The 226,415-nt window shown below is 57.1% G+C and carries 230 protein-coding genes, 2 tRNA genes, 1 other RNA gene, 1 pseudogene and 1 other annotated feature (1 of these 235 only partly in view); of the genes and pseudogenes, 138 read left to right on the forward strand and 96 right to left on the reverse strand.

Annotated features, from left to right (window positions below):
- The first annotated feature begins 696 nt into the window (after positions 1-696).
- From csgB to ymdB, 5 genes are all read left to right on the forward strand, one after another.
- On the forward strand, positions 697-1,152 hold the full coding sequence (gene csgB, locus V1599_RS10760; RefSeq protein ID WP_395301542.1) for a curli minor subunit CsgB: 456 nt from the start codon (positions 697-699) through the stop codon (positions 1,150-1,152).
- A 40-nt stretch (positions 1,153-1,192) separates the two neighbouring features.
- Positions 1,193-1,645, forward strand: coding sequence for a curli major subunit CsgA (gene csgA, locus V1599_RS10765; RefSeq protein ID WP_395301543.1), 453 nt, complete (start codon positions 1,193-1,195; stop codon positions 1,643-1,645).
- Positions 1,646-1,704: 59 nt separating this feature from the next.
- Positions 1,705-2,028 (forward strand): curli assembly chaperone CsgC, encoded by a 324-nt coding sequence (csgC, locus tag V1599_RS10770; protein WP_395301544.1) that lies wholly within the window; start codon positions 1,705-1,707, stop codon positions 2,026-2,028.
- Between the two features lie 174 nt (positions 2,029-2,202).
- On the forward strand, positions 2,203-2,523 hold the full coding sequence (locus tag V1599_RS10775) for a type 1 fimbrial protein (RefSeq protein ID WP_395301545.1): 321 nt from the start codon (positions 2,203-2,205) through the stop codon (positions 2,521-2,523).
- A 99-nt stretch (positions 2,524-2,622) separates the two neighbouring features.
- The gene (ymdB, locus tag V1599_RS10780; protein WP_395301546.1) at positions 2,623-3,165 is read left to right on the forward strand and encodes an O-acetyl-ADP-ribose deacetylase; all 543 of its coding nucleotides are present in this window, start codon (positions 2,623-2,625) and stop codon (positions 3,163-3,165) included.
- Between the two features lie 31 nt (positions 3,166-3,196).
- Here ymdB and mdoC read toward each other — a convergent pair whose 3' ends face one another.
- Complete coding sequence (mdoC, locus tag V1599_RS10785) at positions 3,197-4,336, reverse strand: glucans biosynthesis protein MdoC (protein ID WP_112009313.1); 1,140 nt, start codon at positions 4,334-4,336, stop codon at positions 3,197-3,199.
- A gap of 255 nt (positions 4,337-4,591) precedes the next feature.
- Between mdoC and mdoG the strand changes: the two genes are divergently transcribed.
- The 3 genes from mdoG to V1599_RS10800 all read left to right on the forward strand — a co-directional run bounded on the left by mdoG (position 4,592) and on the right by V1599_RS10800 (position 8,978).
- A complete protein-coding gene (gene mdoG / locus V1599_RS10790; RefSeq protein ID WP_181573184.1) occupies positions 4,592-6,145 on the forward strand; it encodes a glucans biosynthesis protein MdoG in 1,554 nt (517 codons plus the stop codon).
- On the forward strand, positions 6,138-8,666 hold the full coding sequence (gene mdoH / locus V1599_RS10795) for a glucans biosynthesis glucosyltransferase MdoH (protein WP_112009316.1): 2,529 nt from the start codon (positions 6,138-6,140) through the stop codon (positions 8,664-8,666). The genes mdoG and mdoH overlap by 8 nt, the downstream gene beginning before the upstream one ends.
- A gap of 84 nt (positions 8,667-8,750) precedes the next feature.
- Complete coding sequence (locus tag V1599_RS10800) at positions 8,751-8,978, forward strand: YceK/YidQ family lipoprotein (protein ID WP_395301547.1); 228 nt, start codon at positions 8,751-8,753, stop codon at positions 8,976-8,978.
- A 6-nt stretch (positions 8,979-8,984) separates the two neighbouring features.
- Here the strand turns inward: V1599_RS10800 and V1599_RS10805 are convergent, their stop codons facing one another.
- The 3 genes from V1599_RS10805 to V1599_RS10815 form a co-directional block, all read right to left on the reverse strand.
- Positions 8,985-9,359, reverse strand: a complete 375-nt coding sequence (locus tag V1599_RS10805; protein ID WP_395301548.1) for a MysB family protein — start codon at positions 9,357-9,359, stop codon at positions 8,985-8,987.
- An 86-nt stretch (positions 9,360-9,445) separates the two neighbouring features.
- Complete coding sequence (gene mdtG / locus V1599_RS10810; protein ID WP_395301549.1) at positions 9,446-10,675, reverse strand: multidrug efflux MFS transporter MdtG; 1,230 nt, start codon at positions 10,673-10,675, stop codon at positions 9,446-9,448.
- A gap of 141 nt (positions 10,676-10,816) precedes the next feature.
- Positions 10,817-11,743 (reverse strand): Kdo(2)-lipid IV(A) acyltransferase, encoded by a 927-nt coding sequence (locus V1599_RS10815; protein WP_297118073.1) that lies wholly within the window; start codon positions 11,741-11,743, stop codon positions 10,817-10,819.
- A gap of 221 nt (positions 11,744-11,964) precedes the next feature.
- On the opposite strand from V1599_RS10815, the gene V1599_RS10820 reads away from it, so the two are divergent.
- Entirely contained in the window at positions 11,965-13,014 is a 1,050-nt protein-coding gene (locus V1599_RS10820) for a rhodanese-related sulfurtransferase (RefSeq protein WP_395301550.1), read from the forward strand.
- Positions 13,015-13,053: 39 nt separating this feature from the next.
- Here the strand turns inward: V1599_RS10820 and V1599_RS10825 are convergent, their stop codons facing one another.
- The 9 genes from V1599_RS10825 to mdtH all read right to left on the reverse strand — a co-directional run bounded on the left by V1599_RS10825 (position 13,054) and on the right by mdtH (position 19,733).
- Positions 13,054-13,632: a YceI family protein gene (locus V1599_RS10825; RefSeq protein WP_112009322.1), complete on the reverse strand. Its 579-nt coding sequence runs from the start codon at positions 13,630-13,632 to the stop codon at positions 13,054-13,056.
- Between the two features lie 2 nt (positions 13,633-13,634).
- Complete coding sequence (locus V1599_RS10830) at positions 13,635-14,201, reverse strand: cytochrome b (RefSeq protein ID WP_395300010.1); 567 nt, start codon at positions 14,199-14,201, stop codon at positions 13,635-13,637.
- A 217-nt stretch (positions 14,202-14,418) separates the two neighbouring features.
- The gene (locus tag V1599_RS10835; protein WP_395300011.1) at positions 14,419-14,532 is read right to left on the reverse strand and encodes a DUF2770 family protein; all 114 of its coding nucleotides are present in this window, start codon (positions 14,530-14,532) and stop codon (positions 14,419-14,421) included.
- Positions 14,533-14,591: 59 nt separating this feature from the next.
- Positions 14,592-15,707: an N-methyl-L-tryptophan oxidase gene (gene solA / locus V1599_RS10840; RefSeq protein WP_395300012.1), complete on the reverse strand. Its 1,116-nt coding sequence runs from the start codon at positions 15,705-15,707 to the stop codon at positions 14,592-14,594.
- Between the two features lie 116 nt (positions 15,708-15,823).
- Entirely contained in the window at positions 15,824-16,078 is a 255-nt protein-coding gene (gene bssS / locus V1599_RS10845; protein ID WP_008500827.1) for a biofilm formation regulator BssS, read from the reverse strand.
- Between the two features lie 270 nt (positions 16,079-16,348).
- A complete protein-coding gene (dinI, locus tag V1599_RS10850) occupies positions 16,349-16,594 on the reverse strand; it encodes a DNA damage-inducible protein I (protein WP_297118060.1) in 246 nt (81 codons plus the stop codon).
- Between the two features lie 73 nt (positions 16,595-16,667).
- On the reverse strand, positions 16,668-17,714 hold the full coding sequence (pyrC, locus tag V1599_RS10855; protein ID WP_395300013.1) for a dihydroorotase: 1,047 nt from the start codon (positions 17,712-17,714) through the stop codon (positions 16,668-16,670).
- Between the two features lie 126 nt (positions 17,715-17,840).
- On the reverse strand, positions 17,841-18,401 hold the full coding sequence (locus V1599_RS10860) for a lipoprotein (RefSeq protein ID WP_112009326.1): 561 nt from the start codon (positions 18,399-18,401) through the stop codon (positions 17,841-17,843).
- A gap of 123 nt (positions 18,402-18,524) precedes the next feature.
- On the reverse strand, positions 18,525-19,733 hold the full coding sequence (mdtH, locus tag V1599_RS10865; protein ID WP_112009327.1) for a multidrug efflux MFS transporter MdtH: 1,209 nt from the start codon (positions 19,731-19,733) through the stop codon (positions 18,525-18,527).
- 236 nt (positions 19,734-19,969) lie between these two features.
- On the opposite strand from mdtH, the gene rimJ reads away from it, so the two are divergent.
- The 4 genes from rimJ (at position 19,970) to murJ (ending at position 23,786) form a co-directional block, all read left to right on the forward strand.
- The gene (rimJ, locus tag V1599_RS10870) at positions 19,970-20,554 is read left to right on the forward strand and encodes a ribosomal protein S5-alanine N-acetyltransferase (RefSeq protein WP_112009328.1); all 585 of its coding nucleotides are present in this window, start codon (positions 19,970-19,972) and stop codon (positions 20,552-20,554) included.
- A 9-nt stretch (positions 20,555-20,563) separates the two neighbouring features.
- Positions 20,564-21,214 (forward strand): YceH family protein, encoded by a 651-nt coding sequence (locus V1599_RS10875; protein ID WP_112009329.1) that lies wholly within the window; start codon positions 20,564-20,566, stop codon positions 21,212-21,214.
- 2 nt (positions 21,215-21,216) lie between these two features.
- A complete protein-coding gene (locus V1599_RS10880) occupies positions 21,217-22,140 on the forward strand; it encodes a Gfo/Idh/MocA family protein (protein ID WP_112009330.1) in 924 nt (307 codons plus the stop codon).
- A 110-nt stretch (positions 22,141-22,250) separates the two neighbouring features.
- Positions 22,251-23,786 (forward strand): murein biosynthesis integral membrane protein MurJ, encoded by a 1,536-nt coding sequence (gene murJ, locus V1599_RS10885; protein ID WP_297118043.1) that lies wholly within the window; start codon positions 22,251-22,253, stop codon positions 23,784-23,786.
- Positions 23,787-23,843: 57 nt separating this feature from the next.
- On the opposite strand, the gene flgN is transcribed toward murJ, so the two are convergent.
- From flgN to flgA, 3 genes are all read right to left on the reverse strand, one after another.
- On the reverse strand, positions 23,844-24,269 hold the full coding sequence (gene flgN, locus V1599_RS10890) for a flagella biosynthesis chaperone FlgN (protein WP_112009331.1): 426 nt from the start codon (positions 24,267-24,269) through the stop codon (positions 23,844-23,846).
- Between the two features lie 4 nt (positions 24,270-24,273).
- On the reverse strand, positions 24,274-24,567 hold the full coding sequence (gene flgM / locus V1599_RS10895; protein WP_112009332.1) for a flagellar biosynthesis anti-sigma factor FlgM: 294 nt from the start codon (positions 24,565-24,567) through the stop codon (positions 24,274-24,276).
- A gap of 93 nt (positions 24,568-24,660) precedes the next feature.
- Positions 24,661-25,320: a flagellar basal body P-ring formation chaperone FlgA gene (flgA, locus tag V1599_RS10900; RefSeq protein WP_112009333.1), complete on the reverse strand. Its 660-nt coding sequence runs from the start codon at positions 25,318-25,320 to the stop codon at positions 24,661-24,663.
- A 157-nt stretch (positions 25,321-25,477) separates the two neighbouring features.
- Here flgA and flgB point away from each other — a divergent pair, with 157 nt between their 5' ends.
- The 11 genes from flgB to flgL all read left to right on the forward strand — a co-directional run bounded on the left by flgB (position 25,478) and on the right by flgL (position 35,374).
- Positions 25,478-25,894 (forward strand): flagellar basal body rod protein FlgB, encoded by a 417-nt coding sequence (gene flgB / locus V1599_RS10905; protein WP_112009334.1) that lies wholly within the window; start codon positions 25,478-25,480, stop codon positions 25,892-25,894.
- A 3-nt stretch (positions 25,895-25,897) separates the two neighbouring features.
- The gene (gene flgC, locus V1599_RS10910) at positions 25,898-26,302 is read left to right on the forward strand and encodes a flagellar basal body rod protein FlgC (protein WP_025755830.1); all 405 of its coding nucleotides are present in this window, start codon (positions 25,898-25,900) and stop codon (positions 26,300-26,302) included.
- 11 nt (positions 26,303-26,313) lie between these two features.
- Complete coding sequence (gene flgD / locus V1599_RS10915; protein ID WP_112009335.1) at positions 26,314-27,024, forward strand: flagellar hook assembly protein FlgD; 711 nt, start codon at positions 26,314-26,316, stop codon at positions 27,022-27,024.
- 26 nt (positions 27,025-27,050) lie between these two features.
- The gene (gene flgE, locus V1599_RS10920) at positions 27,051-28,301 is read left to right on the forward strand and encodes a flagellar hook protein FlgE (RefSeq protein ID WP_297118030.1); all 1,251 of its coding nucleotides are present in this window, start codon (positions 27,051-27,053) and stop codon (positions 28,299-28,301) included.
- Between the two features lie 20 nt (positions 28,302-28,321).
- Positions 28,322-29,077 (forward strand): flagellar basal body rod protein FlgF, encoded by a 756-nt coding sequence (locus V1599_RS10925; protein WP_395300014.1) that lies wholly within the window; start codon positions 28,322-28,324, stop codon positions 29,075-29,077.
- An 11-nt stretch (positions 29,078-29,088) separates the two neighbouring features.
- Positions 29,089-29,871 carry a flagellar basal-body rod protein FlgG gene (gene flgG, locus V1599_RS10930; protein ID WP_112009338.1) on the forward strand — a complete coding sequence of 261 codons (783 nt, stop codon included), beginning with the start codon at positions 29,089-29,091 and terminating at the stop codon, positions 29,869-29,871.
- Positions 29,872-29,928: 57 nt separating this feature from the next.
- Entirely contained in the window at positions 29,929-30,627 is a 699-nt protein-coding gene (gene flgH, locus V1599_RS10935; protein ID WP_112009339.1) for a flagellar basal body L-ring protein FlgH, read from the forward strand.
- Positions 30,628-30,639: 12 nt separating this feature from the next.
- Positions 30,640-31,737 (forward strand): flagellar basal body P-ring protein FlgI, encoded by a 1,098-nt coding sequence (locus V1599_RS10940; RefSeq protein WP_395300015.1) that lies wholly within the window; start codon positions 30,640-30,642, stop codon positions 31,735-31,737.
- Positions 31,737-32,690: a flagellar assembly peptidoglycan hydrolase FlgJ gene (gene flgJ / locus V1599_RS10945; protein ID WP_395300016.1), complete on the forward strand. Its 954-nt coding sequence runs from the start codon at positions 31,737-31,739 to the stop codon at positions 32,688-32,690. The genes V1599_RS10940 and flgJ overlap by 1 nt, the downstream gene beginning before the upstream one ends.
- Before the next feature lie 75 nt (positions 32,691-32,765).
- Entirely contained in the window at positions 32,766-34,406 is a 1,641-nt protein-coding gene (gene flgK / locus V1599_RS10950; RefSeq protein ID WP_395300017.1) for a flagellar hook-associated protein FlgK, read from the forward strand.
- 14 nt (positions 34,407-34,420) lie between these two features.
- Positions 34,421-35,374, forward strand: coding sequence for a flagellar hook-associated protein FlgL (flgL, locus tag V1599_RS10955; protein ID WP_112009343.1), 954 nt, complete (start codon positions 34,421-34,423; stop codon positions 35,372-35,374).
- A gap of 78 nt (positions 35,375-35,452) precedes the next feature.
- Here the strand turns inward: flgL and V1599_RS10960 are convergent, their stop codons facing one another.
- Positions 35,453-36,667, reverse strand: a complete 1,215-nt coding sequence (locus V1599_RS10960) for an MFS transporter (protein WP_297118012.1) — start codon at positions 36,665-36,667, stop codon at positions 35,453-35,455.
- Between the two features lie 109 nt (positions 36,668-36,776).
- Between V1599_RS10960 and V1599_RS10965 the strand changes: the two genes are divergently transcribed.
- A complete protein-coding gene (locus tag V1599_RS10965; RefSeq protein ID WP_395300018.1) occupies positions 36,777-37,715 on the forward strand; it encodes a LysR family transcriptional regulator in 939 nt (312 codons plus the stop codon).
- 40 nt (positions 37,716-37,755) lie between these two features.
- Here V1599_RS10965 and rne read toward each other — a convergent pair whose 3' ends face one another.
- On the reverse strand, positions 37,756-40,878 hold the full coding sequence (gene rne, locus V1599_RS10970; protein WP_395300019.1) for a ribonuclease E: 3,123 nt from the start codon (positions 40,876-40,878) through the stop codon (positions 37,756-37,758).
- Between the two features lie 571 nt (positions 40,879-41,449).
- Here rne and rluC point away from each other — a divergent pair.
- A complete protein-coding gene (gene rluC, locus V1599_RS10975; RefSeq protein ID WP_112009347.1) occupies positions 41,450-42,397 on the forward strand; it encodes a 23S rRNA pseudouridine(955/2504/2580) synthase RluC in 948 nt (315 codons plus the stop codon).
- A 69-nt stretch (positions 42,398-42,466) separates the two neighbouring features.
- Here the strand turns inward: rluC and V1599_RS10980 are convergent, their stop codons facing one another.
- Positions 42,467-43,051 carry a Maf family protein gene (locus tag V1599_RS10980; protein WP_395300020.1) on the reverse strand — a complete coding sequence of 195 codons (585 nt, stop codon included), beginning with the start codon at positions 43,049-43,051 and terminating at the stop codon, positions 42,467-42,469.
- Between the two features lie 140 nt (positions 43,052-43,191).
- Here V1599_RS10980 and yceD point away from each other — a divergent pair, with 140 nt between their 5' ends.
- From yceD to ptsG, 14 genes are all read left to right on the forward strand, one after another.
- The gene (gene yceD / locus V1599_RS10985) at positions 43,192-43,713 is read left to right on the forward strand and encodes a 23S rRNA accumulation protein YceD (protein WP_112009349.1); all 522 of its coding nucleotides are present in this window, start codon (positions 43,192-43,194) and stop codon (positions 43,711-43,713) included.
- A gap of 16 nt (positions 43,714-43,729) precedes the next feature.
- Positions 43,730-43,903 (forward strand): 50S ribosomal protein L32, encoded by a 174-nt coding sequence (gene rpmF, locus V1599_RS10990; RefSeq protein WP_003857964.1) that lies wholly within the window; start codon positions 43,730-43,732, stop codon positions 43,901-43,903.
- 80 nt (positions 43,904-43,983) lie between these two features.
- Positions 43,984-45,018, forward strand: coding sequence for a phosphate acyltransferase PlsX (gene plsX, locus V1599_RS10995; protein WP_112009350.1), 1,035 nt, complete (start codon positions 43,984-43,986; stop codon positions 45,016-45,018).
- A gap of 6 nt (positions 45,019-45,024) precedes the next feature.
- The gene (locus V1599_RS11000; RefSeq protein ID WP_112009351.1) at positions 45,025-45,978 is read left to right on the forward strand and encodes a beta-ketoacyl-ACP synthase III; all 954 of its coding nucleotides are present in this window, start codon (positions 45,025-45,027) and stop codon (positions 45,976-45,978) included.
- A gap of 15 nt (positions 45,979-45,993) precedes the next feature.
- Positions 45,994-46,923 (forward strand): ACP S-malonyltransferase, encoded by a 930-nt coding sequence (gene fabD, locus V1599_RS11005; protein WP_112009352.1) that lies wholly within the window; start codon positions 45,994-45,996, stop codon positions 46,921-46,923.
- Between the two features lie 12 nt (positions 46,924-46,935).
- Positions 46,936-47,670: a 3-oxoacyl-ACP reductase FabG gene (gene fabG, locus V1599_RS11010; RefSeq protein WP_112009353.1), complete on the forward strand. Its 735-nt coding sequence runs from the start codon at positions 46,936-46,938 to the stop codon at positions 47,668-47,670.
- Positions 47,671-47,824: 154 nt separating this feature from the next.
- Positions 47,825-48,061 (forward strand): acyl carrier protein, encoded by a 237-nt coding sequence (acpP, locus tag V1599_RS11015; RefSeq protein WP_003857954.1) that lies wholly within the window; start codon positions 47,825-47,827, stop codon positions 48,059-48,061.
- Positions 48,062-48,153: 92 nt separating this feature from the next.
- The gene (fabF, locus tag V1599_RS11020; RefSeq protein ID WP_112009354.1) at positions 48,154-49,395 is read left to right on the forward strand and encodes a beta-ketoacyl-ACP synthase II; all 1,242 of its coding nucleotides are present in this window, start codon (positions 48,154-48,156) and stop codon (positions 49,393-49,395) included.
- A 120-nt stretch (positions 49,396-49,515) separates the two neighbouring features.
- A complete protein-coding gene (gene pabC, locus V1599_RS11025) occupies positions 49,516-50,325 on the forward strand; it encodes an aminodeoxychorismate lyase (protein ID WP_395300021.1) in 810 nt (269 codons plus the stop codon).
- 2 nt (positions 50,326-50,327) lie between these two features.
- Positions 50,328-51,350, forward strand: a complete 1,023-nt coding sequence (yceG, locus tag V1599_RS11030) for a cell division protein YceG (protein WP_395300022.1) — start codon at positions 50,328-50,330, stop codon at positions 51,348-51,350.
- Complete coding sequence (tmk, locus tag V1599_RS11035; protein WP_112009357.1) at positions 51,340-51,981, forward strand: dTMP kinase; 642 nt, start codon at positions 51,340-51,342, stop codon at positions 51,979-51,981. The genes yceG and tmk overlap by 11 nt, the downstream gene beginning before the upstream one ends.
- Positions 51,978-52,982, forward strand: coding sequence for a DNA polymerase III subunit delta' (holB, locus tag V1599_RS11040; protein ID WP_112009358.1), 1,005 nt, complete (start codon positions 51,978-51,980; stop codon positions 52,980-52,982). The genes tmk and holB overlap by 4 nt, the downstream gene beginning before the upstream one ends.
- Before the next feature lie 10 nt (positions 52,983-52,992).
- A complete protein-coding gene (locus V1599_RS11045) occupies positions 52,993-53,787 on the forward strand; it encodes a metal-dependent hydrolase (RefSeq protein ID WP_112009359.1) in 795 nt (264 codons plus the stop codon).
- A 297-nt stretch (positions 53,788-54,084) separates the two neighbouring features.
- Complete coding sequence (ptsG, locus tag V1599_RS11050; RefSeq protein WP_112009360.1) at positions 54,085-55,518, forward strand: PTS glucose transporter subunit IIBC; 1,434 nt, start codon at positions 54,085-54,087, stop codon at positions 55,516-55,518.
- A gap of 109 nt (positions 55,519-55,627) precedes the next feature.
- On the opposite strand, the gene fhuE is transcribed toward ptsG, so the two are convergent.
- A complete protein-coding gene (gene fhuE, locus V1599_RS11055; RefSeq protein ID WP_395300023.1) occupies positions 55,628-57,844 on the reverse strand; it encodes a ferric-rhodotorulic acid/ferric-coprogen receptor FhuE in 2,217 nt (738 codons plus the stop codon).
- Between the two features lie 352 nt (positions 57,845-58,196).
- On the opposite strand from fhuE, the gene hinT reads away from it, so the two are divergent.
- From hinT to V1599_RS11095, 8 genes are all read left to right on the forward strand, one after another.
- Positions 58,197-58,556, forward strand: a complete 360-nt coding sequence (gene hinT / locus V1599_RS11060) for a purine nucleoside phosphoramidase (RefSeq protein ID WP_006809243.1) — start codon at positions 58,197-58,199, stop codon at positions 58,554-58,556.
- 1 nt (position 58,557) lies between these two features.
- Positions 58,558-58,932, forward strand: a complete 375-nt coding sequence (locus tag V1599_RS11065; RefSeq protein WP_112009362.1) for a YcfL family protein — start codon at positions 58,558-58,560, stop codon at positions 58,930-58,932.
- 10 nt (positions 58,933-58,942) lie between these two features.
- Positions 58,943-59,584 (forward strand): penicillin-binding protein activator LpoB, encoded by a 642-nt coding sequence (gene lpoB / locus V1599_RS11070; protein WP_112009363.1) that lies wholly within the window; start codon positions 58,943-58,945, stop codon positions 59,582-59,584.
- Positions 59,565-60,389: a thiamine kinase gene (gene thiK / locus V1599_RS11075; RefSeq protein ID WP_395300024.1), complete on the forward strand. Its 825-nt coding sequence runs from the start codon at positions 59,565-59,567 to the stop codon at positions 60,387-60,389. Before lpoB ends, thiK begins: the two co-directional genes overlap by 20 nt.
- A gap of 11 nt (positions 60,390-60,400) precedes the next feature.
- Positions 60,401-61,426 (forward strand): beta-N-acetylhexosaminidase, encoded by a 1,026-nt coding sequence (gene nagZ, locus V1599_RS11080; RefSeq protein ID WP_395301571.1) that lies wholly within the window; start codon positions 60,401-60,403, stop codon positions 61,424-61,426.
- 33 nt (positions 61,427-61,459) lie between these two features.
- Positions 61,460-62,002, forward strand: a complete 543-nt coding sequence (ycfP, locus tag V1599_RS11085; RefSeq protein ID WP_112009365.1) for an alpha/beta hydrolase YcfP — start codon at positions 61,460-61,462, stop codon at positions 62,000-62,002.
- 236 nt (positions 62,003-62,238) lie between these two features.
- Positions 62,239-63,543 (forward strand): NAD(P)/FAD-dependent oxidoreductase, encoded by a 1,305-nt coding sequence (locus tag V1599_RS11090; RefSeq protein WP_297117973.1) that lies wholly within the window; start codon positions 62,239-62,241, stop codon positions 63,541-63,543.
- 182 nt (positions 63,544-63,725) lie between these two features.
- A complete protein-coding gene (locus V1599_RS11095) occupies positions 63,726-64,265 on the forward strand; it encodes a glycine zipper 2TM domain-containing protein (RefSeq protein ID WP_112009367.1) in 540 nt (179 codons plus the stop codon).
- Positions 64,266-64,337: 72 nt separating this feature from the next.
- Here V1599_RS11095 and comR read toward each other — a convergent pair whose 3' ends face one another.
- A complete protein-coding gene (comR, locus tag V1599_RS11100; protein ID WP_112009368.1) occupies positions 64,338-64,973 on the reverse strand; it encodes a TetR family copper-responsive transcriptional repressor ComR in 636 nt (211 codons plus the stop codon).
- A gap of 245 nt (positions 64,974-65,218) precedes the next feature.
- Here comR and bhsA point away from each other — a divergent pair, with 245 nt between their 5' ends.
- A complete protein-coding gene (bhsA, locus tag V1599_RS11105) occupies positions 65,219-65,476 on the forward strand; it encodes a multiple stress resistance protein BhsA (protein ID WP_297117967.1) in 258 nt (85 codons plus the stop codon).
- A 74-nt stretch (positions 65,477-65,550) separates the two neighbouring features.
- Here the strand turns inward: bhsA and V1599_RS11110 are convergent, their stop codons facing one another.
- From V1599_RS11110 to V1599_RS11120, 3 genes are all read right to left on the reverse strand, one after another.
- Positions 65,551-66,516, reverse strand: a complete 966-nt coding sequence (locus V1599_RS11110; protein WP_395300025.1) for a L,D-transpeptidase family protein — start codon at positions 66,514-66,516, stop codon at positions 65,551-65,553.
- Between the two features lie 147 nt (positions 66,517-66,663).
- On the reverse strand, positions 66,664-70,110 hold the full coding sequence (gene mfd, locus V1599_RS11115) for a transcription-repair coupling factor (protein WP_395300026.1): 3,447 nt from the start codon (positions 70,108-70,110) through the stop codon (positions 66,664-66,666).
- Positions 70,111-70,258: 148 nt separating this feature from the next.
- On the reverse strand, positions 70,259-71,332 hold the full coding sequence (locus V1599_RS11120) for an acyltransferase family protein (protein WP_395300027.1): 1,074 nt from the start codon (positions 71,330-71,332) through the stop codon (positions 70,259-70,261).
- Between the two features lie 256 nt (positions 71,333-71,588).
- On the opposite strand from V1599_RS11120, the gene lolC reads away from it, so the two are divergent.
- The 5 genes from lolC to cobB are packed head-to-tail and all read left to right on the forward strand — an operon-like array spanning position 71,589 to position 76,532.
- Positions 71,589-72,791, forward strand: a complete 1,203-nt coding sequence (gene lolC, locus V1599_RS11125; protein WP_112009373.1) for a lipoprotein-releasing ABC transporter permease subunit LolC — start codon at positions 71,589-71,591, stop codon at positions 72,789-72,791.
- The gene (lolD, locus tag V1599_RS11130) at positions 72,784-73,485 is read left to right on the forward strand and encodes a lipoprotein-releasing ABC transporter ATP-binding protein LolD (protein ID WP_395300028.1); all 702 of its coding nucleotides are present in this window, start codon (positions 72,784-72,786) and stop codon (positions 73,483-73,485) included. The genes lolC and lolD overlap by 8 nt, the downstream gene beginning before the upstream one ends.
- The gene (gene lolE / locus V1599_RS11135; RefSeq protein WP_112009375.1) at positions 73,485-74,729 is read left to right on the forward strand and encodes a lipoprotein-releasing ABC transporter permease subunit LolE; all 1,245 of its coding nucleotides are present in this window, start codon (positions 73,485-73,487) and stop codon (positions 74,727-74,729) included. The genes lolD and lolE overlap by 1 nt, the downstream gene beginning before the upstream one ends.
- A 54-nt stretch (positions 74,730-74,783) precedes the next feature.
- Positions 74,784-75,695 (forward strand): N-acetylglucosamine kinase, encoded by a 912-nt coding sequence (gene nagK, locus V1599_RS11140; protein WP_395300029.1) that lies wholly within the window; start codon positions 74,784-74,786, stop codon positions 75,693-75,695.
- Positions 75,696-75,710: 15 nt separating this feature from the next.
- Complete coding sequence (gene cobB / locus V1599_RS11145) at positions 75,711-76,532, forward strand: Sir2 family NAD+-dependent deacetylase (RefSeq protein ID WP_395300030.1); 822 nt, start codon at positions 75,711-75,713, stop codon at positions 76,530-76,532.
- Between the two features lie 159 nt (positions 76,533-76,691).
- Here cobB and potD read toward each other — a convergent pair whose 3' ends face one another.
- Genes potD through potA form a run of 4 tightly spaced genes read right to left on the reverse strand, consistent with a single transcriptional unit; the run spans position 76,692 to position 80,500 of the window.
- Positions 76,692-77,726: a spermidine/putrescine ABC transporter substrate-binding protein PotD gene (gene potD / locus V1599_RS11150; protein WP_112009378.1), complete on the reverse strand. Its 1,035-nt coding sequence runs from the start codon at positions 77,724-77,726 to the stop codon at positions 76,692-76,694.
- Positions 77,723-78,514: a spermidine/putrescine ABC transporter permease PotC gene (gene potC, locus V1599_RS11155; protein ID WP_297117946.1), complete on the reverse strand. Its 792-nt coding sequence runs from the start codon at positions 78,512-78,514 to the stop codon at positions 77,723-77,725. Before potC ends, potD begins: the two co-directional genes overlap by 4 nt.
- Positions 78,511-79,368, reverse strand: coding sequence for a spermidine/putrescine ABC transporter permease PotB (potB, locus tag V1599_RS11160; RefSeq protein ID WP_112009380.1), 858 nt, complete (start codon positions 79,366-79,368; stop codon positions 78,511-78,513). The genes potC and potB overlap by 4 nt, the downstream gene beginning before the upstream one ends.
- A complete protein-coding gene (potA, locus tag V1599_RS11165) occupies positions 79,352-80,500 on the reverse strand; it encodes a spermidine/putrescine ABC transporter ATP-binding protein PotA (protein WP_395301572.1) in 1,149 nt (382 codons plus the stop codon). The genes potB and potA overlap by 17 nt, the downstream gene beginning before the upstream one ends.
- Positions 80,501-80,737: 237 nt before the next feature.
- Here potA and pepT point away from each other — a divergent pair, with 237 nt between their 5' ends.
- Positions 80,738-81,961 (forward strand): peptidase T, encoded by a 1,224-nt coding sequence (gene pepT / locus V1599_RS11170; RefSeq protein ID WP_395300031.1) that lies wholly within the window; start codon positions 80,738-80,740, stop codon positions 81,959-81,961.
- Between the two features lie 95 nt (positions 81,962-82,056).
- Here pepT and V1599_RS11175 read toward each other — a convergent pair whose 3' ends face one another.
- From V1599_RS11175 to phoP, 3 genes are all read right to left on the reverse strand, one after another.
- Positions 82,057-83,178 carry a cupin domain-containing protein gene (locus V1599_RS11175; RefSeq protein ID WP_112009383.1) on the reverse strand — a complete coding sequence of 374 codons (1,122 nt, stop codon included), beginning with the start codon at positions 83,176-83,178 and terminating at the stop codon, positions 82,057-82,059.
- A gap of 90 nt (positions 83,179-83,268) precedes the next feature.
- The gene (phoQ, locus tag V1599_RS11180) at positions 83,269-84,732 is read right to left on the reverse strand and encodes a two-component system sensor histidine kinase PhoQ (protein WP_112009384.1); all 1,464 of its coding nucleotides are present in this window, start codon (positions 84,730-84,732) and stop codon (positions 83,269-83,271) included.
- Positions 84,733-85,404, reverse strand: a complete 672-nt coding sequence (phoP, locus tag V1599_RS11185) for a two-component system response regulator PhoP (RefSeq protein ID WP_112009606.1) — start codon at positions 85,402-85,404, stop codon at positions 84,733-84,735.
- 938 nt (positions 85,405-86,342) lie between these two features.
- Here phoP and V1599_RS11190 point away from each other — a divergent pair.
- Together V1599_RS11190 and V1599_RS11195 are read left to right on the forward strand one after the other, a co-directional pair.
- Positions 86,343-87,968 (forward strand): diguanylate cyclase domain-containing protein, encoded by a 1,626-nt coding sequence (locus V1599_RS11190; RefSeq protein WP_395300032.1) that lies wholly within the window; start codon positions 86,343-86,345, stop codon positions 87,966-87,968.
- Positions 87,968-89,443 carry a diguanylate cyclase gene (locus V1599_RS11195; protein WP_395300033.1) on the forward strand — a complete coding sequence of 492 codons (1,476 nt, stop codon included), beginning with the start codon at positions 87,968-87,970 and terminating at the stop codon, positions 89,441-89,443. Before V1599_RS11190 ends, V1599_RS11195 begins: the two co-directional genes overlap by 1 nt.
- A 742-nt stretch (positions 89,444-90,185) precedes the next feature.
- On the opposite strand, the gene purB is transcribed toward V1599_RS11195, so the two are convergent.
- The 5 genes from purB to rluE are packed head-to-tail and all read right to left on the reverse strand — an operon-like array spanning position 90,186 to position 94,522.
- Entirely contained in the window at positions 90,186-91,556 is a 1,371-nt protein-coding gene (purB, locus tag V1599_RS11200; RefSeq protein ID WP_395300034.1) for an adenylosuccinate lyase, read from the reverse strand.
- A gap of 19 nt (positions 91,557-91,575) precedes the next feature.
- Positions 91,576-92,205 (reverse strand): high frequency lysogenization protein HflD, encoded by a 630-nt coding sequence (gene hflD, locus V1599_RS11205; protein ID WP_395300035.1) that lies wholly within the window; start codon positions 92,203-92,205, stop codon positions 91,576-91,578.
- Between the two features lie 27 nt (positions 92,206-92,232).
- Positions 92,233-93,345, reverse strand: coding sequence for a tRNA 2-thiouridine(34) synthase MnmA (gene mnmA / locus V1599_RS11210; RefSeq protein WP_112009389.1), 1,113 nt, complete (start codon positions 93,343-93,345; stop codon positions 92,233-92,235).
- 40 nt (positions 93,346-93,385) lie between these two features.
- Positions 93,386-93,859, reverse strand: coding sequence for an NUDIX hydrolase (locus tag V1599_RS11215; protein WP_395300036.1), 474 nt, complete (start codon positions 93,857-93,859; stop codon positions 93,386-93,388).
- Between the two features lie 9 nt (positions 93,860-93,868).
- A complete protein-coding gene (gene rluE / locus V1599_RS11220; RefSeq protein WP_297117917.1) occupies positions 93,869-94,522 on the reverse strand; it encodes a 23S rRNA pseudouridine(2457) synthase RluE in 654 nt (217 codons plus the stop codon).
- A gap of 117 nt (positions 94,523-94,639) precedes the next feature.
- Here rluE and icd point away from each other — a divergent pair, with 117 nt between their 5' ends.
- The 6 genes from icd to V1599_RS11250 all read left to right on the forward strand — a co-directional run bounded on the left by icd (position 94,640) and on the right by V1599_RS11250 (position 99,118).
- Positions 94,640-95,890: an NADP-dependent isocitrate dehydrogenase gene (gene icd / locus V1599_RS11225; protein WP_395300037.1), complete on the forward strand. Its 1,251-nt coding sequence runs from the start codon at positions 94,640-94,642 to the stop codon at positions 95,888-95,890.
- Positions 95,891-96,250: 360 nt separating this feature from the next.
- Positions 96,251-96,796: a chorismate mutase gene (locus tag V1599_RS11230; protein ID WP_395300038.1), complete on the forward strand. Its 546-nt coding sequence runs from the start codon at positions 96,251-96,253 to the stop codon at positions 96,794-96,796.
- Positions 96,797-96,963: 167 nt separating this feature from the next.
- Positions 96,964-97,632 carry an epoxyqueuosine reductase QueH gene (locus V1599_RS11235; protein WP_395300039.1) on the forward strand — a complete coding sequence of 223 codons (669 nt, stop codon included), beginning with the start codon at positions 96,964-96,966 and terminating at the stop codon, positions 97,630-97,632.
- 215 nt (positions 97,633-97,847) lie between these two features.
- Positions 97,848-98,456 carry a transporter gene (locus V1599_RS11240; protein ID WP_395300040.1) on the forward strand — a complete coding sequence of 203 codons (609 nt, stop codon included), beginning with the start codon at positions 97,848-97,850 and terminating at the stop codon, positions 98,454-98,456.
- A 265-nt stretch (positions 98,457-98,721) separates the two neighbouring features.
- Entirely contained in the window at positions 98,722-98,970 is a 249-nt protein-coding gene (locus tag V1599_RS11245; protein WP_008500746.1) for a GlsB/YeaQ/YmgE family stress response membrane protein, read from the forward strand.
- A 13-nt stretch (positions 98,971-98,983) separates the two neighbouring features.
- Complete coding sequence (locus V1599_RS11250) at positions 98,984-99,118, forward strand: hypothetical protein (protein WP_395301602.1); 135 nt, start codon at positions 98,984-98,986, stop codon at positions 99,116-99,118.
- Here the strand turns inward: V1599_RS11250 and V1599_RS11255 are convergent.
- Positions 99,097-99,195 carry a YoaK family small membrane protein gene (locus V1599_RS11255; RefSeq protein WP_112009395.1) on the reverse strand — a complete coding sequence of 33 codons (99 nt, stop codon included), beginning with the start codon at positions 99,193-99,195 and terminating at the stop codon, positions 99,097-99,099. The two genes, V1599_RS11250 and V1599_RS11255, sit on opposite strands and share 22 nt — an antisense overlap.
- Positions 99,196-99,240: 45 nt before the next feature.
- A complete protein-coding gene (locus V1599_RS11260) occupies positions 99,241-100,269 on the reverse strand; it encodes a sensor domain-containing diguanylate cyclase (protein WP_112009396.1) in 1,029 nt (342 codons plus the stop codon).
- A 304-nt stretch (positions 100,270-100,573) separates the two neighbouring features.
- Between V1599_RS11260 and V1599_RS11265 the strand changes: the two genes are divergently transcribed.
- Together V1599_RS11265 and V1599_RS11270 are read left to right on the forward strand one after the other, a co-directional pair.
- Positions 100,574-100,828, forward strand: a complete 255-nt coding sequence (locus V1599_RS11265) for a DUF333 domain-containing protein (protein ID WP_297117896.1) — start codon at positions 100,574-100,576, stop codon at positions 100,826-100,828.
- 80 nt (positions 100,829-100,908) lie between these two features.
- Complete coding sequence (locus V1599_RS11270) at positions 100,909-101,214, forward strand: hypothetical protein (RefSeq protein ID WP_395300041.1); 306 nt, start codon at positions 100,909-100,911, stop codon at positions 101,212-101,214.
- Here V1599_RS11270 and V1599_RS11275 read toward each other — a convergent pair whose 3' ends face one another.
- Positions 101,215-101,559 carry a DUF488 domain-containing protein gene (locus V1599_RS11275; protein WP_112009399.1) on the reverse strand — a complete coding sequence of 115 codons (345 nt, stop codon included), beginning with the start codon at positions 101,557-101,559 and terminating at the stop codon, positions 101,215-101,217. It lies immediately after the preceding gene.
- Between the two features lie 148 nt (positions 101,560-101,707).
- Between V1599_RS11275 and V1599_RS11280 the strand changes: the two genes are divergently transcribed.
- The gene (locus tag V1599_RS11280; RefSeq protein ID WP_395300042.1) at positions 101,708-102,415 is read left to right on the forward strand and encodes a CTP synthase; all 708 of its coding nucleotides are present in this window, start codon (positions 101,708-101,710) and stop codon (positions 102,413-102,415) included.
- Positions 102,416-102,450: 35 nt separating this feature from the next.
- Here the strand turns inward: V1599_RS11280 and V1599_RS11285 are convergent, their stop codons facing one another.
- Positions 102,451-103,638, reverse strand: coding sequence for a CynX/NimT family MFS transporter (locus tag V1599_RS11285; protein ID WP_395300043.1), 1,188 nt, complete (start codon positions 103,636-103,638; stop codon positions 102,451-102,453).
- Positions 103,639-103,737: 99 nt separating this feature from the next.
- Here V1599_RS11285 and V1599_RS11290 point away from each other — a divergent pair, with 99 nt between their 5' ends.
- Entirely contained in the window at positions 103,738-104,529 is a 792-nt protein-coding gene (locus V1599_RS11290; protein WP_395301573.1) for an AraC family transcriptional regulator, read from the forward strand.
- On the opposite strand, the gene V1599_RS11295 is transcribed toward V1599_RS11290, so the two are convergent.
- Positions 104,513-104,959, reverse strand: coding sequence for a DUF441 domain-containing protein (locus V1599_RS11295; RefSeq protein WP_112009402.1), 447 nt, complete (start codon positions 104,957-104,959; stop codon positions 104,513-104,515). The genes V1599_RS11290 and V1599_RS11295 overlap by 17 nt on opposite strands.
- Before the next feature lie 144 nt (positions 104,960-105,103).
- On the opposite strand from V1599_RS11295, the gene yoaI reads away from it, so the two are divergent.
- Positions 105,104-105,208 (forward strand): small membrane protein YoaI, encoded by a 105-nt coding sequence (gene yoaI, locus V1599_RS11300; RefSeq protein ID WP_258458341.1) that lies wholly within the window; start codon positions 105,104-105,106, stop codon positions 105,206-105,208.
- A gap of 21 nt (positions 105,209-105,229) precedes the next feature.
- Here yoaI and V1599_RS11305 read toward each other — a convergent pair whose 3' ends face one another.
- Positions 105,230-105,730, reverse strand: a complete 501-nt coding sequence (locus V1599_RS11305; RefSeq protein ID WP_112009403.1) for a YbaK/prolyl-tRNA synthetase associated domain-containing protein — start codon at positions 105,728-105,730, stop codon at positions 105,230-105,232.
- A gap of 163 nt (positions 105,731-105,893) precedes the next feature.
- Here V1599_RS11305 and V1599_RS11310 point away from each other — a divergent pair, with 163 nt between their 5' ends.
- On the forward strand, positions 105,894-106,790 hold the full coding sequence (locus V1599_RS11310) for a diguanylate cyclase (RefSeq protein ID WP_395300044.1): 897 nt from the start codon (positions 105,894-105,896) through the stop codon (positions 106,788-106,790).
- 33 nt (positions 106,791-106,823) lie between these two features.
- Here V1599_RS11310 and V1599_RS11315 read toward each other — a convergent pair whose 3' ends face one another.
- Complete coding sequence (locus V1599_RS11315) at positions 106,824-108,107, reverse strand: YeaH/YhbH family protein (RefSeq protein ID WP_112009405.1); 1,284 nt, start codon at positions 108,105-108,107, stop codon at positions 106,824-106,826.
- A gap of 93 nt (positions 108,108-108,200) precedes the next feature.
- The gene (gene yeaG / locus V1599_RS11320) at positions 108,201-110,135 is read right to left on the reverse strand and encodes a protein kinase YeaG (RefSeq protein ID WP_112009406.1); all 1,935 of its coding nucleotides are present in this window, start codon (positions 110,133-110,135) and stop codon (positions 108,201-108,203) included.
- A gap of 432 nt (positions 110,136-110,567) precedes the next feature.
- Between yeaG and V1599_RS11325 the strand changes: the two genes are divergently transcribed.
- Positions 110,568-111,314 (forward strand): MipA/OmpV family protein, encoded by a 747-nt coding sequence (locus V1599_RS11325; RefSeq protein WP_112009407.1) that lies wholly within the window; start codon positions 110,568-110,570, stop codon positions 111,312-111,314.
- 75 nt (positions 111,315-111,389) lie between these two features.
- On the opposite strand, the gene V1599_RS11330 is transcribed toward V1599_RS11325, so the two are convergent.
- Positions 111,390-112,274: a D-hexose-6-phosphate mutarotase gene (locus V1599_RS11330; RefSeq protein WP_395300045.1), complete on the reverse strand. Its 885-nt coding sequence runs from the start codon at positions 112,272-112,274 to the stop codon at positions 111,390-111,392.
- Between the two features lie 74 nt (positions 112,275-112,348).
- On the reverse strand, positions 112,349-113,344 hold the full coding sequence (gene gapA, locus V1599_RS11335; protein WP_014831506.1) for a glyceraldehyde-3-phosphate dehydrogenase: 996 nt from the start codon (positions 113,342-113,344) through the stop codon (positions 112,349-112,351).
- Positions 113,345-113,685: 341 nt separating this feature from the next.
- On the opposite strand from gapA, the gene msrB reads away from it, so the two are divergent.
- Together msrB and V1599_RS11345 are read left to right on the forward strand one after the other, a co-directional pair.
- On the forward strand, positions 113,686-114,099 hold the full coding sequence (gene msrB / locus V1599_RS11340) for a peptide-methionine (R)-S-oxide reductase MsrB (RefSeq protein ID WP_112009409.1): 414 nt from the start codon (positions 113,686-113,688) through the stop codon (positions 114,097-114,099).
- A gap of 41 nt (positions 114,100-114,140) precedes the next feature.
- Positions 114,141-114,419: a YeaC family protein gene (locus V1599_RS11345; protein WP_297117871.1), complete on the forward strand. Its 279-nt coding sequence runs from the start codon at positions 114,141-114,143 to the stop codon at positions 114,417-114,419.
- Positions 114,420-114,478: 59 nt separating this feature from the next.
- On the opposite strand, the gene V1599_RS11350 is transcribed toward V1599_RS11345, so the two are convergent.
- The 4 genes from V1599_RS11350 to sppA form a co-directional block, all read right to left on the reverse strand.
- Positions 114,479-115,735 carry a glycoside hydrolase family 18 protein gene (locus tag V1599_RS11350; protein ID WP_395300046.1) on the reverse strand — a complete coding sequence of 419 codons (1,257 nt, stop codon included), beginning with the start codon at positions 115,733-115,735 and terminating at the stop codon, positions 114,479-114,481.
- A gap of 171 nt (positions 115,736-115,906) precedes the next feature.
- Positions 115,907-116,548: a bifunctional nicotinamidase/pyrazinamidase gene (gene pncA / locus V1599_RS11355; protein WP_395300047.1), complete on the reverse strand. Its 642-nt coding sequence runs from the start codon at positions 116,546-116,548 to the stop codon at positions 115,907-115,909.
- Positions 116,549-116,557: 9 nt separating this feature from the next.
- A complete protein-coding gene (ansA, locus tag V1599_RS11360) occupies positions 116,558-117,574 on the reverse strand; it encodes an asparaginase (protein WP_112009413.1) in 1,017 nt (338 codons plus the stop codon).
- A 60-nt stretch (positions 117,575-117,634) separates the two neighbouring features.
- On the reverse strand, positions 117,635-119,491 hold the full coding sequence (sppA, locus tag V1599_RS11365; RefSeq protein WP_395300048.1) for a signal peptide peptidase SppA: 1,857 nt from the start codon (positions 119,489-119,491) through the stop codon (positions 117,635-117,637).
- Between the two features lie 167 nt (positions 119,492-119,658).
- Between sppA and V1599_RS11370 the strand changes: the two genes are divergently transcribed.
- The 3 genes from V1599_RS11370 (at position 119,659) to V1599_RS11380 (ending at position 123,282) form a co-directional block, all read left to right on the forward strand.
- The gene (locus V1599_RS11370; protein WP_297117859.1) at positions 119,659-120,210 is read left to right on the forward strand and encodes an NAD(P)H nitroreductase; all 552 of its coding nucleotides are present in this window, start codon (positions 119,659-119,661) and stop codon (positions 120,208-120,210) included.
- A gap of 116 nt (positions 120,211-120,326) precedes the next feature.
- Positions 120,327-121,370, forward strand: a complete 1,044-nt coding sequence (gene selD / locus V1599_RS11375; protein WP_395300049.1) for a selenide, water dikinase SelD — start codon at positions 120,327-120,329, stop codon at positions 121,368-121,370.
- Positions 121,371-121,374: 4 nt separating this feature from the next.
- The gene (locus V1599_RS11380; RefSeq protein ID WP_395300050.1) at positions 121,375-123,282 is read left to right on the forward strand and encodes a DNA topoisomerase III; all 1,908 of its coding nucleotides are present in this window, start codon (positions 121,375-121,377) and stop codon (positions 123,280-123,282) included.
- 66 nt (positions 123,283-123,348) lie between these two features.
- Here the strand turns inward: V1599_RS11380 and gdhA are convergent, their stop codons facing one another.
- The gene (gdhA, locus tag V1599_RS11385; protein ID WP_395300051.1) at positions 123,349-124,692 is read right to left on the reverse strand and encodes an NADP-specific glutamate dehydrogenase; all 1,344 of its coding nucleotides are present in this window, start codon (positions 124,690-124,692) and stop codon (positions 123,349-123,351) included.
- A 214-nt stretch (positions 124,693-124,906) separates the two neighbouring features.
- Here gdhA and V1599_RS11390 point away from each other — a divergent pair, with 214 nt between their 5' ends.
- Complete coding sequence (locus V1599_RS11390; RefSeq protein ID WP_112009419.1) at positions 124,907-125,179, forward strand: YnjH family protein; 273 nt, start codon at positions 124,907-124,909, stop codon at positions 125,177-125,179.
- Here the strand turns inward: V1599_RS11390 and V1599_RS11395 are convergent.
- Positions 125,139-125,555 carry a pyrimidine (deoxy)nucleoside triphosphate diphosphatase gene (locus V1599_RS11395; protein WP_112009420.1) on the reverse strand — a complete coding sequence of 139 codons (417 nt, stop codon included), beginning with the start codon at positions 125,553-125,555 and terminating at the stop codon, positions 125,139-125,141. The two genes, V1599_RS11390 and V1599_RS11395, sit on opposite strands and share 41 nt — an antisense overlap.
- 75 nt (positions 125,556-125,630) lie before the next feature.
- Here V1599_RS11395 and V1599_RS11400 point away from each other — a divergent pair, with 75 nt between their 5' ends.
- Positions 125,631-126,200: a carboxymuconolactone decarboxylase family protein gene (locus tag V1599_RS11400; RefSeq protein ID WP_395300052.1), complete on the forward strand. Its 570-nt coding sequence runs from the start codon at positions 125,631-125,633 to the stop codon at positions 126,198-126,200.
- Entirely contained in the window at positions 126,193-126,810 is a 618-nt protein-coding gene (locus tag V1599_RS11405; protein ID WP_395300053.1) for a CDP-alcohol phosphatidyltransferase family protein, read from the forward strand. Before V1599_RS11400 ends, V1599_RS11405 begins: the two co-directional genes overlap by 8 nt.
- Here the strand turns inward: V1599_RS11405 and V1599_RS11410 are convergent.
- From V1599_RS11410 to xthA, 6 genes are all read right to left on the reverse strand, one after another.
- Entirely contained in the window at positions 126,807-128,114 is a 1,308-nt protein-coding gene (locus V1599_RS11410) for a rhodanese-like domain-containing protein (protein WP_395300054.1), read from the reverse strand. The genes V1599_RS11405 and V1599_RS11410 overlap by 4 nt on opposite strands.
- A 73-nt stretch (positions 128,115-128,187) precedes the next feature.
- Positions 128,188-128,808: an ATP-binding cassette domain-containing protein gene (locus V1599_RS11415; protein WP_297117838.1), complete on the reverse strand. Its 621-nt coding sequence runs from the start codon at positions 128,806-128,808 to the stop codon at positions 128,188-128,190.
- Positions 128,808-130,343, reverse strand: a complete 1,536-nt coding sequence (locus V1599_RS11420) for a thiamine ABC transporter permease (RefSeq protein ID WP_297117835.1) — start codon at positions 130,341-130,343, stop codon at positions 128,808-128,810. The genes V1599_RS11415 and V1599_RS11420 overlap by 1 nt, the downstream gene beginning before the upstream one ends.
- Entirely contained in the window at positions 130,316-131,476 is a 1,161-nt protein-coding gene (locus V1599_RS11425) for an ABC transporter substrate-binding protein (protein ID WP_395301574.1), read from the reverse strand. The genes V1599_RS11420 and V1599_RS11425 overlap by 28 nt, the downstream gene beginning before the upstream one ends.
- 15 nt (positions 131,477-131,491) lie before the next feature.
- Positions 131,492-132,169, reverse strand: a complete 678-nt coding sequence (locus V1599_RS11430) for a TVP38/TMEM64 family protein (protein ID WP_395300055.1) — start codon at positions 132,167-132,169, stop codon at positions 131,492-131,494.
- A 12-nt stretch (positions 132,170-132,181) separates the two neighbouring features.
- Positions 132,182-132,988 (reverse strand): exodeoxyribonuclease III, encoded by an 807-nt coding sequence (gene xthA / locus V1599_RS11435; RefSeq protein ID WP_112009426.1) that lies wholly within the window; start codon positions 132,986-132,988, stop codon positions 132,182-132,184.
- A 433-nt stretch (positions 132,989-133,421) separates the two neighbouring features.
- Here xthA and V1599_RS11440 point away from each other — a divergent pair, with 433 nt between their 5' ends.
- The 7 genes from V1599_RS11440 to ves all read left to right on the forward strand — a co-directional run bounded on the left by V1599_RS11440 (position 133,422) and on the right by ves (position 141,114).
- Positions 133,422-134,642 carry an aspartate aminotransferase family protein gene (locus V1599_RS11440; RefSeq protein WP_395300056.1) on the forward strand — a complete coding sequence of 407 codons (1,221 nt, stop codon included), beginning with the start codon at positions 133,422-133,424 and terminating at the stop codon, positions 134,640-134,642.
- Positions 134,639-135,673, forward strand: coding sequence for an arginine N-succinyltransferase (astA, locus tag V1599_RS11445; RefSeq protein ID WP_112009428.1), 1,035 nt, complete (start codon positions 134,639-134,641; stop codon positions 135,671-135,673). The genes V1599_RS11440 and astA overlap by 4 nt, the downstream gene beginning before the upstream one ends.
- Positions 135,670-137,157: a succinylglutamate-semialdehyde dehydrogenase gene (gene astD, locus V1599_RS11450; protein WP_395300057.1), complete on the forward strand. Its 1,488-nt coding sequence runs from the start codon at positions 135,670-135,672 to the stop codon at positions 137,155-137,157. Before astA ends, astD begins: the two co-directional genes overlap by 4 nt.
- Positions 137,144-138,469, forward strand: coding sequence for an N-succinylarginine dihydrolase (gene astB, locus V1599_RS11455; protein ID WP_297117818.1), 1,326 nt, complete (start codon positions 137,144-137,146; stop codon positions 138,467-138,469). Before astD ends, astB begins: the two co-directional genes overlap by 14 nt.
- Positions 138,470-138,478: 9 nt before the next feature.
- Positions 138,479-139,444: a succinylglutamate desuccinylase gene (gene astE, locus V1599_RS11460; protein ID WP_395300058.1), complete on the forward strand. Its 966-nt coding sequence runs from the start codon at positions 138,479-138,481 to the stop codon at positions 139,442-139,444.
- A 334-nt stretch (positions 139,445-139,778) separates the two neighbouring features.
- The gene (gene spy, locus V1599_RS11465) at positions 139,779-140,273 is read left to right on the forward strand and encodes an ATP-independent periplasmic protein-refolding chaperone Spy (protein WP_395301575.1); all 495 of its coding nucleotides are present in this window, start codon (positions 139,779-139,781) and stop codon (positions 140,271-140,273) included.
- Between the two features lie 283 nt (positions 140,274-140,556).
- Entirely contained in the window at positions 140,557-141,114 is a 558-nt protein-coding gene (gene ves, locus V1599_RS11470; protein ID WP_112009433.1) for an environmental stress-induced protein Ves, read from the forward strand.
- Here the strand turns inward: ves and cho are convergent.
- Both cho and nadE read right to left on the reverse strand, forming a co-directional pair.
- Complete coding sequence (gene cho / locus V1599_RS11475; RefSeq protein ID WP_395300059.1) at positions 141,092-141,970, reverse strand: excinuclease Cho; 879 nt, start codon at positions 141,968-141,970, stop codon at positions 141,092-141,094. The genes ves and cho overlap by 23 nt on opposite strands.
- 153 nt (positions 141,971-142,123) lie before the next feature.
- Positions 142,124-142,948: an ammonia-dependent NAD(+) synthetase gene (nadE, locus tag V1599_RS11480; RefSeq protein ID WP_112009435.1), complete on the reverse strand. Its 825-nt coding sequence runs from the start codon at positions 142,946-142,948 to the stop codon at positions 142,124-142,126.
- Positions 142,949-143,180: 232 nt separating this feature from the next.
- Here nadE and osmE point away from each other — a divergent pair, with 232 nt between their 5' ends.
- From osmE to chbG, 7 genes are all read left to right on the forward strand, one after another.
- The gene (gene osmE, locus V1599_RS11485) at positions 143,181-143,525 is read left to right on the forward strand and encodes an osmotically-inducible lipoprotein OsmE (protein ID WP_112009436.1); all 345 of its coding nucleotides are present in this window, start codon (positions 143,181-143,183) and stop codon (positions 143,523-143,525) included.
- A 281-nt stretch (positions 143,526-143,806) separates the two neighbouring features.
- The gene (gene chbB / locus V1599_RS11490) at positions 143,807-144,124 is read left to right on the forward strand and encodes a PTS N,N'-diacetylchitobiose transporter subunit IIB (protein WP_112009437.1); all 318 of its coding nucleotides are present in this window, start codon (positions 143,807-143,809) and stop codon (positions 144,122-144,124) included.
- A gap of 81 nt (positions 144,125-144,205) precedes the next feature.
- Positions 144,206-145,564, forward strand: coding sequence for a PTS N,N'-diacetylchitobiose transporter subunit IIC (gene chbC / locus V1599_RS11495; protein ID WP_112009438.1), 1,359 nt, complete (start codon positions 144,206-144,208; stop codon positions 145,562-145,564).
- A gap of 47 nt (positions 145,565-145,611) precedes the next feature.
- Entirely contained in the window at positions 145,612-145,959 is a 348-nt protein-coding gene (gene chbA / locus V1599_RS11500) for a PTS N,N'-diacetylchitobiose transporter subunit IIA (protein ID WP_112009439.1), read from the forward strand.
- A gap of 5 nt (positions 145,960-145,964) precedes the next feature.
- Positions 145,965-146,807 carry a transcriptional regulator ChbR gene (gene chbR / locus V1599_RS11505; protein WP_112009440.1) on the forward strand — a complete coding sequence of 281 codons (843 nt, stop codon included), beginning with the start codon at positions 145,965-145,967 and terminating at the stop codon, positions 146,805-146,807.
- 109 nt (positions 146,808-146,916) lie between these two features.
- Positions 146,917-148,272: a 6-phospho-beta-glucosidase gene (locus V1599_RS11510; RefSeq protein ID WP_395300060.1), complete on the forward strand. Its 1,356-nt coding sequence runs from the start codon at positions 146,917-146,919 to the stop codon at positions 148,270-148,272.
- A gap of 10 nt (positions 148,273-148,282) precedes the next feature.
- Positions 148,283-149,035 carry a chitin disaccharide deacetylase gene (gene chbG / locus V1599_RS11515; RefSeq protein ID WP_395300061.1) on the forward strand — a complete coding sequence of 251 codons (753 nt, stop codon included), beginning with the start codon at positions 148,283-148,285 and terminating at the stop codon, positions 149,033-149,035.
- Positions 149,036-149,144: 109 nt separating this feature from the next.
- On the opposite strand, the gene katE is transcribed toward chbG, so the two are convergent.
- Positions 149,145-151,394, reverse strand: coding sequence for a catalase HPII (gene katE, locus V1599_RS11520; RefSeq protein ID WP_112009443.1), 2,250 nt, complete (start codon positions 151,392-151,394; stop codon positions 149,145-149,147).
- Positions 151,395-151,596: 202 nt separating this feature from the next.
- On the opposite strand from katE, the gene cedA reads away from it, so the two are divergent.
- Entirely contained in the window at positions 151,597-151,836 is a 240-nt protein-coding gene (cedA, locus tag V1599_RS11525) for a cell division activator CedA (protein ID WP_220092920.1), read from the forward strand.
- A 53-nt stretch (positions 151,837-151,889) separates the two neighbouring features.
- On the opposite strand, the gene V1599_RS11530 is transcribed toward cedA, so the two are convergent.
- The 3 genes from V1599_RS11530 to hxpB form a co-directional block, all read right to left on the reverse strand.
- A complete protein-coding gene (locus V1599_RS11530) occupies positions 151,890-153,281 on the reverse strand; it encodes an L-cystine transporter (protein ID WP_395300062.1) in 1,392 nt (463 codons plus the stop codon).
- A gap of 127 nt (positions 153,282-153,408) precedes the next feature.
- Positions 153,409-153,999 carry a metal-dependent hydrolase gene (locus tag V1599_RS11535; RefSeq protein WP_395300063.1) on the reverse strand — a complete coding sequence of 197 codons (591 nt, stop codon included), beginning with the start codon at positions 153,997-153,999 and terminating at the stop codon, positions 153,409-153,411.
- A gap of 150 nt (positions 154,000-154,149) precedes the next feature.
- A complete protein-coding gene (hxpB, locus tag V1599_RS11540; protein WP_112009447.1) occupies positions 154,150-154,821 on the reverse strand; it encodes a hexitol phosphatase HxpB in 672 nt (223 codons plus the stop codon).
- Positions 154,822-154,968: 147 nt separating this feature from the next.
- Between hxpB and V1599_RS11545 the strand changes: the two genes are divergently transcribed.
- Positions 154,969-155,505 (forward strand): YniB family protein, encoded by a 537-nt coding sequence (locus V1599_RS11545; RefSeq protein ID WP_112009448.1) that lies wholly within the window; start codon positions 154,969-154,971, stop codon positions 155,503-155,505.
- A 34-nt stretch (positions 155,506-155,539) separates the two neighbouring features.
- Here V1599_RS11545 and V1599_RS11550 read toward each other — a convergent pair whose 3' ends face one another.
- The 3 genes from V1599_RS11550 to pfkB form a co-directional block, all read right to left on the reverse strand.
- The gene (locus tag V1599_RS11550) at positions 155,540-156,400 is read right to left on the reverse strand and encodes a fructosamine kinase family protein (RefSeq protein ID WP_395300064.1); all 861 of its coding nucleotides are present in this window, start codon (positions 156,398-156,400) and stop codon (positions 155,540-155,542) included.
- Between the two features lie 104 nt (positions 156,401-156,504).
- Entirely contained in the window at positions 156,505-156,795 is a 291-nt protein-coding gene (gene ghoS / locus V1599_RS11555) for a type V toxin-antitoxin system endoribonuclease antitoxin GhoS (RefSeq protein ID WP_112009450.1), read from the reverse strand.
- A 101-nt stretch (positions 156,796-156,896) separates the two neighbouring features.
- Complete coding sequence (gene pfkB, locus V1599_RS11560; RefSeq protein ID WP_395300065.1) at positions 156,897-157,829, reverse strand: 6-phosphofructokinase II; 933 nt, start codon at positions 157,827-157,829, stop codon at positions 156,897-156,899.
- A 295-nt stretch (positions 157,830-158,124) separates the two neighbouring features.
- On the opposite strand from pfkB, the gene V1599_RS11565 reads away from it, so the two are divergent.
- Entirely contained in the window at positions 158,125-158,883 is a 759-nt protein-coding gene (locus tag V1599_RS11565) for a YdiY family protein (RefSeq protein ID WP_112009452.1), read from the forward strand.
- A gap of 229 nt (positions 158,884-159,112) precedes the next feature.
- On the opposite strand, the gene yniD is transcribed toward V1599_RS11565, so the two are convergent.
- On the reverse strand, positions 159,113-159,220 hold the full coding sequence (yniD, locus tag V1599_RS11570; protein WP_112009453.1) for a small membrane protein YniD: 108 nt from the start codon (positions 159,218-159,220) through the stop codon (positions 159,113-159,115).
- Positions 159,221-159,321: 101 nt separating this feature from the next.
- A complete protein-coding gene (yncL, locus tag V1599_RS11575; protein ID WP_112009454.1) occupies positions 159,322-159,414 on the reverse strand; it encodes a stress response membrane protein YncL in 93 nt (30 codons plus the stop codon).
- Between the two features lie 323 nt (positions 159,415-159,737).
- On the opposite strand from yncL, the gene thrS reads away from it, so the two are divergent.
- The 14 genes from thrS to selO all read left to right on the forward strand — a co-directional run bounded on the left by thrS (position 159,738) and on the right by selO (position 172,390).
- Positions 159,738-161,666 carry a threonine--tRNA ligase gene (gene thrS / locus V1599_RS11580; protein WP_297117760.1) on the forward strand — a complete coding sequence of 643 codons (1,929 nt, stop codon included), beginning with the start codon at positions 159,738-159,740 and terminating at the stop codon, positions 161,664-161,666.
- A gap of 3 nt (positions 161,667-161,669) precedes the next feature.
- Positions 161,670-162,212 carry a translation initiation factor IF-3 gene (gene infC / locus V1599_RS11585; RefSeq protein ID WP_023616141.1) on the forward strand — a complete coding sequence of 181 codons (543 nt, stop codon included), beginning with the start codon at positions 161,670-161,672 and terminating at the stop codon, positions 162,210-162,212.
- Positions 162,213-162,309: 97 nt separating this feature from the next.
- Entirely contained in the window at positions 162,310-162,507 is a 198-nt protein-coding gene (gene rpmI / locus V1599_RS11590) for a 50S ribosomal protein L35 (RefSeq protein ID WP_003030583.1), read from the forward strand.
- A gap of 50 nt (positions 162,508-162,557) precedes the next feature.
- Positions 162,558-162,914, forward strand: a complete 357-nt coding sequence (rplT, locus tag V1599_RS11595; protein ID WP_000124850.1) for a 50S ribosomal protein L20 — start codon at positions 162,558-162,560, stop codon at positions 162,912-162,914.
- Positions 162,915-163,041: 127 nt separating this feature from the next.
- Positions 163,042-163,166 (forward strand) — a sequence feature (Phe leader region).
- Positions 163,047-163,091 carry a pheST operon leader peptide PheM gene (gene pheM, locus V1599_RS11600; protein WP_001386830.1) on the forward strand — a complete coding sequence of 15 codons (45 nt, stop codon included), beginning with the start codon at positions 163,047-163,049 and terminating at the stop codon, positions 163,089-163,091. It overlaps the preceding feature by 45 nt.
- A gap of 62 nt (positions 163,167-163,228) precedes the next feature.
- Entirely contained in the window at positions 163,229-164,212 is a 984-nt protein-coding gene (pheS, locus tag V1599_RS11605) for a phenylalanine--tRNA ligase subunit alpha (RefSeq protein ID WP_033145275.1), read from the forward strand.
- 15 nt (positions 164,213-164,227) lie between these two features.
- On the forward strand, positions 164,228-166,615 hold the full coding sequence (pheT, locus tag V1599_RS11610; RefSeq protein ID WP_395300066.1) for a phenylalanine--tRNA ligase subunit beta: 2,388 nt from the start codon (positions 164,228-164,230) through the stop codon (positions 166,613-166,615).
- Between the two features lie 4 nt (positions 166,616-166,619).
- On the forward strand, positions 166,620-166,919 hold the full coding sequence (ihfA, locus tag V1599_RS11615) for an integration host factor subunit alpha (protein WP_003857805.1): 300 nt from the start codon (positions 166,620-166,622) through the stop codon (positions 166,917-166,919).
- Positions 166,920-167,022: 103 nt separating this feature from the next.
- Positions 167,023-168,003 carry a vitamin B12 ABC transporter permease BtuC gene (gene btuC, locus V1599_RS11620; protein WP_395300067.1) on the forward strand — a complete coding sequence of 327 codons (981 nt, stop codon included), beginning with the start codon at positions 167,023-167,025 and terminating at the stop codon, positions 168,001-168,003.
- Positions 168,004-168,033: 30 nt separating this feature from the next.
- Complete coding sequence (locus tag V1599_RS11625; protein ID WP_112009458.1) at positions 168,034-168,585, forward strand: glutathione peroxidase; 552 nt, start codon at positions 168,034-168,036, stop codon at positions 168,583-168,585.
- The gene (gene btuD, locus V1599_RS11630; protein ID WP_395300068.1) at positions 168,585-169,340 is read left to right on the forward strand and encodes a vitamin B12 ABC transporter ATP-binding protein BtuD; all 756 of its coding nucleotides are present in this window, start codon (positions 168,585-168,587) and stop codon (positions 169,338-169,340) included. Before V1599_RS11625 ends, btuD begins: the two co-directional genes overlap by 1 nt.
- A 74-nt stretch (positions 169,341-169,414) precedes the next feature.
- On the forward strand, positions 169,415-169,879 hold the full coding sequence (locus V1599_RS11635) for an NlpC/P60 family protein (RefSeq protein WP_112009460.1): 465 nt from the start codon (positions 169,415-169,417) through the stop codon (positions 169,877-169,879).
- 293 nt (positions 169,880-170,172) lie between these two features.
- Positions 170,173-170,886, forward strand: a complete 714-nt coding sequence (locus tag V1599_RS11640; RefSeq protein WP_112009461.1) for an EAL domain-containing protein — start codon at positions 170,173-170,175, stop codon at positions 170,884-170,886.
- A gap of 61 nt (positions 170,887-170,947) precedes the next feature.
- Positions 170,948-172,390 (forward strand): protein adenylyltransferase SelO, encoded by a 1,443-nt coding sequence (selO, locus tag V1599_RS11645; RefSeq protein ID WP_297117721.1) that lies wholly within the window; start codon positions 170,948-170,950, stop codon positions 172,388-172,390.
- Here the strand turns inward: selO and V1599_RS11650 are convergent.
- The 8 genes from V1599_RS11650 to ppsR all read right to left on the reverse strand — a co-directional run bounded on the left by V1599_RS11650 (position 172,387) and on the right by ppsR (position 180,498).
- Positions 172,387-173,166 carry a heme ABC transporter ATP-binding protein gene (locus tag V1599_RS11650; protein WP_297117718.1) on the reverse strand — a complete coding sequence of 260 codons (780 nt, stop codon included), beginning with the start codon at positions 173,164-173,166 and terminating at the stop codon, positions 172,387-172,389. The genes selO and V1599_RS11650 overlap by 4 nt on opposite strands.
- On the reverse strand, positions 173,159-174,151 hold the full coding sequence (locus tag V1599_RS11655; RefSeq protein ID WP_297117714.1) for an iron ABC transporter permease: 993 nt from the start codon (positions 174,149-174,151) through the stop codon (positions 173,159-173,161). The genes V1599_RS11650 and V1599_RS11655 overlap by 8 nt, the downstream gene beginning before the upstream one ends.
- A complete protein-coding gene (locus V1599_RS11660) occupies positions 174,151-174,972 on the reverse strand; it encodes a hemin ABC transporter substrate-binding protein (protein ID WP_395300069.1) in 822 nt (273 codons plus the stop codon). Before V1599_RS11660 ends, V1599_RS11655 begins: the two co-directional genes overlap by 1 nt.
- On the reverse strand, positions 174,969-175,997 hold the full coding sequence (locus tag V1599_RS11665) for a hemin-degrading factor (RefSeq protein WP_395300070.1): 1,029 nt from the start codon (positions 175,995-175,997) through the stop codon (positions 174,969-174,971). Before V1599_RS11665 ends, V1599_RS11660 begins: the two co-directional genes overlap by 4 nt.
- Positions 175,998-176,044: 47 nt before the next feature.
- Positions 176,045-178,030, reverse strand: coding sequence for a TonB-dependent hemoglobin/transferrin/lactoferrin family receptor (locus V1599_RS11670; protein ID WP_395300071.1), 1,986 nt, complete (start codon positions 178,028-178,030; stop codon positions 176,045-176,047).
- Between the two features lie 74 nt (positions 178,031-178,104).
- Entirely contained in the window at positions 178,105-178,293 is a 189-nt protein-coding gene (hemP, locus tag V1599_RS11675) for a hemin uptake protein HemP (protein ID WP_297117703.1), read from the reverse strand.
- A gap of 172 nt (positions 178,294-178,465) precedes the next feature.
- The gene (aroH, locus tag V1599_RS11680; RefSeq protein WP_112009469.1) at positions 178,466-179,512 is read right to left on the reverse strand and encodes a 3-deoxy-7-phosphoheptulonate synthase AroH; all 1,047 of its coding nucleotides are present in this window, start codon (positions 179,510-179,512) and stop codon (positions 178,466-178,468) included.
- A 152-nt stretch (positions 179,513-179,664) separates the two neighbouring features.
- Complete coding sequence (ppsR, locus tag V1599_RS11685; protein ID WP_112009470.1) at positions 179,665-180,498, reverse strand: posphoenolpyruvate synthetase regulatory kinase/phosphorylase PpsR; 834 nt, start codon at positions 180,496-180,498, stop codon at positions 179,665-179,667.
- Positions 180,499-180,833: 335 nt separating this feature from the next.
- Here ppsR and ppsA point away from each other — a divergent pair, with 335 nt between their 5' ends.
- Complete coding sequence (gene ppsA, locus V1599_RS11690; protein ID WP_112009471.1) at positions 180,834-183,212, forward strand: phosphoenolpyruvate synthase; 2,379 nt, start codon at positions 180,834-180,836, stop codon at positions 183,210-183,212.
- Positions 183,213-183,298: 86 nt separating this feature from the next.
- Here ppsA and rprA read toward each other — a convergent pair.
- Together rprA and ydiK are read right to left on the reverse strand one after the other, a co-directional pair.
- An RNA gene (gene rprA / locus V1599_RS11695) (antisense sRNA RprA) lies at positions 183,299-183,406 on the reverse strand.
- A gap of 197 nt (positions 183,407-183,603) precedes the next feature.
- Positions 183,604-184,719, reverse strand: a complete 1,116-nt coding sequence (gene ydiK, locus V1599_RS11700; RefSeq protein ID WP_395300072.1) for an AI-2E family transporter YdiK — start codon at positions 184,717-184,719, stop codon at positions 183,604-183,606.
- Positions 184,720-184,915: 196 nt separating this feature from the next.
- Here ydiK and V1599_RS11705 point away from each other — a divergent pair, with 196 nt between their 5' ends.
- The 3 genes from V1599_RS11705 to V1599_RS11715 all read left to right on the forward strand — a co-directional run bounded on the left by V1599_RS11705 (position 184,916) and on the right by V1599_RS11715 (position 188,660).
- Entirely contained in the window at positions 184,916-187,972 is a 3,057-nt protein-coding gene (locus V1599_RS11705) for an FAD-binding and (Fe-S)-binding domain-containing protein (RefSeq protein ID WP_395300073.1), read from the forward strand.
- Entirely contained in the window at positions 187,969-188,379 is a 411-nt protein-coding gene (menI, locus tag V1599_RS11710; protein ID WP_112009477.1) for a 1,4-dihydroxy-2-naphthoyl-CoA hydrolase, read from the forward strand. The genes V1599_RS11705 and menI overlap by 4 nt, the downstream gene beginning before the upstream one ends.
- A gap of 86 nt (positions 188,380-188,465) precedes the next feature.
- Positions 188,466-188,660: a YdiH family protein gene (locus tag V1599_RS11715; protein ID WP_003857766.1), complete on the forward strand. Its 195-nt coding sequence runs from the start codon at positions 188,466-188,468 to the stop codon at positions 188,658-188,660.
- A gap of 45 nt (positions 188,661-188,705) precedes the next feature.
- On the opposite strand, the gene V1599_RS11720 is transcribed toward V1599_RS11715, so the two are convergent.
- Together V1599_RS11720 and V1599_RS11725 are read right to left on the reverse strand one after the other, a co-directional pair.
- Positions 188,706-189,335, reverse strand: a complete 630-nt coding sequence (locus V1599_RS11720) for a helix-turn-helix domain-containing protein (protein WP_395300074.1) — start codon at positions 189,333-189,335, stop codon at positions 188,706-188,708.
- Positions 189,336-189,402: 67 nt separating this feature from the next.
- Complete coding sequence (locus V1599_RS11725) at positions 189,403-190,062, reverse strand: helix-turn-helix domain-containing protein (RefSeq protein WP_112009479.1); 660 nt, start codon at positions 190,060-190,062, stop codon at positions 189,403-189,405.
- Positions 190,063-190,464: 402 nt separating this feature from the next.
- Here V1599_RS11725 and V1599_RS11730 point away from each other — a divergent pair, with 402 nt between their 5' ends.
- The 8 genes from V1599_RS11730 to fliB all read left to right on the forward strand — a co-directional run bounded on the left by V1599_RS11730 (position 190,465) and on the right by fliB (position 197,732).
- On the forward strand, positions 190,465-190,986 hold the full coding sequence (locus V1599_RS11730; RefSeq protein ID WP_112009612.1) for a fimbrial protein: 522 nt from the start codon (positions 190,465-190,467) through the stop codon (positions 190,984-190,986).
- Between the two features lie 66 nt (positions 190,987-191,052).
- On the forward strand, positions 191,053-191,730 hold the full coding sequence (locus V1599_RS11735) for a molecular chaperone (protein WP_395300075.1): 678 nt from the start codon (positions 191,053-191,055) through the stop codon (positions 191,728-191,730).
- A gap of 44 nt (positions 191,731-191,774) precedes the next feature.
- Positions 191,775-194,288 carry a fimbria/pilus outer membrane usher protein gene (locus V1599_RS11740; protein WP_395300076.1) on the forward strand — a complete coding sequence of 838 codons (2,514 nt, stop codon included), beginning with the start codon at positions 191,775-191,777 and terminating at the stop codon, positions 194,286-194,288.
- A gap of 10 nt (positions 194,289-194,298) precedes the next feature.
- The gene (locus tag V1599_RS11745; RefSeq protein ID WP_297117669.1) at positions 194,299-195,246 is read left to right on the forward strand and encodes a fimbrial protein; all 948 of its coding nucleotides are present in this window, start codon (positions 194,299-194,301) and stop codon (positions 195,244-195,246) included.
- 11 nt (positions 195,247-195,257) lie between these two features.
- Positions 195,258-195,770 carry a fimbrial protein gene (locus V1599_RS11750; protein WP_395300077.1) on the forward strand — a complete coding sequence of 171 codons (513 nt, stop codon included), beginning with the start codon at positions 195,258-195,260 and terminating at the stop codon, positions 195,768-195,770.
- Between the two features lie 30 nt (positions 195,771-195,800).
- Positions 195,801-195,986, forward strand: coding sequence for a hypothetical protein (locus tag V1599_RS11755; protein ID WP_395300078.1), 186 nt, complete (start codon positions 195,801-195,803; stop codon positions 195,984-195,986).
- 93 nt (positions 195,987-196,079) lie between these two features.
- Positions 196,080-196,427, forward strand: coding sequence for a response regulator transcription factor (locus V1599_RS11760; protein WP_395300079.1), 348 nt, complete (start codon positions 196,080-196,082; stop codon positions 196,425-196,427).
- Positions 196,428-196,514: 87 nt separating this feature from the next.
- Complete coding sequence (gene fliB, locus V1599_RS11765) at positions 196,515-197,732, forward strand: flagellin lysine-N-methylase (RefSeq protein WP_395300080.1); 1,218 nt, start codon at positions 196,515-196,517, stop codon at positions 197,730-197,732.
- Between the two features lie 36 nt (positions 197,733-197,768).
- Here fliB and fdhF read toward each other — a convergent pair whose 3' ends face one another.
- The 4 genes from fdhF to ycgZ all read right to left on the reverse strand — a co-directional run bounded on the left by fdhF (position 197,769) and on the right by ycgZ (position 200,989).
- Complete coding sequence (gene fdhF, locus V1599_RS11770; RefSeq protein ID WP_395300081.1) at positions 197,769-199,919, reverse strand: formate dehydrogenase subunit alpha; 2,151 nt, start codon at positions 199,917-199,919, stop codon at positions 197,769-197,771.
- A 191-nt stretch (positions 199,920-200,110) separates the two neighbouring features.
- Positions 200,111-200,389 (reverse strand): biofilm development regulator YmgB/AriR family protein, encoded by a 279-nt coding sequence (locus V1599_RS11775; protein WP_395300082.1) that lies wholly within the window; start codon positions 200,387-200,389, stop codon positions 200,111-200,113.
- Between the two features lie 29 nt (positions 200,390-200,418).
- On the reverse strand, positions 200,419-200,739 hold the full coding sequence (locus V1599_RS11780) for a hypothetical protein (RefSeq protein WP_112009487.1): 321 nt from the start codon (positions 200,737-200,739) through the stop codon (positions 200,419-200,421).
- Between the two features lie 10 nt (positions 200,740-200,749).
- Positions 200,750-200,989, reverse strand: a complete 240-nt coding sequence (ycgZ, locus tag V1599_RS11785) for a regulatory protein YcgZ (protein WP_112009488.1) — start codon at positions 200,987-200,989, stop codon at positions 200,750-200,752.
- Between the two features lie 336 nt (positions 200,990-201,325).
- Between ycgZ and V1599_RS11790 the strand changes: the two genes are divergently transcribed.
- The 9 genes from V1599_RS11790 to V1599_RS11830 all read left to right on the forward strand — a co-directional run bounded on the left by V1599_RS11790 (position 201,326) and on the right by V1599_RS11830 (position 210,437).
- Positions 201,326-202,546, forward strand: coding sequence for a diguanylate phosphodiesterase (locus tag V1599_RS11790; protein WP_395300083.1), 1,221 nt, complete (start codon positions 201,326-201,328; stop codon positions 202,544-202,546).
- A 189-nt stretch (positions 202,547-202,735) separates the two neighbouring features.
- Entirely contained in the window at positions 202,736-203,470 is a 735-nt protein-coding gene (locus V1599_RS11795; protein WP_112009490.1) for a MerR family transcriptional regulator, read from the forward strand.
- Between the two features lie 339 nt (positions 203,471-203,809).
- Positions 203,810-204,178: a Fe-S cluster assembly scaffold SufA gene (sufA, locus tag V1599_RS11800; protein WP_008500631.1), complete on the forward strand. Its 369-nt coding sequence runs from the start codon at positions 203,810-203,812 to the stop codon at positions 204,176-204,178.
- An 8-nt stretch (positions 204,179-204,186) separates the two neighbouring features.
- A complete protein-coding gene (gene sufB, locus V1599_RS11805; RefSeq protein WP_395300084.1) occupies positions 204,187-205,677 on the forward strand; it encodes a Fe-S cluster assembly protein SufB in 1,491 nt (496 codons plus the stop codon).
- Positions 205,678-205,686: 9 nt separating this feature from the next.
- Positions 205,687-206,433 carry a Fe-S cluster assembly ATPase SufC gene (gene sufC, locus V1599_RS11810; protein ID WP_297117641.1) on the forward strand — a complete coding sequence of 249 codons (747 nt, stop codon included), beginning with the start codon at positions 205,687-205,689 and terminating at the stop codon, positions 206,431-206,433.
- Complete coding sequence (sufD, locus tag V1599_RS11815; RefSeq protein ID WP_395300085.1) at positions 206,408-207,679, forward strand: Fe-S cluster assembly protein SufD; 1,272 nt, start codon at positions 206,408-206,410, stop codon at positions 207,677-207,679. Before sufC ends, sufD begins: the two co-directional genes overlap by 26 nt.
- Positions 207,676-208,896, forward strand: a complete 1,221-nt coding sequence (gene sufS / locus V1599_RS11820) for a cysteine desulfurase SufS (protein ID WP_395300086.1) — start codon at positions 207,676-207,678, stop codon at positions 208,894-208,896. Before sufD ends, sufS begins: the two co-directional genes overlap by 4 nt.
- A gap of 13 nt (positions 208,897-208,909) precedes the next feature.
- Positions 208,910-209,326 carry a cysteine desulfuration protein SufE gene (gene sufE, locus V1599_RS11825; protein ID WP_112009495.1) on the forward strand — a complete coding sequence of 139 codons (417 nt, stop codon included), beginning with the start codon at positions 208,910-208,912 and terminating at the stop codon, positions 209,324-209,326.
- A 97-nt stretch (positions 209,327-209,423) separates the two neighbouring features.
- Positions 209,424-210,437, forward strand: a complete 1,014-nt coding sequence (locus tag V1599_RS11830; RefSeq protein ID WP_112009496.1) for a L,D-transpeptidase family protein — start codon at positions 209,424-209,426, stop codon at positions 210,435-210,437.
- A gap of 63 nt (positions 210,438-210,500) precedes the next feature.
- On the opposite strand, the gene lpp is transcribed toward V1599_RS11830, so the two are convergent.
- From lpp to V1599_RS11845, 3 genes and pseudogenes are all read right to left on the reverse strand, one after another.
- Positions 210,501-210,737: a murein lipoprotein Lpp gene (gene lpp, locus V1599_RS11835; RefSeq protein WP_001082307.1), complete on the reverse strand. Its 237-nt coding sequence runs from the start codon at positions 210,735-210,737 to the stop codon at positions 210,501-210,503.
- Positions 210,738-211,045: 308 nt separating this feature from the next.
- On the reverse strand, positions 211,046-212,458 hold the full coding sequence (gene pykF / locus V1599_RS11840) for a pyruvate kinase PykF (protein WP_112009497.1): 1,413 nt from the start codon (positions 212,456-212,458) through the stop codon (positions 211,046-211,048).
- Positions 212,459-212,838: 380 nt separating this feature from the next.
- Positions 212,839-212,976: pseudogene (locus V1599_RS11845) on the reverse strand (PLP-dependent transferase); the annotation flags it as partial.
- 225 nt (positions 212,977-213,201) lie between these two features.
- On the opposite strand from V1599_RS11845, the gene V1599_RS11850 reads away from it, so the two are divergent.
- From V1599_RS11850 to V1599_RS11870, 5 genes are all read left to right on the forward strand, one after another.
- Positions 213,202-214,224 (forward strand): methionine ABC transporter ATP-binding protein, encoded by a 1,023-nt coding sequence (locus tag V1599_RS11850; RefSeq protein WP_395300087.1) that lies wholly within the window; start codon positions 213,202-213,204, stop codon positions 214,222-214,224.
- Positions 214,217-214,885 carry a methionine ABC transporter permease gene (locus V1599_RS11855; RefSeq protein ID WP_112009500.1) on the forward strand — a complete coding sequence of 223 codons (669 nt, stop codon included), beginning with the start codon at positions 214,217-214,219 and terminating at the stop codon, positions 214,883-214,885. The genes V1599_RS11850 and V1599_RS11855 overlap by 8 nt, the downstream gene beginning before the upstream one ends.
- A 28-nt stretch (positions 214,886-214,913) precedes the next feature.
- Entirely contained in the window at positions 214,914-215,726 is an 813-nt protein-coding gene (locus V1599_RS11860) for a MetQ/NlpA family ABC transporter substrate-binding protein (RefSeq protein ID WP_112009501.1), read from the forward strand.
- A gap of 108 nt (positions 215,727-215,834) precedes the next feature.
- A complete protein-coding gene (gene fumD, locus V1599_RS11865) occupies positions 215,835-216,044 on the forward strand; it encodes a fumarate hydratase FumD (protein WP_112009502.1) in 210 nt (69 codons plus the stop codon).
- 152 nt (positions 216,045-216,196) lie between these two features.
- Positions 216,197-217,603 carry a DUF1996 domain-containing protein gene (locus V1599_RS11870; RefSeq protein ID WP_395300088.1) on the forward strand — a complete coding sequence of 469 codons (1,407 nt, stop codon included), beginning with the start codon at positions 216,197-216,199 and terminating at the stop codon, positions 217,601-217,603.
- Positions 217,604-217,654: 51 nt separating this feature from the next.
- Here the strand turns inward: V1599_RS11870 and V1599_RS11875 are convergent, their stop codons facing one another.
- On the reverse strand, positions 217,655-217,795 hold the full coding sequence (locus V1599_RS11875) for a hypothetical protein (protein ID WP_112009504.1): 141 nt from the start codon (positions 217,793-217,795) through the stop codon (positions 217,655-217,657).
- Positions 217,796-217,920: 125 nt separating this feature from the next.
- On the opposite strand from V1599_RS11875, the gene V1599_RS11880 reads away from it, so the two are divergent.
- Together V1599_RS11880 and V1599_RS11885 are read left to right on the forward strand one after the other, a co-directional pair.
- On the forward strand, positions 217,921-218,703 hold the full coding sequence (locus tag V1599_RS11880; protein ID WP_395300089.1) for an MBL fold metallo-hydrolase: 783 nt from the start codon (positions 217,921-217,923) through the stop codon (positions 218,701-218,703).
- A gap of 72 nt (positions 218,704-218,775) precedes the next feature.
- On the forward strand, positions 218,776-219,411 hold the full coding sequence (locus V1599_RS11885) for a carbonic anhydrase (RefSeq protein ID WP_112009506.1): 636 nt from the start codon (positions 218,776-218,778) through the stop codon (positions 219,409-219,411).
- A gap of 25 nt (positions 219,412-219,436) precedes the next feature.
- Here V1599_RS11885 and V1599_RS11890 read toward each other — a convergent pair whose 3' ends face one another.
- From V1599_RS11890 to mdtK, 5 genes are all read right to left on the reverse strand, one after another.
- Positions 219,437-221,032, reverse strand: a complete 1,596-nt coding sequence (locus V1599_RS11890; protein ID WP_395300090.1) for an FAD-NAD(P)-binding protein — start codon at positions 221,030-221,032, stop codon at positions 219,437-219,439.
- A gap of 153 nt (positions 221,033-221,185) precedes the next feature.
- Positions 221,186-221,653 (reverse strand): GNAT family N-acetyltransferase, encoded by a 468-nt coding sequence (locus tag V1599_RS11895; RefSeq protein ID WP_112009508.1) that lies wholly within the window; start codon positions 221,651-221,653, stop codon positions 221,186-221,188.
- A gap of 141 nt (positions 221,654-221,794) precedes the next feature.
- Positions 221,795-221,871: transfer RNA gene (locus V1599_RS11900), tRNA-Val, on the reverse strand.
- Between the two features lie 4 nt (positions 221,872-221,875).
- Positions 221,876-221,952 (reverse strand) — tRNA-Val (locus V1599_RS11905).
- A 153-nt stretch (positions 221,953-222,105) separates the two neighbouring features.
- Positions 222,106-223,479 (reverse strand): MdtK family multidrug efflux MATE transporter, encoded by a 1,374-nt coding sequence (gene mdtK / locus V1599_RS11910; RefSeq protein ID WP_297117590.1) that lies wholly within the window; start codon positions 223,477-223,479, stop codon positions 222,106-222,108.
- A gap of 224 nt (positions 223,480-223,703) precedes the next feature.
- On the opposite strand from mdtK, the gene V1599_RS11915 reads away from it, so the two are divergent.
- The gene (locus V1599_RS11915) at positions 223,704-224,345 is read left to right on the forward strand and encodes a riboflavin synthase subunit alpha (protein ID WP_112009510.1); all 642 of its coding nucleotides are present in this window, start codon (positions 223,704-223,706) and stop codon (positions 224,343-224,345) included.
- A 30-nt stretch (positions 224,346-224,375) separates the two neighbouring features.
- Here the strand turns inward: V1599_RS11915 and cfa are convergent, their stop codons facing one another.
- Positions 224,376-225,524: a cyclopropane fatty acyl phospholipid synthase gene (gene cfa, locus V1599_RS11920; RefSeq protein ID WP_395300091.1), complete on the reverse strand. Its 1,149-nt coding sequence runs from the start codon at positions 225,522-225,524 to the stop codon at positions 224,376-224,378.
- Positions 225,525-225,821: 297 nt separating this feature from the next.
- Positions 225,822-226,415 carry the 3' portion of a purine nucleoside transporter PunC gene (gene punC / locus V1599_RS11925; protein ID WP_112009512.1) on the reverse strand. 606 nt of this gene lie beyond the right edge of the window, so the window shows 594 of its 1,200 coding nt (coding positions 607-1,200); its start codon lies off the right edge, out of view — the gene reads right to left on this strand; its stop codon occupies positions 225,822-225,824.

Below are 226,415 nucleotides of genomic sequence, written 5' to 3' on the forward strand. Positions count from 1 at the left end.
AGAAAGGACACCAGAAGTACTGACAGATATGAGACTGCTGTGTGTAGAATCAAACCATGCCCCATGGGGGACTGGTAATTTAAAGAAATAACGTACTGCTGTTTTCAATCTAGCTATTACGAACTTTAAAGCAAGTGTTAATGGTGTAACAGAATGTAAAATTCAATATTAAATTGTTAATATCAGGTCGTTATTAAAATTATAATTAATGAAAAAGTTGTACAGGTAAATAGCCTTGCACACATTTTAAAAATCATACAAATTGTAGTAATTTATTGATAAATATGATTTTGATTTAATTAATTTCTAAGGCGCTAAGGTATGAGTGAACGGTAAAAACTGAGCGCCACGCCGATTGTATTTACATCTTAAGAAAACGCGCCTTGTGTCACGCGAGTTGCAGAATGCGGTACTTTAGACTGTTGGGCGCACGCCTCACTATGCCGCACGGAGTGGCTTTGAAGATGATCCAAAACATCTCATTGTTTTAGGCGAACTTAACCTGCGCTGATTTCAGAGAATTTTTCTTAAATTAATGCTTTGGGGTGAAAACAATAATAAAAATAGGTCTCGCGGGTGAGATATTTAAATTGTTTCGGTAGACATACTCTTCACCGTAACGCAGCGTTAACAAAAAACGAATCGCGATAACTTAACTCGAACCATTATGATGAATAACCAGGTCCAGGTGACAACATGAAAAACAGAACGTTATTTATGATGTTTACATTACTGGGAGCGCCTGGCGTAGTAACCGCAACGGGTTCAGATTTAGCGAATTCTGAATATAACTTTGCGGTTAATGAACTAAGTCAGTCTTCATATAATCAGGCGGCTATTATTGGGCAGCGAGGTACGGGTAATAATGCCAACGTGCGCCAGGAGGGTTCTAAATTACTGTCCGTTGTTTCACAGGATGGTGTTAGCAACAGAGCGCGAGTTGATCAATCAGGGACTTATAATCTTGCTTATATCGATCAGTCTGGTTACGGCAATGATGCGAGTATTAAACAAGAGGCTTATGGTAATACGGCAATGATTATCCAAAAAGGGTCGGGTAATAGAGCAAATATTACGCAGTATGGCACGCAAAAAACAGCAGTTGTAGTACAGAGACAGTCGCAAATGGCGGTTCGCGTTATTCAGCGCTGACGCAGTGTGACGGCTTAAATCAATCCGATGGGGGTTTACCATGAAACTTTTCAAAGTAGCAGCAATTGCAGCAATCGTAGTTTCTGGCAGTGCTTTCGCTGGTGCGGTACCACAATTCGGTGGTGGCGGCGGTGGCTGGGGCGGCGGTAATAGCGGCCCTGAGTCAACCCTGAGCATTTACCAGTACGGTGGCGGTAACTCAGCTGTTGCCTTGCAAACCGATGCCAAAAAATCTGATCTGACCATTACCCAGCACGGCGGCGGTAACGGCGCAGACGTCGGACAAGGCTCTGATGAAAGCAGCATCGATCTGCTCCAGAAAGGCTTTGGTAATAGCGCAACCATCGATCAGTGGAACAGCAAAGACTCGATCATCAATGTTAAACAGTTCGGCGGCGGCAACGGCGCGGCGGTCGATCAGACGGCGTCCGGATCAACGGTTACCGTGCACCAGGTTGGTTTCGGCAACAACGCGACGGCGCATCAGTACTAGTTCAGATTTTGTCTTACGGAAAACAGGGCGCATGCCCTGTTTTTTTTCGGGAGGCCATCATGCAAACCCTCATACTCCTTGCCGCACTGTCCAGCCAAATCACCTTCAAAACCTCACGGGACGGTGCAATGACAACCGTCATTCCTCAGGTGACGTTAACGCAGCCCTGCCAGTGTCAGGTGCAGATGCGCTTTGTGCGAAAAGGGCAGGGGGGCGAAAGTACCTCCGTGCAGCGAAATAATTTAAGTATCCCCGCCAATCGGCCGATAGATCTCTCACGACTCAGCGTCAATATTGAACCCGCGGATTCGGTGACACTTATTGTTACCGTTTCTGACGGGCAGTCGCTGAATTTAACACAGCAATGGCCGCCCTCCGAGTGATGGTCATATAATTATTCATAAAATCAATATGTTGAAAGGGATGGCGGTCTTCGGAAGTTGTTACTATGCTCAAACTAGCGGCACATAAAACCGCGCTGGATCAGAGTGACGTACAGGCTTCACACAGGAAGGCTTCCCCCCCTCAAGGATGAATGACTCATTGAGGAGATTATTATGGCTACGTCCTTTTCACGATTCCTTTCAGGCTTTACCTTACTCTGTTCCCTGTCGTTAACGCCTGCCATGGCTGCCTCCGAGGCGCAGGGCGGCGTTATCCATTTTCGCGGAATGATCGTCGAAGATCCGTGTGTCATTACCTCGCAGCACCAGAAATTTGATTTAACCTGTCCTCACAACGGACGTATGCAAACGCAGACGATCAACTATCGCGATGCGCTGAACGGCCATCAGTCACCGTCCAGCGCGGTGGAGGTCAGTATGAAATATCTCGACCAGCAGAAAAAATTAGCTGTCGTTCTCGTGAATTATCGCTAAGGTTCGTACCTTCGCCCGTGGCGGGGGACGTTTCAAATCCTTTTTCAATGAAATCCCTCTGCTATACACTGATCTATCAGGTGGGTAGTAGGGGGAGATATGAAACCTAAAATAGACATTGTCCGCGGCGACATCACCACGTTCGCGGGTGACGTGATTGTGAACGCAGCCAACCCTTCGCTGATGGGCGGGGGCGGCGTTGACGGCGCCATTCATCGTGCGGCCGGCCCACAGCTACTCGAAGCGTGTAAAACAGTGCGTCAGCAGCAGGGCGAATGCGCGCCCGGCCACGCGGTGATCACGATTGCCGGCGATCTTCCGGCAAAAGCGGTCATTCATACCGTCGGGCCCGTATGGCACGGCGGGGAGCGCGATGAAGCGCGAACGCTGGAAGATGCTTACCGCAACTGCCTGCGCCTTGCTGCCGATAACGGCTATAAATCGATGGCATTTCCGGCTATTAGCACCGGCGTGTATGGCTATCCCAAAGCGGCGGCAGCGGCCATCGCGGTAGATACCGTTTACCGCTATCTTTCCCTAAAGCCGATGCCGGAAGAGGTGACCTTCGTTTGCTTCGATGAAGAAACGGCGCAGCTCTATCAGCAGCGCCTGTGGGAGCGAGAGACGGAGTTTGATGTTTGATTTTAAAAAAGGCGCCCGCAGGCGCCTTTTTTTAACTCGCTTTTACCTGCGGTTTCCCTGAGAAGAGGAAACGCAGCAAAGGAATTCTGAGATGGATTTCGTATAGCACCAGCGCCAGCCCAATGACGAACACCAGCCCGGTAAAGAACCCCAGCGTGTTGGACGCAATATGCGGCGTGATGTAAGCCCCAAAAAACAGCGTCAGGGGATGGTGTACGAGGTAGATAAACAGCGACGCATTGACGAAATAGGTCACGCGTGCGGACTTGAAGTTCAGCAGACGGTGGCCCAGCGCGAACACCACGTTGACCATCCACAGGCCAAGCAGCATCGTTATCACGCTCTCGGTTTCATACATCCACGCATCGCCGCTGCCGTATTTTTGATTAAGCAGATAGGCCGCAAACGCGACGGCTGCACCCACGGCACAGCCGCGTGAAGGAGTGGTAAAGAGCGATTTAAGCTGCGGATAGACAAACGCCAGCGCGCCGATCGTGAAGAAAGGGATATAGAACAGGGTTTGCATGACCACAAAGTTGAACAGCCCGTCGCTCAGTATCGGCGGATAGACGACAAACAAGGTTCGTCTGATTGCCGCGTAAACGATGCCGAATACCAAAAACAGCAGCGACAGTTTGCCTAACGTGACAGTGGCGAAGAAACTGTTGGAGCTCTCGCTCAGGTGGCGGCGCAGGCGGCTGAATATCACCAGGCTCACCGTCGTCAGCACGACCAGAACCAGCAGGAACCACAGGTGAGAGATCAGCTCCCAGGCCAGCGTATTGTATTTTTCATAAAGCGACAGGTTCGGCCAGTTTTCCGCTTTTCCTTTTACATACTGCAGCATGATGAACTGGGGCAGCGTCAGCAGCGGGATCGCCGTCAGCATTGGAATGCCGACGCGCTCGACGCGCACCTTCCACCACTTCTTCATGGGATAGCGCAAAAACAGCATGTAGGAAAAGTAGCCGGAAATGACAAAAAACACCTGCATGCGGAAGGCGTGGATAAAGTCATTAAACAGCGTGAGCCACCAGGAGGGCATCGCGCTATTCACGTGCCAGGTGTGGCTGGAATAAATCAGTGAAATATGAAAGGGGATCCCTAGCAGCATTAGCCATGCGCGGATCGAATCAAGAAAATATTCACGTTGTACAGGGGTTGTGGTCATATAACTTTGCGCATTCTCAGACTTTTCGTCTTATCCCTAAGACTCATAATGGTTACATTCGGAGCCAACCCTACACCAAGACCGACACCCTGTCTCCAGGATAAGCACGCAAAGTGAAAAGCGGGTTCTTTCATTTGCTTAATCCCTGAGCCAGCGAGATGAACAAAGCAGTGATAATGTTGTCGGATTGCCTGAGTTTCCATTAAAATGGATCGGATCGATATAAGCACACAAAGGGGGAAGTGCTTACTTATTATGAAACATAAACCACAAATGATGAAAATGCGTTGGTTGGGTGCTGCAGTGTTGTTATCCCTGTATGCCTCATCGGCTTGGTCCTTCAGTATCGATGACGTCGCAAAACAGGCGAAGTCGATGGCAGGTAAGAGCTACGAAGCGCCAAAAAGTAACTTGCCCTCCGTTTTCCGCGACATGAAATATGCGGATTATCAGCAGATCCAGTTCAATCACGACAAAGCTTACTGGAACAATATTAAGACCCCGTTCAAACTTGAGTTTTATCATCAAGGGATGTACTTCGATACCCCGGTCGCTATCAATGAAGTGACGGCCACCGCGGTGCGTAAAATTAAGTACAACCCGGACTATTTCAACTTTGGCGATGTCCAGCACGACAAAGACACGGTTAAAGACCTCGGCTTCGCAGGCTTTAAGGTGCTTTACCCTATCAACAGCAAAGATAAAAACGACGAAATCGTCAGCATGCTCGGTGCCAGCTACTTCCGCGTGATCGGCGCGGGGCAGGTGTACGGGCTTTCTGCGCGTGGTCTCGCCATTGATACCGCGCTGCCATCAGGTGAAGAGTTCCCTCGTTTCCGCGAGTTCTGGATTGAGCGTCCAAAACCAACGGATAAACGTCTGACCATTTACGCACTGCTGGACTCCCCGCGTGCGACGGGCGCCTATCGCTTCGTCGTGATGCCTGGCCGCGACACGGTGGTAGACGTGCAGTCTAAGGTTTACCTGCGCGATAAGGTAGGCAAACTGGGCGTTGCGCCGTTGACCAGTATGTTCCTGTTCGGGCCGAACCAGCCTTCTCCGGCAACCAACTTCCGCCCGGAACTGCATGATTCTAACGGTCTCTCCATTCATGCCGGCAACGGTGAGTGGATCTGGCGTCCGCTGAATAACCCGAAACATTTGGCCGTCAGCAGCTACGCGATGGAAAACCCGCAGGGCTTCGGCCTGCTGCAGCGCGGCCGCCAGTTCTCACGCTTTGAGGATCTGGACGATCGTTACGATCTGCGCCCTGGCGCGTGGGTTACGCCAAAAGGTGACTGGGGCAAAGGCAAGGTAGAGCTGGTTGAGATCCCAACCAACGATGAAACGAACGACAACATCGTTGCCTACTGGACGCCGGACCAGCTTCCGGAAGCCGGTAAAGAGATGAACTTTAAGTACACCATCACCTTCACCCGTGACGAAGATAAGCTGCATGCCCCGGACAACGCGTATGTGATGCAAACGCGCCGTTCCACCGGTGATGTGAAGCAATCTAATCTTATTCGCCAGCCGGATGGAACGATTGCGTTCGTGGTGGACTTCACCGGCCAGGATATGAAAAAACTGGCTCCGGATACCGCCGTCGCTGCGCAGGCCAGCATTGGTGACAATGGTGAAATTGTTGAAAACAGCGTGCGTTACAATCCAGTAACCAAAGGGTGGCGTTTAACCCTGCGCGTGAAAGTGAAAGATCCGAAACAGACCACAGAGATGCGCGCTGCGCTGGTCAGTAACGATCAGCCGCTGAGTGAAACCTGGAGCTATCAGCTACCTGCCAATGAATAATACATCTGAATATATTGATGCCCTGCCGCTGACGGATATTGAAAAAGCGGCGCTGCCTAAGAGCGATATCCGCGCGGTGCATACCGCGCTGGATGGTGAACATCATCAGTTTACTCGCGATGATGATACGCCGCTCGGGTCAGTGAAGCGTCGTCTGGAGCGTACGTGGCCAGACTCGCTGGGCGAGGGGCAACTGATTAAGGACGATGAAGGGCGTGACCAGCTCCAGGCGATGCCGAAAGCGACGCGTTCTTCCATGTTCCCCGACCCGTGGCGCACCAACCCGGTGGGTCGTTTCTGGGATCGCCTGCGCGGGCGTGACGTTACGCCGCGCTATCTGTCGCGGCTGACGAAAGAAGAGCAAGCTTCTGAACAGAAATGGCGTACCGTGGGCACGATTCGCCGCTACACGCTGCTGCTGCTCACGCTGGCGCAGACGGTGGTGGCGACGTGGTACATGAAGACCATTTTACCGTATCAGGGCTGGGCGCTGATCAATCCTGCCGATATGGTCGGCCAGGATATCTGGGTCTCCTTCATGCAGCTGCTGCCGTATATTCTGCAAAGCGGCATCCTTCTGCTGTTTGCCGTCCTTTTCTGCTGGGTTTCCGCCGGTTTCTGGACCGCGCTGATGGGCTTCCTGCAGCTGCTGATGGGGCGTGACAAATACAGCATTTCAGCGTCGACGGTCGGAGATGAACCTCTGAATCCTGAGCACCGCACCGCGCTGATTATGCCTATCTGTAACGAAGACGTTGACCGCGTGTTTGCGGGGCTGCGCGCAACCTGGGAGTCCGTTAAGGCGACCGGTAACGCGGAGCATTTCGATGTCTATATCCTGAGCGACAGCTACAACCCGGATATCTGCGTGGCCGAACAAAAGGCCTGGATGGAGCTGATTGCAGAAGTGCAGGGCGAAGGGCAGATTTTCTACCGCCGTCGTCGCCGTCGCGTGAAGCGTAAAAGCGGTAACATTGATGACTTCTGCCGTCGCTGGGGTAACCAGTACAGCTACATGGTAGTGCTGGACGCTGACTCGGTGATGAGCGGCGAGTGCTTATCTGGCCTCGTGCGCCTGATGGAAGCCAACCCGAACGCCGGTATTATCCAGTCTTCGCCAAAAGCATCCGGTATGGACACGCTCTACGCGCGCTGCCAGCAGTTCGCGACGCGCGTCTACGGGCCGCTGTTTACCGCAGGTCTGCACTTCTGGCAGCTGGGTGAATCCCACTACTGGGGCCACAACGCCATTATCCGCGTAAAACCGTTTATTGAGCACTGTGCGCTCGCGCCGCTGCCGGGTGAAGGCTCTTTTGCCGGGTCTATTCTGTCGCATGACTTCGTGGAAGCTGCGCTGATGCGTCGCGCAGGGTGGGGCGTCTGGATTGCCTACGACCTGCCGGGCTCTTATGAAGAGCTGCCGCCGAACCTGCTCGACGAGCTCAAGCGCGACCGCCGCTGGTGTCACGGTAACCTGATGAACTTCCGCCTGTTCCTGGTGAAAGGGATGCACCCAGTACACCGCGCGGTGTTCCTGACGGGCGTGATGTCCTACCTCTCCGCGCCGCTGTGGTTTATGTTCCTCGCGCTTTCTACGGCGCTACAGGTTGTGCATGCCCTCACGGAACCGCAATACTTCCTGCAGCCGCGCCAGCTGTTCCCGGTGTGGCCGCAGTGGCGTCCCGAGCTGGCGATTGCGCTATTTGCCTCAACCATGGTGCTGCTGTTCCTGCCGAAGCTGCTCAGCATCATCCTGATCTGGTGCAAAGGCTCGAAAGAGTACGGCGGGTTCTGCCGCGTCACGCTCTCGCTGCTGCTTGAAGTGCTCTTCTCGGTGCTGCTGGCTCCGGTGCGCATGCTGTTCCACACCGTGTTTGTGGTCAGCGCATTCCTGGGCTGGGAAGTGGTCTGGAACTCGCCGCAGCGTGACGATGACTCCACGCCGTGGAGTGAAGCCTTCATGCGTCACGGCTCTCAGCTGCTGCTGGGTCTGGTATGGGCCGCCGGTATGGCGTGGCTGGATCTGCGCTTCCTGTTCTGGCTGGCGCCGATCGTCTTCTCCCTGATCCTGTCGCCGTTTGTGTCCGTTATCTCAAGCCGCTCAACGGTTGGGCTGCGCACCAAGCGCTGGAAGCTGTTCCTGATCCCGGAAGAGTATTCTCCGCCGAAGGTGCTTGTGGATACCGACACGTATCTTGAGATGAACCGCAGCCGCTCGCTGGATGATGGCTTTATGCACGCCGTGTTTAACCCGTCATTCAACGCGCTGGCAACGGCCATGGCTACGGCGCGTCACCGCGCGAGCCAGGTGCTGGAGATCGCCCGCGATCGCCACGTTGAGCAGGCGCTGAACGAAACGCCGGAGAAGCTGAACCGCGACCGCCGTCTGGTCCTGCTGAGCGATCCGGTAACAATGGCGCGCCTTCACTACCGCGTATGGTCCGCGCCGGAGAAATACTCTTCGTGGGTGAATTACTACAAAGACGTGAAGCTTAATCCGCTCGCACTGAAGGCGAAGTAAGCTGTTAAATAGGGCGAGTAAGCAAAGCGCCATCCGCCAAATAAAATACCGGCTGTGAAGCCGGTATTTTTTTAGAGGTGATAAATGAAAATAATCATCGTCGTCCTGATGGCCTGCCTGCTCAGCGGCTGCGGCAGCATCATTAGCCGGACCATTCCCGGGCAAGGCCACGGCAATCAATACTACCCGGGCGTGAAATGGGACGTTCGTGATTCCACATGGCGCTATTTAACGGTGCTCGATCTGCCGTTTTCGCTGATATTCGACACGCTATTGCTGCCCATTGATGCCAGCCATGGTCCTTACGAGTAATGACACTTAACGCTCGTCCCACTCATCCGCAGCGGTTTGACCTTCTTCAGTATCCAGCGGCGGTTCGAGCTGAAACTCACCCTCATCCCATTCGTGGAGAGTATTTTCTTCAAGCCACTCCTGGCGCAATTCAATTTCATCATAATCGCCGTCAAATACGGCCTGCGCACCTTCACCGCTCTGTATCGGCAGGTATTCTCCGTCCTCGCCTTCGTCAGCGAAAAATTCGGCCTGCCACATAATATCGCCGTCCTGCAGAACGTATTTTTGAATATTGAGCTGCTGCACGTTGGCGTCTTCTTCCTCTACGCCAGGATTATCGGCAAGGAACTCCTCACGAGCGGCATCAATTGCTTCTTCCAGCGTGGCGTACATGGTCATTGGTGTCTCCCTGTTTTTCCAGAAGGTATTCAGGGAAAGAATAGCTGATTATCCGGTTTTGCAAGTATGAATGCGAAAATAAGCCGTCAGGCGTTTGTCCTGTTTGGTGCAGACCTGGAGACCCGGGTTAAGGTCAGCCAGGAGTACAAGGCGTTGAACAGCACCACCCCGGCCGTCACGATGAAGACGGTGCGGAAACCGAAGCTGGCGGATACGCTCGCCCCCAGCAGCGGGCCGGTGACGTTGCCGATATCGCGGAAGGATTGGTTATAGCTGAAAATTCGCCCGGCAATTTGATTGGTGGAGTTGTACACCAGCAGGGTCTGCACCGCGGGGAGCAGCGCGCCGTCGGCCGCCCCCAGCAGAAAGCGCAGCACGCCAAGCTGCCACGGCGTTTGCACCATCGACATGGGGATCAGCAGCATAACGGAGATCGCCAGCGCGCAGATTAAGATCTTTTCAGGGCCAATGCGATCGCCCAGCTTCCCAAGGCGCGGCGCGCTCAACAGCGCCGCTACGCCCGGAACGGAGGCAATCATCCCGCTGATGAAGGCGATATTGCTGACGTTGCCCGCCAAATCGCGGACGTAAAGCGTGAGGATCGGCGCGATTGAACCGGTCGCGACCTGGATAATGAGCGTGGTCACGAACAGGCTTAACACCAGTTTTGGGTTTTTCAGCGACGCCAGCACCTCCCGCGCATGCAGCATCTCTTTTTTGGCAACGGGCGTGAAATTCTCGCGGATGCACAGCAGGGTGACGATGAAGCACAGAAACAGCACGCTGGCGGTAATGAAAAAGACCGGACGCAGGCCGTAGCTGTCAGCCAGCAGTCCCCCCGCCAGCGGGCCCAGCAGCGCGCCGCTCACCGCCCCCGTGGAAAGCGTACCCAGCGCCCAGCCGCTTTTATGGCGGGGGATCTGGGTGGCGATAAGCGCGTTGGCGTTAGGGATAAAGCCGCCGAGCAGGCCCAGCAGCGCGCGCAGAATCAGAAACTGCCAGACGTTCTGCGCCAGCCCCATCAGCACCATGATAATCGACATGCCCAGCGCCGAGCGCAGCAGCATGATTTTACGTCCTTTGCGGTCGGCCAGGCTTCCCCAGAAGGGTGACGCGATGGCGGAGAAAAGGAAGGTGATGCTGAAGACCAGGCCGGACCACATGTTCAGCTCGCTGTGGCCCGTTACGCCAAGCTGCTCAACGTATAGCGGCAGGAAGGGCATCACCAGGCTAAACGCCGCGCCGGTGAGAAAACAGCCGAGCCAGGCAACGGTGAGATTGCGTTTCCAGTTTATGGGGGCCTCTGAGGGTGACATAACTATCCGCATAAGAGGTGCAGAGCACCATGATGAGAGAAGTAATAAGCCTGCTAATTATGCGCCTGGGTTATGAATGCCGCAATCATGGGGAGCTTTTAAAGCTAAAACAGCGTGCGGCCTGCGCGGCCGCACGGGGGATCAGTAGCGAGAAGGGACGCCCTCAGGGCGGGTTTTGAAGCGGCGGTGCAACCACATATACTGTTCAGGAGCGAGCATAATGCATTGTTCCACAATGCCGTTCATCCACCGGGCGGTGGTTTCAGCATCGTCCAGCGGCGGCGACATCTCCGGCTCCAGCATAATCAGCTGATAGCCGGAACCGTCCGGCTTGCGGCGCGGAACGAAGGGAACGATGGCCGCTTTGGACATGCGCGCGAGCATCCACGTCCCGGACGTCGTCGCGGCGTCTTCGACGGCGAAAAACGGCACAAACACGCTGGCCTGCGGGCCGTAATCGTGGTCAGGGGCGTACCAGACCACCTCGCCCGCTTTCAGGGCGCGGATCATGCCCTTCAGATCCTTTCGGTCGATCATGCTTTTATTCGAGCGCATGCGGCCGTTGGTCTGCACCAGGTCGATAACCGGGTTGTCGTTAGGACGGTAAACGCCAATACCGGGAGCCTGCATGCCGAACATGCGGGCGCCAATTTCAAGCGTCAGAAAATGCACGCCGATCAGCAGAACGCCGGTTTGGTTCGCCTGGAGGGTATGCACGGGCGCCATGCCCGTTCCGGCGACTTCCGTCCAGCGCGCCATGCGCTTATCGGTCCAGAACCAGGCCATTCCCGTCTCCATCAGCCCCATGCCAACGGACTCAAAATTCTTTACCACCGTGTCGTGGCGCTCCGCTGCGCTCATCTGCGGGAAGCAAAGCTCAAGGTTGCGATACGCAATGCGCGCGCGGCGTTTCATGAACGGCCGGGCAAGACGACCCAAAGCTTTACCCAGGCGAAAAATGACGGGATAGGGGAGTTGTACAATAAGCCATAATAAGCCAATGCCAATCCAGGTCATCCAGTAGCGAGGGTGCAAAAGGGCGGCAGTAAATTTGGGTAACTGGGTCATGTCTTTCCTGTGTTCTAACGTCCTGATTAGCTATTGTCTCATTTTTTGGGGCATAGCCAAAATGTCTGTCCTCGAAAGGTGTGCAAATGCCGCAAATGTTAATCCTGATTAATCAGGCTGATGAAATGTAGCGTAAATTGTGTGGATGTAAATTGTTATTGTTTGCTATATGATGCCGACCGTTTTTCCTTTCTCACCAACGATTGCAGGACTTGTACACCATGCCAGTGTTACACAACCGCGTATCGAATGAGATGTTAAAGGCGCGCATGTTGGCGGAAACCGAGCCGCGCACCACCATCTCATTCTATAAGTATTTCACCATCAATGACCCCCAGGCCACCCGCGATGCGCTTTATCAGGCCTTCACGACGCTGAACGTGTTTGGCCGCGTCTATCTGGCGCGCGAAGGCATCAATGCGCAGATCAGCGTGCCTGAAAATAAAGTAGAGGCTTTCCGCGACCTCTTATACGGCTTCGATCCGGCGCTCAAGGATTTGCGCCTGAATATTGCCCTCGATGACGACGGTAAATCCTTCTGGGTGCTGCGCATGAAGGTGCGCGAGCGTATTGTTGCCGACGGTATTGACGATCCGAGCTTCAATGCGGGCGACGTGGGCGAATACCTCAAGGCCGCAGAGGTTAACGCAATGCTCGACGATCCCGATGCGGTATTCATCGATATGCGTAACCACTACGAATACGAGGTGGGGCATTTTGAGAACGCGATGGAAATTCCTGCGGATACCTTCCGCGAGCAGCTTCCGAAAGCGGTCGAGATGATGCAGGAGCACAAAGATAAAAAAATCGTTATGTACTGTACGGGCGGGATCCGCTGCGAAAAAGCCAGCGCATGGATGAAGCACAACGGCTTTAACAAAGTCTGGCACATCGAGGGTGGGATCATCGAGTACGCCCGCCGCGCCCGCGAGCAGGGGCTGCCGGTGCGCTTTATCGGCAAGAACTTTGTCTTTGACGAACGGATGGGCGAGCGTATTTCCGACGACGTTATTGCGCAGTGTCACCAGTGCGGCGCGCCGTGCGACACGCACACCAACTGCAAAAACGACGGCTGTCATCTGCTGTTTATTCAGTGCCCAGCCTGCGCCGAGAAATATCACGGCTGCTGCAGCGAGCTGTGCAGCGAAGAGAGTATTTTGCCGGAAGAAGAGCAGCGTCGCCGTCGCGCCGGGCGCGAAAACGGGAATAAGATCTTTAATAAATCCCGAGGCCGTCTGAATACCAAGCTCGGTATTCCAGACCCCGAGTAAGCGAAGCGCCCGGCTGCTTATCGCTGCCGGGCGTTATTATTATGACTTCTGCTGAACGCCTTCCACGGAAATAATCAGCTCAACGTCCTGCGACGCGGGGCCTAAATCCGTCGTGATGTTGTAATCTTTCAGGTGAATTTTGCCGGAAGCCTCAAAGCCTGCGCGTTTGCCTCCCCACGGATCGTCACCCTGACCGATTAATTTCGCGTCAAGGGTAAGCGGCTTTGTGACGCCGTTCAGGGTCAGGTTACCGGTAATATCCAGCTTATCGCCGTCCTTTTTCACCTCGGTAGAGGTAAATGTCGCCTGCGCGAATTTAGCTACGTTCAGGAATTCCGCGCTGCGTAAATGCTTATCGCGCTCGGCGTGGTTGGTATCCACGCTGGTGGTATTGATCGTGACGTTAACCTTATCGGCGGCCGGGTTTTTCTCATCGAAGGTGAATGTACCGTCGAAATCTTTAAATGTGCCGTACAGCCAGCTGTAGCCAAGATGCTGAATACGGAAATTGACGAAGGCGTGCTGGCCCTCTTTATCAATTTTATAATCCGCGGCTACGGCAGAACCGGTGGTGAATAACAGCGAACCTAACGCGATGGCCAGCAGGTGTTTTTTCATTTTTACGCTCCAGAGTCAATGGACGAACGGCCAAGCATGCGCTTCAGCGTGTCGTCTTTATCAATAAAATGGTGTTTAAGGGCGGCGAGGCCGTGCAGGACCGAGAGGATCACCACGCTCCAGGCAAGCCAAAGATGGACGACGCCCGCGGTGTCCGCCTGAGCACCCGCATTGGCCAGCGTGGCCGGCACGTCGAAAAGCCCGAAGACGCTAATCGGCTTGCCGTCGGCGGTGGAAATCAAATAGCCGCTGATCAAAAGGGCAAACAGCAGGGCGTACAGGGCAATGTGCGCGCCCGCCGCGCTGAGGCGCGTCAATGTGCTATAGCTTTTTAGCGGCGGCGGCGGTGGGGAAATATGGCGCCAGACGATGCGGATCGCCAGCCCCATCATGAGCAGAATACCGATGCTTTTATGCAGTTCGGGCGCCTGGTGATACCAGCCGTCATAATAGCTCAGCGTCACCATCCACAGGCCAAGCCCAAACATGGCATAAACAGCAATAGCAAATATCCAGTGCAGGCACAGGGATATTATTCCATAGCGGCTGGAAGAGTTACGCAATTGCATGTGGGTTATCGTCCTCAGAAATGTGAACAGTAAAAATGAACGGGATGAAAATATATTGCAACTGAAATAAAAGAATAATGTTATTAAATTAATTTATTTCAGTTATTTTGAATGGGATCGCAATGTCTACTTCAGAAAGTTACTGCAATTAGCGAGAGAGGAATATTTGAAAATTAAAATATTACAAAGTAATGTCAATCAGTGTAAATATTAAGGTTTAATAAAAAAGAATATAAATAACGTCGATGATGGCCAGCAGGGACCATAATAAAATATAGAGCATCAGGTGCTCACGAATGTTATTGATGATAAAACCGACAAGTTTACGCATGAATTTCGCCATTTCAGTGAAGTAACAGGCCCCGCATTTGCAGAGCCCGGTACGTATTATCAGCCAAAACGGGACAGGGAGAACGGGCTGAGATCAAACTCAGATGCTTTGCCCTCGGCAAACCGCGCGGCGATTTCGCCCAGCACTGAGGCAAATTTGAATCCGTGACCGCTAAGGCCGGTCACGATCAGCGTATTCTCATGGTCCGGCAGCGTGTCGATGATAAAGTCTTCGTCCGGCGTATTGTCATAGGTGCAGGCTGCGCCGTAGAGAAGCCCGCCTACGCCCGGCAGAATGTTGCGCAGGAACGTAAAGGCCTCTGAACCGTCCTGAGGATAGGCGCCGTACGGCTTACGCTCTTCCGGCGACGTAATGACCTGTCCGCCGTTGTGCTTGCCGATTTTCAGGGCATCTTTTTCCGACGGGAAGCCGTAGAACTGATCGCCGTTCGGCAGTTCGCCGGTAAAGGCCGGGAATTTATTCTGGCTGCTGTAGCGCCCGTCGGACTGGAACCACGAGAAGACCTTGCGCACCGGCTGGATGGGCAGGTCCGGCAGCAGTTTCGTTACCCACGTTCCCGCGCTAATCAGCAGGCGCGATCCGGAATACTCCCCTTCAGGCGTGGTCACGGTAACGCCGTCGGCATGATGGGCGATGCCGCTCACGGGGCAATTAAACAGCTGCGCGCAGCCCGCTTTTTCCGCTAACGCCACCCAGGTTTTGATCGCCGTTTCACAGTGCAATACGCCCGAGTTGGATTCGAACAGCCCGATGTAATCATCCGGGACGGTGATTTCCGGCCAGCGCTGCATGACGGCTGCGGCATCCATTCGCTCAACGTCCAGCGCGAAGGCTTTCGCGCTTTGTTCGACCGTCGAGAGAAACTCGGAGTTTGTCGGGCCAAGGTTGATGACGCCGGTACGTTCAAATATGCGCTCTTCGGTCAGCGTCGCCAGCTCGTCCCACAGCGCCTGCGCGCGGAGCACCAGCGGAACGTAGCGTTCCCCTTCGCCGTAAGCGTGGCGAATGAGGCGCGTATCGCCGTGGTGGCTTCCTTCGGAATGGGGAGGGAGGTGGGCATCGATCATCAGGACCTTAAGACCCGCCCGTGTGGCGTAATAACCGGCCGCGGAGCCTACGGAACCGCTGCCAATAATGATTAAGTCATATTTCATCTGCATCTCTTCCTGTCACGCTTTGTTAGCAGAGTAATTAACATCGGCAGCGTATACAAGGGAGAAATAAATAAGGCACCCTGAGGGTGCCTGTTGAGCGACATGTAGGCATGAACTTAATGCCGTTTATACTCATTTTCCTGGTAGTCGCCAGATTCTATTTTTGCGATACCTGCTTCTAAAATAGAAATAAACTGGCGCGCGACGTCTGTTGTAAGCCACAGCGTCTGTCCAACTTCCGCTTCTTCACGGTTGAGTTGATTCGGGGTCTGGTAGTGCAAACGCAGCATCAGCGCATCGTAGCTGTCTACGGTGCTGATATCCCAGCCAACGAGCGGATGGGTCTGGATGACTTCACTATTCTTTTCCATTATAACCCCCTAATTGCGTGTTAGAAGACAACGGCTTTGAGGTTCAATGCATGTTTTTCTGAAAGCATCTTCAGTATACCAATAAATAAGGGTTATGAAGGCAAAAATAAAGACCCGGCAACACATTTTTCTGCTTTTTAGGAATTTTCAAACAATAAAACACCGTCTTGTTCACGCTTTTTAAAGAAGATGCCGAATTAATTTGAACTTTCGTAGTGCAAAAAAAAGCCGGGGCGACCCGGCAAAAAAAACACAATGAGGGAGCAAGAGTTAATCCGTGATGAACCAGTCGTCGGCGCTTTCCCAGGTCTCCTGAAGAATGTCGCTTATACGATCTTTATCTTCTTTCGCCGCACCGATAACGGAAAGATTATTAGCCGATGCGTAGCGCACCGTCACGGCACCGGCATTTTCTGGAAATGTGTTGTTAATACGACGGGATAATTCACCCGCCAGCGCATCCAGCGCGCCAGCAGGCAGAACGGTTGTTTTGGCAATCGTGACTTCAATACGCATAAATGCCCCCTGTGTAATATACTGTTTATTTATACAGGTAAATTATCGATTTGACAACAAGGGGCACTGTTTTTTAGCGTTTTACCGTCCAGGCGACCGTTTCTCCCGCCAGGAACGGGATGAGCGTGTCGTCGGTCAGCGGAATAGACGCCTCGACCTGGCTCTCTTTACGCTCCAGCTCGACGAAGGTTTCGTTGACCGGCAGGCCGTAGAAGCGCGGGCCGTTGAGGGAGCAAAACGCTTCAAAATGCTGCAGGGCATCCATCTCTTCAAACACCGTGGCATAGCTCGCCAGCGCCGTAGGGGCGTTAAAGCAGCCCGCGCAGCCGCAGCTTGCCTCTTTGCGATGGCGCGCGTGCGGCGCGGAGTCCGTACCCAAAAACGCGCGAGAGAAGCCGCTGGCAACCAGCTCGCGCAGCGCCTGCTGGTGAATGTTGCGCTTCAGAATGGGCAGGCAGTACAGGTGAGGGCGCACGCCGCCGACCAGCATATGGTTGCGGTTAAACATCAGGTGCTGAGGGGTGATGGTGGCGGCGATCAGCTCGTTGCCGTCGCGCACGTATTCGGCCGCGTCTTTGGTGGTGATGTGTTCAAAGACCACCTTCAGCGCGGGAAGACGCTGGCGCAGCGGCTCCATCACGGTATCGATAAAGCGGGCTTCGCGGTCGAAGATATCAATTTCCGCGTGCGTCACTTCACCATGCACCAGCAGCGGCATCCCTAGCTTTTGCATTCTTTCCAGCACCGGCATGATGGCATCGATGCTGGTCACGCCGTGGCTGGAGTTGGTGGTGGCATTCGCCGGATAGAGCTTGGCGGCGGTAAATACGCCCTCGTTGAATCCGCGCTCAACTTCGTTTGGGTCGAGCGAATCGGTCAGGTAGCAGGTCATCAGCGGAGTAAAATCGTGCCCGGCGGGAACGGCATCCAGAATACGCTGACGATAGGTGATAGCGGCCTCGACGGTGGTGACTGGCGGGACCAGGTTTGGCATAACAATCGCGCGGCCATAATGTTCGCTGGTATACGGCACGACGGTTTTCAGCATGTCACCATCGCGCAGATGGATATGCCAGTCGTCAGGGCGGCGGATTTTAAGAACCTGGGATTGTGCAGTCATGGAAGCTCCGGCTTGAGTGGAATCAGTCATTAGGATAGCTGTTTTTGCCGGACACAAATCATAAGCGGAAACGTTTTCGTTTGCACTTGTTTCCGTAAAAAAAAGGGCGCTCGTGCGCCCCCTGGGTTAATCGGTGAAAGGAATAATGATTTCTCCCGGCTTCACCTCGATTCCCTTGGCATACTTTTTCGCCAGCGCCTCGCCCTTGCTGTTGTCCTCGCTCAGGACGTAAGCGGGCTGCTGGTTAAAGTAGTTTTGCAGCGACTGGTTGAGATAGGGCATCAGGGTTTGGAGCACCGGCTTCATTTTGTCCGGCGTCACGACGGCGTCAACCACTTCCATTTCCTGCAAATAGATCGCGCCTTTCTCTTTATTGAATACCGGCAGCGCCTTGAGCTTCAGCTTAATATTTGCTTTCTGATTGCCGAACAGCGAGGTCATATCCAGATTCGCATCGCCGGAGAGGGTGACCTTGTTCGGCTCCTCGCGGCCAATCTGGCTGGTCAGGTTGCTAAGCACGATATGGGCGTCGGCAAGCCCCGGCACGCCGATGTCCTTCGAGAAGTTATTGCGTTTTTCAAGCGCCTGATTAATTTCCTGCTCGCTGACGGTGTACTGCGTAAGCTGGTTACATCCCACCAGCAGGCCGCTGACGACGAGCGCAGCGGCAATGACGATTTTCTTCATGGCGTTCCTCAACATAAAATCGGCGCTTCTGTCCTGTCGCGTCAGTATGTCAGCCTGAATTAGCGGAAACCAGCAGAAAAAAATGATTATGACGGCGGAAAGGGTTCCCGCCGTAGGGAGAAATCAGGCGCCAGGCTCCAGCATGCCGCTGGCGCTGCGCTTTTGGCTAAACTGCCACCACAGGGCAAAGAGCGTGATAAACCCGACAACGCCCAGCATCATCCACGGCAGCTCCGGCTGGCTTAACGCTTTTCCTGCGTCAAACAGCCAGCCTCCCCCGGCGTAGCCCAGCGCGCCGCCGAAGGCCAGGCCCAGACGGCTAAAGCCCATGTAGCTGCCCCGGGCACGGGCGTCGGCAAGCGAAGCGCCCAGCGTTTCGCGGGCCGGTTCGGCGATGATAGAGCCAATGTAGAACGTGCAAATCAGGGTAAACAGCTGCTGCAGCGAGCCGACAAGGCCAATCGGCATCATGCTCACTGTCATCAGCAGCAGGCCAGCCATCAGGCGGTGCTCAAGACGAAAGCGCCGCTCGCTCCAGCGGGCGATAGGGTAGAGCAGCGTGAGCGACAGGCACGCCTCTATGGCGTACATCCACTTCACCGCGGCGGGCGTGCCCGCGATGTCGTTGACCATGATCGGCAGCATCAGCATCACCTGTACCGCCAGCATGTAGTAGCCCGTCAGCGTCAGGACATAGGTCACGAAGCGCCTGTCGCTCAGCACGCGCCCGAGGCCTTCACGGACGGGCGTTTTTACCGTCGACAGCTTCCACGCGGGTAAATAGAGCCCGTTAAACAGCGCACACAGAATAAAGAGCACGGCCCCGGTGGCGCAGACCAGACGAAAGTCGTATTGCAGCAGCCAGCTGCCGAGCAGGGCGCCAATCACCGCCCCGGCGCTGTCCTGCATCATCAAAAGGGAGAAAAAGCGGCCGCGATGCTGGGGGCGAATCAGCTTCACCACCAGCGCGGTGCGCGGCGGGTCAAAAAGCGTGCCGCCAATGCCTGAAAGGAAGCAGGAGAACCACAGCAGCCAGGGCTCGTGGGCAATCGCCATGGTGGCAAACCCCGCGGCCCGCAGCAGCATGCCGGTGACGATCATCGGCTTGGCGCCAAAGCGATCGGCGATGGCGCCCCCAAATACGCCCAGCCCCTGCTGGACGAGCTGGCGTAGCCCCAGCGCAATGCCAACCACGAGTGCCGCCCAGCCCATCTGATCGACAAAGCGAATCGAGATAAGCGGAAAAACGACAAAAAAGCCGAGCACGACCAGCATGTTATCGACGAGAAGGAAGTATTTACCCAGGTTCCTGGCCTGCGATACGCGGGACATTTCCCCTCCAGGGAAAAGAGACGGTGAGCACGCTAATATTCTGCGGCGTTGCCACGCCTTTTCCCACCCCCGTCGGCGACAATATTTTTTTATCAAAAGAGTGCTTTGATAGAGAGTTCTCATCGAAAAATGTGAAAACAGGTGAAAATGGTATGTCACTGTTTTCACAGAAGGCTCAGGCACAGGTATAGTAAAGATAATGGGTAGAGTCGACGTGACGGGAAGGAGTGGTATCGATGTTTGGCTATCGCAGCAATGTGCCAAAAGTGCGTCTGACGACGGACAGGCTGGTTGTCCGTCTGGTGCACGAGCGTGATGCCTGGCGGCTGGCGGATTATTACGCCGAGAATCGCCAGTTTTTGAAGCCCTGGGAACCCGTTCGGGATGAAAGCCACTGCTACCCCTCCGGCTGGCAGGCGCGCCTCAGCATGATCGCCGAATTTCATAAGCAGGGCAGCGCCTTCTATTTTGCGCTGCTGGATCCTGACGAAAAAGAGATCCTCGGCATCGCCAATTTTTCTAACGTGGTGCGCGGGTCCTTTCACGCCTGTTATCTGGGCTATTCCATCGGCCAGAAGTGGCAAGGGCAGGGGCTGATGTTCGAGGCGCTGACGGCGGCGATTCGCTATATGCAGCGTACCCAGCATATCCACCGCATCATGGCGAATTACATGCCGCACAATAAGCGCAGCGGGGATCTGCTGGCGCGTCTGGGTTTTGAAAAAGAGGGTTACGCCAAAGACTATCTGCTGATTGATGGGGAATGGCGCGACCACGTGCTGACGGCATTAACCACTCGGGAATGGAGCGCAGGTCGCTAAGGAGAAAAGATGAAATATCAGTTAAGCGGGACAGAAGCCCGCGTGATTGGCTGCCTGCTGGAAAAGCAGATCACCACGCCGGAGCAGTATCCGCTCTCCGTCAACGCCGTGACGATGGCCTGTAACCAGAAGACCAACCGCGATCCGGTCATGAACCTGAGCGAGCACGACGTGCAGGACATTCTGGACGCGCTGGTAAAGCGCCATTACCTTCGCACCGTCAGCGGGTTCGGTAACCGCGTGACGAAATATGAGCAGCGCTTCTGCAACTCGGAATTTGGCGACCTGAAGCTGAGCCCCGCCGAAGTGGCGATTGTCGCCACGCTGCTGCTGCGCGGCGCGCAGACTCCGGGCGAACTTCGCTCCCGCGCGTCCCGCATGCACGAGTTTCGTGACGTGCAGGAAGTGGAGGCGACGCTGGAAGGGCTGGCCTCCCGCGAGGATGGCCCCTACGTGCTGCGCCTTGCGCGCGAGCCCGGCAAGCGCGAAAGCCGCTACCGCCATCTGTTCAACGACGAAACGGATGCTTCAGAGATCGCGTTTATTGCCGATAGTAAAGAGAGTGACGCTAGCCTGGCGGCGCGCGTAGACGCGCTGGAAAACGAAGTCGCCGGTCTGAAGCAGCGTCTGGACGCGTTGCTGGCACATTTGGGAGATTAACGGTGGCAAAATTACGGGTAGGTGTAGTCGGACTAGGCGGCATTGCGCAAAAGGCCTGGCTTCCGGTGTTAGGCGCGGCGGCGGACTGGACGCTGCAGGGCGCATGGTCGCCCACGCGCGAGAAGGCGGAGCGGATCTGCGAAACCTGGCGAATGCCGTATGCGAACTCGCTGCAGGATCTGGCCCGCGACTGCGACGCGGTGTTCGTGCATACCTCTACGCCGACGCACTTTCAGGTGGTGAGCGAGCTATTGAACGCGGGCGTTCACGTCTGCGTCGACAAGCCGCTGGCGGAGAGCGTGCAGGACGCCGAACGCCTGATCGAGCTGGCGGCACGTAAGAATTTGACGCTGATGGTCGGCTTTAACCGCAGGTTTGCGCCGCTCTACCAGCAGCTGAAGGCGCAGTCAGGGCGTTTTGCATCCCTGCGCATGGATAAGCACCGTACCGACAGCGTTGGGCCGAACGACCTGCGCTTCACCCTGCTGGACGACTACCTTCACGTGGTGGACACGGCGCTGTGGCTTGCAGGAGGCAGCGCGCCGCTCAAGAGCGGCACGCTGCTGACGAATGATGAAGGGCAAATGGTCTACGCCGAGCACCATTTTGCGGCCGACCACGTGCAGATTACCACCAGCATGCACCGCCGCGCCGGCAGCCAGCGGGAATCCGTTCAGGCGGTGACGGACGGCGCGCTGTATGACGTCACCGACATGCGCGAATGGCGGGAGGAGAAGGGCGGCGGCGTCGTAGCGCTTCCGGTTCCCGGCTGGCAGAGCACGCTGGAGCAGCGCGGCTTCGCGGGCTGCGCTCGCCACTTTATCACCTGCGTGCAGAATCAGACGGTTCCGGAAACCTCCGGAGAGCAGGCGATTGCGGCCCAGCGCGTCGTGGAAAAGCTCTGGCGCGACGCCATGAGTGAATAACCCGCTGTAACATCTGCGGATAGTAATTCGTTAAAATCCGGGTAGACTAAGCGCTTCTTCAACGCCTGCACTGCAGGCGTTTTGCCGTGTGGTTGTGGAAATTCACGTTAATGAACTTATTAAAATCGCTGGCTGCCGTCAGCTCGATGACCATGTTCTCTCGCGTGCTTGGCTTTGCGCGAGACGCGATTGTGGCAAGGATTTTTGGTGCCGGAATGGCAACGGATGCCTTTTTCGTGGCGTTCAAGCTGCCGAATCTGCTGCGCCGTATTTTTGCCGAAGGGGCATTCTCGCAGGCGTTTGTGCCGATCCTCGCGGAGTACAAAAGCAAGCAGGGCGAAGAGGCAACCCGCGTGTTTGTCTCCTACGTATCGGGGCTGCTGACGCTGGCGCTGGCGGTAGTGACCGTGCTGGGGATGCTGGCCGCACCGTGGGTGATCATGGTCACCGCGCCGGGCTTCGCCGACACCGCGGATAAATTCGCGCTGACCTCGCAGCTTCTGCGCATTACGTTCCCCTATATTCTGCTGATTTCCCTGGCCTCGCTGGTGGGGGCGATCCTCAATACCTGGAACCGCTTTTCCGTACCGGCCTTTGCGCCAACGCTGCTGAACGTCAGTATGATCGGCTTTGCGCTGTTCGCCGCGCCGCACTTCAACCCGCCGATTCTGGCGCTGGCCTGGGCCGTCACCGTCGGCGGCGTGCTGCAGCTTGCCTATCAGCTCCCCCACCTGAAAAAGATTGGCATGCTGGTGCTGCCGCGCATTAGCTTCCGCGATGCCGGGGCGATGCGGGTCATCAGGCAGATGGGCCCGGCGATTCTGGGCGTGTCCGTCAGCCAGATATCGCTGATCATCAACACCATCTTCGCCTCATTCCTCGTCTCCGGCTCGGTCTCCTGGATGTACTACGCCGATCGCCTGATGGAGTTTCCGTCCGGCGTGCTGGGCGTGGCGCTGGGCACCATTCTGCTGCCGTCGCTGTCGAAAAGCTTCGCCAGCGGCAACCACGACGAGTATTGTCGCCTGATGGACTGGGGGCTGCGCCTCTGCTTTCTGCTGGCGCTGCCGAGCGCGGTGGCGCTGGGGATTCTGGCGAAGCCGCTGACCGTATCGCTGTTCCAGTACGGTAAATTTACCGCGTTCGATGCCGCGATGACCCAGCGCGCGCTGGTGGCCTATTCCGTCGGGCTGATGGGGCTGATCGTCGTGAAGGTGCTGGCGCCGGGCTTCTACTCCCGTCAGGACATCAAAACGCCGGTCAAAATTGCCATCGTCACGCTGGTAATGACGCAGCTGATGAACCTGGCGTTTATCGGCCCGCTCAGGCACGCCGGCCTGTCGCTGTCGATTGGTCTGGGGGCCTGCCTCAACGCCTCGCTGCTTTACTGGCAGCTGCGCAAGCAGGATATCTTTACGCCGCAGCCGGGCTGGACGCGTTTCCTGGTGCGTTTAGTGATTGCCGTGGTAGTGATGTCGGCGGCGCTCGTTGGCATGCTGTACGTAATGCCGGACTGGTCCATCGGCACGATGCCTTACCGCCTGGTGCGTCTGTTTGCCGTAGTGGTGGTGGGCGTTGTGGCGTACTTTGCGACCCTGGCGGTACTGGGGTTCAAAGTGAAAGAGTTTGCCCGCCGAACGGCGTAAACAGAAAAGGGGAGCTCCCAAAGGGGGCTCCCCGCTGCATGACCTGCCGCGCAGGCGTCAAATCGAAATCTTTTTCCCACCGTTCAGCCGCGACGGCGATGTTTGACCATCCGCACCGTACAGGCCGGGCTCTTTATGGGGCTTTAACACCTCCAGAGCCTGCTGATTACGCTCGATCTGTCCCTCCAGCAGCCAGCCGTTGTGCTGGTTGAGATGGCGAAGATGCTGGGTTTTTTCCGTAATCGTTTGCCAGCGCTCAACGATCTCATCGTTGGCGCTGCGCGTCGAATCTTGCTCCGCGCGGCGCTGCTGTTCCAGATAGTCCAGCGTCGCCAGCAGCGAGCTTTTATCTTCCGTGATGCGCTGCAGCGCGCTGCCGTTGATCTGACCGGAGGAGAGATGCTGCTGCTCTGCGTCCATTACCGTTTTCAGGTCGTTCAGGACAACCGTCATCTGATCCAGTATTTCTGACAGTCGACTCATACGGTTAGTTACTCTGTAAGAAACTCTGTGCTTCCTGAATCAGCGCATCAGCAATTTTGCTGGTATCCATCTTCAGTTCGCCGTTGCGGATCGCGGTTTTCAGCGTTTCAACACGTTCCATGTTGATATCGCTGCCGCCTGGCTGCATCAGTTTTGACTGCGCATCGCTCAGGGTGACGCTGGTGCTGTTGGCCGTCGACGTTTTTTCCAGACGCGTCTTCTGCGGCGTCGCGTCGCTTGTTTCGCGAGGTTGTACAGTGCTAACCGGCTTCAGGGCTGATGTACGATCAATGCTCATAGGGTTGTCCTCATCGAGGGTTCGCGGCGATGGCGCCTGCTCTCATCATTCGTTGAATATTTATCGGCAGTCGCCGCGAAATCTTTAAAAAGATTATAGGTTAATCAGAATATTCCCATCGGTATCGACGGTGCCGCTCACCACCTGGCCGGAAGACATCCTGACGCGGGCGTTTTGCGCCACGGCAGCATTGTTTAGCGCCTTGCCTTCACTGTTGATGCTAAAGCCGTCGCCGTTGGCCACCACCATCACGCGCTGCCCGGCTTTCACCCGCCACGCCTGACGCAGCATAAAGAGCTGAATCGGCTGGCCCGGCGCCACGTCGCGCAGGGTCACGGCTTCCTGTGCCTGGCTGATGTCCAGCATCGTTTTTGGCGGAAGCTGATCCAGACGGCCACGCTTGAGCGTTACGCTGCTGGCCTGCAGCACGCTGCCGCGCGCGATCGGCTGGGCGGCAACAACATAATTCCCCGTCGCCTGAACGGCAACCTGTAAATAGCGCTTCTCGCCGGGACAGCGCGCCAGCACGTTCACATTGCCCCACAGGCGGGCGCTGCCGGTCACGCTAAAGGACGGCGCTTCGCAGGAGGGAAGCAGGTTGGGCGGCGTGCGCACGTTAATCACGACTTCATCGCTAAAGCCTGCCAGCTGCTGCGTAAAAAACGCGGTCAGCTGGCTACTAAGATCGTCAGCCTGCACAAGGGGGCTTAAAAGCATCAAGGCCGCCGCCAGGCCTCGTTTTAACGTCCGCATCGCAAGTTCCACCGTTTCCTGAGTTGAGCAAATTCTACCTGCAGTGGTTTTGCATCAACGCAACAAATAGCGACGCATTTTGCCCTTATTCCTTCGATAGGGGGGGTGCCTTGAGATTTAAGCTGTGAACTGAAATTTTGCCATCAGCGGAGGAGACATGCTCGATAAACTCGACGCCGCGCTACGTTTTCAGCAGGAAGCGCTCAACTTGCGCGCCCAGCGGCAGGAGATTTTAGCCGCGAATATCGCGAACGCGGACACCCCCGGGTTTCAGGCGCGCGATATTGATTTTTCCAGTGAGCTTAAAAAAGTGATGGAGCGCGGGCGCGCTGAAGGGACGGGCGTAGCGCTTGCGCTGACCTCTTCTCGCCATATTCCCGCTCAGGCGATGACCACACCGGCGGCGGATTTACTGTACCGCATTCCCGACCAGCCCTCTCTCGACGGTAACACCGTGGACATGGACCGGGAGCGCACGCAGTTCGCCGATAACAGCCTCAAGTACCAGATGGGCCTGACCGTTCTCGGCGGGCAAATCAAAGGCATGATGAACGTCCTGCAGGGGGGCAACTGATAAATGGCCTTGCTGAATATTTTTGATATCGCCGGTTCGGCGCTCACGGCGCAGTCGAAACGCCTGAACGTGGCGGCCAGTAACCTGGCGAACGCCGACAGCGTCACCGGGCCGGACGGCCAGCCGTACCGCGCGAAGCAGGTGGTCTTTCAGGTTGATGCTGCGCCGGGCGCGGCAACGGGCGGCGTAAAAGTCGCTGACGTGGTGGAAAGCCAGGCCCCCGACAGGCTGGTGTACGAGCCCGGCAATCCTCTCGCTGACGCCAACGGCTACGTGAAAATGCCAAACGTGGACGTCGTGGGGGAAATGGTGAACTCCATGTCCGCCTCGCGCAGCTACCAGGCCAACGTCGAAGTGCTCAATACCGTGAAGAGCATGATGCTCAAAACGCTCACTCTCGGCCAGTAAAGGAGACAAGCATGTCCATCGCCGTAAATCTTAATGACCCCACAAACTCGGGCGTCAGTGGCGCGAGCAGCGCTTCCGGCAGCAAATCCCTCACCGGAAGCAGCGCCAACGATCTGCAGAGCAGCTTTCTGACGCTGCTGGTTGCGCAGCTCAAAAACCAGGACCCGACCAACCCGATGCAGAACAACGAACTGACCACGCAGCTTGCGCAGATCAGTACCGTCAGCGGCATCGAGAAGCTCAATACCACGCTCGGCTCCGTCTCGGGCCAGATCGACAACAGCCAGTCCCTGCAGGCCGCAAACCTGATTGGACACGGCGTGATGATCCCGGGCACCACCATTCTGGCGGGCAGCAGCACCACGGACGGCACGACGACGACCACGACCACGCCGTTTGGCGTTGAGCTGCAGCAGCCGGCGGACAAGGTGACGGCGACTATCACCGATGCCAACGGCACGGTGGTGCGCACGATCGAGATCGGCGCGCTGAAGGCGGGCGTTCATACCTTCACCTGGGATGGCAGCCTGACGGACGGCACCACGGCGCCGAATGGTTCCTACAAGGTGGCGATCAACGCCAGCAATGGTGCCACCCAGCTGGTGGCGCAGCCGCTGCAGTTCGCGCTGGTGCAGGGCGTCATTAAGGGCAGCGACGGCAACAAACTGGATCTGGGTACTTCCGGTACCACCACGCTCGACGAAGTTCGGCAGATTATCTAAGCCTTAACACTTATCAGGAGTAAGTCATGGCCTTTTCTCAAGCGGTCAGCGGCCTGAATGCTGCGGCCACCAACCTGGACGTCATTGGCAACAACATCGCCAACTCCGCGACCTACGGTTTCAAATCCGGTACGGCGTCTTTCGCAGACATGTTTGCCGGTTCCAAAGTGGGCCTGGGCGTTAAAGTCGCCGGGATCACCCAGGACTTCACCGACGGTACCACCACCAATACCGGCCGCGGCCTGGACGTGGCGATCAGCCAGAACGGTTTCTTCCGCATGGTAGATTCGAACGGCTCCGTGTTCTACAGCCGTAACGGCCAGTTCAAGCTGGATGAAAACCGCACGCTGGTGAACATGCAGGGCATGCAGCTGACCGGTTATCCGGTTGCCGGTACGCCGCCAACGGTGCAGACCGGCGCAAACCCGCAGGCGATCACCATCCCGAACACCCTGATGGCGGCGAAATCCACCACCACGGCGACGCAGCAGATCAACCTGAACTCCACGGACGCCGCGCAGACCGATCCGTTTGATGCGGCCAACCCGGACACCTACAACAAAAAAGGGACCGTGACCGTCTTCGACAGCCAGGGTAACGCCCACAACATGTACGTCTACTACGTTAAAACGGCGGACAACAAGTGGGATCTCTACACCCAGGACGGCAGCGTAGCGGGTTCAGCCGCCAAGAAAGCGGCGCAGATGAGCTTCGACAATAACGGCAACCTGGCGGGCGTTTACAACTACAATGCCGCGGGCGTGCTGAGCACAACGCCTAACGCCACCCCGGCTATCGATATCACCACCGGTTCCATCAGCGGCGCGACGCCTGCGCAGTTCTCCCTGAGCTTCCAGAACTCCATGCAGCAGAACACCGGCGCGAACAACATTGTTGCCACCAACCAGAACGGCTTCAAGCCGGGCGACCTGGTGAGCTACCAGATCAACGACGACGGTACCGTGGTTGGTAACTACTCCAACGAGCAGACCCAAGTGCTGGGGCAGATCGTGCTGGCGAACTTTGCCAACAACGAAGGCCTGCAGTCCGAAGGCGATAACGTCTGGTCTGCGACCCAGTCTTCCGGCGTGGCGCTGCTGGGCACCGCGGGCACCGGTAACTTCGGCAAGCTGACCAACGGCGCGCTGGAAGCCTCCAACGTGGATCTGAGCAAAGAGCTGGTCAACATGATCGTCGCGCAGCGTAACTACCAGTCCAACGCGCAGACCATCAAAACCCAGGACCAGATCCTCAACACGCTGGTTAACCTGCGTTAACAGGCTGACGGGAAAGCGCTATGGATCACGCAATATACACGGCGATGGGCGCGGCAAGCCAGACGCTCAATCAGCAGGCCGTTACCGCCAGCAACCTGGCAAACGCCTCTACGCCAGGCTTTCGCGCGCAGCTGAACGCGCTGCGCGCGGTGCCGGTTGAAGGGCTTTCGCTTCCGACGCGTACGCTGGTAACGGCCTCTACGCCGGGCGCAGACATGACGCCGGGCCAGATGGATTACACCTCGCGCCCGCTGGACGTGGCGCTTCAGCAGGACGGCTGGCTGGCGGTGCAAACCGCGGACGGCAGCGAAGGTTACACCCGCAACGGTAACATCCAGGTCAGCGCGACCGGGCAATTGACCATTCAGGGTCACCCGGTGATGGGCGAAGCGGGTCCGCTCACCGTGCCGGAAGGCTCAGAGCTGACCATCGCGGCGGACGGGACTATCTCGGCGCTGAACCCGGGCGATCCGGCGAATACCGTCGCTCCGGTTGGCCGGATCAAGCTGGTGAAGGCGGAAGGCCGGGACGTGCTGCGCGGTGATGACGGCATGTTCCGTCTGACGCCGGCGGCCCAGGCCACGCGCGGTCCGGTTCTTCAGGCCGATCCGACCATCCGCGTGATGTCCGGCGTGCTGGAAGGCAGCAACGTCAAGCCGGTCGCGGCCATGAGCGACATGATCGCCAGCGCCCGCCGTTTCGAAATGCAGATGAAGGTGATTAGCGGCGTGGACGAAAACGAAAGCAAAGCCAACCAACTTCTGGCTATGGGTTAACAGGACTCCTTATGATCAGCTCTTTATGGATCGCGAAAACCGGCCTGGACGCGCAGCAAACCAACATGGACGTGATTGCCAACAACCTGGCAAACGTCAGCACCAACGGGTTTAAGCGTCAGCGTGCGGTATTCGAAGATTTGCTTTATCAAACCATTCGCCAGCCGGGCGCTCAGTCTTCCGAGCAGACCACGCTGCCGTCTGGCCTACAGATTGGTACCGGCGTGCGCCCGGTGGCGACCGAGCGTCTGCACAGCCAGGGCAACCTGTCTCAGACCAACAACAGCAAGGACGTGGCGATCAAGGGGCAGGGCTTCTTCCAGGTGCAGCTGCCTGACGGCACCTCTGCCTACACCCGCGACGGCTCCTTCCAGGTGGATCAGAACGGCCAGCTGGTGACGGCGGGCGGTTTCCAGGTGCAGCCTGCCATCACCATCCCGGCGAACGCCCTGACCATTACCATCGGTCGCGACGGCATCGTGAGCGTGACCCAGCAGGGGCAGGCGGCGCCGGTTCAGGTTGGACAGCTGAACCTCACCACCTTCATGAACGATACCGGCCTGGAAAGCATTGGTGAGAACCTCTACACCGAAACGCAATCCTCCGGTACGCCAAATGAAAGTACCCCCGGCTTGAACGGCGCGGGCCTGCTATACCAGGGCTATGTTGAAACCTCTAACGTGAACGTGGCGGAAGAGCTGGTCAATATGATCCAGGTTCAGCGCGCGTATGAAATTAACAGTAAAGCAGTGTCGACGACCGACCAGATGCTGCAAAAACTGACGCAACTCTAAAGGGCGGTCCGGCGCGGTGAACGCCGCGTCGGCTCCCTGTTTTCGAAGATGAAGGCAATGCAAAAAAACGCGGCGTTTCGTTATCCGATACTGACTGTTCTGGCCGTCTCCCTCAGCGGATGTGCCTGGATACCCTCTAAACCGTTGGTGCAGGGTGCGACAACCGCCCAACCCGTCCCTGGCCCCGCGCCGGTGGTAAACGGCTCTATTTTCCAGACCGCGCAGCCGATTAACTACGGCTATCAGCCGCTGTTTGAAGATCGCCGTCCGCGTAATATCGGCGATACCTTGACCATTGTGCTGCAGGAAAACGTCAGCGCGAGCAAAAGCTCGTCCGCGAACGCCAGCCGCGATGGCAAAACCAATTTCGGTTTCGACACCGTACCGCGCTATCTGCAGGGCCTGTTTGGCAATGCGCGTGCCGATGTGGAAGCCTCTGGCGGCAACACCTTTAACGGCAAAGGCGGCGCGAACGCCAGCAATACCTTCAGCGGAACGCTGACGGTGACGGTTGACCAGGTGCTGGTGAACGGCAACCTGCACGTCGTGGGTGAAAAACAGATCGCCATCAACCAGGGAACGGAGTTTATCCGCTTCTCCGGCGTGGTGAACCCGCGCACCATCAGCGGCAGCAACACCGTACCGTCCACGCAGGTGGCGGATGCGCGCATTGAATACGTCGGCAACGGCTACATCAACGAAGCGCAAAATATGGGCTGGCTGCAGCGCTTCTTCCTTAACTTATCGCCGATGTAAGCGAGGTGACCCATGTTTAAATCCCTCTTCGCCGTGGCGCTGGCCCTGGTGGCAACGTTTGCCCAGGCCGACCGCATACGCGATCTCACCAGCGTGCAGGGCGTGCGTGAAAACTCCCTGATCGGCTACGGCCTTGTCGTGGGGCTGGACGGCACGGGTGACCAGACGACCCAAACGCCGTTCACCACGCAAAGCCTGAACAACATGCTCTCCCAGCTCGGTATCACCGTACCGACGGGCACCAACATGCAGCTGAAAAACGTGGCGGCGGTGATGGTCACCGCCTCCTTCCCGGCCTTTGCGCGCCAGGGGCAGACCATCGACGTGGTGGTTTCCTCAATGGGTAACGCCAAGAGCCTGCGCGGCGGAACGCTGCTGATGACCCCGCTGAAAGGCGTCGACAGCCAGGTCTACGCGCTGGCGCAGGGCAACATCCTGGTCGGCGGCGCGGGCGCTTCCGCGGGCGGCAGCAGCGTGCAGGTTAACCAGCTGAACGGCGGGCGCATTACCAACGGGGCGATCATCGAGCGCGAGCTGCCCACGCAGTTTGGTGCCGGCAACACCATCAACCTGCAGCTGAACAACGAAGACTTCACGATGGCCCAGCAGATTGCGGACACCATCAACCGCAGCCGCGGCTACGGCAGCGCCACCGCGCTGGATGCGCGCACCGTGCAGATCCGCACCTCGACGGGCAGCAGCAGCCAGGTGCGCATGTTGGCGGATATTCAGAATATGGAAGTCAACGTGCCGCTTCAGGACGCGAAGGTCATTATCAACTCCCGCACCGGATCGGTGGTGATGAACCGCGAGGTGACGCTGGACAGCTGCGCCGTAGCGCAGGGTAACCTCTCCGTGACGGTCAACCGCAGCGCGAACGTGAGCCAGCCGGATACGCCGTTTGGCGGCGGGCAGACGGTGGTGACGCCGCAAACGCAGATTGACCTGCGCCAGAGCGGCGGCTCGCTCCAGAGCGTGCGCTCCAGCGCCAACCTCAACAGCGTCGTCCGCGCCCTGAACGCGCTGGGCGCCACGCCGATGGACCTGATGTCCATTCTGCAGTCGATGCAAAGCGCGGGCTGCCTGCGCGCTAAGCTGGAAATCATCTGATGCTGACCGATAGCAAGCTGTTGACCAGCGCGGCCTGGGACGCCCAGTCGCTCAACGAGCTGAAATCCAACGCGGGTAAAGATCCGGCCGGAAATATCCGCCCGGTGGCCCGCCAGGTGGAGGGAATGTTCGTGCAGATGATGCTGAAAAGCATGCGTGAGGCGCTGCCGAAGGACGGCATTTTCAGCAGCGACTCCACGCGGCTTTACACCAGCCTGTATGACCAACAGATTGCGCAGCAGATGACCGCCGGAAAAGGGCTCGGTCTGGCCGACATGATCGTCAAGCAGACCGAAGCGGCGCAGGGCGTCCAGCCGGACGGCGAACCGCAGCAGGTGCCGATGAAGTTTTCACTTGAAACGGTGACCCGCTATCAGAATCAGGCGCTGACCCAGATGGTGCGTAAAGCGGTGCCGAAACCCGCCGCGACCAGCGACGAGCCGCTCTCCGGCGACAGCAAAGACTTCCTGGCCCAGCTTTCACTGCCCGCGCGCCTGGCGAGCGAGCAGAGCGGCGTGCCGCACCACCTGATCCTGGCGCAGGCCGCGCTGGAGTCGGGCTGGGGACAGCGTCAGATCCGCCGTGAAAATGGCGATCCGAGCTTCAACATCTTTGGCGTTAAGGCCACCTCCAGCTGGAAAGGGCCGACCACGGAAATCACTACCACCGAGTATGAGAACGGCGCGGCGGTGAAGGTGAAGGCCAAATTCCGCGTGTACAGCTCGTATCTGGAAGCGCTGTCCGACTACGTGGGCGTGCTGAGCCGCAACCCGCGCTACGCCGCCGTTACGCAGGCCGCGACGCCGGAGCAGGGCGCGCAGGCGCTGCAAAACGCCGGTTATGCGACCGATCCCAACTACGCGCGCAAGCTCACCAGCATGATTCAGCAGCTTAAAGCGATGGGCGAGAAGGTCAGCAAAGCCTACAGCACCGATCTCGAAAAACTGTTCTGAAAGCTCTCAAGTCCCGATGGAGGCTGCCGATAACCTTCATCAGGACTCGTGTCTGAATGTATAAAAGGAACTCCCATGTCCGGTTTGATTAACAGCGCCATGAGTGGCCTCAGTGCTGCCCAGGCGGCACTTAATACCGTCAGTAATAATATTTCAAGCTATAACGTGGCAGGTTACACCCGCCAGACCACCGTTCTGGGTGCATCCAACAGCACGTTGACCGGCGGCGGCTGGGTCGGTAACGGGGTTTACGTTTCAGGTGTTCAGCGTGAGTATGATGCGTTCATCACCAACCAGCTGCGCGCGGCCCAGACCCAGAGCAGCGGCCTGACCACGCGCTACCAGCAGATGTCGAAAATCGACGACGTGCTGTCTGATACCACCAATTCGCTCTCCACCACCCTGCAGGATTTCTTTAAAAGCCTGCAAACGCTGGTCAGCAACGCGGAAGATCCGGCGGCGCGCCAGACGGTGCTGGGCAAAGCGGATGGCCTGGTCAATCAGTTCAAAACCAACGACCAGTACCTGCGCGAGCAGGATGCGCAGGTGAATACCGCCATTTCGACCAGTGTCGATCAGATCAATAACTACGCCAAACAGATCGCCAACCTGAACGATCAGATTTCTCGCCTCACCGGCGTCGGCGCGGGCGCATCGCCAAACGAGCTGCTCGACCAGCGCGACCAGCTGGTGACCGAGCTGAACAAGATTGTTGGCGTAGAGGTCTCGGTGCAGGACAGCGGCACCTATAACGTCTCCTTCGGCAACGGCTACAGCCTGGTGCAGGGCGGCAAAGCGAACCAGCTGGCGGCGGTGAAATCGAGCGCGGACCCCGGGCGCACCACCATTGCCTACGTGGATGACGTGGCCGGGAACGTGGAAGTGCCCGAGAAGCTGATTACCACCGGTTCGTTAGGCGGGCTATTAACGTTTCGCAATGAAGACCTGGACAAGGCGCGCAACAGCCTGAACCAGATGGCGCTGGCCTTCGCAGACGCGATGAACAAGCAGCATCAGGCCGGTTTTGATGCCAACGGCGACGCGGGCGGCAAGCTGTTTGACTTCGGCTCCCCGGCGGTGCTGAGCAACAGCAAAAACAGCGGCACGGCGTCCGTTACCGCCTCGGTGGCAGACAGCACCAGGGTGCAGGCGACGGACTACAAGCTGCAGTTCAACGGCACCGACTGGACCGTGACCCGCACCGCGGATAAGACCAGCTTCACCCTGAGCCCGGACGCGAGCGGCAACCTCTCCTTTGACGGCCTGAACGTTAACGTGAGCGGCGCGGCCAGCGCGAAGGACAGCTTTATCGTGAAGCCGGTTTCTGACGTCATTATGAACATGGACCTGGCGATAAGCGATGAGTCAAAGCTGGCGATGGCGCAGGCGGACAACGGCGGTGAGAGCGACAACCGCAACGGCCAGAAAATGCTGGATCTGCAAAACAGCAAGGTCGTCGGCGGCAATAAAACCTTCAACGATGCCTATGCCTCGCTGGTCAGCACCGTGGGCAGCACCACCGCGACGCTGAAGTCCAGCACCGAAACGAAGGCTAACGTGGTCGTTCAGCTGACGAAGCAGCAGCAGTCCATCTCCGGGGTTAACCTGGACGAGGAGTATGGCAACCTGCAGCGCTATCAGCAGTATTACCTCGCCAACGCGCAGGTGCTGCAGACGGCCAGCACGCTTTTCGACGCAATTATCAATATTCGCTAAGGGTGAGGTGAACCATGCGTATTAGCACCCAGATGATGTACGAGCAGAACATGCGGGGGATCACCGATTCCCAGAGCAGGTGGCTGAGCTACGGTGAACAAATGTCCACCGGCAAACGCGTGAACCGCCCGTCAGACGACCCGATCGCGGCGTCGCAGGCTATCGTGCTGTCGCAGTCTCAGTCGCAGAACAGCCAGTTTGCGCTGGCGCGTACCTTTGCGACCCAAAAGGTATCGCTGGAAGATAACGTGTTATCTCAGGTTGATACGGCGCTTTCAGGCGTGCGCGAAAAGCTCGTCTACGCCGCAAACGGTACGCTCAGCGATGACGACCGTCTTTCGCTGGCAACCGACCTCCAGGGCCTTCGCGATCAGCTGATGAACCTGGCAAACACCACCGACGGCAACGGCCGCTATATTTTTGCCGGGTACAAGACGGAAAGCGCGCCGTTTGATGCCGCAACGGGCGATTACAGCGGTGGCACTGAGGCCATCACCCAGCAGGTGGATACGGCGCGCAACATGACCATCAGCCATACCGGCACGCAAATTTTCGACAGCATTACCAGCAACGCGCAGGAGCTTCCCGGGGGCGGATACGGTGAAACCAACATGTTCAAGATCCTCGACGGCGCGATTGCCTCGCTAAAAACGCCGATTGAAAACGATCCGGCGGCCGCGGCTGCACAGGGCCAGGTTATCGCCAACTCGCAGGTCGGCATCAAGAACGCGCAGAACAACGTCCTGACAGTCGTGGCTGACGTGGGCACCAAGATGAGCGAGCTGGAAAAGCTCGACACCCTGGGCGATGACCGCGCGCTGGGTCAGACGCAGCAGATGAGTGACCTGGTGGAAGTTGACTGGAACGCGGCGATTTCTTCCTACACCATGCAGCAGGCGGCGCTGCAGGCATCCTATAAGGCGTTCAGCGATATGCAGGGCATGTCCCTTTTCCAGCTGAATAAATAAGGTTTGACCTCTTAGAACATGTCTTGAAACTGGACATGTTTTGTCTGCCCAATCCGGTGCGCTGGATTGGGCCTTTTTTTATGCAACGTCTGCCTGGGCGGATGCGACGCGGGCGTTTTCAATCAGGCGGATTGCCAGCGCGATCCCCCCGCAAAGCGTCGCCAGCGCGACAACGCCGGACCAGCCCGCAAGGGTATAAATCTTGCTCCCTGCCGCAGAGCCTAGCGCCATCCCGATAAACACCACCGTAAACAAGACCGCGTTAAGGCGACCGCGGGCCTGCGGCTCAAGGCTATAGACCAGATTCTGGTGAGCCACCAGGCTTGACTGCAGGCCGAGATCGAAGCCCACGGCGGAAACGGCGATCAGGGCAAGCTGTCCATAAACGCTAAGCCAGGGCATGGCAAACATCAGCGCAAAGGAGACGGTCACCAGCGCGGCACCCAGCTGCGTGACTTTTCCTGCGCCCAGCCTGTCGGCCAGGCCACCGGCAAGAGGCGCCGCGAGCGCGCCTGCCGCACCTGCAATCCCAAAGCCGCCCGCTACGGCGCTGCCCATGTGATAGCGTTCAAGCAGCATCACAGCCAGCGTTGACCAAAATGCGCTGAAGGCGATCGAGAGAAAGCCCTGCGCCAGCGCCGCACGGCGCAGCGCCGGATAGCGGCGCCACAGATGCGCCATTGAGTGCATCAGCGCGGGGTAGCTCAGCGTTGAATGGACGGCAAAGCGGGGGAGAACGGCCCACATCACGACGCCAACAGAGGCAATGCTCGCGGCGGCCAGCTGGTACATCAGCCGCCAGCTAAACGCTTCGCCGACGACGCCGCTGACGGTCCTGGAGAGCAAAATCCCGAGCAGCAGGCCGGTCATCACCGTACCGACGGTTTTGCCCTGCTGACCTTCCGGGGCAAGGATGGCGGCGGCGGGAACGATATCCTGCGCCATGGTCGCGGCCATCCCGATAAGCAGGCTCGCCAGCAGCAGCGAATGCAGCTGCCCGGTCAGGCTACAGCCCAGCAGAAAAAGCGCCAGCGCCGCGCTTTTTATCAGAATTAACGTTCGGCGGTCGTGGCGGTCGCCAAGCGGCAGCAGGAAAAGAATGCCGAACGCATAGCCCGCCTGGGTCAGCGTTGGAACCATCCCCATGCCTTCAATGCTCAGGTGCAGATCGCTGCCCATCAGCGGCAGCAGGGGCTGAGCGTAGTAAATGGATGCCACGCTAAAACCGGCGCCCAGCGCCAGCATGAAAATGACCCAGCGGCTAACGGCGCGGGGGGACGTTGTGGTGTTCATAAGGCGTTCCTCAATCAGAATGTGAGGGGATTTTTCACCAAAGCGCATTGCGGCGGTAGAGGGCCCGGTGGTAAAACGCTTATACGTTTAACGTATGACAATGAAATAAATGAAACGAATAGAACGTATAGACAGGGTGGAGCTGATGCGCACCTTCGTGCGCATCGTCGAGGCAGGCTCGCTTTCGGCGGCGGCCAGGCAGCTTGAGACAACGCAGGCAACGGTGAGCAGACGGTTGCAGTCGCTGGAAACGCTGCTGGGGGTCCGGCTGCTGCTGCGTACAACCCACACCACGCGGCTGACCGATGACGGAGAACGCTGCTATCAGCACGCGCGGCGGGTGATAGACAGCTGGCTGGCGCTGGAGGATGAAGTCGCCCATGCCGAAGACGAGCCGGTCGGCGTGCTGCGGGTGCGTGCGCCGCACGCCTTTGGGCAGGATCAGCTTTTGGCTCCGCTAACCGAATTTTTGCAGCGCTACCCTCAGCTGTCCGTCGAATGGGTGCTCAATGACAGCTCCGTGGATTTTCTGGGCGATAACCTTGACTGCGCTATCCGCGTGGGCGCCGACGTTGACCCTGCGACGGTCTCCGTGCTGCTGGCTGAAGTGCCGCGTTCGGTAGTGGCCTCTCCAGAACTCCTCGCGCGCGCTCCCGCGATTAACGGGCCTGAGGATCTCGAGGCGCTGCCGTGGGTTGCCATTAGCACCTTTTATCAGCGGCACATAGAGCTTTTCAACGGCGAGTTGAATCAGGCGCGTCGGCTGACGATCGTCCCGCGCCTGAGCACGGACAGCCTGTACGTGGCGCGTAAGACCGCGCTGACCGGACTGGGCGCAGCGGTGGTGTCAAGCTGGGCGGTAAAAGAGGATATTCAGGCGGGAAGGCTGGTCCACGTGCTGCCCGAATGGCAGCCGTCGGCTCTGCCGGTGCATCTGGTCTACCCGTGGTCACGCTACTATCCCGCGCGCCTGCGGCTTTTCCTGGAGATGATGCGAACGGTGATGCCGGAGATTGCCGGGATGAGGTCGGCCGGGAAAGGGCAATAAAAAAGCCGACCCGAAGGTCGGCTTTTCACGCTACGGTCGCTTAGTCAACGGACTGTGGGCGGGTAGCCGGAGCGGTCGCCTGGTGCGTTGCGCTGTGACCACCCGCGGAACCTTTACCGTCGAAGTTAAAGCCAGGGCGCACCCAGTCGCTGTGGCGCGGCGCTTCCGGCACATACTCTGGTGCTGGCGCGCGCGTCATCGGGGCGCTAGCCACGCGAGCCGCAGCTGCAACAACCGGCTCAGGCTTCACTTCCGGCGCTTTCACTTCCACTGGCGCAGGTTCACGAACCGGTTCAACGACAACCTCGACCGGCTGAACAACTTCCTCAACGGCGGTTTCAACGATCGCTTCAGGCGCTTCCTCTACCGGCGCGGCAGGTTGAACCTCTTCCACGATCTCTTCCGCTACTGCCGCATCTTCTTCGGCGATAATCTGCGGCGCGGCGTCGACCGGTGCTGCAATCACTTCAGGATGCGTCGTTTCCACTTCAACGGCCTGTGGAGCCGCTTCAACAACCTGTGGCTCAACCACGGTAGCGGTTTCCGTCTCAACCGCTTCAACCGCGGCAACCGGTGCAATCACCTCTTCGGTGACGGTCTGTTCTTCAACCGCCTGCTCAGGGCGAGCGACCGGGTAGCGGATCCAGACTTTACCCGAGGCCATTTCCGGGGATGCACAGGCGATGGTTAACGGCATCGGTGACTGAGTCGGGTAACGCTCGTCGCGGTAACGACGACGACGCTGGCCGCTCACGCGCAGATGACGCGGAGAACGGCGTGAGCGACGCGGCATGCCCGCGTTTTCACGACCTTCACCGTTGTCATCCTGCTCAACGTTGCTTTCCACCACGGCTGGCAGATCGACCTTCGCAAGCTGGGTACTCTGTACGCTTTCGGCAGGCTCCGCGGCAATGACTGCAGTTTCTTCTACCTGCACTTCACCAATGCGAACTTTCTGCGCCAGCTGACGCTGCTTGCGGCGCGGCATGACCTGAGTACGTTCTTCCTGCTCGGCATCCTGCTGTTCAACAGGCGCTTCGCGATTCAGGTTTTTAACTTCCTGCTGAGCCTGACGCTTCTCGTCGTTGCGGCGACGGCTGCGCTCGCGGCGAGGCTGCTGCTCGTCACGCTGTTTGGTTTTTTCAGGCTCATCGCCCGGCTGCTGGCGAACTTCGCGATCTTCAACGTTTTGCTGTTGCTTCTCGCGACGGTTACGGCGGTTCTCTTCGCGCTGCTCGCGGCCTTCGCTGTTGTCTGAACGGTTGTCACGACGCTCGCTGCGATCGCCGCGTTCGTTACGGTCATTGCGGTCGTTACGATCGCGACGGTTGTTCTGACGCTTGCGGCGATCCTGCTGACGTTCCGGCTTGGCTTCTTTTGGCGCTTCTTTTGGTTGCTCCGCCTGAGGCTCTTCACCCGCAAACATCTTCTTCAGCGCGCCGAAGAGGCGGCTCAGCAGGCCAGGCTGTTCTGGCTGTACTTTTACAGCCGGTGCGGCAGGTTTCTGCGCGGCAGGCTTAGCGGCTGGTTTTTCCAGCACGGCTTCCGGCGGCGCTTCCGGCATGATGAAGGTTGCCAGTGCAGGCTGCTCAGGCAATTTACGCTCGGCAGGCTCGTCGTCGGATGGCAGCGCCATCTCTTCTTCATGCAGCTTCGGCAGCAGATAGCTGAGCGTGCTGGTCTCTTCACCTTTACGCACGCGCAGAACGTGGTAATGCGGAGTTTGCATCTCGTCGTTTGGCACGATGATGCAGCGAACGCCGCCCTGACGCGATTCGATTGCGCTCACCGCCGCACGCTTTTCGTTCAGCAGATATGAGGCCACCGGCACAGGGACAATGGCGTGAACCTCTTTGGTGTTCTCTTTCAGCGCTTCTTCTTCAATCAGACGCAGAATGGAAAGGGAAAGGGATTCGTTGTCGCGAACGGTACCCGTACCGGAACAGCGCGGGCATACGTGGTGGCTGGACTCACCCAGCGACGGGCTCAGACGCTGACGGGACATCTCCAGCAGGCCAAAGCGAGAGATATGGCTGATCTGGATACGCGCACGGTCCTGGCGCACCGCTTCGCGCAGGCGATTTTCAACCGCGCGCTGGTGGCGAACCGGGGTCATGTCGATGAAGTCGATAACAATAAGACCGCCCAGGTCGCGCAGGCGGAGCTGGCGGGCAATTTCATCAGCGGCTTCAAGGTTGGTGTTGAAGGCCGTCTCTTCGATATCGCCACCGCGCGTCGCGCGGGCGGAGTTGATGTCGATAGCGGTCAGCGCTTCGGTGGTATCAATAACGATAGAACCGCCGGACGGCAGACGCACTTCGCGCTGGAAGGCGGACTCAATCTGGGATTCAATCTGATAGTGGCTGAACAGCGGGATTTCACCGGTGTACAGCTTAATTTTGCTGGTGAAATCAGGACGACCCAGCGCGGCGATGTGCTGGCGAGCCAGCTCGAGCACTTTCGGGTTATCAATCAGAATTTCGCCGATGTCCTGACGCAGGTAATCGCGGAAGGCACGTACGATAACGTTGCTTTCCTGGTGGATCAGGAACGGAGCAGGGCGGCTTTCCGCTGCTTTCTGGATAGCTTCCCAGTGCTTCAGGCGGAAGCTGAGGTCCCACTGCAGCGCTTCGGCAGATTTGCCGACGCCCGCGGTACGCACGATAAGCCCCATGCCGTCTGGCAGCTCGAGGCTAGCCAGCGCTTCTTTCAGCTCGGTACGGTCATCACCTTCGATACGGCGTGAGATACCGCCCGCACGCGGGTTGTTTGGCATCAGAACCAGATAGCTCCCCGCCAGGCTGATAAAGGTGGTCAGCGCGGCACCTTTGTTGCCACGCTCTTCTTTATCGATCTGAACGATAACTTCCTGGCCTTCGCGCAGCACATCTTTGATGTTCGGACGACCGTGGGCGTTATAGTTGGAAGGGAAATATTCGCGGGCGATTTCTTTCAGAGGGAGGAAACCATGACGCTCAGCACCGTAATCGACAAATGCAGCTTCAAGGCTTGGTTCAATGCGGGTGATTTTGCCTTTGTAAATGTTCGCTTTTTTCTGTTCGTGTCCAGGACTTTCAATATCCAGATCGTACAGGCGCTGCCCATCCACAAGGGCGACACGCAACTCTTCTTGCTGAGTTGCGTTGATTAACATTCTTTTCATCGTAACTTACTCGTTATTCTTACATTGACGACAAAGCTGCGGGCAAGGTGACGCTGTCCGGGGTATGAACCGATGGCCTCGTGACTATTCACGTCGCCAACCTCACGGTTGTCGCTCGCTTAAGAGGCGCAAAGTGTCGGTTGCCTGTATTTCATACGGAAATACAGCGCATTTATCAGGGGAATTGCCTGGGAACACTCTCCAGAAAACAATCCTTATACCGGGAAGTACTGCAACCCGCAGCCCGCTAACTGCCTGAAAGATCAATACGTCTTACGCCATTGCTGCGTGGATGATCGGTCAGACAAAATTGGTCATTCCGTCGATTTCCTTACTTAACCAGGATTTAACACGGAAAACGGCTTCATTATTCCATTGCTCGCCGGGTTATAGCAAGATGACTTTTACCAATTATCACCCGGTTACTCACAGTTTCTCCACTTCACGGTAGTGATTGGTTTAATAACCACCAAATCGATTGCGCGAAACGAGGGGCAGGCCGGATAAAAGTAAATATAAGCATAGAAAAATGAGTGGCGCTAATGCCTGACGATATTTAGAATCGCCAACCATGAAAACAGAGACTCCAGCCGTAAAAATGGTTGCGATCGCGGATGACTACGCGGGGCAACGTATCGATAACTTTTTGCGCACCCAGCTTAAAGGCGTGCCAAAAAGTATGATTTATCGCATCCTGCGCAAGGGCGAGGTGCGGGTGAATAAAAAGCGCGTCAAGCCAGAGTATAAGCTTGAGGCGGGTGATGAAGTGCGTATTCCGCCGGTGCGCGTCGCCGAGCGAGAAGAAGAAGCGGTATCGCCTAAGCTGCAGAAGGTTGCGGCGCTGAGCGACGTTATCCTTTATGAAGACGACCACATCCTGGTGCTGAACAAACCGTCCGGCACGGCAGTGCACGGCGGCAGCGGGCTAAGCTTTGGCGTGATAGAAGGCCTGCGCGCGCTACGCCCGGAAGCGCGCTTCCTGGAGCTTGTCCACCGTCTTGATCGCGACACCTCCGGCGTGCTGCTGGTGGCGAAAAAGCGTTCCGCGCTGCGCTCCCTTCATGAGCAGCTTCGCGAAAAGGGGATGCAGAAAGATTATCTGGCGCTGGTTCGCGGCCAGTGGCAGTCCCACGTTAAAGTGGTGCAGGCTCCGCTGTTGAAAAATATTCTGCAGAGCGGCGAGCGTATCGTGCGCGTGAATCAGGAAGGTAAACCGTCAGAGACGCGCTTCAAGGTTGAAGAACGTTATGAGTTTGCCACCCTGGTACGCTGTAGCCCCGTTACGGGGAGAACCCACCAGATCCGCGTGCATACCCAGTTTGCCGGGCATCCGATTGCGTTTGACGACCGCTATGGCGATCGCGAGTTTGACAAGCAGCTGGCGGGGACGGGGCTGTCACGCCTGTTCCTGCATGCGGCCGCGCTGAAGTTTACCCATCCGAATACCGGAGAAATCATCCGTATCGAAGCGCCGCTGGATGAGCAGTTGAAACGCTGCCTGAAGGTTTTACGCGGCTAAACGTGTGCCGGGTGGCGCTGCGCTTACCCGGCCTACATGTTTTTCTCCCTCTCCCTTTGGGTGAGGGCATCACATCGTCAGCGGATTATACTCTTCTCGCCGTAACATCTGGCACAGCGCGATCAACGGCAAGCCAACCAGCGTATTCGGATCGCGCCCGTCCAGCTTATCGAACAGCGCAATCCCCAATCCTTCACTTTTAAAACTTCCCGCGCAGTTCAGCGGCCGTTCCCGGCGCACGTAGTCTACAATCTCCTGCTCGCTGAGGTGGCGGAAGTGGACGTCAAAGGGCTCGCATTCGGTTTGCAAGTGCCCGACGGCGGAGTTATAGAGCGCAAGTCCGGTATAAAAGGTGACGATGCTGCCGCGGGCGCGCATAAGCTGCCTGCAGGCATTCTCTTCGGTATGCGGCTTGCCGGTGATTTCGCCGTCCAGCACACAGACCTGATCCGAGCCTATAATCAGATGGGCGGGATAGCGTGCGGCCAGCGATTGTGCCTTTTCCTGCGCCAGGCGGGTCACCAGATGACGCGGTGATTCCCCTGGCTGCGGCGTTTCGTCAACCTTAGGCGCTGCGCATTCAAATGGAATGCCGAGCTTTTCCAGCAGCATTCTGCGGTAGGGTGACGTGGAGGCGAGAACGAGATTTGGCATATTTTTATCACCAGATATAGCGTATCGATGCCAGCCATTTTAAACTACAGGCCGCAATGTGTGCGAATAATTGGCAAAAGGCAGCTGTGGTTGCCTTTTTCTTTGACTCTATGACGTTACAAAGTTAATATGCGCGCCCTATGCAAAAGGTAAAATTACCCCTGACTCTTGATCCGGTACGTACGGCTCAAAAACGCCTCGATTACGAAGGTATCTATTCTTCCGATCAGGCTGAGCGTATTGCCGCATCTGTAGTCAGTGTGGACAGTGATGTGGAATGCTCCATGTCGTTTGCTATCGATAACCAGCGCCTTGCCGTTTTAACCGGTGATGCAAAGGTGACGGTAACGCTCGAATGTCAGCGTTGCGGGAAACCGTTCACACAGCATGTTCACACAACGTATTGTTTTAGCCCGGTTCGTTCCGACGAACAGGCTGAAGCACTCCCGGAAGCGTATGAGCCGATTGAGGTTAACGAATTCGGTGAAATCGATCTGCTGGCAGTGGTTGAAGATGAAGTCATCCTCGCCTTGCCGGTAGTTCCGGTGCATGATTCTGAACACTGTGAAGTGTCCGAGGCGGACATGGTCTTTGGGGAACTGCCTGATGAAGCGCAAAAACCAAACCCATTTGCCGTATTAGCCAGCTTAAAGCGTAAGTAATTGAGGAGTAAGGTCCATGGCCGTACAACAGAATAAACCAACCCGTTCCAAACGTGGCATGCGTCGTTCCCATGACGCGCTGACCGCAGTTACCAGCCTGTCTGTAGACAAGACTTCTGGTGAGAAACACCTGCGTCACCACATCACCGCTGACGGTTTCTACCGCGGCCGCAAGGTTATCACTAAGTAATCACGCGCAAGCGTGATTAGGCTTAGTGAGGGTTTCCCCGTGAAAGCGGGGAACATACCGAACCAGGCTGCGACGATACCTTGACACGTCTAACCCTGGCGTTAGATGTCATGGGGGGAGATTTTGGTCCCTCCGTGACAGTGCCTGCAGCATTGCAGGCACTGAATTCTAATTCGCAACTCACACTTCTTTTAGTCGGTAATCCCGACACAATCACGCCATTACTCGCAAAAGCTGACTTCGAACAACGTTCGCGTCTGCAGATTATCCCTGCGCAGTCAGTTATTGCCAGTGATGCAAGGCCATCGCAGGCTATACGCAATAGCCGCGGCAGCTCAATGCGAATGGCGCTTGAGCTGGTGAAAGAAGGGCGAGCGCAGGCTTGCGTCAGCGCGGGGAATACCGGCGCGCTGATGGGGCTGTCTAAATTACTGCTCAAGCCGATAGAGGGCATTGAGCGACCCGCGCTGGTGACGGTGTTACCGCACCAGCAAAAGGGTAAAACGGTGGTGCTCGATCTGGGCGCTAACGTGGATTGTGATAGTACAATGCTGGCGCAGTTTGCCGTTATGGGCTCGGTGCTGGCGGAAGAAGTGGTCGGAATCACCGCGCCTCGCGTGGCGTTGCTAAACATTGGTGAAGAAGAGACGAAAGGCCTGGACAGTATTCGCGATGCAGCGGAAATACTCAAGCAGGTGCCGTCCATCAACTATATTGGTTATCTCGAAGCCAATGAGTTGCTGACGGGCAAAACGGATGTATTGGTCTGTGATGGCTTCACCGGGAACGTGACGTTGAAGACCATGGAAGGGGTCGTACGAATGTTTCTCTCTCTGCTTAAATCGCAGGGAGAAGGGAAAAAAAGGTCCTGGTGGCTGATTTTATTAAAGCGTTGGTTACAAAAAAGCCTGACGCGGCGATTCAGTCACCTCAACCCCGACCAGTATAATGGCGCCTGTCTGTTAGGATTGCGCGGTATCGTGATTAAGAGTCATGGTGCGGCCAATCAGCGAGCTTTTACCGTCGCAATTGAACAGGCAGTGCAGGCGGTGCAGCGACAAGTCCCACAGCGGATTGCCGCTCGCCTGGAATCTGTATTAGCTAAAAGTGACTGAGCGTACATGTATACGAAGATTTTAGGTACCGGCAGCTACCTGCCAAAACAAGTGCGTACCAACGCCGATCTGGAAAAAATGGTAGATACGTCTGACGAGTGGATTGTCACGCGCACAGGTATCCGTGAACGTCGTATTGCCGCGCCAGACGAAACCGTGTCGACCATGGGTTACGAAGCCGCACAGCGCGCTATCGAGATGGCCGGCATAGATAAAGAACACATCGGCCTGATCGTCGTTGCGACGACTTCTGCCACACACGCGTTCCCGAGCGCAGCCTGCCAGGTACAAAACATGCTGGGCATTAAAGGCTGCCCGGCGTTTGACGTTGCCGCGGCGTGTGCCGGTTTCACCTATGCGCTGAGCATTGCTGATCAGTACGTTAAGTCCGGCTCGGTAAAATACGCGCTGGTGATCGGTGCCGACGTGCTGGCGCGCACCTGCGATCCTACCGATCGCGGAACGATCATTATTTTCGGTGATGGTGCAGGCGCAGTGCTGCTGGGGCAGTCTGATGAGCCGGGTATCATCTCCACGCATCTGCATGCCGATGGCCGCTATGGTGATTTACTGACGCTGCCTAACGCCGATCGCGTTAACCCGGATAACTCCATTTACCTGACAATGGCAGGTAATGAAGTGTTCAAGGTAGCAGTAACCGAGCTTGCGCACATCGTTGAAGAGACGCTGGAAGCGAACAATCTTGAGCGCTCCGCGCTTGACTGGCTGGTGCCGCACCAGGCTAACCTGCGTATTATCAGTGCGACCGCCAAAAAACTGGGCATGTCGATGGATAACGTTGTGGTGACGCTGGATCGTCACGGCAACACCTCTGCGGCGTCGGTACCGTGCGCGTTTGATGAAGCGGTACGCGATGGACGAATTAAACGAGGCCAGCTGGTCTTGCTTGAAGCCTTCGGTGGTGGTTTCACCTGGGGCTCCGCACTGGTTCGTTTCTAGAATAAGGATAAAAAGATGACGCAATTTGCTTTTGTCTTCCCGGGCCAAGGTTCTCAAACCGTTGGGATGTTGTCTGAAATGGCAGCAAACTATCCGGTCATTGAAGAGACATTCCGTGAAGCTTCCGATGCGCTGGGCTATGATCTGTGGGCATTGACCCAGCAGGGGCCGGCTGAAGAGCTGAATAAAACCTGGCAGACCCAGCCAGCGCTGCTGACCGCATCCGTTGCGCTGTGGCGCGTTTGGCAGCAGCAGGGCGGCAAAGCGCCAGCGCTGCTTGCCGGTCACAGCCTGGGTGAATACTCTGCGCTGGTGTGTGCTGGCGTAATCGCGTTTGCCGACGCGGTGCGTCTGGTTGAAATGCGCGGTAAGTTCATGCAGGAAGCGGTACCAGAAGGAACGGGCGGCATGTCTGCCATCATCGGTCTGGACGATGCGGCGATTGCGAAAGCCTGTGAAGAATCTGCCGAAGGGCAGGTGGTTTCTCCGGTCAACTTTAACTCGCCGGGCCAGGTGGTGATCGCCGGTCATAAAGAAGCGGTTGAACGTGCGGGCGCGGCCTGTAAAGCAGCAGGCGCGAAGCGTGCGCTGCCCCTGCCTGTGAGCGTGCCGTCTCACTGTGCGCTGATGAAGCCAGCGGCCGATAAGCTGGCGATCGAGCTGGAAAAAATCACCTTCAACGCACCGACGATTTCGGTCGTGAATAACGTCGATGTGAAATGCGAAACCACCCCGGAAGCCATCCGTGATGCGCTGGTTCGCCAGCTCTACAGCCCGGTACAGTGGACCAAAACCGTTGAGTTTATGGCTTCTCAGGGCGTTGAGCATCTGTATGAAGTTGGCCCTGGTAAGGTCCTCACCGGTCTGACTAAACGTATTGTTGACACCCTGACTGCCTCGGCGATTAACGAGCCGGAAGCGATGTCAGCGGCACTCTCGCAATAAAAGAGGAATACCATGAGTTTTGAAGGAAAAATCGCGCTGGTAACCGGCGCAAGCCGCGGTATCGGGCGTGCAATTGCTGAAACACTGGTTGCGCGCGGCGCGACAGTGATTGGTACAGCAACCAGCGAGAATGGCGCTAAGGCCATCAGCGACTATTTGGGTGCGAACGGTAAAGGTCTGGTCCTGAATGTGACCGAGCCTGCATCCATCGAATCTGTACTGGAAAATATTCGCGCAGAGTTTGGTGAAGTGGATATTCTGGTTAATAATGCCGGGATCACTCGCGACAACCTGCTGATGCGAATGAAAGATGATGAGTGGAACGATATTATCGAAACCAATCTTTCATCTGTATTCCGCCTGTCAAAAGCGGTAATGCGCGCTATGATGAAAAAGCGTCATGGTCGCATTATCACTGTTGGTTCTGTGGTTGGTACCATGGGAAATGCTGGTCAGGCTAACTACGCTGCGGCGAAAGCGGGTCTGATCGGTTTCAGTAAGTCGCTGGCGCGTGAAGTTGCGTCCCGCGGTATTACTGTAAACGTTGTTGCTCCGGGCTTTATTGAAACGGACATGACGCGTGCGCTGACTGATGATCAGCGTGCGGGTACGCTGGCGGCAGTTCCGGCGGGTCGTCTTGGCGACCCTAAAGAAATCGCCAGCGCGGTTGCATTTTTAGCCTCTGACGAAGCGGGTTACATCACTGGTGAAACCCTCCACGTCAACGGCGGGATGTACATGGTTTAATCACGATCGAAAATATTTGCGTTATGAGGGCGAATGGCCTCAAAATAACGTAAAATCGTGGTAAGAACTGCCGGGATTTAGTTGCAAATTTTTCAACATTTTATACACTACGAAAACCATCGCGAAAGCGAGTTTTGATAGGAAATTTAAGAGTATGAGCACTATCGAAGAACGCGTTAAGAAAATTATCGGCGAGCAGCTGGGCGTTAAGCAGGAAGAAGTTGTGAACTCCGCTTCCTTCGTTGAAGACCTGGGCGCAGATTCTCTTGACACCGTTGAGCTGGTAATGGCTCTGGAAGAAGAGTTTGATACTGAGATTCCGGACGAAGAAGCTGAGAAAATCACCACCGTTCAGGCTGCCATTGATTACATCAACGGTCACCAGGCGTAAGTGAACATCTCCAGGCGGTCATTCGACCGCCTGAGTTTTATCTTTTTTAGTCCCACGAATCTCTTTTTTTTATCCCTCCCTGGAGGACAAACGTGTCTAAGCGTCGTGTAGTTGTGACCGGACTTGGCATGTTGTCTCCTGTCGGCAATACCGTAGAGTCCACCTGGAAAGCTCTCCTTGCCGGTCAGAGCGGCATCAGCCTAATCGACCATTTCGATACTAGCGCCTATGCAACGAAATTTGCTGGCTTAGTAAAGGATTTTAACTGTGAAGAGATTATCTCGCGCAAAGAGCAGCGCAAGATGGATGCCTTCATTCAATATGGAATTGTCGCTGGCGTTCAGGCCATGCAGGATTCTGGCCTTGAAATTACGGAAGAGAACGCAACCCGTATTGGCGCCGCTATCGGCTCCGGGATTGGCGGTCTTGGCCTGATCGAGGAAAACCATACGTCTCTGATGAATGGTGGCCCGCGTAAAATCAGCCCGTTCTTCGTTCCGTCCACGATTGTTAACATGGTGGCAGGTCACCTGACCATCATGTTTGGCCTGCGTGGTCCAAGCATTTCTATCGCTACCGCCTGTACGTCCGGCGTGCACAATATCGGCCAGGCCGCGCGCATGATTGCGTACGGTGATGCTGATGCGATGGTTGCGGGCGGCGCAGAAAAAGCCAGTACCCCGCTTGGCGTGGGCGGCTTTGGCGCAGCGCGTGCGCTGTCTACCCGGAACGATAACCCTCAGGCGGCGAGCCGTCCGTGGGATAAAGATCGTGACGGTTTCGTGCTCGGCGACGGTGCGGGCATGCTCGTGCTGGAAGAGTATGAACACGCGAAAAAGCGCGGCGCGAAAATGTATGCTGAGGTCGTTGGCTTTGGTATGAGTAGCGATGCTTACCACATGACGTCACCTCCAGAAAACGGCGCGGGTGCTGCGCTGGCGATGGAAAACGCGATTCGCGATGCCGGCATCACGCCTGCACAGATTGGCTACGTCAACGCGCACGGCACGTCGACGCCGGCAGGCGATAAAGCAGAAGCGCAGGCTGTGAAGTCTATCTTCGGCGAATCTGCCCGCAGCGTAATGGTCAGCTCCACGAAATCCATGACCGGTCACCTGTTGGGTGCCGCAGGTGCGGTTGAGTCTATCTACTCGATCCTTGCGCTGCGCGATCAGGCCGTACCGCCAACCATCAACCTGGATAACCCGGATGAAGGTTGCGATTTGGACTTCGTTCCACATGAAGCGCGTCAGGTGAGCGGAATGGAATACACCCTTTGTAACTCCTTCGGCTTCGGCGGTACAAACGGTTCACTGATCTTCAAAAAGATCTGAGCCTGACTGCCCTATGGCTATCAAAAAGGTCCGCTTGTCGGGCCTTTTTTATTAAGCCCGATCTTCTTGTCCGGTGCGCAATATCCTGCCAGACTGATCCCCCACGCATAAGGAGCCACCATGTTTTTAATCAATGGCCTCGAGCAAGATTCGCTGCCTGCGGGCGACAGGGCGACTCAGTTTGGTGATGGCTGCTTTACCACGGCGCGCATTCTGGACGGCAGCGTATGCCTGCTCGACGCACATATACATCGCCTGCAGCTTGCCTGTGAAACCCTGCTGATCCCCTTTACGCAATGGGACACGCTGCGGCGTGAAATGCGCCAGCTTGCGTCCGGGAACCGCCGCGGCGTGCTCAAAACGATCGTCAGCCGCGGCAGCGGTGGTCGCGGCTACAGCGGTGCCAGCTGCGAACATCCTACGCGAATACTGACGGTATCCGCGTATCCAGATCACTACGCGCGCTGGCGCGAAGAGGGCGTAACGCTGACGCTCAGCCCGGTGCGGCTGGGGCGTAATCCGATGCTTGCCGGAATTAAACATCTTAACCGGCTTGAACAGGTGCTAATTCGTACTCATCTTGAACGGACGGACGCCGATGAGGCGCTGGTTCTTGACAGCGAAGGGTTCATTACGGAATGCTGTGCGGCTAATTTACTCTGGCGGAAGGGGCGTGATGTGTTCACGCCTTCGCTGAAACAGGCCGGGGTGAACGGCATTATGCGCCAGTTTTGTTTGCAGCAGCTGGCACGCTCAGACTTTCGCGTTGTCGAAGTTAGCGCAGGGGAAGAGGCGTTGCGGACGGCCGATGAGGTTGTGGTATGTAACGCGCTGATGCCCGTTGTTCCCGTTCGCGCATACGGCCAGCAGCGCTGGTCATCGCGCGAGCTGTTTCAGTTTTTAGCCCCGATATGTGAGCAAATCCGATAGTCATGAAGAAAATGTTGCGCTTTGTCCTCCTCCTTATTGTCGCGCTGGGTATTGCTGGCGGAGCGGGAGTCTGGAAGGTTCGTCAGATGGCGAACAGTAAGATCCTGATCAAAGAAGAGACCCTGTTTACGCTGAAAGCAGGCACCGGGCGCATGGCGCTGGGCGAGCAGCTGTATCGCGACAAAATTATTAACCGCCCGCGCGTCCTCCAGTGGCTGCTGCGCGTTGAGCCCGAGCTGTCCCACTTTAAGGCGGGCACCTATCGTTTTACGCCGGGCATGACCGTCAGAGAGATGCTGCAGCTGCTGGAGAGCGGTAAAGAGGCGCAGTTCCCGCTGCGCTTTGTGGAAGGCATGCGCTTAAGCGACTACCTGAAACAGCTGCGCGAGGCGCCTTACATTAAGCATACCCTCAAAGATGACGACTACCAGACGGTGGCCGAGGTGCTGAAATTCGAGCACCCTGAGTGGGTAGAGGGCTGGTTCTGGCCGGATACCTGGATGTATACCGCGGGTACGACCGACGCGGCAATTCTGAAGCGCGCGCACAACAAGATGGTGGCGGCAATCACCTCTGCGTGGGAAGGGCGTGCCGAGGGGCTGCCGTATAAAGATCAAAACCAGTTCGTTACGATGGCATCGATAATTGAAAAAGAGACCGCCGTCGCGTCGGAGCGGGATCAGGTCGCCTCGGTGTTTATCAACCGGCTACGCATTGGTATGCGGCTGCAAACCGACCCAACCGTAATTTACGGAATGGGGGATCGCTATACCGGAAAAATATCCAGAAAAGATCTGGAGACGCCAACCGCATATAATACCTACGTCATCGCTGGCTTACCGCCGGGCCCGATTGCGACGCCGAGCGAAGCGTCACTGCGCGCCGCCGCGCATCCGGCCAAAACGCCGTATCTCTATTTTGTCGCCGACGGCAAGGGTGGGCACACGTTTAATACCAATCTTGCGGGCCACAATCGCTCTGTTCAGGACTATCTGAAGGCACTTAAGGAAAAAAATGCGCAGTAAATACATTGTCATTGAGGGACTCGAAGGGGCGGGTAAAACCACTGCCCGCAATGTGGTTGTCGACACGCTCAGCGCGCTTGGCGTCGCAGATATGACGTTTACCCGCGAGCCGGGCGGCACGCAGCTGGCTGAAAAGCTGCGCAGCCTGGTGCTGGATATTAAATCCGTCGGCGACGAGGTGATTGATGACAAAGCGGAAGTGCTGATGTTTTACGCCGCGCGCGTGCAGCTGGTTGAAACGGTGATCAAGCCCGCGCTGGCGGAAGGCAAATGGGTGATTGGCGACCGTCACGATCTGTCGACCCAGGCTTATCAGGGCGGCGGGCGCGGCATCGACCAGACCTTGCTGGCAACGCTGCGCGATGCGGTTTTAGGGGATTTCCGTCCCGACCTGACGCTCTATCTGGACGTTACGCCGGAAGTGGGCCTCAAGCGCGCGCGCGCGCGCGGCGAGCTGGACCGAATTGAACAGGAGTCGTACGACTTCTTTAACCGCACCCGCGCGCGCTATCTTGAGCTCGCTGAACGGGACGCCTCCATTCGCACCATTGATGCGACCCAGCCGCTGGACGCGGTCACTCTCGCCATTCAGAAAACGGTTCGCCAGTGGTTCGAGGAGCAACGGGCATGAAATGGTATCCCTGGCTGCGCCCGCACTTTGAACAGCTGATCAACAGCTACCAGGCTGGACGGGGGCATCATGCGTTACTGATTCAGGCCCTGCCGGGGATGGGCGACGATGCGCTGATTTACGCCATCACCCGTTTTTTGATGTGTCAGCAGCCGGAAGGGCACAAAAGCTGCGGCAAATGCCGCGGCTGCCAGCTCATGCAGGCGGGAACTCATCCCGATTACTATACGCTTGAGCCTGAGAAGGGGAAAAACACGCTCGGCATCGATGCGGTGCGCGAGGTCAGCGAAAAGCTCTATGAGCACGCGCGCCTCGGCGGGGCAAAAGTTGTTTGGCTGAAAGACGCCGCGCAGCTTACCGAAGCGGCGGCGAATGCGCTGCTTAAAACCCTGGAAGAGCCGCCGGAAAAAACGTGGTTCTTCCTGTCTTGCCGCGAACCCGGTCGTTTACTGGCCACTTTACGCAGCCGCTGCCGCCTCCACCACCTTGCTGCGCCGCAGGAAGCATGGGCGTTAGGCTGGCTGCAGAGAGAGGTGACAGTGTCACAGGATGCGGCGCTTTCCGCGCTGCGCCTGTGCAGCGGTGCGCCCGCCGCGGCGCTCGCCATCCTCCAGCCCGAGCGCTGGTCTCAGCGCGAAGCCCTGTGCCAGGCGGTACAGTCGGCGATTGAAACTCGCGACTGGCTGAGCCTGCTGTCGGCGCTCAACGGCGAACAGGCTGCGGAGCATCTTCACTGGCTGGCTTCCCTGATGCTGGATGCGCTGAAAATCCAGCAGGGCGCCACGCTATTGACCAATATCGACGTTTGGCCGCTGCTGAGCACCCTGGCGAACCACCTGCCGGGCGCCACGCTGCGCGCTATCCTTCATGAGGTGTGCCAAAGCCGCGAGCAGCTTTTAACCGTAACGGGCCTTAATCGCGAGCTTTTATTAACCGACCGGTTACTGCAAATCGAACATTACCTGCAACCAGGCGTTATTCCGCCTGCATTCCATCTTTGAGAGAGACATTATGTTTTTAGTCGACTCACACTGCCATCTCGATGGCCTGGATTATCAATCCCTGCATAAGGACGTGGACGACGTGCTGGCGAAAGCTGCCGCCCGCGACGTGAAGTTTTGCCTGGCCGTAGCCACGACGCTGCCGGGCTATCGCACCATGCGCGAGCTGGTGGGCGTTCGCGATAACGTGGTCTTCTCCTGCGGCGTGCATCCGCTCAATCAGGACGAAACGTATGACGTGGACGAGCTGCGCCGCCTGGCGGCAGAGGAGGGCGTCGTGGCGATGGGGGAGACCGGCCTGGACTATTTTTACACGCCGGAAACTAAACCCCTTCAGCAGGCGTCTTTCCGTAACCATATCCGCATTGGCCGCGAGCTGAATAAGCCGGTTATCGTTCACACCCGCGATGCGCGCGCCGATACGCTGGCAATCCTTGAGGAAGAAAAGGTGACGGATTGCGGTGGCGTACTACACTGTTTCACAGAAGACAGAGAAACGGCGGGTAAGCTGCTTGATTTGGGGTTTTATATCTCTTTTTCGGGGATTGTGACGTTCCGGAATGCTGAACAGCTGCGTGATGCCGCACGCTATGTACCGCTCGATCGTATCCTGGTGGAGACGGATTCTCCTTATCTGGCACCTGTGCCGCATCGCGGTAAAGAGAATCAGCCGGCCATGACGAGAGACGTGGCAGAGTACATGGCCGTTCTGAAGGGCGTAAGCGTGGAAGAACTGGCGCGCACCACAACCGAAAACTTCGCAAATCTGTTCCATATCGACCCCGCCCGCCTGCAATCTGTCTGATAGAACTGTTTTTTTTAGGCTCGTAATTAATCCGCAAAGCGAGTAAAGTTCACCGCCTCATTTGGGGCGGTGAGGGTGTTTTTAGACACATCCCGACATGCTTTTTGTAAATAACTGAAAGTTTTTCGACCATCTCAAACTGAAACGTGATAGCCGTCAAACAAACATGGCGTGAATTATTTTACTCTGTGTAATAAATAAAGGGCGCTTAGATGTCCTGTCCACGGCGCGGTACTCCCCCCGGGCCAATGCGTGAAAGCGTAAAAAAAGCACAAATACTCAGGAGCACTCTCAATTATGTTTAAGAATGCATTTGCTAACCTGCAAAAGGTCGGTAAATCGCTGATGCTGCCAGTATCCGTACTGCCTATCGCAGGTATCCTGCTGGGTGTCGGTTCTGCTAACTTCAGCTGGCTGCCAGCCGTAGTTTCCCACGTGATGGCCGAAGCAGGCGGTTCTGTTTTTGCTAACATGCCGCTGATCTTCGCTATCGGTGTTGCTCTGGGCTTCACCAATAACGACGGTGTATCTGCTCTGGCCGCCGTTGTGGCTTACGGCATCATGGTGAAAACCATGGCTGTGGTTGCGCCGCTGGTTCTGCATTTACCGGCTGAAGAGATCGCAGCGAAACACCTGGCAGATACCGGTGTTCTCGGCGGTATCATCTCCGGTGCGATTGCCGCCTATATGTTTAACCGCTTCTATCGCATCAAGCTGCCTGAGTATCTGGGCTTCTTCGCGGGCAAGCGTTTCGTACCGATCATCTCTGGTCTGGCGGCTATCTTCACTGGCGTGATCCTGTCCTTCATCTGGCCACCAATCGGTACTGCTATCCAGACCTTCTCTCAGTGGGCTGCTTACCAGAACCCGGTTGTCGCGTTCGGTATCTACGGCTTCATCGAGCGCTGCCTGGTGCCGTTCGGCCTGCACCATATCTGGAACGTTCCATTCCAGATGCAGATTGGTGAGTACACCAACGCAGCAGGTCAGGTGTTCCACGGTGATATCCCACGCTATATGGCAGGCGACCCAACTGCGGGCAAACTGTCCGGTGGCTTCCTGTTCAAAATGTACGGCCTGCCAGCCGCTGCGATTGCAATCTGGCACTCTGCTAAACCAGAGAACCGTGCAAAAGTGGGCGGTATCATGATCTCCGCAGCGCTGACCTCGTTCCTGACCGGTATCACCGAGCCGATCGAGTTCTCCTTCATGTTCGTTGCGCCGATCCTGTACGTTATCCATGCCATTCTGGCTGGTCTGGCATTCCCAATCTGTATTCTGCTGGGTATGCGTGACGGTACGTCCTTCTCCCACGGCCTGATCGACTTTATCGTTCTGTCCGGTAACAGCAGCAAGCTGTGGCTGTTCCCAATCGTGGGTATTTGCTACGCGATCGTCTACTACACCATCTTCCGCGTGCTGATCAAAGCGCTGGATCTGAAAACTCCGGGTCGTGAAGATGCGTCAGAAGACGCCAAAGCGACCGCGACCAGCGAAATGGCTCCGGCTCTGGTTGCCGCGTTTGGCGGTAAAGAAAACATCACCAACCTGGATGCATGTATCACACGTCTGCGTGTGAGCGTTGCAGACGTTGCCAAAGTCGATCAGCCTGGTCTGAAGAAACTCGGTGCGGCAGGCGTGGTTGTTGCTGGTTCAGGCGTTCAGGCTATCTTCGGGACTAAGTCCGATAACCTGAAAACCGAAATGGATGAGTACATCCGCAACAGCTAAGTTGTGATGTGGGGAGACTAAGGCAGCCGAATGGCTGCCTTTTTTACGCCTGGTGTTTAGAGGACATAAAAAAGGGAGCCTAATGGCTCCCTTTTTCGCACACAGAATCTTAGAAACTGTAGCTTCCGCTTACCGAGAAGTTACGCGGTGCGCCGTAGACACCGTACGTGCCCAGGTAATCGTAGTACTCTTTGTCGAAGACGTTATTCAGGTTGCTCTGTACCGCAAAGTTTTTGGTGACCTGATAGCGGGTAAACAGATCGACGACGGTATAACCGTTTTGCGTGATGTGGCTAATGCCGTCAGGGCCCGGCGTTTCAAAATCATACCAGGTTTTATTCTGCCAGCGCGCGCCGCCGCCAACCGTGACCTCAGGCAGCATCGGCAGCTGGTAGCGGGTAAACAGCTTCAGCGTTGTGCGAGGCTGCTGCGGGTTCACCGCGTTGCCGTCCTCATCTTCCGCAACGTAGCGGCTGCCGCCGAAGGTCAGCTGCCAGTTGTCGGTTAACGCGCCGTTCAGCTCAAACTCCACGCCTTTGCTCACGGTTCCGTCTATTGACTTATAGGCGCTTTGTCCGCCGGAGCCAGGAATCGTCATACCGGTGTTCACCGCGACGTTATCCTGCTCAATGCGGAAGACCGACAGGCTGGCGGTCAGGCGGGTGTTAAACCAGTCGCCCTTCACGCCGGCCTCGTAGCTTTTCCCGGTCGTTGGATCGATAAACTTGCTGTTGATATCGCGCTGGCCGGAAGGCTGGAAAATCGAGGTATAGCTCGCGTATACCGACCACGTATCGTCGATATCGTAAATCAGCCCGGCGTAAGGCGTAACGTCATCAAACTTCGCGTTGCGGATTTCGTCGGGCTTACGCTCCAGATTGTATTTGGCGCTCCACTCGGTGTAGCGCGCGCCCAGAATCAGGTGAAGCGGGTCGGCCAGGGAGAGGCGCGTGGCGGCGTAGACTGACTTCTGACGAATCACGTCGCGCTGGTAAAGCGCAAAATCAGACCACGTTGGATCGGCCAGTTTTCCGGTGTAATCATAAATACTGCCTACGTCCATCAGGCCGTAATTATCGTTGACCGGGTAGGAATTATCATAGTTGTTGCGCTGACGGCTGTAGCTGCCGCCCAGCATCAGCTCGTGCTGACGCCCCAGAAGATCGTAGCCACCGCGAACAAACGCATCTACGGAGTCCTGTTTGCGCTGGCCTCTGTTCCAGCCGCCCCACGCGCCCTGGAAGCTGGCGGCATCGTACAGGCCGGTCGTCTTGTCCGGATAGCCGTCGATGTACATCAGCTTGCTGTCGAAGTTGGTTTCCGCATGCATGGCGTTCACCTTTGCTTCCCAGCCGTTGTCGAACCGCTGTGTCAGATTCGCAAAGACTTTGGTGGAATCCTGATTCGAATAGGTCCAGTCGGCGGCGGTATTAAACCCGCGGCGGAAGTGCGTTTTGCTGCCGTCGCTGAAAAGGGAAGGGAAACCGCCCCAGGTCGGGCTGTCTTCCTCGCTTTCCTGATAATCGTAACCGAGGGAGAGCGTGGTTGAGTCGGTCAAATCCGCATCAACCACGCCGTAGACGAACTTTTTACGGTAGTGGTTTCGCTCAACCCAGGAATCTCTGTCCTCATAGCCCGTAATCACGCGTCCGCGCACCTTGCCGGACTCGGTAAGCGGAGCCTGAAGATCGAGCACGTAGCGCTGCTTGTCCCAGCTGCCGTAGGTGGCAGAGACCGAGCCCTTAAATGCTTTACTGTCCGCATGCTTGCGCACCATGTTGACGTAAGCGGAAGGATTCCCCGTCCCGCTCATCAACCCTGCCGCGCCGCGGACCACCTCTATCTTGTCGAAGATCGCCGTATCGCCTGCGGTATCCCCGAAATTCCAGCGGTTGTCGAGGAAGGTCGGCATGTCTTCGTAGGCGAAGTTGCTGATAAAGAAACCGCGCGCGTAGAAATTCGTGCGGCTGGTATCGATGCGGGAAGCGCTCACCCCGGTGGTGTTATCCAGCACCTGGCCGATGGTATTAAGCGCCTGATCCTGCATACGCTGCTGGCTGATGACGCTAACGGACTGCGGAATATCGCGCGGTACGAGGAGCAGCTTGGTCCCGGTGGTGGTGGTTTTTACGCTATAGTCCCGATCTTGATCGGCAGGCGGTTCCTGTGCGTTGTCAAAACCACCGTCAACGACGAGGGTATCTTCCGTCTCTGCGGCGGCGAAACTTACGGTTGGCGTCAATGCCATAGCAATGCAGGCGGCCAGCAACGAAGGCGTTGCGGCAGGCTGGCGTTGCCCATCCCTGGTAAGATTAATGAAAGACATCATCAAACCCTTAATGAATGGAGAGCGTGGTGTGCGTCAGTCCCGAGGAGACGGGCTGCCGTCGTTTTCTATGTTGAAAATGCGCATGAAAATGCAAATGCGAAATATACGCATTGAGATTAGCGCTGTAAACAGATGTTTCGGATGTAACTGAAATAATGTTTCAGCGGGTTTAGCCGCCCGGCAGGTCACTATCCAGCCAGCGGGAAGGAGATAAGGAAAGAAATCACGGGATAAGGTTGAAAGGACAGGAGAAAGTCGCTCATACTCTTCTATCGCGCCGCGCGATCGCAGGGACAATCTGTATCGCGAGGAACGCGCTACGCCAGCTTAAACAAAAAAGGAAAAGGTCATGGCTGAAGAAACGATTTTTAGTAAAATTATTCGCCGCGAAATCCCGTCTGATATCGTCTATCAGGATGAGCTGGTCACGGCTTTCCGGGATATTTCTCCTCAGGCGCCGACGCACATCCTCATCATTCCTAATATTCTGATTCCTACCGTAAATGACGTAAAAACCGAGCATGAAGTCGCTTTAGGCCGTATGCTGACGGTAGCGGCGAAAATTGCAGAGCAGGAAGGGATTGCTGAAGACGGCTATCGTCTGATCATGAACTGCAATCGCCACGGTGGTCAGGAAGTTTATCATATTCACATGCATCTGCTTGGCGGCCGCCCGCTGGGACCGATGCTGGCGCATAAAGGTCTTTGACATGTTGAAAGGGTGTAGTGCTGCGCTGATATTGACGCTCGTTCTCGCGGGATGCAGTTCGCGTCCGGCGATACCGGTCAGCGACGAACAGACGCTGGTGATGGAGTCCTCCGTGCTAGCCGCTGGCATTACGGCAGGAGAACCTTCGCTCACCTTAAGTGAAATCCAGTCTTCTGCTTCCTCTACGCTCTTTAATGAAAGACACGAGCCGGTAACGGTCCATTACCGTTTCTACTGGTATGACGTTAGAGGTCTTGAAATGCACCCGCTGGAAGCGCCGCGAAGCATCACTATTCCGGCAAGATCGTCGGTGACACTTTACGGCAGCGCCAGCTATCTGGGTGCGCATAAGGTGAGACTTTATCTTTATCTCTAAGGGGTGAACCTTGATTAAAAATGTGAGCCGCTATGCGCTCGTGACGGCATTTGCTCTTTTTCTGGCCGGGTGTGTGACCCGAACCGAGCAGCCTGCACCTGTTGAAGAAGCGAAGCCAGGCACTGAACAACCGACGCAGCCGACTGAACCGGTTCCGACGGTGCCTTCCGTGCCGACGATCCCGGCGCAGCCGGGTCCGATTGAGCACCCGGACGCACAGCCGACGCCGCGCGTTCGCCACTACGACTGGAATGGCGCCATGCAGCCGATGGTCGGCAAAATGCTTCAGGCCGAAGGCGTTACGCCAGGAGGCGTGCTGCTGGTCGATAGCGTGAATAACCGCACCAACGGTTCACTGAACGCGGGCGAAGCGACCGAAACGCTGCGCAACGCGCTGGCCAATAACGGCAAGTTTACGCTGGTCTCTTCCCAGCAGCTGGCCGTTGCGAAGCAGCAGCTTGGCCTGTCGCCGCAGGACAGCCTCGGCTCGCGCAGCAAAGCAATCGGCATTGCCCGCAACGTTGGCGCGCAGTATGTGCTCTATTCAAATGCTACCGGCAACGTCAACACGCCAGCGCTGCAAATGCAGCTGATGCTGGTGCAGACGGGCGAGATTATCTGGTCAGGTAAAGGTGCGGTTTCGCAACAATAACCCTACGCGCGCAGAGATCCTGACGCGCTACTTTCCCGAGCATCGCCTCATCGCGCCGCAGGCCCATTCCGGGCTTGGCGGCGCGAGCTGCATTATTGAGCTGGGAAATCGTCGGCTGGTGCTGCGCCAGCATCACGATGACTCCGCCCCGGCGTCCCATTTTCGCCGTCAGCTGCGCGCCCTGCAGCGTCTCCCCGCAGACATTGTTCCCAAGCCGCATTTTTACGCTGAAGGCTGGATGGCGGTGGACTATCTTGCGGGCGAGATCAAAAGCGCGCTACCAACCCCCCCGCGGCTTGCCTCCTTGCTGTATCATCTGCACCGTCAGAAACGGCTGGGCTGGCGCATCGCGCTGCTGCCGCTGCTCGAACAATACTGGCAGCAATCATCGCCCGAAAGGCGCACGCCGTTCTGGCTTGCTCAGCTCCGACGATTGCGAAAAGCCGGTGAGCCGCGCCCGCTGCGTCTTGCGCCGCTGCACATGGACGTTCACGCGGGGAATATTGTGCATACCTGTGCAGGTGAGCGGCTCATCGACTGGGAATACGCCGGAGACGGTGACGTGGCTCTGGAACTCGCCGCGGTATGGACGACAGATGACGCCGAGCGGCGGGCGCTGATCGCCGCCTATGGGCAAACGGCACGGCTAAACGAACGCCTGCTGGTGCGCCAGGTCAAACGCTGGCAACCGTGGGTCCTGATGCTGATGGCGGGCTGGTTTGAGCTTCGCTATCACAAAACAAACGATAAACACTTTATTGCGCTGGCCGATGACGTCTGGCGTCAGTTACAAACGAAAGGATAAGAGAGGTGCGTGTGGGTCCGGTCATGTTGAATGTCGAAGGGTTTGAGCTGGATGCGGAAGAGCGCGAAATACTGGCGCACCCGCTGGTGGGCGGGCTGATTCTGTTTACCCGCAACTATCACGACCCTGAGCAGCTGCGCGAGCTGGTGCGCCAGATCCGCGCCGCGTCGCGTCATCGTCTGGTGGTCGCGGTCGATCAGGAGGGCGGGCGCGTGCAGCGTTTTCGCGAAGGTTTCACGCATTTGCCTGCGGCGCAGTCTTTTGCCGCGCTATTGGGTACGGAAGAGGGCGGCAGGCTGGCGCAGGAGGCTGGCTGGCTGATGGCAAGCGAAATGATCGCCATGGACATCGACATTAGCTTCGCGCCGGTGCTGGACGTCGGGCATATCAGCGGCGCCATTGGCGAGCGCTCGTATCATGAAGACCCGCGTATTGCGCTGGAAATGGCGACCCGTTTCATCGACGGTATGCACGATGCGGGCATGAAAACCACCGGCAAGCATTTCCCGGGGCACGGCGCCGTCACGGCGGATTCTCACAAAGAAACCCCGTGCGATCCGCGCCCTGAAGCGGAAATCCGCGCGCATGATATGTCCGTCTTCCGTTCGCTGATTACCGACAACAAGCTGGACGCCATCATGCCCGCGCACGTTATCTATAGCGACGTTGACCCGCGCCCGGCCAGCGGCTCTCCGCACTGGCTGAAAACCGTGCTGCGTCAGGAGCTGGGTTTTAACGGCGTCATTTTCTCCGATGACCTGTCGATGGAAGGCGCGGCGATTATGGGGAGCTACGCGGAGCGCGGGCAGGCGTCGCTGGATGCAGGTTGCGATATGATCCTGGTCTGCAATAATCGTAAGGGTGCCGTTAGCGTGCTGGATAACCTGTCGCCGATCAATGCTGAACGTGTTACACAATTGTATCATAAAGGTTCATTTAGCCGTCAGGAGCTGATGGACTCAGCGCGCTGGAAGACGGTGAATGCACAACTTGAGGCGCTGAACGAGCGCTGGCAGGCCCATAAAGCCGGCCTGTAACCCTCCCCGAAGGCCTAACGTGGTGAGAAGAGAATGATCATCTATTTACACGGTTTTGACTCAAACAGCCCAGGTAATCACGAAAAGGTGCTGCAGCTGCAGTTTATCGACCCGGACGTTCGCCTGATAAGCTACAGCACGCGCCATCCGAAGCATGATATGCAGCATTTACTTAAGGAAGTCGACAAGATGCTGCAGCTTAACGTCGACGATCGCCCGCTGATTTGCGGCGTCGGTCTGGGCGGATACTGGGCCGAGCGCATCGGTTTTTTATGCGATATCCGCCAGGTCATCTTCAATCCTAACCTGTTCCCGCATGAGAACATGGAAGGCAAGATTGATCGCCCGGAAGAGTATGCGGATATCGCCACCAAGTGCGTGAGCAATTTCCGCGAGAAGAACCGCGACCGTTGCCTGGTGGTGCTCTCGCGCAGCGATGAGGCGCTGGACAGCCAGCGTTCGGCGGAGCTGCTGCATCATTTCTACGAGATCGTCTGGGATGAAGAGCAGACCCACAAGTTCAAGAATATCTCCCCGCATCTGCAGCGCATAAAAGCCTTCAAAACGCTGGGGTGACAGGCCCTGCATCTCCTTAAGCCCGGCCGCGAAAGCGTGTCGGGCTTTCTTTTATCTCAGACTTGTCTACTTTTAAGCCATCAAAACTTGATGCACATCAATTTTGGTATGACCAATGCGCCTGACGTGTTATTCTCAATTCACCTGAATGGTTTCAGTGCTGTAACCTGTTGTTAATTAAGGGTTATTTTTATAACTTTTAATTAACAATTGGTTAATATTTTGAGGGGGTCACGTTGACTACGCCATTGAAAAAAATAGTGATTGTAGGCGGTGGTGCTGGCGGGTTAGAGCTGGCTACTCAGCTTGGCAAAAAGCTGGGGCGCGGTAAAAAAGCGAAAATTACGCTGGTCGACCGTAACCACAGCCACCTGTGGAAACCGTTGCTGCACGAAGTGGCAACCGGTTCGCTGGATGAGGGCGTTGACGCGCTGAGCTATCTGGCGCATGCGCGCAATCATCACTTCCAGTTCCAGCTGGGTTCCGTAATGGATATCAACCGCGAGAGTAAAACCATTACCCTCGCGGAGCTGCGTGACGAAAAGGGCGAGCTGCTGGTGCCCGAGCGCAAGCTGGCGTACGACACGCTGGTGATGGCGCTGGGCAGTACCTCAAACGACTTCAATACGCCGGGCGTGAAAGATCACTGCATCTTCCTCGATAACCCGCACCAGGCGCGCCGTTTCCATCAGGAAATGCTTAACCTGTTCCTGAAATACACTAATAACATGGGTGCCAACGGCAAGGTTAATATCGCGATTGTCGGCGGCGGGGCGACGGGCGTTGAGCTCTCTGCTGAGCTGCACAACGCGGTTAAACAGCTGCACAGCTATGGCTACAAAGGCCTAACCAACGATGCGCTGAACGTGACCCTCGTCGAGGCGGGTGAACGTATCCTGCCTGCGCTGCCGCCGCGTATTTCAGGTGCGGCACACAGCGAGCTGACCAAGCTGGGCGTGCGCGTGCTGACCCAAACCATGGTGACCAGCGCCGATGAAGGCGGTCTGCACACTAAAGAGGGCGAGTATATCCAGGCCGACCTGATGGTGTGGGCGGCAGGCATCAAGGCGCCTGACTTTATGAAGGATATCGGCGGGCTTGAGACCAACCGCATCAACCAGCTCGTCACCGAACCAACGCTGCAAACCACGCGCGATCCGGATATCTACGCCATTGGCGACTGCGCATCCTGCGCGCGCCCGGAAGGCGGGTTCGTGCCGCCGCGCGCCCAGGCGGCGCACCAGATGGCAAGCCTGGTGCTTCACAACATCCTGGCGCAAATGAAGGGCAAGCCGATGAAGTCGTATGTTTATAAAGACCACGGCTCGCTGGTTTCTCTCTCTAACTTCTCCACCGTGGGAAGCCTGATGGGTAACCTGATGCGCGGTTCGATGATGGTGGAAGGACGCATCGCGCGCTTCGTCTATATCTCCCTGTACCGTATGCACCAGATTGCGCTGCACGGCTACTTTAAAACCGGCCTGATGATGCTGGTGGGCAGAATCAACCGCGTGATCCGTCCTCGCCTCAAGCTCCACTGATCGCTCTCTCCCTCCGGTCAACCCGGAGGGAGTTTTAGCCGATCGTGCTGCATATCCCCCATTACGTGCTTAAGAGTTCTCCTAAACGCGCTATATCCCTGGTTTTTTGATCCTTTATCTTATTGGCGACGCCTCTTCTAAAGAGCAGAATTGTTACCAATAGAAACAAAGGAGGACTTCCCGTGAATAAATCAATGTTGGCGGGTATAGGGATTGGCGTCGCGGCCGCGTTAGGTGTGGCAGCCGTTGCCAGTCTCAACGTTTTTGAACGTGGCCCGCAGTATGCGCAGGTGGTTTCCGCCACCCCGATTAAAGAAACCGTTAAGACGCCTCGCCAGGAGTGCCGCAACGTTGCCGTTACGCACCGTCGCCCGGTTCAGGATGAAAACCGCATTGCCGGTTCCGTTCTGGGGGCCGTAGCGGGCGGGGTGATTGGGCATCAGTTCGGCGGCGGTCGCGGAAAAGACGTGGCGACGGTGGTCGGTGCGCTGGGCGGCGGCTATGCCGGTAACCAGGTGCAGGGCGCAATGCAGGATAATGACACCTACACCACGACCCAGCAGCGCTGCAAAACCGTTTACGACAGGTCGGAAAAAATGCTGGGCTACGATGTGACCTACAAAATCGGCGATCAGCAGGGTAAGATCCGCATGGATAAAGACCCAGGCGCGCAAATCCCGCTTGATGGCAACGGTCAGCTGGTGCTGAACAACAAAGCCTAAAAATGTGGTTATCTGAATTTAGCTCCTCACGCGCTCAGGCTGAGGAGCTTTTTTTTGACTCAAGAAACGGGATCAGGCTTTGAGCAGCTCAGGCCACAGGCGCATCGTGGTCGTGGTGATGCTCTGAAGTTTTTCCAGGCTTGCCCCTTCGCGCGCGCTAATAGACATTCCCTGCAAAATGCAGTTCAGGTACTGCGCCAGCATCTGCGGCTGGCAGTGCGACGGGATCTCTCCCCGCTGCTGGCGCTGCGTCAGGAAGGTGCTCAGCGTCTCTTCCTGCATGGCGTGCCGGGATTTCACGGTATTCGCGATCTCTTTCGACGAGGCGGCTAGCGTAGCGGAGGTGTTGATCATAAAGCAGCCCGCGGGCGTATCCTTGCTGGTAAAACAGGTGGCGACGGCGGTGAAATAGTCCTGCAGCGCCGCCTCTACCGTTTTCTCCTCGCAGAAAAGCTGCGCTTCATGCTTCGCCGCAAAGCGCGAGATGTATCTGTCCAGTACCGCCCTGAACAGCCCCTCTTTATTCGTAAATTCCGCATACAGCGTCGGCGCTTTGGCTCCGGTGGCTTCCACCAGATCGGAAAGCGAGGTTGCTTCATACCCATGCTGCCAGAAAAGCGTCATGGCCTTATCGAGCGCCGCATCCCTGTCGAACACTTTCGGTCGGCCACGGCTTTTTTTTGCGCAACTCGTAACGTCGGTTGTCATAGGCCGTAGGTCCTCAATTGATTTGTTGAACAACCATTATAAAAAGTATATCCGGCTACGACCAGTGCAGATTTATTAAAAATATATTTGTCCTATGAATATGAATTTTAAGGGGTTTAAATTTAGTTTAACGGACATTACAAAAATGAGTTGACGTGTGACCTGGATCACATCTATCATTTACCTATCGATCGTTAAGTAATTAGCTTGCGACATCAAATTCATCTGCATAAAGGTCAAAAATCATGAAAAACGTAAAAACCCTCATCGCCGCTGCCGTCCTTAGCTCACTCTCTTTCGCCAGCTTCGCGGCTGTTGAAGTGCAATCTTCTCCGGCTGACCAGCAAAAAGTGGGCACCATCTCCGCAACAGCCGGGACTAACCTGGGCTCGCTGGAAGATCAGCTGGCGCAAAAGGCTGACGCTATGGGCGCAAAATCTTTCCGCATTACCTCTGTGACCGGTCCTAACACCCTCCACGGGACTGCCGTCATCTACAAATAAGCCTGGCTAAACCCTCATTTATGCCACTGCTATAAAAAAACGCCCTGCATTTGCAGGGCGTTTTTCGTTGCGTCTTACATCGCCTGTTCGTTTGTTAGGTGATGCCGCGTCACGTCAACCGGCATCCCGGAGCGCGCCTCCATTACGCGCTGCATCACATCGCTATTCGTTTTCGCATTCGTTTTAAAGGTCACCATCGCGGCGTTAAGGTTAATCGGCAGCGTCTGCGGATCGTCATTAATATTCTTCGATAAAGGCTGGTGTACCTCGACCAGCCTCACGCCGCCCGGCTCCTCTGAAACCTTAATCGGCGTATTGATGATGTTGACCTTCGTGCCCGGCGTAATCACCTCGTAGAGCGTTTTAATATCGTCATCGCGCAGCCGAATACAGCCGGAGCTGACGCGCATGCCGATGCCAAAGTCGGCGTTCGTTCCGTGCAGCAGATACACGCCGCCGTAGGCCGCCAGGCGGATCGCATGGTGGCCCATCGGGTTGTCAGGACCGGCAGGCACCACGGCAGGCAGGTCTATTCCCTGAGCCTTATAGCGCGCGCGGATATTGGCAGTTGGCGTCCACGTCGGGTTTGCCCGCTTGTCCGATACCGTCGTTACCATTGTTGGCGTCAGCGTATCGCCGCCAAGCTGACCGATCCCGATAGGGTAGACGGTGACCTCATTCTTGCCCGGCGGATAGTAGTAGAGGCGCAGCTCCGCAAGGTTAATCACCAGCCCCTCGCGCGGCGCATCCGGCAAGATGGTCTGAAGCGGAATGGTCAGCACGCTTCCCGCGCGCGGAACGTAAGGGTCCACGCCCGGGTTGGCCTGCAGCAGGGCGAGAAAGCCGACGTTGTACTTTTTGGCGATCGCCTCAAGGGAGCCACCGTTATTTTCCACCACGTGAAAGCGGTTTTGCCCGACGACGCTGCTGCCAGCGGGCGGGAGTGGCCAGGTGTTTGCGCTTGCCGGAAGCGCAACGGCAACCGCGGCGGCCAGCGCAAAGAGGGTGACCCAGCGGGTAAAACGCGTAGAGGTTATCATCACCATAATCCATGTATATAGTAAGGTTATTGTTATATAACGAGTTAATGATAATTATGGCGAATGAGTGTGTCGGGAAATCCAGGAGGATTGCAAAGAGTTGTAAAGAGTTCCCCCGCCAGCCTGCGCTCGCGGGGGGAGGGGTGATTACGCGATCGCGTTCTCTTCCAGCTGGCGCATAAAGTCGCGCACCCAGTCCATGCGGGTTTTACGTTCAGCCAGCTCCTGCGTAAACTTCAGGCGCGTCGGGCCATCAAGGCGGAAGTGCTGCGGCTGCTTTTGCAGAAGGCCGATAAGCCACGCCGGGTTGACGTGGTTTTTCTCGGCGAACTCAATTACGCCGCCTTTTTCGTTGCCTTCCAGCTTGCGGATGCCCAGCTTCTGCGCCTGCTGGCGAAGTCGGGCGATATCCAGCAGGTTGCGCGCCGGATCGGGGAGCAGGCCAAAGCGGTCGATCAGCTCCACCTTGATCTCCTCCAGCTCGCCTTCGCTTTTCGCGCTGGCGATCCGCTTATAGAAGGAGAGGCGCGTATTCACGTCTGGAATAAAATCGTCCGGCAGCAGGGACGGCATGCGCAGCTCGACTTCGGTCTGCTGGCTGGTGAGATCCTCCAGCGACGGCTCGCGGCCTTCCTTCAGCGCGTCAACCGCGTTCTCCAGCAGCTCCATGTACAGCGAGAAGCCGATGGTTTCCATCGAGCCGCTCTGGTCTTCACCCAGCAGCTCGCCGGCACCGCGGATCTCCAGGTCGTGAGTCGCCAGCGCAAAGCCTGCGCCCAGGTCTTCCAGCGAGGCGATGGCTTCCAGACGCTTTTGCGCGTCGGTGGTCATCGCTTTCGGATGCGGCGTCAGCAGCCAGGCGTAGGCCTGATGGTGCGAACGCCCGACGCGCCCGCGCAGCTGGTGAAGCTGCGCGAGGCCGAAGTGGTCCGCGCGCTCGATGATGATGGTGTTGGCGGTGGGGATGTCGATCCCGGTCTCAATGATGGTCGTACACACCAGCACGTTAAAGCGCTGGTGGTGGAAGTCGTTCATCACCCGCTCAAGCTCGCGCTCGCGCATCTGCCCGTGGCCGATCGCCACGCGCGCTTCTGGCACCAGCTCGGCCAGCCGGTCCGCCGCTTTCTGGATATTTTCCACGTCGTTATAGAGGTAGTAGACCTGGCCGCCGCGCAGGACTTCGCGGAGGATCGCCTCGCGCACCACCAGGTTATCGTACTCGCGGACGAAGGTTTTCACCGCCAGACGGCGCGCGGGCGGGGTGGCGATAATCGACAGGTCGCGCATGCCGCTCATCGCCATATTCAGCGTGCGCGGGATCGGCGTGGCGGTCAGGGTCAGAATGTCGACGTCGGCGCGCATCGCCTTAATGCGCTCCTTGTGGCGAACCCCGAAGCGATGTTCTTCATCGACGATGAGCAGGCCTAAATCCTTCCACTTCACGTCGCTTTGCAGCAGCTTGTGGGTGCCGATCAGAATGTCGATCTTGCCCTCGCTGGCCTGCTCCAGAATCTGCGTTTGCTCTTTGGCGCTGCGAAAACGCGACAGCATCTCGATGCGCACCGGCCAGTTGGCGAAGCGGTCGCGGAAGTTGTCAAAGTGCTGCTGGGCAAGCAGGGTGGTCGGCACCAGCACCGCCACCTGCTTGTTGTTCTCGACCGCAAGGAAGGCGGCGCGCATCGCCACTTCGGTTTTGCCGAAGCCCACGTCGCCGCAAACCAGCCTGTCCATCGCCAGCGGCTGGCACATGTCGCTCAGCACGGCGTTGATCGCCTGAGCCTGATCCGGCGTGGTTTCGAACGGGAAGCTGTCGCAGAACAGCTGATACTGTTCCTTTTCATGCTTAAAGGCGAATCCCTCTTTGGCCGCGCGCTGGGCGTAGATGTCCAGCAGTTCGGCGGCCACGTCGCGGACCTTTTCCGCCGCCTTCTGACGCGCGCGCGCCCAGGCGTCTCCGCCCAGCTTGTGCAGCGGGGCATTGTCCTCCGCGCCGCCCGCGTAGCGGCTAATCAGGTGCAGGGACGACACCGGCACGTACAGCTTTGCGTCGTTGGCATAGGTCAGCATCAGGTATTCGCCCTTAATGCCGCCGGCCTCCAGCGTCGTCATTCCCTGATAGCGCCCCACGCCGTGTTCGAGGTGAACAATCGGCTGGCCGGGGTGCAGCTCCGCCAGGTTGCGGATCAGCGTATCCGGGTTGATGGTGCGGCGGCTGTCCTGACGACGGCGCGCCACGCGCTCCCCGAGGAGGTCGCTTTCGCAAATCAGCGCCAGGTTGTTCAGGGTATCGATAAAGCCATGCTCGGCGGCGCCGATCATCAGGAAGCGCCCGTTTCCGCTGGCTTCGCTCAGGCGATGGATGCGTTTGGGTAAAACTTTAATCCGACCCAGCAGCTCGCCAAGGGCCTCGCGGCGGCCTTCGCTCTCAACCGAGAACACCACCGGCCCGGTGAAGGACTCGAGAAATTTGCGCAGGTTATCCAGCGGTGATTTCTGCTGCGCCTGCACGGAGAGATCCGGCAGCGTCTGGAAGCCCAGATTGGTGTTCGCCGCTTTGTCCGCCAGAACGTCGGTTTTGAGCTGCATGCGCGGCCAGCGCTTGAGCTCGGAATTAAGTTCGTCGGTGCGCAGCCAGAGCGCTTCCGGCGGCAGAAGCGGGCGCATCGGGTCGACGCCGCGGTTTTCAAAGCGCGCGCGCGTCTCGCTCTCAAAGCGGCTGGCGCTGGCGTCGATATCGCCGGTGTTCACAATCAGCGTGTTCGCCGGGAAGTAACTGAACAGCGGCGGCAGGGGCTCATTGAAGAACAGGGGTTGCCAGTATTCGATTCCGGCAGGCAGCGTGCCTTTGCTCACCTGCTGGTAGATATGCTCGGCGTCGCGCTTGACGTCGAACCTGTCGCGCCACTGGCTGCGGAACAGCTCGATGGCGGTTTTGTCGGTTGGAAACTCGTGTGCGGGCAGCAGGTTGATGGAGTCGACCTCATCGAGCGTGCGCTGGGTATCGGCGTCGAAGACGCGCAGGCTGTCGATTTCGTCATCGAAGAAGTCCAGGCGGTAAGGCTGGTCGCTGCCCATCGGATAGAGGTCAAGCAGCGCGCCGCGCGTGGCGTATTCGCCGTGCTCCATCACCTGATCGACGTGGCGATATCCGGCGCTGTCGAGCTGCGCGCGCAGGGCGTCGCGGGACAGGCGCTGGCCCTTTTTCATCACCAGCGCATGGCCGTGCAGATAGCTGTGCGGACAAACCCGCTGCATCAGCGTGTTGACCGGCACAATCAATACGCCGCGCTGCATCGTCGGCAGCTGGTACAGGGTCGACAGGCGTGAGGAGATGATTTCCTGATGCGGCGAGAAGCTGTCGTACGGCAGCGTTTCCCAGTCGGCGAGGCTGAACACCAGGCTGTCGGTGAACTGGCGGATTTCGTCATGCAGGCGCAGGGCGTTTTGCATATCCGGGGCAACCAGAACGACCGGGCCGGGGTGTCGTTCCGCAATTTCAGCCACCAGCGTGGCGCAGGCGGCACCCGTAAGTTCACCGAGCTGGCGCTGATCGCCCGCTTTGACGGGCAAGGAATAACGATAGTGTTCAGGCATGTCTTTATCAGAGTCTCTTATGGATATACCTACAGTATTGGGGCATATCACTGATACGCAATGTCTTTATTATCCTCGATCGTTTTACATTAGCAAACCGTAACCGCACGACGGGAAAAATCGCCCCGAAAGCGGGGCGACGAGGAGGCTAGCGTGCGGCCGGATCCGGGGCGAGGCGAGCCGGAGGGGAGAAGAAAACGTCACCAAAGAGCGCGGTAGAGGCCTTGCGGGCACCGAGGCCGACCAGCGTACAGATCAGCAGGCTGGCGAACGGATAGAACAAAATCAGGGCGAGCTCGGCCCAAACCGGCCAGGTCGCGGCGTTCATTTCGCCAATCAGGAACAGGCTAAAGGCCTCAATCAGGATGCGGTGGGTGGTGTAGATCGCAATGGTGTTTGACCCCACCACGTTCAGCAGGTTGTTGGGATGAACGGCGTAGCGCTGCTCAACGCTGTAGAAGACTTTCATGATCAGCAGGATCGACAGCAGCGAAAGCAGCAGCGGCACGTTCGCGAACCACAGCGCCACGGACGCCGCGCCGAAAGCGATAACGGGCAGCAACGCGCGGCGAAGCGCCAGCCCTTTCATCCACGCCATCAGCTCCGCGCCAAACCACGCGCCCAGGCTGTAGTAAATGATGTTACGCACCACGCTGTTCATGCCCCACCACGGCAGCGGCATGAAGTTAATCGCCACGCTCGCCAGCGCGAACAGGCCGAGCACCGGCAGCTTCCAGCGGCTCAACGCTTTGCACAGCGTGAAGTAGATCACCAGCGCGTACAGATACCAAAGGCTGGTGCTGGCGGTGAGCATGCCGCGAATGAACCCGGCAAACGAATCGGCGTAGGCGGCGTTGGAGGCGGCGGCCAGCTCCCGCTCCGGCGCAAGCCAGGCGTTGAGATGAGTCAGCGCCTGCCACTGCAGCACGCCCCACAGCGCCAGCACCCAGACGATGCTCCAGATGCGTTTGTCGAGGCTTCCGCGCCAGTCCATCTCGTCAATGTAGCGGCGGATTAAATATCCTGAGATAAAGAAAAAGACCGGCATGCGAAACGGCGCGAGGTAAAGATTGAAATAGACCCAGCACTTGGCGAGCAGGCCCGAGTACGGATGCTGTAGCCCTTCAAGATGCGGGTAAAAGGTGATGACCGAGTGGTAAATCACAACCAGGCAGATGCACAATCCTTTTATCTGGTTAATCCATAATGCTTTTTGTTTCATCGGGAACCGATACCTGTTTTGCCATAAATAGGCGGTTATCCTGGGTGAACGGGGAGGGGAAGTAATCGGTAAGAGTCTGTATCGGGACGATTTTCGGAAAAGGTGGAGGCCTCTGAGAGCTTGTCAGGCAATTAGCACTATGATTTATCTGAATTTTTTGGAAAAATGATTACCGAAGCTTACGGTTTCAGTCATTTACGCTTTGCGGATTCGCTTATATACTCGTGGGTCTGCTACCAGCAAACAGACGGATTTCATGTACCAACCTGTCGCACTTTTCATAGGCTTACGCTACATGCGTGGGCGCGCCGCGGACCGCTTCGGTCGCTTTGTCTCCTGGCTTTCTACCATTGGCATTACGCTTGGCGTGATGGCGCTGGTGACGGTGCTTTCCGTCATGAACGGCTTCGAACGCGAGCTGCAAAACAACATTCTGGGGCTGATGCCGCAGGCCGTTCTCTCTTCGAACAACGGTTCCGTTAACCCGCAACAGCTGCCGGAAAAAAGCGCGGCGACGTTACAGGGTGTCACGCGCGTTGCACCGCTAACCACCGGGGACGTGGTGCTGCAAAGCGCCCGCAGCGTGGCGGTGGGCGTGATGCTGGGCATCGACCCGGCGCAAAACGACCCGCTGACGCCGTACCTGGTTAACGTGAAGCAAACCGACCTCGAAGCAGGCAAATACAACGTCATTCTGGGCGAACAGCTTGCCGGACAGCTTGGCGTCAACCGCGGCGATCAGCTGCGCGTGATGGTGCCGTCTGCGAGCCAGTTTACGCCGATGGGGCGCCTACCAAGCCAGCGCCTGTTCAACGTCGTAGGCACGTTTGCGGCCAATAGCGAAGTCGATGGCTACCAGATGCTGGTCAACATTCAGGACGCCTCGCGCCTGATGCGCTACCCGGCGGGCAACATTACCGGCTGGCGCCTGTGGCTCGACGCGCCGCTGAAGGTGGACACGCTCAGCCAGCAGAAATTGCCGGAAGGGACAAAATGGCAGGACTGGCGCGACCGCAAGGGCGAGCTGTTCCAGGCCGTGCGCATGGAAAAGAACATGATGGGGCTGCTGCTGAGCCTGATCGTCGCCGTGGCCGCGTTCAACATCATCACCTCGCTGGGGCTGATGGTGATGGAGAAGCAGGGCGAAGTGGCGATACTGCAAACGCAGGGGCTGACGCCGCGCCAGATCATGGCGGTCTTTATGGTGCAGGGGGCCAGCGCGGGGATTATCGGCGCGCTGCTCGGCGCCGTGCTGGGGGCGCTTCTCGCCAGCCAGCTTAACAATTTAATGCCGATTATCGGCGCATTGCTTGACGGCGCGGCGCTGCCGGTGGCCATTGAGCCGCTGCAGGTTATTGGTATTGCGCTGGCCGCGATGGCCATTGCGCTGCTTTCAACGCTTTATCCTTCCTGGCGCGCTGCCGCCACCCAACCCGCTGAGGCTTTACGCTATGAATAAGATCCTGCTGCAATGCGACAACCTGTCCAAACGCTATCAGGAAGGCGCCGTGCAGACCGACGTGCTGCACAACGTAAGCTTTAGCGTGGGTGAAGGCGAGATGATGGCGATTGTCGGCAGCTCCGGTTCCGGCAAAAGTACCTTGCTGCACCTGCTGGGCGGGCTGGATACGCCGACCGAAGGCGACGTGATTTTTTCCGGCAAGCCGCTAAGCAAAATGTCTTCAACCGCGAAAGCGGAGCTGCGCAACCGCGAATTAGGCTTTATCTATCAGTTCCACCATCTGCTTCCGGACTTTACGGCGCTGGAAAACGTGGCAATGCCGCTGCTGATCGGCAAAAAGAAACCGGCAGAAATTAACGCCCGCGCCAGCGATATGCTGAAAGCGGTTGGGCTGGGGCACCGTGGAAACCACCGCCCTTCCGAACTGTCCGGCGGCGAGCGCCAGCGCGTGGCGATTGCGCGCGCGCTGGTCAACAACCCGCGCCTGGTGCTGGCGGATGAACCGACCGGAAACCTGGACGCCCGCAACGCGGACAGCATTTTCCAGCTGCTGGGCGAGCTAAACGCGTCTCAGGGCACCGCGTTCCTGGTGGTGACCCACGATCTGCAGCTGGCGAAACGAATGGGGCGCCAGCAGGAGATGCGCGACGGTCATCTGAACGCCGAGCTAACCCTGATGGGGGCCGAGTAATGGCTTCACCGTTATCGCTACTCATTGGGTTACGCTTTAGCCGCGGTCGCCGCCGCGGCGGCATGGTATCGCTGATCTCCGTCATCTCCACGATCGGCATTGCGCTGGGCGTGGCGGTGCTGATCGTTGGGCTTAGCGCCATGAACGGCTTTGAGCGCGAGCTGAACAACCGCATTCTGGCCGTGGTCCCGCACGGCGAGATCGAGCCGGTTAACCAGCCGTGGACCAGCTGGCGCGATGCGCTCGCCAAGGTGGAGAAAGTCCCGGGCGTCGCGGCGGCGGCGCCGTACATTAACTTTACCGGGCTGGTGGAAAGCGGCGTTAACCTGCGCGCCATTCAGGTGAAAGGGGTGAATCCGGCACAGGAAGCGCGCCTGAGCGCGCTGCCGCAGTACGTGCAGAACGGCGCGTGGGCAAACTTTAAGGCCGGCGAGCAGCAGATCATCATGGGCAAAGGCGTGGCCGATGCGCTGAAGGTGAAGCAGGGCGACTGGGTTTCGATCATGATCCCGAACGCCAGCGCCGACCACAAGCTGCAGCAGCCCAAGCGCGTGCGCCTGCACGTCACCGGCATTCTTCAGTTAAGCGGGCAGCTTGACCACAGCTTTGCGATGGTGCCGATGGAAGACGCGCGGCAGTATCTGGACATGGGCGAGAGCGTGACGGGCATTGCCATTAAGGTGAACGACGTCTTTAACGCCAACAAGCTGGTGCGCGATGCGGGCAGCGTGACCAATAGCTATGTCTACATCAAAAGCTGGATCGGCACTTACGGCTATATGTACCGCGATATCCAGATGATCCGCGCCATTATGTATCTGGCGATGGTGCTGGTGATCGGCGTGGCCTGTTTTAACATCGTTTCAACGCTGGTGATGGCGGTGAAGGACAAGAGCGGCGACATCGCCGTGCTGCGCACCCTGGGGGCCAAAGATGGCCTCATTCGCGCCATCTTCGTCTGGTACGGCCTGCTGGCAGGGCTGTTCGGCAGCCTCTGCGGCGTGGTCATCGGGGTGGTGGTTTCGCTCCAGCTGACGCCAATCATCAACGGCATCGAGAAGCTGATCGGTCACCAGTTCCTGTCGGGTGATATCTATTTTATCGATTTTCTGCCGTCCGAGCTGCACTGGCTGGACGTCATTTACGTGCTGGTAACAGCACTTTTGCTAAGTCTGCTGGCAAGCTGGTACCCGGCGCGTCGCGCAAGCCGAATCGACCCGGCGAGGGTATTAAGTGGCCAGTAATTTCGTCATGGTTTAGCGGTCTTTTGGCCGCTGAATCAAACAGAGGAATGCATCATGTATTACGGATTTGATATTGGCGGCACCAAGATTGCGCTGGGCGTGTTCGATAAAGACCTTAAGCTACAGTGGGAAACGCGCGTTCCCACGCCTCGCGAAAGCTACGATGAATTCTTAACCGCCATCGCCGCGCTGGTGGCCCAGGCGGATCAACGCTTTGGCGTGAAGGGCAGCGTCGGCATCGGCATCCCGGGCATGCCCGAAACCGATGACGGCACGCTGTACGCCGCCAACGTTCCCGCGGCCAGCGGTAAACCGCTGCGCGCCGACCTCTCTGCTCTCCTTGAACGCGACGTGCGTTTAGATAACGATGCAAACTGTTTTGCCCTCTCGGAAGCGTGGGACGATGAATTTCGCGCCTATCCGCTGGTGATGGGGCTGATCCTCGGCACCGGAGTGGGCGGCGGGATCGTCATTAACGGCAAACCGATCACCGGGCGAAGCTACATCACGGGCGAATTTGGCCATATTCGCCTGCCCGTTGACGCGCTGGAGGTGGTAGGGCGTGATTTTCCGCTGACGCGCTGCGGCTGTGGCCAGCACGGCTGTATAGAGAATTACCTCTCCGGACGCGGGTTTGCATGGCTTTACGAACACTTCTATCATCAGAAACTTGAGGCCCCGCAGATCATTACCCTGTGGGAGCAAGGGGATGCGCAGGCGCGCGAGCATGTCGAACGCTATCTCGATCTGCTGGCGGTATGCCTGGGTAATATCCTGACGATTGTCGACCCTGACCTGCTGGTGATCGGGGGCGGGCTGTCAAACTTTAGTGCGATTACGGAACAGCTGTCGGGGCGCCTGCCGCGACATTTATTGCCGGTCGCCCGCGTGCCGTGCATTGAACGCGCGCGTCACGGGGACGCAGGAGGCATGCGCGGAGCCGCATTCCTTCATCTTACCGATTAAGTTAACGAGGTTGCTATGCTGTCGCGTCGCCAGGGTCGACTCAGCCGTTTTCGCAAAAACAAACGCCGCCTGCGCGAACGCCTGCGCCAGCGGATATTTTTCAGAGACAGGATGATGCCAGAAGCGATGGATAAACCCAGAGTGGTGGTATTGACCGGAGCGGGGATCTCCGCCGAATCCGGTATTCGTACCTTTAGGGCGGCCGACGGCCTGTGGGAAGAGCACCGCGTAGAAGATGTGGCGACGCCGGAAGGCTTCGCCCGCGACCCGGAGCTGGTGCAGGCGTTTTATAACGCGCGCCGACGCCAGCTCCAGCAGCCGGAGATTGCGCCGAACGCGGCGCATCTTGCGCTGGCTAAGCTCGAAGAGGCGTTAGGCGATCGTTTTCTGCTGGTAACGCAGAATATCGATAACCTGCACGAAAGAGCGGGCAATAAAAACATCATCCACATGCACGGCGAGCTGCTGAAGGTTCGCTGCGACTGGAGCGGTCAGGTGCTTGACTGGAAAGACGACGTGCTGCCGGAAGATAAATGCCACTGCTGCCAGTTCCCGGCGCGGCTGCGCCCGCACGTGGTTTGGTTTGGTGAAATGCCGCTGGGGATGGATGAGATTTACAGCGCGCTGGCCATGGCGGACGTCTTTGTTGCGATTGGCACTTCCGGGCACGTTTACCCGGCTGCGGGATTTGTTCACGAAGCGAAGCTGCAGGGCGCCCATACGGTGGAGCTCAATCTCGAGCCAAGCCAGGTGGGAAGCGAGTTTGAAGAGAAGCACTATGGGCTGGCGAGCGAAGTGGTGCCGAAATTTGTGGATCGGCTGCTGAAAGGGCTTTAAGGGTTATCTCTCACCCCTCACCCTAACCCTCTCCCCATAGGGGAGAGGGGATAGCATGGAGCCGTCTTTTCCCCTCCACTCCAGAAAGGGCACGGATCGGTCTTTTCCCCCTCGCCCCTATGGGGAGAGGGCCGGGGTGAGGGGAAGACAGGCGCTACATTAACGACCCGCTTTTAGCTTCTGGTAATACTCTTCATACAGGCGGCTTGCATCGCCCACGTCGTTCTGCCATTCACCTTTGCTGACGGTTTCCGCATCCGGATACAGCGACTTGTCGTTGGCCACTTCCGGACTGAGCAGCTTACGCGCCGCCAGGTTTGGCGTAGGGTAACCGATCGTTTCCGCGACCTGTTTCGCCACGTCCGGGCGCAGAAGGAAGTTGATCAGCTTCAGCGCGCCGTCGACGTTTTTGGCGTTAGACGGGATCGCAAGGCTGTCCATCCAGAAAATCCCGCCTTCCTTCGGCCAGACGATCTCGAGCGGCGTTCCCGCTTCGCGCGCCACGAACGCGGAACCGTTCCACACCATGCCCAGGTTTACCTCGCCTTCCATATACGGATTCGCCGGGTTATCCGAGTTAAACGCCGCCACGTTCGGCATCAGCTTTTTCAGCTCGTTGTAGGCGGCTTCAATCTCTTTCGGGTCGGTCGTGTTGCCGGAAAGCCCAAGCTTGCGCAGCGCAACCTGGAACACTTCGCGCGCGTCGTCGGTCAGCAGCAGGCTGCTTTTATACTCCGGCTTCCACAGGTCGGCCCAGCTGGTCACGCTCTTCGGATCGATGGCGTCGCTGTTGACGCCGATCGCCGTTGCGCCCCAGATGTACGGAATGGAGTAGTCATTGCTCGGGTCAAACGGCTTGTTGAGCATCTCCGGATCGAGGTTTGAAAAATTCGTTAGCTTCGTTTTGTCGATCTTCTGGATCATGCCCTCTTTGCGCATCTTGTCGACGAAGTAGGTCGATGGCACCACCAGATCGTACGCGCCGTCTTTGTAGGTTTTGAGCTTGGCGTACATAGTTTCATTCGACTCGTACGTCGAATAGATGACCTTGATCCCCGTCTCCCTGGTGAACTGCTCCAGCAGGCCGGGCGGAACATACTCGGTCCAGTTGTAGAAATAGAGCGTTTTACCGTCGTCAGCGTGCGCCGCACCCATGCCGAGCGCCAGCGCCGCGGCGGCAAGTATTTTTTTCATTTCATTGTCCCCTGAGATTTTGTTTTATCACGCGCAATAATCTGGCTGGCAACTACCAGAACCAGCGATAACATCAGCAGAATGGTGGCCAGCGCATTCACTTCGGGTGAGACCCCGACTTTTACCATGGAGTAAATCTTCAACGGCAGAATTTCATAGCTCGGCCCGGTCACGAAGGAGGACACAACCACGTCGTCCATCGACAGGGTAAAGCTTAACAGCCATCCCGCCGCCACGGCGGGCATCGCCAGCGGCAGGATGATTTTGCGCAGAATGGTCATCTCGCTGGCACCGAGATCTTTCGCGGCCTCCAGCATGCGCACGTCAAAGCCCTTCAGGCGGGCGTAAACGGTGACAACCACAAACGGCAGGCAGAAGGTGATGTGCGAGAACAGCAGCGACCAGAAGCCCAGCTGCACGCCCAGCAGCATAAACAGCACCAGCAGCGAAATGGCCATCACGATGTCCGGTGACATCATCACCACAAACAGCATGCCGCTGACGAACGGCTTGCCGCGAAAGCGGTAGCGATAAAGCGCTACGGCGGTGAGGGAACCAATCAGCGTGGCGAAGGTGGCCGAGACGATCGCCATTGTGAGCGAGTGCTGGGCCGCCTGCAGCAGGCTGTCGTTGTTCATCAGCAGGCTATACCATTTGGTGGTAAACCCCTGCCAGCTAATCCCGAAGCGCGAGCTGTTAAACGAATTCACGATCAAAATGATAATCGGAATATACAGATAGGCATAAATGGCGGTCATAAAACCGCCGCGAAGCAGTCGACCGATCATTCGAGTTCCACCTTCTTGTTCAGCAGGCGCGACGCGCGCCAGTAGACCAGCAGCATCAGCCCCATCACCACCGTCAGCGTAATGCTGGTGGCGGAGCCAAACGGCCAGTCGCGGATGTTGAGGAACTGGCTTTTGATCACGTTACCGATAAGCAGGTTTTTCGCGCCGCCCATCAGGTCCGAAACGTAGAACAGCCCCATCGCGGGAAGCATCACCAGCAGGCAGCCCGCGACGATGCCCGGCATGGTGAGCGGAAGGATGATGCGGATAAAAGTTTGTAGCCTGCTGGCACCCAGATCTTTCGCCGCTTCCAGCAGCGGTTTATCGAGCTTCTCGATGCTGGAGTAGAGCGGCATCACCATGAACGGCAGCAGAATATAGACCAGGCCAATGATGACCGCGCTCGGGGTAAACATGATGCGTATCGGCGTATCAATCACCCCCAGCCACAGCAGGAACTCGTTGAGATAGCCCTTGGTGCTGAGGAAAATTTTCAGCCCATAGATGCGGATCAGCGAGTTGGTCCAGAACGGGACGATCAGCAGGAACAGCAGCAGCGGGCGCACCTTGTGCGGCAGGCGCGCGAGGAACCAGGCGAAGGGATAGCCCAGAACCAGACAGGCGAGGGTGGCGATCAGCGCCATATTCAGCGAGTGCAGCAGCACGTCGAAGTAGAGCGGATCGAGCAGCCGCGCGTAGTTATCCAGCGTAAAGACGAGCTTGACGAAGCTGACGTCATCGCGGGTCAGGAAGCTGGTGGCAACGATCATCAGGTTGGGTAAAAAGACGAACAGCACAAGCCAACCGACGATCGTGGCAATCACCACATTCTGGAATTTACTTGTGTTCTTCATCAGCCAGCACAACCTCCCAGCTTTCTACCCAGTTAATCACCATTTTCTGGTCGAGCGAGTGGTCAAAGTCCGGGTCGTCCTCGTTAAAGAACTCGCTGACCATCACCATCTTGCCGTTTTCCAGCTCAACCACGGATTCCAGGGTCATGCCCTTATAGTTACGCTCGCGTATGTAGCCGATTAAGCCTTCCGCTTCGCTCTGGTCGTGAATTTCATCGACGCGTAAATCTTCCGGGCGCAGCAGCACGTTGAGGCGTTGTCCCGGTTCGACGGCAAAATTGACGTAAATATTACACTCGCGGCCCTCAACGCTGGCGCGGACCCGCTGCGCGTCCAGGCGCTCGATCACCGTTGCGCTGAAAATATTGATCTCGCCAATGAAGCTGGCGACGAACAGGTTCTTCGGCTCTTCGTAGATTTCGCGCGGCGTACCGTCCTGCTCGATTTTGCCGTCGCGCATCACGACGATCCTGTCGGACATGGTCAGCGCTTCTTCCTGGTCGTGGGTCACGAAGACAAAGGTAATGCCAAGCTTGCGCTGTAGCGCCTTCAGCTCGTTTTGCATCTGCTTGCGCAGCTTATAATCCAGCGCGGAAAGGGACTCGTCCAGCAGGAGCAGGCGAGGCTTGTTCACCACGGCGCGCGCAATCGCGACGCGCTGCTGCTGGCCGCCGGAAAGCTGGTGCGGCTTACGCTGGGCAAACTCTTCAAGCTGAACCATCCGCAGCGCATCGGTCACGCGCGGGGCGATCTCGCTCGCGGGCGTTTTTTGCATGCGCAGGCCAAACGCCACGTTCTCAAACACGGTCATGTGCGGGAACAGGGCATAGCTCTGGAAAACGGTATTCACGTGACGCGCTTCGGCGGGAACCTGGGTTATCTCCTGGTTCTCAAGATGGATGTGTCCGCGATCGACGCTTTCAAGGCCGGCGATCAGGCGCAGAACGGTTGTTTTGCCGCAGCCGGAAGGGCCAAGCAGCGTGAGAAACTCACCGTCGTTGATGGTCAGGCTGAGGTCGGAAATCACCTCTTTGCCGTCGTAAATTTTACGGATTCGTTCCAGCTGCACCAGCGGTGAAAGGGAACGGGGTTGTGTATTCAATTTTTGCACTGTCCCATATAGACGCTTCAGGCCGCAGGCCGAAGCGGGGTTTGTGTGTAACCACCTTGGTGACTCTTAAAGAGGGCGGACATTCTACGGCAAACCCCCACTCTCGCCAATCCTTGTGACTGATTCATAAGCTACATTTATTAACGAATAACGACATAAACGGAAAATATTCTCGTTTGCGGGATAAAAGTGACCTGACGCAATATTTGCGGTTTCATGCTTAATGATAATGTTGTCACAAAAAGTGAGGGTGGCTGCATGGATAAATTACTTGAACGTTTTTTACAGTACGTTTCGCTGGATACCCAATCTAAGCCGGGTGTCCGCCAGGTGCCGAGCACCGAAGGCCAGTGGAAATTATTGAATCTTCTTAAAGAGCAGCTTGATGCCATGGGGCTGGTCAACGTCACGCTCAGCGAGAAAGGGACTGTGATGGGCACGCTGCCGGCTAACGTTGAGGGCGATATTCCGGCGATTGGCTTTATCTCCCATGTTGATACCTCACCTGATTTTAGCGGTAAACATGTTAATCCGCAGATCGTTGAAAACTACCGCGGCGGTGACATTGCGCTGGGCATTGGCGATGAGGTGCTGTCGCCGGTGATGTTCCCGGTGCTGCATCAGCTGCTCGGCCAGACGTTGATTACCACCGATGGCAAAACGCTGCTGGGCGCCGATGACAAAGCCGGTATCGCGGAAATCATGACCGCGCTGGCGGTGCTGAAAGGCAAAAACATTCCCCACGGTGATATTCGCGTGGCGTTTACGCCGGACGAAGAGGTGGGGAAAGGGGCGAAACACTTTGACGTGGAAGCCTTCAACGCGAAGTGGGCCTATACCGTTGACGGCGGCGGGGTGGGCGAACTGGAGTTTGAAAACTTCAACGCGGCCTCAATTACGATCAAAATCGTCGGCAATAACGTTCATCCGGGCTCTGCAAAAGGCGTGATGGTGAACGCGCTGTCGCTGACCGCACGCATCCACGCCGAGGTCCCTGCCGAAGAGAGCCCCGAGCAGACGGAAGGCTATGAGGGCTTCTACCATCTGACCAGCATTAAGGGCACCGTAGACAGCGCGCAGATGCACTACATCGTCCGCGACTTTGACCGCAAGGCCTTCGAAGCGCGCAAGCGCAAGATGATGGAGATTGCGAAGAAGGTCGGCAAGGGGCTGCACCCGGACTGCTACATTGAGCTGATCATCGAAGACAGCTACTACAACATGCGCGAGAAGGTGATGGAGCATCCGCATATTCTCGATATCGCCCAGCAGGCGATGCGTGACTGCGATATTGAGCCCGAGCTTAAGCCTATCCGCGGCGGCACTGACGGTTCCCAGCTGTCATTCATGGGGCTGCCGTGCCCTAACCTGTTTACCGGCGGATATAACTACCACGGCAAGCACGAGTTCGTCACCCTCGAGGGGATGGAAAAAGCGGTGAAGGTGATTGTGCGCATTGCGGAGCTGACGGCGAAGCGGTAGCTGTTAAAAAGCCGGGTGGCGGCTGCGCCTTGCCCGGCCTACTATCATGGGTTTGTAGGCCCGGTAAGCGAAGCGCCTCCGGGCATCAAAGCGACTTAGTCCTCAAAGAACCAGTACCCGCTGTTAACCAGCGCGGCAAGCATGGCGAGGAATGAAGGATCTTCCAGCGCGTCGCCGAAGGTCTCTGCGCTTAAGACCATATGGCTGGCGATAGCCTCCAGCGCGGGACGGTGCGGGGAATCCAGCTTCTCGCCGTTAACGAATACCTCTTCGCCAATACGCAGCACGCGCAGGCCGCCCAGTCGCACAAGCTTGTCGCCCTGCTGAAGCGCATCGTAAATCTCGTCAGCCTGATACGGCGGCTCCGGCGGCGCGACGTCCAGCTCGTGACGTGACTGGCTGATAAACTCACCAAACCACTGCTTAAACTGTTCCGGCTCGTTAATTAAATCCAGCATCATACCGCGCAGCTTATCCAGCTCCTGCGGCAGGATATCCGCCGGGTGCTCACGCGCGGGCACGTCCGGATCGCTGTAGCGATAGCTGCCCAGCTCGCGCTGAAGAACGTAGTCCGCAAAGCCGCTGATCATTTCGCGACCGCTTGGCGCGCGGAAGCCGACCGAGTAATTCAGCGAGTTTTCCAGCGAATACCCTTCGTGCGGGAATCCTGGCGGAATGTAGAGGATATCGCCCGGCTCCAGCTCTTCATCGATAATCCCTTCAAACGGATCGACCTGAAGAAGGTCTGGGTGTGGACAATGCTGCTTCATCGGCACTTTCTCACCAACGCGCCAGCGGCGGCGGCCCGTGCCCTGAATGATAAAGACGTCGTACTGGTCCAGATGCGGGCCGACGCCACCGCCGGGCACGGAGAAGGAGATCATTAGATCGTCCATTCGCCAGTCGGGCAGGGCGCGGAACGGACGCATCAGGGCTGCGGTCGGCTCGTGCCAGTGGTTAACGGCCTGTACCAGCAGCGACCAGTTGTTCTCACCGAGATGATCGTAGCTTTCAAACGGACCGTGGCTGACCTGCCATTTTCCGTCCTGATGGCTGACCAGGCGGCTGTCTACCTCGCTTTCCATCGCCAGGCCGGCGAGTTCGTCAGGGGAGAGGGGATCGACAAAATTGCTGAACCCGCGTTTCAGAACGACCGGGCGTTTTTGCCAGTAACGTTCGATAAAATCGGGCCAGTTAAGCGTTAAGTGATAATCCATAGTTATTATTCCGCAGGCTCTTACTGAGTCGGATTATAACGGAAGCGCAGGCCACCGGGGGCGAGAACCTCGCATTTTTCGCACGACGGGCTAACTATCGTGCGATGTGGGGTGCTGAAGGCCAAACACAACCTCCATTTTTGCACCGCCCAGCAGGCTTTCGCCGGTTTCAATTCTTCCGTCGTATTGATCGACAATCTCTCGCGCAACGGATAATCCCACGCCCTGACCGGGGCGCAGCGTATCTACGCGCTGGCCCCGATCGAAGACCAGATCGCGCTTGTTGTGCGGAATACCGGGGCCATCGTCCTCGACGATGATATGCAGCTCGTCATCCGTCAGGCGGGCAGAGACCTCAACAAACTCAAGGCAATATTTGCAGGCGTTATCAAGCAGGTTGCCCATAACTTCCATAAAGTCATTTTTCTCGCCAACGAAGCTGATTTCCGGCGAGATATCGAGGCTAATATTGACCCCTTTACGCTGATAAACCTTATTCAGCGCGGAGGTGAGGTTATCGAGAATCGGAGCCACGGGGTGCAGCTCGCGGCTCAATATCGCGCTGCCGGAGCGCATGCTGGCGCGATGGAGATAGTAGCCAATCTGCTGGGAGATGCGGCTGATCTGCTCCAGCATCACCGGCTCGGCGTCGTCGACGCTCAGCTTTGCGCTACGCATCGAGCGCAGGGTGCTTTGCATCACCGCGAGCGGCGTTTTGAGGCTGTGCGTCAGATCGGTCAGCGTGGTGCGATACTTATCATTGCGCTCCCGCTCGCTGCTCAGCAGGCGGTTGAGGTTCTGCACCAGGCTGGTCAGCTCGCGGGTCGTCTGCGGGTTAAGGTTTTCACGATGGTGTTCCTCCAGTTCGCGTACCTCTTTCGCCAGCGACTCAATTGGGCGCAGGCTCCACCAGGCGGCAATCCACAGCAGCGGGATCACCAGCAGCAGGTTGGCAGCCAGAACATAGATGAACCAGCTCCAGACCATATAGGAGCGTTTAAGCTCAACCGGAATGGTGTCGACCACCACAATGGTCAGCTGCGGCATATCCGTCGTGGCGGGATAAAGGTTAATGGCGACGGAGTGCGTCATCTCCGTTTCGTCGTCATCGGCGCGGATCTCGTTCAGCTTCTGCTGCAAAGAGCGATCGTCGCGGATAAGCGAGCTGGTGGCGTTAAGATCGGCTTCAATCTCGTGGAAACCGTTGGTTCGGAGCCATTCAGGGCGAATGCGCTTCGTCAGCCAGGGGACGTCGCGCTGCGCCCACAGCAGCTTACCCTTCTCGTTATAGATCAGCGCCAGCGTGGGGCTTTGCTGGTTGAGGTTCTCCGGCATCTCGACGCTGATCCGATTGTTTTCCCATTTTGCCAGGGTATAGAACAGGTTACTTTCGCCGCGCAGCAGGCGGAAGGTGGTTTTATCGAAGCTGACGCTGTACCCCACCAGCGCCACCATGCCGTAGGAGAGGGACAGCACCAGCACCACGGCGGCGGTGGCCAGTAAAAAGCGGACCCGCAGCGAAAGGGGCAGGATGAGGCGCAAAATCTTTTTCATTTAGCGCAGTTCGAACAGGTAGCCCTGGCCGCGCACCGTGGTGATCACATCATCAGGATACTGTGCCTGAATTTTCTTGCGCAAACGCCCCATCAGCACGTCAATGGTATGGCTTTCGCGCAGCTCGGCGTCAGGATAAAGCTGGAGCATGAGGGAATCTTTGCTCACCACTTTGCCGTTGTTGCGGATCAGCGTTTCCATAATGGTGTATTCAAACGCGGTGAGCTTAATCACTTCATCATTGATGGAAAACTCACGGCGAGAGAGATCGACCTGAAACGGCGGAATGGAAATAACCTGCGACGCCAGGCCGCTGTTGCGGCGCAGCAGCGCCTGCATGCGCGCGGCGACTTCTTCAATATGGAAAGGCTTGGTCACGTAGTCGTCCGCACCGGCGCTGAGCACTTCCACTTTGTCCTGCCAGCCTTCGCGGGCGGTCAGTACCAGCACCGGCAGGGAAACATCGTGGCTGCGCCAGCGGCGGATCAGCGACAGACCGTCCTCATCCGGCAGCCCTAAATCGACGATGGCAATATCCGGCATGTGTTCATTGAGATAATAATCGGCTTCTTTTGCATCTTCGGCATCGTCCACCTGATGTCCCATCTCCTGAAGCTGAACCTTCAGGTGATGGCGCAGCAATGCATTATCCTCAACAACCAATACGCGCATCATCTCTTCTCCCTAAATAATTGGTATGAATAGTTTAACGCTGATTATTGATGTTGGAACCAGCGTAATGACATTAAATGACTTTTTTCAGAGGTACAGACCTTTTGGGAGCGTACTGGGGTACTGCTGTTGGCATCCGATTGCGGGGAAGGGCTGCAATCAGCGCCTGGTACTCATGCAGTCGACGCGGGTCCGGGTCTGTCTCAGTTAGCCAGAGCCTGGGTACGCCCTCATAAGGAGCGTGTAATATAAACTGACTTCAATGAGTAAGCTTCTGCATTTCTGAGAAAACAGCCATTTGTTTATTGACCGTTGAGGGCGCACGGTACCGTCGCGTTGTGTTCGGCATTGCCGGGTTAAACGTCGTTCCGACAGGCTGTTCCTCCCGCTTAACAAAGACATATTTGCCTGACTGGTTGGCAGCGCCCGGATGAGAGATAAAAAATGACGGTTCCCGTTCTGGTATCGAGCCCCTCTATTTTGAGCGGGTTAAGGTTTGGCCCTATGACCGGAAAACATCCTGTGCCTGTATGCCATAGAAGGGATAGTCATGGAAAAGCAGTAGTAAGACGGTACACAGAAAATGAAATGGGAAAACTATCTAATATTAAAGACATGCCAGTAAAGAATTAAGTCTGAATAACAATTCATTAAATTTCTTTAACTAATATTAAATATTTTTACACGAGAAAATGAGTTTGTTGGCATAGCTCATTATTTAACGAATCGTGTTATTTAATTAGGATCTGTAGCAAGGTTATGGCTTGCAGGTAAAAATAATTCGTACCAAAGAATCAAATCGAAGGCGCTCAACGTCAAAAAATTGATCGCTGTCAACGATCGATAGAAAGATATTAATCGGTATTGGCGATAGATATAACGAAATTGATCGCTGCTAGCGATCAATGGTTCTTTTCATGTAATATTAACGGGCTTATATGTCTGCAAGAGATCTCCCGTGCAAGGCTGATTGCAAATCGAATCCTGGAATTTCAGGTGATTTTTTTATTTTTGGACTTACGTTTATGAAGATAACATTCCTCAGGGGGAAACTTAATTTCCGGAAGCCCGTGAATATATTTTTCCTGTGTCTGATTGGGGGGACAGTTTTAGTGATTGCAATTGCAAGCTGTCTTCAGTGGCAGGAGCAGGTAAATGTTTACGACCGTCTAAGCCTTGACGCGGTAAATAATGCCCGTGTCGACTTTGAGCTGGCGTTTGACGAAGTTGGCACGCAACTCAATGAGTTAGGTCATGCTCTGGAAAATGCAAAAAACATTGACAATATTTACAGTCATATCCCCCAGCTTAGGCGATCTTTGATGATTGCGCTGGCGCTCATCTCCATTGCTGACTCCCTCTACATAGCGGATACCAAAGATCGTTTATTCCTTACCCCCTATTTTCAGCATGAGAAAATACCCAGTTTTAAACCGTCAGAACGTCCGTGGTTTATCCAGCATGCTTCAAATTCACGGCAAACCAAATTTTCGAGTGGTTATTATGACCTCTTTACCAACAAAGAAGTGTTTTCGCTATCCAGACGCATACTTAATAGGGGGGGGGACTACAATGTTGCAGGGGTAGACATTAATGCTGAAAGGGTGACCAATACGCTAAAGAAAATGAAGTTGACCCTTTCTGCTCAGGTATTTCTCATTAACGAAGAAGGGCAACGGATCCTGGGTAACGAAAAAAAATGGCAACCCCTGACGAAGGCGCAGCTCTCCCGTCTCTATGGCACAGAGGGTATTATCAGAGACCCGGAGAATGGCCGCAGGATTTATTACAGCAGAATGCTATACCCCGAATGGACTGTTCTGATGGTTGCCGACCATTCGATAATGAATCAAATCCTGCTTGAGGAAAGTATCATGCCCGCAGTCACATTGCTGACAGCGATTGGTTTGCTGCTTGTGGCATGGTGGCGGTCCCTGCAAAATCTGCATCTTTTTTACCTCAAGCTTGCAAGCACGCTCAACAGCGACACGGCCCACCCCATGGATGTTGACAAGCTGTTGGAAACGGAGCTGGTTAAAAACCAGGTTACCCTTCGCGATATTGAGCAGCAGAGCCGAACAGACAGCCTTACCGGACTGTTAAACCGCCAGGCCTTCAATGACGATATTGATAGGCTTATCGGGCAGAACACCGACAGGCTGACTCTGGCCTTAATCGACCTCGATAACTTTAAGACGATTAATGATACTTTCGGACATCAGACCGGGGATGAAGTTCTGAAAGCATTTGCGTCCGCCGCCCGCGCTGGGCTTGATGAAGCGGTTGCAAGGCTTTATCGCTACGGCGGAGAGGAGTTTGCCGTTATCTACACCCATATCTCACCCGAACAGGCAAAGGATATGCTGGATGCTGTCCGCCTGGCGTTCAGCACGCGCAAATGGCGTGAAGGAATGAAACACGTTTCATTTAGCGCCGGAATGAAAACCCGCATCGATGAGAGCGTCCAGGAGTTGATTGCAGGTGCAGACACATACCTCTACAGGGCGAAGCGCTGCGGGAAAAATAAGATTGTGGACAACCCTCAGACAGGAGATGTCAGGTAATGAAAACGCTCAATATCACCCGTTACCTGAACCTGACTTTTGGAGGTCTGACGCTGAGTGCGGTGATACTGTTTAGTCTCTATTACGTAGGCCAGCGACACATCATCGCCGAGTCCTATCATCGCCTGAGCCGGGAATACACTGAAAACATGCACAATTACATCCAGCAACGGTTTGAGGAATATGAACATCAGATAAAGTCTCTGACGCACGCTATAGGTAAATATAATGACATTGAATCTATTATTACCTCCCCTGAGAAGACTAAATTCAGCCAGGCACTGAACCTTATGCCTCAGGCCAGCGCCCTGATTATCAGCGATATGACCGGTCGTTTTGTTCGCTTTCCTGAGCTGGATAAGAAGACGGCCTCCAGGGATTTCGATCCCCGTACACGTCCCTGGTTTATCGCTTCCGCCAGCTTTGACTCGCAGGCCAAATTTGTACCTCCCTACAGTGATAGTTTTACTCGCCAGGAATGGTTTTCCGTCTCCTCAGCTATCTTCGATCAACGCGGGCTTCAGTCGGGCGTAGCGGCAATCGCGATTAAAACGCCAGCCCTCATGAAAAAGCTGGAGCGCTTCCGGGGACCAGCTCCCGGCAGATTGCGGCTGGTTAACGACAGCGGGGAAATTATTATGGGACCCGATATAGTCGATAAAAGCGTGTTTAAAAAAAGCGGCAGAAGCCAGGGCTATTTCGAGACTAACAATGCCTGGATCTATTATTACCAACTGGAACACCCAAAGTGGTATCTGGCCTACGAATTTCCTAAGCACGAGTTCTACTCGCGGGTCAGAGGCGAGAGCATGACGGTCATATATTCTGCCTGTTTCGGGCTGATGATGCTCTTCATCTGCTGGGGAGGGATGCACTTCGTAGCAGGGCGCATTGAAAACGTACTGACCGGCGCAATCTTGCGCAAAAAGTCGGCTGGCAACAATATTGATCTTCCCTCAGCCATGGAAAACGTTCATCAGCGTCGCATGAAGTTACATAGTCAAGCGATGCATGATGGTCTCACCGGCCTGCTTAACCGACGGGCATTCGACCATCTTTTACAGGATATTCAGGAAAATAAGCGCGCCTGCTGCATCGCGCTGCTGGATATTGATAACTTCAAGTCTATCAACGATGAATGGGGCCATCTGATGGGCGACGATGTGCTGCGAAGACTTTCGTCGCTCGCGGGAGAGTACCTTAATCAGGGAGATATCCGGATATTCCGCTATGGCGGGGAGGAGATAGCGATAGTGTTCCTTGAAATCTCAACTGACCGTGCGTTGGATGCACTTGAAAAATTGCGCGTGGCGACAGAATCGCAAAAGTGGCCTCATGGACGTGGGCCTGAACGCGTGACTTTTAGTGCTGGATTAACCTCATGCGACTTGCTGGGCGTTCATGCTGCCGTCAGAAAAGCAGATGCCCTGCTCTATGAAGCCAAAAGACAGGGAAAAAACAGGATATTAACGTGATTACTCATCGCCCTTAAGGGCGATGCTTCTCAAAATGTTGGCCGCAATACTGAAAATATTCATAGAGTTCCTGCAACATTTTTGGCAATACGTCATGTGCGTAATACGCCGGGCACCGCTTCTTGTTTGATGTGCGGAGGCAGTCATATTGATTGTTCTGATAAGTGGTTTTGATTTATAACTATGGTGTATTGCTTCTACTTGAAGGGCGACATTCGACAGCATACGTAGGTATGCGAGCAACTTCTATAGCAAGAGATACATCACCGGGAGTTACCCGGCGCGCCATCATTTCAGTTAATTTTTCCCAATGGAAGGGTTTAAAGTGTTCAAGCTAAGTTCATCAATACTAGCCATTTTCCTGCTGTCCGGCTGTACTTCTGACGTTACTATCCACCCTCCTCAAAGACCTGAGTATAAAACGATGCCAGAGATATCTCAGTCTGTTACGCCAACGCAGCAGCGTGCCATCATGGCGGGTGAGCGGCCTGACTGGTCGGAACGGACGACAGTCCCCACGATGAGACGATATTAATAAGCTAAGGCTGCCATTCGGTGGCCGTTTTTTATTTTCTAAGAACAGCGCCCACTGAATACTGCGGCGTTGATAATGACGCGACCAGCCAAACCGTGGCCGCGGCGACAATGTTGCGGAACGCAAAAAGTGAAGATTTGGGCACATCAACATTGAGTAAACCGGGGAAAAGCAGTCCCCTTTCCGGATGGAAAGGGGAGCGGGAGGTTATTTCAGCTCGTCAACCATGGTCATGGCGCGGCCGATATAGTTGGCTGGTGTCATGGCCTTCAGGCGCGTCTTTTCTTCTTCCGGCAGTTCCAGCCCGTCGATGAACTGTTTCATGCCTTCGGCGTCAACGCGCTTGCCGCGGGTCAGCTCCTTCAGCTTTTCGTACGGCTTTTCGATCCCGTAGCGGCGCATCACGGTCTGAATCGGCTCCGCCAGCACTTCCCAGTTGTGATCCAGCTCGTCCAGCAGGCGATCGCGGTTAACTTCCAGCTTGCTCACGCCCTTTAGGGTTGACTGGTAGGCGATCAGCGCGTAGCCAATGCCCACGCCCAGGTTACGCAGCACGGTGGAGTCGGTCAGGTCGCGCTGCCAGCGGGAAACCGGCAGCTTGCTGGCCATGTGCTGCAGCACCGCATTTGACAGCCCCAGGTTGCCTTCGGAGTTCTCGAAGTCAATCGGGTTGACCTTGTGCGGCATGGTGGAAGAGCCGATTTCACCGGCGATGGTTTTCTGCTTGAAGTGGTTCAGCGCGATGTAGCCCCACACGTCGCGATCGAAGTCGATCAGGATGGTGTTGAAGCGCGCGATGCAGTCGAACAGCTCGGCGATGTAGTCGTGCGGCTCAATCTGCGTGGTGTACGGGTTCCACTGAATGCCCAGAGAGGTCACGAACTCTTCGCTGAACTGGTGCCAGTCCACTTCCGGGTAAGCGGCAATGTGGGCGTTGTAGTTGCCGACCGCACCGTTGATTTTGCCCAGAATTTCAACCTGCTCCAGCTGGCGATACTGGCGCTCCATGCGGTACGCCACGTTCGCCATCTCTTTCCCCATGGTGGATGGAGTGGCTGGCTGGCCGTGGGTACGGGAGAGCAGCGGAATGTCGCGGTATTCCACGGACAGCGCTTTCACCGCATCAATAATTTTACGCCAGTACGGCAGAACAACCTCTTTGCGCGCGGTGGAGAGCATCAGCGCGTGGGAGAGGTTGTTGATGTCTTCAGAGGTACAGGCGAAGTGAATAAACTCAGACACCGCGTGCAGGGCTGGAACGCTTTCAACTTTCTCTTTGAGGAAGTATTCAACCGCCTTCACGTCGTGGTTGGTGGTGCGCTCGATGGTCTTAATGCGCGCGGCGTCTTCTTCGTTAAACCCGGCAACGATTCGATCAAGGTAATCGTTTGCCTTTTCATCAAAAGCAGGAACTTCCTTGATTGCTGCCTGGGCGGCCAGCTTTTGCAGCCAGCGTACTTCAACCTGAACACGGAACTTCAGCAGGCCATATTCGCTGAAGATCCCGCGCAGCGCGCTGACTTTATCGCCGTAGCGTCCGTCGACAGGGGATACGGCGGTCAGTGAGGATAATTCCATAATTCGCAACTCCGGGAGGTTAACAATGAGCAAGAATTTGTTTTGCCTGAGTCGTCAGGCGATTACGAGAGAACATCAGCTGCAGGCGGCCACCGCCAACCTGGTGCCACAGCACGGCGGCACGAATGCCGGCCAGCAGCGAGGCGCGAACCTTCGCCTGAACCTGCGGGCTTTGCAGAACCGCAGGTGAGCCGGTGACCTGAATGCGCGGCCCCAGCGGGCTGATCACGTCAACGTAGATACCGGCCATGGCGCTCAGCAGCGTTTCGGACTGCAGGTCGAAGTGATCGAGCTGGCGCTGCAGCCCGGCGATGCGATCGCCGAGGGTGTCCAGCGCGCCTTTTGCGGCGCTGAGCTTACGTTCGAGAACCATCAGGCTAAGCGTGTAGCGGGTGAGCTCCGCGTTGAGTCCCTGGCGGTTGCTGGCGTTGAGCACGCCGAGAAGCGTTTCCAGACCGAGGCGAAGGTTGGTTTCACTGCCGCCAAATACGCCAATCGTCGAGCCTGGGTTGAGATCGATGACGCTATTAAGTGAAACGTGCAGGGCGTCAGCGTCGCAATGACCCTGATGCGCGAGCTGTTGCACCAGACGGGCTGACTGGCAAATTCCCGCCAGCGCCAGGGTGATGTCGTAGTAGTTCTTCGCCACACGCTCTCCTTTATGTGTGTAATCGTTTTAAACGGCTGGCAGCGGCTGGCGCTGTTCAATAATTCCGCCGCCCAGGCAGATTTCACCGCTGTAGAACACGGCGGACTGGCCGGGCGTGACGGCAGAAACCGGTTCGTCGAAACGCACCTCAATGCGATCGTCGCCCAGCGCGGTCACGGTGCACGGGATGTCGGTCTGGCGATAGCGGGTTTTTACCGTGCAGCGCAGCGTGCCCTGAAGCGGCTCGCGATCGACCCAGTGCAGCTGCTGGGCAATCAGCCCAACGGACATCAGGCGCGGATGGTCGTGCCCCTGCGCGACGATCAGAATGTTGTTTTCGACGTCTTTATCGACAACGTACCACGGGTCTTCGCTGCCTTCTTTGGTGCCGCCGATGCCCAGGCCTTTACGCTGGCCGAGGGTGTGGTACATCAGGCCCTGGTGTTGGCCAATTTCGTCGCCGTCCACGGTCACGATTTTGCCCGGCTGCGCGGGCAGGTAGCGGCCGAGGAACTCGCGGAATTTACGCTCGCCGATAAAGCAGATACCGGTTGAGTCTTTTTTCTTCGCGGTGATCAGATCAAGTTCTTCGGCGATTTTGCGCACTTCCGGCTTTTCCAGCTCGCCGACCGGGAACAGGCTCTGGGCAATCTGTTCGTGGCTCAGCGTATAGAGGAAGTAGCTCTGGTCTTTGTTGCCGTCCAGGCCGCGCAGCAGCTGGCTTTTGCCATTTACATCGGCGCGGCGCACGTAGTGACCGGTCGCAATGTAGTCTGCGCCCAAATCTTCTGCGGCAAATTCCAGGAAGGCTTTAAATTTGATCTCTTTGTTGCACAGAATATCCGGGTTCGGCGTGCGGCCCGCTTTGTACTCTTCGAGGAAGAGCTCAAACACGTTATCCCAGTATTCTGCGGCAAAGTTGACGGTGTGCAGCTCAATGCCGAGCTTATCGCACACGGCCTGCGCATCGGCGAGATCCGCTGCGGCAGTACAGTATTCCTCGCCATCGTCTTCCTCCCAGTTCTTCATGAACAGGCCCTCCACCTTATAGCCCTGTTGCTGTAACAGGTAGGCGGAAACGGAGGAATCGACACCGCCGGACATGCCGACGATCACTTTTTTCTGGCTGTTATCTGACATGGAATACTCACGACATTGAACTTCAAGGCGGCGTATTCTATCACGCGCCCCCACCGTTGGCACCCTCTGTAAACGGCCAGTTAAATTCTCCTATGACCTCCAGCGGAAGGCGACCCGCAGACTGCCAGCAGCGGATGCTTTCGGCAACCAGCGGCGAGCGCAGGTTTGGCGCGTTCAGGATCTCTTCAGCCGTCACCCACAGGCAGCGATCGATATCGTCATCGTGCGGCTCAGTAGCGCATGTTTCGCTAAGTTCGACAGCGAATAAGAAACGCAGGAAAGGGGTATGGTCCGGGGCAATCCACTGGTGCATGCGGATGAAGTGCTGAGGCTCCGCGCGGATCCCGGTCTCCTCCCACAGCTCACGCTTAGCGGCCTGCAGCAGCGTTTCATCGGCTTCAAGATGCCCGGCGGGCTGGTTCCACAGCGCTTTGCCGCCGATCGTCTCTTCTACTACCAAAAATTTACCCTGCGCGTGTACCACGCAGGCGACCGTGACGTGGGGCTTGAACATACATTCTCCTTAGGGGGCGACGTCGCGCCATTCACCATTTTTTAGCGCGTCGAGCGTATAGCTGCCCATGGCGTAGCGAATCAGGCGCAGGGTCGGGAAGCCGACGTGGGCGGTCATGCGCCGAACCTGGCGGTTGCGTCCTTCGTAAAGCGTAATTTTAAGCCAGCTTGTGGGTATGGACTTACGCTCGCGGATCGGCGGATTGCGCGGCCACAGCCAGTCAGGCTCGGCTACAAGCTCGACGCCGGCGGGCAGCGTGGGGCCATCGTTGAGAGTTACGCCCTCGCGCAGTGCGCTAATGGCCTCCTGCGTGGGCTCGCCTTCTACCTGTACGTAGTAGATTTTTCCGGTGCGTTTGCCCGGCTGGGTGAGCTTCGCCTGCAGCGCGCCGTTGTTGGTCAAGACCAGCAGCCCTTCGCTGTCGCGATCCAGGCGCCCGGCGGCGTAAACGCCCTGAACGGGAATGTAATCCTTCAGCGTGCTGCGCCCGGCTTCATCGGTGAACTGCGGCAGCACGTCGTAGGGTTTATTGAACAGGATGACCCGCGCTGGCTGGTTTTCTTGCGGTCTTCTGGCGGCGTGTTGTGAGCTGAATCGCTCAACCCGGTGTTTTCTAAAAGAAGTTTTCTTCATGGTATTTTCAGGCTTTATCAATTGCCGCATTATAGCCTAATAACGAAGACCTTTCATGGCGCGGGACATTCAGGTACTATCGGAAGGCTCATTACAATTTATTAACATAAGATCAGTAACAACCAGAAGCGCTCGAAGGAGAGGTTAATGGAAAGCAAAGTAGTTGTTCCGGCGGAAGGTAAAAAGATCACCCTGCAAAACGGCAAGATTAACGTTCCTCACAACCCGATTATTCCGTTCATCGAAGGCGACGGCATCGGCGTTGACGTTACCCCGGCAATGCTGAAAGTGGTTGATGCCGCTGTTGAGAAAGCCTACAAAGGCGAGCGTAAAATTTCCTGGATGGAAATTTACACCGGTGAAAAATCTACTCACGTTTATGGCCAGGACGTCTGGCTGCCGGCAGAGACGCTGGACCTGATCCGCGATTACCGCGTTGCTATTAAAGGCCCACTGACCACGCCAGTTGGCGGCGGTATTCGCTCCCTGAACGTGGCGCTGCGCCAGGAGCTGGACCTGTACGTGTGTCTGCGCCCGGTGCGTTACTACCAGGGCACCCCAAGCCCGGTTAAGCACCCAGAGCTGACCGACATGGTTATCTTCCGTGAAAACTCCGAAGACATCTACGCGGGTATCGAGTGGAAAGCGGACTCTGCTGACGCAGAAAAAGTGATTAAATTCCTGCGCGAAGAGATGGGCGTGAAGAAAATTCGCTTCCCTGAACATTGCGGTATCGGCATCAAGCCGTGCTCCGAAGAGGGGACCAAGCGTCTGGTGCGTGCGGCGATTGAATACGCGATCACCAACGACCGTGACTCCGTAACCCTGGTGCACAAAGGCAACATCATGAAGTTCACCGAGGGCGCGTTCAAAGACTGGGGCTACCAGCTGGCGACCGAAGAGTTCGGTGGCGAGCCGATCGACGGCGGCCCGTGGCAGAAAATCAAGAACCCGAACACCGGCAAAGAGATCGTCATTAAAGATGTGATCGCCGATGCGTTCCTGCAGCAGATCCTGCTGCGTCCTGCGGAATACGACGTTATCGCCTGTATGAACCTGAACGGTGACTACATCTCCGACGCCCTGGCGGCGCAGGTTGGCGGTATCGGTATCGCCCCAGGCGCGAACATCGGCGACGAGTGCGCGCTGTTCGAAGCGACCCACGGCACCGCGCCGAAATACGCGGGCCAGGACAAAGTAAACCCAGGCTCCATCATCCTGTCCGCTGAGATGATGCTGCGCCATATGGAATGGTTCGAAGCCGCAGACCTGATCGTTAAAGGTATGGAAGGCGCGATTAACGCGAAAACCGTCACCTATGACTTCGAACGTCTGATGGAAGGCGCTAAGCTGCTGAAATGTTCAGAGTTTGGTGACGCGATTATCGCGAACATGTAATCCACTTGATGGGTTAAACGAGAACGGGAGCGGATAGGCTCCCGTTTTTTTTAACCCAAAATCTGCCTGATTTCTCCCCGCTGTGTGTACCGATACCTTGTTGTGTTCTCTGGTAATGTAATCATCTCAAGACAGAATACTTACGACGCGCAAATGTCTTCGCAAACTCACCCTTCAATTTTCATATTTCATCAACGGCGTTTACGAATATATATACCTTAAGCTGAACGATTTTCCGGATGCTGTATATCGATAAATAGAGCTATAACCGCAGGCTTTAGCGCCAATCGATACGGTAAATACCATGGTAGACTGAACCATAGATGGCTGACTTATGCTCTGCATAAAGAGAGGATGCACATGGGAAGTAAATTTACGGGAGGGCTTTTACTCTTGGCTGGAATGTTATTTTCTGCAACGTCGATGGCGATGCAAACTCAGAACGACGATGTGGGCGCACTGATAAACCAGCGATTATCGTATATGAAGGATGTCGCAGGTTATAAAGCCAGCAATCATCTCCCTATCGAAGATTTGCATCAGGAAGACCGAGTCTTGTTTGACTCAATGCTCGAGGCTGAAAAGTTAGGTTTAGACAGAGAGTCGGTAACACCTTTCATACGGGCGCAAATGGACGTCGCAAAGGCAATACAGTACCGTTACCGAGCAGATTGGTTATCTCTCCCGGAAACGGGCTGGAAACCTCAACCGCTGGATAAAGTCAGAAATAGCATTAGCGTATTAAATAGCCGTATTCTTGCAGCTATCCGCGCCAGGTTATCCACCGACGAGGCCTGCGCCGACAAAAATAAATTTATCCAACAGCTTAACCAGACGCATCTTAAAGATAGCGACAAAGAACTTCTTTGGCGTTCATTAGGGAAGATCAAGCTGAAAAACGATTAATAAAATAACGCCATCGTTTTATTGCCAGCGGGAATATTCAAGGGCCTATCTCAAGTCGTCTGAGCGTTGCCGAGCGGAGCGGGCAGCAACAGGGGCAGGTAAAAAGTAAAATCCTCCTCGTGAATACGCTACAATTTCTGCAAACACACTTTTGCTGAATGTGAATGATGGCTATCGATAAATTTGAACGACCAAAACTTGAACTCCCTAACGGCGCAAATAAATTGTTACTTCACTCCTGCTGCGCCCCCTGTTCCGGGGAGGTAATGGAGGCCATTCAGGCCTCGGGGATTGAGTACACCATCTTCTTCTACAACCCAAACATTCATCCGCAGAAGGAATATCTCATTCGCAAGGAGGAGAATATCCGTTTCGCTGAAAAACATGGCGTGCCTTTTGTCGATGCAGATTACGACACCGACAACTGGTTTGCCCGCGCGAAAGGGATGGAGTGGGAGCCGGAGCGCGGCGTTCGCTGCACCATGTGCTTTGATATGCGCTTTGAGCGCACGGCGCTGTATGCGGCGGAACACGGTTTTAGCGTCATCAGCAGCTCTCTCGGAATTTCCCGCTGGAAGAATATGCAGCAGATTAACGACTGCGGACAACGCGCCGCCGCGCATTACCCTGGAATGGTGTACTGGGATTACAACTGGCGCAAGCAGGGGGGATCGTCGCGGATGATTGAAATCAGCAAGCGCGAGCAGTTTTATCAGCAAGAATACTGCGGCTGTGTCTATTCGCTGCGCGATACCAATATGCATCGTAAATCGCAGGGCAGGCCGCTCATAAAGCTGGGTAAGCTTTATTACGGTAGGGAAGACGAAGGGCAATAATGCGACGCTGGATTTTCCTGCAGGCCGCTTGAGTTTACTGTCCGCTCGGCGCGATGAGCGGACATCAGCAACTGGCGCCCTGGCAACGCACGCTTATTTGTCTGCAGGAAAATAGCCATTAATGTTAATCAAATGGGGCATTTGTAGCACGGATCGAAAAGGTTGGACGGGTTAAGCAGGATAAGATGGTCCTTTTAATAACCATGTTGTATCTAATGCTATTACTCAAACCCATTCTCCAGTTCGTCTTTTCCTCGCTCGCGGTACTGATTGCCATCCTCTGCCTGCATCTCGATGTGAATCTCTTTAACAACGGTCTTTCAGAAATCTCCGTCACCGAAATTGTGCAGGAAAGCCTGCTCGCAGCGATCGTTGGCGTCCACCTGTGGCTTGCCCGGCGCAGCGGCGCGATGCGCGCGTGCAATATCCTCATTGCAGGTTTTTTTATGTCGATGCTGATCCGCGAGCTGGATGCGCTATTTGACATGATTTCCCACGGCAGCTGGGTGTGGTTTGCGCTGGGTGTGGCAGCGGTCGCCGTAACGAGCGTGGCACGGCATCCCGCAAGGGCGGTTCAGCAGCTTGTGGAATACACGCGCACGCCGTGCTGGGGGATCATGCTTTCAGGATTGCTGGCCGTGCTGGTCTTTTCCCGCCTGTTTGGCATGGGGATACTCTGGCATAACCTTCTTCAGGACGGCTATCTGCGAATAGTGAAAAACATGGTGGAAGAGGGGACCGAACTGTTTGGCTATATTCTTTGCGCCACGGCGACGCTTGTCCATCTTGTCGATAGCAACGCCAGGCAAAAAAAAGCCCACTAAAAAGTGGGCAAGAAATACTGGAAGCAATGTGAGCAATGTCGTACTGAATACCTGAGTGATTTGCTCAACTATTCAGTGTTGAGAAAGATAATCTTTCTCAACAAAAGATGCAACCCCACATTTCGTGTGGTACGACAAATTTTTCTGAGCAAAAATCGTCCGAAACATTGATGTGATGTATATCACAAATTTCCTTTCTCAAATCCTGTGCTATTCTTTTCCGTGTCGTTGATTTAATGACTAAAACCATGCGGAGAGGAAAACGATGGGAATTTTATCCTGGATTATCTTTGGGCTGATTGCGGGGATTCTGGCGAAGTGGATCATGCCGGGCAAAGATGGCGGTGGTTTTATCGTCACCGTGATACTCGGTATTGTCGGTGCGGTAGTTGGCGGCTGGATCAGTACGCTGTTCGGTTTTGGTAAAGTCGATGGCTTCAACTTTGGCAGCTTTGCCGTTGCGGTGATTGGCGCGCTGGTTGTTCTGTTTATCTACAGAAAAATCAAAAGCTAAACCTGGCGATAGAATGAAAAAGGCTGCCGATGGCGGCCTTTTTACGTTGGGTTACCACCAGCTGAACTGCGAACCCGCTACGGCCACGACGGCCACAACCAGCATGATCAGGGTTGTTTTTCTCATCTATGCCCCCGGCGCGGCGTAACCGCCAACAAAAAACCATGCCAAAAATACCACCGCCGTAATAAAAATGACGACCGGAAAAACGATCCCTATTCTCATGCTTTCACCTGTTTCGGTTTACGTAACGCCATAGAGTGTACGAGGTTAATCCACGGCGAGAAAGTGCGTTTTGCTTTTTGATTTTTTATCCTGATACATCGCGCTGTCAGCGGCGCGCAGGGCGCTGTCCGCATCGGTGCTGGCCGGGTCAACCGCAATCACGCCAAGGCTGGCACCGGGATAAATCAGATGAACCTCGCCAAGCCAGTATTCTCCAGCAATACGCGCGCTAAGTCGGGTTTTCAGCAGGTTGAGCTGTTCACGCTCGCCGCTCCTGCCGTTTTCGCACAGGCACGCCACCAGAAATTCATCGCCACCCAGGCGGCCGATAATCTCGTCCTGCGTTTGGCCTTCGGTCAGCCGTTTTCCAACCTCAATCAGGAACTGGTCGCCCGCTTCATGCCCGAAGCGATCGTTAATGAGCTTGAAATTATCCAGATCGATAAAGGCGATTGCGGCGTTGCGCTTCAGGTGCCGCGCCAGCGAGAAGAGCGTGGTGAGGTTTTCAAAAATGGCCCGACGGTTAGGCAGGCCGGTGAGGGCGTCCGTATAGGCGTGCGCGATGAGCGCCGCATTCGCCTCGCGCAGCTGCGCAACCAGCGACTCTTTCTGAATGTATTGGGCAATCAGTCCGGCAAACAGCCTGAGCACCTGCTCGCCGCGCTCGCTAAGCTGCTTCTTTTGCGTGCTGGTGGCGCAGAGGGTGCCGTAGAGCGAACCATCAGCCAGATGAATGGGAATGCTCATGTAGCTGGTAATACCCAGGGCTTTCGCTGCTTCACACTCCGGCCATCGTTCTGCCACCTCATTGCTAAAGAGCGTGCCGCTGTCTATTGCGCGCTTGCACAGCGTTTCACCCCACGGAACGCTCAGCCCCTCCGGGATCTGCATCTGTTTGCTGTTTCGCGCGTATAAAATATGCTGCAGCCGGGCGTTAATGTCGACTTTGGTCAGGTAGGTTGACTCCATATCAGACACCATCTCCAGCATCTCCAGGAGCTGGCGGACGAGGCTTTCAAGGGATTGCTCGGTGCTGAGGGTTTCTGAAACGCGGGCAAGGATAACATCTGACATGACGGTAGATAGACTCCCATACAGAAGATGTCCGCATCTGCATGTTGTGCTGAAATATTGGGCTCCTGCCATAGTAAAACATGAAGTTAAAAAATTTAATATATTCGTGAGCAAAGTGCGGGGAGGAGATGAAAAAAATGCCCCGTCGTTGAAACGGGGCCAAACATCTTGATTACGGAATGATGCTCTCTGGTCAAATCGAGAACAGGCGATACGTTAGCGCAGAAAAGTGCAGGTTTAATGGAGAAATCATGGAGAAAGCGCGTTACCCTTAGGTTTTCGAGTCACTTAAAGGATCGTTACGATGAGATATCTGTTACTGGCTATGGCGCTGCCGCTCGCGGCCTGCAGTACTGCACCAACGCCGCCGGATGCCCCAAAACCCCCGCACGCGATCGGCATGGCAAACCCGGCGTCTGTGTACTGTCTGGAAAAAGGCGGAGAGCAGATCCCGATTCAAAGCCCGCAGGGCGTGCGTACGGAGTGCAAATTACCCGGCGGCGAGGTGATTGATGAGTGGGAACTCTATCGTCGCGACCACCCGCAACCCGCCAGGTGACAGACGGATGGCGAGTGCGATACACTTCTCTTTAGGATTTATCTCAATCACTATCTGAAGTAATTCACCGCGAGAGAAGTATGTTTCAGCTTAAATCGGGCAGCCTGGCGATCGTCATCGGCGCTCGTACGACGGCAGGGCGTCGTAATATCGGTAAGTCAGTCGAATTATTCGGCCTGTGCCAGCCCGGACAGCGTTTTTTAAACCCGGTAAACGGCGTCATGACGCAGTTGCCGACCACGGCGGATCGCGCGCTGTGGCTGGTGACGGGGGACGTTTATGCCTTTGATAATCAACATGGCTTTGCGTTTGTGCGCTCGGAGCACCTGATGCCGCTCGCGCCGGATGACGTGGCGCAGGCGCGCGATGAGCTGGCCCTTTTCTGATTAAAGATGGCGCAGCCAGTCGGCCAGCACCAGGGCGTGATTTTGCTGCGTATTCTTCGCGCCGTACAGCAGCGTGACGGTCTGCTTTTTCGCTATCTCCGCGAGGCGCATGCCTTCCTCTTTATGCTGCGCCAGCTCCTGCCGATAGGCCTTGCTGAAGTGCGAAAAATCCATCGTTTCACCGTGGAAGGCTTTACGCAGCTCGCTTGAGGGCGTCAGCGTTTTGCACCATTCATCATACGCAAGGTCGGTTTTTTTCACCCCACGCGGCCAGAGTTTATCAACCAGCACCCGGTAGCCGTCTGCCGCGCTTGCCTCTTCGTACACTCGCTTGCACTGGATCATTTTTCCTCCTTACCACACATACCGTTCGCCCAACACTATAGCACTTTGCGCTGCCCCTCCCAATTTAAGGTATTGTGATAAATACAAAAGATCGGTAGTCTGAGGTTCCTTATGTTATCGGATAAAACTCTGGCGTAAGGAACCACTCATGGAACTCTCCCCGGTTAAAACAACGCTGCGCATTGCCCTCGTGGGCGATTACAACCCCGACGTGGTTGCGCATCAGGCGATCCCTCTGGCAATTGATGATGCAGCGGCCGTTCTGGACCTCACCGCTGATTACGACTGGCTTGCGACGACCGAGCTGACCAGCCCCGAAGATCTGGTGGGTTACGACGCCATCTGGCTGGTTCCGGCAAGCCCGTATAAAAACGCTGAGGCGGCATTCATCGCCGCACGCTACGCGCGTGAAAATAGCATTCCTTTCCTCGGCACCTGCGGTGGGTTCCAGCATGCGCTGATTGAATATGCTCGCAACGTGCTGGGCTGGCGCGATACCGGACACGCCGAAACCGACAGTGAAGGAACCATGGTGATTGCGCCGCTGGCCTGTTCGCTGGTGGAAAAAACGGACGGCATTGAGCTGCGCAACAACACGCTGATTGCCAAGGCCTACGGCAAACCGGAGATTGTTGAGGGCTACCACTGCAACTATGGCGTGTCGCCGGAATTTGCGCAGGAGCTGGAGAGCGGCGATATGCGCGTGACGGGCTGGGACGAGCAGGGCGACATCCGTGCTGCAGAGCTGATCACGCACCCGTTCTTCGTCATCACTCTGTTCCAGCACGAGCGCGCCGCGCTTGACGGGCGTCCGGTGGTGCTGGTGCAGGCGATGCTGCGCGCCGCGCGCGGGTGAAAAAAGGCAGACCCGATGGTCTGCCTTTGTCATTTTTAACGGGGGGTAATCTCCCGATCGCGCCCGGCAAGCACGCCGCAGGCGGCCATCACGACGGCGGCCAGCGCGCAGGCCATCAGCGGAATGTGCCAGTCCCCTGCGGTATCGTGAATTTTTCCCATCAGCGGTGGCCCGCAGGCCGCCAGCAAATAGCCAATCGACTGCGCCATTCCCGACAGTGCCGCTGCCTGATGGGCCGAGCTGGCGCGCAGGCCGATAAACGTCAGGCCAAGGATCATGGTCGCCCCGGAGCCAAAGCCGAAAATCAACGTCCAGACCACGGCCATGCCGGGAGCGAACCAAAAGCCCGCCGCGCTGACGGCGCACATCATCGCAACCAGCCCGGCGATCCCGCGCTGATCCTTCAGGCGGTGCAGGAGCAGCGGTACCGCGAGGCCCGGAACCGCCGTGGCCAACTGCAACAGGCCGTGCATGGAGCCCGCCTCGGTTTCGCTGTAGCCATGGCTAAGCAGAATCGCCGGAAGCCAGCCGATAATCACATAGTAGATCAGCGAGTTAATGCCGAGGAACAGCGTTACCTGCCAGGCGAGCGCCGAGCGCCAGATGGCGCGGTTATGGAGCGCGCCCGCGCCCGTGACCGTTGCGGGAGGCGTCCGGCGCCACTGCGGCAGCCAGAGCAATAGCGCGGCCAGCGGGAAAATCATCAGCATCAGCAGCGCGCCGTGCCAGCCGGCTCCGCCCAGCGCCAGAGGGACGATCAGCGCGGAGCCGAGCGCGGCGGCGGCCCCCATCGTCAGGGAATAGGCTCCCGTCAGCCTTGCGACCTGGCCGGGGAAATCCCGCTTAATCAGTCCCGGAAGCAGGACGTTACCCAGCGCAATGCCGCAGCCTATTGCCGCCGTTCCCGCAAACAGCATGGTGGCCGAGGGCAGGGAGCGAACGGCAATCCCGGCGCAAATCAGCAGCATGGCAATAAACAGGCTGCGCTCCATGCCTATGCGGCGCGCAACGCCGGCAGCAAGCGGAGAGACCAGCGCAAACGCCAGCAGCGGCAGCGTGGTCAGCAGCCCGGTCTGCGCCGTGCTGAGGCCGTAATCCTGGCGGATGGTGTCCAGCAGCGGGGCCGCGCCCGTAAAGGTCACGCGCAGCGTGGTGGCAATCATCAGGATGCCCGCGATCAGCAGCGCACCCTGTTTCCCGGAAGTTCGAATATCAGTACTCATTGTTTTCTCATACGTTCAGGCAAGGCCATACGATACCGATTTTCTCGGTGGTTGAAATCAGGCTAAAATGACAGTTTATCGCTAATATCGGACAACATGATGATCGGCCTGGGACTCGATGGCTACGATCCCGACAGCCAGCACGACGCGGCGGTGGCATTTCGCGTTCGCGTGGTGGCCGAGGAGCAGCATATTCCCCTGCACCAGCACCGCAAGGGACAGCTGATTCTGGCGCTTGGCGGGGCAATAACCTGCGAAGTTGAAAATGCGATGCTGATGGTGCCCCCACAGTATGCGGTGTGGATACCGGGACAGCTGCCGCACAGCAACAAAGCGACCCCGAGCGCGCAGCTCTGCTTTTTATTTATCGAGCCGGGCGCGGTGAGCCTGCCGGAGCGCTGCTGCACGCTCAAAATCTCGCCCCTGGTGCGGGAGCTGATCCTCTCCCTGGCAGAAAAAACGCGGGAGAGCCTGAATCACCCGGCCACGTCGCGCCTGGTGAACGTGCTTTTTGACGAGCTGCCGCTGCAGCCCCAGGAGCATTTACAGCTTCCCGTTTCGCCTCATCCTAAAATTCGTCAGATGAGCGAAACCATGGCCGAACGGCCCGCCGAGTGGCAGACGCTGGCGCAGTGGGCGCGTCACTTCGCGATGAGCGAGCGAAACCTCGCGCGCCTGGTGGTTAAAGAGACGGGCCTCAGCTTTCGCCGCTGGCGGCACCAGCTCCAGCTGATTGTGGCGCTGCAGCTGCTGATAAGCGGAAAATCCGTCCAGCAGACCGCGCAGGCGCTGGGCTATGACTCCACGACCGCGTTTATTACCATGTTCAGGAAAGGGCTAGGGCAGACGCCAGCGCGCTACGCGGCCAGCCTGGCTACGACTTCCCGATAAACAGCGACACCAGCCCGGCGGCAATCAGCGGACCGACCGGCACGCCGCGGAACAGGGCAACGCCCAGCACCGTACCGACCAGCAGCCCGGCAACCAGCGTCGGCTGGGAGCTCATCAGCGTGACGCCGCGGCCGCCAAGCCAGGAGACGAAAACGCCCACGGCTATCGCCACAAGCGATTTCCAGTTGACGAAGGAGTGTAGCAGCGTTGAGGCGGGCAGCGTGCCGCTGGCGATAGGCGCCATCACCCCAATGGTCAGAATGATAATCCCGACCGTCAGGCCCTGTTTTTCGATCCACGGGAAAAAGCCGTTTAGCGGGGTAACGCGCACGATGATCAGTACGAGGATTGAGACGGCCACGGTGGTGTTATGGCTGATAAAGCCCAGCGCGGCGAGCCCCATCAGGATTAAGAGAGTCGGATCTAACATGAATCATCCTTGCCAAAAGTAAGCCTGCTTAATTTGCGCGGATAGCGCTTCTGAAACGCTTTTATAAGATTAACGACAAACCGTCATGCTGCTGTCATTTACGGAGGATAAAACGAGGTTGTGCACCGTTTAAAGGCCACCGCGATGAACGACCATATGTTTGTTGAAACGCTGATAATCACCTCAGCCTTTATCACTATTGCCATCATACTGGTGGCGTCCGTGCTGTTGCTGGAAAAACGCGGCTGACCGATAAGCCAGCCGGGTGCGCTAGCCTCGGCGAAACGTCACCAGCTCAGGACACGCAATGCGCAGGTAGTCCTGGGTATCCATAATCACGGATTTTTCCAGCAGGCCGGCGTTGAAGGCGATCTCGTCCACGCGTTCAAACAGCAGCGGATCGGCGACCAGCGTAAGGTCCGGGTGGAAGCTAAACGGCGGGATTGCGCCGAATACGCAGGCGGTGAGGGCGTCTACCTCGGCAGGGCTGGCGAGGGAGGCTTTAAGCCCGCCAAAATGACCGGCAAGCTGGCTTAAATCGGCCTGCTGATCGGCCGCCAGGATCGCCAGCACGTGCTTCTTCACCCCGTTTCCCTTCACCTTACACACCAGCGCTTTCGCACCCTGCTTCAGCTCTGTTCCGCGAATTTCACTCACCGCTTCGCATTTACCTACGGGCTCATGATCGACGACGCGAAATTTTGCCCCTTGCTGCGATAGCAGCGAGATAAGCTGCCGGTGTGTCGCGGTGCCTTTTATCTCTTCAGACATAACGTTATGACTCTGCGATAGATCATTCAGTGGGAGCACTACAGTAGCATATTTCCTTTCACCGCGCGGGATATGACTCTTGAGCTTATATACGCTTGCTGACAAATATTGAGGCACGGATTGTTACTATTAGATCTGATTTCACTCATTAGCAGGAGCGCTTGTGAACAGAAAATTCAGGGAAATAGATACTACCCTTATCGGCCTGAACCAATCCACCGATGCCCATTTTAAATGGCTGGTCACCGTATTGCGCTACGTTGCCAGCAGAGACGTGGAGCTGATGGAAATCACCCACGAGGATGCACACCAGCACTGCGAGTTTGGCCAATGGCTGAATGCCCAGCTGCTGGAAGAGCGAGGCGACAGGCATTACCTGCTCGATATTTCGACGCATCACCGTAAAGTGCATTATGCCTGTCAGCAAATCATCACCGCCATTGACGCTCGGGACGTCAGTTCGCACTCTTACGATGCGTTCGAAAAGGCGCTGCTGGGCTTCACCGAAGCGCTTTCTCTCTACAAGGTCCACCTGCTGCAGCTGCGCACCAGCTACGACGCGCTTACGGGCCTGCCGCTGCGCCGCATTCTGGATGAATCTTTCGACGCGATGAACGCGGGGCAGGAAGCGTCGGGGCTTTACCTGATGCTGCTGGATATCGATCACTTCAAAAAGGTGAACGATAACTATGGGCATCTGACGGGGGACGCGGTGCTGCGCTCGCTGGCGCTGCATCTGGAAGATAACGTGCGGCGGTCCGAGTCGGTCTATCGCTACGGTGGCGAAGAGTTCATTATTCTTCTGCGGGCGAAAAGCGATCGTGAAGCCACTACGGCGGCGGAGCGCTTACGCCGCTCTACCGCTGAGGTGAGTACCGTGTCGGGCGAGCATACCGTACGCGTTACCTTTACCACCGGCCTTTCGCGCGTGCATCGCGGTGAACCGCTGCGGGAAGTGCTGGAGAGGGCGGATATGGCGCTTTACCGGGGGAAACAGAGCGGCCGAAACTGCACCATGCTGATCGGCAAAAATCTGGACTGCATGAAGGTGAGCGGATGAAGAAAACAGCCAGCGCTATCGCTGGCTGTTGCATTATGCGCCGCTGGTGGCGGACTGCTTGTGGAAAAGCTCCCTGAACACCGGATAGATATCATCCTGATCGCGAATGTGCTGCATTGCAAAGTTGTCGAACATCGACTGAAGGTGCTCATATTCCCGCCACAGCGTCTGGTGGGCACGGCGGGTAATTTCGATGTAGCTGTAGTAACGCACCACCGGCAAAATCTTCTTCGCCAGAATGTCGTGACACAGCGGCGAGTCATCCGCCCAGTTATCGCCATCGGAGGCCTGCGCGGCGTAGATGTTCCACTGCGCCGGGTCGTAGCGCTCTTTTACCACCTCATCCATCAGCTTCAGCGCGCTGGAAACGATGGTCCCCCCGGTTTCCTGCGAATAAAAGAACTCATGCTCATCGACCTCCTTCGCCTGGGTATGGTGGCGAATATAGACCACCTCCACGTTCTTATAGGTTCTGCTCAGGAACAGATAGAGCAGGATATAGAAACGCTTCGCCATGTCTTTGGTGGCCTGATCCATCGAGCCTGAGACGTCCATCAGGCAGAACATCACGGCCTGGCTCGAGGGCTCCGGGCGTTTTTCATAGTTCTTGTAGCGCAGGTCGAACGTGTCAATAAACGGCACGCGATCGATTTTTGCGCGCAGTTCCGCAATTTCCTTACGCAGGCGCTCCTCTTCCAGCAGTTGCGCCGGCTCGGTGTTTTCGACCACCTTCAGGCTGGTTTCCAGCTCGTGCAGTTCACGCCGCTTGCCGGCGGTCATTGCGGTGCGGCGCGCCAGCGAATTTTGCAACGAACGCACGACGCTGATGTTGGCGGGCACGCCGTTGGCGGTATAGCCCGCGCGGTGCGTTTTGTATTCATTCAACTGGCGGTGCTGGTTCTTTTTCAGATTCGGCAGCGCCAGGTCCTCAAACAGCAGATCGAGGTATTCGTCCTTCGAAATCTGAAAGACAAATTCGTCCTGGCCTTCGCCGTCCTGGCTGGCCTGGCCCTGGCCGCTTCCCGAGCCGCCGCCTCCGCCCTGAGGGCGCTCGATGCGGTCGTTCTGAACAAAATGATCGTTACCTGGGTGTACGCGATGGCGTAGGCCGCCACGCCCCTGATGAAACATCGGTTCGCTGATGTCATCGGTAGGGATGGAGACGGATTCGCCGCTGTCGACGTCGGTCACCGAGCGTTTGTTGATGGCCTCGGAGATCGACTGTTTAATTTGCGATTTATAACGACGCAGGAAGCGCTGGCGGTTCACCGTGCTCTTGTTTTTGCCGTTAAGACGCCGATCTATAAACCAGGTCATAGTTCCCCCGTACTGCATTTGCCAACTTGCAGCGTCCGTAAGTGCCGGACATTTTGTTGGCCCGGTAAGCGCGAGCGCCACCGGGCACTTGTTTTAAGACGATTTCCGCACGCGCAGGTACCACTCACAGAGCAGGCGAACCTGCTTGCGGGTATAGCCTTTCTCCATCATGCGGTCGACAAAGTCGTCGTGCTTTTTCTGCTCGTCGGTTGAGGTTTTGGCGTTAAACGAAATGACCGGCAGCAGCTCCTCGGTGTTGGAGAACATTTTCTTCTCGATAACCGTGCGCAGTTTTTCGTAGCTGGTCCAGTTCGGGTTACGTCCGTTGTTGTGCGCTCTGGCGCGCAGCACGAAGTTGACGATTTCGTTACGGAAGTCTTTCGGGTTGCTGATCCCGGCAGGCTTCTCGATTTTCTCCAGTTCGGCATTCAGCGACTCGCGGTCAAACAGCTGGCCGGTGTCCGGATCGCGATACTCCTGATCCTGGATCCAGAAGTCGGCGTAGGTGACGTAGCGGTCGAAGATGTTCTGCCCGTACTCGGAGTAAGATTCCAGATAGGCGGTCTGGATCTCTTTGCCGATGAACTCGGCGTATTTCGGGATCAGGTAGCCTTTGAGGAACTCAAGGTAGCGCTCGGCCAGCTCCTGCGGGAACTGCTCGCGTTCAATCTGCTGCTCCAGAACGTAGAACAGATGCACCGGGTTGGCCGCCACTTCCGCATGGTCGAAGTTGAACACGCGGGAGAGGATCTTAAACGCAAAGCGCGTGGACAGGCCGTTCATCCCTTCATCCACGCCCGCGTAGTCGCGGTACTCCTGATAAGACTTCGCTTTCGGGTCGGTATCTTTCAGGCTCTCGCCGTCGTACACGCGCATTTTTGAATAGATGCTGGAGTTTTCCGGCTCTTTCAGGCGTGAAAGAATCGAGAAGCGCGACAGCGTTTCCAGCGTGCCGGGGGCGCAAGGCGCGTGTACCAGCTCGCTGTGGTTAAGCAATTTCTCGTAGATTTTGATCTCTTCGGAGATCCGCAGGCAGTAAGGCACCTTGACGATGTAAACGCGGTCAAGGAACGCCTCGTTGTTTTTGTTATTACGGAACGTGACCCATTCGGATTCGTTCGAGTGGGCGAGGATGATCCCGTTAAACGGCAGGGCGGAAATACCTTCCGTCCCGTTGTAGTTGCCTTCCTGGGTCGCGGTCAGCAGCGGATGCAGCACTTTAATCGGCGCTTTGAACATCTCGACGAATTCCATGATCCCCTGGTTCGCCCGGCACAGCGCGCCGGAATACCCGTAGGCGTCCGGATCGTTTTGCGCATGGTGTTCCAGCTTGCGGATATCCACTTTACCGACCAGCGCTGAAATATCCTGGTTGTTCTCATCGCCCGGTTCGGTTTTGGCGATGGCAATCTGCTCGAGAATGGACGGCCAGACCTTGACGACGCGGAACTTGGTGATGTCCCCGCCGAACTCGTGCAGGCGTTTTGCCGCCCACGGCGACATAATGGTGCCGAGATAGCGGTGCGGGATGCCAAACTCTTTATCCAGAATTTGCGCATCTTCCTGCGGATTAAACAGGCACAGCGGATGGTCGTTTACCGGGCTGCGCTCGCCGTTGGCGCTCAGCACATAGATCGGCACGCGCTGCATCAGCGCTTTCAGCCGTTCCGCGAGAGACGACTTACCGCCGCCCACCGGGCCGAGTAAATACAGAATCTGTTTCTTCTCTTCCAGGCCCTGAGCGGCGTGCTTCAGGTAGGAGACGATCTGCTCAATGGCATCTTCCATGCCGTAGAACTCTTCAAACGCGGGGTATCGGGCAACCACCCGATTCGAAAAGAGACGGGAAAGCCGTGGCTCCAGGGCAGTATCGACCATGTTTGGCTCACCGATAGCCATCAATAGCCGTTCTGCCGCATTGGCATAGGCACTGCGATCTTGCCGACAAATGGTAAGAAACTCCTGCAGTGTGAACTCTTCGTCCTTGGCAGCTTCATAACGCTGGCGATAGTGATCGAATATATTCATGGCATGCCGTCCTTTCGTTTTTTAGCACAGGATAAGAGCCGTTCGTATGAGTAGTGGAGGCTCCCGGAAGAGAATGTCTCGCACCTCACTGCCAGAGCAGCAACCTGTGTGCCAGGTCGGACGCTAATAACCGCAGGGCGTTCAGCAAAATCTCTTCTCAAATTAAAGCGTAGATGGCATTTGCAAAACTTGCATGCGTGGAAAATCTAATTTCAATGACATATCAATAACTCATCCTTGAAAACCCGCGGTCGTTATAAGGCGTACGCGCGATTTTCATTTATCAGTCACATATATGAAAACGGACTGTCATCTGAAAAGTAAAAAATATCGGATTTATCAAACGCATTAGCGGGCAAAAAGTTTTGGGATGTTCGCGTTTGGCGGTTACACTTCACCCGCTGATTATTTGACTACAGGAAAGAATGGATTGTGACCAAACTCAAACTTCTGGCATTGGGCGTTCTCGCCGCCACCGCAGTAACCACCGCACACGCGGAGAGTCAGTGGACAGTAGGTGCGGGGGTTGGCGTAATCAACAGCCCGTATAAACAGTACGATCGCGATGTCTATCCGGTTCCGGTTGTCACCTATGACAGTGATAACTTCTGGTTCCGCGGTCTGGGCGGCGGCTACTATCTGTGGAACGACAAGGCTGACAAGCTCTCCATTATGGCGTACTACGACCCGACGCACTTTAAGCCGGGCGACAGCGACAGTAACTCCCTGCGCCAGCTCGACAAACGTAGAAGTTCGCTGATGGCGGGCCTTTCTTACGTTCACAACACCGAGTATGGCTTCCTGCGCACCGCGCTGGCGGGTGATACGCTCGACAACAGCAACGGCTTCATCTGGGATCTGGCCTGGCTCTATCGTTACACTAACGGCGCGCTGACGCTGACGCCGGGCATCGGCGTGCAGTACAGCAGTGAAAACTATAACGACTACTACTATGGCGTGTCTAAAAACGAGTCTCGCCGCAGCGGTCTTAATAGCTACAGCGCCGATGATGGTTGGGATCCGTACCTGGAACTGACCGCCAGCTACAACTTCCTGACCGACTGGAGCGTGTACGGCACTGGCCGCTACGTGCGCCTGAGCGATGAAGTGAAAGATAGCCCGATGGTCGACAAGTCCTGGTCCGGCATCTTCTCTGTGGGTGTGACCTACAAGTTCTAAGAATGCATTAATAGTGCAGTCTTTGCATCAAAACGGGGCGCTTGCGCCCCGTTTGCTTTATGTCAGTGCGGACGTTTAGCGTTTAACCAGCTTAATCGTCTGCCCTAAACGAGACGGTTTTTCTTCACTCGCTTTCTGCGGCGCGGTCACGCAGGCGGTTTCCACGCAGACAAAGCTTTTGTATCCCTCATCCGGCATGTCGGCCATGCTGACGGACAGCGCCGGGCCCGGGTTCCAGCCCACAACATCGTTATGATGATGGTGAACGACCTCAATGCTCCGGTTCATCTTGCCGTCATGAATAACGCTGCAGGCTTCAGGATGGAAATAGACGCGGTCGGTACGGTCCGGGAAGGTCTGCACGCCGTCGCTCAGCTTGCCTTCCTTTGCGTTATCCACTTTGTCGATAAAGTTATTGCCAAGGCCGCTCACCTTCACCGCGCTGATATCGCCCACGTTGAAGTAGGTGTGCAGGGCTGACGTGGTTTCAAAATCACCGTGCGCTTCCAGCTCGATTTCACAGGTTTTTCCCAGCTTGAAGCGGGCGTAAAGCGTGAAGTCGTGCGGCCAAAGGGCGCGGGTTTCATCATTCGCCTGGAGTTCAAAGGTCAGCACCGCGCCGTTTTCATCTTCATTGTGTGCTTTTAGCGTCCACTGCTGGTTGCGGGCAAAACCGTGCGAAGGTAATCCTTGCTGCGCTGAAGGGCCAAACCACGGCCAGCAGATCGGCACGCCGCCTCGAAGGGCTGCGCCTTTCTTGAAGGACGTTTCACTGCTGAGCCATAGCGCTTCTTCTTCGCCTTCCGGTTTCCAGGAGAGCAGATGAGCGCCGTTCAGCGCTACGGACGCTTTCACGCGAGGGTGGTCAACGACGATAACGTCAGCACCGTCAATCTGACGGCGGGAGAGCACAGGGGTAAGTTGTTCGACTACCGGAAGTGCAAAAATTTTATTATTCATTCAGCAATCCTCTGTCTTAAAACAATAAAAAAGGCGACCGAAGTCGCCTTTTTGGATCAGATTCTCATCTCAACTTATTTGGAGATGTGAGCGATCAGGTCCAGTACTTTGTTAGAGTAGCCGGTTTCGTTGTCGTACCAGGAAACCAGTTTAACGAAGTTGTCGTTCAGTGCGATACCTGCTTTAGCATCGAACACGGAAGTGCACACTTCGCCGTTGAAGTCGGTAGAAACAACGTCGTCTTCGGTGTAGCCCAGAACGCCTTTCATTGCGCCTTCGGAAGCAGCTTTGATTGCTTTCTTAATTTCTTCATAAGAAGCAGCTTTTTCCAGACGAACGGTCAGGTCAACTACAGATACGTTTGGAGTTGGAACGCGGAACGCCATACCAGTCAGTTTGCCATTCAGTTCTGGCAGTACTTTACCTACAGCTTTAGCTGCACCGGTAGAGGATGGGATGATGTTCTGAGCCGCGCCACGGCCGCCGCGCCAGTCTTTGTGAGACGGGCCATCAACGGTTTTCTGAGTAGCGGTGGTTGCGTGAACGGTAGTCATCAGACCTTCGATGATGCCGAAGTTGTCGTTGATAACTTTAGCCAGCGGAGCCAGGCAGTTGGTGGTGCAGGATGCGTTGGAAACGATGTCCTGGCCAGCGTAAGTTTCGAAGTTTGCACCGCGAACGAACATTGGGGTGTTGTCTTTAGAAGGACCGGTCAGAACAACTTTTTTCGCACCTGCGGTGATGTGTTTACGCGCGGTTTCGTCGGTCAGGAAGATACCGGTTGCTTCAGCAACAACGTCAACACCGATTTCGTTCCATTTCAGGTTAGCTGGGTCTTTCTCAGCAGTAACGCGGATGGTTTTACCGTTAACAACCAGGTGGCCGTCTTTCACTTCAACGGTGCCGTCGAAACGACCGTGAGTTGAGTCGTACTTCAGCATGTACGCCATGTATTCAGCGTCCAGGAGATCGTTGATACCAACGATTTCGATGTCAGAACGTTTCTGAGCAGCACGGAAAACAATACGGCCGATACGGCCAAAACCGTTGATACCTACTTTGATAGTCATATATTCCACCAGCTATTTGTTAGTGAATAAAAGGTTGCCTGTAAAATTACAAAAACCTTACGCAGCGTCAAGCGGAATCGTGTCAATCATTGCGACAAATCAATCCTGTGACTAACGTTTGTGCGACTGACTCGCCTCACTTTCCCTTTGAGCTAGCAACCACATGGGGGCTGCGGGCGGGATTTTAAAGGCCTCACAGGATAAAAATGTGAAAAAGATCACAATTGCCTGACCGCCTTTTCGCGACACATAAGTTTAGAACAAAAGTGTGCGCGCCGGTGTTAATGTTTTGTTAGAATCAGGGGTAAAAGATGTCTGTTTCTACAGCGAGATGTAAGCATATGTCGAACCAACGTAACCCCGACGATTTGAAAAAAAACCTCACCGAAATGCAGTTTTACGTGACGCAAAATCACGGGACTGAACCGCCGTTTACCGGGCGTTTGCTGCACAACAAGCGAGACGGCGTCTATCACTGCCTGGTGTGCGATTCACCGCTGTTTAACTCGCAAACGAAATACGATTCTGGCTGCGGCTGGCCGAGCTTTTATGAGCCGGTTAGCGATGATGCGATCCGCTATCTGACCGATTCGTCGCACGGCATGGTGCGCACCGAAATTCGCTGCGGAAACTGTGACGCGCATCTCGGCCACGTGTTCCCGGACGGCCCACAGCCGACGGGCGAGCGCTTCTGCGTCAATTCAGCCTCAATGAGCTTCACCGACGATGAGAATGGCGACCAAACCAAAGGTTGAAAAAACGATTCAGCAAATTATTCCTTTGAAAGGGAGGCATCATGAATATTGAGGACATGATTAGCGGTATGACGCCGGAAGTTTATCAGCGTCTGGTGACGGCGGTTGAGCTGGGAAAATGGCCGGACGGCGTGGCGCTGACCCCGGAGCAAAAAGAGAACAGCCTGCAGCTGGTGATGCTCTGGCAGGCGCGTCACAATACCGACGCGCAGCACATGACGATCGACACTCAGGGGCAGATGGTGATGAAGAGCAAGCGCGAGCTCAAAGAGGATTTTGGCATCGCGCCAAAGCCGATCGCGACGATGAAAATGCAATAACGGTACGGGTTGATGCCCTTACCCAACCCTCTCCCACAGGGAGAGGGCTGATTATCATACTACTTACGCGGGATCCCGAGAGACTCCGCCAGCTGCTTCGCGAGCTGATTATTGTCGTCAGCGCCATACTCCCAGAACATCGCGCCCGCCAGGCCTTTCTCTTTGATGTAGTCCGCTTTGAGCGCCACGGAACGCGGGTTTTCATACGAGATCGCAAACAGTTCTTTGCCTTCGGCTGACTTCACCGACAGCCACGGCACCTTCGCCTGGTCATCCCAATGCTCCGTAAAACGCTTCTGCGGGTCGTTGAGCAGCTTTTTGACGATGTCGTTGTACTTCACGTAGGTGTCTTTGGTCAGGTCATAACCGAGCGACTTGAACAGCGCAATCTCCTGTGGGCCAAAGTAGGGCTGCGTGACCGGATTGTTTTGCGCGTCCGGCTTGCTCCAGTCGATGCCTGGCTCCACGGAACGCTTCGGCACACGGCCATAGAAGCCGATGCCGAGGTTCATCTGCTGCGGCTTCAGGCCAGCGGCAAGATAGTTATTGACCACAAAATCAACGCTGTATTTGTCAGCGGCTGCGACCGTCGGCCACGCGCTGGAGTCGTACAGATTGGCGTTGAAGTACTGCGTGCCGTACGCCATGTCGTAGGTCATCAGGTTGATGTAGTCGAGAAGCGGGGCGATGGCCTTCACGTCGACCCAGCTTTTCGGACTTTCCGCATTCGCGCCGACCGCGATGGTCACCAGCTTTTTCTTACCGAACGCGTCGCGCATCTCTTTCAGCAGGGCGGTAAAGTTATCCCGGTCGGCTGGCGTGCTGGCGACCAGCCCCCACGCGCCGTTAACCGGGAATTCCCAGTCCAGATCGATTCCGTCCAGACCGTATTTTTCGACAATCTCCTGCGCGGAGCGGATAAATACCGCGCGCGTCTCTTTCGTCGCCGCCGCCCCGGAGAAACCGCGCGCTCCCCAGCCGCCCACGGAAAGCAGCACCTTGAGATTGGGGTTTTGTTTACGCAGAACGGGGATTAGCGCCAGGTCGGACGCCACCTTGGGCGACAGCCAGATTTGATGCAGCTTGGCGGGATCTTTCAGCGCGGCGTTGGTTTCGTCTTTCTCATCGTTATAAACGAGGCCAAACGAGTAGTTGAGATGGGTGATTTGGCGCACGTCAAGCGTGTTGATGTCGCCGCCCGGCCCGGCGGTAACATCGCCTCCGCCGTTGAAGTAGCCTACGGACATCAGGGAACTGGCAGAAGCAACTGATGCGCACAGCAAGGGTAAAGCTGCCAGCAAGGGCAAACGTTTCATAGGTGTTCCTCTTTGACTTAAAAAAATAACCACGCCACAACAAGGGCGTGGCGAAAAAACAGCCTGAAAAGAATAGCATCGCCGCTTCGCTTGAGATGCGAGGGAGTTCACTTTATGGGATATCGGTGAGGGGATTGCCGGGTAAGCGTCAGCGCCACCCGGCTTAAAAAACTATGCCTGCGTCTCCAGCCAGTCGGCCAGCGTATACAGCGTCGCGCCTTCTGCGGCCATCTCCATAAACGCCTGCGCGCCGTCCTGCGGGTTAATATTTACCCCGCGGCAGCCGTCGGTAATCACGCTGACGGTGTAGCCAAGCTGCAATGCGTCCAGCACGGTGAACTTCACGCAGTAATCCGTTGCCAGGCCCATCACGATCAGCTCGGTGATTTCATGGTGGTGCAGCCACGCGTCCAGCGCCGTTTTGTGACGGTGCCCGTTATCAAAAAACGCGCTATAGCTGTCGATCGCCGGGTTTTCCCCCTTATGGAAGACCGCGTCGATGGCTTTCTGATTCAGGAGCGGATGCAGCTCCGCGCCTTCCGAGTGCTGCACGCAGTGATCGGGCCAGAACGTTTGCGCCAGCCCGTCCAGCTCTCCCTGGGTATAGGGTTCAACGCCGTGCTGGCTGGCAAAGCTGCCGTGGTTGGCGGGGTGCCAGTCCTGGCTTGCGACCACCGCCTCGCTGCGGGTTTTACACCAGTCGATAAGCGTATTCGCCACGTCAACGGTGCTATCGCCTTGTGCGACGGCCAGCGCGCCGCCCGCGCAGAAATCATTTTGCAAATCGACCAGTAACAGGGCGCGTTGCTTCATGGTGTCTCCTTATTCGTCCGGGGTCAGTTCGCCGCGCAGGTTTTGCATCATGGCGCTGCGGATGGACTGAACGTCCAGATCCTGACTCAGTAAATAGTGAAGTTTAGTCAGCGTCGCTTCCACGGTCATATCAAAACCGCCGATGACCCCCGCGTGCGCCAGCGCGTTACCGGTCGCGTAGCCGCCCATGTTGACCTTGCCGGACATGCACTGGGTTAAATTGACCACCACAATCCCACGCTTGCTCGCTTCCTGAAGCTCCTTCAGGAACTCGCCGTTCTGCGGCGCGTTGCCCACGCCGTAGGAGCGCAGGATCAGCGCTTTCACCGGCTGGCGCAGGAAGTTGCGCACCACGTCGGCAGAAATGCCGGGGTAAATCGTGACCACGCCAATCGGCTGCGGCGTGATCGGGTGAACGATCAGCTCGCCCGCGGTATGCGGCGCAGGAGGCGTGCCGAGGCGGCGAATGTGGATACCCGCCTCCAGCAGCGGCGGCAGGTTAGGCGAGGCAAACGCGTCGAATCCGTCGGCGTGCGCTTTGGTGGTGCGGTTGCCGCGGTACAAGCGATTGTTGAAGAACAGCGACACTTCGTTGATCGGGTAATTGGCCGCCACGTACAGGGAGTTCAGCAGGTTAATCTGCCCGTCGGAGCGCAGCTCGGCAAGCGGGATCTGCGAGCCGGTCACGATGACGGGCTTGCTGAGGTTCTCCAGCATGAAGGAGAGCGCCGAGGCGGTAAACGCCATGGTGTCGGTGCCGTGCAGAATAACGAAGCCGTCATAGCGGTCGTAATTGGCCTTAATGTCATCCGCAATATGCTGCCAGTCTTCCGGCGTCATATCGGAGGAGTCCATCAGCGGTTCATATTCATGGATGGTAAAATCCGGCATTTCCGGGCGATGAAACTCCGGCATCAGCGCCAGCTGGCGCTGCAGGTGACCCGAGACCGGGATATAGCCATTTTCCGAGCGCTGCATACCAATGGTACCGCCGGTATACGCCACGTAGATTGATTTCTTCTGCATGATGGTGAGTTCTTGTGCTTCAAAGAAAAAATCCCCTCTTCGCGTGAAGAGGGGACGGGGTTAACGGACGTTAGCGCAGGTCAGGCAAAATGCGTAACGACTCTGTGGATCGTTGAAGGCGGCAAGCTTATCGCTCTCTGCCTTCATGGCTTTCGCCGCGCTGGCAACCGGGGCCGGCAGGTAAGCCTGCAGGGCCTCCGGCAGCGCCGCGCGCACGGAGCCGGACATGCTGTCCATCACCATATCGAAGAAGGTTGGCTCGTCCTGATAGTAATCCACGTGCCACTGCTTCAGCTTCGCCAGCTCCGCCGCTTTTTTCACCGCGTCGTCGAAATCGCCGAGGCTGTCCACCAGGCCGTTGCTTTTCGCATCCTGGCCTGTCCAGACGTGGCCCTGCGCAATCTGGTCACTTTGCTCAGGCGTTTTCTTACGCGAGTCCGCCACCAGGGTGATGAAGCGCTTATAGCCGTTTTCAATGCTGAGCTGCATCATCTCCGATACTTCCGGCGGCAGGGACTTGGTCACCGAGACGTCCGCCAGCGGGGAGGTCGCCACGCCGTCGGTATGCACGCCGAGATAATCCAGGCTGTTTTCCACGGTGTTGATCACGCCGAAGATGCCAATCGAGCCGGTCAGCGTGCTTGGGCTCGCCACGATGTAGTTCGCTGGCGTAGAGATCCAGTAGCCGCCAGAGGCCGCCATGCCGCCCATAGACACCACGACCGGCTTGCCCGCGGCGCGCGCGGCGGCCAGCTCGGCGCGGATCACCTCAGAGGCGCTGACGCTGCCGCCAGGGCTGTTTACGCGCAGCACAATGGCCTTCACTTTCGGATCGAGGCGCGCGTCGCGGATTTGCGATGCGGTGGTATCGCCGCCCACGTTCCCCGGCGTTTCCTCGCCGTCCATGATCGCGCCGTTGGCAAAGACCACGGCGATGCTGTCACCGCTGTCGGCAGGTTTCTTCGCCGCGTAGTCATACATGCTGACCGCGCTGTAGTTTTTGTCCTCTTTGCTCCAGCCAAACTGCTTGGTCAGCGATTTTTCGATATCCGCGCTGGTGCCCAGCGCATCCACCAGCTTGCTATCGAGAGCATACTTCGCGGTGTCGCCATCGACCTTGCGCAGCCCGTCCAGCACGGCGCGCGCGCCAGGGAAGGCTTGCTCAGCGGTGATTTGGCGGTTAGCCGCAACGGTGTTCAGGTAGTTTTGCCACAGCTCGCCAATCCAGCGGCTGTCCGCTTCGCGCGCGGCGGGCGACATATCGTCACGGATGAACGGCTCAACGGCAGATTTATAGGTGCCGACGCGGAAGACGTGGGTGGTCACCTTCAGCTTGTCGAGCAGGGATTTGTAGTACAGGCCGTTGGTTGCAAAGCCGTGAAGATTCACGGTGCCCTGCGGAGAGAGCCAGATCTTATTGGCGAAGCTGGCCAGATAATATTGCCCCTGGCTGTAGCTGTCGCCCACCGCAATCACCGGCTTGCCGCTGTCGCGGAACTCGCGCAGGGCCTTACCGACGTACTGCATGGACGGCTGATCGCCACCGGCGAAATCTTTCAGATCCAGCACGATGCCGGTAATGTTGCGATCGTCTTTCGCCTGGCGAATGGTATCGACAATATCAAACAGGGAATTTTCCTGCAGGCGGTCGGAGGTTGCGCCAAAGAGCTGGCGGCCAATGACGCCAAGACGATTGCTGGCAGACGGCTTATCAACGATAACGCCCGTAATATCCAGCAGCAGCGCGCCGCGCGTAGAATTTTTGGACTGGGTCGCGTTGCTGATGTGCATCCACACGCCAACGCAGACCAGCAGCAGCGCGATGAAAAAGATATTCATTACCAGATTGCGGGCGAAGTTGAGCAGTCGCCATGTCCATTTAAAGAAACCGGCAAAGATTCGCCAAAGGGTTCGCATGTATTCTCCCTAACCAGAAAGTGACCGTGTCCGTCGCCATGGGACGACGTTGTGAGGCTATCGTAATGACCCAACTGCCTCTTGTCAGCAGGAATCGCCTGCCGCGCTGTAACAAATTCTGCTCTCGTGTTAATTTTGTGAATAAATTTCATGACAGGAGTTAACCAATGGACGCACTTGAACTGCTTGTTAACCGCCGAAGCGCCTCACGTCTCGCTGAGCCAGCCCCGGCGGGCGAACAGCTGGAGAACATACTGCGTGCGGGACTGCGCGCGCCGGATCACGGCACGCTTCAGCCGTGGCACTTCTATATTATTGAAGGCGAAGGCCGCGAGCGTTTTAGCGCACTGCTGGAAAAAGGGGCGGTGGCTGCCGGTCAGGATGAGAAGGGCATTGAGAAAGCGCGCAGCGGCCCGTTCCGCGCGCCGATGATTATCGCCGCGGTGGCAAAATGTCAGGCCGGGCACAAAGTCCCCGTCTGGGAGCAGGAGATGTCCGCCGGGTGCGCGGTGATGGCAATGCAGATGGCGGCTCTTGCGCAGGGCTTTAACGGCATCTGGCGCACCGGCCCGCTCACCGAAAGCCCGGCCGTGCGGGAAGGACTATCCTGCGGCGAGCACGATAAAATCGTCGGTTTCCTCTACCTTGGCACCCCGCAGCTAAAAGCCTCCAGCACCATTAGCGTGCCGGATACCTCACCTTTCGTCAGCCGTTTCTAATAACGCGCGCTAAACTGTCTGGATTCTGAGCATCTGCCGCAGAATTCAGACAGTCATACTTACCTCTTTATGGAATGAGCGCTACCATAGCGCGATTGCAATGACAGGAGATGTCCATGAGCGAGCAAACCATTCGTTTAACGCAATACAGCCACGGAGCCGGTTGCGGTTGTAAAATTTCCCCGAAGGTGCTGGAAACCATCCTGCACAGCGAGCAGGCGAAGTTTATCGACCCGAACCTGCTTGTCGGTAACGAAACGCGTGACGATGCCGCGGTGTATGACCTGGGTAACGGCACCAGCATTATCAGCACCACCGATTTCTTTATGCCGATCGTCGATAACCCGTTCGATTTCGGGCGCATCGCGGCCATCAATGCCATCAGCGATATCTTCGCGATGGGCGGCAAGCCGATCATGGCGATCGCGATCCTGGGCTGGCCAATCAATACCATTCCGCCGGAAATTGCCCGCGACGTGATTGAGGGCGGGCGCTTTGCCTGCCAGCAGGCGGGCATTGCGCTGGCGGGCGGCCACTCTATCGATGCGCCGGAGCCGATCTTTGGCCTGGCGGTCACCGGCGTCGTGCCGACCGAGCGCGTGAAGCGCAACAGCACCGCGCAGGCGGGCTGCAGGCTGTTCCTCACCAAGCCGCTGGGCATTGGCGTGCTGACCACCGCCGAGAAAAAATCCCTGCTGAAGCCGGAGCACGTCGGGCTGGCGACGGAGGTGATGTGCCAGATGAACCTCGCGGGCGCGGCGTTCGCCAATATCGACGGCGTGAAGGCGATGACCGACGTAACCGGATTCGGTCTGCTCGGCCACCTGAGCGAAGTGTGCCAGGGCGCGGGGGTACAGGCGCAGGTCTGGTATCAGGACGTGCCGAAGCTGCCGGGCGTGGAAGCGTACATCGCGCAGGGCGCGGTGCCGGGCGGGACGCAGCGTAACTTTGCCAGCTATGGTCACCTGATGGGCGACATGCCGGGCGAGTGGCGCGATCTGCTGTGCGATCCGCAAACCTCCGGCGGCCTGCTGCTGGCGGTCACGCCGGAATCGGAAGCTGAGGTTCAGGCGACGGCCGCGGAGTTCGGCATCACCCTGACCGCCATCGGCGAGCTGGTTACCGCCCGCGGCGGCCGTCCGATGATTGAGATCCGCTAAGTCGATGCGGTTGTTTATTGCCGAAAAGCCGAGCCTGGCCCGCGCCATTGCCGACGTGCTGCCTAAGCCGCACCGCAAAGGCGACGGCTTTATCGAATGCGGTAACGGGCAGGTGGTCACCTGGTGTATAGGTCACCTGCTCGAGCAGGCGCAGCCGGACGTCTACGACAGCCGCTACGCGCGCTGGAACCTCAACGATCTGCCCATCGTGCCGGAAAAATGGCGCCTTCAGCCGCGTCCTTCCGTCACCAAACAGCTCAACGTGATCAAGCGCTTCCTGCACGAAGCGTCTGAAGTTATCCACGCGGGTGACCCGGACAGGGAGGGGCAACTGCTGGTGGATGAAGTGCTGGATTACCTTGAGCTGGCGCCGGAAAAGCGCCAGCAGGTGCAGCGCTGCCTGATCAACGACCTCAACCCGCAGGCCGTCGAGCGCGCCATCTCGCGCCTGCGCGCCAACAGCGAATTTATTCCTCTGTGCGTCTCGGCGCTGGCCCGCGCGCGCGCCGACTGGCTCTACGGGATCAACATGACCCGCGCCTACACCATTCTTGGGCGTAACGCGGGCTATCAGGGCGTGCTCTCCGTCGGGCGGGTGCAGACCCCGGTGCTTGGGCTGGTGGTGCGCCGCGACGAGGAGATTGAGAACTTCGTCGCCAAAGACTTTTTCGAAGTGAAGGCGCACATCGTCACGCCGAAAGAGGAACGCTTTACCGCCGTCTGGCAGCCGAGCGACGCCTGCGAATCTTACCAGGATGAAGAGGGGCGCCTGCTGCACCGCCCGCTGGCGGATCACGTGGTCAACCGCATTACCGGCCAGCCCGCCATCGTCACCAGCTATAACGATAAACGGGAATCAGAACCTGCGCCGCTGCCGTTTTCGCTGTCCGCCCTGCAGATTGAGGCGGCCAAAAAGTTCGGCATGAGCGCGCAGAACGTGCTGGATATCTGCCAGAAGCTGTATGAAACCCACAAGCTGATCACCTATCCGCGCTCGGACAGCCGCTATCTGCCGGAAGAACACTTTGCCGGACGCCACTCGGTGATGAACGCCATCGGCGTGCACGCGCCGGACCTGCTGCCGCAGCCTGCCGTTAACCCGGACACCCACAACCGCTGCTGGGATGACAAAAAGGTGGATGCTCACCACGCCATCATTCCGACGGCGCGGACCAGCAGCGTAAATCTGACCGAGAACGAATCGAAGGTCTATGGCCTGGTTGCCCGCCAGTACCTGATGCAGTTCTGCGCGGACGCGGTGTTCCGCAAGTGCACGATCGAGCTGGAGATTGCCAAAGGGAAGTTCGTTGCCAAGGCGCGTTTTCTCGCGGAAGCGGGCTGGCGCACGCTGCTGGGCAACAAGGAGCGCGACGAGGAAAACGACGGCACGCCGCTGCCGGTAGTGGCGAAAGACGACGAGCTGCTGTGCGAGAAGGGTGAAGTGGTTGAGCGTCAAACCCAGCCGCCGCGCCATTTCACCGACGCCACGCTGCTGTCGGCGATGACCGGGATCGCCCGCTTCGTGCAGGATAAAGATCTGAAGAAGATCCTGCGTGCGACGGACGGTTTAGGTACCGAGGCCACGCGCGCGGGGATCATCGAGCTGCTCTTTAAGCGCGGTTTTCTCGAGAAAAAAGGACGCTATATCCATTCGACAGAGCCGGGACGCGCACTGATTCATTCGCTGCCGGAGCTGGCCGCCAGGCCGGACATGACGGCGCACTGGGAGTCGGTGCTGACGCAAATCAGCGAAAAGCAGTGCCGCTATCAGGACTTTATGCAGCCGCTGGTGGGCACGCTTTACCAACTGATTGACCAGGCGCGCAGCACGCCGGTGAAGCGGTTCAGAGGAATGGTTGCGCCGGGCGGCGGCGCGAAGAAGCCGTTTAAAAAGAGAAAGAGTGCGGCCTGACCGGTTTTCTCCCTCTCCCCATGGGAGAGGGACGGGGAGAGGGCTCCCGGCCGCACGATATAAACCTTAAATCACACCCTGCCCAATCATCGCATCCGCCACCTTCACGAATCCGGCGATATTCGCGCCGCGCACGTAGTTGGTCTGCGACGCCTCGCCGCCGTACTCCACGCATGAATGGTGGATATCCAGCATGATGTGGTGCAGGCGCGCATCCACTTTCTCCGCCTTCCAGCCCATGCGCGCGGCGTTTTGCGCCATCTCCAGGCCCGACGTCGCCACGCCGCCCGCGTTCGCCGCCTTGCCCGGCGCAAACAGCACGCCCGCCTCCAGGAACAGGTCGGTGGCTTCGATGGTGGTCGGCATGTTTGCGCCTTCCGCCACCGCCTTCACGCCGTTGGTGATGAGCGTGCGCGCGGCCTCGGCGTCCAGTTCATTCTGCGTGGCGCACGGCAGGGCGATATCCACTGGCACCGCCCACGGCTGTTTGCCTTCCAGATAGGTCAGGCCAAACTCGCGGGCATAGTCGGCCACGCGGCCGTCGCGGCTGGCTTTGATTTCGCACAGGCGCGCCAGCTTCTCCGCCGTAAAGCCGGCTTCGTCCACCACCGTACCGCTGGAGTCAGAGGCGGTTACCACGCGTGCGCCAAACTGCATCGCCTTTTCGATGGCATACTGCGCGACGTTGCCGGAGCCGGACACCGCCACGCGCATGCCTTCAAAGCTCAGGCCGTGACGCTTGAGCATCGCTTCGGTGAAGTAGACCAGGCCGTAGCCGGTCGCTTCCGGGCGAATCAGGCTGCCGCCGAACGAAAGACCCTTGCCGGTAAAGACGCAGGCGCTGTTGTTGGAGAGCTTTTTCATCATTCCGGCCATAAAGCCGACTTCGCGTCCGCCCACGCCAATATCGCCCGCCGGGACGTCGGTATCCGGCCCCAGGTGGCGATACAGTTCGGTCATCAGCGCCTGGCAGAAGCGCATCACTTCCCCTTCGCTTTTGCCTTTCGGGTCGAAATCGCTGCCGCCTTTGCCGCCGCCCATCGGCAGGGTGGTCAGCGCGTTTTTAAACGTCTGCTCGAAGCCGAGGAATTTTAAAATAGAGAGGTTAACGGAAGGGTGGAAGCGCATGCCGCCCTTGAACGGGCCGATCGCCGAGTTAAACTGCACGCGCCACGCGCGGTTGACCTGCACCTGATTGCGGTCGTCGACCCACGTCACGCGGAACTGGATAACGCGCTCCGGCTCGACCAGCCGCTCGAGCAGCGACATCTGGCGATAGCGCGGGTTCTCTTCAAGGAATGGCCACAGGGTGGTCATCACTTCGCGAACGGCCTGCGCGAACTCGCTTTGATGCGGGTCGCGCCGTTGAACATGGTTAAGAAAGTCTTCCAGAGAGCGTGTCTGATCCATAGATATAAGAACCTCTTATAATACGTAGGTGTTTTGTGTTGTTTTTTTGACTATACCACCCGCACCGCTTTGCGAGGCAAGCGGAAATTCCGCCTGAAAGGGAAATTCATTACGCGGCGCCTGTCATAACCAAAAGCGATGGCGAGATAAATTAAAGGTCGGGCCGTTTTTTACCGTTATAGTCATTATCAGAAGACAACAGGAAGAGACGTCTATGAATCGTTATGTTTTTACCGCGCTGCTGGCCCTTTTATCCGCAGGCGCGCAGGCCGACCGCATTCGCCCGGACGTGGAGGTCAACGTGCCGCCAGAGGTGTTTAGCACCAGCGGGCAGCGCGCGCAGCCTTGCAATCGGTGCTGTATTTATCAGGATCAAAACTATTCGGAAGGCGCGGTGGTGAAGGCTGATGGCGTACTGCTGCAGTGCCAGCGCGACGAGCGCACCATCAGCACGAACCCGCTGGTCTGGCGGCGCGTAAAAGAATAAACGCTTCAAGCAGGGGAATATCGGCGGGGGCCAGATCGTAGCCAAACGCCTCCTCCGGCGTACACCACGCCAGCCGCGCGTGGTAATGGGCCGTGGGCTCGCCGCGAAAGGCGGGCACATGCCACGCGTGGAGGTTTATCAGCCGCTGCGACACCTCGCGCCGGTGGCTTGCCACGTAGCGTTCAGGCTGGGCCTCAATGCCCAGCTCTTCGCGCAGCTCGCGGATCAGCGCCTCGGGCTGGGTCTCCCCGGCCTCCACCTTTCCGCCCGCGAACTCCCACATTCCCGGCTGGTCGGCGTGGGAAGGGCGCTGGGCCAGTAAAATGTTGCCGTCTTTTTCGATAATGGCCGCCACAACTTCGAGTGTTTTCAGCATGAGTGTCAATAATTGATAATGAAAACCGACATATTATCGTGCCCCTTCAAAGAGTCCAGCCGTCAGGAGAATCAGGTGAAAGAGACGACCGCCTGGGTAAGCCCCATCAACAACATTCCCGCCAGCCTTAAGCCCATCGCCGCCGTACAGAAGAAACATTTCGGCGCGGTGTTAAACCCCACCCGCTGGTGGGGCCGCATGCCGCGATTGTTCTGGCTGGTGGCGCTGTTCGTCGGCTTTCTGGAGCGGCGCAGCGCGCGGCTTAGCCCGGTGCTGCGCTCGCTGCTGATGACCCGCGTGTCGCAGCTGTGCCACTGTGCGTTCTGTATTGACGCCAACAGCCTGCGCCTGGCGGAGAGAGCGGGCGCGCTGGATAAAGTGCAGGCCGTGAGCGACTGGCATGCCTCCGCGCTGTTCAGCGAGGAAGAGCGCGCGGCGCTGGCCTATGCCGATGCGGTCACCGCCACGCCGCCCCGCGTGGACGACGCCACAAAGGCCGACCTCAAGCGCCACTTTACGGACGAAGCCATTACCGAGATGACGGCGCTAATTGCGTTCCAGAACCTCTCCGCCCGCTTTAACGCCGCGCTGGAGATCCCCGCGCAGGGGCTGTGCGACAGCGCCAAAGGAAAGCCGCATGCTTGATCGTCATCTGCACCCGCGCGTCAAGCCCGCGCTCGGCCGCCTGGCCGCCGCGCTGGATAAGCCTTTTATCTCACCGGACGGTCTCACCCTGACCGGGTTTGCCATCGGCGTGCTGGCGCTGCCGTTTCTGGCGCTGGGATGGTATCCGGCGGCGCTGGCCGCCATTGTGCTGAACCGCCTGCTCGATGGCCTTGACGGCGCGCTGGCGCGCCGCAGGGGATTGAGCGACGCTGGGGGATTTCTGGATATCGCGCTTGATTTTCTGTTCTACGCGCTGGTGCCGTTTGGCTTCGCCCTCGCCGCGCCCGCAGAGAACGCGCTGGCGGCCGCCTGGCTGCTGTTCGCCTTTATCGGCACCGGGAGCAGCTTCCTGGCGTTTGCGGCGCTGGCCGCGAAGCACGATATTGATAACCCCGGCTACGCGCATAAGTCGTTCTACTACATCGGCGGGTTAACGGAAGGGACGGAGACGATTGCGCTGTTCGTGCTGTGCTGCCTCTTTCCGGCGCACTTCACGCTCTTTGCGTGGACGTTTGGCGCGCTGTGCTGGCTGACCACCACAACGCGCATCTGGAGCGGCTACGTGACGCTGAAGGCGCTCAGGCCCTAGCGCACGCTCTCCGGCCCGCGCTCGCCGGTGACGGTCGGATTTTTCGGGTCGGCGCTCCATTCGTACCAGCCGCCGTCGTACACGGAGACGTTTTTCCAGCCCATCGCCCGCGCGTACATGAAGGTTTCCGACGCGCGCCAGCCCGTACCGCAGTAGAACGCCACGTGCTGCTCCGGCAGGATATTCCAGGTTTTCCACATGGCGGCGATGTCGTCCGCGCTGCGCATGGTGCCGTCCGGATTGTGGAAATCTTCCATGTGGGTCGCATCGCTGCCCGCGTGCCCCCAGCGCGCGCCCGCAATCTCGCCTTTTGGCTTGATGTAGCTATAGCCGCTGGTTTCCCCGATGAACTCCGGCCACGAGCGAATGCTGACCAGCGACGCGTCCTGGCGATTGAGCATGCCGCGCGCCTGTTCCATATCAACCATCAGCTGAGGCTGACCGGGGATAGGGGCACCAAAATCGGGGGCCGGTTTCACCTTCGGCGGCATGCCGCGCTCAACCGGCAGCCCGGAATCTGACCAAGTCTTCCAGCCGCCATCAAGCAGACGCACGTCCTTAACGCCCGCGTACAGCATAATCTGCGCCACGCGCGCCGCCGCATAGACGTCGCGGCCGTAGAGGATGACCGTGGTGTCGTGGCGAATGCCGTGTTTTGCCAGCAGCGCCTTCAGCTTGTCGTCGGAGACCTTATTCCACAGCGGCTCGCTTTCGACGTCGTTGGTGTCGATGTAGTCCGCGCCGGGAATATGGTTCAGCAGATAAAATTTCGGCGCGCCCCAGGCGGCTTCAATCACCTTCCAGTCGCCCTTCGGCGCGGCAACCACCGGTTTACCCTGCTGCAGCTGGTGGAGCCACTGCGGATAAAACAGCTGTTCGAAGTGCGGCAGGCGCTGCAGGCGCTCGGCGGACTGGAGGGCATCGCTCAGAAGGGAAATCTGCGTATAGCCCGCTTTTTCCAGCCGGGCCCGGACGGCCTGGTTATCGCTTTCGCTGCCGTAAAGCGCAATCGGCCTGTCGGCGGAAAGCTGATGGGCTTTTGCCCATGCGGCTATCTGCGCGTCGCTCATCGCGCCGAGCCACGAGGCGGAAAGGTTCAGCGCGGCGGGTTCATGCCCGGAAGGGGCGCTTAGCGCCTGCGGCCAGCCGTTATAAAACGCGCTGGGGCGGGTATCGATCGCCGCGCCGTGCTGCTGTTGCAGCTGCTCAAGCGTGAGGGAGTGGGGCATGTTGGCCGCCAGGGAAGAGAATGAGGCGAGGCCGCAAAGCAGGGCCAGCGCGGTCAGTTGAGAAACACGTTTCATCGAAAATCCTGACACAGAGAAATGAGGGCGTCATTGTCGTCGTTCCCGTCGCGGAAAACATTGCGTTAGCACATTATTGCCAGCGAGAAAGCGCAATCACCTGGCCGCCGGGCGGAATATCGTTTTCATCATGCGTGACCAGCACCGCCGGGATATTGCGCGCGCGGACGGCGTCAAAGACCCACGCGCGGAAGCTGGCGCGCAGCGCGCTGTCGAGGCGGCTGAACGGCTCGTCCAGCAGCAGCGCCCGCGGCTCGGCAAGCAGGGCGCGAAGCAGGCTCACTCGGGCACGCTCCCCGCCGGAGAGCGTTGCGGGATCGCTATGATAATGGTGATTCAGCCCGGCCGAAGCCAGCGCCGCCTGCACCGCCTCCCGACGCGCCTTTCCGGCTACGCGCGCGGGCAGCGCCAGCAGCAGGTTTTGCCCAACGCTGAAGTGGTCAAAGAGCAGCGCGTCCTGAAAAAGAACGCCGATTCCGCGCTGCTCCGTGGGCAATTCATCGCAGCGGCGATCGTCCAGCCACAGCTCGCCCTGCGCCTGAAAATCCGCGGAAAGCGCGCCCGCCATCCACGAAAACAGCGTTGATTTCCCGCTGCCGGAGGCGCCCATCAGCGTGACGATCTCGCCGCGCGGTACGCAAAAATTCACCCCGCGAAATAGAGGTTCAATGGTGAGGTCGTTGACGTTGAGCATCAGCGTAATCCTTGTCGATAGCGCCCGGCGAGGCGGGCCAGCAGCGCGGCCACGCCGAACGCGCCGCCCGTTAACAGCAACAGCCCCAGCGCGCGGCTGGCGAGCACCGGCACGCTGCCGCCGCTGCTGAGCGCAACGGCCTCGGTGGTTAGCGTGGCGAGGCGTCCCGCGCCGAGCCACAGCGTGGGCATGTACTGGGCCATGCTCACCGAAAACCCGGTGGCGAACGCCAGCAGCGCCGGGCGAAGCAGCAGGGGACATTTTAGCAGGCAGAAGATTTTTCCGCGCGACCAGCCCAGCGTTCTGGCGGTGAGGATCAGCCGGGGATCGAGCCTGCGCCAGGCGGGCTGCAGCATCAGCAGCATCCACGGCAGCACCCACAGCAGGTGGCTCCACAGCACGGTGGCATACTCACCGTCCAGGCCGAGCCGCAGCGCCAGCGCGTACTGGCCGGAAACGAGCGGCAGGGCGGGAAGCGCCAGCGGCAGCCAGATCCACAGCGCGCCGCGCCGGGGGCCCCACTCGAGCCAGAGGAAAATAACCGCCAGGGCGATCAGGCTCGACAGCAGGCCCAGGGACAGGCTGGTGCTGACAAGCGTCAGGGCGGCACCGTCGTCGCGCGCCAGCGCAACCAGCACGACCGTACACAGGATGCCGCAGGCGGGCAGCAGCCAGCCCAGCGCGCGTTCGGGAAGCGGGGCGTGCGATATCCGTCGAACGCCGGACAGGTTCGGCACCGCGCGCCGCCAGGCTCTCCACAGGCCGTAGCCCAGCGCGGCCAGCGCCGCTAAAAGCGCCAGCAGAAGCAGGCACAGCAGCGTGCCCTTGACCTGCTGGCCCTCATCGCCCTGGCTCAGCCAGTGCCAGGCCAGCACCGCCAGCGTCGGCGGGTTCCCCGGCCCGAGAACGATCGCCACGTCGACGGCCGAAAGTGACCAGGCCAGAACCGCGAGCATCACCGCGCCCAGCGCGGGGGCGATCGCCGGAATGACCAGCCAGGCCAGGCGCTGCAGCCTCCCGTAGCCGAGGGTTTGCAATACCACGTTTTGCTGCGCCAGCCGCTGCTCCGGCAGTACCGCACAGATGGCCCACAGCACGAAGGCGCTCTCCTTAACGGCGAGCGTAAATCCCAACCCCACGCCGTAGCGGTCCAGCTGGGGCACGCAGAGCGTGCAGAATCGGTAAAAAAGGCCGCCCTCGGCAAACACCAGCAGCACGCTGGTGGCAAACGCGACGTGGGGCACGGCCAGCAGCCACGGCAGGCGGCCGCTCAGGCGCTGCCAGCGCTCGCCGGGCCAGAGCAGGGCGACGAACCCGAGCGCGATCAGCAGCGCGCCGAGCGTGGCAATCAGGGTTGAAACCAGCGTGGCGGCCAGCGCCTGGGGTAGCTGCGGATCGCCGAGAAGCGACTGCCACCCCTCAGAGGAGAACGCCGGAGCCAGCAGGATGACGGCCGCGGGCACGAGCGGCACGTAAATCACCGCCATCGCCAGCCGGGCAAGGCCGCCTAGCGCGTACCGTAGCGGCGAAGCCATTCCTGCTCCAGCGCGTTCACCCAGGCGGCGTGCGGTTCAGCCAGCACCGGCGGCAGGCCCGCAGGCGTAAAGGCGGCAAGCGCTTTTGCCGCATCGGCGGGAAGCTTGCTCGCGTCCAGCACGCTCGGATCGCCCCAGACGGCGGGGTCGGCCTTGCGGATCTGCGCCCGCGGGGAGAGCAGGAAGTTGGCGACCACCTTCGCCCCCGCGCTGGCGCTGGCGTTTAGCGGGATCGCCACGAAGTGGACGTTTCCGAGCATGCCGTTGCGAAATCCGAAGCTATAGCTGTCTGACGGAAGTTCGCCGCTGGCCACCTTCTGCTGCGCGTGGGCCGGGTTAAAGGTCAGCGAAAAATTCAGGCTGCCGCTGGCTAACAGCGCGTCCATTCTGGCGGGCGACGGCGGAAAATCTTTCCCCTCGCGCCACAGCAGCGGGTGCAGGGCGTCGAGCCAGGCCCACAGCGGCGCGGTAACCTGGGCGAAATCGGCGTCCGGCACTTTTTTTAGCGCGTCAGGATACTCGGTCAGCGTGAGGAGCATCTGCTCAAGAAACGCGGTGCCGGTAAAGTCCGGCGGGCGAGGGTAGCTCACCTTGCCCGGATGCTGCTGCGCGTACGCCAGCAGCGCCTGCGGATCGGCGGGCGGCGTAGGCGTGCTGCCACGGCGGGCGATGAAGGTGAGCTGCGCGCCGCCCCACGGGGATTCCGCCCCCTCGGTGGCAACCGCAAAATCTTCCGTGACCGGCTTTTGCGTATCGACGTAGCGCCAGTTCGGCAGCGCCTGCGCCCACTGGGTTTGCAGCAGGCCGGCCTCCTTCAGCGTGCGGAAATTCTCTCCGTTAACCCACAGCAGATCGACCGAGCCTTTCGCCGTGCGCCCCGCGCGGGCCTCCGTCTGAATGCGTTTGACCGCGTCGGCGGCGTCGGCCAGGCGTACGATTTTAAGGTCGATGGCGTAGTGGGTTTTCATCTCTCCGCTCACCCAGTCGAGATAGCGGTTTACCGCCGGGTCACCGCCCCAGGCGTTGAACCAGACCGTCTGACCCTGGGCCTGTTGCTGGAGGGTTTGCCAGCTGTCTGCTGCCAGTACGGGGGCGGCAATGAGCAGGCCTGTCAGAATCGCGCAAAAACGCACACGGCGCATGATGCCTCACTTTTTGGTCGAAAAGGGATAACGGGAAAGAAGCCAGCGGGTAACCAGCGGAAATAATCCCAGCAGTGTAAAGGCAACGATCAGCCCAGGCGACAGAATATCGCGCAGTGAGGTTATGTTTCCTAACGCGCGTCCGGCGTTCAGGAAAATGACCGTAGCGGGCAGCATCGCCAGCTGGCTAACCCACCAGTAGCGGCGCACGCCAAGGTGCGTGAGCCCCATCAGCAGGTTGACCAGGAAAAAGGGGAACAGCGGCATCAGGCGCAGGGCAAAAAGGAAGCCCGCGCCGTCGCGAGCCATACCGGCGTTGACCGTTTTCATCTGCAGGGCAAAACGCTGCTGGACCCAGTCGCGCAGCAGGTAGCGGCTTGCAAGCATCGCCAGCGTCGCGCCGAGCGTGGAGGCAAACGACACCAGCAGTACGCCCAGCCACGGGGTGAACAGCGCGCCGCCGAGCAGCGTCAGGAACGCCGCGCCGGGAATGGAGAGCGCGGAAACCAGCACATATACCGCAAAGTAGAGCAGCGCGCTCTGAACCGGCGCGTGATTGACCTGCGCAATCAGCGCGTGCTGGTGAGCTTTAATGGCATCGAGCGAGAGCGTGCCGGGCGGCAGAAAACGAAACGCAAGAATAAAGGCGCCCAGAAGGGCGCACAGGAAGAGGGTTTTACGCATGATCACGCGGCGTTACAGCTTGAATTTCGCCCATACCGGCGCATGGTCCGACGGTTTTTCCATGCTGCGAATGTCGTAGTCAATCCCGGTTTCAACGCAGCGCTCTGCCAGCGGCGAGCTTGCCAGCAGCAGGTCGATGCGCAGGCCGCGGTTGTCGTCGAAGCCTTTCGAGCGATAGTCGAACCACGAGAAGCGATCCTGCGTCTCCGGGTTAGCGGCGCGGAAGGTATCCACCAGGCCCCAGCCGAGCAGGCGGTCCATCCACTCGCGCTCTTCCGGCAGGAAGGAACATTTGCCGGTGCGCAGCCAGCGCTTGCGGTTCTCTTCACCAATGCCGATGTCCAGGTCGGTCGGGCTGATATTCACATCACCCATGATCAGCACCGGATTCTCTTTGTCCAGCTCGGTGGTCAGGTAGTTTTGCAGGTCCTGATAAAACTTCGCTTTGGCCGGGAACTTGGTTGGATGATCGCGGCTTTCGCCCTGCGGGAAGTAGCCGTTGATCACCGTGATGTTGCCCAGCGGGGACGGAATTTCCGCCATGATGATGCGGCGCTGCGCCTCTTCATCATCGCCCGGGAAGCCGCGACGCACCGATACCGGCGTCTCTTTGGTCAACAGCGCCACGCCGTAGTGGCCTTTCTGCCCGTGATAGAAGACGTTGTAGCCCAGCTTCGCGACCTCTTCGAGCGGGAACATATCGTCGTGGACTTTTGTCTCCTGCAGGCCGATTACGTCAGGCTGATGTTGCTCAACAATTGCTTCAAGCTGATGGGGGCGGGCACGCAGGCCGTTGATATTAAAAGAGACAAATTTCATAGTCGCTGCCAATGCAAGGTGAATAGTGCAGGGATGGTAGCAGAATTTGCCGCGTCTGGTATCGGGATCGACCAATAACTGCAACAGATAACGCCAACGGTGCAATATTTGCACCATTACGACGCGCGCTGCCCGCAAACAGGGCGTAAACGATCGCTAAATTTCGCGAGCGATCACAATTCCAGAATTATATTTGGCCTCTGCATACTCTTTCTGATTTTCGTGCGGCAAAGCGCCGCTTGTCGTAAAAATATTCACTTATTATGCAATAACAGTGAATAACTCCATATCGTAACCCGTTGATATTCTGTCTGAACAATCCGTTTATGCATTTTTATCGCTGGCTGGCACGAAGGCTGCAATCTACATTCACAGTGCAAACACTCAATTATTTAACATTCAAATAACTTTTTATTTACCGGATGAGGTCGCTATGTCTCTGTCAATCACGCGTGAAAATTTCGATGAATGGATGATGCCGGTTTACGCTCCGGCGGCTTTTATTCCGGTACGGGGGGAAGGCTCACGCCTGTGGGATCAGCAGGGCAAAGAGTATATCGACTTTGCCGGCGGGATCGCGGTAAATGCGCTGGGCCACGCGCATCCGGCGCTGCGTCAGGCGCTGAACGACCAGGCGGCTAAGTTCTGGCATACCGGCAACGGCTATACCAACGAGCCGGCGCTGCGACTGGCGAAAAAGCTGATCGACGCCACCTTCGCTGAAAAAGTCTTTTTCTGTAATTCGGGGGCGGAAGCCAACGAGGCGGCGCTCAAGCTGGCGCGCAAATACGCGCACGATAAGTTCGGCGCGCACAAGAGCGGCATCGTGGCGTTCAGGAACGCCTTCCACGGCCGCACGCTGTTTACCGTGAGCGCGGGCGGCCAGCCGTCCTACTCGCAGGACTTTGCGCCGCTGCCGCCGGACATTCGCCACGCGGCCTATAACGATCTCGACTCAGCCCGCGAGCTGATTAATGAAAACACCTGCGCGGTGATCGTCGAGCCGATGCAGGGCGAAGGCGGCGTGGTGCCCGCGCAGAAGGCCTTCCTGCAGGGGCTGCGCGAGCTGTGCGATCGCCATAACGCGGTGCTGATTTTCGATGAGGTCCAGACCGGCGTGGGCCGCACCGGCGAGCTGTATGCCTACATGCATTATGGCGTCACGCCGGACGTGCTCTCCACCGCGAAAGCGCTGGGCGGCGGCTTCCCGGTAGGGGCGATGCTGACCACCGATAAATTCGCCAGCGTGATGGTTGTCGGCACGCACGGCACAACGTACGGCGGTAACCCGCTGGCCACGGCGGTGGCCGGGCAGGTGCTCGATATCATCAATACGCCGGAGGTGCTCAGCGGCGTGAAGCAGCGCCACGCGTGGTTCGTGGAGCGCCTGAACGCCATCAACGGTAAGACCGGCCTGTTCAAAGAGATCCGCGGCCTGGGGCTGCTGATCGGCTGCGAGCTTGCGCCTGAGTTTGCCGGAAAAGCGAAGCTGGTTTCACAGGAAGCGGCGAAGCTGGGCGTGATGGTGCTGATTGCCGGTGCCAACGTGGTGCGCTTTGCTCCGGCGCTGGTGGTGAGCGAAGAGGAAATTCGCACAGGTTTAGACCGCTTTGCGCTGGCCTGTGAAAAAGTGAAGTCCGGGGTGTCATCATGATGGTCATCCGTCCCGTTGAGCGCGGCGATATCGCGGCGCTCATGCAGCTCGCCGGTAAGACGGGAGGCGGGCTGACCTCGCTTCCCGTTGATGAAAAAACGCTGTCGGCGCGCATTGAGCGCGCCCTGCAGACCTGGCAGGGGACGTTGCCAAAAAGCGAACAGGGCTACGTGTTCGTGCTGGAAGACACCGACACCGGAACGGTCGCCGGGATTTGCGCCATTGAGGTGGCGGTCGGCCTGAACGACCCGTGGTACAACTACCGCGTCGGCACCATGGTTCATGCCTCAAAAGAGCTGAACGTTTACAACGCGCTGCCGACGCTGTTTCTCTGTAACGATCACACCGGCGCCAGCGAGCTCTGCACGCTGTTCCTCGACCCGGAGTGGCGCAAGGAGGGCAACGGCTATCTGCTCTCTAAATCGCGCTTTATGTTTATGGCCGCCTTTCGCGATCGCTTTAACGAAAAGGTCGTTGCAGAAATGCGCGGCGTGATAGACGAAAAAGGCTATTCCCCGTTCTGGGAAAGCCTGGGCGAACGCTTCTTTTCGATGGAATTTAGCCGCGCGGACTATCTGTGCGGAACCGGGCAGAAGGCGTTTATCGCCGAGCTGATGCCGAAGCATCCTATCTATACCCATTTCTTAACCCCGGAAGCGCAGGCGGTGATTGGTGAAGTTCATCCGCAAACCGCGCCTGCCCGTGCGGTGCTGGAGAAAGAGGGTTTCCGCTACCGCAACTACGTCGACATCTTTGACGGCGGGCCGACGCTGGAGTGCGACATCGACCGCGTGCGCGCGATCCGCAAAAGCCGCCTCGTGCAGGTGGCGGAAGGCCAGCCCGCGCCGGGCGAGTGGCCCGCCTGCCTGGTGGCAAACGAGCACTACGAAAACTTCCGCGCCATGCTGGTGCGAACCAACCCGAAATGCGAGCGCCTGGTGCTGACCGCCGCGCAGCTCGATGCCCTGAAATGCAATGCCGGCGACGCGGTTCGCCTGGTGCGGCTCTGCCCGGAGGAGAAGACAGCATGACTTTATGGATTAACGGTGACTGGATCACGGGCGAGGGCGAACCGCGCGTTAAAACCAATCCGGTGGGCAAAGAGGTGCTCTGGCAGGGCAACGACGCCAGCGCAGGGCAGGTTGAGCTGGCCTGCGCCTCCGCGCGCCGCGCGTTTCCGGCGTGGGCGAAACAGCCATTCTCCGCGCGTCAGGCGATCGTCGAAAAATTTGCCGGGCTGCTGGAGGCCAATAAAGCCGAGCTGACGCGCATTATCGCGTCCGAGACCAGCAAGCCGCGCTGGGAGGCGGCGACCGAGGTGGCGGCAATGATCGGTAAAGTCGCGATTTCGGTGAAGGCTTACCACACCCGCACCGGCGAGCAGCACACCGAGATGCCCGACGGCGCCGCCACGCTGCGCCACCGGCCGCACGGCGTGCTGGCGGTGTTTGGCCCGTACAATTTCCCCGGCCATCTGCCGAACGGGCATATCGTGCCCGCGCTGCTGGCGGGCAACACCGTGATCTTCAAGCCGAGCGAGCTCACGCCGCTGACCGGAGAGGCGGTGGTGAAGCTCTGGGAGCAGGCGGGCCTGCCGCCGGGCGTGCTGAACTTGGTGCAGGGCGGGCGCGAAACGGGTCAGGCGCTGAGCGCGCTCGCCGACGTTGACGGCCTGCTGTTTACCGGCAGCGCCGGAACGGGCTACCAGCTGCACCGCCAGCTGGCCGGGCAGCCGGAAAAAATTCTGGCGCTGGAGATGGGCGGCAACAACCCGCTGATCGTGGAAGATCCTGACGATATTGATGCGGCGGTGCATCTGACCATCCAGTCAGCCTTTATTACCGCCGGGCAGCGCTGCACCTGCGCGCGCCGCCTGCTGGTGAAGCGCGGGGCGCAGGGGGATGCGTTCCTTAAGCGCCTCGTCGAGGTGAGCGCGCGGCTGGTTCCGGCAAAATGGGACGCCGAGCCGCAGCCGTTTATCGGCGGGCTGATCTCCGGGCAGGCGGCGCTGAACGTGCTGAACGCCTGGCAGGATCACGTTTCGCGCGGGGCGAAAACCCTGCTGGAGCCGAAGCTGGTTGAGCCGGAGACGTCGCTGCTGACGCCGGGCATTATTGAGATGAGCGGCGCGAGCCGCGTGCCGGACGAAGAGGTCTTTGGCCCGCTGCTGTGCGTCTGGCGCTATGACGATTTTGACAGCGCCATCGCGATGGCCAATAACACCCGCTACGGCCTGTCGAGCGGGCTGATTTCGCCGCAGCGCGAGAAGTTTGACCAACTCCTGCTGGAAGCGCGCGCCGGGATCGTCAACTGGAACAAACCGCTGACCGGCGCGGCGAGCACCGCCCCGTTTGGCGGCGTGGGGGCGTCGGGCAACCATCGCGCCAGCGCGTGGTATGCGGCTGATTACTGCGCGTGGCCGATGGCGAGCCTGGAAACGCCCGCGCTGACGCTGCCGGGCACGCTCAGCCCGGGTCTGGATTTTTCGCAGGGAGACGATCATGAAAGCGCGTGAGGTTAACTTTGACGGGCTGGTGGGGCTGACGCACCACTACGCCGGGCTGTCGTTTGGCAATGAGGCCTCGACGAAGCACCGCTTTCAGGTCTCTAACCCGAAGCTGGCGGCGAAGCAGGGGCTGCTGAAGATGAAGGCGCTCTCGGACGCCGGTTTCCCGCAGGCGGTGATCCCGCCGCAGGAGCGCCCTAACGTGCCCGTTCTTCGCCAGCTCGGCTTTAGCGGCAGCGACGAGCAGGTGGTCGAAAAGGCGGGAACGCAAACGCCGCACCTGCTGTCGGCGGCCAGCTCCGCGTCCTCTATGTGGGTGGCTAACGCGGCAACCGTCGCGCCGTCGGCGGATACGCTGGACGGCAAGGTTCACCTGACGGTCGCTAACCTCAACAACAAGTTCCACCGCGCCACGGAAGCGGAAACCACCGAGCGCGTGCTGCGCGCCATTTTTAATGATGAAGCCCATTTTGAGGTGCATCAGGCGCTGCCGCAGGTAGCGATGTTTGGCGATGAAGGCGCTGCGAACCATAACCGCCTGGGCGGTGACTACGGCGAGCCGGGCCTTCAGCTCTTTATCTACGGGCGCGAAGAGGGCGGCTATTCCGCACCGGCCCGCTATCCGGCGCGCCAGACGCTCGCGGCAAGCCAGGCCGTCGCGCGGGTGAATCAGGTCAATCCGTCGCAGGTGATGTTTGCCCAGCAAAACCCGCACGTTATCGACCAGGGCGTGTTCCATAACGACGTGATTGCCGTCTCCAACCGCCAGGTGCTGTTCTGTCACGAGCAGGCATTTGCCCAGCAGGACAGGCTGCTCGCCGCGCTGCGCGAGCGGGTGCCCGGCTTTACGCCGATTCAGGTACCCACTGAGGCGGTCAGCGTGCAGGACGCGGTCGAAACCTACCTCTTCAATAGCCAGCTGCTGAGCCGGGATGACGGCAGCATGATGCTGGTCCTGCCGCAGGAGTCGCGCAACCATGACGGCGTGTGGCGCTATCTGAGCGCGCTGGTGAAAGCCGATAACCCGATCGACGCGCTGCGGGTGTTTGACCTGCGCGAAAGCATGGCCAACGGCGGCGGTCCGGCCTGTTTACGCCTTCGCGTGGTGCTGACGCAGGATGAAATGCGCGCGGTCAATCCTGCGGTCATGATGAACGACGCGCTGTTTAACAGCCTTAACGACTGGGTCGAGCGCTACTATCGCGACCGGCTCACCCAGGCCGACCTGGTTGACCCGCAGCTGCTGCGCGAAGGGCGCGAGGCCCTGGATGCATTGACGAACATCCTGCGGCTGGGATCGGTTTATCCGTTCCAGCGCTAAGGGGAGGGTATGGAAAATTTACTGGCACTGACGCTGGCGAACGACTCGCCGGCGCGGCGCGAGGGGGAAGGCCCCTCATTTCGCTGGCGCTGGCTTGAGCGCGGCGTGCTGGAGCTGACGCCGTTTGACGAGGGTGGGCGGTCGCTGCTGCTGTCGTCGGGCATTCACGGCAACGAAACCGCGCCGGTCGAGATCGTCGATCTGCTGCTGCGCGCGCTGTATCGCGGTGATATTAGCCTGCGCTGCCGCGTGCTGGTGGTGCTCGGCAACCCGCCCGCGCTGGCGCAGAATAAGCGCTACCTCGAAAGCGATCTTAACCGCATGTTCGGCGGGCGCTGGGCGCAGTTCCCGCGGGGCGATGAGACGGCACGCGCGCAGCGGCTTGAGCAGGCGGCGAGCGCATTTTTTGCCGCCGCCGGGCCGGACCGCTGGCATCTCGATCTGCATACGGCGATCCGCGCGTCGTACCACGTGCGCTTCGGCGTGCTCCCCCAGCGCGATGGGCCGTGGGATGACGATTTCCTGCGCTGGCTTGGCGACGCGGGGCTGGAGGCGCTGGTCTTCCACCAGGCACCAGGGGGCACCTTTACCCACTTCACCTGTGAAAAGCACGGCGCGCTGGCCTGCACGCTGGAGCTGGGAAAAGCGCTGCCGTTCGGGCATAACGATCTCGAACGCTTTGCGCCTACGCACGCCGCGCTGCGGGCCCTGCTGGGCGGGTTAGCACCCGAGCGCGCGGCTGAACCTCCGGTGCGCTATCGCGTGGTACAGCAAATTACGCGCCGCAGCGAGCATTTCCGGCTGCATATGGCCGCACACACGCTGAACTTTACGCCGTTCCGCCAGGGCGTGCTGCTGGCCGAGGACGGAGAAGAGCGTTACGAGGTGCAGAAAGCGACGGAGTATGTTCTTTTCCCGAATCCCGCCGTGGCGTTTGGCCTCAGGGCCGGGCTGATGCTGGAAAAATTAGCCTGAGTGTGGCCCCTCTCTTTTATGCGAGGGGCTCCAGTCCTTTTATTTTCTTGACCATAAGCGCGATTGCCGATCTTTTGCAGATTATTCCTGGTGAATTGCTTTATTAATAATCTCTCTTTGGATATACTTCTGCATATTCTCTTTAAAATCATTAAATTGAATATTTTCGTTTCAACTCTCCACGCTTTATCCTTAATTTCTCCATATTTGGTGAAAATGTGTTTTATACGCTTTCATTGTTTTACCGTTACTCTGACTAATTGACGATAAACCCCGTAAAGTTAATCTCGTCAACACGGCAACACGCCGAAGAATAACTGAAAGTAAGGAAATAATTATGCGTAAGTTAACTGCACTGTTTGTTGCTTCTACCCTGGCTCTGGGCGCAGCAGGTACGGCGTTCGCCGCAGATACCGCAGCCGCGACGGCCGCGCCTGCTGAAGGCAAAATGATGATGCATCATAAAGGCATGCCGGGTATGCATCACGACATGATGTTTAAAGACCTGAACCTGACCGACGCACAGAAGCAGCAGGTGCGCGACATCATGAAAAGCCAGCGCGACCAGATGAAGCGTCCGCCGCTGGAAGAGCGCCGCGCAATGCATGACATCATCGCCAGCGACAGCTTCGATAAGGCAAAAGCTGAAGCACAGATCGACAAGATGGCCGCGCAGCACAAGGCAATGATGCTGTCCCGCATGGAGACTCAGAATAAGATCTACAACATTCTGACTCCGGAACAGAAAAAACAATTCAATGCCAATTTTGAGAAGCGTCTGACAGAACGTCACGCGCCGGAAGGTAAAATGCCTGCACCAGCCGAATAATCGGTTAACTCTCTTAAGACCGCCGGGATCCTGTCCACAAAAGCGCAACCGCTGTGGGCAGGACCGGCGGTTTTTCTTTTCTCTCCCCTTGCCTGGCGCGATAAGCTCGGTATTCTCATCAGGTCGCTACAGAGAATGTTCAACGGAGTCATGGCGTTAGAATTTTTTTAACGTTCGTCTAAGGCATACCTCTCTGCTGCCGATAATAGCTAACGATAACAATCATAACCGCAGCGGTGGTGAACCGCGGCGTTGGGGCTGGCTGCGCCCTTCAGGAGAGGTGATGGAGTTCTTTGATATTCGTAAGATGCCGGTCAGCCTGTGGCGCAACGGTGCCGGAGAAACGCGCGAGATTTGCTGTTTTCCTCCCGCCACGCGTGATTTTTCGTGGCGAGCCAGCATTGCGTCTATTGCCAGCAACGGGGAGTTTTCCTCTTTTCCGGGCGTCGAACGGGTCATCACCCTTCTTGAGGGCGGCGAAGTTACGCTGGACGCGGGCCACGCGTTTTGCCATACCCTGAAGCACCATCAGCCGTATCGTTTTTCTGGCGATCTGCCCGTCAAGGCGCAGCTGACCGAAGGCCGGATGTCGATGGATTTCAATGTTATGACCCGCCGGGAGCATTGCCGGGCGAAGGTTCGCGTGGCCGATCGCACCTTCACCACCTTCGGCTCGCGGGGGGGCGTGATTTTTGTGCTAAGCGGGGCGTGGCAGCTTGGCGAAAAACTACTGACCGCCGATCAGGGGGCGTGTTGGGAAGAGGGCGTACATACCCTCCGCCTGCTGGAGTCCAGCGGCACGCTGCTGTTCAGTGAGATTACCTGGCTGCCGGGTCACTAAGCGCGACGATCTCGTATTGTCCGTTCAGCAGGGGTTTACAGAGGATTTTATAACCGTCCTGATCGAAACCGGCGGGCGCGCGCAGCAGCCCGGCAGCGTCGGTTAACTTTTCAACCGCGCCCAGCCACAGCCAGTTGTGGATGATGTGATAGTGCGTGAGGCCATCGCCGCATTCCTTCAGCGCAACGGCGCCTTCCCACGGCCAGCAGTTCACGCTTATCGATGCCAGCCCCGCCATAAATCGCGCCTGATGTTCTTCGACGGGTTCTTTTCCGCAGCATGCCCCCGCGCACCGCTTAAGCGCCGACCGGAAGCAGGCGCGCCCGCGGGTGGTGGCTTCCAGCCCCAGCAGGCCGTAGCAGAGCTTCAGCTCGTCCGCGAGGGTTTGCAGCGTTTGCAGCGCGGCGCGCTTGTTGGCAAACAGCCCGTACAGGTTTGGCGTGCGGGAGAAATCCACCTCCCGGGCGTACACCACCTGAGGTTTGCCGCCGACGACCTGCAGCGAACAGAGCTGGCGATTGCGGCGCAAACGCTTGTTGAACAGCGGCTGCTGCTCCTTGATGAGCCGGGCTTCAAGCAGCAGCGCGCCCAGCTCGCCCGCCGTCTGGATCCAGGTGATGCGACGCGACTGGCGCAGCATCGCGGCTTCATCCGGCGTGCGCAGATGCGAGAGCACCCGGCTGCGGATATTGACGCTTTTGCCGATATAGAGCGGCATGGTGTCGCTTTCGCCATGAAAGAAATAGACGCCGGGCTGCCTGGGCAGCGCTTCCAGCCAGGGACGAAGATGTTCGGGATATTCATAGATGGCCGCCGCTTCGAACTCGAGACGCGGGGCGGATTGACGCCTGCTCACATAGTGCTCCGTATACTGTTCAGGTATACAGTGTAGCAGGTGTGGAGTGGTTAAAAAAGAGCCGGGTGGGGTTGCGCTGAACCGGCCAGATCGTGCGGTCTGTTGCCCTCACCCCAACCCTCTCCCACAGGGAGAGGGAGAAAATGCTCGCGTTTATTTCCAGAAATCGTCGAACACGGTAATCGGCGTGTGGCGTTTATGCTCGGTCTTCAAATACCAGCCTTCGATGATTTTTGCGATGCCCTCATCCAGCGTTTTGCCCTCCAGATAATCATCGATGTTATCGTAGGTCACGCCGAGCGCCGCTTCGTCCGGCAGGGAGGGGCGATCGTCTTCCAGGTCAGCCGTTGGCGCCTTCTTATATAAATGTTCGGGGCAGCCCAGCGCGGCAAGCAGCTGTTTGCCCTGGCGCTTGTTCAGGCGGAAAATCGGATTAATGTCCGTGCCGCCATCGCCGTACTTGGTGAAGAAGCCGGTGATGGCTTCCGCTGCGTGATCGGTTCCCACCACCACGCCTTTGGTCATGCTGGCAATGCTGTACTGCGCCTTCATGCGCTCGCGCGCTTTCTCATTACCGCGGACAAAATCGCTTAGCTCAATACCCGCTTCACGCAGCGCCTGTTCGCTGGCCAGAACAGCCCCTTTGATGTTGACGGTCAGCACCCGGTCTGGCTGGATAAACGCAATCGCGTCCTGACAGTCCTGTTCGTCAGCCTGCACGCCGTAGGGCAGGCGCACCGCGATAAACTGCAGCGCGCTGTCGCCGGTCTCTTCACGCAGCTCGGTGATGGCCATCTGGCATAGCTTGCCGGTGAGGGTGGAATCCTGACCGCCGCTGATGCCCAGCACGAGAGACTTCAGGAACGAATTTTTTTTCAGGTATGACTTCAAAAAATCAACGCTTCGGCGGATCTCTTCTTGCGCATCAACCGCGGGCTTTGCGCCCAGCGCCTGAATGATGTCTTGTTGCAGAGCCATGACGCCCCTCCCTATGCAGAACGAAACAGAAAGTGTATTCCGTTAAAACTAACCCGTTGGGCGAGAAACGACAAGGTTCACCGTTTTGAGTGCGCTAATTTGCGACGTTTTAGCAGGTTATCGTAGTTTTATTAGATTTTTCCGAAATTCGTCTGGCGAAAATCACAAAGTTGAAGAATCGTGATTTTTATTCCATGCTTAGATAACACGCTGATAAACAAGAGGACGGAAAATGAATAAGAACGTAGCAGGAATTTTAAGTGCAGCGGCGGTTCTGACTATGCTGGCAGGGTGTACGGCTTACGATCGTACCAAGGACCAGTTTACTCAGCCAGTGGTGAAGGACGTTAAGAAAGGGATGACCCGTTCGCAGGTTGCCGCAATTGCCGGTAAGCCTTCGTCCGAAGTCACCATGATTCACGCGCGCGGTACCTGCCAGACCTACATCCTGGGTCAACGTGATGGTAAGGCAGAGACCTACTTCGTCGCGCTGGATGATACCGGACACGTAATCAATTCCGGCTATCAGACCTGTTCTGAATATGATACCGATCCGCAGGCGCCTAAGGCTCAGTAACCCTTTAAGCCTGATGATGTTAACAAACCGGCCAGCTGGCCGGTTTTTTTACGTCCGCGCTAATCTTATTTCTTCCCGCGAATTATTTGGCTGAAATGTGAAGGGAGTCAACAAGCCAGGTCAATGAGAGACAATTTGTGTCTGTTCAGAATTATCCCCTGCCTGTACCATTGCGTATACTCACTTCAACGACAAACAATGTTAAGCAAACTGCCCGTCAGCCAGGATAGCGAGTCGAGTGATAGCGCGACGGCGGGTGGCCAAACAAGAGGGAAGTTACGATGGAAAAGAAACATATTTATCTGTTTTGTTCTGCGGGCATGTCAACCTCACTGCTGGTATCAAAAATGCGCGCGCAGGCTGAAAAGTATGAAGTTCCCGTGGTAATTGAAGCGTTTCCGGAAACCCTGGCGGGCGAGAAAGGACAGGCTGCGGACGTCGTGCTGCTGGGGCCGCAAATTGCCTACATGTTGCCTGAAATTCAGCGTTTGCTGCCAAACAAGCCGGTTGAAGTTATTGATTCCGGGCTGTACGGCAAAATTGATGGTTTAGGTGTATTGAAAGCTGCTGTTGCAGCCATTAAAAAAGCTGCAAATTAATTATTTTATTTTTCCCGTCAAAGAGTAATTTCACACACAATACGCCGTAACCGTCGTTACGGCATTTAAGGGTATTTACCTATGAGTAAAGTCATCGCTTCACTTGAAAAGGTACTCCTTCCTTTTGCTGTTAAAATAGGAAAGCAGCCTCACGTTAATGCCATCAAAAACGGCTTTATTAAATTAATGCCGTTAACGCTGGCCGGGGCCATGTTCGTTTTAATTAACAACGTTTTCCTGAGCTTTGGCGAAGGGTCCTTCTTTTATTCATTAGGAATACGGCTAGACGCTTCCACCATTGAAACCCTTAATGGTTTAAAAGCCATCGGCGGCAACGTATATAACGGTACGTTAGGTATTATGTCGCTGATGGCGCCTTTCTTTATTGGGATGGCGCTGGCGGAAGAACGTAAAGTGGACCCGCTGGCCGCAGGGCTATTATCCGTTGCCGCATTCATGACCGTGACCCCGTACAGCGTAGGCGAAGCCTATGCGGTAGGGGCCAACTGGCTCGGCGGCGCAAACATTATTTCCGGTATTGTGATTGGCCTGGTGGTGGCAGAAATGTTCACCTTCATCATCCGCCGCAACTGGGTTATCCGCCTGCCGGATAGCGTACCGGCTTCCGTATCTCGTTCATTTTCCGCGTTGATTCCAGGCTTCATTATCCTCTCCATCATGGGGATTATCGCCTGGGCGCTCTCTCACTGGGGCACGAACTTCCACCAGATCATCATGGACTCTATCTCTACGCCGCTGGCGTCGATGGGGAGCGTGGTCGGCTGGGCGTATGTCATCTTTACCTCGCTGCTGTGGTTCTTCGGCGTGCATGGTTCACTGGCACTGGCGGCGCTGGACAGCGGTATCATGACCCCATGGGCACTGGAAAACGTTGCGCTTTACCAGCAGTACGGCTCCGTCGATGCGGCGCTGGCGGCCGGTAAAACCTTCCATGTGTGGGCGAAGCCGATGCTTGACTCCTATATCTTCCTGGGCGGTACCGGGGCGACGCTGGGTCTGATCATCGCGGTCTTTATTGTCTCTCGCCGCGCTGACCACCGTCAGGTTGCGAAGCTGGCGCTGCCGTCAGGCATCTTCCAGATTAACGAACCGATTCTGTTTGGTCTGCCGATCATCATGAACCCGGTCATGTTTATTCCGTTCGTACTGATTCAGCCGCTGCTGGCCGCGATTACCCTGACCGCGTACTACCTGGGCATTATCCCGCCGGTCACCAACATCGCACCGTGGACAATGCCGGCCGGTCTGGGCGCATTCTTCAATACCAACGGTAGCGTTGCCGCCTTCCTGCTGGCGATATTCAACCTCGGTATAGCCACGCTGCTCTACATGCCGTTCGTGGCGATTGCGAACAAAGCGCAAACCGTTATCGACGAAGAAGAGAGCGAAGAGGATATCGCCCTCGCACTGAAATTCTAAAGTTGCACGGCGCGGGGTAGCCCGCGCCAGCCAAAAGGAGCTTAAAGATGTTAGATTTAGACAGCATTGTTGCAGAAGAGGCGGTAGAGAACGATCTGGAAGAGGTGGTGATGGGGCTTATCATCAACTCGGGGCAGGCGCGCAGCCTGGCGTATGCGGCACTCAAGCAGGCCAAGCAGGGCGACTTCGCCGCGGCAAAGACCATGATGGATCAGTCCCGCACCGCGCTCAATGAAGCCCACCTGGTACAGACGAAGCTGATTGAGGGCGATCAGGGCGAAGGCAAAATGAAGGTTAGCCTCGTCCTGGTGCATGCGCAGGATCATCTGATGACCTCTATGCTGGCCCGCGAGCTGGTGGCAGAGCTCATCGAGCTTCACGAGAAAATGCAGTAAGGTTGATGGGGCAGCAGGAGGTCAGCACGATGGAAATTAAAACCGCACTTGAGCAGCAGCTGTTTAACGGCAAAAATTTTCACGTGGTTATCTACAACAAGACGGAGAGCGCCAGCGGTCTGCACCAGCATGACTACTATGAGTTCACGATTGTTCTGACCGGCCGCTACTATCAGGAGATCAACGGGAAGCGGGTCCTGCTTGAGCGCGGAGACTTCGTGTTCCTGCCAATGGGGTCGTATCACCAGAGTTTCTACGAATTTGGCGCCACCCGCATTCTCAACGTCGGCGTAAGCAGACGCTTCTTCGAGAAACACTACCTGCCGCTGGTACCGTTCTGCTTTGTGGCCTCACAGGTTTATCGCGTTAAAAACGAGTTTATGACCTGGATCGAGACGGTTATCGCCTCGCTCAACTTCCGCGACGGTGAATTTGATGAGTTTATTGAAACGGTCACGTTCTACGTCATGAACCGCCTTCGCCACCACCGCGAGGAGCAGCAGGTTGTTGATGATATTCCCCATTGGCTGCGCAGCACCGTTGAAATGATGCACGATAAATGTCAGTTCAGTGATAATGCCCTGGAGAATATGGTGGCGATATCGGGTAAATCGCAGGAGTATTTAACCCGCGCGACCCAACGTTATTATCGTAAAACGCCGGTGCAAATCATTAATGAAATCCGCATTAATTTTGCCAAAAAGCAGCTGGAAATAACCAACTACTCGGTGACCGATATTGCTTACGAATCGGGTTACAGTAGCCCCAGCCTGTTTATTAAAACCTTTAAGAAATTTACGTCATTCACACCGAACAGTTACCGAAAGAATTTGACGGTAATTAATTAACGGCAGACGGAGTATCCGTCAAGAATAATGATTTAATTGCTTGCCCAAATAGCGGGAAGAGAACGCTATACCTTGCAGGCGGTTAACCTGATACGCTAAGGGAGATATTATGCAACAGAAATTAAAAGTCGTAACCATTGGCGGCGGCAGCAGCTATACCCCGGAATTACTGGAAGGCTTTTTGAAACGCTATCATGAATTGCCGGTCAGCGAATTATGGCTGGTGGACGTTGAGGAAGGGCAGGAGAAGCTGGATATTATTTTTGACCTCTGCCAGCGCATGGTTGCCAAAGCGGGCGTTCCGTTAACCGTCCATAAAACGCTGGACCGCCGCCTGGCGCTGAAGGATGCCGATTTCGTCACCACCCAGCTGCGCGTTGGCCAGCTGAAGGCGCGCGAGCTGGATGAACGTATCCCGCTGAGCCACGGTTACCTGGGCCAGGAAACCAACGGCGCGGGCGGCCTGTTTAAAGGGCTGCGCACCATTCCGGTCATTTTTGACATTATCAAAGACGTGGAAGAGATCTGCCCGAACGCGTGGGTGATTAACTTCACCAACCCGGCGGGCATGGTGACCGAGGCCGTCTACCGCCATACCGGCTTTAAGCGCTTTATCGGCGTATGCAATATCCCGATCGGCATGAAGATGTTTATCCGCGACGTGCTGGAGCTGACCGATAGCGACGATCTTTCCATCGATCTGTTCGGCCTGAACCACATGGTATTTATTAAAGACGTGATGGTGAACGGCACCTCGCGCTTTGACGAACTGCTGGACGGCGTGGCTTCCGGCCGCCTCACCGCGGCATCAGTGAAGAACATCTTCGATCTGCCGTTCAGCGAGGGGCTGATCCGCTCCCTGAACCTGCTGCCGTGCTCGTACCTGCTTTACTACTTCAAGCAGAAAGAGATGCTGGCCATCGAAATGGGCGAGTACTACAAGGGCGGCGCGCGCGCGCAGGTGGTGCAGAAAGTTGAAAAGCAGCTCTTTGATTTGTACAAAGATCCTAACCTCAACGTGAAGCCAAAAGAGCTGGAGCAGCGCGGCGGGGCGTACTATTCTGACGCCGCGTGCGAAGTCATCAACGCCATTTACAACGACAAGCAGGCCGAGCATTACGTAAACGTGCCGCACCATGGCCACGTCGACAATATCCCGGCAGACTGGGCCGTGGAGATGACCTGCATCCTGGGGCGCGACGGCGCAAAACCGCATCCACGCATTACCCATTTTGATGACAAGGTGATGGGCCTGATCCACACCATTAAGGGATTCGAGGTGGCGGCAAGCAACGCGGCGCTCAGCGGCGAGCTGAACGACGTGCTGCTGGCGCTGAACCTAAGCCCTCTGGTGCACTCCGATCGCGATGCGGAGCGGCTGGCGAGTGAGATGATCCTCGCGCATGAAAAATGGCTGCCAAACTTTGCCGCAACGGTCGAGAAGCTCAAGTCCAATCACCGCTAAGGGGAGAACGATGGAAAACCTGCTGATCGTAAATGCCGATGACTTTGGCCTGTCGAAGGGGCAGAACTACGGCATTATTGAGGCCTGCCGCCGGGGCGTCGTGACCTCTACGACGGCGTTAATCAACGGTGAGGCGGTTGAACATGCGGCTCAGCTGAGCCGCGAGGTGCCCGAGCTGGGCGTCGGCATGCACTTTGTGCTGACGCTGGGGATGCCGCTCTCTGCGATGCCGGGGCTTACCCGTGACGGACTGCTGGGGAAATGGATTTGGGAAATGGCGGAGCAGGGCGCGCTGCCGCTCGATGAAATTGCCCGCGAGCTGGACTGTCAGTTCAACCGCTTTGTCGACGTGTTTGGCCGCGAGCCGACGCATATCGACAGCCACCACCACGTTCACATGATCCCGGCGATTTGCCCAGTCGTCGCCGAATTTGCAAAGCGCAAAGGGGTGGCGATGCGCGTGGATCGTAGCGTTCCGCAGGAGATGGACATGCCAGACGTGACGACAACGGACGGCTTCAGCAGCGCGTTTTACGGTAACGATATCAGCGAGGCGCTGTTCCTGAAGGTGCTGGATGATTCCGCCGCGCGCGGCGAACGGTCGCTTGAAGTGATGGCGCATCCGGCGTTTGTCGATAACATCGTGCGCAAAAGCGCCTACTGCTGGCCGCGCCTGGCGGAGCTGGACGTGCTGACGTCGGCGTCGCTGAAATATGCGATTGCCGAGCGCGGGTATCGTTTGGGGACGTTCAGGGATTTGTAAAAAATGTCCCCTCACCCTATCCCTCTCCCCAAAGGGGAGAGGGGACTACGAGCACAGGCCTGCATGTCTCCCTCTCCCTTTCAGGGAGAGGGCCGGGGTGAGGGTATTTTTACGCCGGTATCTGATCTATCTTGCTGCTGCGTGACCAGACGCGGTGCGCGGCAAGCAGATCAAAAAGCGTGGTCATAAACGCTTTGTCGACGCTATCGCCTTCGACAATCCCTTCCTCGCCCTGGTCCGCAACCTTCAATAGCGCCTTGAACTGACGCGCGTCGCCCGCGAGCGCAATCGGCTTGAGGTGCTTATAGGCTTCGAGCAGGTAATAGGCCGCATCGCCGTTGTTCAGCAAGCTCTGAATATCCCCGCACGGCACGATGACGGCATCTACCGTCAGCGACGGTGCCCCTGCGAAGGTTGCCGCAATCGGCAGTACGGAGCCATCATCGGCGGTGACTTCGCCCATGCGTGAGTAAAGCAGCTTTGCGTGAACGCCTTTGGACTTCAGCGCCTTCATTATGCTCAACACGTCGCTGGCGCGAGTGTTGTCATTCAACAGAATTGCCACCACGCGCCCTTTGATTGAACCGCCAGGTACTGCGTACAGGCTGAGAGACGGATCTTTCTTCACGCCGTTGACGTCTTTTGGCGGCGCGGCGTTCCGCTGCTCGTCGGTAAGCGCAATGCCGAGGTTATCAGCCACGCTCTGGGCGAGCTGAATATCAATGCGTGCCAGATGATCGACCACGCGCTCGCGGATGTAGCTGCGCACCACCTTGCTCAGTTCGAAGCTAAAGCCGCCGATAATGTGCTGTTGCTCAATCGGCGTCTGGCTGTTCCAGAACAGGCGCGGCTGGGCGTAGTACTCGCCAAACGACGGGCTTCGCTCGCGAATTTTGGTGCCTTCAACGCGCTCCTGATACGACTCAAAGCCGCCGCGCGTTGGCGCAGGAGGCGTTTCGCGCGGCCAGTTATCGTTAATGGAGTTTGGCTCGTAGTTCGCAGGGTTGGTGTCGATATCCTGGCGGTGCATCCCGTCGCGCTGGAAGTTATGGTACGGACAGGTTGGGCGGTTGATCGGAATTTCGTGGAAGTTCGGCCCGCCGAGGCGGCTGATCTGCGTATCGGTGTATGAGAACAGACGACCCTGCAGCAGCGGATCGTTGGTGAAATCCAGACCCGGCACGATATGCCCCGGATGGAACGCCACCTGCTCGTTTTCGGCAAAGAAGTTATCCGGGTTGCGGTTGAGCACCATTTTGCCCACCAGCTGAACCGGCACCAGCTCCTCCGGGATGAGCTTGGTTGGGTCGAGCAGGTCAAAGTCGAACTTAAATTCGTCCTCTTCCGGGATCAGCTGTAGCCCCAGCTCATATTCAGGGAAATCACCCGCTTCAATCGATTCCCACAGCTCGCGACGGTGGAAGTCCGGATCGCGGCCGGTAAGCTTTTGCGCTTCGTCCCACACCAGGGACGCCTTGCCCGCAACGGGCTTCCAGTGGAAGCGCACAAACGTGGCTTTGCCTTCGGCGTTGATCAGGCGGAAGGTGTGAATACCGAAACCTTCCATCGTGCGGTAGCTGCGCGGAATGCCGCGGTCCGACATCGCCCACATCACGTTGTGCAGCGTTTCGGGCTGCAGCGAGACATAGTCCCAGAAGGTGTCGTGCGCGCTTTGTCCCTGCGGTATCGCCCAGTGGGGCTCCGGTTTTACCGCATGGACAAAGTCAGGAAACTTATGCGCATCCTGAATGAAGAAAATAGGGGTGTTGTTGCCTACCAGGTCGAAAATGCCCTCGTCGGTGTAAAACTTGGTGGCGAAGCCGCGGATGTCGCGCACCGTATCGGCCGAGCCTGCGCCGCCCTGAACGGTGGAGAAGCGCACAAATACCGGCGTTTTTTTGTTGGGATCGGAGAGGAAGTCCGCTTTTGTGATCGCTTTCAGGCTCTTATAGGGCTGGAAATAGCCATGTGCCGCAGAGCCACGCGCGTGGACGATGCGCTCCGGAATGCGCTCGTGGTCAAAATGGGTAATTTTTTCCCGCAGGATAAAATCTTCCAGCAGCGTTGGGCCGCGGCTGCCCGCGCGCAGCGAGTTCTGATCGTCCGCGATGCGCACGCCCTGATTGGTCGTCAGCGCAAAGCCTTCTCCGCCTTTGCGGTGCGGCTCAAGCGAATCTACCTTGTGGTTTCCCGCGTCCGGGGATTTCATGCTGCCCGGTGCGGTGGGTTGTTCCCCGGGCGCCGAGTGGCCGGGAGTCGGGCGGTGGGAGCCGTCCGCAGGTGCGAGAGAGTCCATCCCCGGTTTTGATTCTTCGGTGCCATGAATGGGTGACTGATGTGGCTTATCTTTGTTCGACATTGCACGCTTCTCCTTTATCCATTGCTAAAAACCCTATTAAGGATAGAACAATGTGAGGATTTGGCCGGTTAACTAAGAGTTTTCACACTCCGGGATTAGCAAAAGGAGCGAAATGAGGCGCGCCGGGCGCGACGCAGGAGGGGAGAATCGGCTATCATAGAATTTTCTGCTTCCCGAATTTGTTTTAGTGAATCCGTCGCTTATGAAACCTCTTCGTCAACAAAACCGCCCCGTCATTAGCTACGTGCCCCGCGTCGAGCCCGCGCCGCCTGAACATGCCCTGAAGGTGGATGGTTTTCGCGATGTTTGGCAGCTGCGGGGGAAATACGTGGCTTTTGTACTGATGGGTGAACACTTTCGCCGTTCGCCGACCTTTTCCGTGCCGGAGTCGGCCCAGCGGTGGGCCGTGCAAATCCGTCAGGATGACGAGGTTGAAGAGTAGAGCAACAGATATAAAAAAACCGCCGGAGGGCGGTTTTTTTATGTTGAATGCGATTAACGGTGCGCCAGCTCGGCGTCCTCTTCGCTGTCCAAAATCGTTTTGTCGGTTTGCTTCAGCCACTGGCTGGTCAGCGTCCCGGCGGTCATCGAGCCGCTTACGTTCAGCGCCGTACGGCCCATATCGATCAGCGGTTCAACGGAGATCAGCAGCGCAACCAGCGTCACCGGCAGGCCCAGCGCGGGAAGGACGATCAGCGCGGCGAAGGTGGCACCGCCGCCCACGCCAGCAACCCCGGCAGAACTAATGGTCACAATACCCACCAGGGTCGCAATCCACACCGGGTCCAGCGGGTTAATCCCCACGGTTGGTGCTACCATCACGGCCAGCATGGCCGGGTAGAGACCCGCACAGCCGTTCTGACCGATGGTTGCACCAAAGGAAGCGGAGAAGCTGGCGATGGATTCCGGTACGCCCAGACGGCGCGTCTGCGCTTCCACGTTCAGCGGGATAGACGCCGCGCTGGAGCGGCTGGTGAAGGCGAAGGTCAGCACCGGCCACACTTTGCGGAAGTATTTCAGCGGGCTTACGCCGTTCACGCCCAGCAGGATGCCGTGGACAACGAACATAATGCCCAGACCCAGGTAAGAGGCAATGACGAAGCTGCCCAGCTTAATGATGTCCTGCAGGTTAGAGCCGGCGACCACTTTGGTCATCAGGGCCAGCACGCCGTAAGGCGTCAGCTGCATCACCAGGCGCACCAGCTTCATCACCCAGCTTTGCAGGGTATCGATGGCGGTCAGAACGCGTTCGCCCTTAGGCGCGTCGTCTTTCAGCAGCTTCAGCGCGGCCACGCCAAGGAATGCCGCAAAGATCACTACGCTGATAATAGAGGTTGGGCTGGCGCCGGTCAGGTCGGCAAACGGGTTCTTCGGAATGAAGGAAAGCACCATTTGCGGCACGGTCAGGTCCGCCAGTTTGCCAACGTAGTTGGTTTGAATCGCGGTTAGACGCGCGGTTTCAGCCGAACCCTGCACCAGACCTTCGGCGGTCAGGCCAAACAGGTTGGTCACCAGCACGCCCACCAGCGCCGCAATCAGCGTGGTGAACAGCAGGGTGCTGATGGTCAGGAAGCTGATTTTACCCAGCTGAGTCGCGTTATGCAGACGCGCCACGGCGCTCAGAATAGAGGCAAACACCAGCGGCATGACGATCATCTGCAGCAGCTGAACATAGCCGTTGCCGACGATGTTGAACCACTGAATGGAGTCTTTCAGTACCGGGTTGTCAGAGCCATAAATAGCCTGCAGTGCCAGACCAAATACAACACCCATTCCCAGACCGACGAGCACTTTCTTCGCCAGGCTCCACTGTTTGTGGCGCGTCTGCGCGAGAAGCAATAGCAATACGACGAACACGACAATGTTCGCGATGAGTGGAAAATTCATCCCCGTTCTCCTGATTTATTATATGGTCGGTTTTTACCGATCCTGTTGGCGCAAGGTTATCAGAAGTGTGATGTGGCGCTTATATCCAAATGGAATGGTTTATGACAAATGGGATTATTTTGTCGGTTTAATGTTCAATCTGGTGATGAATAAATCGATTGAACTGAAATTGCAGCGAATTGATCATCTGGGATGACCAGCGCACTGCACCATTTTCGGGCAGGCCCTGCGGCATCCACACCGCCCAGGCGAAGAGTGCCATGCAAAGTACGCGCTCAAGCTGGTTGCCTTTCTGCGGCACAAGGATGGGGAAACGAAAGCGCCAGCGGCAGGGCCACAGCAGCGGCACGCCGGCAGGAGTGAGCATGTCCGCAAGGATATGGCTCAGATAGCCGAGCACCATGCCCTGAATGGCGTCGGCGGGGACGATCCAGCTCTCGGGTACCTTCAGGTAAAACAGCGTGAGCAGGCCAAACACGGCCAGCAGGCTGTGGGTAAATCCGCGGTGCCCGAAGGCTCTGGCGATCGGCTTAGCGATCCATTTGAGCCGCTGCCCGAGAAACGATTTGGGGTGGTCGATATCGGGCAGCAGACAGGTCAGTACGGCCGAAGGGACGATATGCCACCAGTCGCCCTGCGCCAGCACGGGCGTCAGCTCAGCGTTTTTAGCAAACACCGCGCATGCGATTGAAAAAAGCAGGTGGCCTTCCGCCGTCATGATAAAACCCTGGAGACTGTCAATTCATCCAGTATAGGGTTTTTATACAGTACATGAAAGAGGTGACGGTGTAACTCTTTGTCACAATCCAATTAAAGCGATTAACCCGCGCCCCCGAAGGCCGTGCGCGAAGAACGCGGGTGGTTGACGCTACTTACCGAACAAATGCTGTGCGGTGAGTTCGGTCAGCGAGCTGAGCTTAACGTCAGCGAGCGCGAAGCGAGGATCGTGCTGGCCCTCTTCGGCAGGGACGACGATTGAGCGCATGCGTGCGGCTTTAGACGCCACCATGCCGTTAACGGAATCCTCCAGGGCCACGCAGGTGAGCGGGTCGAGGCCGAGTTTGGCGGCGCAGTCCATATACACCTGCGGGTGCGGCTTGCTGTAGGGCAGCTTTTCCGCAGAGGCCAGCGCGTCGAAGCTGTCGCGCAGCTCAAACATGGTCAGCACTTTTTCCAGCATATGCAGCGGCGACGCGGAGGCCAGCCCAACCTTGAGCCCGTTAGCTTTGCACAGGGCGACCGCCTCGCGAACCCCTGGCAGAAGCGGCTTGCTCTCTTCTACCAGCGAAATGGCGCGACTGATGATGCGCGACGTCACTTCAGCGCGATCGGGGCCCGTCCACGGCTGCTGGACATACCAGAGCTCAACCACCATATCGATGCGCAGTCCCAGCGTATCGGGCAGTTCGTGACGGCGGCTAATATCAACGCCAAGGCTGGCCATGACGTCCAGTTCAGCACGATCCCACAGCGGCTCGGAATCGATAAGTAATCCATCCATGTCAAAAATTGCGGCAAGAGTTTGGCGCGGTGTCGACATCACAACGTCTCCTTTTTTAGGGTGTACGACAGACGATAAGTGCTAAGTACCTACCGCAATTTAGCATAACGGTTTTAAAGAACGGGCGAAAATGATGGGCAGCAGGTAAACTTACGCAAAAATAACGCGTCTTTGAAAGGGGAACTGATGACGTATCAACAGGCTGGACGCATTGCGGTCTTAAAACGTATTGCCGGATGGGTTATTTTTATTCCTGCGGTCATTTCCACGCTGATTTCCGTACTCAAGTTTATGTACGACCACAGTGAAAAGCAGGCAGGAATTAACGCGGTCATGCTTGATTTTGCGCACGTCATGATTGAAATGATGCGCTTTAACACGCCGTTCCTGAACGTTTTCTGGTTCAATTCGCCAACGCCGGATTTTCACCAGCAGTTGAATATTGGGTTTTGGATCATCTTCGCCCTGATCTTCGTCGCCATGGCGCTGCAGGCCTCCGGCGCGCGCATGAGCCGCCAGACGCGTTTTCTTCGCGAAGGGGTAGAAGACCAGCTAATTCTTGAGAAGGCGAAGGGGGCGGAAGGGCTGAGCCGCGAACAGATAGAAGCGCGCATTGTCGTTCCGCGCCACACCATTTTCCTGCAGATTTTCCCACTCTATATCCTGCCCGTTATCATTATCGTGGCCGGATACTTTTTCTTTAAGCTGCTCGGCTTCCTGTAAAAACTGCGGGTGGCGTAAGGCCACCCGTTGAGCGCTACGCTGCCAGTACGCGCTCCAGGGCGCGCTCCGCGTGCACCAGATGCTGACCGCCAAACAGAATGGCGCGGTTGATCAAGGTGTAAAGCTGATAGACCGGCTGACGTTCAAGAAAACCGGTCGGAAGCGGCGATACGGACTGGTAGCCATCATAAATTTGCGGCGGCTGTTCTGGATGCAGAGGAAGCATGGCGAGGTCGCACTCCCTGTCACCCCAGTAGCAGGCGGGATCGTAGATATACGGCCCGTTCGGCCCAAGCGCGCAGTTGTCAGACCATAAATCACCGTGCAGCAGGGATGGCTGCGGCTGATGTGACGCAAGGCGCTGCTGGACGTGCTCGACTATCGCATCAATGTTGCCAAACGCCAGCCCCTTCTCGGCCGCCAGCTCCAGCTGCCAGCCAATGCGCTGCTCGGCAAAAAAGGTAGACCACCGGCGCTGCCAGGCATTTGGCTGCGGCGTGGTGGAAAGATCGTTATCGAAATCCAGGCCAAACTGAGGCTGATCGCTCCACTGGTGCAGCCGGGCAATCTGCTGCCCGAGGATAAAGGCGTTGTGGGCATCCAGCGGACGGGGCGGAAGGTAGTCCATGACCAGGAAGCTGTAGTCGCGGTCGCTTCCGACCGCCAGCACCTGAGGAACCGCAACCGTTTTACTGCGTGAAAGCAGCTCAAGCTGGTCCGCTTCGGCGGTAAAAATGGGCAACAGTTCTCGCTCGTCGGCCTTAACGAAAAGATCCCGACCCGCGTAGCGTAAATGCCACGCGGCGTGAATTTCTCCGCCCGGCAGTTCGGTACGCAGTTCGATTTCACCTTCACCCAGCTGTTCACTTAAAAGATGATTGATAGCCTGCCACATGATGCCTCTCCCATGTTGTCTGCCAGATCATAAAGTTAGCGCATAACGGCTGTATAAAATACGAACTAACGCACACCTGAGCGGTTTAACGTCAGGCAGGGCACTTAATGTTCTTTTTTGTGCCACGCCTCCCAGGTATCCACCTCGATGGCGGTGGCTTTATCGGTTACGCCTTCGGCGAGGCTGCTGGCCAGCGCCTTAACGTCGTTCGAATCGAGCGGGCTTATCAGGCCAAAAGTCATTGGCCCGAGATCGTGGGTATTGCCTTCCTCGTCCGTAAGCGTCAGGAGGAATTTCGCCTGGGAAAAGGCGTTGTTAAGTTCATTTAGTTCAGTCAGCGACGCTTCATGGATCTTAACCGTAACCACGTAGCGTGTGAGATCGCCACTGCTCATATTTCACCTCATTGTTATTCTGAAAGTTTTCTTAGCATAGTCGATGGCGCGGGTTTGGCGACCCGCGCGCGCAATCGCCCCGATAAAGAAGGGGGAAGGGGCTAGCTTCTGGACAGGTAATCGACAATTTTTTGGGTGTCCGCCAGCGAACACAGGCGCGTGCCCTGGTTTAGGGTGGCGGCGCTCCCCGCAGCGACGCCATAGCGCGTCATCTCCAGAAGGGATGCGCCCTGAGCCAGCTTTAGGGCCATGGCGCCGACCATGCTGTCTCCTGCGCCCACGGTGCTTTGGCTCTTCACCGGTGGCGGGACGATCTGTACACATCCGTTCTCATCCACGGCCAGCGCCCCCTGTGGGCCGAGCGAAACCACCACGCGGCGGGCTTTGCCGCTGTGAACAAGCTCCTCTGCCGCAGAGCGCACGTCATCTGGCTCGGTCAGTTCACGGTTGACCAGCGCGCTTAGCTCTTTCTGGTTCGGTTTTACCAGCTCGAGCCGGCCCGGCGCGAGCGCCGCGTGCAGGGCCTCGCCGGAGCTGTCGACAATGCACCGAACGTCACGCTGCTGTGCTGCCTGAATGAGCGACGTGAGTTTTTCCGTTTTTACGCCGGGCGGGAGGCTTCCGCTAATCACCAGCAGCGCGCCGCGGGGGATGGCCAGCACTTTCTCTTCAAGACGGCGAAACTCATCATCGGACAGCCTTGCTCCAGGCATTACGAACCGGTACTGCTCGCCGCTGGATTCAACGTGAACGTGCAGGTTTTGGCGGGTCCATTCCCGCGCCTCGACCGTGGAAACGGCGACCTGCTCATCGGCAAGCAGCGAGATCAGATGTTCCCCGGTCGCGCCCCCGGCCGGGAAAATAGCGGTCGCTTTTCCACCGAGATGCGTAATGGCCCGCGCTACGTTGATCCCGCCTCCGCCCGGTTCGAATACGGGGGCGCTGCAGCGTAGTTTACCTTCCGGATAAATCTGCGGCGTCAGGGTGGCAGAATCGAGAGAAGGGGAAAGGGTTAGGGTATAGATCACGTCCATCATTACCTCCTTTTTATAAGGGTATCCTTAAGCCTGGCACCTATCGGCAGGAAGGGAAAGTAAATAACAGTATGATTTTAAATACGAATGCTGACAAAAGTAGGGCTGGCGATATATAAACGAAATAACTTTTTGAGATCGTTCTTATTCAAAAAATGAAATAAGAAATCATTGCTATGTTATTTGCGGCTTTTTATAATTTGTTACCTTTCTCTGGACGCCTTGTCATTGATCCTCAAGAAAGTTTCCGGGACCGTGATGGTCTCTTTTTTTGTTGTACGGACTCCTTAATAAAATGAAGCTTTTGAAGACAGTACCCGCTGCACTGATGCTGGCGGGTGGCGTGTTTGCGTCAATGAATGCAGCCGCCGATGATTCCGTTTTTACTGTCATGGACGATCCTGCCACCGCGCAAAAACCGTTCGAAGGTAACCTGAACGCAGGTTATCTGGCACAATCCGGTAATACCAAAAGTTCCTCTCTGACCGCAGACAGCACCCTGACCTGGTATGGGAATACCACCGCATGGTCTCTGTGGGGCAATGCCAGCAACACTTCCGCGAACGATGAGCGATCTTCAGAGAAATATGCCTTAGGCGGACGTTCACGCTACAACATGACGGATTATGACTATCTTTTTGGCCAGGCAAGCTGGCTGACCGACCGTTACAACGGCTATCGCGATCGCGACGTGTTCACGGCAGGTTATGGTCGTCAGTTCCTGAACGGGCCGGTTCATAGCCTTCGCTTCGAATTTGGTCCGGGCGTACGCTATGACAAGTACACTGACGGTGATACCAAGACGCAGCCGTTAGGCTATGCGTCTGGCACCTACGCCTGGCAGATGACCGACACGACGAAATTCACCCAGGGCGTATCGGTGTTTGGCGCAGATGATACGACGCTAAACTCTGAGACCGCGCTGAACGTGGCGATTAACGAGCATTTTGGACTGAAAGTGGCCTACAACGTCACCTGGAACTCTTCGCCTCCAGATACTGCACCGGATCATACCGACCGCAGAACCAGCATTTCCTTAGGCTATAAAATGTAATACCGATGGGCCGATATAGAGTCGGCCCATTTTTATTTTAATCAGATATTATCTACGTCTGTTCGTCATAAAAAAGCGGTCTCGATAAACGGCAAAAATTGCAGAATTAAATAAATAGTTATGCAGTTAAACGGAAGGGAAAATAAAAAACGCAGAAATCTTCTTCGAACGCCGTCATCCATTTTGCCCGGCAGCCCATTGAAGTCTTTACGGATTTTCTTAGGTATGGCTAGCCCCAGATCATGGCTGCCCAGCGCAGTAGCAGCATTGCACCGCAAATCGCAATTAAAACCAGCACCATTTTCCAGTGTTTTGCGGCAAATCGTTTCGTTGGCATAACCTGACCCCTGAAATTTGATATTTCGATTCTATCAAAGTATGCCGCAGTTTGCGCATTATTCAGGAGGACAGGTTATGGTGTTGCTAGCAACGATTGTTTCAGAACCAGTTGAATCTGTTCGCAAGGATCAACACCAAACCGGCAGCTGAAAGTACGTTCAATATCACGACGGTTCGACTGGATACGTTCATATAAAGCCCTCTAAAGGGTGTAAAGGCCTGTTCAAGAATAGCTCAGCGTTAAGGATTTGCGAGCCACTGGCTGCAAAGCGAGCAAACTCATGCCAAAGCATGAGATGCGCGTTCTGGTTACAGAGGATGCAATCCGTTGCCTAATAGTGTTAACATTACAAGGCTTGCCGTAAATCCGCATTTTTCTGATTTTCGCTAGCGCATGATGACGAGCCAATTTGACGATTGTTGGTTAGATGGTGTCGTAATCTACTGTTAAATCACGATTATTTTCTTTGTATATGCTCTTATGTGTGGGGCATCACTGCAAATAAGGATATAAAATGCCTGTAATTACTCTTCCTGATGGTAGCCAACGCCATTTTGATCACGCCGTTAGTCCAATGGATGTTGCTCTGGACATCGGTCCAGGACTTGCAAAAGCAACTATCGCTGGCCGCGTAAACGGTGAGCTGGTTGATGCCTCCGATCTGATTGAAAGCGATGCGACGCTTGCCATCATCACGGCGAAAGACGAAGAAGGTCTTGAGATCATTCGTCACTCCTGTGCGCACCTGTTAGGTCATGCAATTAAGCAGCTCTGGCCAAACACCAAAATGGCGATCGGTCCGGTTATCGACAACGGTTTTTACTATGACGTTGATCTTGACCATACCCTGACTCAGGAAGATATCGACGCGCTCGAAAAACGTATGCACGAGCTCGCCGAAACTAACTACGACGTCATTAAGAAAAAAGTCAGCTGGCACGAAGCGCGTGAAACCTTCGTGAAGCGTGGCGAGAACTATAAAGTTTCTATTCTTGACGAGAACATCTCGCATGATGACAAGCCTGGCTTGTACCATCACGAAGAATACGTCGACATGTGCCGCGGGCCGCACGTGCCGAACATGCGTTTCTGTCATCACTTCAAACTGATGAAAATCGCGGGTGCCTACTGGCGCGGCGACAGCAACAACAAGATGCTGCAGCGTATTTACGGTACCGCGTGGGCAGATAAAAAAGCCCTGAACGCCTACCTGCAGCGCCTGGAAGAGGCCGCTAAACGCGACCACCGTAAAATCGGCAAGCAGCTTGACCTGTATCATATGCAGGAAGAAGCGCCGGGTATGGTGTTCTGGCATAACGACGGCTGGACCATCTTCCGCGAACTGGAAACCTTTGTGCGCTCGAAGCTGAAAGAGTACCAGTATCAGGAAGTGAAAGGCCCGTTCATGATGGACCGTGTGCTGTGGGAAAAAACCGGCCACTGGGACAACTACAAAGATGCGATGTTCACTACCTCGTCTGAGAACCGTGAATACTGCATCAAGCCAATGAACTGCCCGGGGCACGTTCAGATCTTCAACCAGGGTCTGAAATCCTACCGCGACCTGCCGCTGCGTATGGCAGAGTTCGGTAGCTGCCACCGTAACGAGCCATCGGGTGCATTGCACGGTCTGATGCGCGTTCGTGGCTTTACTCAGGATGATGCGCATATCTTCTGTACGGAAGATCAGGTACGTGATGAAGTTAACGCCTGCATTCGTATGGTCTACGATATGTACAGCACCTTTGGCTTCGAGAAGATCGTGGTCAAACTCTCAACGCGTCCGGAAAAACGTATCGGTAGCGATGAGACATGGGATCGTGCTGAAGCGGATCTCGCCGTCGCGCTGGAAGAGAACGGTATTCCGTTCGAATATCAGCTGGGCGAGGGCGCATTCTACGGTCCGAAAATTGAATTTACCCTGTATGACTGCCTCGATCGCGCATGGCAGTGCGGTACTGTACAGCTGGACTTCTCCCTGCCGCAGCGTTTAAGCGCCTCTTATGTTGGCGAAGATAACGAGCGTCAGGTACCGGTCATGATTCACCGCGCAATTCTCGGATCGCTGGAGCGCTTCATCGGCATCCTGACCGAAGAGTTCGCAGGCTTCTTCCCAACCTGGCTTGCGCCAGTGCAGGTCGTGGTGATGAACATTACCGATTCTCAGGCGGATTACGTTAAAGAATTGACGCAGAAACTACAAAATGCGGGCATTCGCGTAAAAGCAGACTTGAGAAATGAGAAGATTGGCTTTAAAATCCGCGAGCACACTTTACGTCGTGTCCCTTATATGTTGGTCTGTGGTGATAAAGAGGTGGAAGCAGGCAAAGTCGCCGTTCGCACCCGCCGTGGTAAAGACCTGGGGAGCCTGGACGTAAGTGAAGTGATTGAGAAGCTGCAACAAGAGATTCGCAGCCGCAGTCTTCAACAACTGGAGGAATAAGGTATTAAAGGCGGAAAACGAGTTCAAACGGCACGTCCGAATCGTATCAATGGCGAGATTCGCGCCCAGGAAGTTCGCTTAACAGGTCTGGAAGGCGAGCAGCTGGGGATTGTGAGTCTGAGAGAAGCGATCGAAAAAGCTGAAGAAGCTGGAGTAGATTTAGTTGAAATCAGCCCTAACGCCGAACCGCCAGTTTGTCGTATCATGGACTACGGCAAGTTCCTTTATGAAAAGAGTAAGTCTTCTAAGGAACAGAAGAAGAAACAAAAAGTTATCCAGGTTAAGGAAATTAAATTCCGTCCTGGTACCGACGATGGCGATTATCAGGTAAAACTCCGCAGCCTGATTCGCTTTCTGGAAGATGGCGATAAGGCCAAGATCACGCTGCGTTTCCGCGGTCGTGAGATGGCCCACCAACAGATTGGTATGGAAGTGCTTAACCGCGTCCGTGACGATCTGAGTGAACTGGCAGTAGTCGAATCCTTCCCTACGAAGATCGAAGGCCGCCAGATGATCATGGTGCTCGCTCCTAAGAAGAAACAGTAAGGCCTTCAAGTAGCAAAACCTGTGAAGCCTTCGGGTCTCATAGGTTTTGTTCGCCTATGTTTCGTTTATTTAACAATGCGAAGTGGAAGTAATTAAGATGCCAAAAATTAAGACCGTACGCGGTGCTGCTAAGCGCTTCAAAAAAACCGGTGGTGGTGGATTTAAGCGTAAGCACGCAAACCTGCGTCATATTCTGACCAAAAAATCTACTAAGCGTAAACGTCACCTGCGTCCAAAAGGCCTTGTTTCTAAAGGCGATCTGGGTCTGGTTATCGCGTGCCTGCCGTACGCATAAGCCGTTAACGTTTAATTTTTTACTAAGAATATAGATACAGGAGAGCACATATGGCTCGCGTAAAACGTGGTGTAATTGCACGTGCACGTCACAAGAAAATTTTGAAACAAGCTAAAGGCTACTACGGTGCGCGTTCACGCGTTTACCGCGTTGCCTTCCAGGCTGTTATCAAAGCAGGTCAGTACGCTTACCGTGACCGTCGTCAGCGTAAGCGTCAGTTCCGTCAACTGTGGATTGCGCGTATCAACGCAGCAGCACGTCAGAACGGTATTTCTTACAGCAAATTCATCAACGGCCTGAAAAAAGCCTCTGTTGAAATCGACCGTAAGATCCTGGCTGACATCGCAGTATTCGACAAAGTAGCGTTCACCGCTCTGGTCGAAAAAGCGAAAGCAGCACTGGCATAAGCCAGTTGAGAGAGGGGGCTTTGCTCCCTCTTTTATTATTTGGGGTATAACCCTATCAGAAGATTGACATTTATCCGTGCAGGCTTTTCAATAAGGTCTTATCGGTTTTTTACCACGCAAGGTAACGCAAGCATGAATGCTGCTATTTTCCGCTTCTTCTTTTACTTTAGCACCTGAACTCAGGAGGCTAGCGCGTGAAAGATGAAACGAAAAACAGCGCCAATTAAGCCTCCTGATGGAGGCTTTTTTTGTGTCTAAATTCGAGAGAGTAAGTCCACCAAATCGGTGTCTGCACCGACATAATGAGGAAAACCATGTCACATCTCGCAGAGCTGGTTGCCAGTGCAACGGCCGCCATTAACCAGGCCTCAGATGTTGCCGCGTTAGACAATGTCCGCGTCGAATATCTGGGCAAGAAAGGGCATTTGACCCTTCAAATGACTACCCTGCGTGAACTGCCAGCGGAAGAGCGTCCGGCAGCGGGTGCGGTGATCAACGAAGCCAAAGAGCAGGTTCAGCAGGCGCTTAACGCCCGTAAGGCCGAGCTGGAAAGCGCGGTGCTGAATGCCCGCCTGGCCGCTGAAACTATCGACGTTTCACTGCCCGGTCGTCGTATCGAAAACGGCGGACTGCATCCGGTCACCCGTACCATCGATCGTATTGAAAGTTTCTTCGGTGAGCTCGGCTTTACCGTGGCGACCGGCCCGGAAATCGAAGATGATTATCACAACTTCGACGCGCTAAACATTCCAGGCCATCATCCGGCACGCGCTGACCACGACACTTTCTGGTTTGACGCCACGCGTCTGCTGCGTACCCAGACATCCGGCGTACAGATCCGCACCATGAAGGATCAGGAGCCGCCGATTCGCATCATCGCGCCGGGTCGCGTATACCGTAACGACTACGACCAAACGCACACCCCGATGTTCCATCAGATGGAAGGCCTGATCGTTGATAAAAACATCAGCTTCACCAATCTTAAAGGCACGCTGCACGACTTCCTGAACAACTTCTTTGAAGAAGATCTGCAGGTTCGTTTCCGTCCATCCTACTTCCCGTTCACCGAACCGTCCGCAGAAGTTGACGTGATGGGCAAAAACGGCAAATGGCTGGAAGTGCTGGGCTGCGGCATGGTGCATCCAAATGTACTGCGCAACGTGGGGATCGATCCGGAAGTTTACTCCGGCTTTGCGTTCGGCATGGGTATGGAGCGTCTGACGATGTTGCGCTATGGCGTGACCGATCTTCGCGCATTCTTCGAAAACGATCTGCGTTTCCTCAAACAGTTTAAATAAGGGCAGGACAGAACAATGAAATTCAGTGAACTGTGGTTACGCGAATGGGTGAATACCACCCTCGACAGCGAAGCGCTGTCTAACCAGATCACGATGGCGGGTCTGGAAGTGGACGGCGTTGAGCCGGTATCAGGCGCGTTTACCGGCGTGGTTGTCGGTGAAGTGGTAGAGTGCGGCCAGCATCCTAACGCCGACAAGCTGCGCGTGACGAAAGTAAACGTGGGCGGCGAACGCCTGCTGGATATCGTCTGCGGCGCGCCAAACTGCCGCCAGGGGCTGAAAGTGGCCGTGGCAACCGTGGGCGCGGTGCTGCCGGGCGATTTCAAAATTAAAGCCGCAAAGCTGCGCGGTGAGCCATCCGAAGGGATGCTGTGCTCGTTCTCCGAGCTGGGCATTTCCGACGACCACAACGGCATTATTGAGCTGCCGCTGGATGCGCCAATCGGCACCGACATCCGCGAATACCTGAAGCTTGATGACAACACCATCGAAATCAGCGTAACGCCAAACCGCGCTGACTGCCTGGGGATCCTCGGCGTCGCGCGCGACGTGGCCGTGCTGAACCAGGCCGAACTCAACGCGCCGGAAATCGTGCCGGTTGAAGCAACCATCACCGATACGCTGCCTATCGAGGTTGAAGCCGCAGACGCCTGTCCGCGCTACCTCGGCCGCGTGGTTAAAGGTATCAATGTTAAAGCGCAGACCCCGCTGTGGATGAAAGAGAAGCTGCGTCGCTGCGGTATTCGTTCTATCGACGCCGTGGTTGACGTCACCAACTACGTTCTGCTGGAGCTGGGCCAGCCAATGCACGCGTTCGATAAAGATCGTATCGAAGGCGGCATCGTTGTGCGTATGGCGAAAGAGGGTGAACCCCTGGTTCTGCTGGACGGCAGCGAAGCAAAGCTGAACGCGGATACGCTGGTCATTGCCGACCACAACAAAGCGCTGGCCATGGGCGGCATCTTCGGCGGTGAACATTCCGGCGTAAACGACGAAACGCAAAACGTGCTGCTGGAGTGTGCCTTCTTTAGCCCGCTCTCCATTACCGGTCGCGCGCGTCGCCACGGCCTGCACACTGACGCTTCTCACCGCTACGAGCGCGGCGTTGACCCTGCGCTGCAGCACAAGGCGATGGAGCGTGCGACCCGCCTGCTGATCGACATCTGCGGCGGCGAAGCGGGTCCGGTTATCGATGTGACCAACGAAGCGACGCTGCCGAAGCGTGCGACCATTACCCTGCGCCGCAGCAAGCTGGATCGTCTGATTGGCCATCACGTTGCCGATGCGCAGGTGACCGACATTCTTCGCCGTCTGGGCTGCGAAGTGACGGAAGGTCAGGACGAGTGGAAGGCCGTTGCGCCATCCTGGCGTTTTGACATGGAAATCGAAGAAGATCTGGTGGAAGAAGTGGCCCGCGTCTATGGCTACGACAACATTCCCGACGAGCCGGTGCAGGCGGGTCTGGTGATGGGGACCCATCGCGAAGCCGACCTGTCCCTGAAGCGTGTTAAAACCATGCTGAATGACAAAGGCTACCAGGAAGTGATCACCTACAGCTTCGTCGATCCTAAGCTGCAGCAGCTGGTCCACCCGGGTGAGGAGGCGCTGATCCTGCCAAGCCCAATTTCAAGCGAGATGTCCGCCATGCGTCTGTCCCTGTGGACGGGCCTGCTGGGGACCATCGTCTACAACCAGAACCGTCAGCAAAACCGCGTGCGAATTTTCGAAAGCGGTTTGCGCTTTGTGCCGGATAATCAGGCAAGTTTAGGCATCCGTCAGGATCTTATGCTGGCAGGCGCCATTAGCGGCAACCGCTATGAAGAGCACTGGGACCAGGCAAAAGGCACCGTTGATTTCTATGATATGAAGGGCGATCTGGAAGCGATTCTCGATCTGACCGGTAAATTGTCTGAAATTGAATTTCGTGCGGAAGCGATTCCTGCCTTGCATCCGGGCCAAAGCGCGGCTATCTATTTAGAAGGTAAACGCGTTGGTTTCATTGGGGTTGTGCACCCTGAGCTGGAACGTAAGTTCGACCTCAACGGCCGTACCATCGTGTTTGAGCTGGAGTGGAGCCCGGTTGCTGACCGCGCGATCCCGCAGGCGCAGGACGTCTCTCGCTTCCCGGCAAACCGCCGTGATATCGCGGTTGTGGTCGCAGAAAACGTTCCCGCAGCAGATATTTTGGCCGAATGTAAGAAAGTTGGCGTAAATCAGGTAGTTGGCGTAAACTTATTTGACGTGTACCGCGGCAAGGGCGTAGCAGAAGGTTTCAAGAGTCTTGCTATTAGCCTTATCCTTCAGGATACCAGCCGTACACTCGAAGAAGAGGAGATTGCCGCTACCGTCGCCAAATGTGTAGAGGCATTAAAAGAGCGATTCCAGGCATCATTGAGGGATTGAACCTATGGCGCTTACAAAAGCTGAAATGTCAGAATATCTGTTTGATAAGCTTGGGCTTAGCAAACGGGATGCCAAAGAGCTGGTAGAGCTGTTTTTCGAAGAGATCCGTCGTGCTCTGGAAAATGGTGAGCAGGTAAAACTCTCCGGTTTTGGCAATTTTGATTTGCGAGACAAAAACCAACGTCCGGGTCGTAACCCGAAGACGGGGGAAGATATTCCCATTACAGCCCGCCGCGTGGTGACCTTCAGACCCGGCCAGAAGTTAAAGAGCCGCGTCGAGAACGCAACGCCCAAAGCAGAGTAATATGAGCTAACTAAAAAGGCCGCAGTCGCGGCCTTTTTTCTTTGCGAAGTTGAGCAAATCCACATTAAAATCAACCACATCTTATTCTGATGACGCACAGCCTATGCTTGATTTCGCCCGCCGCCAGTACCGTTCCGATCGTCGTCGCCTGATTGCGCTTGTGCTCCTGCTCATCGCTGCCGCCACGGTCAGCCTGAGCGCGGGCGACCGCTGGTTTGGGCCTGAAAGCTGGCTGAGCCCGGACGGCCAGCTGTTCGTCTGGCAAATCCGCCTGCCGCGAACGCTGGCGGTGATCCTGGTGGGGGCGGCGCTGGCTATTTGCGGCACGATGATGCAGGCGCTGTTCGAAAATCCGCTGGCGGAGCCGGGGCTGCTTGGCGTATCAAACGGAGCCGGCGTGGGGTTGATCGCTGCCGTAATGCTGGGCGGCGGCGCGCTTTCGCTCTGGGAAGTGAGCCTGAGCGCGATACTTGGCGCGTTGCTGATCACCCTTATCCTGCTGCGGTTCGCCAGACGCCATCTCTCGACCAGCAGGCTGCTGCTCGCGGGCGTGGCGCTTGGGATCATCTGTAGCGCCCTGATGACGTGGGCAGTCTATTTCTCTACCTCCTTTGACCTGCGCCAGCTGATGTACTGGATGATGGGCGGCTTCGGCGGCGTTGACTGGCATCAGGGATGGCTCATGCTGCTGCTTGTCCCTGCCATCCTGTGGGCATGCTGCCAGTCCCGGCCGCTCAATCTCCTCGCCCTGGGTGAAACGTCGGCCCGGCAGCTTGGCATGTCGCTTGGCCTGTGGCGCAACGTACTGGTGATTGCCATTGGCTGGATGGTCGGCGTCAGCGTGGCGCTGGCGGGAGCGATCGGCTTTATCGGCCTGGTGATCCCCCACATGCTGCGGCTGTGCGGCATAACCGACCACCGCACGTTACTTCCGGCCTCAGCAGCTGCCGGTGCCACCACGCTTCTGCTTGCCGACATCATCGCCCGGCTCGCCCTGACGGCCGCCGAGCTGCCAATAGGCGTGGTCACCGCTACGCTGGGCGCGCCGGTGTTTATCTGGCTATTATTAAAAGCCGGACATTAAAACACCCGTAAGACAACCTGAGGGAATGCTATGCAGTCTGATATTTTGAATACCGAAGTGACTACCATTGATGGCGAAAAAACCACGCTGGAAGGCTTTAAAGGTAACGTGCTGCTCATCGTCAACGTGGCGTCAAAATGCGGCCTGACGCCGCAGTACGAGCAGCTGGAGAACATACAAAAAGCCTGGGAGAAAGACGGTTTCACCGTGCTGGGGTTCCCGTGCAACCAGTTTCTCGGCCAGGAGCCTGGAAGCGAAGAAGAGATCAAGACGTTTTGCAGCACCACCTACGGCGTAACGTTCCCCATGTTCAGCAAAATCGACGTCAACGGTGAAAATCGTCATCCGCTGTACGCGAAGCTGATTGCCGCCGCGCCGACGGCCGTAGCGCCAGAGGAGAGCGGATTTTACGAGCGAATGGCCAGCAAAGGCCGCGCGCCGCTTTATCCTGACGATATCCTGTGGAATTTCGAAAAATTCCTCATCGGCCGCGATGGGCAGGTTGTCCAGCGTTTCTCCCCGGATATGACCCCTGAAGATCCGATCGTGATGGAATCTATCAAGCTGGCGCTGGCGAAATAATGACGCAGCTGATGCAGCTCACGGACGTTGCTGAGAAAGGACGTCTGGAGCCCCTGACCGCATCCCTCAATGCCGGTGAAATCCTGCATCTTGTCGGGCCTAACGGCGCGGGTAAAAGCACGTTGCTGTCGCGGATGGCGGGCCTAAGCGCGGGCGAAGGCGCGATAACCCTGCTCGATCGTGCGCTCAGCGACTGGCCAGCAGTCGCTCTGGCGCAGCGGCGAAGCTACTTAGTTCAGCAGCAGATGCCTCCCTTTGCCATGCCCGTCTGGCACTACCTGATGCTGCATCTGCACGACAAAACCCGCACCGCGCTGCTCGCCGAGGTGGCGACCGCCCTTGGGCTGGAAGACAAGCTGGACCGGCATGCCAGCCAGCTCTCAGGAGGAGAGTGGCAGCGCGTGCGGCTTGCGGCGGTGGTGCTGCAGATCCACCCTGCGGGGAACCCGCAGGGAAGGCTGCTGCTGCTTGATGAGCCAATGAGCGGACTGGACGTTGCCCAGCAGGCCGCGCTGGACGCGCTGCTGAGCACGCTTTCCGCTCAAGGGATTGCCGTCGTAATGAGCAGCCATGATTTAAACCACACCCTGCGCCACGCGCATCGGGTCTGGCTGCTGGCCCGCGGGAAGCTGATAGCCAGCGGGGCGCGGGATAGCGTGTTAACGCCGCCTAATCTGGCAAGCGCGTATCACATGCCGTTCCGCCGTCTCGATATTGAAGGGCACAGAATGCTGATTTCCACCGGGCACGAGTAACCGTTTCTTGCGCGGTAGCACAATTGCACGCTAAATTACGGAAAGAACAAAAAAAGCAGAGGATTCGTCTGAAAATGCGATTCTGGTTTCTCCTTGTGGCAGCGTTAATTCTTGCGGGATGCAGTAGCCATCGCGCACCTCCACCCAATCCGCGCCTTTCGGATTCAATCACGGTCATTGCCAGCCTGAACGACCAGCTCAGCAACTGGCGCGGCACGCCGTATCGCTATGGCGGCATGAGCCGCGGCGGCGTGGACTGCTCGGGCTTCGTGCTGATGACCTTCCGGGATAAATTCGATCTTCAGCTGCCGCGGGAAACGCGCATGCAGGCAGAGATCGGCACGAAGATTGATAAAGATGAACTGCTGCCCGGCGATCTGGTCTTTTTCAAAACGGGGGCGGGTGACAGTGGCCTACACGTGGGGATATATGACACAGACAACCAGTTCATTCATGCGTCAACCAGTCGCGGGGTGATGCGTTCTTCATTAGATAATGTGTACTGGCGAAAAAACTTTTGGCAGGCGCGACGTATTTAACACATTGCCACTTGCGAATATTACGATGACCTGGTATGAATAAACTTCGCCAGGTTTCATCGAAAGATGATTAAAGTGAAATTTATGGCGAATAAGTAATGCCACTATATGACTGTTTTATCTAAAACTAGCTATTAGGCTGTTTCCAGGATAAGATTATTTTTAGGTTCAGGGATAAATCAGAAAATTAAAACGGAACTGATGAAATTAATCTTATTAAAATCAATACAGTGGAATTGTGTCGGCAATTGCTCCAGGATGTCCTCTCTTATCTTTAATGCGGGGCGAGCGCGATGATTATCACGCTAGATAATGCTTACCAGTCAGAACTTTTTTTGCTTCCTGCGCGTAATAGTGTAGGGGAGCTTAAAGGTTTAGACGTAATGGCTAACTTTACTGGCGTAGGTACGGATGTCCGTATCCCAACCGAACTGGTTCTCCCTCATCTTTCTCCTAAAGAAGAGCTGGCGCTGTTTCACGAAAAACTGCAATTGATTGAAAACTGCCAGCTGTTCTTTATTCAGCACCAGCTAATTGCATGGATAAATATTACACCTGCAATTGTTGAGTACTTATTAACTGATGATAATGCGGTTTCATTAATGAATCGTTATCCGTTTCTGGAGTTAACTGTTAATGAGAACTATCCGGGTTTAAATAGCGGCAAAGACGATCTTACTCTGGCCAGGATGGTAATCCATTTTCCGCTGGTGCTGGCGAATTTTGGCGCGGGCGGGGCATCCCTGAAAGCCGTTTTTGATGGACTGTTTAAACGCGTGATTGTCGATAAAGGTTTTATTCAACAGCGCGCCCAGGAACTCTCCTTCGATCCGTTTATACGCGCCATCCTGTGGCAAATAACGCCGCATTGCCAGTCGGTGTTAGTCTCCGGCATTGACGATCACGCCCTGTTGCAGCAGGTTCTGCCCTTTAACTTCTTTGCCATGCAGGGCAACCTTTGGCCTGCCGTGACGGCAGAGCGCGTGACGTCGCTCGTTCAGGCATAACCCTTCTCTTCGCCCGTGTTTAAGCGCAGGTAAACCCTCTACACTAAAAGCAGGAGGACCTATGACCCTGTCTTTTACCGCACACTGGCATGACGAACTGCCCGGCTTTTACACCGCGCTAAAACCCACACCGTTACAGAATGCTCGCCTTGTCTGGCATAACGCTGCGCTGGCGGACTCGCTCGCCGTTCCCCCGGCGCTGTTTCATCCATCGCAGGGGGCTGGCGTCTGGGGCGGCGAAACGCTGCTGCCCGGCATGCGGCCTTTGGCGCAGGTCTACAGCGGACATCAGTTCGGCGTCTGGGCCGGACAGCTCGGCGATGGCCGGGGAATACTGTTAGGTGAACAACCGCTTGCCGACGGCAGCACGGTAGACTGGCATCTGAAAGGCGCGGGCCTGACGCCGTACTCGCGAATGGGCGATGGCCGCGCGGTGCTGCGCTCCACGATCAGAGAGGCGCTGGCGTCAGAGGCGATGCACGCTCTGGGTATTCCTACCTCGCGCGCGCTGTCGATAGTGACCAGCGACACGCCGGTCTACCGCGAAACCGTAGAGCAGGGGGCCATGCTGATGCGCGTGGCGGAAAGCCACCTGCGGTTCGGCCATTTCGAGCATTTCTACTATCGCCGCGAGCCGGAAAAAGTGCGCCAGCTTGCCGACTACGCCATCCGCCGCCATTGGCCGCATCTGCGGGACGAAGATAACCGCTACATTCACTGGTTCCGGGATATCGTCGCCCGCACCGCGTCGATGATTGCCCGCTGGCAGAGCGTGGGCTTTGCGCACGGCGTGATGAACACCGACAACATGTCCCTTCTGGGGCTGACCTTCGACTACGGTCCGTTTGGTTTCCTGGATGATTATCAGCCCGGCTATATCTGTAACCATTCCGACCATCAGGGGCGCTACCGCTTTGATAATCAGCCGGCGGTCGGACTGTGGAACCTTCAGCGCCTTGCGCAGACCCTGTCGCCGTTTATTGACGTCGAGGCGCTGAACGACGCACTCGACGGCTATCAGGAGGTGCTGCTGCGTGAATATGGCCTGCTGATGCGCGCTAAGCTGGGCCTGGTGACGCAGGAGAAGGGCGATAACGATATCCTGAACGGCCTCTTTTCGCTAATGGCCCGCGAGGGTAGCGACTATACGCGCACCTTCCGCATGCTGAGCGAAACGGCGCAGCGCGAGGCGGCGTCCCCGCTTCGCGACGAGTTTATCGACCGACAGGCGTTTGACGACTGGTTCGCCATTTATCGCGCGCGCCTACAGCAGGAACAGGTTGATGACGATGTGCGTCAGGCAAACATGAAGGCCGTCAACCCGGCGATAGTGCTGCGCAACTGGCTGGCGCAGCGCGCTATCGAGCAGGCGGAAAAGGGCGAGTACGGCGAGCTTCATCGCCTGCACGCGGCGTTACGCACGCCGTTCGCGGATCGTGATGATGACTACGCCAGCCGCCCGCCGGACTGGGGCAAGCGGCTGGAAGTGAGCTGCTCAAGCTAGGGCGAGAGAAAAACCTGCGGCACGGCGTGGGAAGGATGCCTGCCGACGTGAACCTGGGCGCCATACCAGCGCGTCAGCGCGTCGGTTTGCAGGACCCGCTCCGGCGTGCCCTGGGACACCATCCGACCCTGGTGCAACAGCAGGATGCGATCGGCCCACAGCGCCGCAAGGTTAAGATCGTGCAGCACGACGCAGACGTGCATATGCCCCTTACGCGTTAGCGATGCTAGCAGGCGCAGCAGATGCTGCTGGTGGTAGAGATCGAGCGCCGAGGTGGGCTCGTCAAGAAATAGCCAGCCGCGCGGCGCGCCGCGATGCCAAAGCTGCGCCAGCGCGCGGGCAAGCTGAACGCGCTGCTGCTCGCCGCCGGAGAGGGCGTTGTAGTGCCTTCCCGCCAGCGGTGAACAGCCGGTCAGGCGCATCACCTCAGCAACGATCGACGGCTCGGGACGCTGGCTCCACGGCGCCCGCCCCATGCCAATCACGGCCTCGACGGGCCAGTCAAAGCCAAGCTGCGCGTGCTGGCGCATTACCGCCCGGTAGCGGGAAAGCGTTTCAGGCGACCACTCCTTGAGCGGCTTATTTGCCAGCACGCACTCACCGCCGGTCGGCGTGAGATAGCCCGTCAGCAGGCGAAGAAGGGTGGATTTTCCCGCGCCGTTCGGCCCAATCAGCGCAACCATTTCGCCGGGAGATAGCGTGAGGGAAACGTTATCAATCAGCACTCGCCCCGACTGGGTAAACGATATGTTGTCCGCGCAAAACCGTTCAGCCATGCTGACCTCCACGACGAAAAATTAGCCACAGGAACCACGGGGCGCCGAGCAGGCTGGTCAGCAGGCCGACCGGCATCTCCGCCGGGGAGACCAGCGTGCGGGCGATCGTATCCGCGATCAGCAGCAGCAATGCGCCCGCCAGCACGGAGCCGGGGATCGCCGCGCGGTGATCGGCCCCAAGCCACATGCGCACCAGGTGCGGCACCACCAGGCCGACAAAGCCGATCACGCCGCTGACGGCAACGGCGGCGGCCACCAGCAGCGCGCTGCACAGCAGCAACACGCGCTGAACCACCGCAACGTCTACGCCCAGGTAATGCGCCTCCTCTTCACCCAGCTGCAGCAAATTGAGCGCCCCGGCAAGCCGCCAGATTACCAGCACCGTGGGGATCATCAGGGAGGCCACGGCCAGCAGCGTTGACCACTGCGCCTGGCCGAGGCTGCCCATGCCCCACAGCGAAAGCTGGCGCAGCTGGGCGTCATTGCTGAGCCACGAGAGCACGCCAACCGCCGCGCCGCACAGGGCGTTAATGGCAATTCCCACCAGCAGCAGGCGGGAGAGCGAGCCGTCGCGCTGCTGGCTCAGGAAGAAAATAACGACCGTCGCCGCCAGCGCGCCAAGAAACGCGGCGAGCATAGGCGCATAGAGCATGATCAGCGCCGGCAGGGAGAGCGGAAGCACTACCCACAGGGCCACGGCCAGCGCCGCGCCGCTGCTGATCCCTAGCAGGCCGGGGTCGGCCAGCGGGTTACGAAACAGCCCCTGCATGACGCAGCCTGAAAGGGCCAGCGACCCGCCGATGACCAGCGCCAGCAGCACGCGGGGCAGGCGGATCGTCAGCCAGATCTGGCGGAGCGCCTCATCGCCGTGGCTCCACAGCAGGCTGAGCGGGAGGCGCAGCGCGCCAAAGCCGGTTGCCGCGAGCGTCATGCCCGCCAGCAGCGCGGCAAGCGCCCACAGTGAAAATGCGGTGCGCCGGGCCATCAGGGCAGCTGTTCCGCTTTGGTTCGCAGGGCCAGAATGGCCCCCGGCGTTCGCACGCTAAAGCCCAGCAGAGCCATATCGTCAACCACCAGCACCTCCCGGTTGCGTCCCGCCGGGGTATGCGCCAGCCCGGGCAGCTTCCAGAGGCTGGCCACGCCGCCCATCGCGTCGATGCCGTCTTGGGATATCACGACCAGATCGGGACGGCTGGCGATGACGCCTTCCTGCGACAGCGGCTGGTAGCGGCTAAAGCCCTGCATGGCGTTTTGCAGCCCGGCCGCGCGAATGGCCGCGTCCGCGCCCGTCTGCTGCCCCGCGGCCATGGCGGTCATTCCGCCGTGGCTGAGGATAAACAGCACCCGCTTGTTGAGCGGGGAGGCGGGCAGCGCAGCCAGCGCGTCGCGCAGCGTTTTGCGCAGGATCTCCCCCTGCGCCTCGCGGTGGGTCGCTTCGGCAATGACCCGCACCTTTTCATCTATCGCGCTCAGCGCGCTGCTGCCGGGAACGGTAACAACCTTCACGTCGCTCTGCTCGGCCTGCTTTAGTGCCAGAGAGGGCTGCGCCTGCGCGCTCGCCAGCACCAGCGTTGGGCGAAGAGAGAGGATCCCTTCCGCGTTAAGCTGGCGCAAATAGCCGACGTCCGGCAGGGCGTTCGCGGCCTGCGGCCACCGGCTGGTGCTGTCGCGGCCTACCAGTGACGATTGCGCATCAAGGGCATAGACAATCTCCGTGACGTCTCCCCCGAGCGCCACCATTCGCTCCTGCGCGGCGGCGAGCGCCATCAGGGGCAGAGCGCCGAGCAGGGCAAGCCACGTTTTCATGCGGCAAGCCCCGTCGAGGTAAGGGCGTCAATCTGGCTGCGCCAGCGGGCCTGCTCCGGCTCGCCTTCGGTACGCTGTCCGTACAGCTGGGCGATCTGCGTGCCGTCTGCTGCGAACAGCTCGAGGCTAGTGACGTGCCCGTCCGCGGTTGGCTTACGCGTGACCCAGGTTTCCGCGATCGTCTCTTCCAGCAGGTGCAGGGTGAAGCTGGGGTTGAAAATATTCAGCCAGCCCTTCATCGGCACCACCTTTTCAACCACCCCGGTAAAGATCTGCACGCAGCCGCGGTTGCCCACGAAGACCATGATCTCGTTCCCGTCCTGGCGCGCGGTGTTTAGTAGCTGCGCCAGAGCGGTATTCTCAACCTGACAGGCGAGATCGTCACCCACGAGGCGAAAGGCCTGCTGGCGGCTGAGGTTATGACGCTTCAGCAGGCTGAAGAACTGGTGCACGTCGGTCATGGCCCGCCACTCTTTGTCTACGGTGACGGCATCCGCGCTATCAGCGTGGGCGGACACGTCTGCGGCCTTCAGCGCAAGCGGCGGGTTGTCGGCAGCGATAAAGCGCGTCAGCACGTTGGCCCAGGCGGAAACGTCGGTGTTATCCGTGGTGTAGACCTTGAGCAGCGCATCGCCCTGGTGGTCGAAGAACTGAATGCTCTGACGCGCGCCGCGCGCCGTGGTTTCGCTGATGTGGAACGCGCTCGCCCACTGGTTGAGGAACAGGCGCAGATCCAGCGCGCGCGGGTTCAGCACCAGCCCGGCGTGGCCGCTAAGGTGCTGGTTTGTAAACGCGCCCACCTGCTCGTGGACCGCGTATTCGTTGCGGCAGATGCACTTGGTTTCGCCCACGGCTTCCAGCGCGCCCAGTACGTCGCGGATGTCGCCATGCAGGCGCCAGGCGTCGTGCCCGACGCGGGCAAAGGCGAGCTCCGCTTCGCTGATGTTCAGCATGCCTGCGATATCCCGCGCGTAGTTGCCCGGATGTTGTTCTTTTAGCTCAAGCCAGCGTGTGTAGTGATGCATTATCTCTTCCTTATCAATATGCGCCCCGGCGCGGCGGGGCGAGCGGATTACCACTGATAGCTTACGAAAATCTTGCCGTTACGCCCGTCCTGCGGGATGCCCTGCGGTGACCAGTACGCTTTATCGAAGGCGTTGCCCAGCACCAGCGTGGTGGTCACGCCTTTCAGCTGCGCCTGACCTTTATAGCTGACGTAGAAATCATTGACCGCATAGCCGGGCTGCTTGCTGTAGCTGCTGCTGACGTGCGTGGAGCGGTCGGCGAACGTCCCGACCCAGCCCACTGAGAAGCCGCTTTGCGCCACCGGAATATCCAGCTTGCTGGTCACCGTGTCTGGGTTGATGCTGGAAATGTACTCGCCGGTATTGGTGTCCTTGCCGCGCGTGCGGTTGTAGGCCACGTCCAGGTTGAACAGGTCCGTCGAATATTTGGTCATCACGTCCCAGCCCCAGATTTTGGCGTCAGGAACGTTGTAAGACGTGGTGGTCGCGGCGGCAAAATCGACGGCGGTGGAGATGTAGTCTTTGGCCTTGGTATCGAAGTAGCTCGCCTTAAACTCCAGGGCATCGTTTGCCAGCAGCAGGTTGTCAAAGCGCAGGCCCAGCCCGAACTCCTGCGTTTTATTGGTTTCCGGGCGCAGGTTTGGGTTCGGTACCCAGTAGTTAGTGTAGAAGCTGCCGATGGAGAAGTGCTTTGAGTCGTTATACATTTCGCCCATGGTTGGGGCGCGGAACGCCTGCGCGTACGAGCCGAACAGCATCAGCCAGTCGGTTGGGCTGACGGTTAACCCGGCGCGGGAGGACCATTTGTCCGCATCCACGTCGTTATAGCCCTGGCTGCTGCCGCGGTAGCTGTCGTAGCGGGTGCCGCCCAGCAGGGTGACCGGCACGTCGCGCAGGGTGATTTCATCCTGCAGCCAGCCGGAGCTGAAATCGATTTTGGCGTCCGGGAAGCCGGTGGTTGTGCCGCCCGGATGCTGCTCCTGACGGTAATACTCTCCGCCGTAGGTCAGCAGGTGCGAGGCAAAGGAGTCGCTGAACAGGCGGGTGCGGTTTTCCACTTTTCCGCCTTTGGTGGTCTGCTTGCGAAATTCGCCCGTGCCGTCAACGTTCTGGGCATTGATGCGCGCCTCCGACCAGTAGATTTTTACGTCCGCGTTCAGCCAGTCGTTCCCTTCTGGCGCAATGCTGTAGCCGAGCTGCGCGTCGCGCTGGATGGTCGAGCGGTCGGTCATCGGGTTGCTGCTGGCGCTGGCGTCCGGGGTTTGCGGGTTCTTCGGCTCCTGGGCGTCGTTATTGTAGTAGCGCAGGGAGCCGCTCAGCGTCTGGGCCGGATCGATTTTCCAGCTGCCCTTCGCCAGCATATTATTTATCGACTCATCGTTTGGCGCCGTCGTCCCGTTGCTCTGGCGGAGATCGCCGCGGTCGCGGCTCGACCAGGACAGCAGCCCGTCGAGCGTGTCCGTGCGGCCGTACGCGCTGGCGCCCATGCCAAGGCTACGATCGCCGGTTGCGCCGGTGCCAAACACGCGATAGCCGCTGTTTTTACCCGGCTCCAGCAGATCTTTTGCATCGACGGTATCGTAAGCGATCACGCCGCCCAGCGCGCCGCTGCCGTACAGCAGCGCGGACGGACCGCGTACCACTTCGATACGCTTGATCAGGGCCGGATCGAGGAAGGTGCTGTTGAGGTGGCCGGTGTCGGTGCCCTGGCGCACGCCGTCGACCAGCACCAGCACGCCGCGGCGGTCGTAGCCGCGCAGGTTCACGTCCTGGCCGTTGGTGCGCCCGGTGCCTTCCAGCGTCAGGCCCGGCACTTTGCGAAGCAGGTCCGCGGCAGAGCTGGCGGTCTGGTTTTCGGGCGCGGTGGCGTCAATCACGCTCACCATCATCGGCGCTTCAAAGGCGCTGCGGGCGTTGCCCGTGGCGGTAACGGTAATGTCATCTGCGGCAGCAAACGCGACGCCCGGCAGGGTGCTGACAATCGCCAGCGCCAGAAGTGAAGGGCGCAAAGACGCGGAATGCAGGTGTGGCATAGCAACTCTCCATTAAGAATCGAAAGCGCTGGCTGCCTGGGGATCACCTGGGTGGCTGGCGTAATGTTATTGGTTTATTTTGTGAGGATCAGTTTTCCGGCATGGGTCTGGCGCAGCAGGTAGCGCTGGCCGTCATGCTCAATGATCACCCTTCCAGCCTCTCCCAGCAGCGTTTTGCTGTCGATACGACGATCGTCGGGAGCGGGGGAAGGCGCTGTGTGATTTTTTGCCTTTGTAGCCGCGGCGTTATCCGTAGGTGACATAATGTTTATAAATAACAATCAATGTAACAATGATAATCATTATCAATAAACTGCAAATTCACGGCAAGCGTTTTTGTGAAAATAATGTGACGGGATCAAATTTGGGGGTGAGTTGTGGCCTGATGCCCTCACCCCGACCCTCTCCTACGGGGAGAGGGAGAAGGGCTGAATTTCAGAAGCGTGTATCGACCGCCGCCGCCAGTTTTTCCACCAGCAGCTCGCTGTCTTCCCAGCTCAGGCACGGATCGGTAATCGACTGGCCGTAAACCATCTGCTGGCCGGCCACGATTTTCTGCGTGCCTTCCTTAATGAAGCTCTCCGCCATAATGCCCGCGACGGCGGTAGAGCCGCTGCGGATCTGCTGGCAGATCTCATCGCACACGTCCAGCTGGCGGCGGTGCTGCTTCTGGCAGTTGCCGTGGCTGAAATCCACCACCAGATGTTCCGGCAGGTCGAACTCGGCCAGCGTTTCGCAGGCGGCGGCAATATCTTCCGCGTGGTAGTTTGGCTTTTTGCCACCGCGCATAATGATGTGGCCATACGGGTTGCCGCTGGTCTGGTAAATGGTCATCTGCCCGCTTTTGTCCGGGGAGAGGAACATATGGCTGGCGCGCGCCGCGCGAATGGCGTCTACCGCAATGCGCGTGTTGCCGTCCGTGCCGTTTTTAAAGCCAACCGGGCAGGAGAGCGCCGAGGCCATTTCGCGGTGGATCTGGCTTTCGGTGGTACGTGCGCCAATCGCGCCCCAGCTGATGAGATCGGCGATAAACTGCCCGGTCACCATATCCAGGAACTCGGTGGCGGTCGGTACGCCAAGCTCGTTCACCTGCAGCAGCAGCTTGCGCGCCAGCTCAATGCCGTGATTCACGCGGTAGCTGCCGTTGAGGTCCGGGTCGGAAATCAGCCCTTTCCAGCCCACGACGGTGCGCGGCTTTTCAAAGTAGGTGCGCATAACGATCTCAAGGCGATCCTGGTGCTTATCGCGCAGGCCCTGAAGACGTTTTGCGTAGTCCATTGCCGCATCCAGATCGTGGATGGAGCAGGGGCCGATGACGACAAGAAGACGCTTGTCTTCGCCGTTAAGAATTTTTTCAATGCGGCGGCGGGAGGCCGTCACGTGTTCCGCCACCTCAGCGGAAACGGGGTGCCGCTGCGCCAGTTCGGCCGGTGTGACCAGGCTATCAATGCGCGCCGTGCGGAGTTCGTCGGTTTTATTCATGGGATATCTCAGAAATTTTTTGCTTCATCGGCAGACTACCGGGAAGTGATGGGCATCACATTAAACCAATCCCTGCTGATTTCAAGTTCGGGGCGAACGCGCCCCGACGATGCGCATCATGATACCTGAAATGTAATTAATGTACTAGCATATTAGTACATGCGGCGATTCAGCCCCATAATATCGAGGATTTTGGTGGCAATTTCTTCCACGGAATAGTTGGTGCTGTTCAGCCACGGGATCTGGTTTTTACGGTACAGGGCTTCAACCTCTGATACTTCCATTCGGCACTGGCGCATGGAGGCATAGCGGCTGTTTTCGCGGCGCTCTTCGCGAATGGCGGCCAGCCGCTCCGGGTTAATGGTCAGGCCAAAAAGCTTGTGCTGCAGGGGCTTAAGCGCGGCGGGCAGAACGAGGTTATCCATGTCGTCAGCAATAAACGGATAGTTGGCCGCGCGAATGCCAAACTGCATCGCCAGGTAAAGGCTGGTGGGGGTTTTTCCGCAGCGCGAGACGCCGAGCAAAATTACCTGCGCCTGATCGAGGTTACGCAGCGAAATGCCGTCATCGTGGGCCAGGGTGTAGTCAATGGCGGCGATTCGCGCATCGTACTTGGTCAAGTTGCCGGGGTTCAGTCCGTGGGTTCGGTGCGCGATCGGCGTTGGATCGAGCTTCAGCTCGCTTTGAAGCGGAGCGACCAGCGCCTGCACGATATCCTGGCAAAAGCCTTCACTTTGCAGAATGATGGCGCGAATTTCAGGAATAACGATGGAGTAGAAGACAAGCGGACGCACGCCGGTCTGCTGAAAGATGGCGTCGATCTGGTCCTTTACGGCCCGGGCGCGGCTCTCGTTTTCGACGAACGGCAGCGTAATGCTGTTAATCGAAACCGGGAATTGCGACATCACCGCGTGCCCCAGCACTTCGGCGGTGATCGCCGTACCATCAGAAATATAAAAAACGTGGCGATCGACAGCATTATCCATTTTATTCACCCTGAATAGCGTACCTAATTGCCTGAAAGCATAAATTAAAAAAGTAATTTCTACAGCAAAGAACTTCTCATAATTATAAATGAAATGGCGTTTTTGATTTTACTGAAAAGCGGATTTCATTTTTCGAATAGCGGCTTTATTTTTGTGGTTTTTGCCGGAATCTATAGGAATCATCGGGTTAGCGTTTGATGGGAATCTGTCCGAAAAGTTGAAAATTTAAATTGCTTACACGATTCACCGTTTTTTTAGCGCAAACAAATATGCCAGTATAAATACGTAGTCAGGTGTTTCTTACTCCGATCAAATATCACAAAAGGATTGTTTCGATGTCCAACAATGGCTCGTCACCGCTGGTGCTTTGGTATAACCAACTCGGCATGAATGATGTAGACAGAGTTGGAGGCAAAAATGCCTCCCTGGGTGAAATGATTACAAATCTGTCGGGTATGGGCGTCTCCGTACCGAACGGGTTTGCCACAACTGCCGACGCGTTTAACCTGTTTTTAGACCAGAGCGGCGTGAACCAGCGCATTTACGACCTGCTGGATAAAACGGATATTGATGACGTCACCGCGCTTGCCAAAGCCGGGTCGCAAATCCGCCAGTGGATTATCGACACACCTTTCCAGCCGGAACTGGAAAAAGCCATTCATGACGCCTACAACCAGCTCTCCGCGGACGACGCGCAGGCCTCGTTTGCCGTGCGTTCTTCCGCCACCGCAGAGGACATGCCGGACGCCTCCTTCGCCGGGCAGCAGGAAACGTTCCTCAACGTTCAGGGCTACGATGCGGTGCTGGTGGCGGTTAAACACGTGTTTGCTTCCCTGTTTAACGACCGCGCCATCTCCTACCGCGTGCACCAGGGCTATGACCACCGCGGCGTCGCGCTTTCTGCGGGCGTGCAGCGCATGGTGCGCTCCGACGTGGGCTCCTCCGGCGTGATGTTCTCGATTGATACCGAATCCGGCTTCGACCAGGTAGTATTTATCACCTCCGCGTGGGGGCTGGGCGAAATGGTGGTGCAGGGCGCGGTAAACCCTGACGAATTTTACGTTCACAAGCCAACGCTCGCGGCCAACCGCCCGGCGGTGGTGCGCCGGACCATGGGCTCGAAAAAAATCCGCATGATCTATGCCCCGACGCAGGAGCATGGCAAGCAGGTAAAAATTGAAGATGTACCGCAGGAGCAGCGCGACCGCTTCTCGCTGACCGACGCCGAGGTGGAAGAGCTGGCGAAGCAGGCGGTGCAGATTGAGAAACACTACGGCCGTCCGATGGATATCGAATGGGCGAAAGACGGCAACACCGGCAAGCTGTTCATCGTGCAGGCGCGTCCGGAAACCGTTCGCTCGCGCGGGCAGGTGATGGAGCGCTATACGCTGCACGCGCAGGGTAAAATCGTGGCGGAAGGCCGGGCAATCGGTCACCGCATCGGCGCAGGCCCGGTGAAAGTGATCCACGATATCAGCGAGATGAACCGCATCCAGCCGGGTGACGTGCTGGTAACCGACATGACCGACCCGGACTGGGAGCCGATCATGAAGAAAGCGGCGGCTATCGTGACCAACCGCGGCGGGCGTACCTGCCATGCGGCGATCATCGCCCGCGAGCTTGGCATTCCTGCGGTGGTCGGCTGCGGCGATGCGACCGAACGCATGAAGGACGATGAGAAGGTGACCGTCTCCTGTGCGGAAGGCGACACCGGCTACGTGTATGCCGATATTCTGGATTTCAGCGTGAAAAGCTCCAGCGTCGATACCATGCCGGACCTGCCGCTGAAGATCATGATGAACGTCGGCAACCCGGACCGCGCGTTTGACTTTGCCTGCCTGCCGAACGAGGGCGTCGGGCTGGCGCGTCTGGAGTTCATCATCAACCGCATGATCGGCGTTCACCCGCGCGCGCTGCTGGAGTTTGACGACCAGGACGCCGGGCTGCAGAACGACATCCGCGAGATGATGAAGGGCTATGACTCGCCGAAAGAGTTCTACGTCGGCCGCCTGACGGAGGGGATTGCCACGCTGGGCGCGGCGTTCTATCCGAAACGCGTTATCGTGCGCCTGTCGGACTTTAAGTCTAACGAATACGCCAATCTGGTCGGCGGCGAGCGCTACGAGCCGGAAGAAGAGAACCCGATGCTGGGCTTCCGCGGCGCCGGACGCTACGTGTCCGACAGCTTCCGCGATTGCTTCGCGCTGGAGTGCGAGGCGGTGAAGCGCGTGCGCAACGACATGGGGCTGACCAACGTTGAAATCATGGTGCCGTTCGTTCGCACCGTGGAGCAGGCTAAAGCGGTGGTGGACGAGCTGGCGCGTCAGGGGCTTAAGCGCGGCGAGAACGGGCTGAAGATCATTATGATGTGCGAAATCCCGTCCAACGCGCTGCTGGCGGACCAGTTCCTTGAGCACTTCGACGGCTTCTCTATCGGCTCCAACGACATGACGCAGCTGGCGCTGGGCCTGGATCGTGACTCCGGCGTAGTCTCCGAGCTGTTCGACGAGCGTAACGAGGCGGTGAAGGCGCTGCTCTCAATGGCTATTCGCGCGGCGAAAAAGCAGGGGAAATACGTCGGGATTTGCGGTCAGGGTCCGTCCGACCACGAAGACTTTGCCGCCTGGCTGATGGAAGAGGGGATTGATAGCCTCTCCCTGAACCCGGACACCGTGGTGCAAACCTGGCTGAGCCTGGCAGAGCTGAATAAGTAACGTTTAATTATTATTTAATAGAAGGGGGAGGATATTAATCCTCGCCCTTTTTTTATACGCCATAGAATCCCCCGCGTTAAAAAAAGATAAAAAAAAGCCCATCGTGGGAGATGGGCAAAGACTACACACAGCAATTCGTTGTTTCACTCAGGGGATTTCCATGCTTATAAATCAAGATGTTGATTTATAACCGTGTCCTAATAGTAGGCATCTCAACTTTTAGCGTCGATCAGATTCGTCTCAATAGTTAAAGAGACGTAAAGATTTATAGGGTGCATTAGCGATATGGGGGCTGAAACAGCGGGTCTGACCAGTGGTGAGAGAATATATTGTTTAGAAAATCTTATATATCGTGTGGTCGCCGGGTGAGCTAACTCACCCGGCAAAACGCTTACTGCTTGTTCTGATCTTCCAGCGCTTCCAGCTCGCTGAGGATGACGTCCGGGTCCGTTCCCGGAGGGGGAATTTCATGCACCCAGGCTGAGAACAGGCGCCAGGTGACGGCCAGCAGCACCGGGCCGATAAACAGGCCAATCATGCCGAACGCAATCAACCCGCCGATGACCCCGGAGAGGATAAGGATCAGCGGCAGGTCCGCACCCATGCGGATCAGTATCGGACGAATCACGTTATCCATCGTGCCGACAACGCAGCTCCAGACCAGCAGCACCGTTCCCCAGGTCGTATCACCCGTCCAGTACAGCCAGATGATGGCCGGAACCAGCACCAGCAGCGGCCCCAGCTGTGCCAGGCAGGTCATCAGCATCACCACGGTGAAGACGGTGGCGTAAGGCACGCCGGAGATTGCCAGGCCAATGCCGCCCAGTACGGCCTGCGCCAGCGCAGTCACTACCACGCCGAGCGCGACGGCGCGAACGGCCTGCGCGGCCAGCAGAACGGCCGCGTCGCCACGTTTACCCGCCAGACGGGTGGCAAAGTGGCGCACGCCCAGGGCCACCTGCTCGCCGCGCCAGTACAGCAGGGCGCTAAAGACCAGCATCAGCGCACAGTGCATCATAAAGCGCCCAATGTGCGCCGCCTGGCCGACAAACCAGGTGGTGGTGGTGCCAATATACGGCCGCACTTTTGCCATGATCGCGCTGCCGCCCATCTCCAGCAGGCTGTGCCAGCCGCTGTACAGCTTGGCACCGATCACCGGGATGCTGTTCAGCCAGGCCAGGTCGGGTAGCGTCAGATCGCCGCTGCTGACGGCGCGGATCACCGGGCCGCTGGAGTCAACGAGGCTATTGATCAGTAGGGCGATAGGGATAATAAAGAGCAAGAACAGCAGCAGCGTCATCACCAGCACCGCAGGGCCGCGGCGACCAAAGAGCAGCTTCTGCAGGCGGAGCAACAACGGCCATGTGGCCACCACCACCGTGCCCGCCCACGCGAATCCGAGAATAAAAGGCTGAACAATCCACAGGCACGCAATAATCATGAGGGCCAGGAACAGCACCGACAGCAGAATTTGCGCAACGTCCCTGGGCTGACGAAGATTGACCATAAAAGTATCTTTCCTTAAATAAACGCCAGATCGGCTGGCGGAAACCCTGGCCACGTATCATTAATCATTGGCGATAGCAGCCATTTTTGACAGGCGGATTGTGCCTGTAATTCAGCTAAGCACATACGAAAAAAATGTGATAAAAAGTTGAGACACAACGCAAACGATTTCACACCTCTTATTAGGGTCGACGGTCATGATCCCACAAATTTCTCAGGCACCCGGCGTCGTTCAGCTGGTGCTTAATTTTTTGCAGGCGCTGGAGCAACAGGGTTTTACGGGGGATACCGCCACGAACTACGCCGACAGGCTGACGATGGCGACAGACAACAGTATCTACCAGCTTCTTCCCGACGCGGTGGTTTTTCCCCGCTCGACGGCGGACGTCGCGCTGATTGCGCGGCTGGCGTCGCAGGAGCGCTTTACCTCCCTGATTTTCACCCCGCGCGGCGGCGGGACGGGCACCAACGGACAGGCGCTGAACCAGGGTATCATCGTCGATATGTCCCGCTATATGAACCGCATCATCGAGATTAACCCGGAAGAGGGATGGGTGCGCGTTGAGGCGGGCGTCATCAAAGACCAGCTCAACCAGTATTTAAAACCCTATGGCTACTTTTTCGCGCCGGAGCTGTCGACCAGCAACCGCGCTACGCTTGGCGGGATGATCAACACCGACGCCTCCGGCCAGGGATCGCTGGTCTACGGCAAAACCTCCGACCACGTGATGGGCGTGCGCGCCGTGCTGCTGGGGGGCGATATTCTTGATACCCGGCCAATGCCGGTGGCGCTGGCGGAAACGCTGGCGCAAGAGAGCACCGTGACCGGGCGCATCTACCGCACCGTGCTGGAGCGCTGCCGCGACAACCGCCAGCTGATCCTCGATAAATTCCCGAAGCTGAACCGCTTCCTGACGGGCTACGATCTGCGCCACGTGTTTAACGATGACCTGAGCCAGTTTGACCTGACCCGCGTGCTGACCGGTTCCGAAGGCACGCTGGCGTTTATTACCGAGGCGCGTCTGGACATCACCCGGCTGCCGAAGGTGCGTCGCCTGGTGAACGTCAAATACAACTCCTTTGATTCCGCGCTGCGCAACGCGCCGTTTATGGTGGCGGCGCGGGCGCTGTCGGTGGAAACCGTCGACTCCAGGGTGCTGAACCTGGCCCGGGAAGACATCGTCTGGCACTCGGTAAGCGAGCTGATTGCCGACGTGCCGGACAGCGAGATGCTCGGCCTCAACATCGTCGAGTTTGCCGGCGATGACGAAGCGCTGATTAACGAACAGGTCACCACGCTTTGCCAGCGCCTCGACGCGCTCATCGCCAGCGGCGAGGGCGGGGTGATTGGCTGGCAGCAGTGTAACGACCTCTCCGGCATTGAGCGTATCTACGCGATGCGTAAAAAAGCGGTCGGGCTGCTGGGGAATGCCAAAGGGGCGGCCAAGCCCATTCCCTTTGCGGAAGATACCTGCGTCCCGCCCGAACATCTGGCGGACTACATCGTCGAGTTCCGCGCGCTGCTGGACAACCACGGCCTGAGCTACGGCATGTTCGGCCACGTTGATGCGGGCGTACTGCACGTGCGCCCGGCGCTGGACATGTGCGACCCGCAGCAGGAGATCCTGATGAAGCAGATCTCCGACGAGGTTGTCGCCCTGACGGCGAAATACGGCGGCCTGCTGTGGGGCGAACACGGCAAAGGCTTCCGCGCGGAGTACAGCCCGGCGTTCTTCGGCGAGCAGCTTTACGGCGAGCTGCGCAAGGTGAAGGCGGCATTCGATCCTGACAACCGCCTCAACCCCGGAAAGATTTGCCCGCCGGAAGGCGTGGACGCGCCGATGCTGAAGGTTGACGCAGTCAAGCGCGGAACGTACGACAGACAGATCCAGGTGGCCGTGCGCGGCGCCTGGCGCGGCGCGATGGAGTGCAACGGCAACGGCCTGTGCTTTAACTTCGACGTGAACAGCCCGATGTGCCCGTCGATGAAAATCACCAGCAACCGCATTCATTCTCCGAAAGGACGCGCGACGCTGGTGCGGGAGTGGCTGCGCCTGCTGGCCGATCGCGGCGTCGATCCGCTGAAGCTGGAAAAGGAGCTGCCGGAAAAACGCGCCAGCCTGCGCGGGCTTATCGAGCGCACCCGCAACAGCTGGCACGCGAACAAAGGCGAGTACGACTTTTCACACGAGGTGAAAGAGGCGATGTCCGGCTGTCTGGCCTGCAAAGCCTGCTCGACGCAGTGCCCGATTAAAATCGACGTGCCGGAGTTTCGCTCTCGCTTCCTGCAGCTTTACCACACGCGCTATCTGCGCCCGATGCGCGATCATCTGGTGGCGACGGTGGAAAGCTACGCCCCGCTGATGGCGCGCGCGCCGAAGACCTTCAACTTCTTTATTAATCAGCCCCTGGTGCGCAAGCTGTCCGAAAAGCACATTGGGATGGTGGATCTGCCGCTGCTCTCAGCGCCGTCGCTCCAGCGCCAGCTGGTGGGACACCGCTCGGCGAATATGACGCTTGAACAGCTTGAGGCCTTAACGCCCGAGCAGAAGTCCCGCGTTGTGCTGGTGGTGCAGGATCCGTTTACCAGCTATTACGATGCCCAGGTGGTGGCCGATTTTATTCGCCTCGCGGAAAAGCTGGGCTATCAGCCGGTCGTCCTGCCGTTTTCTCCTAACGGTAAAGCGCAGCACATTAAAGGCTTCCTGACCCGCTTCGCCAAAACCGCGCGCAAAACGGCTGAGTTCCTCAACCGCGTGGCGCAGCTTGGCATGCCGATGGTAGGGGTCGATCCGGCGCTGGTGCTTTGCTATCGCGACGAGTACAAGCAGGCGCTTGGCGAGCAGCGCGGGGATTTCCACGTGATGCTGGTCCATGAATGGCTGCCGTCGGCGCTGCAGGATACGACCCGTGCGGATGTCAGCGGCGAACCCTGGTATCTGTTCGGCCACTGCACCGAGCTGACGGCGCTGCCGGGCGCGCCCGCGCAGTGGTCATCCATTTTCGCCCGCGTTGGCGCGAAGCTGGAGAACGTTAGTGTCGGCTGCTGCGGCATGGCGGGTACCTACGGACACGAAGTGAAAAATCACGCCAGCTCGCTCGGCATCTACGAGCTGTCGTGGCATCAGGCGATGCAGCGCCTGCCGCGAAACCGCTGTCTGGCGACGGGCTATTCCTGCCGCAGCCAGGTGAAGCGCGTTGAGGGCAACGGCGTACGCCATCCTCTACAGGCTTTACTGGAGATTATTGGATGATCTGGAAACGCACGGTGACGCTTGACGCGCTCAATGCGATGGGCAAAGAGAACATGGTTGGCCTGCTGGATATCCAGTTTACCCGCATCGGCGAGAACGAACTGGAAGCCACCATGCCCGTTGATAGCCGTACCCATCAGCCGTTTGGCCTGCTGCACGGCGGGGCGTCGGTGGTGCTGGCCGAAACGCTGGGGTCGGTGGCGGGGTATTTATGCACCGAGGGCGAACAAAAGGTCGTCGGGCTGGAGGTGAACGCCAACCACCTCCGCTCGGTGCGCAGCGGCCGCGTGCGGGGCATCTGCCGCGCGCTCCACGCCGGCAGCCGCCATCAGGTCTGGCAAATCGACATTCTCGACGAGCAGGAACGGCTGTGCTGTTCGTCGCGGCTGACGACGGCGGTGGTGTAGCGTTTCACAATGTTTTGCCTGTGGTCAAAAAATCGTCAGTAGAGTGTGATATACTGGCGATGTTTTGTACTAACACTGAGGACATTATGGATACCGAAATAACCCCAACCCAGCTGGCCATTGAATATTTACGTCGCGACAAGAGCAACCTCTCTCCGGCTCAGTACCTGAAAAAGCTGAAACAGCTTGAGCTTGAGTTTACCGATCTGCTCGCGCTCTCTTCTAACGAGCTCAAAGAAGAGATTTACTTTGCCTGGCGGTTGGGCGTTCACGTCCATTGACCCTGAGAAAAAGGCCGCGTTTGCGGCCTTTTTTGTCTCTGACGTTCAGTATTTCGCGGGAAGCTTGTTTATCCTGATCAGCTTCCCTTCCTCAATGTCGATGAATCCCCCCGTCCGGAGATCGGCCAGGATGCGCATCACGCCGCTGCGCGAAAGCTGGGTTTTCTCTCTGATATAGCGCTCTGCCGTGATGCTGGACCGGTAGTGTTCATCTTCGTCCATTAGCTTGAGCAGCTGCTGGCGAATCATCTCGTAAGCCGTTGGCGCGCCCTGGGGCATGATATTTTTATAGAGCCGACTGTAGACGAACATCAGCTGCTTTGAGAAAAGCCCCCACAGCGATTTTTCATTGATGATCTCGTGTACGCGCTCTGCAGGGATCACGCCAATCGTGCAGGGCGTAACGGTTTTAAAATAATCGTCGAAATAAATATCCGTCAGGTTGGCGATGCCAAAAACGGCCGGCGCGCGGGCGGTGGACAGCATCATCGCGTCGCTTCTGCGGTATACCGCAACCGTACCTTCCAGCAGTAAATAACACATTCCCTGGCCGTTAACCTGGAGATCGAGCTGTTCCCCGCGAGCGGTTTTGCGCGGCGTGCAGTAGGGCAGCAAATGGTTGATAAGCGCTTGCGCGTAGGGGGAACCGCGGTGAGGGTTTTCTGATGAAGACATCGTCGATAACCTAAAAAATGACCTCTTATATTATAGCGTTGCTCTCTTTTGCAGGCACGTCCTGCCGTCAGTATTTTCGTGGCAAATGGTGAATGTCCAGCAGCACGCCGCGCTCCATCGTGATGTACTTCCCGGTGCGCAGTTCGGCCAAAATTCGCATAATGCCGCTGCGCGAAAGGTAGGTTCGGCTTTTGATATACGCTGCCGCCGTAATATTGTTACGTATTGCCTCCGTTTCCTGCATCAGCTCAACAAGCTGAAAGCGAATGATGTCGTAGGCCGACATCTGCGATATTTGCGCGCAGTGCTCGTACACGCGCGAGGCGGTATAAATCAGCAGTTTCGAAAAATGCTCCCAGAGATCCTGCTGCGCAACGATGTGATTGAACGCCTCCAGCGGTACGCGGGCCAATTCTGACGTTTCGATGGCGCGAACGTAAAGATGCTCGGATGAGAATTGACTGCTGACGCCTAAAATAAAGGGGGCGGATTCTGAGTTTAATACAATGCCGTCGCCGCGGCGGTGAAGCGCCACGCTGCCCTGTAAAAGTAAAAAGCACTGGCGAACGTCGTCTCTATAATAATGCACCACCTCTCCCCGGCCGATCACCGCCCGCTCCGCGGAAGGAAGAATTCGTGAAATCAGCGTCTCAATATGCCCGAAGGGTTTTAATTCAAGTACCGATGAACCGGAACGGTTCGGCGGTGCGGCTAAGCGCGTATTCATAAGATACCTCACATTACAGGTGCGATCGTTTTTCGCATCGCATAAGGAATTATCTTAGAAATTAATCATTCGCGAAATGGTTTGCCAAAGTCTAAAAGTAGACCCATCGTGGAATTGAATATAACTCGCTGAAAATTATCATGTTGTGATTGAGTCTAATAATAGACCTATGCGCATGGCCAATAATTTAATCAGAATTGAAATGTTGAGTTTTCGTTAAGCGGCAGTCTACAGCTAGACCCTAAATCAGTTGTCTTTGCGAAGGCGATTATATAAATTTTGACCAGTTGACGCGGTGACGCAATCTAAAATTATTCATAAAAGAATGAGCTTATCTTTCTTTTATCATTTTCTGCTGCGCGCTGGTTACACATAAATAAAGAAATGGAGAGTTAAAAAATGATGATAAATAAAGTTATTGCCGCAGCCGGACTGGCACTCACGACGTCCGCGGCAATGGGTGCCGCAGGAACCGTTAATTTTTCCGGGAATATTCTGGACTCCGCGTGCGACGTCGCGGTGGCTTCTCAGAATCAGGTGGTGGTGCTAGGGGATTACTATAAAAACGATTTTACCGCAGCCGGTTCCAGAACCGCCGCCACGCAGTTCGCCATTGTGCTGAAAAACTGCCCGGTCGCGGTAAGCACGGCCAAAGTGCGGTTTGACGGCACGCCGGATGCCAGCAACGCGAACCTGCTTGCCATTGACTCCTCCGTTCAGGGGGCCGCAACGGGCGTTGCCATAAACCTGATGACCGCCGATAAGGTCGATTTGCCTTTGCAGGGCAGCAATAGCTACGCCTATTCGCTGAGCAGCACGGCGGATAATACCCTCAACTTTTACGCGCAGTATATTTCAACGGCGCTATCGGTGACGGCGGGACCGGCTAATTCCGTAGCGAATTTTTCAGTTGTGTATAACTAAACGTAACGATTGGTGCCGCACGTGTTTCAACGGGGGCCTGACGTTACCTATTTTTAGAGAGGAATAATGAATCCAGGTAATAAAATCCTGTTGGCGGCTGCGGCTTTCATCACGTCGGTGTCGGTTGCTGATGCCGGGGTGATTATTGGCGGTACGCGGGTTATTTTTGCCGGCGCGAATAAAGAGGCAACGATCGACGTAAATAACGCCGATAAAACGCCGTATTTAATCCAGTCATGGGTCGATCTGCCGGAGGGGAAGGGGAATAAAGCGCCCTTTATCGTCACGCCACCGCTGTACCGGCTCGACGCCGGGCAGAAAAATATCGAGCGAATTTTGCTGACGGGAACCCTGCCGCAAAATAAAGAAAGCCTGTTCTGGCTGAATATTAAATCGATACCGTCGGCGACGGCGCAGGTGAATACATTACAAATTGCCGTTAAAACGCGGATCAAGCTTATTTATCGTCCCTCAAGCCTGAGCGCCTCGACGCCCGAAGAGCAGGCAGACAGGCTGGTCTGGTCGCGCAGCGGCGATCGCCTTCAGGTGACGAACCCGTCGCAGTACGTGGTGAATTTTAACGAAATCAGCGTCGCCGGAATTAGGCTGGACGATGTCTCCTGGGTTCTGCCCGGCGCGGTGGCGACGTTCGCGCTGCCGCCGGGCAGCAGCAGCGGGCAGATTATTTTCAAGGTCATTAACGATTACGGTAGCCCCGGACCGGCGCATCAGGCCCGCCTGTAGCCCCAGGCCGCAGGGATCGAAGGCCACCGGTCAGGTTGAGAAAGATGGTAACGAAAAATGATACGCGGCAGCCCTCGCGACGGGCGATCTATATCGCCCTTGCGCTGGCCGCCGTTCCTGCCGCCTGGGGGCGCGAAACGTTTAACGCCGAGCTGGTCGAGCTGGACAATCCGGGGATGGGCAAGGCCGATTTATCCGCCTTTGAGTCGGGCTCTCAGGCGCCGGGAACATACCGCGTTGACATCATTCTTAACGATCGGCTGGTGGAAACCCGTGAGGTTGAATTTATTCAGGCCAGCGACGATCGGCTCCAGCCGTGCCTGAGCCTGGGGCAGCTTAACGCGTGGGGCGTTAAAACCGCGCTGTTTCCGGAAATGGTGAAGGGCAATGGGGCCTGCGCCAGCCTCCAGGCCATCCCTGACGCGCGCGCCGATTTTCAGTTTGGCGCGCAGCGGCTGGTCTTAAGCATTCCCCAGGCCGCGGTTGCGCTGCCTGCCCAGGGAGAGGTCTCGGCGGATCGTTGGGACGAGGGGATTACGGCAGCGATGCTGAACTATAGCCTGAACGGGGCTACAGGCTGGGCAAAAGGCGGAGAGAGCGCCGGCAGCCAAAGCCAGTACGCCAACCTGCGTCCCGGCATCAACGTGGGGCCATGGCGGCTGCGCCATTACTCAACCTGGACGCGCGATGACGGCGGCCAGAGCGCATGGAATACGATCTACAGCTATGCCCAGCGTGCCGTCATTCCGCTGCGGGCTCAGCTCACGCTCGGGGACAGCGCCGCCCCCTCGGACGTTTTTGACAGCGTGCCGTTTCGCGGCGTGCAGCTGGCCTCCGATGATGACATGCTGCCCGATTCGCAAAAAGGCTACGCGCCCGTCGTGCGCGGAATCGCCCGCACCAATGCCCAGGTTACCGTGCGGCAAAACGGCTATCAGATCTACCAGACGTTTGTCGCCCCGGGCGCGTTTGAAATTACGGATCTTTATGCCACCGGAGGCGCGGGGGATCTGGACGTTACCGTTCTCGAAGCCGACGGCAGCGAGCAGCGCTTCACGCTGCCGTACGCTTCGCTGCCGGTGCTTCAGCGGGAAGGCCGCGGGAAATATGCCTTCACGGGCGGGCAGTATCGGTCGTGGAACAGCAGCGTTGAGAGGACGCCGTTCGCGCAGGCCACGGGGATCTACGGCCTTCCGCAGGGCGTAACCGCCTACGGCGGCGCGCAGTCGTCGGGGCACTATCGGGCGCTCGCGCTCGGCCTCGGCAAAAACATGGGCGAGGCTGGCGCGCTCTCGGCAGACGTCACCCAGGGCTGGTCGGCACTACCCGACGGCGGAAAATCTGGCGGCCAGTCCTGGCGCGTTCGCTTTAGCAAAACCGAGGCGGCGAGCGGAACGCAGCTGACCGTTGCGGGCTATCGCTTTTCTTCCCGCGGCTATTACAGCATGCAGGAGGTTCTGGATGCGTACGGCGACGGCAGCGCCCCGCAGGCGGCGCGCAAAAACCGCGTGGAAGTGTCGATCGGCCAGCCCCTGGGGGAGGCGTCAGGCGCGCTGATGCTCAGCGCGGCGCGGGAAGATTACTGGGGTTCCGCCGGGTCTACGGCATCGTACAGCCTCGGCTATAACAACGCCTGGCGCGGCATGAGCTACGGACTGTCCTGGACCTACAGCCAGCGCGCCAGCGCGGGTGCGCAAGGGCAACAGCCGCAGGGCGACAGCGATCGGCTGCTGGCTTTTAACCTCAGCGTGCCGCTGGATACGTTCTTACCGCAGGCGTGGGCCAGCTACGGCCTGAGCGCCAGCAGGCATAACGGCGCGACGCACAGCGTTGGCTTAAACGGCGTGGCGCTGGAGAACAGGGCGTTCAGCTGGAACGCACAGCAGGGCTACGGCACGCGCGGCGCGGGCGCGACGGGGAATCTCGGCGGCGATTATAAGGGCACTTACGGCGATGCCTCGGCGGGCTACGGCTACGACAAAAATGGCCAGCGTCTGAACTACGGCCTGCAGGGCGGCGTTCTGCTTCACGAGGATGGCGTGACCTTTTCGCAGCCGCTGGGAGAGACCAACGCGCTGGTGAAAGCACCCGGCGCGCGCGACGTCGATATTCGCAACCAGCCCGGCGTCAGAACGGATTATCGAGGCTATACGACCGTCAGCAATCTGTCGAACTACCGGAAAAACGAACTCTCGCTCGCGCCGGAAACGATGCCGGGCGACGTAGAGCTGGAGGTGACGACCCGGACGGTGATACCGACGCGCGGCGCCGTGGTGAAGGCCGAGTATCTGGCAAAAGTCGGACATCGGGCGCTGATGAGCATTATTCACCGCGGCCAGTTTGTGCCTTTTGGCGCCATCGCCGCGCAGATAAAGGGGGAGGGGAATAGCGGCATCGTTGGCGACAACGGCCAGGTGTATCTCGCCGGCCTTGAGGCACAGGGCACGTTGTTCGTGACGTGGGGGGAGAAGGCGGGGCAGCAGTGCCGCGCGCCGTACGCCCTGCCAGAGCGATCTCTTCTTGCGGATATAGCAGAAATTAACGTCAATTGCGTTTAAGGCATTCAGTATGAAAACACTATTTTTGAGCGTCCTGCTGTGCGTCGCGTCGGGGTGGCATTCCGCGCGCGCCGGAACCTGCAGCACGATTTTGCCTCAGGAGTCCACGCTGTCCGTCGGGACCCTGACGGTCCAGCGGGACGTGCCCGTCGGCACGGTTATTTTTTCGCGCGCGGCGACGTCAACGAAATCGTACATGACCGATTGCACAAGCCCTTTGACGCTCGGCTTTAGCATGCGCTACCTCAGCGCGACGCCGAGCGCGTACGGCAATCACGTCTACAGCACCAACATCGCCGGGATAGGAATTCGTTTTTCATCCGGTAATTATTTTGAAAACCCGGCCTATACGTTCTCCTACAGCCCGCAAACCTCTTACGTTGAATGGTGGGGGGGAAAAATTGAGCTGGTGGTCACCGGACCGGTTACCTCCGGGGCGCTTACGCCCGGCGTAGTGGGCGTGGTGACGCTTCAGGGCAGCGACGGCATTTTTCGCGATGCCCTGACGACCCGGATAACCGACGGCGTCGTCAACGTGGTGGCCTGCACGATAACGACGCCTGGCCTGACGTTTCCGATAGGCGATATTTCGGCCTCTACGTTCGGCTCAGCGGTCGGCACTACGCCTGCCGGTGCGCAGAATACGCAGGATCTCGGGCTGAACTGCGATGCGGGTGCAAACGTGAACGTCACGCTGAGCGGCATTCAAAACCCGGATATCGCTAACGGCAGCGTGCTGGCCCTGACCGGACAAGGCGCGGACGGCGTCGCAAAGGGCGTGGGGGTCCAGCTGTTATATAACGGTACGCCGCTGGCGATGAACGCGCGGCTCGCGCTAAAGCCCGCCGCTGGCGGGCAGGAATCCTTTCCGTTGACGGCGCGCTATTACCAGACCCGCGCGTCGGTGGAGCCGGGTTCTGCCAACGCGTCCGCAACGTTAAATCTGACCTACCAGTAGCCGGAGACGCGATGAAGTACCGGATTATTTTGACCGCGATGGCGGCACTGATGAGCGCGAGCGCGATGTGTGCGGACGGCGTGAACGTTAGCGTAACGGGGAATATCGTGGCTTCTCCCTGCCTCTTTAACGGCGGCAGTTCAGCTGTGAACGTTGATCTTGGCGATATCCAGGCCGCGAACCTGGCGACGCCGGGCTCAACGTCCGCACCGGTCCTCTTTAGCCTGTCGTTTAGCCAGTGCCCGGTGGGAACCCGCAGCGTGACGGTAGCCTTTACCGGCACGCCCGATCCCGCCGCGGGCAACGACTATTACGCCAACGGCGGAACCGCCCGCAACGTGGCGATTGCGATGATCGACGCGGCAAGCGGTGAGCGTAAGGGAACAGGTTCAGCCGTGTCCCACTCTGTGTCTGCAGACCGAACGGTGACGATGCCGATGAAAGCGATGGTCTCGTCAGCGGCGGGAGGCGCCACGGCGGGTTCGATTAGCGCGGTGGTGATGCTAACCCTGCAATACAACTGAGCGTCGTGCGAAGAGATTCAGGAAGAAAATATGCTCAACATCGTCATTAACGAACCTGACGTGCTGTTTAGACAGGGACTTACGTACCTGTTGGCCGACTTCTTTGCGCAAAAGGACAGGCCAGAAATTCGCATTGATGTGCATTCCTCGCCTGCGGGCATTCTGCTGGCGGATATGCTGGTGCTTTCCCTCGCGCCCGGCGAATGCTTCACCTGATTTACGCCCTCTTTGGCAGGCCGAAAGGGGGTTGCAATCGGCCTCGTTGACGCGTGCCCTGAATGGGACGCGCTGCCTTCCTGCTTTGAGGATATGCTTTTTATAGCGCGCCGCGCACCGCTGATGCAGATGCGGTTGACGCTGGAAAAGGCATGGGCAAGACGCCTGCTGCACGACGCTTATCGTCGTCCGTCCTCCTGCGCCGACTGTCAATACAGAGGGCTTACGCCTCAGCAGGTCAGGGTGATGCAGGAGCTTCATCAGGGGCTGTCGATCGCCGACACCGCGCAGCGGTTGGGAATCGCCGTTAAAACAGTATTTTCCCATAAGTATGCGGTCATGGAGAAATACAGGCTGCGCAGCGACTACGAGTTGACGTTATTTTTACATCGAATGGCGGAAAAGCGCAGCGGCTTCAGCGCTCACAGCCTGATTCCATGAATAGCGAAACGGAGTGTCTGGTTATACGCCTATAAGTAAACGCGAGGGCCGTGTTAATTTTTGATTTTTATACGTGACTCTTCAACGATGCAAATTCATAAAACCACAACACCGATTTTCGTGAGTAAGTTTCAGTGCGTTGGCTCGGAATGCTTAATTTCCTGCTGCCGCGGCTGGACAATCAGTATTGATAAGAAAACCCATCAGAAGTATGTCTTTTCCGCACATCCGGAAATAGCAGCAATCGCAAAAGATAACCTAATCCTTCAGCGTAAAGGCAAAAGTAATTATTCCAGAATCAGGCTGGACGAAAAGGGTAATTGTCCTTTTATCGATGAGAATATGCTGTGCATGGTGCACCGGGATTTAGGCGAAGCAGCGCTATCGCCGACCTGCGCGACCTACCCGCGATTATCGTCACGCTATCAGGACGAAACGCGAAAAAATATGACGCTTTCCTGTCCGGAAGTGGTGCGGCGCGTGCTGTTTGACCCTGAGGCGATGCTGCTGCAGGAGCAGGATGAGCTGCTGGCGGTGTATAAAACCAACCTTATCGGCCAGCGTCAGTCTGTACCGCAGGCTAATCAGGTGATCCATCTTATGGCCTGGAACCTGATTCAGTCGCCTTCAAAGGGCATAGAAGAAAACCTGATGGCGCTGGCGCAGCTCATCCTGATGCTGCAGCACGTTAGCTTTGACCTGCACGGCCAGTACGAGCAGGTTGAGCAATTTTATGAGGGGCTGCTTCGGGAATTGCAGAGCGGAAAATCGCTGCTGGATGCAAATAGCGTTGCGCGCTCAAGCACGATGAAATACCTCGCCTTATCTATTCTGGGCACCAACGTGGCCCGCGATTCGGCCCGGGATGGCTTCGTTCTGGAAGGGCACCGGCAAATCGCGCGGTATCTGGATGTGAGCAGCCTGGCCTCCCCGGAGGAGATTGATGAGAAGTTCGTCGGCATTAACCAGCAGTGGCAGACGCTGTGTGAGGATTCCTGTATTTCAGAACCGCACGTGCTGCGCAACTATCTGCTCTACAAACTGTATAGCGGCTATTTCCCCGGCATAGAGACGGCAACCATCATGCGGCAGTTCTACCGCATCGTCCTCGATTTCTTCTATTTAAAAACGTTCCTGAGCGTTAAATCCATGCACGACGAGCTTGAACAGCAGACGGTGATGAAAACCATTGCCAGCTTCTCGGAAAAGACCCTGCACAACCAGACCATCGACGCGCGAATGGATTTTGCGATCGATAAAATCAACGGCGGTGACGATCTTACCTGCCTGCTGCTGATTGGCTAAAACGCGAAGAGGCCCGCAGCGCGAGCCTCTTTTTTATCAGACGTTTGCCGCGTCAAGCAGGCGCGTCTTCATATTCTGATAGGCCGCGGCGGCAAAATCCTCCGCCCAGCGCTGATCGTCAATCGCCTCGAGCCGTACCGCGCAGTATTTCGTTTCCGGCGTTTTGGATACCGGGTCGAGATTATCCTGCGTCAGCTCGTTGCAGGCGCCAATCCACCACTGATAGGTCATGTAGACCGCCCCGACGTTGATGCGCTCGCTGACGCTGGCGCGGGTAATGACTTTCCCCCTGCGCGAACGGACCCACACCAGCTCGCCGTCGGTAATGCCGAGGTTGTCCGCATCGACAGGGTTTAGCTGCACCCGTCCCGGCTCGTCGGCCAGGCTTTGCAGCGCCGCGCAGTTGCCGGTCATCGAGCGGCAGGAGTAGTGCCCGACCTCGCGCACCGTGCAGAGCACCAGCGGATAGTCCGCGTCCGGGACTTCCGCAGGCGCGCGCCACTCGGCGGCAAAAAGCTGCCCCTTGCCGCTTGCGGTATCGAAGCGGTTGTCTTTGTACAGATAGGGCGTACCGGGATGATCGAGGGTAGGGCATGGCCACTGGACGTGGCCCATTTCGCCCATTTTCTCGTAGGTCACGCCGTAGAACAGCGGGCACAGCTCGCGCATTTCATCCCAGATTTGCCGTTCGGAGTCGTAGCGCATCGGATAGCCCATTTCAGTGGCGAGCAGGCTGATAATGTCCCAGTCGCGCTTGACGTTGCCGCGGGCGTCGATGGCTTTACCGAAGCGCTGGAAGCCGCGGTCGGCGCAGGTGAATACGCCGCCGTGCTCACCCCAGGAGGTGGCGGGAAGCAGCACGTCCGCCACCTCGGCCGTTTTGGTCATAAAGATGTCCTGAACCACCACAAAATCGAGCGCGTCGAAGCCGCGGCGAACCAGGCCTAAATCCGCTTCGGTCTGAAGCGGGTCTTCCCCCATGATGTAATAGGCCTTGATTTTGCCTTCAAGGGCAAGGTGCGGGACTTCGGTGATGCGGGTACCAACGCTAGCGTCCATCTTGTCGGTATCAATACCCCAGGCATCGGCAAATTTCTGCCTGACGGCGGGGTCGGTCACCGCCTGATAGCCGGGGAACATGTTGGGCAGGACGCCCATGTCGCAGGCCCCCTGAACGTTGTTCTGCCCGCGCACCGGGCCAACGCCGACCGCCGGACGGCCCAGGTTGCCGGTGAGCAGCGCCAGGCTGGAAAGCCCTTTCACCACGTCGACGGCCTGACCAAACTGGGTGACGCCCATCCCCCACATGACGGTTGCCGACGGGGCGGCGGCAAAGGTGCGCATGGCCTGGCGTATCTCCTGGGCCGGTACGCCCGTCAGGTGCTCCACGCGCTCCGGCGGGTAGTTCTCGACGGTTTTTCGGTAGGCATCCAGCCCCTGCGTAAAGCGCGCCACGTAGTTTTTGTCGTACAGCTCCTCTTCCAGCAGCACATAGCCAAAGGAGTTGACCAGAGCCATATTGCTGCCGTTTTTCAGCTGAAGGTGCTGGTCGGCGATGCGGGCCGTTTCAATGCGCCGCGGATCGCAGACGATAATTTTTGCGCCATTCTCACGCGCTTTCAGCACGCGCCTGGCAACGATGGGGTGTGAATCCGCGCAGTTGTAGCCAAAGACCAGCAGGCATTTCGAGTTTTCAATGTCGCTAATGGCGTTGCTCATTGCGCCGTTGCCGAGCGTCTCCTGCAGCCCGGCAACCGAAGGCCCGTGGCAGACGCGCGCGCAGCAGTCGACGTTGTTAGTGTGCAGCACCGCGCGGGCAAATTTTTGCATCACGTAGTTGGTTTCGTTCCCTGTTCCGCGTGAAGAGCCGGTGGTCATGATGGCGCGGGGGCCGAACTCCGACCTAATGCCGCTCAGCCTGTGGGCGGTATAGCGAATGGCCTCTTCCCAGGTGACTGGCGTAAAGGCGTCGCCCTTACGATAGCGGATCATCGGCTGCGTCAGGCGAGGGGTAAGCAGGCGAGTGTCGTTTAAGAAGTCCCAGCCGTAAAATCCTTTCAGGCAAAGCGTGCCCTGGTTGGTGACGCCGTCTGCCGCTTCGGCGCGGATGATACGGTTATTTTCAACGACAAGATTGAGCTTGCAGCCTGCGCCGCAGTAGGGGCAGACGGTGGCGATTTTTTTCATCAATAACAGACCTGTTAATAAATGAAGCGATGTTTAACTGGAGCATTCCAGTCCCGTACCCGGCTAAAGCAGGATCCGTGCCACATCGTAGCATCTTGATTATCAGGAGGTTATTGCGAGCAAAGGCGTGTCATCGTCAACAGGTTCGTCATAAGTGACGATGACACGTCAGGAAGGGGAGTACAGCCGGGTTAAAGATCGTCCATGGTGTAGCCCACAACAATCTCAAGCGTTTTGCGGATAACATCGGCCTGAACAACGTCGTGCGTGCCTTCAAGCGTCTGGATCAGCCACAGAATAATGGCCTTATTGGTGATATGTCCTTCAGAGGCCTGGATACAGCGTACTGCCGTAGAGAAAATAGCGGACTCTTCAGCAAAACGATCGCCTGCGTGACGGAAATACTCCGACAAAGGGCTTTCATGAAATGCCGATGTGTATTCGGGTTGAATCTGAATATTCTGTCTCATTTATTCTCACCGTAGCTGTTAGGTTGTAGTCAATGTATTTTCTTTGGATCGGACGGTTTTCCTTTACCAAATAAGGGCACTACATTGTCTTCCGTTATCCGAAGAGATCCCTCTCCGTGAGTCCTTCCCTGTGCGGTGCGGCGATGTTTAAACGCGGCACGGTTTTCGCCTACGTCGGCGATAACGCGCGCTATGGCTTCCCGCCGCCCGGGATCTTTTTCATGCGTCTTCATGCTCCATAGACGCTCGATTAACGTGCCTGTCGTGAGCGGCCCGCGCTCTTTCAGTAGCGAAAGAACGGCTTCTCCGATAAGCGAGTCAATCAGCTTGTCTACGTCACTGCTTTTCATAACGGCGTTTTTATCGTTCGAAGAGCAGGCCAAGCAGCATGTGGTAATGCTGTTCCTCTTCCGGACTGGAGGCCTTTTCGAGGCGGCTTAACAATTTCGTACAGAGCGATTTTCGGTTGAGATTTCGCCCGTCGCTCAGAATTTCTACTACCACCTGGCCCAGCGTTTCCTGCTGGGTTGGAAGCGCTGCCTTTTCGAAATACTGCGCAATCGCTGCGGCGGAATCTCCGGCATAACCGTTCTGGTACATGTTTCGCTCCTGTTAAGGTCCGTAATCAGTAACGTTACATTTAAGGTATACACTTTTTTCAAATCTGTACATTTAAAATGTACAATTTTTTAATAAATTGTCATATTTTCTTATAAAGGCGTTTTTATACAACACGTTATGCATGCTGTTTTTTATCGGTCAAGGTTGGGATATATTGTACAAGCTTCAGCTGCAGGAGAGAGTTGTACAAAGGATAATGAAGGGGCTGAAATGACGATAAATCATTGAGATGTAAATTATTTGTTAGGCAATTAATATGCTATAACAGAATGTAACCCACACGTTTTATCGTCCACACCTAACCCCAGGAATAGCATGCTCACGACCATCATTTACCGCAGTCATATCTGCGATGACGTGCCTGTGAAAGCACTCGAAGACATGGTAGCTGCTGCAAATCATCATAATCGACATGAAAATGTCACAGGGATTTTGTTATTCAACGGCACGCATTTTTTTCAGCTGCTTGAGGGTCCCGCGGAGAGTGTGACGGCTATCTATCAGCATATTTGCTGCGATCCGCGCCATCACAACGTGGTTGAGCTGTTACGAGATCACGGTCCGTCGCGCCGCTTCGGTAACGTCGGCATGGAGCTTTTCGATCTGCGGCATTACGACAGGGATGACGTGCTTCAGAGCGTGCTGGATAAGGGCACGACGAAATACCAGATGACCTATAACGATCGCGCCCTGCAGTTTTTCCGCACCTTCGTTGAGGCGACTGAAAAAGCGAACTATTTCGAGCTGCCTCCGGCGGATTCGTGGGAATTTATTTCCGAAGAAACGGCGCTTTCCGCGCAGCCGGAGGTTGTCGCGCCCGGCGCCGACTGTAGCTTCGCCTTCCAGCCCATCGTGGACCCGTTTATGCAGGAGGTGGTCTCATGGGAAGCGCTTATCCGCACGCCTGGCGGTGAATCACCGGGGGCCTATTTTGATGCCTTACCGCGTGAAGAACTGTACGAACGGGATCTGAAAAGTAAGCAGGTCGCGCTGTCGATGGCCAGCGCGCTGGGCCTACAGGACCAGACGTTATCTCTCAACCTGCTGCCGATGACGCTGGTGAACGTCCCCAGCGCCGTGGATTTCCTGCTCACGGCGATAGAAGCAAACGGCTTCGTGCCGGAGCAAATCGTGGTGGAATTTACCGAAAGCGAAGCCATATCTCGCTTCGAGGAGTTTACCAGCGCCGTCAGGCAGCTTAAAAGCGCGGGCATCAGCGTGACCATCGATCACTTTGGTGCGGGGTTCGCCGGGCTACAGCTGCTGGCGCAGTTCCAGCCGGACAGAATCAAGATCAACCGCGACTTGATTATGGACGTCCATAAGAGCGGCCCGCGGCAGGCGATTATTCAGGCGATCATCAAGTGCTGCGCGTCGCTGGAAATTCAGTTTTGCGCCGTCGGCGTGGAGAAAGCCGAAGAGTGGATGTGGCTGGAGTCGGCGGGCATTTCTCAGTTTCAGGGCCATCTGTTTGCCAGCCCGCGCCTGGGAGGCATTCCGGCTATAGCCTGGCCCGAGAAAAAGTTCGGATTTTAATGAGGTTGTACACATTGATGACGGCTTAGCTGTACGTGACGTCAAATTTATACAACAATGTATTAACGAGTGAATGGTTTTTTGCACCATTCACTTGTCCCTGAGTGAGGTATTGGTTATACAAAAGCGTTGTACAATCTGATAAGGTTGGTTCGGTTGGGTATGGAAGTGTTAAGCGTGAGGGAGTTAATGGCCTATTACAGTATCGGTGAAGTCGCCGAACGATGCGGTATCAACCCCGTTACGCTGCGTGCCTGGCAGCGTCGCTACGGGTTATTGAAACCCCAGCGCAGCGAGGGGGGCCATCGTCAGTTTGACGATGAGGATATCCTGCGCATTGAAGAGATCAAGCGCCTGATGAAGTCCGGCATATCGGTCGGAAAAGTGAAAGCGCTGTTGGGAAACAGCGAAGTGTTGACCCAGGGCAGTTGGGCAACGCTGCAGGAAGAGATGATGACCGTCCTGCGCTACGCAAACCCTGCGAAGCTTCGCGCGAAGATCGGCGAATTCCGCCGGGACCACGCGATGGATGTGCTTATCGATAACATTATCACCCCGGTTCGTCAGCGAATGAATCAGGACCAGAACACGGTGCGCCACATGGCGAGCCTGCTCGACGGTGTGCTGATTGAGTTTGCCATTGCAAGCCTGACGGAATCACGTAAAAAAGCCGGAAAAGACGCCCTGCTCATCGGCTGGGAGTGCGACGATCGTACGCATCTCTGGCTTGAAGCCGCCCGTCTTGCGCAAAAAGGCTGGCACATCGACGTGCTGGCAGACCCTATTGATTCACCGCGTCCGGAGCTCTTCCCCGGGCAAAAAATCTTCGTCTGGACGGGAAAACCGATGACGCCTCGCCAGCAGGAACAGCTCGACCACTGGCGGGAACAGGGTTTTGCTATAGCGTTTCATCCAGCACTGTAACGGGGTCCGAAAGGGCCTTTTGTATTTTTTCCTCTCATTCCCTCATTTCGTGACGTTAACGTTCGCTGCCATCAATCATCTATTTCAAAAATAGGCATTTTCGATGCATATTTTGTCTTTCACCATTACCGTCTCTTTCTGTAAATAAAATGCATTATCTATCAATGTATTGAACAAATAATTCCATCCCAGCCTTATCTCCGTACAGGGTCTATGCTTAGTAAAAGGTGCCAAAAAGGGCGGTTAAGCACAAAGCCCCTGCTGTCAGGGGGTTGAAGTGATAATCGTTATCACTAACATGGTGTTATGCCCCTGTGGCTCTCGACATGAGGTGGAACTATGGAATTGCATTCAGAAACCTTTAACCCTGCCGACTTTGCCTGGCGTGGCCTTACGCTCACGCCAGCGGCAGCGGCACATATACACGAGCTGGTGGCGAAGAAGCCGGAGATCCTCGGCGTGCGCCTGGGCGTTAAGCAAACTGGCTGCGCGGGCTTTGGCTATGTTCTTGATACGGTCACCGAGCCTGAAAAAGACGATTTAGTCTTCGAAACCGACGGCGCAAAGCTGTACGTGGCGCTGCAGGCGATGCCCTTCATTGACGGAACCGAAGTCGATTACGTGCGCGAAGGCTTAAATCAGCTTTTCAAATTTCATAACCCGAAAGCCCAGAACGAATGCGGCTGCGGCGAAAGCTTTGGGGTATAGGCGGTACTATGTCTCGACAGACTGAAGCAACTGACGATGTAAACACCTGGAGCGGCGGACACCTCAACTATAAAGAGGGTTTTTTCACACAGGTGCAAACCGACGAGCTGGCGAAGGGCATTAACGAGGACGTCGTCCGCGCGATTTCGGCCAAGCGCAACGAGCCGGAGTGGATGCTCGAGTTTCGCCTGAGCGCGTTTCGCGCCTGGCTGGAAATGGAAGAGCCCCACTGGCTAAAAGCGCACTACGATAAGCTCAACTATCAGGACTATAGCTATTACTCCGCGCCGTCCTGCGGCAGCTGTGACGATACCTGCGCCTCGCAGCCCGGCGCGGTCCAGCAAACGGGTGCCGAAAACAGCTTCCTGAGCAAAGAGGTTGAAGAGGCTTTCAACCAGCTGGGCGTTCCGGTACGTGAAGGCAAAGAAGTCGCGGTAGACGCCATTTTTGACTCCGTGTCGGTGGCGACGACCTATCGAGAAAAGCTGGCGGAGCAGGGGATCATTTTCTGCTCGTTCGGCGAGGCGATCCACGATCACCCCGAGCTGGTGAAAAAGTACATCGGCACCGTGGTGCCGAGCAACGACAACTTCTTCGCGGCGCTCAACGCGGCTGTGGCTTCTGACGGGACGTTTATTTACGTGCCGAAAGGCGTGCGCTGCCCGATGGAGCTTTCCACCTATTTCCGCATCAACGCGGAAAAAACGGGCCAGTTCGAGCGCACGATCCTCGTCGCCGATGAGGGCAGCTACGTGAGCTACATCGAAGGGTGCTCCGCGCCGGTGCGCGACAGCTATCAGCTGCACGCGGCGGTGGTGGAGGTCATCATCCATAAAGATGCCGAAGTGAAATACTCCACGGTGCAGAACTGGTTCCCCGGGGACGGGAATACCGGCGGCATCCTCAACTTCGTCACCAAGCGCGCGCTGTGCGAGGGCGAAAACAGCAAGATGTCCTGGACCCAGTCGGAAACCGGCTCGGCCATTACCTGGAAATACCCTAGCTGTATTCTGCGCGGGGACAATTCCATCGGCGAGTTTTACTCGGTGGCGCTGACCAGCGGCCATCAGCAGGCGGATACCGGCACCAAGATGATCCACATCGGTAAAAACACCAAATCCACGATTATCTCGAAAGGGATCTCCGCCGGGCACAGCCAGAACAGCTATCGCGGGCTGGTGAAAATCATGCCGACGGCCACCAACGCGCGTAACTTTACGCAGTGCGATTCGATGCTGATTGGCGCGGACTGCGGGGCGCATACCTTCCCGTACGTCGAGTGCCGTAATAACACGGCCCAGCTCGAGCACGAGGCCACCACCTCGCGGATTGGGGAAGATCAGCTCTTCTACTGCCTGCAGCGCGGGATCAGCGAAGAAGATGCGATTTCAATGATTGTGAACGGCTTCTGTAAGGACGTGTTCTCTGAACTGCCGCTGGAATTTGCCGTTGAAGCTCAGAAACTCCTCGCCATTAGTCTTGAACACAGCGTCGGTTAAGGAAAGCACATGTTAAGCATTAAAGATTTACAGGTTGGCGTCGACGATAAAGCGATCCTGCGCGGCCTCAATTTTGACGTCAAGCCGGGCGAAGTCCACGCCATCATGGGACCAAACGGCTCCGGGAAAAGCACGCTTTCAGCGACCCTGGCGGGACGGGAAGATTACGAAGTGACCGGCGGTTCGGTTGAGTTCAACGGTAAAGATCTGCTGGAGATGTCGCCGGAAGATCGCGCGGGCGAGGGCATTTTTATGGCCTTCCAGTACCCGGTGGAAATTCCCGGCGTCAGCAACCAGTTCTTCCTGCAAACCGCGCTGAACGCGGTGCGCAAATACCGCGGCCTTGAGGCGCTGGACCGCTTTGACTTCCAGGACCTGATGGAAGAGAAGATCGGGCTGCTGAAGATGCCGGAAGATCTGCTGACCCGCTCGGTGAACGTCGGCTTCTCCGGCGGCGAGAAAAAGCGTAACGACATTCTGCAGATGGCGGTGCTGGAGCCTGAGCTGTGCATCCTCGACGAAACCGACTCCGGGCTGGACATCGACGCCCTGAAGATTGTCGCCGATGGCGTAAATTCTCTTCGCGACGGCAAGCGCTCGTTCATTATCGTCACCCACTACCAGCGTATTCTGGACTATATCAAGCCGGACTACGTCCACGTGCTCTACCAGGGCCGCATTGTGAAATCCGGTGATTTTACGCTGGTGAAACAGCTGGAGGAGCAGGGCTATGGCTGGCTTACCGAACAGCAGTAATGCGCTCCAGCAGTGGCACCGCCTGTTTGAAGCGCAGGGCGTTGCCCGTTCTGAACAGGCCCAGCAGCACCTGCAGCAGATGCTGCGTCTGGGCCTGCCCACGCGCAAGCATGAGAACTGGAAATACACGCCGCTGGACGGCCTGCTGAACGGTGAGTTTGTCACCCGGCGGGCAGCGATCGGCCCGTCCCAACGCGACGCGCTGGCGCTGAACGTGGACGCGGTGCGGCTGGTCTTTGTCGACGGCGTCTATTCCCCCGAGCTGAGCGACGACGCGCGGGAGAGCGGGTTCGAAATTGCGATTAACGACGAGCGCCAGAGCCTGACCGCCGCCGTTCAGCCCGAGGTGTTCCTGCACCTCACCGAGAGCCTCGCGCAGACGGTCACGCATATTTGCGTGAAGCGCAACCAGCGCCCGACGAAGCCGCTGCTGCTGCTGCACATCACGCAGGGGCTGGAGGGCGACGAGATCAACACGGCGCACTATCGCCACCATCTTGAGCTGGCAGAGGGCGCGGAGGCGACGGTGATTGAGCATTACGTCAGCCTCAACGAGGTCCGCCACTTTACCGGTTCGCGTCTCACCATGAACGTGGCGGCCAACGCCCAGCTACACCACATCAAGCTGGCGTTTGAAAACCCGGCGAGCCACCACTTCGCCCACAACGACATCGTGCTGGGCCAGGACGCCGCGGCCTATAGCCACAGCTTCCTGCTCGGCGGCGCGGTGCTGCGCCACAATACCAGCACCCGGCTAAACGGCGAAAACACCACGCTGCGCGTCAACAGCCTGGCGATGCCGGTTAAATCGGAAGTGTGCGACACGCGCACCTGGCTTGAGCACAACAGGGGCTACTGCAACAGCCGCCAGCTGCATAAAACCATCGTCAGCGACAGGGGCCGCGCGGTGTTCAACGGCCTGATCAACGTGGCACAGCACGCCGTTAAAACCGACGGGCAGATGACCAACAACAACCTGCTGCTGGGGCGCCTGGCGGAAGTGGATACTAAACCGCAGCTGGAAATCTACGCCGATGACGTGAAGTGCAGCCACGGCGCAACGGTTGGGCGTATTGACGACGAACAGATGTTCTACCTGCGTTCGCGCGGTATTGACAGGCGGTCGGCGCAGAAGATGATTATCTACGCCTTTGCGGCCGAGCTGACGGAAGCGCTGCGGGACGGCGAGTTGAAACAGCAGGTGCTGGCGCGCATTGGCCAGCGTCTGCCTGGAGGCGATGCATGAGTTTTCCGGTAGAGAAAGTCCGGGCAGATTTTCCGGTTCTGGCCCGTGAGGTAAACGGCCTGCCGCTGGCGTATCTCGACAGCGCGGCCAGCGCGCAGAAGCCGAATCAGGTGATAGAGGCGGAAGCGGAGTTTTATCGCCACGGCTATGCCGCGGTGCACCGGGGCATTCACACCCTGAGCGCCGAGGCGACCCGGCGCATGGAGAACGTGCGCACCCAGGCGGCGGCTTTCCTCAACGCGCGCTCGCCGGAGGAGCTGGTTTTCGTGCGCGGCACCACGGAGGGCATCAACCTGGTGGCCAACAGCTGGGGCAGCGCGCAGGTCCGCGCGGGCGATAACATCATCATCACCCAGATGGAGCACCACGCGAACATCGTTCCGTGGCAGATGCTCTGCGAACGCACCGGCGCGCAGCTGCGAGCGATCCCGCTGAATCAGGACGGCACGCTGCAGCTTGAGCAGCTTGATGCCCTGCTGGACGAGCGTACGCGGCTGGTTGCCGTGACGCAGGTCTCTAACGTGCTGGGCACCGAAAACCCGGTGGCGGAGATTATCGATAAAGCACACCGGGCGGGCGCGAAGGTGCTGATTGACGGCGCGCAGTCGGTGATGCACCACGCGGTGGACGTTCAGGCGCTGGACTGTGATTTTTACCTCTTCTCCGGGCATAAGCTCTACGGGCCGACCGGCATCGGCGTGCTCTACGTGAAGGAAGATATTCTCCAGGCCATGCCGCCGTGGGAAGGGGGCGGCTCGATGATTGCCACCGTCAGCCTGACCGAGGGCACCACCTACGCGCGCGCGCCGTGGCGCTTTGAGGCCGGTACGCCAAACACCGGCGGCATTATCGGGCTCGGCGCGGCGCTGTCTTACGTCTCCGCGATTGGCCTTGACGCCATTCAGGCGTACGAACAGCAGCTGATGCGTTACGCGCTGCAGGCGCTGGCCAGCGTGCCGGATCTGACCCTCTACGGCCCGCAGGATCGCCAGGGCGTCATTGCCTTCAATCTGGGGAAACATCACGCCTATGACGTTGGCAGTTTCCTTGATAACTACGGCGTCGCCGTGCGCACCGGGCACCACTGCGCGATGCCGCTGATGGCGTTTTACCAGGTGCCGGCAATGTGCCGCGCGTCGCTGGTGATGTACAACACGACGGAAGAGGTCGACAGGCTGGTGGCAGGGCTGAAGCGCATTCACCAGCTGCTGGGCTAAGGGAGAGCAAGAGATGGCAGAGCTGCCGGACAAAGAAAAACTGCTGCGCAACTTTGGGCGTTGCGCAAACTGGGAAGAGAAGTACCTCTACATCATCGAGCTGGGGCAGCGTTTACCGCCGCTCGGCGCTGAAGCGCACAGCCCGGAGAACATTATTCAGGGCTGTCAGAGCCAGGTGTGGATTGTGATGAAGCAATCTGACGACGGGACCATTGAACTGCGCGGCGACAGCGACGCCGCGATTGTCAAAGGCCTTATCGCCGTTGTGTTCATCCTTTACCATCAGATGTCGGCGCAGGACATCGTCGCGTTCGACGTGCGGCCGTGGTTTGAAAAAATGGCGCTGACCCAGCATCTTACGCCGTCCCGATCGCAGGGGCTCGAAGCAATGATTCGCGCCATTCGCGCCAAAGCCGCAATCCTTAGCTAGACTTAAAAGACAGCATTCATTCTGTTCCGCGAGGTGGTTCCTGCCTCGCTGGTTTTTCAGCTTTCTGGCGTCCTGTCAGTGAATAAGGAATCTCAGCATGAAGCGCGCGTCTCTTATAACTCTATTACTCCTTGGTTCGCTCAACGCCCTTCATTCGGCCTGGGCGGTGGATTATCCTTTGCCCCCTGCGGGCAGCCGGCTAATTGGTCAAAACCAAACCTATACGGTGCAGGAGGGGGACAATAAGCTGCAAACGATCGCTCGCCGGTTTAATACGGCCGCGCAGCTTATTCTCGAAGCCAATAACACCATTGCGCCGGTTAATCCCGCGCCCGGTACAGCGATCGTCATTCCTTCGCAGATGCTGCTGCCCGATACCCCGCGCGAAGGCATCGTCGTCAACCTGGCGGAGCTGCGGCTCTATTATTTCCCGCCGGGCGAGAATATCGTTCAGGTTTATCCGCTGGGCATTGGACAGCTGGGGCTTGAAACGCCGGTGACGACGACGCGCGTCAGCCAGAAGATCCCCAACCCGACCTGGACACCAACGGCGGGCATCAGGGCGCGTTCTCTGGCGCAGGGGATTAAGCTGCCTCCTGTGGTGCCAGCGGGGCCGAATAACCCGCTAGGGCGCTTCGCGCTGCGTTTAGGCGTGGGAAATGGGGAATATCTTATCCACGGGACCAGCGCGCCGGACAGCGTTGGGCTGCGCGTGAGCTCCGGCTGCATGCGGATGAACGCCCCGGACATTCAGGCGCTGTTTGCGCAGGTGCGCGTTGGTACGCGCGTGCAGATTATCAATGAGCCGGTGAAATATGCCGTCGAGCCGGACGGTAGGCGCTATATCGAAGTGCACAGGCCGCTGGCGCAGGAGGAGGGAGAAAATCCTCAAACCTCGCCAATTACGCACTCGGCGGCGTTTGCGTCGTTTGTTTCGCAATCCGGGAGCGATAAAGCGCTTATCGATAAAGCCCTGTCTCGCCGGGCGGGTATTCCCGTGGCGGTGAATGCGCAGAGCGGCGCATCGGCCAGCACGAGCGTGCAGTCGGTGCAAAACAGTCGTATATCGGACGCTATTGCAGAAAACGAAGGGGAAAAGGTCACGCAGTAAATGTCAGCGGAATGAGATAAAAAAAATGGCGCACAATGTGCGCCATTTTATTAACAGGTACTATTACTTACGGTATTTAGTAGCCTGGTTGTCCAGACGCTGGTTAGCGCGAGCTGCGTCGTCTTTAGCAGCCTGAACGTCGGAACGCATTGCGTTCACGTCGTTGCTCAGCTGGTCAACTTTAGCGTTCAGAGTCTGAACGTCAGAAGACAGCTGATCGATTTTAGCGTTGCTGGAGCAACCTGCCAGCAGAGTAGAACCCAGGATTACCGCGCCCAGTACCAGTTTAGTACGATTCATTATTAATACCCTCTAGATTGAGTTAATCTCCATGTAGCGTTACAAGTATTACACAAAGTTTTTTAGGTTGAGAATATTTTTTTGATGGGAATACGCCTATTTTTGATCGTTCGCTCAAAGAAGCATCGTATTCGGCGTTTTTGAACAAAAAGCTATGTTAAAAAAGGCATTTTTCATCGGATTCATCTTAGATAAATCGCAATTAAATAGAAAAACCCGATTTGCTTTTTGAATGAAATTGGCTATTACCGGAAATAAAAAAAGCGCCCACAGGGCGCTTTTCGCAAAATTAATTCGTTCAGGAATTATTACAGTACGTGAACAGATGCAGTATTGGTTGTTCCGCTTGGTACCAGCGCGCCGGAAACCATCACGACAACGTCACCTTTCTGAGCCAGGCCGCTTTCCAGCGCCAGCGCTTTACCCTGAATGTAGAAATCGTCAGTAGAGGCGATCTCTTTGACCAGATGAGCCACAACGCCTTTGCTCAGCACCAGCTGACGCGCGGTAGTCTCGTTAGTGGTCAGCGCCAGGATGGTGGCATCCGGGAAGTATTTACGCACGGCGCGAGCTGATTTACCGCCCTGGGTCGCAACCACGATCAGCGGCGCGTCCAGTTTTTCTGCGGTTTCAACTGCACCACGGCACACGGCTTCGGTGATACGCAGCTTGCGGCTGTCGTTGTTGAAGTCCAGACGGCTGGTCATCACGCGGTCAGTACGCTCACAGATGGTTGCCATGATGCTAACGGCTTCCAGCGGGTACTTACCTTTAGCGGATTCGCCGGACAGCATAACCGCATCGGTACCGTCGAGGATGGCGTTCGCCACGTCGCCTGCTTCTGCGCGGGTAGGGCGTGGGTTTTTGATCATGGAGTCCAGCATCTGCGTCGCGGTGATAACCACCTTACGCGCGCGAACGCATTTCTCGATCATCATCTTCTGCGCGAAGATTACTTCTTCAACCGGGATTTCAACGCCCAGGTCACCACGTGCAACCATGATGCCGTCAGACGCTTCGAGGATTTCGTCGAAGTTGTTCAGGCCTTCCTGGTTTTCAATTTTGGAGATGATCTGGATCTTCTCGCCGCCGTGGGCCTTCAGGTGCTCACGGATTTCCACCACGTCGGAACGCTTACGGATGAAGGAGGCTGCCACGAAATCAACGCCTTGCTCGCAGCCGAAGATCAGGTCCTGCTTGTCTTTTTCAGCCAGTGCTGGCAGTGCGATGGAAACGCCAGGCAGGTTAACGCCTTTGTTTTCGCCCAGGTCGCCGTTGTTCAGCACTTTACAGATAACTTTATTACCTTCGATCGCGGTCACTTCCATGCCGATCAGACCATCGTCTACCAGCACGGTGTTGCCTACGGACAGGTCGCTGGTGAAGCCTTCATAGGTCACTGCAACGATTTCGCTGTTACCGACGACGGATTTGTCGGTGGTGAAGGTGAAGGTCTGGCCCGCTTTCAGAGAGACGTCGTTGCCGCCTTCCAGCTTGATGGTGCGGATTTCAGGACCTTTGGTATCCAGCAGAATAGCGGCTTTTTTGCCGGTCTTGCTCATCACGTTGCGCAAGTTCTGGATACGCTGGCCGTGTTCTGCGTAATCACCGTGGGAGAAGTTCAGACGCATAACGTTCATGCCGGCATCCAGCATTTTGCTCAGCATCTCTTCGGATTCGGTTTTTGGGCCGATGGTACAAACAATTTTCGTCTTTTTCATGACAGTCTTAGTCTTTAAGTTGGGAAGGATATGGAAATATCGCTCCGGGGGCGCACCGCCGCAGAGCCAAACCTGTGTTGCAAAATTGACTATGGCACGCAGTAAGGATAGGTGACATCAAATGAGCGTGCAGAAGAAAGTGTGCCTGAGTTTCAGCCCAAGGAGAGAGAGCAGAGTGTGTACGTTGTTTTTTATAGTCCAAGCGCTGAAACCATTCACCAGGGATAAGGCGCGCATTATACGCCGATTTCGAGATAAAAGGAAAATGGAAACAGCGTTTCAAAAACAATCTGTGCAGAACCTCACAATATTGTTATCAAGGCGTTAAGGTAGATTGAAATCTTATCGCGGCGTAAGAATGACCCGCCGCGTTTTGCTCATTAATCCAGCGCTTGAAGAAGCTCGGCAATCAGGTCGCGGCTATCCTCAATGCCCACAGAGAGACGGATTGGCTCAGGCACGATGCCGCTAGCAAGACGTTGCTCCAGCGGAACAGGCGCGTGGGCTACCGCTGTAGGAATATTCATACCCGGTATGCTCCCCCGTGCGAGTTGCGCAAACGTCGAGGTCGGATAATCATTGCCGAAATTATTCTATTGGCTTCTCGCCGCAGAATTCGCTTCTTATTCCCGGGCGCTATAAGACATGCCTTTTTGTTCATTTAAATCCGCTGATAGCCTGACTAGTATCGTTTGGACATCCATACTGCTAAACCGCTATATGTACTACGGATATTAATAAGAATGATTGAACTCAGGAATATTTCGAAGGTTTTTGACAACGGCAAAGTCGCGCTGACCGCTGTCGACAACGTGAATTTAACGGTTGAGCAGGGACAGATTTACGGAATTATTGGCTACAGCGGGGCGGGGAAAAGCACCCTCATCCGGCTGCTGAACGGCCTGGAGAAACCAAGCACTGGTAGCGTGACCATTAACGGGCACAACATCTCGGCCGCGAAGGGCGAGGCGCTGCGTCAGGCGCGTCTTAAAATCAGCATGGTGTTCCAGCACTTCAACCTGCTGTGGTCGCGCACGGTGAACGAGAACATCGCCTTTTCGATGCAAATCGCGGGCGTACCTAAAGCGAAAATTAAGGCGCGGGTGGCCGAGCTGGTGGATCTGGTCGGCCTGAAGGGGCGCGAAAATGCCTATCCGTCGCAGCTGAGCGGCGGGCAAAAGCAGCGCGTGGGCATTGCGCGCGCGCTGGCCAACAGCCCGGACGTGCTGCTCTGCGATGAAGCGACCTCTGCGCTTGACCCGCAAACCACCGATCAGATCCTCGATCTGCTGCTGGACGTTAACCGTCGCTTTCAGCTGACCATCGTTTTGATTACCCACGAAATGCACGTGGTGCGCAAAATCTGCGACCGCGTGGCGGTGATGGAGAACGGAAAAGTCGTGGAAGAGGGCGACGTGCTGCGCGTCTTTACCCATCCGCAGCAGCCGATCACGCAGCAGTTTGTCCGCCAGGTTAGCCAGTACGCCGAAGAGGAAACGTTTAACACGGAGCTGGCAAACGACCTGGAAGGCGCGGTGATCAGGCTGACGTTTACCGGGCACAGCACGCACCGGCCGATCGTAGGGGAGCTTACGCTGCGCTACGGCCTGCCGTTTAACATCCTGCACGGAAAAATGACGCAAACCGCCCACGGCGTTTTCGGACAGCTTTGGGTCCACGTCGTGGCATCAGATGAGCAACTGAACAATATCCTCGCCGACCTGAAGCAAAGCGATATTGACGGCGAGGTAATTAAGCATGGCTGAGAATCTTTTTCCGCACCTGAAGTGGGACCAGCTGTGGTCGGCTACCCAGGAGACGCTTTACATGACCGCGCTTTCCGGCGTGGCGACCTTTGTGCTCGGCATCGTGCTGGGGCTGGCGCTGTTTTTAACCGCCCGCGGCGGTCTGTTCCAGAACCGCACGGTCTACAGCGTGATGTCGATCGTGGTGAACGTGTTCCGCTCCATCCCGTTCATTATCCTGATCGTCCTGCTGATCCCGTTCACTAAGACTATCGTCGGGACCATTCTTGGCGCAAACGCGGCGCTGCCGGCGCTGATTGTCGGTGCGGCGCCGTTCTACGCTCGCCTGGTCGAGATCGCCCTGCGCGAAGTCGACAAAGGGGTTATCGAGGCCACGCGCTCAATGGGCGCGCGGCTGAGCACGCTCGTATTTCGGGTTTTACTGCCGGAATCATCACCTGCACTGGTTTCAGGTATTACTGTGACGCTCATTGCGCTGGTCAGCTACAGCGCCATGGCGGGGGTGATTGGCGCCGGCGGGTTGGGAAATCTGGCTTATCTGGAAGGATTCCAGCGCAACCACGGTGACGTCACGCTGGTGGCAACGGTGACCATTTTGATCATTGTTTTCATTATCCAGTTCTGCGGCGATGTCATTACTTCACTGTTAGACAAAAGATAATCTCTAATAACACACGGGAACCATCATCATGAAAAAAACGCTGACGCTGATCGCCGCCGCAACCCTGAGCGCCCTGAGCTTTGCCGCCTGGGCCGACACCCTGACCGTGGGGGCGTCCAACACGCCGCACGCGGAAATTCTCGAGCAGGCGAAGCCGATTCTGGCGAAGCAGGGGATCGACCTGGAGATCAAGCCGTTCCAGGACTACATCCTGCCGAACACCGCGCTGGCGGGCCGCGACATCGACGCCAACTATTTCCAGCACATTCCCTACCTGAACAGCGTGCTGAAGGATCACGCGGGCGATAAGGATTACGATTTCGTCAGCGCGGGCGCGATCCACATTGAGCCAATCGGCATCTACTCGAAAAAATACAAGTCGCTGAAGGATCTGCCGGAAGGCGGAAAAATCATCATGCGCGACGCGGTGTCCGAAGAGGGGCGTATCCTCTCCATCTTCGAGAAAGAGGGTGTGATCACGCTGAAGCCGGGCATCGACAAAGTGACCGCGCGCATCAGCGACATCGTCGAGAACCCGAAAAAGCTGCAGTTTACGCCTAACGTCGAGGCCTCCCTGCTGCCGCAGATGTATAACAACGACGAAGGCGCGGCGGTGGTGATTAACGCCAACTACGCGATTGACGCCGGTCTGGACCCGGTTCACGACCCGATTGCGGTCGAGAGCGGTGAAAACAACCCGTACGCCAACATCATTACCGTGCACCGCGGTGACGAGAAGAAAAAAGATATCGTCGCGCTGGTAAACGTCCTGCACTCGAAAGAGATTCAGGACTGGATCCGCACCAAATATAAAGGCGCGGTGATCCCGGTAAATAATTAATTAGCTGATTTACAAGATGAAGCCCGGTGAGACTCTCGTCGGGCTTCTTTTTTGTATACCGCCAGCGAATGAATTAAGCTGAGTTTTTCGGGCAATGGAGCGATGGCAATGGGCAATGTAACGAAAGACGAAGCGCTGTATCAGGAGATGTGCCGGGTCGTTGGCAAGGTGGTGCTGGAGATGCGCGATTTAGGCCAGGAGCCAAAGCATATCGTGATTGCGGGCGTGGTGCGGACCGCGCTGGCAAACCAGCGGATTAAACGCAGCGAACTCACCACCCAGGCGATGGAAACGGTGGTGAAAGCGCTGGCCGGGTAGGCCCTGCGGCCACTTGCTTATCCTGCGCTGGCTGGAACGAGTGGTCTGCCGTCGGTGTAAAGTCTTTTTAAACGGAAAATGAGGCAATGAACGACTCGGAGAGTTGATGCGCTTTTGTTACCAATGTGTCCTTTCATATCATGGAGAAAATGATGAAACGGACCATGCTAACTACCGCGCTCGCGTGCCCGGTTTTACTGTTTGCTATGCAGGCGGCACACGCCGCGCCGCAGGCCCACGTGGTGTGCGGCTACTCCCATACCCTCGGCGATGACGCCATCATGATGTATGGCATGCCCAACCATGCCATGCTGCACGACTTCTTTGGCAATGCCCATACCGATGCCGATTCCACCCGGGAAAGCCTGCGCAGGCTTGAACGCACCACCTGCGACAACAAAGCCGACAGCTCCGCCTACTGGGCGCCGTCGCTGCGCCTGCCCGACGGCACGGTGGTAAAACCGGCCTATCAGAAAACCTACTATCAGGCGTCCCACGTGGATACCGCGCCGCTAACGCCTTTCCCGGCCGGGCTGGCGCTGCTGGCGGGGGATCACCACGGGACGGCGCCAAACCCGCATATCACGTTTTTGTGCGCGAACGGCAAAGGCTACACCTCCAAAGTGGGGGAGGTATGCGGGCTGCGTAAAGCAAAAGACGCGGTGCAGTTTAATATCGGCATTCAGTTCCCGAACTGCTGGGACGGCGTTAACCTCAAGCCAGCTCACGGCCTCGCCAACGCTACCTACGACGTTAAAGGCGTATGTCCGGACGCATTTCCGGTGAAAATCCCGACCGTGAATATGAACGTTGCCTACGTGCTGCCGATGATATCGTCGCTGGATACCGGCAAAGCCCAGCTTTCGCTCGATCCGCTGATGCACGGCGACGAACGCGAGGAGCGCTGGGGCAGCCTGTATACGGCGCACGCCGACTTTATGAACGGCTGGACGGAGGATGCGGCCCGGTTTATGACCGACCTGTGCATGAACCGCGGACTGGACTGCGGCACCACCGTGCCTTACGGCTATGAAAAAGCGAAGGCGAACGTCTGGCTAAGCAGCCGGGAACCAGACGCCTCTCACGCGAACGCGCAGAGTCTGCTGGTGGAGGATAACTGGCAAAACGGCGGGCGCACGAAAAACGGTGAAACCCTGTCGCTGGTGAAGTTTAAGATCCCCGCGCTGCCGGCAGGACAGGATCCGTCCCTGTTCAAATATCGCGTGCGCATCTACGGTGGGAAAGTGGAAACGGACGGTGCCGATCAGATCTTCTTCTATCCGGCCAGCAGCGACTGGGACCCGGCCAGCGTGAGCTGGAATGCCCGTCCGGCCTGTAGCTATAAATCCGATGCCGTGCTGTACCTCAACCACAAGCGTGAATACCGGATGGTTGATGTCGATAAGGCCGTGCGCAAGGCGCTGGCGCAGGGGAAAACGGAAATCTCATGGTATATCGGCGGCGATCGCCAGGGGAATCATTATCAGTTCGAGCCGGCCTCATCTCCAGAAGGCCTGATTCTGATGCTGTCTGGGTTCCAAAAGACGCCTGAAATTTAAAGCCAGCAGAGGTGAGACGAAAAAAAAGCACCGGTAACCGGTGCTTTTTCTTTAGATTTTGCAGGCATCGCCGCAGTCGTCGTCGGCGATAACCGCCTGAGCTTTCTTGTCCGCGTCTTCCAGACGTTCCGCGTTACGCTCTTCTGCTTCGTCCAGGCCGCTAAAGACCAGGTTATCGAGATCAATTTCCATAGTACACCCGCTATATTCAGTTTTTGATACCGGCACAGTATAGGGGAAAAAACGGAGACAATGTACCTCGCAGCACATAAGGATAATCCCTGCCATACTCAGTGATTTAGCGCTGAGGAAAGCCGATGATTATTCTGTGTAAAACCTGCGGGGCCTCCTACGACCATCAGCCTGACCGCTGCCCCATTTGCGAGGATGAACGCCAGTACGTTCCGGCCACCGGTCAGGCGTGGACCGATTTTGAAACCGTAACCGCGACCCACGCCAACAAATGGCAACAGCTTGAGCCAGATTTGTTTAGCCTCAAAACCGTGCCCGCGTTTGCCATCAACCAGCGCGCGCTGCTTTTACGCACCCCGAACGGCAACGTGCTGTGGGACTGCATCGCCAACCTGGATGCGGCAACCAAAATGCTGATCGCGGCGCTGGGCGGCATCAGCGCTATCGCCATTTCGCATCCGCACTATTACACCACGCTGCAGGACTGGGCAGACGCGTTCGATGCTCCCGTTTATCTCCACGCCAGCGATCGCGAGTGGGTGATGCGCGAAAGCCCGGCGATCCGCTTCTGGGAGGGCAATGCGCTGGATATCCTGCCTGCGGTAACGCTGCTGCGGCTCGGGGGCCATTTCGCGGGCGGAACGGTGCTTCACTGGCAGAAGGGCGAGGGCGTGCTGCTGGCGGGCGATATTCTGCAGGTGACGCCGGGGAAGGATGCCGTCTCGTTTATGTGGAGCTATCCGAACATGCTCCCGCTGCCCGCGCGCACGGTGGAGCAGGTGACGGCGCGGCTTGAGGGCAGAGCGTACGCGCGTCTCTACGGCGCGTTTGAAGGTCAGAATATCCTCGCGGAGGCTAGCGAGATCGTGCGCCGGTCGGGCCAGAAATATATTGCTTGTATGAAGTAAAGCGTGGTGGGTAAACTTTAAGAGCGTGATCTCGATCATGTCTAAACTAAAACAGATAAAAGAGATATTGCTATGCAACATATCATTGAAGGTTTTCTCAGCTTTCAAAAAGAGATTTTCCCGCAACGTAAAGAGCTCTTCCGCAGCCTGGCGTCCAGCCAGAATCCCAAAGCGTTGTTTATTTCCTGCTCCGACAGCCGCCTGGTTCCAGAGCTGGTGACGCAGCAGGAGCCAGGACAGCTCTTTGTCATTCGCAATGCTGGCAACATCGTGCCGCCTTTCGGGCCTGAGCCGGGCGGCGTTTCCGCAACGATTGAATACGCCGTTGTGGCGCTGGGCGTGACCGATATCGTCATCTGCGGCCACTCTAACTGCGGCGCGATGAAAGCGATCGCTGACGACGCTGACCTGGGCCCGATGCCCGCCGTCTCCCACTGGCTGCGCTACGCCGACGCGGCGAAAGCGGTCGTTGAGAAGAAAGCGTGGGAGAAGCCGATCGACAAAGTGAACGCGATGGTGCAGGAAAACGTATTTGCCCAGCTGAGCAACATTAAAACTCACCCGTCCGTTGCGGTAGGCCTTCGCAACAACGCCATCCGCCTGCACGGCTGGGTATACGACATTGAAAGCGGCGAGATTCGCGCGCTGGACAAAGAGACAAAAACCTTTATCTCCCTGTCTGAAAATCCTGGCGTGTTCTTCGAGTAACGCACGCCGAGGGCAGGGAAGCCCGTCAGCCCTCCACCCACGACAGCTTTCTGCGTGCCCCAGCAGCAGGCTGATGCACTCCTTTCGCGATAGCGTCCCCTATCTCCGCGCATTCGATGATCCCCTGTACGAAGGGGTGGTCGTGCATGAGCCACGGAATGGCACCAAATGCAATGCGTCCACGAATCGATTCGGGGCTTCTCAACGTATAGTCTGCGCTGACGTCCGGTATGTCATCGCCCGTTTCCATCAGCTGTTTGCGCAGCGTGGGGAAAGGCAGATCTTTCGTTTTAAGCGGCTTCTGCCCGCGGGCGTCGATAAAAACGTCGAAGCGCATGGTGTGGCCGTGATGGGTGATTACCGTTTGACCGCTGCCGATGTCCATATCATAGTCGTCCCCCAGGGCGGCGACGCTCACGATGCCCGCCTCGCGTAGCGCCAGCAGTCGGCGAATAGACTGCGGTGGGATCGCTGCATAGTTATCAATAAACACGCGCGCCAGCCCCGCCTGGAACCGCGCCCTGTCGCGCTCGTTCAGCGCAGGGACAATCTCTGATACCACGTCGTGCAGCCGAAGCACGGCGTAGCGCCACGCCACCGTGCGCCGCTCGCGCTTGTTGCGCTCGACCTCTTTCAGGTTCTCTTCTGCCCAGGTAAACGGGCCGTGCCGTTTGCGATCCTCGTACCAGGCCTCCAGCAGGTTGTCCGCATTCAGGTCGTGCAGCGAGATCGCCTGACACCACTCGGGGTCGGCCAGCTCCAGCTCTTTCACCATCAGTGCAAAAACGCGATCGAGGAGCCCGTCTGCGCCTTTGGCGATTTCAGACTCGACGGCAGATTCAGTCAAAATCGAGAGCGGCTCATAGGGGATAGGACAGTAAAAATCCGCCTCAGGCAGAATTCCCGTTCGGGACATCAGGACGATACGTAACGCTTCGCTGCCTTTATCAAGAATAAACTGTTGGTCAGCGAAATGACCGTGCTGCATCACCACCGCCATCGCGGCATCCAGCCCGCTCAGGGAGGTGCCCATAATGCCGACGCGGCAGGCGGGGATGCGCGCGTCCATCAGCCCGGACCAGGGGCTTGGAAAGAAGCTGCGCGTGGCTTCATCTTCATCCGGCCAGACGTGCCCCGTGGCGACGACAACCCGGTCAAACCGCGCAGGATGCGGCTTACCGTTGACCGAGAGCATTACGCCTTCTGGCGCCGCGTCAATGTCGGTGACCCGAGCGGATTCATGGACATTGACCTCAAACCCCTGCGTTTTGGCTTCTTTAACAAGGGTTAAAAAGCCGTCGCGAAAGTATTCTCCCAGCAGCAGCCGCGGCAAAAACTGGCGATCGTGCAGGCTGGCTTTATCGACCTTGAAGCGCGCGAGATGGGCTTGGTCCTGGCGCCTGAGCCAGTCAAGGTACGTGATGAACAGTGGGGGTATTTCAATACTGGCAATATTGGCCAGCATAAAGCGCGCGTTTTCATCATCGCTGTAGGGCATGCCCACGCCGGCTTCGTCAGCCTGTTCAAAAACGGAAACGGCCAGAGGGATTTTAGTTTTCAGAAGGGAATAAAAGGTGTAAATCCCGGTCGGGCCGGAGCCGATAATGGCGATTTTCTTCATCGACAGTCTCCCTGCATTTTTTTCCATACGATAAGCGTAGCAGGTGACGGCTTCAGGGTTTGGAATGCGGGGAGAATTCGGATATTAATGAGAGGACCGACGCGAACGGTGAGCGCCAGTCTGCTGGCGCTTATTATCCTGTTGAGGTTTATCTTACGCCTGCAGCGCTTTTGTGAAGATCACTTTATCTTCATTAGGAGCATAGTAGTGACGTATTCTCGCCTCATTGATAAAACCTTGCTTACCGTAAAACGCGCGGGCCGCGCTAAAATCGTCAAGGCTGGAGGTCTCAACCAGCAGCAGCCTTGCCTGCTTATTTCTCAATTCCTTTTCAACCTCGTCGATCAGGGCCTGTCCGATGCCCTGGCGCTGGCGGGAAGGGCAGATCCATAGCATCAGTAAGTTCCAGACGCTGTTGGTCATCACTTCGGGGGCGCAATAGGCAACACCCACCAGACCTTGCTGGTCTGCGCTAAACCATATTTCATCCGATTTACCAGAAAAGTAGGTATCAAGCGTGTCCTGCACATGCAAGAGCCCTTCACGATCGAACTGTCCGCTCGCTTCTAACATCGCGAGTAAGGGTTCTGAATCGGAGGGAGTGGTGGGGCGAATAAGCATAGAAATTCCTTTTTTACGCTGGAGATCGAAAGCTCACGGCTTGAGTGATTAATGAATGTATAAGCAGAAATCGCAAGACGCGTGGTTGTTTTAATGAATTTTCGTATTGAAAATAGGAAGGAATACAGAGAAGAAATAGAATGGTGCGTCTGAATGGACTCGAACCATCGACCCCCACCATGTCAAGGTGGTGCTCTAACCAACTGAGCTACAGACGCAAAATGGTGCGTTCAATTGGACTCGAACCAACGACCCCCACCATGTCAAGGTGGTGCTCTAACCAACTGAGCTATGAACGCAACGTGTTGTCGGCGACAACGGGGACGAATATTAGCGGCACAGCCCGGCTGAGGCAAGAGGGAAAATGCAATTTTCTCTCTGATTTCACGCGATTGCTTCATTACCGCGCAAAGTGTAGAGAAAGTAGCCGCCAGCAGACGGCTACCGCCTGATTAACGCGCAGCGCGCTGCAAAATCACCGTGGACGGCTGACGCTGCAGGAAGCGCATCCGCAGCATCATCATGATGGCCGCCGAGGTCAGGCCGATGATAAAGCCCATCCAGAATCCGGCCGGCCCCATGCGGTCCACCACCAGATCGGTCAGCGCCAGCACGTAGCCCGTCGGCAGGCCGAGCACCCAGTAGGCGATGAAGGTGATAAAGAAGATGGAGCGCGTATCTTTATACCCGCGCAGCACGCCGCTGCCGATGACCTGGATAGAGTCCGATATCTGGTAGACCGCCGCCAGCAGCATCAGGTGAGACGCAAGCAATACCACCTGCGGATTGTCGTTGTAGAGCAGGGCGATTTGCTCGCGTAGCGTAACGGTAAATAGCGCCGTGCAGACGGCCATGCACACCCCGACGCCCAGCCCGGTCCGCGCGGCGGTTTGCGCATCCAGCGTGGAGCCCTGTCCCAGGCGGAAGCCCACCCGGATCGTCACCGCGGCGGCCAGCGACATCGGCAGAACGAACATCAGCGAGCTGAAGTTGAGTGCAATCTGGTGTCCGGCCACGTCAATAATCCCCAGCGGGGAGACGAGCAGTGCCACCACGGCAAACAGCGTTACTTCAAAAAACAGCGCCAGCGCAATGGGCAGGCCGAGCTGGATGAGCCGCGTCATCACGTTCCAGTCCGGCGTGCTGAATCTCGTCGCGTTGCGAATATCGCGCATTGATCGCGCGCGCTTCACGAACGTAATCATGCTGAAGAACATCACCCAGTAAACCGCTGCCGTTGCCACGCCACAGCCTACGCCGCCCAGCTCCGGCATGCCGAAGTGGCCATAGATAAAGACGTAGTTTACCGGAATGTTGACCAGCAGGCCGATAAAGCCCATCACCATGCCCGGCTTGGTTTTCGCCAGCCCCTCGCACTGGTTACGCGCGACCTGGAAAAAGAGGTAGCCCGGGGCGCCCCAGAGCAGCGCGCGAAGATAGCCGACGGCTTTGTCGGCCAGGGCAGGATCGATGTTGTGCATCGCGCGGATGATGTGGCCCGCGTTCCACAGCACGACCATGATCAGAATCGACACAAAACCCGCGAGCCAAAAGCCCTGGCGAACCTGATGGGCGATGCGATCGCGACGGCCAGAACCGTTAAGCTGCGCGATGACCGGGGTAAGGGCCAGCAGCAGGCCGTGACCGAACAGGATCGCTGGCAGCCAGATAGAGGTACCAATCGCGACGGCGGCCATATCAGTGGCGCTATAGCCACCCGCCATCACCGTATCCACAAATCCCATTGCGGTCTGAGCGACCTGCGCGACGATCACGGGTATCGCCAGTGCCAATAATTGACGCGCTTCAATCATGTACTTCTGCACGTGAACACCTTTGTATTGTTGTTATTTGAGAGACAAAAAAGCCGCCGAAACTGGCAGCAAGAAGAAAATGAAGGGAGATGCCAGCTATTGTAGCGGGGTTTAACTAATTATCTAGTGAAAAAATCGCCAGAAAATGCGCTTCGCTGGCAACCTCTTTTTCCAACTGTTATTGTGGTGAGATTAAACGGTGTCGCCACCGTAAGAAATGAACAGGAGCTGTAGGCATGTTTACTGGTATTGTGCAGGGCACTGCGAAAGTGGTGTCTATTGATGAAAAACCTAATTTTCGTACCCACGTGGTCGAGCTTCCGGAATATATGCTGGACGGCATTGAAACCGGTGCCTCGATTGCGCATAACGGCTGTTGCCTGACGGTGACCGAAATAAACGGCAATCAGATTAGCTTCGATTTAATGAAAGAGACGCTGCGCATCACCAACCTCGGCGAGCTGGCGGTGGGTGACGTTGTCAACGTTGAGCGCGCGGCGAAATTCAGCGATGAGATTGGCGGGCATTTGATGTCCGGCCATATTATGACTACCGCTGAGGTAGCGAAGATTGTGACCTCAGAAAATAACCGCCAAATCTGGTTTAAAGTGCAGGACCCGGCGCTCATGAAATACATCCTGTATAAAGGATTTATTGGCATTGATGGGATTAGCCTGACGGTCGGTGAAGTGACGCCAACGCGTTTTTGCGTACATCTGATCCCCGAAACGCTGCAGCGCACGACGCTGGGCGCGAAAAAACTGGGCCATCGGGTAAATATTGAAATCGATCCGCAAACCCAGGCGGTGGTTGATACCGTTGAGCGCGTGCTGGCCGCAAAAGAGGCGGCGATAATAAAAGCGGCAGAAGACGAATAAAAATAACCCCGGCGAGCCGGGGTTATTTTTTTATCGCGCGACGCGAAGCCCGTTCTCAATTCCGCGGCTAAACACCACCTGCCAGAGCTGAATATCGCGCGCGCGGAAAGCACCCGCGCAGGCGTTCAGATAATAGGTGAACATCCGTTTAAAGCGTTCGGAATAGTTGTCGGCAATGTCCGGCCACGCGGCCAGGAAGCGTGCGTACCAGGCCATCAGCGTGGTGTCATAATCCGCACCGAAATTATGCCAGTCTTCGACAATGAAATGCGGCTCGCTGGCGTTCGCAATATGGCGGACCGACGGCAAACAGCCGTTCGGGAATATGTACTTATTGATCCACGGATCGACGTTATTGTCGGTCCGCTTTGAGCCGATGGTGTGGAGCAGGAAGATGCCGTCCGGCTTGAGGTTACGGTCGGCAACGGTGAAATAGGTATCATAATTTTTCGGCCCTACATGCTCGAACATCCCGACGGAAACAATGCGATCGAACTGCTCGTTAAGGTCGCGATAGTCCTGAAGGCGAATATCCACGTCCAGATCCTGGCACCGTTCCTGCGCCATTTTCCGCTGTTCAGCAGAGATGGTCACGCCTACAACGCTCACGCCATAGTGTTTCGCCATAAACCAGGCAAGCCCGCCCCAGCCGCAGCCGATATCCAGCACGCGCATGCCGGGCTGGAGCTGCAGTTTTTCGCTGATCAAACGGAGCTTATCCTGTTGGGCCTCTTCCAGGGTGGTGGCCTTTTTCCAGTAGCCGCAGGAGTATTGCATCAGCGGGTCCAGCATGCGGCTAAACAGATCGTTGCCGAGATCGTAATGCTCTTTGCCAACGATCCACGCGCGCTTCTTGCTTTGCAGGTTGAACAAGCGCGCAGATGCGATGCGCAGCGTGTCTTTGAGATGATGCGGAAGCTGTTTTTCCAGCCCCGCGCGCAGCACGCTGGTGAAGAACACGTCCAGGCGCTCGCACTCCCACCAGCCGTCCATATAGCTTTCGCCCAGGCCAAGAGACCCTTCCTGCAGCACGCGTTTAAAAAAATCGGGATGTTTGACCTGTGGGTCCGCAGGAGACGGTCCGTTAATCGTAATGCCGGCTCGACCCAACAGTTCACTGACGATCCGGGACCAGTTATCGTCCGGAACGCTGACTTCTTCTATACACGATGAACTCATAGCTTCTCCATCACCTTGCTGTGATCAGAACCTTCAAACAGCGTAGACGCTTTTTATGGTTTGTGAGAAATCTCACGGTTAATCCCGCGAGGCTAGTATCCGACGTAGAACAGAGGAAGGGAGATAGCCCTTGCCGAAAAGCCTTCCATGGTAAAACGGGAGCACTCCGGCTCCCGTTAACGCTTAATATTTATCGTGTTTATTGAACCAAATTTAGTATAGGCCTCAAAAATGGCTGATTCAATATAAAATTCTTAGCAACCTAATCACTGATGCTTAACATAATTACGGCCGCGACTAGGCATGCGAACGCTCAGCTTCGCTGCGCTCATCCTGAACGGTTTGCGCTGAAGATTGCATCCGGTAGCCCACGCCAGCCAGAAGAACCGTTGCCAGCATCACGCTGGTGGTGGTCAGCAGCGGCGTAGCAATCAGCGCGGAGACCACGAGGCTTGCCAGGAAGCACAGGCCCAGCTGCAGGGTGTTTTGCAATGCGGCTGCGCGACCCGTAGCATGAGGGAACGGGCGCAATGCCTGGGCCACCACGATAGGGTAAATGGCGCCGTTAGCGACCGCCATAACGCAGAACGGAATCAAAATTTCTGCCAGCCCCGCCCCGGGGATAAAGCCTACTGCCCAGGTTCCAACGACGCTAAGGGCGTACAGCACCAGCAGCCACGGCAGCATCTGCTGGCCTTCCCATTTTTGCAGCGCGGCGCGACAGCCGTAGCCGCCGACCAGGAAAGCGATGGTCTGTGGGACATAGCTTAGGCCAATCGCCGCTGGGCTATAGCCCATATCGTGCAGAATAAACGGCGAGCCGGTCAGCCAGGCAAAGAAGCTTGCGGAGCAGGCGGCGTAGATCAGTACGTTGCCGCGGTAAGCTTTGGC

It is taken from the genome of Enterobacter sp. ECC-175, assembly GCF_043968675.1.
GTDB lineage: Bacteria > Pseudomonadota > Gammaproteobacteria > Enterobacterales > Enterobacteriaceae > Enterobacter.

Coding starts and splice junctions, on each gene's coding strand:
- yniD (WP_112009453.1), bottom strand. CDS start 159,220: ATGCCAACGAAACGATTTGCCGCAAAACACTGGAAAATGGTGCTGGTT.
- V1599_RS11725 (WP_112009479.1), bottom strand. CDS start 190,062: ATGAATACGCGCTTAGCCGCACCGCCGAACCGTTCCGGTTCATCGGTA.
- cedA (WP_220092920.1), top strand. CDS start 151,597: ATGAAACCTCTTCGTCAACAAAACCGCCCCGTCATTAGCTACGTGCCC.
- mdoC (WP_112009313.1), bottom strand. CDS start 4,336: ATGACCACAACCCCTGTACAACGTGAATATTTTCTTGATTCGATCCGC.
- V1599_RS11305 (WP_112009403.1), bottom strand. CDS start 105,730: ATGTCTGAAGAGATAAAAGGCACCGCGACACACCGGCAGCTTATCTCG.
- V1599_RS11875 (WP_112009504.1), bottom strand. CDS start 217,795: ATGGAAATTGATCTCGATAACCTGGTCTTTAGCGGCCTGGACGAAGCA.
- V1599_RS11410 (WP_395300054.1), bottom strand. CDS start 128,114: ATGAAACGTGTTTCTCAACTGACCGCGCTGGCCCTGCTTTGCGGCCTC.
- V1599_RS11715 (WP_003857766.1), top strand. CDS start 188,466: ATGGATACCGAAATAACCCCAACCCAGCTGGCCATTGAATATTTACGT.
- V1599_RS10980 (WP_395300020.1), bottom strand. CDS start 43,051: ATGCCAAATCTCGTTCTCGCCTCCACGTCACCCTACCGCAGAATGCTG.
- V1599_RS11395 (WP_112009420.1), bottom strand. CDS start 125,555: ATGCTGAAAACACTCGAAGTTGTGGCGGCCATTATCGAAAAAGACGGC.
- V1599_RS11750 (WP_395300077.1), top strand. CDS start 195,258: ATGAAGTACCGGATTATTTTGACCGCGATGGCGGCACTGATGAGCGCG.
- V1599_RS10940 (WP_395300015.1), top strand. CDS start 30,640: ATGTTTAAATCCCTCTTCGCCGTGGCGCTGGCCCTGGTGGCAACGTTT.
- V1599_RS11510 (WP_395300060.1), top strand. CDS start 146,917: ATGCAACAGAAATTAAAAGTCGTAACCATTGGCGGCGGCAGCAGCTAT.
- csgC (WP_395301544.1), top strand. CDS start 1,705: ATGCAAACCCTCATACTCCTTGCCGCACTGTCCAGCCAAATCACCTTC.
- V1599_RS11670 (WP_395300071.1), bottom strand. CDS start 178,030: ATGCCACACCTGCATTCCGCGTCTTTGCGCCCTTCACTTCTGGCGCTG.
- yoaI (WP_258458341.1), top strand. CDS start 105,104: ATGAACGACCATATGTTTGTTGAAACGCTGATAATCACCTCAGCCTTT.
- mfd (WP_395300026.1), bottom strand. CDS start 70,110: ATGCCTGAACACTATCGTTATTCCTTGCCCGTCAAAGCGGGCGATCAG.
- btuC (WP_395300067.1), top strand. CDS start 167,023: ATGCTTGATTTCGCCCGCCGCCAGTACCGTTCCGATCGTCGTCGCCTG.
- xthA (WP_112009426.1), bottom strand. CDS start 132,988: ATGAAATTTGTCTCTTTTAATATCAACGGCCTGCGTGCCCGCCCCCAT.
- astA (WP_112009428.1), top strand. CDS start 134,639: ATGATGGTCATCCGTCCCGTTGAGCGCGGCGATATCGCGGCGCTCATG.
- V1599_RS11350 (WP_395300046.1), bottom strand. CDS start 115,735: ATGAAACGTTTGCCCTTGCTGGCAGCTTTACCCTTGCTGTGCGCATCA.
- V1599_RS11235 (WP_395300039.1), top strand. CDS start 96,964: ATGGCTATCGATAAATTTGAACGACCAAAACTTGAACTCCCTAACGGC.
- flgG (WP_112009338.1), top strand. CDS start 29,089: ATGATCAGCTCTTTATGGATCGCGAAAACCGGCCTGGACGCGCAGCAA.
- V1599_RS11535 (WP_395300063.1), bottom strand. CDS start 153,999: ATGACGGCGGAAGGCCACCTGCTTTTTTCAATCGCATGCGCGGTGTTT.
- V1599_RS11415 (WP_297117838.1), bottom strand. CDS start 128,808: ATGCTCAACGTCAACGACCTCACCATTGAACCTCTATTTCGCGGGGTG.
- V1599_RS11420 (WP_297117835.1), bottom strand. CDS start 130,343: ATGGCTTCGCCGCTACGGTACGCGCTAGGCGGCCTTGCCCGGCTGGCG.
- flgD (WP_112009335.1), top strand. CDS start 26,314: ATGTCCATCGCCGTAAATCTTAATGACCCCACAAACTCGGGCGTCAGT.
- yncL (WP_112009454.1), bottom strand. CDS start 159,414: ATGAACGTATCCAGTCGAACCGTCGTGATATTGAACGTACTTTCAGCT.
- V1599_RS11290 (WP_395301573.1), top strand. CDS start 103,738: ATGATCGGCCTGGGACTCGATGGCTACGATCCCGACAGCCAGCACGAC.
- holB (WP_112009358.1), top strand. CDS start 51,978: ATGAAATGGTATCCCTGGCTGCGCCCGCACTTTGAACAGCTGATCAAC.
- flgN (WP_112009331.1), bottom strand. CDS start 24,269: ATGAGTCGACTGTCAGAAATACTGGATCAGATGACGGTTGTCCTGAAC.
- sufB (WP_395300084.1), top strand. CDS start 204,187: ATGTCTCGACAGACTGAAGCAACTGACGATGTAAACACCTGGAGCGGC.
- flgE (WP_297118030.1), top strand. CDS start 27,051: ATGGCCTTTTCTCAAGCGGTCAGCGGCCTGAATGCTGCGGCCACCAAC.
- katE (WP_112009443.1), bottom strand. CDS start 151,394: ATGTCGAACAAAGATAAGCCACATCAGTCACCCATTCATGGCACCGAA.
- sufS (WP_395300086.1), top strand. CDS start 207,676: ATGAGTTTTCCGGTAGAGAAAGTCCGGGCAGATTTTCCGGTTCTGGCC.
- btuD (WP_395300068.1), top strand. CDS start 168,585: ATGACGCAGCTGATGCAGCTCACGGACGTTGCTGAGAAAGGACGTCTG.
- V1599_RS11665 (WP_395300070.1), bottom strand. CDS start 175,997: ATGCATCACTACACACGCTGGCTTGAGCTAAAAGAACAACATCCGGGC.
- osmE (WP_112009436.1), top strand. CDS start 143,181: ATGAATAAGAACGTAGCAGGAATTTTAAGTGCAGCGGCGGTTCTGACT.
- V1599_RS11370 (WP_297117859.1), top strand. CDS start 119,659: ATGGACGCACTTGAACTGCTTGTTAACCGCCGAAGCGCCTCACGTCTC.
- fhuE (WP_395300023.1), bottom strand. CDS start 57,844: ATGTCTTTCATTAATCTTACCAGGGATGGGCAACGCCAGCCTGCCGCA.
- mdtH (WP_112009327.1), bottom strand. CDS start 19,733: ATGTCCCGCGTATCGCAGGCCAGGAACCTGGGTAAATACTTCCTTCTC.
- V1599_RS11735 (WP_395300075.1), top strand. CDS start 191,053: ATGAATCCAGGTAATAAAATCCTGTTGGCGGCTGCGGCTTTCATCACG.
- flgK (WP_395300017.1), top strand. CDS start 32,766: ATGTCCGGTTTGATTAACAGCGCCATGAGTGGCCTCAGTGCTGCCCAG.
- V1599_RS10835 (WP_395300011.1), bottom strand. CDS start 14,532: ATGCGTAAACTTGTCGGTTTTATCATCAATAACATTCGTGAGCACCTG.
- sufA (WP_008500631.1), top strand. CDS start 203,810: ATGGAATTGCATTCAGAAACCTTTAACCCTGCCGACTTTGCCTGGCGT.
- mdtG (WP_395301549.1), bottom strand. CDS start 10,675: ATGTCACCCTCAGAGGCCCCCATAAACTGGAAACGCAATCTCACCGTT.
- V1599_RS11655 (WP_297117714.1), bottom strand. CDS start 174,151: ATGGCCCGGCGCACCGCATTTTCACTGTGGGCGCTTGCCGCGCTGCTG.
- pheS (WP_033145275.1), top strand. CDS start 163,229: ATGTCACATCTCGCAGAGCTGGTTGCCAGTGCAACGGCCGCCATTAAC.
- phoQ (WP_112009384.1), bottom strand. CDS start 84,732: ATGAAAAAGATTTTGCGCCTCATCCTGCCCCTTTCGCTGCGGGTCCGC.
- ycgZ (WP_112009488.1), bottom strand. CDS start 200,989: ATGTACCAGAACGGTTATGCCGGAGATTCCGCCGCAGCGATTGCGCAG.
- V1599_RS11720 (WP_395300074.1), bottom strand. CDS start 189,335: ATGTCTTCATCAGAAAACCCTCACCGCGGTTCCCCCTACGCGCAAGCG.
- V1599_RS11625 (WP_112009458.1), top strand. CDS start 168,034: ATGCAGTCTGATATTTTGAATACCGAAGTGACTACCATTGATGGCGAA.
- nagK (WP_395300029.1), top strand. CDS start 74,784: ATGTATTACGGATTTGATATTGGCGGCACCAAGATTGCGCTGGGCGTG.
- acpP (WP_003857954.1), top strand. CDS start 47,825: ATGAGCACTATCGAAGAACGCGTTAAGAAAATTATCGGCGAGCAGCTG.
- chbR (WP_112009440.1), top strand. CDS start 145,965: ATGGGGCAGCAGGAGGTCAGCACGATGGAAATTAAAACCGCACTTGAG.
- V1599_RS11065 (WP_112009362.1), top strand. CDS start 58,558: ATGTTGAAAGGGTGTAGTGCTGCGCTGATATTGACGCTCGTTCTCGCG.
- ymdB (WP_395301546.1), top strand. CDS start 2,623: ATGAAACCTAAAATAGACATTGTCCGCGGCGACATCACCACGTTCGCG.
- V1599_RS11730 (WP_112009612.1), top strand. CDS start 190,465: ATGATAAATAAAGTTATTGCCGCAGCCGGACTGGCACTCACGACGTCC.
- pabC (WP_395300021.1), top strand. CDS start 49,516: ATGTTTTTAATCAATGGCCTCGAGCAAGATTCGCTGCCTGCGGGCGAC.
- flgC (WP_025755830.1), top strand. CDS start 25,898: ATGGCCTTGCTGAATATTTTTGATATCGCCGGTTCGGCGCTCACGGCG.
- sufD (WP_395300085.1), top strand. CDS start 206,408: ATGGCTGGCTTACCGAACAGCAGTAATGCGCTCCAGCAGTGGCACCGC.
- rluE (WP_297117917.1), bottom strand. CDS start 94,522: ATGCGGCAATTGATAAAGCCTGAAAATACCATGAAGAAAACTTCTTTT.
- rpmF (WP_003857964.1), top strand. CDS start 43,730: ATGGCCGTACAACAGAATAAACCAACCCGTTCCAAACGTGGCATGCGT.
- V1599_RS11795 (WP_112009490.1), top strand. CDS start 202,736: ATGGCCTATTACAGTATCGGTGAAGTCGCCGAACGATGCGGTATCAAC.
- V1599_RS11635 (WP_112009460.1), top strand. CDS start 169,415: ATGCGATTCTGGTTTCTCCTTGTGGCAGCGTTAATTCTTGCGGGATGC.
- flgL (WP_112009343.1), top strand. CDS start 34,421: ATGCGTATTAGCACCCAGATGATGTACGAGCAGAACATGCGGGGGATC.
- sufE (WP_112009495.1), top strand. CDS start 208,910: ATGGCAGAGCTGCCGGACAAAGAAAAACTGCTGCGCAACTTTGGGCGT.
- V1599_RS11405 (WP_395300053.1), top strand. CDS start 126,193: ATGCTTGATCGTCATCTGCACCCGCGCGTCAAGCCCGCGCTCGGCCGC.
- V1599_RS11215 (WP_395300036.1), bottom strand. CDS start 93,859: ATGTTCAAGCCCCACGTCACGGTCGCCTGCGTGGTACACGCGCAGGGT.
- csgB (WP_395301542.1), top strand. CDS start 697: ATGAAAAACAGAACGTTATTTATGATGTTTACATTACTGGGAGCGCCT.
- pfkB (WP_395300065.1), bottom strand. CDS start 157,829: ATGGACGTGATCTATACCCTAACCCTTTCCCCTTCTCTCGATTCTGCC.
- V1599_RS11280 (WP_395300042.1), top strand. CDS start 101,708: ATGGAACTCTCCCCGGTTAAAACAACGCTGCGCATTGCCCTCGTGGGC.
- V1599_RS11650 (WP_297117718.1), bottom strand. CDS start 173,166: ATGGCTGAACGGTTTTGCGCGGACAACATATCGTTTACCCAGTCGGGG.
- rluC (WP_112009347.1), top strand. CDS start 41,450: ATGAAAACAGAGACTCCAGCCGTAAAAATGGTTGCGATCGCGGATGAC.
- V1599_RS11440 (WP_395300056.1), top strand. CDS start 133,422: ATGTCTCTGTCAATCACGCGTGAAAATTTCGATGAATGGATGATGCCG.
- V1599_RS11390 (WP_112009419.1), top strand. CDS start 124,907: ATGAATCGTTATGTTTTTACCGCGCTGCTGGCCCTTTTATCCGCAGGC.
- V1599_RS11660 (WP_395300069.1), bottom strand. CDS start 174,972: ATGAAAACGTGGCTTGCCCTGCTCGGCGCTCTGCCCCTGATGGCGCTC.
- V1599_RS10960 (WP_297118012.1), bottom strand. CDS start 36,667: ATGAACACCACAACGTCCCCCCGCGCCGTTAGCCGCTGGGTCATTTTC.
- fabD (WP_112009352.1), top strand. CDS start 45,994: ATGACGCAATTTGCTTTTGTCTTCCCGGGCCAAGGTTCTCAAACCGTT.
- sufC (WP_297117641.1), top strand. CDS start 205,687: ATGTTAAGCATTAAAGATTTACAGGTTGGCGTCGACGATAAAGCGATC.
- icd (WP_395300037.1), top strand. CDS start 94,640: ATGGAAAGCAAAGTAGTTGTTCCGGCGGAAGGTAAAAAGATCACCCTG.
- fabG (WP_112009353.1), top strand. CDS start 46,936: ATGAGTTTTGAAGGAAAAATCGCGCTGGTAACCGGCGCAAGCCGCGGT.
- V1599_RS11260 (WP_112009396.1), bottom strand. CDS start 100,269: ATGTCAGATGTTATCCTTGCCCGCGTTTCAGAAACCCTCAGCACCGAG.
- csgA (WP_395301543.1), top strand. CDS start 1,193: ATGAAACTTTTCAAAGTAGCAGCAATTGCAGCAATCGTAGTTTCTGGC.
- ves (WP_112009433.1), top strand. CDS start 140,557: ATGGAGTTCTTTGATATTCGTAAGATGCCGGTCAGCCTGTGGCGCAAC.
- nadE (WP_112009435.1), bottom strand. CDS start 142,948: ATGGCTCTGCAACAAGACATCATTCAGGCGCTGGGCGCAAAGCCCGCG.
- V1599_RS11230 (WP_395300038.1), top strand. CDS start 96,251: ATGGGAAGTAAATTTACGGGAGGGCTTTTACTCTTGGCTGGAATGTTA.
- chbG (WP_395300061.1), top strand. CDS start 148,283: ATGGAAAACCTGCTGATCGTAAATGCCGATGACTTTGGCCTGTCGAAG.
- V1599_RS11550 (WP_395300064.1), bottom strand. CDS start 156,400: ATGTGGCAGGCTATCAATCATCTTTTAAGTGAACAGCTGGGTGAAGGT.
- V1599_RS11240 (WP_395300040.1), top strand. CDS start 97,848: ATGCTATTACTCAAACCCATTCTCCAGTTCGTCTTTTCCTCGCTCGCG.
- astB (WP_297117818.1), top strand. CDS start 137,144: ATGAAAGCGCGTGAGGTTAACTTTGACGGGCTGGTGGGGCTGACGCAC.
- pykF (WP_112009497.1), bottom strand. CDS start 212,458: ATGAAAAAGACGAAAATTGTTTGTACCATCGGCCCAAAAACCGAATCC.
- potB (WP_112009380.1), bottom strand. CDS start 79,368: ATGAAGAACACAAGTAAATTCCAGAATGTGGTGATTGCCACGATCGTC.
- comR (WP_112009368.1), bottom strand. CDS start 64,973: ATGACAACCGACGTTACGAGTTGCGCAAAAAAAAGCCGTGGCCGACCG.
- V1599_RS10825 (WP_112009322.1), bottom strand. CDS start 13,632: ATGAAAAAACACCTGCTGGCCATCGCGTTAGGTTCGCTGTTATTCACC.
- V1599_RS10830 (WP_395300010.1), bottom strand. CDS start 14,201: ATGCAATTGCGTAACTCTTCCAGCCGCTATGGAATAATATCCCTGTGC.
- potD (WP_112009378.1), bottom strand. CDS start 77,726: ATGAAAAAAATACTTGCCGCCGCGGCGCTGGCGCTCGGCATGGGTGCG.
- V1599_RS10965 (WP_395300018.1), top strand. CDS start 36,777: ATGAAACGAATAGAACGTATAGACAGGGTGGAGCTGATGCGCACCTTC.
- ihfA (WP_003857805.1), top strand. CDS start 166,620: ATGGCGCTTACAAAAGCTGAAATGTCAGAATATCTGTTTGATAAGCTT.
- rimJ (WP_112009328.1), top strand. CDS start 19,970: ATGTTTGGCTATCGCAGCAATGTGCCAAAAGTGCGTCTGACGACGGAC.
- fdhF (WP_395300081.1), bottom strand. CDS start 199,919: ATGAAAAAAATCGCCACCGTCTGCCCCTACTGCGGCGCAGGCTGCAAG.
- V1599_RS11780 (WP_112009487.1), bottom strand. CDS start 200,739: ATGAAAAGCAGTGACGTAGACAAGCTGATTGACTCGCTTATCGGAGAA.
- V1599_RS11855 (WP_112009500.1), top strand. CDS start 214,217: ATGGCTGAGAATCTTTTTCCGCACCTGAAGTGGGACCAGCTGTGGTCG.
- V1599_RS11195 (WP_395300033.1), top strand. CDS start 87,968: ATGAAAACGCTCAATATCACCCGTTACCTGAACCTGACTTTTGGAGGT.
- V1599_RS11860 (WP_112009501.1), top strand. CDS start 214,914: ATGAAAAAAACGCTGACGCTGATCGCCGCCGCAACCCTGAGCGCCCTG.
- lolE (WP_112009375.1), top strand. CDS start 73,485: ATGGCTTCACCGTTATCGCTACTCATTGGGTTACGCTTTAGCCGCGGT.
- V1599_RS11915 (WP_112009510.1), top strand. CDS start 223,704: ATGTTTACTGGTATTGTGCAGGGCACTGCGAAAGTGGTGTCTATTGAT.
- ansA (WP_112009413.1), bottom strand. CDS start 117,574: ATGCAGAAGAAATCAATCTACGTGGCGTATACCGGCGGTACCATTGGT.
- V1599_RS11885 (WP_112009506.1), top strand. CDS start 218,776: ATGCAACATATCATTGAAGGTTTTCTCAGCTTTCAAAAAGAGATTTTC.
- dinI (WP_297118060.1), bottom strand. CDS start 16,594: ATGCGTATTGAAGTCACGATTGCCAAAACAACCGTTCTGCCTGCTGGC.
- V1599_RS11265 (WP_297117896.1), top strand. CDS start 100,574: ATGAGATATCTGTTACTGGCTATGGCGCTGCCGCTCGCGGCCTGCAGT.
- yeaG (WP_112009406.1), bottom strand. CDS start 110,135: ATGAATATATTCGATCACTATCGCCAGCGTTATGAAGCTGCCAAGGAC.
- V1599_RS10775 (WP_395301545.1), top strand. CDS start 2,203: ATGGCTACGTCCTTTTCACGATTCCTTTCAGGCTTTACCTTACTCTGT.
- potC (WP_297117946.1), bottom strand. CDS start 78,514: ATGATCGGTCGACTGCTTCGCGGCGGTTTTATGACCGCCATTTATGCC.
- hinT (WP_006809243.1), top strand. CDS start 58,197: ATGGCTGAAGAAACGATTTTTAGTAAAATTATTCGCCGCGAAATCCCG.
- thrS (WP_297117760.1), top strand. CDS start 159,738: ATGCCTGTAATTACTCTTCCTGATGGTAGCCAACGCCATTTTGATCAC.
- V1599_RS11045 (WP_112009359.1), top strand. CDS start 52,993: ATGTTTTTAGTCGACTCACACTGCCATCTCGATGGCCTGGATTATCAA.
- V1599_RS11345 (WP_297117871.1), top strand. CDS start 114,141: ATGAATATTGAGGACATGATTAGCGGTATGACGCCGGAAGTTTATCAG.
- V1599_RS11890 (WP_395300090.1), bottom strand. CDS start 221,032: ATGAAGAAAATCGCCATTATCGGCTCCGGCCCGACCGGGATTTACACC.
- chbA (WP_112009439.1), top strand. CDS start 145,612: ATGTTAGATTTAGACAGCATTGTTGCAGAAGAGGCGGTAGAGAACGAT.
- V1599_RS10815 (WP_297118073.1), bottom strand. CDS start 11,743: ATGACCCAGTTACCCAAATTTACTGCCGCCCTTTTGCACCCTCGCTAC.
- pyrC (WP_395300013.1), bottom strand. CDS start 17,714: ATGACTGCACAATCCCAGGTTCTTAAAATCCGCCGCCCTGACGACTGG.
- V1599_RS10800 (WP_395301547.1), top strand. CDS start 8,751: ATGAAAATAATCATCGTCGTCCTGATGGCCTGCCTGCTCAGCGGCTGC.
- selO (WP_297117721.1), top strand. CDS start 170,948: ATGACCCTGTCTTTTACCGCACACTGGCATGACGAACTGCCCGGCTTT.
- phoP (WP_112009606.1), bottom strand. CDS start 85,404: ATGCGCGTATTGGTTGTTGAGGATAATGCATTGCTGCGCCATCACCTG.
- mdoG (WP_181573184.1), top strand. CDS start 4,592: ATGAAACATAAACCACAAATGATGAAAATGCGTTGGTTGGGTGCTGCA.
- V1599_RS11755 (WP_395300078.1), top strand. CDS start 195,801: ATGCTCAACATCGTCATTAACGAACCTGACGTGCTGTTTAGACAGGGA.
- msrB (WP_112009409.1), top strand. CDS start 113,686: ATGTCGAACCAACGTAACCCCGACGATTTGAAAAAAAACCTCACCGAA.
- flgH (WP_112009339.1), top strand. CDS start 29,929: ATGCAAAAAAACGCGGCGTTTCGTTATCCGATACTGACTGTTCTGGCC.
- V1599_RS11760 (WP_395300079.1), top strand. CDS start 196,080: ATGCTTTTTATAGCGCGCCGCGCACCGCTGATGCAGATGCGGTTGACG.
- V1599_RS11270 (WP_395300041.1), top strand. CDS start 100,909: ATGTTTCAGCTTAAATCGGGCAGCCTGGCGATCGTCATCGGCGCTCGT.
- ppsR (WP_112009470.1), bottom strand. CDS start 180,498: ATGGATAATGCTGTCGATCGCCACGTTTTTTATATTTCTGATGGTACG.
- lpp (WP_001082307.1), bottom strand. CDS start 210,737: ATGAATCGTACTAAACTGGTACTGGGCGCGGTAATCCTGGGTTCTACT.
- flgA (WP_112009333.1), bottom strand. CDS start 25,320: ATGCGGACGTTAAAACGAGGCCTGGCGGCGGCCTTGATGCTTTTAAGC.
- ppsA (WP_112009471.1), top strand. CDS start 180,834: ATGTCCAACAATGGCTCGTCACCGCTGGTGCTTTGGTATAACCAACTC.
- V1599_RS11255 (WP_112009395.1), bottom strand. CDS start 99,195: ATGAGAATAGGGATCGTTTTTCCGGTCGTCATTTTTATTACGGCGGTG.
- pncA (WP_395300047.1), bottom strand. CDS start 116,548: ATGAAGCAACGCGCCCTGTTACTGGTCGATTTGCAAAATGATTTCTGC.
- V1599_RS11110 (WP_395300025.1), bottom strand. CDS start 66,516: ATGATAACCTCTACGCGTTTTACCCGCTGGGTCACCCTCTTTGCGCTG.
- V1599_RS10820 (WP_395301550.1), top strand. CDS start 11,965: ATGCCAGTGTTACACAACCGCGTATCGAATGAGATGTTAAAGGCGCGC.
- V1599_RS10805 (WP_395301548.1), bottom strand. CDS start 9,359: ATGACCATGTACGCCACGCTGGAAGAAGCAATTGATGCCGCTCGTGAG.
- selD (WP_395300049.1), top strand. CDS start 120,327: ATGAGCGAGCAAACCATTCGTTTAACGCAATACAGCCACGGAGCCGGT.
- sppA (WP_395300048.1), bottom strand. CDS start 119,491: ATGCGAACCCTTTGGCGAATCTTTGCCGGTTTCTTTAAATGGACATGG.
- V1599_RS11175 (WP_112009383.1), bottom strand. CDS start 83,178: ATGGATTATCACTTAACGCTTAACTGGCCCGATTTTATCGAACGTTAC.
- lolC (WP_112009373.1), top strand. CDS start 71,589: ATGTACCAACCTGTCGCACTTTTCATAGGCTTACGCTACATGCGTGGG.
- aroH (WP_112009469.1), bottom strand. CDS start 179,512: ATGAATAAAACCGACGAACTCCGCACGGCGCGCATTGATAGCCTGGTC.
- V1599_RS11775 (WP_395300082.1), bottom strand. CDS start 200,389: ATGAGACAGAATATTCAGATTCAACCCGAATACACATCGGCATTTCAT.
- V1599_RS11790 (WP_395300083.1), top strand. CDS start 201,326: ATGCTCACGACCATCATTTACCGCAGTCATATCTGCGATGACGTGCCT.
- V1599_RS10860 (WP_112009326.1), bottom strand. CDS start 18,401: ATGAAGAAAATCGTCATTGCCGCTGCGCTCGTCGTCAGCGGCCTGCTG.
- solA (WP_395300012.1), bottom strand. CDS start 15,707: ATGAAATATGACTTAATCATTATTGGCAGCGGTTCCGTAGGCTCCGCG.
- V1599_RS11430 (WP_395300055.1), bottom strand. CDS start 132,169: ATGCGTAAAACCCTCTTCCTGTGCGCCCTTCTGGGCGCCTTTATTCTT.
- V1599_RS11315 (WP_112009405.1), bottom strand. CDS start 108,107: ATGACCTGGTTTATAGATCGGCGTCTTAACGGCAAAAACAAGAGCACG.
- V1599_RS11295 (WP_112009402.1), bottom strand. CDS start 104,959: ATGTTAGATCCGACTCTCTTAATCCTGATGGGGCTCGCCGCGCTGGGC.
- flgJ (WP_395300016.1), top strand. CDS start 31,737: ATGCTGACCGATAGCAAGCTGTTGACCAGCGCGGCCTGGGACGCCCAG.
- V1599_RS11745 (WP_297117669.1), top strand. CDS start 194,299: ATGAAAACACTATTTTTGAGCGTCCTGCTGTGCGTCGCGTCGGGGTGG.
- astD (WP_395300057.1), top strand. CDS start 135,670: ATGACTTTATGGATTAACGGTGACTGGATCACGGGCGAGGGCGAACCG.
- V1599_RS11870 (WP_395300088.1), top strand. CDS start 216,197: ATGAAACGGACCATGCTAACTACCGCGCTCGCGTGCCCGGTTTTACTG.
- cfa (WP_395300091.1), bottom strand. CDS start 225,524: ATGAGTTCATCGTGTATAGAAGAAGTCAGCGTTCCGGACGATAACTGG.
- gapA (WP_014831506.1), bottom strand. CDS start 113,344: ATGACTATCAAAGTAGGTATCAACGGTTTTGGCCGTATCGGCCGTATT.
- rne (WP_395300019.1), bottom strand. CDS start 40,878: ATGAAAAGAATGTTAATCAACGCAACTCAGCAAGAAGAGTTGCGTGTC.
- V1599_RS11830 (WP_112009496.1), top strand. CDS start 209,424: ATGAAGCGCGCGTCTCTTATAACTCTATTACTCCTTGGTTCGCTCAAC.
- V1599_RS11850 (WP_395300087.1), top strand. CDS start 213,202: ATGATTGAACTCAGGAATATTTCGAAGGTTTTTGACAACGGCAAAGTC.
- fumD (WP_112009502.1), top strand. CDS start 215,835: ATGGGCAATGTAACGAAAGACGAAGCGCTGTATCAGGAGATGTGCCGG.
- fliB (WP_395300080.1), top strand. CDS start 196,515: ATGCAAATTCATAAAACCACAACACCGATTTTCGTGAGTAAGTTTCAG.
- V1599_RS11190 (WP_395300032.1), top strand. CDS start 86,343: ATGTCTGCAAGAGATCTCCCGTGCAAGGCTGATTGCAAATCGAATCCT.
- rpmI (WP_003030583.1), top strand. CDS start 162,310: ATGCCAAAAATTAAGACCGTACGCGGTGCTGCTAAGCGCTTCAAAAAA.
- bhsA (WP_297117967.1), top strand. CDS start 65,219: ATGAAAAACGTAAAAACCCTCATCGCCGCTGCCGTCCTTAGCTCACTC.
- V1599_RS11640 (WP_112009461.1), top strand. CDS start 170,173: ATGATTATCACGCTAGATAATGCTTACCAGTCAGAACTTTTTTTGCTT.
- chbC (WP_112009438.1), top strand. CDS start 144,206: ATGAGTAAAGTCATCGCTTCACTTGAAAAGGTACTCCTTCCTTTTGCT.
- ydiK (WP_395300072.1), bottom strand. CDS start 184,719: ATGGTCAATCTTCGTCAGCCCAGGGACGTTGCGCAAATTCTGCTGTCG.
- ycfP (WP_112009365.1), top strand. CDS start 61,460: ATGATCATCTATTTACACGGTTTTGACTCAAACAGCCCAGGTAATCAC.
- V1599_RS10925 (WP_395300014.1), top strand. CDS start 28,322: ATGGATCACGCAATATACACGGCGATGGGCGCGGCAAGCCAGACGCTC.
- gdhA (WP_395300051.1), bottom strand. CDS start 124,692: ATGGATCAGACACGCTCTCTGGAAGACTTTCTTAACCATGTTCAACGG.
- flgM (WP_112009332.1), bottom strand. CDS start 24,567: ATGAGCATTGATCGTACATCAGCCCTGAAGCCGGTTAGCACTGTACAA.
- hemP (WP_297117703.1), bottom strand. CDS start 178,293: ATGTCACCTACGGATAACGCCGCGGCTACAAAGGCAAAAAATCACACA.
- lolD (WP_395300028.1), top strand. CDS start 72,784: ATGAATAAGATCCTGCTGCAATGCGACAACCTGTCCAAACGCTATCAG.
- rplT (WP_000124850.1), top strand. CDS start 162,558: ATGGCTCGCGTAAAACGTGGTGTAATTGCACGTGCACGTCACAAGAAA.
- yceG (WP_395300022.1), top strand. CDS start 50,328: ATGAAGAAAATGTTGCGCTTTGTCCTCCTCCTTATTGTCGCGCTGGGT.
- murJ (WP_297118043.1), top strand. CDS start 22,251: ATGAACTTATTAAAATCGCTGGCTGCCGTCAGCTCGATGACCATGTTC.
- V1599_RS11245 (WP_008500746.1), top strand. CDS start 98,722: ATGGGAATTTTATCCTGGATTATCTTTGGGCTGATTGCGGGGATTCTG.
- V1599_RS11565 (WP_112009452.1), top strand. CDS start 158,125: ATGAAGCTTTTGAAGACAGTACCCGCTGCACTGATGCTGGCGGGTGGC.
- V1599_RS11740 (WP_395300076.1), top strand. CDS start 191,775: ATGGTAACGAAAAATGATACGCGGCAGCCCTCGCGACGGGCGATCTAT.
- V1599_RS11705 (WP_395300073.1), top strand. CDS start 184,916: ATGATCCCACAAATTTCTCAGGCACCCGGCGTCGTTCAGCTGGTGCTT.
- V1599_RS11285 (WP_395300043.1), bottom strand. CDS start 103,638: ATGAGTACTGATATTCGAACTTCCGGGAAACAGGGTGCGCTGCTGATC.
- flgB (WP_112009334.1), top strand. CDS start 25,478: ATGCTCGATAAACTCGACGCCGCGCTACGTTTTCAGCAGGAAGCGCTC.
- V1599_RS11330 (WP_395300045.1), bottom strand. CDS start 112,274: ATGAATAATAAAATTTTTGCACTTCCGGTAGTCGAACAACTTACCCCT.
- pepT (WP_395300031.1), top strand. CDS start 80,738: ATGGATAAATTACTTGAACGTTTTTTACAGTACGTTTCGCTGGATACC.
- yceD (WP_112009349.1), top strand. CDS start 43,192: ATGCAAAAGGTAAAATTACCCCTGACTCTTGATCCGGTACGTACGGCT.
- V1599_RS11250 (WP_395301602.1), top strand. CDS start 98,984: ATGAAAAAGGCTGCCGATGGCGGCCTTTTTACGTTGGGTTACCACCAG.
- ptsG (WP_112009360.1), top strand. CDS start 54,085: ATGTTTAAGAATGCATTTGCTAACCTGCAAAAGGTCGGTAAATCGCTG.
- V1599_RS11545 (WP_112009448.1), top strand. CDS start 154,969: ATGACGTATCAACAGGCTGGACGCATTGCGGTCTTAAAACGTATTGCC.
- mdoH (WP_112009316.1), top strand. CDS start 6,138: ATGAATAATACATCTGAATATATTGATGCCCTGCCGCTGACGGATATT.
- astE (WP_395300058.1), top strand. CDS start 138,479: ATGGAAAATTTACTGGCACTGACGCTGGCGAACGACTCGCCGGCGCGG.
- ghoS (WP_112009450.1), bottom strand. CDS start 156,795: ATGAGCAGTGGCGATCTCACACGCTACGTGGTTACGGTTAAGATCCAT.
- mnmA (WP_112009389.1), bottom strand. CDS start 93,345: ATGTCAGATAACAGCCAGAAAAAAGTGATCGTCGGCATGTCCGGCGGT.
- V1599_RS11380 (WP_395300050.1), top strand. CDS start 121,375: ATGCGGTTGTTTATTGCCGAAAAGCCGAGCCTGGCCCGCGCCATTGCC.
- pheT (WP_395300066.1), top strand. CDS start 164,228: ATGAAATTCAGTGAACTGTGGTTACGCGAATGGGTGAATACCACCCTC.
- V1599_RS11895 (WP_112009508.1), bottom strand. CDS start 221,653: ATGCTTATTCGCCCCACCACTCCCTCCGATTCAGAACCCTTACTCGCG.
- V1599_RS11000 (WP_112009351.1), top strand. CDS start 45,025: ATGTATACGAAGATTTTAGGTACCGGCAGCTACCTGCCAAAACAAGTG.
- bssS (WP_008500827.1), bottom strand. CDS start 16,078: ATGGAAAAGAATAGTGAAGTCATCCAGACCCATCCGCTCGTTGGCTGG.
- purB (WP_395300034.1), bottom strand. CDS start 91,556: ATGGAATTATCCTCACTGACCGCCGTATCCCCTGTCGACGGACGCTAC.
- V1599_RS11275 (WP_112009399.1), bottom strand. CDS start 101,559: ATGATCCAGTGCAAGCGAGTGTACGAAGAGGCAAGCGCGGCAGACGGC.
- cobB (WP_395300030.1), top strand. CDS start 75,711: ATGCTGTCGCGTCGCCAGGGTCGACTCAGCCGTTTTCGCAAAAACAAA.
- tmk (WP_112009357.1), top strand. CDS start 51,340: ATGCGCAGTAAATACATTGTCATTGAGGGACTCGAAGGGGCGGGTAAA.
- V1599_RS11880 (WP_395300089.1), top strand. CDS start 217,921: ATGATTATTCTGTGTAAAACCTGCGGGGCCTCCTACGACCATCAGCCT.
- chbB (WP_112009437.1), top strand. CDS start 143,807: ATGGAAAAGAAACATATTTATCTGTTTTGTTCTGCGGGCATGTCAACC.
- V1599_RS10875 (WP_112009329.1), top strand. CDS start 20,564: ATGAAATATCAGTTAAGCGGGACAGAAGCCCGCGTGATTGGCTGCCTG.
- menI (WP_112009477.1), top strand. CDS start 187,969: ATGATCTGGAAACGCACGGTGACGCTTGACGCGCTCAATGCGATGGGC.
- hxpB (WP_112009447.1), bottom strand. CDS start 154,821: ATGTCGACACCGCGCCAAACTCTTGCCGCAATTTTTGACATGGATGGA.
- V1599_RS11530 (WP_395300062.1), bottom strand. CDS start 153,281: ATGAATTTTCCACTCATCGCGAACATTGTCGTGTTCGTCGTATTGCTA.
- V1599_RS11120 (WP_395300027.1), bottom strand. CDS start 71,332: ATGAAACAAAAAGCATTATGGATTAACCAGATAAAAGGATTGTGCATC.